This is a genomic window from Paenibacillus rigui, from assembly GCF_002234615.1.
Lineage (GTDB): Bacteria > Bacillota > Bacilli > Paenibacillales > NBRC-103111 > Paenibacillus_S > Paenibacillus_S rigui.
Map to the genome: position 1 here is coordinate 1 of NZ_NMQW01000033.1, position 230,686 is coordinate 230,686.

At 51.0% G+C, this 230,686-nt stretch carries 212 protein-coding genes, 1 tRNA gene and 2 riboswitches (1 of these 215 cut by a window edge); of the genes, 137 read left to right on the forward strand and 76 right to left on the reverse strand.

The genetic code is table 11. The features are described from left to right. Positions 1-24 precede the first annotated feature (24 nt). Complete coding sequence (locus CF651_RS20670; protein ID WP_094016774.1) at positions 25-540, reverse strand: hypothetical protein; 516 nt, start codon at positions 538-540, stop codon at positions 25-27. A 187-nt stretch (positions 541-727) separates the two neighbouring features. Here CF651_RS20670 and CF651_RS20675 point away from each other — a divergent pair, with 187 nt between their 5' ends. The 17 genes from CF651_RS20675 to CF651_RS20750 all read left to right on the forward strand — a co-directional run bounded on the left by CF651_RS20675 (position 728) and on the right by CF651_RS20750 (position 17,970). Then, positions 728-2,014: an ATP-binding protein gene (locus CF651_RS20675; RefSeq protein ID WP_094016775.1), complete on the forward strand. Its 1,287-nt coding sequence runs from the start codon at positions 728-730 to the stop codon at positions 2,012-2,014. A 58-nt stretch (positions 2,015-2,072) separates the two neighbouring features. Continuing rightward, positions 2,073-2,228 carry a hypothetical protein gene (locus CF651_RS32425; RefSeq protein WP_179232911.1) on the forward strand — a complete coding sequence of 52 codons (156 nt, stop codon included), beginning with the start codon at positions 2,073-2,075 and terminating at the stop codon, positions 2,226-2,228. 155 nt (positions 2,229-2,383) lie between these two features. After that, complete coding sequence (locus CF651_RS20680; protein WP_094016776.1) at positions 2,384-2,686, forward strand: YunC family protein; 303 nt, start codon at positions 2,384-2,386, stop codon at positions 2,684-2,686. 269 nt (positions 2,687-2,955) lie between these two features. Further along, on the forward strand, positions 2,956-4,575 hold the full coding sequence (locus CF651_RS20685) for a LytS/YhcK type 5TM receptor domain-containing protein (RefSeq protein ID WP_094016777.1): 1,620 nt from the start codon (positions 2,956-2,958) through the stop codon (positions 4,573-4,575). Between the two features lie 7 nt (positions 4,576-4,582). Next, on the forward strand, positions 4,583-5,341 hold the full coding sequence (locus tag CF651_RS20690) for a LytR/AlgR family response regulator transcription factor (RefSeq protein ID WP_094016778.1): 759 nt from the start codon (positions 4,583-4,585) through the stop codon (positions 5,339-5,341). A 121-nt stretch (positions 5,342-5,462) separates the two neighbouring features. Beyond that, positions 5,463-7,553, forward strand: coding sequence for a carbon starvation CstA family protein (locus CF651_RS20695; protein ID WP_094016779.1), 2,091 nt, complete (start codon positions 5,463-5,465; stop codon positions 7,551-7,553). Beyond that, the gene (locus tag CF651_RS20700; RefSeq protein WP_094016780.1) at positions 7,546-7,749 is read left to right on the forward strand and encodes a YbdD/YjiX family protein; all 204 of its coding nucleotides are present in this window, start codon (positions 7,546-7,548) and stop codon (positions 7,747-7,749) included. The genes CF651_RS20695 and CF651_RS20700 overlap by 8 nt, the downstream gene beginning before the upstream one ends. 193 nt (positions 7,750-7,942) lie before the next feature. Continuing rightward, the gene (locus CF651_RS20705) at positions 7,943-8,656 is read left to right on the forward strand and encodes a FadR/GntR family transcriptional regulator (protein ID WP_094016781.1); all 714 of its coding nucleotides are present in this window, start codon (positions 7,943-7,945) and stop codon (positions 8,654-8,656) included. A gap of 1,124 nt (positions 8,657-9,780) precedes the next feature. Then, positions 9,781-10,524, forward strand: a complete 744-nt coding sequence (locus CF651_RS20710; RefSeq protein WP_094016782.1) for a (Fe-S)-binding protein — start codon at positions 9,781-9,783, stop codon at positions 10,522-10,524. After that, the gene (locus CF651_RS20715) at positions 10,508-12,010 is read left to right on the forward strand and encodes a LutB/LldF family L-lactate oxidation iron-sulfur protein (RefSeq protein WP_094016783.1); all 1,503 of its coding nucleotides are present in this window, start codon (positions 10,508-10,510) and stop codon (positions 12,008-12,010) included. Before CF651_RS20710 ends, CF651_RS20715 begins: the two co-directional genes overlap by 17 nt. Continuing rightward, a complete protein-coding gene (locus CF651_RS20720) occupies positions 12,000-12,782 on the forward strand; it encodes a LutC/YkgG family protein (RefSeq protein ID WP_245856074.1) in 783 nt (260 codons plus the stop codon). The genes CF651_RS20715 and CF651_RS20720 overlap by 11 nt, the downstream gene beginning before the upstream one ends. Positions 12,783-13,031: 249 nt before the next feature. Further along, positions 13,032-13,799, forward strand: a complete 768-nt coding sequence (locus CF651_RS20725; RefSeq protein WP_094016784.1) for an IclR family transcriptional regulator — start codon at positions 13,032-13,034, stop codon at positions 13,797-13,799. Positions 13,800-13,830: 31 nt separating this feature from the next. Beyond that, positions 13,831-14,604, forward strand: coding sequence for an SDR family NAD(P)-dependent oxidoreductase (locus tag CF651_RS20730; protein ID WP_094016785.1), 774 nt, complete (start codon positions 13,831-13,833; stop codon positions 14,602-14,604). Between the two features lie 37 nt (positions 14,605-14,641). Next, positions 14,642-15,559, forward strand: a complete 918-nt coding sequence (locus tag CF651_RS20735; protein WP_094016786.1) for a fumarylacetoacetate hydrolase family protein — start codon at positions 14,642-14,644, stop codon at positions 15,557-15,559. A gap of 12 nt (positions 15,560-15,571) precedes the next feature. Further along, positions 15,572-15,892 carry a UxaA family hydrolase gene (locus CF651_RS20740; RefSeq protein WP_094016787.1) on the forward strand — a complete coding sequence of 107 codons (321 nt, stop codon included), beginning with the start codon at positions 15,572-15,574 and terminating at the stop codon, positions 15,890-15,892. A 13-nt stretch (positions 15,893-15,905) separates the two neighbouring features. Further along, the gene (locus tag CF651_RS20745) at positions 15,906-17,066 is read left to right on the forward strand and encodes a UxaA family hydrolase (RefSeq protein ID WP_094016788.1); all 1,161 of its coding nucleotides are present in this window, start codon (positions 15,906-15,908) and stop codon (positions 17,064-17,066) included. A gap of 109 nt (positions 17,067-17,175) precedes the next feature. Next, positions 17,176-17,970, forward strand: coding sequence for an SDR family NAD(P)-dependent oxidoreductase (locus CF651_RS20750; protein WP_094016789.1), 795 nt, complete (start codon positions 17,176-17,178; stop codon positions 17,968-17,970). A 369-nt stretch (positions 17,971-18,339) separates the two neighbouring features. Here CF651_RS20750 and CF651_RS20755 read toward each other — a convergent pair whose 3' ends face one another. After that, entirely contained in the window at positions 18,340-18,894 is a 555-nt protein-coding gene (locus CF651_RS20755) for a general stress protein (RefSeq protein ID WP_094016790.1), read from the reverse strand. A gap of 201 nt (positions 18,895-19,095) precedes the next feature. Between CF651_RS20755 and CF651_RS20760 the strand changes: the two genes are divergently transcribed. After that, positions 19,096-22,440: an Ig-like domain-containing protein gene (locus tag CF651_RS20760; RefSeq protein WP_179232912.1), complete on the forward strand. Its 3,345-nt coding sequence runs from the start codon at positions 19,096-19,098 to the stop codon at positions 22,438-22,440. A gap of 73 nt (positions 22,441-22,513) precedes the next feature. Here the strand turns inward: CF651_RS20760 and CF651_RS20765 are convergent, their stop codons facing one another. Next, positions 22,514-23,890, reverse strand: a complete 1,377-nt coding sequence (locus tag CF651_RS20765) for a HAMP domain-containing sensor histidine kinase (RefSeq protein WP_094016792.1) — start codon at positions 23,888-23,890, stop codon at positions 22,514-22,516. 203 nt (positions 23,891-24,093) lie between these two features. Here CF651_RS20765 and CF651_RS20770 point away from each other — a divergent pair, with 203 nt between their 5' ends. From CF651_RS20770 to CF651_RS20780, 3 genes are all read left to right on the forward strand, one after another. Next, positions 24,094-24,687, forward strand: a complete 594-nt coding sequence (locus tag CF651_RS20770) for a hypothetical protein (protein WP_094016793.1) — start codon at positions 24,094-24,096, stop codon at positions 24,685-24,687. Positions 24,688-24,814: 127 nt separating this feature from the next. Then, entirely contained in the window at positions 24,815-25,858 is a 1,044-nt protein-coding gene (locus tag CF651_RS20775; protein ID WP_094016794.1) for a LacI family DNA-binding transcriptional regulator, read from the forward strand. Between the two features lie 89 nt (positions 25,859-25,947). After that, a complete protein-coding gene (locus tag CF651_RS20780) occupies positions 25,948-29,175 on the forward strand; it encodes an alpha-mannosidase (RefSeq protein WP_094016795.1) in 3,228 nt (1,075 codons plus the stop codon). Positions 29,176-29,280: 105 nt separating this feature from the next. Here the strand turns inward: CF651_RS20780 and CF651_RS20785 are convergent, their stop codons facing one another. The 5 genes from CF651_RS20785 to CF651_RS20805 all read right to left on the reverse strand — a co-directional run bounded on the left by CF651_RS20785 (position 29,281) and on the right by CF651_RS20805 (position 36,154). Next, positions 29,281-31,536, reverse strand: a complete 2,256-nt coding sequence (locus tag CF651_RS20785) for a hypothetical protein (protein WP_094016796.1) — start codon at positions 31,534-31,536, stop codon at positions 29,281-29,283. Positions 31,537-31,574: 38 nt separating this feature from the next. After that, positions 31,575-32,756: an ABC transporter permease gene (locus CF651_RS20790; RefSeq protein WP_094016797.1), complete on the reverse strand. Its 1,182-nt coding sequence runs from the start codon at positions 32,754-32,756 to the stop codon at positions 31,575-31,577. Continuing rightward, entirely contained in the window at positions 32,753-33,490 is a 738-nt protein-coding gene (locus tag CF651_RS20795) for an ABC transporter ATP-binding protein (protein ID WP_094016798.1), read from the reverse strand. Before CF651_RS20795 ends, CF651_RS20790 begins: the two co-directional genes overlap by 4 nt. A 30-nt stretch (positions 33,491-33,520) precedes the next feature. After that, entirely contained in the window at positions 33,521-35,200 is a 1,680-nt protein-coding gene (locus tag CF651_RS20800) for an efflux RND transporter periplasmic adaptor subunit (protein WP_094016799.1), read from the reverse strand. Between the two features lie 228 nt (positions 35,201-35,428). Then, positions 35,429-36,154, reverse strand: a complete 726-nt coding sequence (locus CF651_RS20805; protein ID WP_179232913.1) for a glycosyltransferase family 2 protein — start codon at positions 36,152-36,154, stop codon at positions 35,429-35,431. Positions 36,155-36,352: 198 nt separating this feature from the next. Between CF651_RS20805 and CF651_RS20810 the strand changes: the two genes are divergently transcribed. Beyond that, complete coding sequence (locus tag CF651_RS20810) at positions 36,353-37,678, forward strand: nucleotide sugar dehydrogenase (protein WP_094016801.1); 1,326 nt, start codon at positions 36,353-36,355, stop codon at positions 37,676-37,678. 80 nt (positions 37,679-37,758) lie between these two features. Here CF651_RS20810 and mtnA read toward each other — a convergent pair whose 3' ends face one another. Beyond that, on the reverse strand, positions 37,759-38,844 hold the full coding sequence (gene mtnA / locus CF651_RS20815) for an S-methyl-5-thioribose-1-phosphate isomerase (RefSeq protein WP_094016802.1): 1,086 nt from the start codon (positions 38,842-38,844) through the stop codon (positions 37,759-37,761). Between the two features lie 115 nt (positions 38,845-38,959). Then, a complete protein-coding gene (gene mtnK, locus CF651_RS20820; protein ID WP_094016803.1) occupies positions 38,960-40,165 on the reverse strand; it encodes an S-methyl-5-thioribose kinase in 1,206 nt (401 codons plus the stop codon). A gap of 209 nt (positions 40,166-40,374) precedes the next feature. Between mtnK and CF651_RS32430 the strand changes: the two genes are divergently transcribed. After that, on the forward strand, positions 40,375-40,545 hold the full coding sequence (locus CF651_RS32430) for a hypothetical protein (RefSeq protein ID WP_179232914.1): 171 nt from the start codon (positions 40,375-40,377) through the stop codon (positions 40,543-40,545). A gap of 65 nt (positions 40,546-40,610) precedes the next feature. Here the strand turns inward: CF651_RS32430 and CF651_RS20825 are convergent, their stop codons facing one another. Then, positions 40,611-40,781: an asparagine synthase gene (locus CF651_RS20825; protein WP_094016804.1), complete on the reverse strand. Its 171-nt coding sequence runs from the start codon at positions 40,779-40,781 to the stop codon at positions 40,611-40,613. 158 nt (positions 40,782-40,939) lie between these two features. Between CF651_RS20825 and CF651_RS20830 the strand changes: the two genes are divergently transcribed. The 7 genes from CF651_RS20830 to CF651_RS20860 all read left to right on the forward strand — a co-directional run bounded on the left by CF651_RS20830 (position 40,940) and on the right by CF651_RS20860 (position 48,435). Then, a complete protein-coding gene (locus tag CF651_RS20830) occupies positions 40,940-41,518 on the forward strand; it encodes a DUF1802 family protein (protein ID WP_094016805.1) in 579 nt (192 codons plus the stop codon). 181 nt (positions 41,519-41,699) lie between these two features. Then, positions 41,700-42,530, forward strand: a complete 831-nt coding sequence (sufC, locus tag CF651_RS20835; RefSeq protein WP_094016806.1) for a Fe-S cluster assembly ATPase SufC — start codon at positions 41,700-41,702, stop codon at positions 42,528-42,530. Between the two features lie 34 nt (positions 42,531-42,564). Further along, positions 42,565-43,875: a Fe-S cluster assembly protein SufD gene (gene sufD / locus CF651_RS20840; protein ID WP_094016807.1), complete on the forward strand. Its 1,311-nt coding sequence runs from the start codon at positions 42,565-42,567 to the stop codon at positions 43,873-43,875. Then, on the forward strand, positions 43,872-45,098 hold the full coding sequence (locus CF651_RS20845; protein WP_094016808.1) for a cysteine desulfurase: 1,227 nt from the start codon (positions 43,872-43,874) through the stop codon (positions 45,096-45,098). The genes sufD and CF651_RS20845 overlap by 4 nt, the downstream gene beginning before the upstream one ends. Continuing rightward, positions 45,085-45,510, forward strand: a complete 426-nt coding sequence (sufU, locus tag CF651_RS20850) for a Fe-S cluster assembly sulfur transfer protein SufU (RefSeq protein WP_094016809.1) — start codon at positions 45,085-45,087, stop codon at positions 45,508-45,510. The genes CF651_RS20845 and sufU overlap by 14 nt, the downstream gene beginning before the upstream one ends. Before the next feature lie 26 nt (positions 45,511-45,536). After that, a complete protein-coding gene (gene sufB / locus CF651_RS20855) occupies positions 45,537-46,934 on the forward strand; it encodes a Fe-S cluster assembly protein SufB (protein WP_094016810.1) in 1,398 nt (465 codons plus the stop codon). A gap of 688 nt (positions 46,935-47,622) precedes the next feature. After that, on the forward strand, positions 47,623-48,435 hold the full coding sequence (locus CF651_RS20860; protein ID WP_179232915.1) for a C40 family peptidase: 813 nt from the start codon (positions 47,623-47,625) through the stop codon (positions 48,433-48,435). Positions 48,436-48,490: 55 nt separating this feature from the next. Here CF651_RS20860 and CF651_RS20865 read toward each other — a convergent pair whose 3' ends face one another. The 3 genes from CF651_RS20865 to CF651_RS20875 all read right to left on the reverse strand — a co-directional run bounded on the left by CF651_RS20865 (position 48,491) and on the right by CF651_RS20875 (position 51,498). Continuing rightward, positions 48,491-49,561 carry a cyclic di-GMP phosphodiesterase gene (locus CF651_RS20865; RefSeq protein ID WP_094016812.1) on the reverse strand — a complete coding sequence of 357 codons (1,071 nt, stop codon included), beginning with the start codon at positions 49,559-49,561 and terminating at the stop codon, positions 48,491-48,493. A 125-nt stretch (positions 49,562-49,686) separates the two neighbouring features. Further along, the gene (locus tag CF651_RS20870) at positions 49,687-50,751 is read right to left on the reverse strand and encodes a ThiF family adenylyltransferase (protein ID WP_179232916.1); all 1,065 of its coding nucleotides are present in this window, start codon (positions 50,749-50,751) and stop codon (positions 49,687-49,689) included. Between the two features lie 42 nt (positions 50,752-50,793). After that, entirely contained in the window at positions 50,794-51,498 is a 705-nt protein-coding gene (locus tag CF651_RS20875) for a molybdenum cofactor biosynthesis protein (RefSeq protein WP_094016814.1), read from the reverse strand. A gap of 130 nt (positions 51,499-51,628) precedes the next feature. On the opposite strand from CF651_RS20875, the gene CF651_RS20880 reads away from it, so the two are divergent. Continuing rightward, the gene (locus CF651_RS20880; RefSeq protein WP_094016815.1) at positions 51,629-52,084 is read left to right on the forward strand and encodes a molybdopterin-dependent oxidoreductase; all 456 of its coding nucleotides are present in this window, start codon (positions 51,629-51,631) and stop codon (positions 52,082-52,084) included. A gap of 57 nt (positions 52,085-52,141) precedes the next feature. After that, entirely contained in the window at positions 52,142-53,647 is a 1,506-nt protein-coding gene (locus CF651_RS20885; RefSeq protein ID WP_094016816.1) for a bifunctional metallophosphatase/5'-nucleotidase, read from the forward strand. Positions 53,648-53,870: 223 nt separating this feature from the next. Here CF651_RS20885 and CF651_RS20890 read toward each other — a convergent pair whose 3' ends face one another. Further along, entirely contained in the window at positions 53,871-54,686 is an 816-nt protein-coding gene (locus tag CF651_RS20890; RefSeq protein ID WP_094016817.1) for an undecaprenyl-diphosphate phosphatase, read from the reverse strand. Between the two features lie 252 nt (positions 54,687-54,938). Here CF651_RS20890 and CF651_RS20895 point away from each other — a divergent pair, with 252 nt between their 5' ends. From CF651_RS20895 to CF651_RS20940, 9 genes are all read left to right on the forward strand, one after another. After that, on the forward strand, positions 54,939-56,060 hold the full coding sequence (locus CF651_RS20895; protein WP_094016818.1) for an HD-GYP domain-containing protein: 1,122 nt from the start codon (positions 54,939-54,941) through the stop codon (positions 56,058-56,060). A 195-nt stretch (positions 56,061-56,255) separates the two neighbouring features. Beyond that, complete coding sequence (gene yfkAB, locus CF651_RS20905; RefSeq protein ID WP_094016820.1) at positions 56,256-57,380, forward strand: radical SAM/CxCxxxxC motif protein YfkAB; 1,125 nt, start codon at positions 56,256-56,258, stop codon at positions 57,378-57,380. A 97-nt stretch (positions 57,381-57,477) separates the two neighbouring features. After that, complete coding sequence (locus CF651_RS20910) at positions 57,478-58,809, forward strand: hemolysin family protein (protein ID WP_094016821.1); 1,332 nt, start codon at positions 57,478-57,480, stop codon at positions 58,807-58,809. A 17-nt stretch (positions 58,810-58,826) separates the two neighbouring features. Then, on the forward strand, positions 58,827-59,876 hold the full coding sequence (gene ytvI, locus CF651_RS20915; RefSeq protein ID WP_094016822.1) for a sporulation integral membrane protein YtvI: 1,050 nt from the start codon (positions 58,827-58,829) through the stop codon (positions 59,874-59,876). Positions 59,877-60,011: 135 nt separating this feature from the next. Beyond that, the gene (locus CF651_RS20920) at positions 60,012-60,215 is read left to right on the forward strand and encodes a spore coat associated protein CotJA (RefSeq protein WP_094016823.1); all 204 of its coding nucleotides are present in this window, start codon (positions 60,012-60,014) and stop codon (positions 60,213-60,215) included. A 46-nt stretch (positions 60,216-60,261) separates the two neighbouring features. Then, positions 60,262-60,513 (forward strand): spore coat protein CotJB, encoded by a 252-nt coding sequence (locus CF651_RS20925; protein WP_094016971.1) that lies wholly within the window; start codon positions 60,262-60,264, stop codon positions 60,511-60,513. Positions 60,514-60,556: 43 nt separating this feature from the next. Then, positions 60,557-61,126, forward strand: coding sequence for a manganese catalase family protein (locus CF651_RS20930; RefSeq protein WP_094016824.1), 570 nt, complete (start codon positions 60,557-60,559; stop codon positions 61,124-61,126). A 252-nt stretch (positions 61,127-61,378) separates the two neighbouring features. After that, the gene (locus CF651_RS20935) at positions 61,379-61,852 is read left to right on the forward strand and encodes a CBO0543 family protein (protein WP_281254494.1); all 474 of its coding nucleotides are present in this window, start codon (positions 61,379-61,381) and stop codon (positions 61,850-61,852) included. 141 nt (positions 61,853-61,993) lie between these two features. Further along, a complete protein-coding gene (locus tag CF651_RS20940) occupies positions 61,994-62,635 on the forward strand; it encodes an HAD family hydrolase (RefSeq protein WP_245856085.1) in 642 nt (213 codons plus the stop codon). Positions 62,636-62,712: 77 nt separating this feature from the next. On the opposite strand, the gene CF651_RS20945 is transcribed toward CF651_RS20940, so the two are convergent. From CF651_RS20945 to CF651_RS20980, 8 genes are all read right to left on the reverse strand, one after another. Continuing rightward, positions 62,713-63,822, reverse strand: a complete 1,110-nt coding sequence (locus tag CF651_RS20945) for a YheC/YheD family endospore coat-associated protein (protein ID WP_245856075.1) — start codon at positions 63,820-63,822, stop codon at positions 62,713-62,715. Between the two features lie 6 nt (positions 63,823-63,828). Further along, the gene (locus CF651_RS20950) at positions 63,829-64,980 is read right to left on the reverse strand and encodes a YheC/YheD family endospore coat-associated protein (RefSeq protein WP_094016972.1); all 1,152 of its coding nucleotides are present in this window, start codon (positions 64,978-64,980) and stop codon (positions 63,829-63,831) included. Positions 64,981-65,019: 39 nt separating this feature from the next. Then, the gene (locus CF651_RS20955) at positions 65,020-66,387 is read right to left on the reverse strand and encodes a YheC/YheD family endospore coat-associated protein (protein ID WP_094016828.1); all 1,368 of its coding nucleotides are present in this window, start codon (positions 66,385-66,387) and stop codon (positions 65,020-65,022) included. Positions 66,388-66,643: 256 nt separating this feature from the next. Next, positions 66,644-67,828, reverse strand: a complete 1,185-nt coding sequence (locus CF651_RS20960; RefSeq protein ID WP_094016829.1) for a YheC/YheD family endospore coat-associated protein — start codon at positions 67,826-67,828, stop codon at positions 66,644-66,646. Positions 67,829-67,847: 19 nt separating this feature from the next. After that, positions 67,848-69,215: a YheC/YheD family endospore coat-associated protein gene (locus CF651_RS20965; RefSeq protein ID WP_094016830.1), complete on the reverse strand. Its 1,368-nt coding sequence runs from the start codon at positions 69,213-69,215 to the stop codon at positions 67,848-67,850. 262 nt (positions 69,216-69,477) lie between these two features. After that, positions 69,478-70,677, reverse strand: a complete 1,200-nt coding sequence (locus CF651_RS20970; RefSeq protein WP_094016831.1) for an MFS transporter — start codon at positions 70,675-70,677, stop codon at positions 69,478-69,480. Continuing rightward, positions 70,670-71,476, reverse strand: coding sequence for an HAD family hydrolase (locus CF651_RS20975; protein WP_094016832.1), 807 nt, complete (start codon positions 71,474-71,476; stop codon positions 70,670-70,672). The genes CF651_RS20970 and CF651_RS20975 overlap by 8 nt, the downstream gene beginning before the upstream one ends. A gap of 4 nt (positions 71,477-71,480) precedes the next feature. After that, positions 71,481-72,296, reverse strand: a complete 816-nt coding sequence (locus tag CF651_RS20980; protein WP_094016833.1) for a DeoR/GlpR family DNA-binding transcription regulator — start codon at positions 72,294-72,296, stop codon at positions 71,481-71,483. 244 nt (positions 72,297-72,540) lie between these two features. On the opposite strand from CF651_RS20980, the gene CF651_RS20985 reads away from it, so the two are divergent. Then, positions 72,541-73,635 carry an acyltransferase gene (locus CF651_RS20985; RefSeq protein ID WP_245856076.1) on the forward strand — a complete coding sequence of 365 codons (1,095 nt, stop codon included), beginning with the start codon at positions 72,541-72,543 and terminating at the stop codon, positions 73,633-73,635. 268 nt (positions 73,636-73,903) lie between these two features. Here the strand turns inward: CF651_RS20985 and CF651_RS20990 are convergent, their stop codons facing one another. Continuing rightward, positions 73,904-75,145: a S8 family peptidase gene (locus CF651_RS20990; protein ID WP_094016835.1), complete on the reverse strand. Its 1,242-nt coding sequence runs from the start codon at positions 75,143-75,145 to the stop codon at positions 73,904-73,906. 183 nt (positions 75,146-75,328) lie between these two features. Between CF651_RS20990 and CF651_RS20995 the strand changes: the two genes are divergently transcribed. After that, positions 75,329-75,607: a hypothetical protein gene (locus tag CF651_RS20995; RefSeq protein WP_094016836.1), complete on the forward strand. Its 279-nt coding sequence runs from the start codon at positions 75,329-75,331 to the stop codon at positions 75,605-75,607. Between the two features lie 107 nt (positions 75,608-75,714). Here the strand turns inward: CF651_RS20995 and CF651_RS21000 are convergent, their stop codons facing one another. Next, entirely contained in the window at positions 75,715-76,041 is a 327-nt protein-coding gene (locus tag CF651_RS21000) for a hypothetical protein (protein ID WP_094016837.1), read from the reverse strand. A 245-nt stretch (positions 76,042-76,286) separates the two neighbouring features. Between CF651_RS21000 and CF651_RS21005 the strand changes: the two genes are divergently transcribed. Further along, positions 76,287-76,943, forward strand: a complete 657-nt coding sequence (locus CF651_RS21005) for a DUF2238 domain-containing protein (RefSeq protein WP_179232917.1) — start codon at positions 76,287-76,289, stop codon at positions 76,941-76,943. Positions 76,944-77,242: 299 nt separating this feature from the next. After that, a complete protein-coding gene (locus tag CF651_RS21010; RefSeq protein ID WP_094016839.1) occupies positions 77,243-78,589 on the forward strand; it encodes a DRTGG domain-containing protein in 1,347 nt (448 codons plus the stop codon). Here CF651_RS21010 and CF651_RS21015 read toward each other — a convergent pair whose 3' ends face one another. The 3 genes from CF651_RS21015 to CF651_RS21025 all read right to left on the reverse strand — a co-directional run bounded on the left by CF651_RS21015 (position 78,590) and on the right by CF651_RS21025 (position 79,842). Then, entirely contained in the window at positions 78,590-78,886 is a 297-nt protein-coding gene (locus CF651_RS21015) for a YtpI family protein (RefSeq protein WP_342746602.1), read from the reverse strand. A gap of 126 nt (positions 78,887-79,012) precedes the next feature. Continuing rightward, positions 79,013-79,513: a sporulation membrane protein YtrI gene (locus CF651_RS21020; protein WP_245856077.1), complete on the reverse strand. Its 501-nt coding sequence runs from the start codon at positions 79,511-79,513 to the stop codon at positions 79,013-79,015. After that, the gene (locus tag CF651_RS21025) at positions 79,510-79,842 is read right to left on the reverse strand and encodes a YtrH family sporulation protein (protein WP_094016840.1); all 333 of its coding nucleotides are present in this window, start codon (positions 79,840-79,842) and stop codon (positions 79,510-79,512) included. Before CF651_RS21025 ends, CF651_RS21020 begins: the two co-directional genes overlap by 4 nt. A gap of 148 nt (positions 79,843-79,990) precedes the next feature. Here CF651_RS21025 and CF651_RS21030 point away from each other — a divergent pair, with 148 nt between their 5' ends. From CF651_RS21030 to CF651_RS21065, 8 genes are all read left to right on the forward strand, one after another. Then, positions 79,991-83,839 carry a DNA polymerase III subunit alpha gene (locus tag CF651_RS21030; RefSeq protein WP_094016841.1) on the forward strand — a complete coding sequence of 1,283 codons (3,849 nt, stop codon included), beginning with the start codon at positions 79,991-79,993 and terminating at the stop codon, positions 83,837-83,839. Between the two features lie 108 nt (positions 83,840-83,947). Further along, positions 83,948-84,529, forward strand: coding sequence for a phosphatidylglycerophosphatase A family protein (locus tag CF651_RS21035; RefSeq protein ID WP_094016842.1), 582 nt, complete (start codon positions 83,948-83,950; stop codon positions 84,527-84,529). 143 nt (positions 84,530-84,672) lie between these two features. After that, entirely contained in the window at positions 84,673-84,864 is a 192-nt protein-coding gene (locus CF651_RS21040) for a glutamate decarboxylase (RefSeq protein ID WP_094016843.1), read from the forward strand. A gap of 49 nt (positions 84,865-84,913) precedes the next feature. Continuing rightward, on the forward strand, positions 84,914-85,837 hold the full coding sequence (gene accD, locus CF651_RS21045) for an acetyl-CoA carboxylase, carboxyltransferase subunit beta (RefSeq protein ID WP_094016844.1): 924 nt from the start codon (positions 84,914-84,916) through the stop codon (positions 85,835-85,837). Then, the gene (locus CF651_RS21050) at positions 85,827-86,804 is read left to right on the forward strand and encodes an acetyl-CoA carboxylase carboxyltransferase subunit alpha (RefSeq protein WP_094016845.1); all 978 of its coding nucleotides are present in this window, start codon (positions 85,827-85,829) and stop codon (positions 86,802-86,804) included. The genes accD and CF651_RS21050 overlap by 11 nt, the downstream gene beginning before the upstream one ends. Then, positions 86,797-88,557 carry a pyruvate kinase gene (gene pyk, locus CF651_RS21055; RefSeq protein ID WP_094016846.1) on the forward strand — a complete coding sequence of 587 codons (1,761 nt, stop codon included), beginning with the start codon at positions 86,797-86,799 and terminating at the stop codon, positions 88,555-88,557. The genes CF651_RS21050 and pyk overlap by 8 nt, the downstream gene beginning before the upstream one ends. A gap of 159 nt (positions 88,558-88,716) precedes the next feature. Next, positions 88,717-89,142 carry an acyl-CoA thioesterase gene (locus CF651_RS21060; RefSeq protein WP_094016847.1) on the forward strand — a complete coding sequence of 142 codons (426 nt, stop codon included), beginning with the start codon at positions 88,717-88,719 and terminating at the stop codon, positions 89,140-89,142. 183 nt (positions 89,143-89,325) lie between these two features. Continuing rightward, a complete protein-coding gene (locus tag CF651_RS21065; RefSeq protein WP_094016848.1) occupies positions 89,326-91,434 on the forward strand; it encodes an RNA degradosome polyphosphate kinase in 2,109 nt (702 codons plus the stop codon). Here CF651_RS21065 and CF651_RS21070 read toward each other — a convergent pair. Further along, positions 91,385-92,950: a Ppx/GppA phosphatase family protein gene (locus CF651_RS21070; RefSeq protein ID WP_094016849.1), complete on the reverse strand. Its 1,566-nt coding sequence runs from the start codon at positions 92,948-92,950 to the stop codon at positions 91,385-91,387. The two genes, CF651_RS21065 and CF651_RS21070, sit on opposite strands and share 50 nt — an antisense overlap. 261 nt (positions 92,951-93,211) lie before the next feature. Here CF651_RS21070 and CF651_RS21075 point away from each other — a divergent pair, with 261 nt between their 5' ends. The 8 genes from CF651_RS21075 (at position 93,212) to CF651_RS21115 (ending at position 102,543) form a co-directional block, all read left to right on the forward strand. Beyond that, entirely contained in the window at positions 93,212-93,403 is a 192-nt protein-coding gene (locus CF651_RS21075; protein WP_094016850.1) for a hypothetical protein, read from the forward strand. Continuing rightward, positions 93,403-93,663, forward strand: coding sequence for a YolD-like family protein (locus CF651_RS21080; protein ID WP_094016851.1), 261 nt, complete (start codon positions 93,403-93,405; stop codon positions 93,661-93,663). Before CF651_RS21075 ends, CF651_RS21080 begins: the two co-directional genes overlap by 1 nt. Before the next feature lie 464 nt (positions 93,664-94,127). Next, positions 94,128-95,243, forward strand: coding sequence for a citrate synthase (gene citZ / locus CF651_RS21085; RefSeq protein WP_094016852.1), 1,116 nt, complete (start codon positions 94,128-94,130; stop codon positions 95,241-95,243). 144 nt (positions 95,244-95,387) lie between these two features. Continuing rightward, the gene (gene icd / locus CF651_RS21090; protein WP_094016853.1) at positions 95,388-96,683 is read left to right on the forward strand and encodes an NADP-dependent isocitrate dehydrogenase; all 1,296 of its coding nucleotides are present in this window, start codon (positions 95,388-95,390) and stop codon (positions 96,681-96,683) included. 467 nt (positions 96,684-97,150) lie between these two features. Next, complete coding sequence (mdh, locus tag CF651_RS21100; protein ID WP_094016855.1) at positions 97,151-98,092, forward strand: malate dehydrogenase; 942 nt, start codon at positions 97,151-97,153, stop codon at positions 98,090-98,092. A gap of 203 nt (positions 98,093-98,295) precedes the next feature. Next, the gene (locus tag CF651_RS21105; RefSeq protein ID WP_094016856.1) at positions 98,296-98,892 is read left to right on the forward strand and encodes a TetR/AcrR family transcriptional regulator; all 597 of its coding nucleotides are present in this window, start codon (positions 98,296-98,298) and stop codon (positions 98,890-98,892) included. Further along, positions 98,889-102,044, forward strand: a complete 3,156-nt coding sequence (locus CF651_RS21110) for an efflux RND transporter permease subunit (protein WP_094016857.1) — start codon at positions 98,889-98,891, stop codon at positions 102,042-102,044. The genes CF651_RS21105 and CF651_RS21110 overlap by 4 nt, the downstream gene beginning before the upstream one ends. Before the next feature lie 82 nt (positions 102,045-102,126). Further along, positions 102,127-102,543, forward strand: a complete 417-nt coding sequence (locus CF651_RS21115; protein ID WP_094016858.1) for a hypothetical protein — start codon at positions 102,127-102,129, stop codon at positions 102,541-102,543. A 299-nt stretch (positions 102,544-102,842) separates the two neighbouring features. On the opposite strand, the gene yfbR is transcribed toward CF651_RS21115, so the two are convergent. Further along, complete coding sequence (yfbR, locus tag CF651_RS21120; RefSeq protein WP_094016859.1) at positions 102,843-103,436, reverse strand: 5'-deoxynucleotidase; 594 nt, start codon at positions 103,434-103,436, stop codon at positions 102,843-102,845. 19 nt (positions 103,437-103,455) lie between these two features. Continuing rightward, on the reverse strand, positions 103,456-104,610 hold the full coding sequence (locus CF651_RS21125) for a polysaccharide deacetylase family protein (protein ID WP_094016860.1): 1,155 nt from the start codon (positions 104,608-104,610) through the stop codon (positions 103,456-103,458). A 268-nt stretch (positions 104,611-104,878) separates the two neighbouring features. Between CF651_RS21125 and CF651_RS21130 the strand changes: the two genes are divergently transcribed. The 6 genes from CF651_RS21130 to CF651_RS21155 all read left to right on the forward strand — a co-directional run bounded on the left by CF651_RS21130 (position 104,879) and on the right by CF651_RS21155 (position 112,961). Beyond that, positions 104,879-106,414 carry a fumarate hydratase gene (locus CF651_RS21130; RefSeq protein ID WP_094016861.1) on the forward strand — a complete coding sequence of 512 codons (1,536 nt, stop codon included), beginning with the start codon at positions 104,879-104,881 and terminating at the stop codon, positions 106,412-106,414. A 227-nt stretch (positions 106,415-106,641) separates the two neighbouring features. Continuing rightward, entirely contained in the window at positions 106,642-108,447 is a 1,806-nt protein-coding gene (pnpS, locus tag CF651_RS21135; protein ID WP_094016862.1) for a two-component system histidine kinase PnpS, read from the forward strand. Between the two features lie 143 nt (positions 108,448-108,590). Continuing rightward, positions 108,591-109,313, forward strand: coding sequence for a response regulator transcription factor (locus CF651_RS21140; protein WP_094016863.1), 723 nt, complete (start codon positions 108,591-108,593; stop codon positions 109,311-109,313). Positions 109,314-109,553: 240 nt separating this feature from the next. Then, positions 109,554-110,645 (forward strand): Gfo/Idh/MocA family protein, encoded by a 1,092-nt coding sequence (locus CF651_RS21145; protein WP_094016864.1) that lies wholly within the window; start codon positions 109,554-109,556, stop codon positions 110,643-110,645. A gap of 186 nt (positions 110,646-110,831) precedes the next feature. Continuing rightward, positions 110,832-112,289 carry a catalase gene (locus CF651_RS21150; protein WP_094016865.1) on the forward strand — a complete coding sequence of 486 codons (1,458 nt, stop codon included), beginning with the start codon at positions 110,832-110,834 and terminating at the stop codon, positions 112,287-112,289. A 216-nt stretch (positions 112,290-112,505) separates the two neighbouring features. Beyond that, positions 112,506-112,961, forward strand: coding sequence for a Fur family transcriptional regulator (locus CF651_RS21155; protein ID WP_094016866.1), 456 nt, complete (start codon positions 112,506-112,508; stop codon positions 112,959-112,961). A gap of 132 nt (positions 112,962-113,093) precedes the next feature. Here the strand turns inward: CF651_RS21155 and CF651_RS21160 are convergent, their stop codons facing one another. From CF651_RS21160 to CF651_RS21180, 5 genes are all read right to left on the reverse strand, one after another. Continuing rightward, entirely contained in the window at positions 113,094-114,155 is a 1,062-nt protein-coding gene (locus CF651_RS21160) for an ABC transporter substrate-binding protein (protein ID WP_179232918.1), read from the reverse strand. Positions 114,156-114,201: 46 nt separating this feature from the next. Beyond that, a complete protein-coding gene (locus CF651_RS21165) occupies positions 114,202-115,551 on the reverse strand; it encodes an LLM class flavin-dependent oxidoreductase (RefSeq protein WP_342746603.1) in 1,350 nt (449 codons plus the stop codon). Between the two features lie 42 nt (positions 115,552-115,593). Then, a complete protein-coding gene (locus CF651_RS21170) occupies positions 115,594-116,805 on the reverse strand; it encodes an aminotransferase-like domain-containing protein (RefSeq protein ID WP_094016868.1) in 1,212 nt (403 codons plus the stop codon). 104 nt (positions 116,806-116,909) lie between these two features. Continuing rightward, positions 116,910-117,704, reverse strand: a complete 795-nt coding sequence (locus tag CF651_RS21175; RefSeq protein ID WP_094016869.1) for an ABC transporter permease — start codon at positions 117,702-117,704, stop codon at positions 116,910-116,912. 41 nt (positions 117,705-117,745) lie between these two features. Next, on the reverse strand, positions 117,746-118,522 hold the full coding sequence (locus CF651_RS21180; protein WP_094016870.1) for an ABC transporter ATP-binding protein: 777 nt from the start codon (positions 118,520-118,522) through the stop codon (positions 117,746-117,748). Positions 118,523-118,711: 189 nt separating this feature from the next. Between CF651_RS21180 and CF651_RS21185 the strand changes: the two genes are divergently transcribed. Next, positions 118,712-119,605: a LysR family transcriptional regulator gene (locus CF651_RS21185; RefSeq protein ID WP_094016871.1), complete on the forward strand. Its 894-nt coding sequence runs from the start codon at positions 118,712-118,714 to the stop codon at positions 119,603-119,605. A 23-nt stretch (positions 119,606-119,628) separates the two neighbouring features. Here the strand turns inward: CF651_RS21185 and CF651_RS21190 are convergent, their stop codons facing one another. Continuing rightward, complete coding sequence (locus CF651_RS21190; RefSeq protein WP_094016872.1) at positions 119,629-121,236, reverse strand: sensor domain-containing diguanylate cyclase; 1,608 nt, start codon at positions 121,234-121,236, stop codon at positions 119,629-119,631. A gap of 145 nt (positions 121,237-121,381) precedes the next feature. Between CF651_RS21190 and CF651_RS21195 the strand changes: the two genes are divergently transcribed. From CF651_RS21195 to CF651_RS21215, 5 genes are all read left to right on the forward strand, one after another. Beyond that, on the forward strand, positions 121,382-121,732 hold the full coding sequence (locus CF651_RS21195) for a YojF family protein (protein ID WP_094016873.1): 351 nt from the start codon (positions 121,382-121,384) through the stop codon (positions 121,730-121,732). Between the two features lie 36 nt (positions 121,733-121,768). Then, a complete protein-coding gene (gene bshB2 / locus CF651_RS21200; protein WP_094016874.1) occupies positions 121,769-122,428 on the forward strand; it encodes a bacillithiol biosynthesis deacetylase BshB2 in 660 nt (219 codons plus the stop codon). 115 nt (positions 122,429-122,543) lie between these two features. Next, the gene (locus CF651_RS21205; RefSeq protein WP_094016875.1) at positions 122,544-124,922 is read left to right on the forward strand and encodes an S-layer homology domain-containing protein; all 2,379 of its coding nucleotides are present in this window, start codon (positions 122,544-122,546) and stop codon (positions 124,920-124,922) included. 477 nt (positions 124,923-125,399) lie between these two features. Beyond that, a complete protein-coding gene (gene uraA, locus CF651_RS21210; RefSeq protein ID WP_094016876.1) occupies positions 125,400-126,692 on the forward strand; it encodes a uracil permease in 1,293 nt (430 codons plus the stop codon). Between the two features lie 100 nt (positions 126,693-126,792). Continuing rightward, on the forward strand, positions 126,793-127,017 hold the full coding sequence (locus CF651_RS21215) for a cold-inducible protein YdjO-related protein (protein WP_094016877.1): 225 nt from the start codon (positions 126,793-126,795) through the stop codon (positions 127,015-127,017). 272 nt (positions 127,018-127,289) lie between these two features. Here the strand turns inward: CF651_RS21215 and CF651_RS21220 are convergent, their stop codons facing one another. The 3 genes from CF651_RS21220 to CF651_RS21230 form a co-directional block, all read right to left on the reverse strand. Next, positions 127,290-128,123, reverse strand: coding sequence for a 1,4-dihydroxy-6-naphtoate synthase (locus tag CF651_RS21220; RefSeq protein ID WP_094016878.1), 834 nt, complete (start codon positions 128,121-128,123; stop codon positions 127,290-127,292). After that, on the reverse strand, positions 128,120-128,818 hold the full coding sequence (locus CF651_RS21225; RefSeq protein WP_094016879.1) for a futalosine hydrolase: 699 nt from the start codon (positions 128,816-128,818) through the stop codon (positions 128,120-128,122). Before CF651_RS21225 ends, CF651_RS21220 begins: the two co-directional genes overlap by 4 nt. A 268-nt stretch (positions 128,819-129,086) precedes the next feature. Next, positions 129,087-130,376: a pectate lyase gene (locus CF651_RS21230; RefSeq protein WP_094016880.1), complete on the reverse strand. Its 1,290-nt coding sequence runs from the start codon at positions 130,374-130,376 to the stop codon at positions 129,087-129,089. Between the two features lie 324 nt (positions 130,377-130,700). On the opposite strand from CF651_RS21230, the gene CF651_RS21235 reads away from it, so the two are divergent. The 6 genes from CF651_RS21235 (at position 130,701) to CF651_RS21260 (ending at position 137,804) form a co-directional block, all read left to right on the forward strand. Continuing rightward, on the forward strand, positions 130,701-131,204 hold the full coding sequence (locus CF651_RS21235) for a CYTH domain-containing protein (protein ID WP_094016881.1): 504 nt from the start codon (positions 130,701-130,703) through the stop codon (positions 131,202-131,204). A 69-nt stretch (positions 131,205-131,273) separates the two neighbouring features. After that, complete coding sequence (locus tag CF651_RS21240; RefSeq protein ID WP_094016882.1) at positions 131,274-132,143, forward strand: LysR family transcriptional regulator; 870 nt, start codon at positions 131,274-131,276, stop codon at positions 132,141-132,143. 230 nt (positions 132,144-132,373) lie between these two features. Beyond that, the gene (locus tag CF651_RS21245) at positions 132,374-133,549 is read left to right on the forward strand and encodes an MFS transporter (RefSeq protein WP_094016883.1); all 1,176 of its coding nucleotides are present in this window, start codon (positions 132,374-132,376) and stop codon (positions 133,547-133,549) included. Positions 133,550-133,661: 112 nt separating this feature from the next. After that, a complete protein-coding gene (locus CF651_RS21250) occupies positions 133,662-135,545 on the forward strand; it encodes a DUF6583 family protein (protein ID WP_094016884.1) in 1,884 nt (627 codons plus the stop codon). A gap of 209 nt (positions 135,546-135,754) precedes the next feature. Then, on the forward strand, positions 135,755-136,525 hold the full coding sequence (locus CF651_RS21255) for a Cof-type HAD-IIB family hydrolase (protein WP_094016885.1): 771 nt from the start codon (positions 135,755-135,757) through the stop codon (positions 136,523-136,525). Further along, positions 136,497-137,804 carry a voltage-gated chloride channel family protein gene (locus CF651_RS21260; RefSeq protein ID WP_179232919.1) on the forward strand — a complete coding sequence of 436 codons (1,308 nt, stop codon included), beginning with the start codon at positions 136,497-136,499 and terminating at the stop codon, positions 137,802-137,804. The genes CF651_RS21255 and CF651_RS21260 overlap by 29 nt, the downstream gene beginning before the upstream one ends. Positions 137,805-137,914: 110 nt before the next feature. Here CF651_RS21260 and CF651_RS21265 read toward each other — a convergent pair whose 3' ends face one another. Continuing rightward, entirely contained in the window at positions 137,915-139,963 is a 2,049-nt protein-coding gene (locus CF651_RS21265) for a methyl-accepting chemotaxis protein (protein ID WP_094016887.1), read from the reverse strand. 220 nt (positions 139,964-140,183) lie between these two features. Here CF651_RS21265 and CF651_RS21270 point away from each other — a divergent pair, with 220 nt between their 5' ends. The 8 genes from CF651_RS21270 to CF651_RS21305 all read left to right on the forward strand — a co-directional run bounded on the left by CF651_RS21270 (position 140,184) and on the right by CF651_RS21305 (position 146,892). Then, positions 140,184-141,098: a phosphate ABC transporter substrate-binding protein gene (locus CF651_RS21270; RefSeq protein WP_094016888.1), complete on the forward strand. Its 915-nt coding sequence runs from the start codon at positions 140,184-140,186 to the stop codon at positions 141,096-141,098. Between the two features lie 263 nt (positions 141,099-141,361). Further along, positions 141,362-142,258, forward strand: coding sequence for a phosphate ABC transporter permease subunit PstC (pstC, locus tag CF651_RS21275; protein WP_179232928.1), 897 nt, complete (start codon positions 141,362-141,364; stop codon positions 142,256-142,258). Next, positions 142,255-143,112 (forward strand): phosphate ABC transporter permease PstA, encoded by an 858-nt coding sequence (gene pstA, locus CF651_RS21280; protein ID WP_094016890.1) that lies wholly within the window; start codon positions 142,255-142,257, stop codon positions 143,110-143,112. Before pstC ends, pstA begins: the two co-directional genes overlap by 4 nt. A 5-nt stretch (positions 143,113-143,117) precedes the next feature. Then, the gene (pstB, locus tag CF651_RS21285) at positions 143,118-143,876 is read left to right on the forward strand and encodes a phosphate ABC transporter ATP-binding protein PstB (RefSeq protein ID WP_028548057.1); all 759 of its coding nucleotides are present in this window, start codon (positions 143,118-143,120) and stop codon (positions 143,874-143,876) included. Positions 143,877-144,008: 132 nt separating this feature from the next. Continuing rightward, a complete protein-coding gene (gene phoU / locus CF651_RS21290; RefSeq protein WP_094016891.1) occupies positions 144,009-144,668 on the forward strand; it encodes a phosphate signaling complex protein PhoU in 660 nt (219 codons plus the stop codon). A 116-nt stretch (positions 144,669-144,784) separates the two neighbouring features. Continuing rightward, positions 144,785-145,210, forward strand: a complete 426-nt coding sequence (locus CF651_RS21295) for an RrF2 family transcriptional regulator (protein WP_094016892.1) — start codon at positions 144,785-144,787, stop codon at positions 145,208-145,210. A gap of 98 nt (positions 145,211-145,308) precedes the next feature. Continuing rightward, positions 145,309-146,040 (forward strand): DsbA family oxidoreductase, encoded by a 732-nt coding sequence (locus tag CF651_RS21300; RefSeq protein ID WP_094016893.1) that lies wholly within the window; start codon positions 145,309-145,311, stop codon positions 146,038-146,040. Positions 146,041-146,250: 210 nt separating this feature from the next. Then, a complete protein-coding gene (locus CF651_RS21305; protein WP_094016894.1) occupies positions 146,251-146,892 on the forward strand; it encodes a nitroreductase family protein in 642 nt (213 codons plus the stop codon). A 73-nt stretch (positions 146,893-146,965) separates the two neighbouring features. Here CF651_RS21305 and CF651_RS21310 read toward each other — a convergent pair whose 3' ends face one another. The 3 genes from CF651_RS21310 to CF651_RS21320 are packed head-to-tail and all read right to left on the reverse strand — an operon-like array spanning position 146,966 to position 149,722. Beyond that, complete coding sequence (locus CF651_RS21310; protein ID WP_094016976.1) at positions 146,966-147,580, reverse strand: VC0807 family protein; 615 nt, start codon at positions 147,578-147,580, stop codon at positions 146,966-146,968. Between the two features lie 55 nt (positions 147,581-147,635). Further along, a complete protein-coding gene (locus tag CF651_RS21315; RefSeq protein WP_094016895.1) occupies positions 147,636-149,072 on the reverse strand; it encodes a carotenoid oxygenase family protein in 1,437 nt (478 codons plus the stop codon). 47 nt (positions 149,073-149,119) lie between these two features. Further along, on the reverse strand, positions 149,120-149,722 hold the full coding sequence (locus tag CF651_RS21320) for a TetR/AcrR family transcriptional regulator (RefSeq protein WP_094016896.1): 603 nt from the start codon (positions 149,720-149,722) through the stop codon (positions 149,120-149,122). Positions 149,723-149,933: 211 nt separating this feature from the next. On the opposite strand from CF651_RS21320, the gene CF651_RS21325 reads away from it, so the two are divergent. Further along, on the forward strand, positions 149,934-151,781 hold the full coding sequence (locus CF651_RS21325; protein ID WP_179232920.1) for a bifunctional diguanylate cyclase/phosphodiesterase: 1,848 nt from the start codon (positions 149,934-149,936) through the stop codon (positions 151,779-151,781). Positions 151,782-151,805: 24 nt separating this feature from the next. Here the strand turns inward: CF651_RS21325 and CF651_RS21330 are convergent, their stop codons facing one another. Further along, on the reverse strand, positions 151,806-152,552 hold the full coding sequence (locus CF651_RS21330) for an HAD family hydrolase (RefSeq protein WP_094016898.1): 747 nt from the start codon (positions 152,550-152,552) through the stop codon (positions 151,806-151,808). A gap of 173 nt (positions 152,553-152,725) precedes the next feature. Between CF651_RS21330 and polA the strand changes: the two genes are divergently transcribed. The 5 genes from polA to CF651_RS21355 all read left to right on the forward strand — a co-directional run bounded on the left by polA (position 152,726) and on the right by CF651_RS21355 (position 158,308). Then, the gene (gene polA, locus CF651_RS21335; protein WP_094016899.1) at positions 152,726-155,383 is read left to right on the forward strand and encodes a DNA polymerase I; all 2,658 of its coding nucleotides are present in this window, start codon (positions 152,726-152,728) and stop codon (positions 155,381-155,383) included. A 32-nt stretch (positions 155,384-155,415) separates the two neighbouring features. Next, positions 155,416-156,267 carry a DNA-formamidopyrimidine glycosylase gene (gene mutM / locus CF651_RS21340; protein ID WP_094016900.1) on the forward strand — a complete coding sequence of 284 codons (852 nt, stop codon included), beginning with the start codon at positions 155,416-155,418 and terminating at the stop codon, positions 156,265-156,267. A gap of 89 nt (positions 156,268-156,356) precedes the next feature. Beyond that, entirely contained in the window at positions 156,357-157,070 is a 714-nt protein-coding gene (locus tag CF651_RS21345; RefSeq protein ID WP_094016901.1) for an MntP/YtaF family protein, read from the forward strand. Between the two features lie 30 nt (positions 157,071-157,100). After that, on the forward strand, positions 157,101-157,697 hold the full coding sequence (coaE, locus tag CF651_RS21350) for a dephospho-CoA kinase (protein ID WP_094016902.1): 597 nt from the start codon (positions 157,101-157,103) through the stop codon (positions 157,695-157,697). Continuing rightward, positions 157,694-158,308 carry a lytic transglycosylase domain-containing protein gene (locus CF651_RS21355; protein WP_094016903.1) on the forward strand — a complete coding sequence of 205 codons (615 nt, stop codon included), beginning with the start codon at positions 157,694-157,696 and terminating at the stop codon, positions 158,306-158,308. The genes coaE and CF651_RS21355 overlap by 4 nt, the downstream gene beginning before the upstream one ends. Positions 158,309-158,344: 36 nt before the next feature. Here CF651_RS21355 and CF651_RS21360 read toward each other — a convergent pair whose 3' ends face one another. Further along, a complete protein-coding gene (locus CF651_RS21360; protein ID WP_094016904.1) occupies positions 158,345-158,569 on the reverse strand; it encodes an alpha/beta-type small acid-soluble spore protein in 225 nt (74 codons plus the stop codon). A 158-nt stretch (positions 158,570-158,727) separates the two neighbouring features. Here CF651_RS21360 and nrdR point away from each other — a divergent pair, with 158 nt between their 5' ends. Together nrdR and CF651_RS21370 are read left to right on the forward strand one after the other, a co-directional pair. Continuing rightward, positions 158,728-159,198, forward strand: coding sequence for a transcriptional regulator NrdR (gene nrdR / locus CF651_RS21365; RefSeq protein ID WP_094016905.1), 471 nt, complete (start codon positions 158,728-158,730; stop codon positions 159,196-159,198). 74 nt (positions 159,199-159,272) lie between these two features. Further along, positions 159,273-159,345, forward strand: a tRNA-Ala gene (locus CF651_RS21370). Positions 159,346-160,209: 864 nt separating this feature from the next. Here the strand turns inward: CF651_RS21370 and CF651_RS21380 are convergent. The 3 genes from CF651_RS21380 to CF651_RS21385 all read right to left on the reverse strand — a co-directional run bounded on the left by CF651_RS21380 (position 160,210) and on the right by CF651_RS21385 (position 162,321). Beyond that, entirely contained in the window at positions 160,210-160,752 is a 543-nt protein-coding gene (locus CF651_RS21380) for a DUF3231 family protein (protein ID WP_094016907.1), read from the reverse strand. Between the two features lie 85 nt (positions 160,753-160,837). Continuing rightward, a complete protein-coding gene (locus CF651_RS32435; protein WP_179232910.1) occupies positions 160,838-160,987 on the reverse strand; it encodes a hypothetical protein in 150 nt (49 codons plus the stop codon). Between the two features lie 170 nt (positions 160,988-161,157). Continuing rightward, a complete protein-coding gene (locus CF651_RS21385; RefSeq protein WP_094016908.1) occupies positions 161,158-162,321 on the reverse strand; it encodes an SMP-30/gluconolactonase/LRE family protein in 1,164 nt (387 codons plus the stop codon). A gap of 462 nt (positions 162,322-162,783) precedes the next feature. On the opposite strand from CF651_RS21385, the gene CF651_RS21390 reads away from it, so the two are divergent. The 3 genes from CF651_RS21390 (at position 162,784) to CF651_RS33420 (ending at position 164,152) form a co-directional block, all read left to right on the forward strand. Continuing rightward, entirely contained in the window at positions 162,784-163,440 is a 657-nt protein-coding gene (locus CF651_RS21390; protein WP_094016909.1) for a TetR/AcrR family transcriptional regulator, read from the forward strand. A 273-nt stretch (positions 163,441-163,713) separates the two neighbouring features. After that, a complete protein-coding gene (locus CF651_RS21395; RefSeq protein ID WP_094016910.1) occupies positions 163,714-164,079 on the forward strand; it encodes a spore germination protein in 366 nt (121 codons plus the stop codon). Continuing rightward, positions 164,012-164,152, forward strand: coding sequence for a Ger(x)C family spore germination C-terminal domain-containing protein (locus CF651_RS33420; protein ID WP_144029086.1), 141 nt, complete (start codon positions 164,012-164,014; stop codon positions 164,150-164,152). Before CF651_RS21395 ends, CF651_RS33420 begins: the two co-directional genes overlap by 68 nt. Before the next feature lie 12 nt (positions 164,153-164,164). Here the strand turns inward: CF651_RS33420 and CF651_RS21400 are convergent, their stop codons facing one another. After that, positions 164,165-165,358 (reverse strand): MFS transporter, encoded by a 1,194-nt coding sequence (locus CF651_RS21400; RefSeq protein WP_094016911.1) that lies wholly within the window; start codon positions 165,356-165,358, stop codon positions 164,165-164,167. A 190-nt stretch (positions 165,359-165,548) separates the two neighbouring features. Here CF651_RS21400 and CF651_RS21405 point away from each other — a divergent pair, with 190 nt between their 5' ends. The 3 genes from CF651_RS21405 to htpG all read left to right on the forward strand — a co-directional run bounded on the left by CF651_RS21405 (position 165,549) and on the right by htpG (position 172,026). Then, a complete protein-coding gene (locus tag CF651_RS21405) occupies positions 165,549-166,127 on the forward strand; it encodes a TetR/AcrR family transcriptional regulator (protein ID WP_094016912.1) in 579 nt (192 codons plus the stop codon). 282 nt (positions 166,128-166,409) lie between these two features. After that, positions 166,410-169,835, forward strand: coding sequence for an S-layer homology domain-containing protein (locus CF651_RS21410; RefSeq protein ID WP_094016913.1), 3,426 nt, complete (start codon positions 166,410-166,412; stop codon positions 169,833-169,835). Between the two features lie 310 nt (positions 169,836-170,145). Next, entirely contained in the window at positions 170,146-172,026 is a 1,881-nt protein-coding gene (gene htpG / locus CF651_RS21415) for a molecular chaperone HtpG (RefSeq protein WP_094016914.1), read from the forward strand. A gap of 150 nt (positions 172,027-172,176) precedes the next feature. On the opposite strand, the gene CF651_RS21420 is transcribed toward htpG, so the two are convergent. After that, on the reverse strand, positions 172,177-173,277 hold the full coding sequence (locus CF651_RS21420; protein ID WP_094016915.1) for a GGDEF domain-containing protein: 1,101 nt from the start codon (positions 173,275-173,277) through the stop codon (positions 172,177-172,179). A 308-nt stretch (positions 173,278-173,585) separates the two neighbouring features. On the opposite strand from CF651_RS21420, the gene CF651_RS21425 reads away from it, so the two are divergent. The 5 genes from CF651_RS21425 to CF651_RS21445 are packed head-to-tail and all read left to right on the forward strand — an operon-like array spanning position 173,586 to position 178,340. Continuing rightward, positions 173,586-174,290 (forward strand): glycosyltransferase family protein, encoded by a 705-nt coding sequence (locus CF651_RS21425; protein WP_094016977.1) that lies wholly within the window; start codon positions 173,586-173,588, stop codon positions 174,288-174,290. A gap of 53 nt (positions 174,291-174,343) precedes the next feature. Next, positions 174,344-175,111, forward strand: a complete 768-nt coding sequence (gene rfbF / locus CF651_RS21430; protein ID WP_094016978.1) for a glucose-1-phosphate cytidylyltransferase — start codon at positions 174,344-174,346, stop codon at positions 175,109-175,111. Position 175,112: 1 nt separating this feature from the next. Next, positions 175,113-176,174 (forward strand): CDP-glucose 4,6-dehydratase, encoded by a 1,062-nt coding sequence (rfbG, locus tag CF651_RS21435; RefSeq protein WP_094016916.1) that lies wholly within the window; start codon positions 175,113-175,115, stop codon positions 176,172-176,174. 21 nt (positions 176,175-176,195) lie between these two features. Next, positions 176,196-177,425, forward strand: a complete 1,230-nt coding sequence (locus tag CF651_RS21440) for a class I SAM-dependent methyltransferase (RefSeq protein ID WP_094016917.1) — start codon at positions 176,196-176,198, stop codon at positions 177,423-177,425. Positions 177,426-177,428: 3 nt separating this feature from the next. After that, positions 177,429-178,340 (forward strand): NAD-dependent epimerase/dehydratase family protein, encoded by a 912-nt coding sequence (locus tag CF651_RS21445; RefSeq protein WP_094016918.1) that lies wholly within the window; start codon positions 177,429-177,431, stop codon positions 178,338-178,340. Positions 178,341-178,466: 126 nt separating this feature from the next. Here the strand turns inward: CF651_RS21445 and CF651_RS21450 are convergent, their stop codons facing one another. Next, the gene (locus CF651_RS21450) at positions 178,467-178,664 is read right to left on the reverse strand and encodes a hypothetical protein (RefSeq protein ID WP_094016919.1); all 198 of its coding nucleotides are present in this window, start codon (positions 178,662-178,664) and stop codon (positions 178,467-178,469) included. A 231-nt stretch (positions 178,665-178,895) separates the two neighbouring features. Here CF651_RS21450 and CF651_RS21455 point away from each other — a divergent pair, with 231 nt between their 5' ends. Together CF651_RS21455 and CF651_RS21460 are read left to right on the forward strand one after the other, a co-directional pair. Further along, positions 178,896-179,597, forward strand: a complete 702-nt coding sequence (locus CF651_RS21455; RefSeq protein ID WP_094016920.1) for a glycosyltransferase family 2 protein — start codon at positions 178,896-178,898, stop codon at positions 179,595-179,597. Between the two features lie 59 nt (positions 179,598-179,656). Then, entirely contained in the window at positions 179,657-181,213 is a 1,557-nt protein-coding gene (locus CF651_RS21460; protein ID WP_094016921.1) for a Rieske 2Fe-2S domain-containing protein, read from the forward strand. A gap of 90 nt (positions 181,214-181,303) precedes the next feature. Here the strand turns inward: CF651_RS21460 and CF651_RS21465 are convergent, their stop codons facing one another. The 8 genes from CF651_RS21465 to CF651_RS21500 form a co-directional block, all read right to left on the reverse strand. Continuing rightward, positions 181,304-182,647 carry an FAD-dependent oxidoreductase gene (locus tag CF651_RS21465; protein WP_094016922.1) on the reverse strand — a complete coding sequence of 448 codons (1,344 nt, stop codon included), beginning with the start codon at positions 182,645-182,647 and terminating at the stop codon, positions 181,304-181,306. Positions 182,648-182,658: 11 nt separating this feature from the next. Next, complete coding sequence (locus tag CF651_RS21470) at positions 182,659-183,429, reverse strand: carbohydrate ABC transporter permease (RefSeq protein ID WP_245856086.1); 771 nt, start codon at positions 183,427-183,429, stop codon at positions 182,659-182,661. 73 nt (positions 183,430-183,502) lie between these two features. Next, on the reverse strand, positions 183,503-184,420 hold the full coding sequence (locus CF651_RS21475) for a carbohydrate ABC transporter permease (protein WP_245856081.1): 918 nt from the start codon (positions 184,418-184,420) through the stop codon (positions 183,503-183,505). Positions 184,421-184,433: 13 nt separating this feature from the next. Continuing rightward, on the reverse strand, positions 184,434-185,117 hold the full coding sequence (locus CF651_RS21480) for a hypothetical protein (protein WP_094016924.1): 684 nt from the start codon (positions 185,115-185,117) through the stop codon (positions 184,434-184,436). Between the two features lie 63 nt (positions 185,118-185,180). Next, positions 185,181-186,479 carry an ABC transporter substrate-binding protein gene (locus CF651_RS21485; protein ID WP_094016925.1) on the reverse strand — a complete coding sequence of 433 codons (1,299 nt, stop codon included), beginning with the start codon at positions 186,477-186,479 and terminating at the stop codon, positions 185,181-185,183. Positions 186,480-186,589: 110 nt separating this feature from the next. After that, the gene (locus tag CF651_RS21490; protein WP_094016926.1) at positions 186,590-187,369 is read right to left on the reverse strand and encodes a response regulator transcription factor; all 780 of its coding nucleotides are present in this window, start codon (positions 187,367-187,369) and stop codon (positions 186,590-186,592) included. Next, positions 187,347-189,185 carry a cache domain-containing sensor histidine kinase gene (locus CF651_RS21495; protein ID WP_094016927.1) on the reverse strand — a complete coding sequence of 613 codons (1,839 nt, stop codon included), beginning with the start codon at positions 189,183-189,185 and terminating at the stop codon, positions 187,347-187,349. Before CF651_RS21495 ends, CF651_RS21490 begins: the two co-directional genes overlap by 23 nt. Positions 189,186-189,402: 217 nt before the next feature. Further along, positions 189,403-189,522 carry a sporulation protein YjcZ gene (locus CF651_RS21500; protein WP_094016928.1) on the reverse strand — a complete coding sequence of 40 codons (120 nt, stop codon included), beginning with the start codon at positions 189,520-189,522 and terminating at the stop codon, positions 189,403-189,405. 316 nt (positions 189,523-189,838) lie between these two features. On the opposite strand from CF651_RS21500, the gene CF651_RS21505 reads away from it, so the two are divergent. Together CF651_RS21505 and CF651_RS21510 are read left to right on the forward strand one after the other, a co-directional pair. After that, complete coding sequence (locus CF651_RS21505; protein ID WP_094016929.1) at positions 189,839-191,053, forward strand: glycosyltransferase family 2 protein; 1,215 nt, start codon at positions 189,839-189,841, stop codon at positions 191,051-191,053. Positions 191,054-191,173: 120 nt separating this feature from the next. Further along, positions 191,174-191,566: a hypothetical protein gene (locus CF651_RS21510; RefSeq protein WP_094016930.1), complete on the forward strand. Its 393-nt coding sequence runs from the start codon at positions 191,174-191,176 to the stop codon at positions 191,564-191,566. 109 nt (positions 191,567-191,675) lie between these two features. Here CF651_RS21510 and CF651_RS21515 read toward each other — a convergent pair whose 3' ends face one another. Further along, entirely contained in the window at positions 191,676-192,497 is an 822-nt protein-coding gene (locus CF651_RS21515) for a polysaccharide deacetylase family protein (protein WP_245856082.1), read from the reverse strand. A gap of 147 nt (positions 192,498-192,644) precedes the next feature. Beyond that, a riboswitch (FMN riboswitch) is annotated at positions 192,645-192,797 on the forward strand. A 197-nt stretch (positions 192,798-192,994) separates the two neighbouring features. Here CF651_RS21515 and CF651_RS21520 point away from each other — a divergent pair. After that, positions 192,995-193,996, forward strand: coding sequence for a DMT family transporter (locus CF651_RS21520; RefSeq protein ID WP_094016931.1), 1,002 nt, complete (start codon positions 192,995-192,997; stop codon positions 193,994-193,996). Positions 193,997-194,158: 162 nt separating this feature from the next. Here CF651_RS21520 and CF651_RS21525 read toward each other — a convergent pair whose 3' ends face one another. Then, positions 194,159-194,314 carry a DUF1540 domain-containing protein gene (locus CF651_RS21525; RefSeq protein WP_094016932.1) on the reverse strand — a complete coding sequence of 52 codons (156 nt, stop codon included), beginning with the start codon at positions 194,312-194,314 and terminating at the stop codon, positions 194,159-194,161. Positions 194,315-194,442: 128 nt separating this feature from the next. Here CF651_RS21525 and CF651_RS21530 point away from each other — a divergent pair, with 128 nt between their 5' ends. The 12 genes from CF651_RS21530 (at position 194,443) to CF651_RS21585 (ending at position 204,125) form a co-directional block, all read left to right on the forward strand. Further along, a complete protein-coding gene (locus CF651_RS21530) occupies positions 194,443-194,667 on the forward strand; it encodes a hypothetical protein (RefSeq protein ID WP_094016933.1) in 225 nt (74 codons plus the stop codon). 137 nt (positions 194,668-194,804) lie between these two features. Continuing rightward, positions 194,805-195,056, forward strand: a complete 252-nt coding sequence (locus tag CF651_RS21535) for a helix-turn-helix domain-containing protein (RefSeq protein ID WP_179232921.1) — start codon at positions 194,805-194,807, stop codon at positions 195,054-195,056. Continuing rightward, on the forward strand, positions 195,053-195,379 hold the full coding sequence (locus CF651_RS21540) for a Dabb family protein (RefSeq protein ID WP_245856083.1): 327 nt from the start codon (positions 195,053-195,055) through the stop codon (positions 195,377-195,379). The genes CF651_RS21535 and CF651_RS21540 overlap by 4 nt, the downstream gene beginning before the upstream one ends. Before the next feature lie 12 nt (positions 195,380-195,391). Then, the gene (locus CF651_RS21545; protein ID WP_094016935.1) at positions 195,392-195,658 is read left to right on the forward strand and encodes a hypothetical protein; all 267 of its coding nucleotides are present in this window, start codon (positions 195,392-195,394) and stop codon (positions 195,656-195,658) included. A gap of 69 nt (positions 195,659-195,727) precedes the next feature. Next, positions 195,728-196,390: an SOS response-associated peptidase gene (locus tag CF651_RS21550; protein ID WP_094016936.1), complete on the forward strand. Its 663-nt coding sequence runs from the start codon at positions 195,728-195,730 to the stop codon at positions 196,388-196,390. A gap of 187 nt (positions 196,391-196,577) precedes the next feature. Continuing rightward, positions 196,578-198,332, forward strand: a complete 1,755-nt coding sequence (locus CF651_RS21555) for a cache domain-containing sensor histidine kinase (RefSeq protein WP_179232922.1) — start codon at positions 196,578-196,580, stop codon at positions 198,330-198,332. Positions 198,333-198,337: 5 nt separating this feature from the next. After that, entirely contained in the window at positions 198,338-199,132 is a 795-nt protein-coding gene (locus tag CF651_RS21560; RefSeq protein WP_094016938.1) for a response regulator, read from the forward strand. Between the two features lie 174 nt (positions 199,133-199,306). Beyond that, the gene (locus tag CF651_RS21565) at positions 199,307-200,644 is read left to right on the forward strand and encodes an ABC transporter substrate-binding protein (RefSeq protein ID WP_094016939.1); all 1,338 of its coding nucleotides are present in this window, start codon (positions 199,307-199,309) and stop codon (positions 200,642-200,644) included. An 83-nt stretch (positions 200,645-200,727) separates the two neighbouring features. Next, positions 200,728-201,609 carry a carbohydrate ABC transporter permease gene (locus tag CF651_RS21570; RefSeq protein WP_094016940.1) on the forward strand — a complete coding sequence of 294 codons (882 nt, stop codon included), beginning with the start codon at positions 200,728-200,730 and terminating at the stop codon, positions 201,607-201,609. Positions 201,610-201,732: 123 nt separating this feature from the next. Beyond that, positions 201,733-202,518 (forward strand): carbohydrate ABC transporter permease, encoded by a 786-nt coding sequence (locus CF651_RS21575; RefSeq protein ID WP_245856087.1) that lies wholly within the window; start codon positions 201,733-201,735, stop codon positions 202,516-202,518. 192 nt (positions 202,519-202,710) lie between these two features. Then, on the forward strand, positions 202,711-203,202 hold the full coding sequence (ybaK, locus tag CF651_RS21580; protein WP_094016941.1) for a Cys-tRNA(Pro) deacylase: 492 nt from the start codon (positions 202,711-202,713) through the stop codon (positions 203,200-203,202). Continuing rightward, positions 203,199-204,125 carry a hypothetical protein gene (locus CF651_RS21585; protein WP_094016942.1) on the forward strand — a complete coding sequence of 309 codons (927 nt, stop codon included), beginning with the start codon at positions 203,199-203,201 and terminating at the stop codon, positions 204,123-204,125. The genes ybaK and CF651_RS21585 overlap by 4 nt, the downstream gene beginning before the upstream one ends. A gap of 138 nt (positions 204,126-204,263) precedes the next feature. On the opposite strand, the gene CF651_RS21590 is transcribed toward CF651_RS21585, so the two are convergent. Then, a complete protein-coding gene (locus tag CF651_RS21590; RefSeq protein WP_425436294.1) occupies positions 204,264-205,124 on the reverse strand; it encodes a CAP domain-containing protein in 861 nt (286 codons plus the stop codon). Positions 205,125-205,129: 5 nt separating this feature from the next. After that, a riboswitch (cyclic di-AMP (ydaO/yuaA leader) is annotated at positions 205,130-205,267 on the reverse strand. An 82-nt stretch (positions 205,268-205,349) separates the two neighbouring features. On the opposite strand from CF651_RS21590, the gene CF651_RS21595 reads away from it, so the two are divergent. Beyond that, positions 205,350-206,336 carry a hydroxyacid dehydrogenase gene (locus tag CF651_RS21595; RefSeq protein ID WP_094016944.1) on the forward strand — a complete coding sequence of 329 codons (987 nt, stop codon included), beginning with the start codon at positions 205,350-205,352 and terminating at the stop codon, positions 206,334-206,336. A gap of 197 nt (positions 206,337-206,533) precedes the next feature. Here the strand turns inward: CF651_RS21595 and CF651_RS21600 are convergent, their stop codons facing one another. Then, the gene (locus CF651_RS21600; RefSeq protein WP_094016945.1) at positions 206,534-207,550 is read right to left on the reverse strand and encodes an aldose 1-epimerase; all 1,017 of its coding nucleotides are present in this window, start codon (positions 207,548-207,550) and stop codon (positions 206,534-206,536) included. Between the two features lie 286 nt (positions 207,551-207,836). Here CF651_RS21600 and CF651_RS21605 point away from each other — a divergent pair, with 286 nt between their 5' ends. The 5 genes from CF651_RS21605 to CF651_RS21625 all read left to right on the forward strand — a co-directional run bounded on the left by CF651_RS21605 (position 207,837) and on the right by CF651_RS21625 (position 216,159). Then, entirely contained in the window at positions 207,837-211,649 is a 3,813-nt protein-coding gene (locus CF651_RS21605; protein ID WP_094016946.1) for an ATP-binding protein, read from the forward strand. Between the two features lie 24 nt (positions 211,650-211,673). Then, positions 211,674-212,384 (forward strand): response regulator transcription factor, encoded by a 711-nt coding sequence (locus CF651_RS21610; protein WP_094016947.1) that lies wholly within the window; start codon positions 211,674-211,676, stop codon positions 212,382-212,384. 177 nt (positions 212,385-212,561) lie between these two features. Further along, positions 212,562-212,870 (forward strand): helix-turn-helix domain-containing protein, encoded by a 309-nt coding sequence (locus CF651_RS21615; RefSeq protein ID WP_094016948.1) that lies wholly within the window; start codon positions 212,562-212,564, stop codon positions 212,868-212,870. A 27-nt stretch (positions 212,871-212,897) separates the two neighbouring features. Beyond that, a complete protein-coding gene (locus CF651_RS21620) occupies positions 212,898-215,183 on the forward strand; it encodes a putative bifunctional diguanylate cyclase/phosphodiesterase (RefSeq protein WP_094016949.1) in 2,286 nt (761 codons plus the stop codon). A gap of 202 nt (positions 215,184-215,385) precedes the next feature. Next, positions 215,386-216,159: a sugar phosphate isomerase/epimerase family protein gene (locus CF651_RS21625; RefSeq protein ID WP_094016950.1), complete on the forward strand. Its 774-nt coding sequence runs from the start codon at positions 215,386-215,388 to the stop codon at positions 216,157-216,159. Positions 216,160-216,215: 56 nt separating this feature from the next. Here CF651_RS21625 and CF651_RS32440 read toward each other — a convergent pair whose 3' ends face one another. The 3 genes from CF651_RS32440 to CF651_RS21630 form a co-directional block, all read right to left on the reverse strand. Then, positions 216,216-216,389, reverse strand: a complete 174-nt coding sequence (locus CF651_RS32440) for a hypothetical protein (protein ID WP_179232923.1) — start codon at positions 216,387-216,389, stop codon at positions 216,216-216,218. Positions 216,390-216,494: 105 nt separating this feature from the next. After that, positions 216,495-216,638 carry a DUF6254 family protein gene (locus CF651_RS32445; protein WP_179232924.1) on the reverse strand — a complete coding sequence of 48 codons (144 nt, stop codon included), beginning with the start codon at positions 216,636-216,638 and terminating at the stop codon, positions 216,495-216,497. A gap of 71 nt (positions 216,639-216,709) precedes the next feature. After that, positions 216,710-216,949 (reverse strand): hypothetical protein, encoded by a 240-nt coding sequence (locus tag CF651_RS21630; protein WP_094016951.1) that lies wholly within the window; start codon positions 216,947-216,949, stop codon positions 216,710-216,712. Between the two features lie 185 nt (positions 216,950-217,134). On the opposite strand from CF651_RS21630, the gene CF651_RS21635 reads away from it, so the two are divergent. Continuing rightward, positions 217,135-217,434 (forward strand): hypothetical protein, encoded by a 300-nt coding sequence (locus CF651_RS21635; protein ID WP_094016952.1) that lies wholly within the window; start codon positions 217,135-217,137, stop codon positions 217,432-217,434. A gap of 229 nt (positions 217,435-217,663) precedes the next feature. Here CF651_RS21635 and CF651_RS21640 read toward each other — a convergent pair whose 3' ends face one another. Next, positions 217,664-218,290, reverse strand: a complete 627-nt coding sequence (locus CF651_RS21640; protein WP_094016953.1) for an FMN-dependent NADH-azoreductase — start codon at positions 218,288-218,290, stop codon at positions 217,664-217,666. 219 nt (positions 218,291-218,509) lie between these two features. Between CF651_RS21640 and CF651_RS21645 the strand changes: the two genes are divergently transcribed. After that, positions 218,510-218,869 carry a hypothetical protein gene (locus CF651_RS21645; RefSeq protein ID WP_094016954.1) on the forward strand — a complete coding sequence of 120 codons (360 nt, stop codon included), beginning with the start codon at positions 218,510-218,512 and terminating at the stop codon, positions 218,867-218,869. 189 nt (positions 218,870-219,058) lie between these two features. Here CF651_RS21645 and CF651_RS21650 read toward each other — a convergent pair whose 3' ends face one another. Then, positions 219,059-219,334 carry a hypothetical protein gene (locus CF651_RS21650; protein ID WP_094016955.1) on the reverse strand — a complete coding sequence of 92 codons (276 nt, stop codon included), beginning with the start codon at positions 219,332-219,334 and terminating at the stop codon, positions 219,059-219,061. A 181-nt stretch (positions 219,335-219,515) separates the two neighbouring features. On the opposite strand from CF651_RS21650, the gene CF651_RS21655 reads away from it, so the two are divergent. Next, positions 219,516-220,178, forward strand: coding sequence for a tetratricopeptide repeat protein (locus tag CF651_RS21655; protein ID WP_094016956.1), 663 nt, complete (start codon positions 219,516-219,518; stop codon positions 220,176-220,178). Here the strand turns inward: CF651_RS21655 and thiO are convergent, their stop codons facing one another. Then, positions 220,179-221,306: a glycine oxidase ThiO gene (thiO, locus tag CF651_RS21660; RefSeq protein ID WP_094016957.1), complete on the reverse strand. Its 1,128-nt coding sequence runs from the start codon at positions 221,304-221,306 to the stop codon at positions 220,179-220,181. It abuts the gene before it with no gap. Beyond that, positions 221,303-221,947 carry a thiamine phosphate synthase gene (locus CF651_RS21665; RefSeq protein WP_094016983.1) on the reverse strand — a complete coding sequence of 215 codons (645 nt, stop codon included), beginning with the start codon at positions 221,945-221,947 and terminating at the stop codon, positions 221,303-221,305. The genes thiO and CF651_RS21665 overlap by 4 nt, the downstream gene beginning before the upstream one ends. Before the next feature lie 207 nt (positions 221,948-222,154). Between CF651_RS21665 and thiD the strand changes: the two genes are divergently transcribed. From thiD to CF651_RS21680, 3 genes are all read left to right on the forward strand, one after another. Next, positions 222,155-222,979, forward strand: a complete 825-nt coding sequence (thiD, locus tag CF651_RS21670; RefSeq protein ID WP_094016958.1) for a bifunctional hydroxymethylpyrimidine kinase/phosphomethylpyrimidine kinase — start codon at positions 222,155-222,157, stop codon at positions 222,977-222,979. 117 nt (positions 222,980-223,096) lie between these two features. Next, complete coding sequence (locus tag CF651_RS21675; RefSeq protein ID WP_094016959.1) at positions 223,097-223,534, forward strand: DUF86 domain-containing protein; 438 nt, start codon at positions 223,097-223,099, stop codon at positions 223,532-223,534. Positions 223,535-223,677: 143 nt separating this feature from the next. After that, positions 223,678-224,307 (forward strand): helix-turn-helix transcriptional regulator, encoded by a 630-nt coding sequence (locus CF651_RS21680; protein ID WP_094016960.1) that lies wholly within the window; start codon positions 223,678-223,680, stop codon positions 224,305-224,307. Between the two features lie 77 nt (positions 224,308-224,384). On the opposite strand, the gene CF651_RS21685 is transcribed toward CF651_RS21680, so the two are convergent. Next, positions 224,385-226,013 carry a DUF2339 domain-containing protein gene (locus tag CF651_RS21685; protein WP_094016961.1) on the reverse strand — a complete coding sequence of 543 codons (1,629 nt, stop codon included), beginning with the start codon at positions 226,011-226,013 and terminating at the stop codon, positions 224,385-224,387. Between the two features lie 169 nt (positions 226,014-226,182). Then, complete coding sequence (locus CF651_RS21690; protein WP_094016962.1) at positions 226,183-226,818, reverse strand: bifunctional 4-hydroxy-2-oxoglutarate aldolase/2-dehydro-3-deoxy-phosphogluconate aldolase; 636 nt, start codon at positions 226,816-226,818, stop codon at positions 226,183-226,185. A gap of 233 nt (positions 226,819-227,051) precedes the next feature. On the opposite strand from CF651_RS21690, the gene CF651_RS21695 reads away from it, so the two are divergent. Together CF651_RS21695 and CF651_RS21700 are read left to right on the forward strand one after the other, a co-directional pair. Next, complete coding sequence (locus tag CF651_RS21695; RefSeq protein WP_179232925.1) at positions 227,052-227,510, forward strand: DUF948 domain-containing protein; 459 nt, start codon at positions 227,052-227,054, stop codon at positions 227,508-227,510. A 14-nt stretch (positions 227,511-227,524) separates the two neighbouring features. Then, positions 227,525-227,896: a YtxH domain-containing protein gene (locus CF651_RS21700; RefSeq protein WP_094016984.1), complete on the forward strand. Its 372-nt coding sequence runs from the start codon at positions 227,525-227,527 to the stop codon at positions 227,894-227,896. Between the two features lie 168 nt (positions 227,897-228,064). Here the strand turns inward: CF651_RS21700 and CF651_RS32450 are convergent, their stop codons facing one another. The 3 genes from CF651_RS32450 to CF651_RS21725 all read right to left on the reverse strand — a co-directional run. Then, entirely contained in the window at positions 228,065-229,903 is a 1,839-nt protein-coding gene (locus tag CF651_RS32450; RefSeq protein ID WP_179232926.1) for a stalk domain-containing protein, read from the reverse strand. A 59-nt stretch (positions 229,904-229,962) separates the two neighbouring features. Further along, positions 229,963-230,298 (reverse strand): hypothetical protein, encoded by a 336-nt coding sequence (locus CF651_RS33205; protein ID WP_281254496.1) that lies wholly within the window; start codon positions 230,296-230,298, stop codon positions 229,963-229,965. Between the two features lie 213 nt (positions 230,299-230,511). After that, positions 230,512-230,686 carry the 3' end of a phosphodiester glycosidase family protein gene (locus CF651_RS21725; protein ID WP_094016966.1) on the reverse strand. It continues 968 nt past the right edge of the window, so the window shows 175 of its 1,143 coding nt (coding positions 969-1,143); its start codon lies off the right edge, out of view; its stop codon occupies positions 230,512-230,514.

The window sequence follows — 230,686 nt, forward strand, 5'->3', positions numbered from 1 at the left end:
GTCCATGTTACCGGTGTTGTTTTTTTAACTGACTGCGAAATCGTCGATTTCATTAATTTTAAACAGGTAGACCTGCTTCTCATCGACATGGTAGACGCTGACATTGCCGCTTGGCGGGTCCACGTTCAGAATACGGCAGGGGACACTGAGCTTAACCCCCATCGATTTGACAATGGTAAGTCGTACCAAGGCATTGCTTTGTTTGAACTTCTGGAACTGCTCCCAAATTTCACGATGCGAATCTTGTTCATCGGGTGAAGATGCTGTGGAAGTCGGACGGGCCCGCGTAGGCTTCTCTTTGTGTAAACCGGCAGGTTGTTCTATGTCTATAGGAAGCTTGTCAGCGGATTCGTGAAGCGCTTCTTGAATCAATCCGCCTAACTCGACGCCGCTTTGAATCCGGTAGTCTGCGATGATATCGCTTTCGTTCATAAGGTGAAGCAGCTTCTCCAGAGCTCGGCCGTTGGTCTCATCTTCAATGAGAATGTCTAGGTTGAACATAAATCTGCGTGTGCTGATCTGATTTCGATCTGCAGCCATGGATGCTTTCCTCCTTAAGTCCTAGTCTAAAGTAACTATACCATTATTTTCCGTTTAAAAGTAGCCACTCGAAGCAATTTATGAAGTTCTAATTTTGCAGGAGGAACAGGAAAACGGATGTCGAATTTGTAATTTTGTAAGTAATTTGTAAGTAAGATGTAAAAAATACTAGAAGCTGAGGGGCGTTATGTTAGCAAACTTCAAAGATTTCCTTCTGAATATATTCATCATTTTCGCTCCTTTAGTATTTTACCCGTATATGCAAAAAGTCAAGAACAGACTCGAAGTATACCGGTCTTTATGCTTCATTTTCTTTTCCATAGCGATTATGGTGACGATGTCGTTCCCCGTTGACATTGGCGGAGTCAGCTTTGATTTTCGATCGATACCCCTGACGGTAGGCTCACTCTACGGCGGTGTCTACGTGTCTCTATTATTATACGCTGTTCTTGTTTTCATCCGCTATATGGGCGACAATCCCAATAATTTGCTGTATGCAGTCTCCCTTATCCCCAGTATCGTTGTCATGGGTTTAGCCGCAAGAACATACACATCCTTAAACCTAAGCCAGAAAATCATCTATGCCGCCTTGCTCTGTACCTTGATCAAGCTGCTTATCTTTGTGTGTTATTTCTTCTCAATCGGCCAATTGCCCCTGTTATTTAGTAATTCTGTCGATACGTTGTGGACGTTCCTTCTTCAAGGAGTTATTGTAGCACTGTACGTTTATTTAATCGAGTTTTTGAACCGCCATTTTCAAATGCAGGAAGAAATTATCAAGAGCGAGAAAATTAAAATCGTAAGTGAGATGGCTGCTTCGGTTGCCCATGAAATTCGAAATCCGCTCACATCGGTTAGAGGCTTCATCCAATTGCTGGGGGAATCCAATCTGAGTGAGGAGAAAAAACGCTTTTATCAAAGCATATGTCTTGAAGAGCTGGACCGGGCTCAGCTCATTATTACGGATTATCTTTCCTTAGCTAAGCCTGAGCCTGAAATGATTGAGAAAATGAATTTGCATGAAGAGATCGCTTACTTAACGAATGTTTTGTCTACCTACGCAAACTACAATAATATCCAAATTGAGGCGGTAATGCCCGATGAAAGCCCATTGTACATTCTTGGAGACCGTTATAAATTCAGGCAGGCCGTGATTAACATTGGTAAGAATGCTATTGAAGCGATGAAGCACGGCGGTACTTTGGATATCCTCGTCAAAAAATCGCAAGAGCATGTAATACTCTGTATTCGGGATACAGGGATCGGCATGACGGCGGAACAGCTCAAGCGGCTGGGTACACCCTATTACTCTACCAAAGAAAAAGGAACAGGACTCGGGACCATGGTCTCCTTCGGTATTCTTAAAAAAATGAATGGAAAAATAGAGGTTACGAGTACCGTAGGTAAAGGGACCCAGTGTACAATTCAGCTGCCAAAGGCAGATGCACGGGAGAAAAGCGAAAATGATGGATAATTGGGTCTGCAATGGAAAAAAATATATCCCTGAGAGATGAGGAATGGAGGGATAAGTAATGCCGAACGAAAAGATCGAAATTGAAACGGACGGAAACCCGGAAACCGCTTATGAGGACACCGCTCCGCATGAGCGACTTGGCTTCAGGGAAGAGGATACCGACCAAATTCGTTATGATGATCTGAATGATTTTGTTGATGGGATCGATGTGTAGTCAGCCAGAGCCAGTAAGGAAAACGAATGATACCTCCGCGAAGTGCCGCGGGGGTATTTTCATGTTCCTCCGCCTATCTTCCATGCCGCTTCTCACCCTTACAGTGGCCCATTCATATAGTGAATCATATGTTAATGACAAAGGAGATGCTGGCGATGATGCGCATGGAACCCGTTTCCCTAGACGGCTATACGGCATTAGCCATTGAAGTCAAGCTGCCCAAAACAACCCTGCTTGTCGTAACGACAGATAAAGGATATATCATGTGCGGCGCGCTTGACGTAGGTTTGCTGAATGAGAGACTGAAGGATCGTCATATTATCGCCGCAAGAGCGACCGGTGTACGTACGATTGAGGAGCTGCTGGAGGCGCCGCTTGAATCCGTCACGTATCAGGCAGAGGAGCTGGGGATCGTGCCCGGAATGAAAGGCAGAGACGCCGTCTTGTTAATGAAATAATTAGCTCAGGTAAAGCTTCAAAATAGGTTTGTGAACAGAGGTGGGATATGCTCTTTCCCGATAAACAACAGCGGCAGAAAGGGATACCCACCCGAGTATTTTGCCGATGTAAGGCTCTCGATAAGCTAAGCCAGCTCATGAGACCTAGCCTTCTGTTTTGGGTCGGATTCATCGGACGTCAGAATCGCTTTACTTGAACTATGAATTCAGGTACCATTCACCCTAGAGCTGGATGACTACAGCAATTCATGAAGAACGGGTGGGGTACGATGCTACCTTTGATGGTGGACATGCTCGAAAGAGTCGGGTTTCTCATTGCGACAGCGTTTGTTTTCTCCAGAAGCAAATGGATGCGAAGCTACATGAGCTACCAAGGCGACCAAAGCAATCATTGGCGGTTTCTTGTATTCTTCAGCTTCTATTCGATATTGGGCACCTACTCGGGCGTTGCTGTGTCTAACTTTGACTACAAGCCTGCGCCTTGGATCGGTGAGGTCTCTCCGACGGCGGCGATTGCAAATTCGCGGACGGTTGGTGTGGTCATTGCCGGACTGCTGGGCGGGGTCAAAAGTGGGCTTATCGTGGGGCTCGTTGCCGGGATTCATCGGTACAGCTTAGGCGGCTTCGTAGCGGTTGCATGTATGGTAGCCCCTATTTTGCAAGGCTTACTGGCGGGCTTGTGCCGCAATGCTTTGAAAAAAAGATTCCGCAACATGTCCTCGGTCAAGCTGGCCTTTCTCGTCGGCTTTGCCGCCGAGTCGCTGCAGATGGCGCTTATCCTTCTCCTGGCACGGCCGTGGGAAGAAGCGATTTCCCTGGTTTCGCTGATCAGCGTTCCCCAGGTGCTGTCGAACAGCATCGGTGTCGCTTTGTTCTTCGTGCTTTATAATACGATTGAAACCGAGGAGGATCGGATCGGCAACGAGCATGCGAACCGCGCCCTGCACATCGTTGATTTGACACTGCCGTTGTGGAAGCTGGAATTCGACAAGGCCGTTCACGCTATTGCGGAGACGCTGCTGGCCGAAACGAAGGCGGTCGGCGCCTTTTTTTATCGGAACGGCAAGGAAGAAGTGAGGGAAGGACTGAAGACGAATTATTACTTCGACCTGCCCATCGAGACGCAAAATAAGAAGCAGATCGGGCAATTTCGATTGTTCTACGAAAGGGCTCAGGATGATATTCCTTCGCGGAGAAGGATGCTGACATCGCTCGCCCAGCTGCTGTCACAGCAGTATGCGTTCGTGGAAGCGGAGAAGCAGGCGCAGCTGCTGGCCGACGCCGAAATTCGTTCGCTGCAGGCCCAGATGAGCCCCCATTTTTTATTCAACGTATTGAATACGGTCAAGTCGTTTATCCGCACGAAGCCGGAGGATGCAAGGCAGCTTGTCACGCATTTGTCCAAATGGATGAGAAATAATATGAACAACAGCAGCAAGACGCTGATTCCCATTCGTGATGAGCTGGACATGGTGACAGCCTACTTAAGCCTGTCTCAGGCGAGGCTCGGTGAGCGGCTGAAGGTGGTTGCCGACATCGATGAGAGTGTGCTGGACCGGTTGATCCCGCCCTTCACGATTCAGCCGCTGGTTGAGAATGCGCTTGTGCACGGATTGAAAGGGATGGGACCGGACCGGACTGGCACGATTCGGGTGGAGGTGCAGAGGGAAAGGAGTCCCGGCGGACAGAGCAGGGTAAGAATAACGGTTGAGGATAACGGGATAGGGATGGAAACCTCGGCGCATGTCAGCCGCGATCAGGACGAGCATGCGGGTCTGGCCTTAAGCAACATCGAGCAGCGGCTCCGGTATCATTACGGGATGGACAAGGCGCTTGTTATTGAAAGCCAACCGAATCAAGGAACAAAAATCAGCTTTTGGGTGAGGTGAGATTTCAGTGGAATGGAAGGTAGTCATAGCGGATGATGAGGCACCGGCACGCGAGGAATTGGCGTATTTGCTGGAGCAAATACCCGAGGTAGTGCAGGTAATTCAAGCGGCAGGCGGAATGGACGCCATCAAGAAGGTGAAGGAGCATTCGCCTGACCTTCTCTTCTTGGATATGGAAATGCCGGATTTAAGCGGGCTTCAGGTGGCTGAAATCATTCATGAGCTGAGTCCGCAGATCAAGCTTATATTTTCGACGGCGTATGATCATTATGCGATAGAGGCGTTTAAGCTGAGAGCATTTCATTATATTTTAAAGCCGTATGATGACAATGACGTGTTTGCCGTGTTTCGGGAGCTGCGCAGGATCAATGAAAGTACGGCTGCAGCAGGGGCGGCAGCGGACGTAGACGGCTCCAAGCTGCAGCAGACCTGCAGTGTCAAGCTGGCTTTGGAAATAGAGGGCGGCATCAAGTATATTTCCCCGAAGGATATTATATACATCAGTAAGGAAGGCAAGCATGTCCAGGTGCATACGAGAGAGCAGGCTTATGAGGTTGTATACACGCTGCAGGATTTGGAGCAAAAGCTGGAGTCTTACGGTCTGTTCCGCTGCCACAAAAGCTACCTCATTCAGATGGACGCGATACTGGAGCTGAAGTCATGGGTGAACGGGGCGTATAACGTTACGATGGACGACAAGCAGCAGAGCGTCATTCCCGTAAGCAGGAATTATGTGAAGGACCTGCGTTTAAAGCTCGAGATTTAACATCTTGGCCCGCCTTTTCAACATGATGCGCTGAAGCGGTTTCAATTTCACAGATATCGCTATATACTGTGTTTGTAAACGCTAACACATAATAATTTTGTTGAATTGTGGGGGTAAAGGCATGATTAAATCGATGAAATCCATCCTGTTGTGGGGTATCATTTCGGTGCTGGGCGCTTTCGGCTTTGCGACGATTGCATTAAACCGCGGAGAGACGATTAATGCCATCTGGCTTGTCGTAGCTGCCGTTGCTTTTTATGCCGTAGCCTACCGGTTTTACAGCAAGTTCCTGGCGAACAAAGTATTCGGTCTGGACGATAACCGGAAGACACCGGCTGAATTGAAAAATGACGGCAAGGACTATGTACCGACCAATAAGTGGGTGCTGTTCGGCCATCATTTTGCCGCCATCGCAGGGGCTGGCCCGCTGGTTGGACCCGTACTGGCAGCCCAAATGGGGTATTTGCCGGGTACATTGTGGATCGTCATCGGGGTGATCCTGGGTGGAGCCGTACAGGATTTCGTCATTTTATTTGCTTCGACACGACGCAATGGCAAGTCGCTGGGCGAGATGATTAAGGATGAGCTTGGACCGGTAACAGGGGCCATCGCCATGGTAGGTATTTTAGGGATTATGGTGATCCTGCTGGCCGTGCTTGCACTTGTTGTTGTCAAAGCGCTGATCGGCAGCCCTTGGGGAATGTTTACTATCGCAGCGACAATTCCGATTGCGATTCTGATGGGCTTTTATATGCGCTACATCCGTCCGGGACGGGTAGGAGAAGCGTCGCTGATCGGTATTGTACTGTTAATGGGCTCTTTGGTAGCCGGGAAGTTTGTAGCTGCAAGTCCCGCTTTGTCCCAAATGTTCTCTTTCAGCGGGGAAACTATCGCATTAATGATGATTGCATACGGGTTCATTGCCTCGGCTTTGCCGGTATGGCTGCTGCTGGCCCCTCGTGATTATTTAAGTACTTTCTTGAAGCTCGGTACGATTATCAGCCTGGCGTTGGGTATTCTTGTGGTCATGCCTGACCTCGCGATGCCGGCTACGACCAAATTCATCGACGGTACGGGGCCGGTGTTCGCCGGTAACTTATTCCCGTTCCTTTTCATCACGATTGCTTGCGGTGCGGTTTCCGGCTTCCACGCTCTTGTATCCTCGGGAACTACGCCAAAAATGCTGGAACGTGAATCCCATGCCCGCCCGATCGGCTACGGGGCGATGCTGATGGAATCGTTCGTTGCTATCATGGCTTTGATCGCCGCTTGCGTCATTACGCCGGGGACGTACTTTGCCATTAACAGTCCGGCGGCAGCTATCGGCACGGATGCGGTAAGTGCGGCGGCAGCCATCTCTTCCTGGGGCTTCACCGTCACGCCGAACGATTTGACGGCTATGGCGAAGGACGTAGGGGAATCAACGATTCTCTCCCGTACCGGAGGTGCTCCGACGTTTGCCATCGGGATGGCGCACATCTTATCGAATGTGATCGGCGGCAAAGCGCTGATGGCTTTCTGGTACCATTTTGCCATCCTGTTCGAGGCTTTATTCATCCTGACGACCATTGATGCGGGCACCCGGGTCGGACGGTTTATGATTCAGGAAATTTTGGGCTCCGTTGTGAAGCCGCTCGGGAACACGGAATCCATGCTAGGCAACGTTGTTGCGACGGCAATTTGCGTAGCGGGCTGGGGATACTTCCTGTACCAAGGGGTCATTGACCCGCTGGGGGGCATCAACTCCTTATGGGCATTATTCGGCATTGCGAACCAAATGCTCGCAGGCATGGCGCTGCTCCTGGGCTCTACGATCCTGCTTAAAATGGGCAAGAAGGCTTACGCCTGGGTTACTCTGCTCCCGACGGCCTGGCTGCTGATCGTCACGATGACGGCAGGCTGGCAGAAGCTGTTCCATCCGCTGGCCAAAATCGGCTTCCTGACGCATGCGAACCAATATAAAGAGGCGCTGAACAGCGGCAAGCTGCTAGCCCCGGCAAAGAATGCGGTGCAAATGCAGCAAATCATTACAAACGATTATGTCGATGCCGCCTTGTGTGCCATATTCATGGTCATTGTTATTGCAGTACTTATCTCCTCGATTCGGGTATGGTTCAACGTACTAAGCAATAAGCCGACCCCGTTGGCAGAAGCGCCATACGTTCCACGCAGCGGCGGAGGGGACGGCAGGGAGGTGCCGAAGTATGTTTGATGCGGTGCGAGAGGTCATAAAGTACCGGAATCAGTTTCTCGATCTGCTGGTCGGGGTCCCGAATTATGAGCGTTATGTCGAGCATATGCAGGAGCGGCATCCGGAGGAGCCTATCCAAACACGCGAGCAATTTTTCCGCGAAGCGCAGGATGCGAGATATAACGCTAAAGGCGGCAAGGTATCCCGCTGCTGTTAAAAAGTAATAAAAATCCGCTTCAAGCCAGTAGGCTTGAGGCGGATTTTTTTTGGGGACTCTTGCAGCACAAGGCTATATTTGATGACCGGCCGGATGCTGTGCACAGCTTCTCTTATATAATGGCCGCGGCGGGGTTGGTTTCTTTTGGAAGCAAGGCTATAATAGGGATACATTAGCAAGGGGGCAGGACGGTATGGAAATACAAAAGGTGTCTTCGCGAAAAATATATGAAGTGATCGCCGATCAGATAAAAGAGCAAATCGTGAGCGGCGCTTTAAGTCCCGGACATAAGCTGCCTTCGACGAAGGAGCTGTCCGAGAAATTTCAGGTAGGCCGTTCAACGGTCAGGGAAGCGTTAAGCGCCTTAAAGGCAATGGGTCTTGTGGAAATACATCAGGGGGAAGGCAGCTATGTGAGGAGTATTGAGTCGGAAGACGTCGATCTGCCGGCATTTGATTCTATTCTGATGAGCCGAGAGACGGTAGTGGAATTAATTGAAGCACGTAAAGCGTTGGAGATTTCCAATGCAGCGCTGGCCGCCGAGAAGCGGACGGATGAGGACATTGCCAAGTTTGAAGAAATTATCCGCAACATGGAACATTTCCTGGGCAATGAAGAAGAGGGGGAACGATCGGATGTTTTATTCCATTTGACGTTGGCCCAAGCGACACACAATTCCATTATGGCCCGGATGATCGATTCGATCTCGACGCAAATGCAAGCGGCGATTAAGGAAACGAGAAGATTACAGATGTATTCCAGCGAAACCGTATCCAAGCAGCTTTGGGTGGAGCATAAGGCGATATTTGAGGCGATTCGTGATAAAGACCCGGCAGGAGCACAAGAAGCGATGCGCAGACATTTGTTTCATGTCGAGCAAGTGCTGCTGAAGTTTTTGAAGCAATAGCAGGCGAAAGCTTGGCGAGCAAGAAAAAGGCAGGTCCACCTCTGTCTGCAAAAGGCTTTGAATTGCGAGGAGCCCGGAAGACATGCCGCTTAGCGCGGTTCGAAACTTTGATAGGATAGGCGATGGAGACCGGAAGTTCTGCCGCAGTTTGCATGCGGAGCATGTGCGGGTGAAGATTACCCGGAATATGACAAAGGCACTTGCAGATAGGCATACCGGATTTTAGACCGGATAGAGAGAAAAGAACTAGCACATAGCAAGAGTAAAATGGAGATGGTCAGGTGAGGAGTGAGGCGTCTGCTTTAGAAACGTGTGTTCTACCGCTGCTTGTGTGGGTTCAAGGAACGCGAATTTCAACAGTGGCCGGAACCCCACACCTGACTCCCTCATCTCGCCCAACGTATACGGTTCACCCATGGTGTTCTCAAAATCCACTTATGAAAACGCATTATTTATCGAAAAGCTGCGAAAATGGATGGGTTCTGTAGAAAAAGAGGGACAGGCTTATGTTTGCAGGATAAATTCGCCTTTTTTAAAATTAACAGAATATTTACAAAAATCTAATAATATATTAATATGAAATTAACAAAGACATGAACCCAACCTTATCAACTCGTTAACAAGTTTCGGTCCAGGGCTATGGGGTACGATGATTCCGTAAGGAAGCGTACCAAATCCAAACTGAAACCCTTGAGACTGAAAAACCCATATAAGACTTGAAGGGAAAGGGGATAGTCCAATGAAGCAGGTTAGCGAAGCATACTCATGAATATTGGACTGCTGAGTATGCGGGGACCTAACAGAAACTGAACCTGGAAGTCAGTCCATGTCAAGTGAATAACCAGTCAAGCAAAAGGATTAGCAATTAGTAATCTGATGTGGTTGTATTGGGTATATGAATGGAGTATAGGGAAGGAAATTGAATACTTACGAAACTTAAGATCCCTGCAAGCGATTCGTCGAATCGGCAGGGATCTTTTATTTATGTTTGCAGCAAGCGGCGGATAGCGTATTCGGAACAGGACAAGGGGGTCCATGGGAACAAAAAAAACTTTTCAAAATTCAACTTATCTGATAACCTGATAACTATACGTTACTTATTGTACAAGAGAGAGGGAATCCGAATGCGTGTGTCGATATTTATTACCTGTTTGGCCGACCAGCTCTATCCGGAGGTTGGAGAAAGCGTTGCCAGATTGCTGCATCGTTACGGGTGCGAGGTCGATTTTCCGGAAATGCAAACCTGCTGCGGTCAGCCTGCCTTTAACAGCGGGTATCAGGACGAGACGAGAGAAGTGGCGCGCGTCATGATTCGTGCGTTCGAGAACAGCGACTATGTCGTATCCCCTTCCGGCTCCTGTACCGGGATGATGCATCATTATTATCCGATGCTTTTTGCCGATGAACCGGAATGGAAGCTGAAGGCGGAGCAGCTCGTGGAGAAAACCTATGAATTTTCCCAGTTCCTTGTCAATGTGCTGGGCGTTACCGATTTGGGGGCGAAGTATGACATTAAAGCGACTTACCACCCTTCCTGTCATGCCACGCGCCTGCTTGGGGTGAAGGAAGAACCGGGCAAGCTGCTGTCCAATGTCAAAGGCTTGGAGTTGATCGATCTTCCCAAAAAAGAAGACTGCTGCGGCTTCGGCGGTACGTTCGCGGTGAAGATGGCTGACATGTCGGAAGCGATGGTATGTGAAAAAGCAGGTCACGTATGCTCGACGGGAGCAGAAGTTCTGCTGGGGACGGATATGGGCTGCCTGATGAATATCGGGGGCCGTTTGAATAAAGACAACAAGCCGATTCGCGTGATGCATTTGGCTCAGCTACTGGAGGAAGGAGTGAAGAACGATGAGTCTGGTCGATGAAAAGCAGCTGATCGGTACAGGGCTGAAAAAGCGGACGGAGGAAGCGCTGGCCGATGATTTTTTGCGCAAAGCGGTGGCGTTCACAACGGATAAGCTGAAAACAGGCAAGCTTGCCGCTACGGACGATTTCGGCCATTGGGAGGCTTGGCGCGAGCGGGGGAGTCAAATCCGCAAGCATGTTATCGATAATCTGGACTATTACTTGACCCAGTTCACGGACAATGTGGCAAAAGCGGGCGGACACGTTTATTTCTGTAAAACGGCGGACGAGGCGGTCAAAGTGTTCATGAACTTGGCCGAGGAGCGGAGAGCCAAGCTTGTGGCCAAAGGAAAATCGATGGTGTCCGAGGAAATCCACTTGAATCACCATCTGGAGGACCACGGCATCGAAGCGATTGAAACCGACCTGGGCGAATATATTTTGCAGCTTGCCAAGGAAACGCCTTCGCACTTGATCATTCCGGCGATCCATAAGAATAAGCAGCAAATCGCGGAATTGTTTAATGAGGAATCCGGCGAATCTTTCCCACCGGAGACGAAGGTGCTGGCCCAGTATGCAAAGCAAAAGCTGCGCAACTACTTCCTCGAGGCCGATATCGGCTTGACCGGCTGCAATTTCGGTGTAGCGGAATCCGGCGCCATTACCCTTGTATCGAATGAAGGCAACGGGCGGATGGTTAGTACAATCCCCAAAACGCATGTCGTGATCATGGGGATGGAGCGTCTGGTACCGACCTACGACGATCTGGAGGTCGTGCTGAACCTGCTGGCGCGAAGCGCTACCGGTCAGAAGCTGACGACGTACACGTCGATGATTACCGGACCGCGCCGCGAGGGCGAGCTCGACGGACCGGAGGAGCTCCATCTGATCGTCCTGGACAACGGACGCTCGGAGCAGCTCGGCGATCCGGTGTTCCAGGAGGTGCTGCACTGCATCCGCTGTGCTGCCTGCTTGAACGTGTGCCCCGTGTACCGTCACGTGGGCGGACACACCTACGGCAGCGTATACAGCGGCCCGATCGGGGCCGTGCTTACGCCGCTGCTGCAGCAGGACATGAAGGAAGCCGGCCAGCTGGCCTACGCTTCCAGTCTGTGCGGGGCATGCTATGAGGCATGCCCGGTCAAGATCCCGCTGCACGATATGCTCGTGCAGCTGCGCGCCCGCAAGGTCAAGATGGGGCTGACCCCTCTTGCCGAGCGGATCGCATTCAAGACGTTCCAGACGGCGTTCGGGAACGTCAAGCTGTACAAGATGGCGACGAAGTCCGCCTATTATTTGCAGAAGCCTTTTATTAGCAAAGGCTTCATTAAGAAGGGGCCGGGTCCGATGTCCGGCTGGACGCAGTCGCGCTTCTTCCCGATGAAGCCGAAGCAGTCGTTCCGCGACCGCTGGGAGGCGCTGCAGCAGGAGCTGAAGCAGTCGCCGGCAGGGAAAGCCCCCGAAGCCGGAGACAGCAAAAACGGAGGTGCGAAGCATGAGCACTAAGATGCCAGCAGGACAAATTCACGGCCGCGAGTCGTTTATCTCCAATATTTCGTCCCGTCTCGGACGCAAAGGCCCGGCGGCGCACGAACCGGAGCATCCATTCCGCGGCGCGCCGCAATTTTATAAAGACATTCAGCGTTCCACCGAGGAGAAGATTACGCTGTTCAGCGAGGTGTGGACCGGCTTGACGGGCAAAGTGCTTGTCGTCGAAGAAGCGGAAGCGAAGGAGAAAATCGGCGCTTGGCTGCAAGAGGTGGCCAAGGAGCTGAACGTCACCCAGGTGTCCCGCTGGGAGCACGAGGGGTTGAAGGCGCTCGGCCTGGACGAGGCGCTGGCTGAGGCCGGCATCGGGGTCGTGCCGTGGCTTCCGATCGAGACGGAAGCCTCCGCAGCGGAGCCAGCCGTCGAAGGCGGCTCCAACTGGGCGAAGCGCAGCGAGCTGCTGCGCCGCACGGAGCGCTGCCAGCTCGGCATCGTGTGGCCGGACTATGCCATAGCCAACACGAGCACGCTCGTGCTCCAGTGCTCGGCGGAACGCGGCCGCTCGGTCAGTCTGCTGACCGATATTCTGTTCGCGGTATTCCGCGCGGACCAGCTCGTAACGCGAATGGGTGAAGCATTCGCCCGGATTACCGAAGGAAAGGCGGATGCGGCCAGCTACGCCTCCTCCTTGAACCTGATCACCGGACCAAGCCGGAGTGCGGACATCGAGAACGATTTGACGATCGGGATCCATGGTCCCGGCAAAGTATACGCCGTCATTATCAAGTAATACAGCTGTGAATAGCTCTTCCTGTCAGCCGTCGCCGGTCTGATCAGGGGGAGCTTTCTTTTTGTTCGTAGATAGCGTTGACAGACCCTTGGTTACGGTGATAGGATGAAACTATAAGTTTTATAAACCTAGGTTTATTATAATAAACCACGATGATGAAGCCAGAGGGGATAACCAGCCGAACGGCCTGCTGACTAACCGGGCATATATCCTCTGGACTTCGATAATACCAAGAGATAGGGAGACTGCATGGAAAAGAAATATTGGGTACCCGCTTTGGAAAAGGCGAATGATGTTTTGCAGCTCGTTTCAGAGCAGCCCTCCAAGCTGAAGCTGATCGATTTGTCGAAGCAGCTGGGCATTAACAAGAGCTCCATGTTTTCGCTGCTTAACACCATGGAGGCTTTGGAATGGGTGGTCCGCGAGCCGGAGAGCACGTATTCGCTGGGTTCGAAGCTGGGGTTCATTGGAAACGCTTTTTTCAAGCAATTCAGTCTGATTGACCGTTTCCGCAAGGAAGCTGCCATAACGAAGCATACGATTCAAGAAACGATCCAGCTGGCCAAGCTGGAGCAAAGGGATGTGCTGTATTTGGCCAAGGAGGAGATGCCTTCTCCGGTACGGCTGTCCTCGGAGCCGGGCATGAAGCTTCCCGCTCATGTGACCGCGCTGGGGAAGGCGATGCTGGCCTCCCTGGCAGAATCGGATTTCGAGGCCCTGTTCCCCGAGGAGGCGCTGCTGCCGGAGCTGACGCCCTTCACAATCAAGACGAGGAGCGAGCTGAAAGCGCAGCTGGCCGCGGCCCGGGCTGAGGGATTCGCCTTCGATTTGCAGGAAGCCGTGATGGGCTTCTGCTGTGTAGCTGCGCCGATACGCGATGCCCAAGGCAGGACGATAGCGGCGATAAGCTGCTCGATGTTCCAGCACGAATGGGAAGCGAAGCGGGAGCTGGCCCAGCGGGAAATATGTGCATTGGCTGCAAAATTATCACAAGATGCGGTACAGGTGAACAGCTAAAATTCAGATGAGGGAAGGGAGTAAAGCACACATGAGGCTACAGAACAAAATTATTCTTATTACCGGCTCCGGCTCGGGGATCGGGAAAGCTACGGCGCTGCTATTCGCCAGTGAAGGCGCTACCGTTGTCGTCAACGATCTGTCCGTAGAGAAAGGCGAGGAAACGGTAGAGGAAATCAAACAAGCCGGGGGCAGCGCATTGTTCGTTCAAGCGGACGTAACGGATCCGGATTCGGTGAAGTCGATGGTGGATCAAATCATTGCAGCCTACGGCCGCATCGATGTTCTGTTTAACAATGCCGGGATCAGCGGCGTCGGCGCCATTCACGAGGTGGAGCCGGAGGATTGGGACCGGGTGATTAAAGTTAATATTCGCGGCGTGTTCCTGCCGAGCAAATACGTGCTTCCTCACATGATGGAGCGCCGGGAGGGCTCGATTATCAATATGTCCTCCTGCATCGCGGAAATCGGGCTGGGCCGGCGCGCTTCTTATTCCGCTACCAAGGGAGCGGTGCTTTCGCTGACGAAGTCCATGCAGGTGGATTACGCTCCGTATCAAATTCGAGTCAATGCTCTCCTTCCGGGGACAATCATGACACCCTTCGTGGAGAACTATTTGCGCAATTCCTACGATGATCCCGAAGCGGCGATCAACTCGTTGAAGAAGCGCCAGCTGAGCGGTGACTTGGGCAGACCCGAGGATGTAGCTAAGGCGGCACTGTTCCTCGCATCCGACGAATCGAAGTTTATGATGGGCTCCCCGTTATATATTGACGGCGGCGTTGTATTCGGAAAAGACGCTTAATTGTTTACAACTTAAACCTAGATGGAGGCATGAACTCATGAAACTTCTTACTTTTCTTCTTAACGGACAACAACAATTAGGCGTGAAAACGGAGCAAGGCGTTGTACATATTGCTTCGGCCCTGCAAACGGTACCCGCAGCAGGCGCATCCGTTCCTCAGGATGTGCATGAAGTCATCGATGGCGGCGCGGCAGCCATATCGGCATTACAAGCTTATGTGGAGCAAGCTTTGTCCGCGGCGGAAGGGAATGCGGCAGGCTATCTTTTAAATGAATCGGACTTGACTTTGGCCCCTTGTGTGACCCGCCCGAATAAAATCATTTGCGTCGGCTTGAATTACCGCAAGCATGCGGAAGAAACGAATGCACCGATTCCTCAATTCCCGATCCTGTTCAATAAATTCAATAATACGCTGACGGGTCATGGAGCGGAGGTACCCCTGCCGGTTAAGGTGACGAGCAAGGTGGATTATGAAGCGGAGCTTGTGATCGTGATTGGCAAAGAAGCGAAGTATGTGGACAAAGCAAATGCTCTGGACTACGTGTTCGGTTATTGCAACGTGAATGATCTGTCGGCACGGGATTTGCAAATGCGCACGCATCAATGGCTGCTTGGTAAAAGCTGCGACGGCTTCAGCCCGCTTGGGCCTTACCTGGTTACGGCCGATGAAGTGGGCAACCCGAATGACTTGGGCATCCGGTGCATCGTGAACGGCGAGGTGCGTCAAAGCTCGAATACGTCGGATATGATTTTCCATTGCGATGAAATCGTCTGCTACATTTCCCAGCATATGACGCTGGTGCCGGGGGATATCATTTTGACGGGAACGCCGGAAGGTGTCGTCCTGGGACTGCCTGAAGACAAGCAAATATATCTGAAGGACGGCGATATCGTAACGATCGAAATCGAGAAGCTGGGCTCCTTGACCAACAAAATGGTAGCAGAGCGGGCATAGGAGGATAAGATCATGGCAGCACATCATATTGAAGCGGGAGCCGATGCGCTCGTGATGGACGCACGCGATCACGTTGCAACGGCGATTAAAGATTTGCAGGCAGGGCAGCAGGTCAGCTATCGGGTTCAGGATCAGGTGCATACCGTGGTGCTTCTGGATAATGTCCCGTTCGGGCATAAGGTAGCGATTCAGGATGTTGCCCAGGGGACCGATATCCGAAAATACGGTGAAGTGATCGGCCGTACGACATCCGATATTCGCGCCGGTCAGCATGTGCATATACACAACGTGGAAGGCATCCGCGGTCGCGGGGATCAGGCCGTGAAGGGCTGAGGAGGAGAAGAGTATGAGTCACATGATGGGTTACAGAAGATCAGACGGTACGGTGGGTATTCGCAATCATTTACTTATTATCCCGACGGTGATTTGCTCGAATCAGGTCGTAAACCGGATATCGCAAATGGTGCCGGACACGGTTGCCATCCCGCATCAGCACGGCTGCAGTCAAATCGGTGCGGATAAGGACCGGACCTTCGAGGTGTTGGCGGGAACAGGCCGCAATCCGAATGTCGGCGGCGTAATCATTATAAGCTTGGGCTGCGAGGTGATTGATCCGAATGCGCTGGCGGATGCGATCCGTCCAACCGGCAAGCTGGTTGAGGTGTTCGACATTCAATCCGTCGGCGGCTCTGTCAAAGCGATTCAGCACGGCGTTGAAATTGCGCGCAAAATGCGGGCGGACCTCGACGCGATGCAGCCCGAGCCGATTCCGTTCAGCGAGCTGATCATCGGCGTAAAATGCGGCGGCTCCGACGCGACGTCCGGCCTGGCATCGAACCCGGCGCTGGGTGCGGCTGCGGATAAGCTGATCCAGCTTGGCGGCGGTGTCGTTATTGGGGAAACGACGGAGATTATCGGTGCGGAGCATGTTCTTGCCTCGCGATGTGCAACCCAAGAGACAGCCGATCAGCTCTACCATATCGTCGACCGGTTCGAGAAAGAGGTGGAGCGGATGGGGGCCGATATGCGCGGCGGCAATCCGAGTCCCGGCAATATTGCCGGCGGTTTGACTACGATTGAGGAGAAGTCCCTCGGCTGCATCAGCAAATGCGGCAGCGCCCCGATCCAGGGGATCGTCGAGTATGCGGAGCAGCTGCCGAAGCACGGGTTGTATTTCATGGACTCCCCGGGCAATGATATTGAATGCGTATCCGGTATGGCTGCAGGCGGTGCGCATCTGGTTTGCTTTACAACCGGCCGCGGCACGCCTACCGGCTCCGCTGTCGTGCCTGTCATTAAAATAACGGGCAATAAACGGATGTTCGAACGGATGAGCGACAACATGGATGTGGATGTCAGCGATATGCTTGAAGGCACGCTCAGTCTCGACGATGCGGGCGAGCTCGTCTGGAGAGAGATTCAAGAGGTGGCTAACGGCAAGCTGACGAAGGCGGAAGTGCTTGGCCATACGGAGTTCAGTATTAACCGTATCGGCCCCAGCCTCTAACGGCCTCTGATCATAAAACGAATGGACTCCTGCGCATCGATTGCTCAGGAGTCCGGCATGCTAACGAAGTTACTTTGCTCTCGCAAAGTTTAGGGGAGGATCACTTACGATGCCAAGATTACTGGATAGAGTTGCCCTGGTCACGGGGGCAAGCCGCGGGATCGGCGAAGCCGTTGCGCTCCGTCTTGCCGAGGAAGGCGCGAATGTCGCCGTTAACTACACGTCGGACCGCTCTCGTCCGCTAGCGGAGAAGGTGAAGGAGCAGATCGAGGCGATGGGGCGCAAGGCCATCATCGTTCAGGCGGATGTAGGCAGCAAGGCTCAGGTGGAAGCGATGTTCCAGCAGATAAGGGAGCAGCTTGGCGATGTGGAGATTTTGGTCAACAACGCGGGAATCGCCCCGTTCGAGCCCTTCCTGAAGGTAACGGAAGAAACATGGGACCGTACTTATAACACGAACGTGAAATCGATCTTTCTATGCTCACAGCTTGCAGCCAAATCGATGATTGAGAAGCGTTACGGCAAAATCGTTAACGTATTGTCGACGGCAAGCCTGGTCGTCACCAGTCCGGTCATTCCTCATTACCAATCCTCCAAAGCAGCGGCCAACATGCTGACCAAGGGCATGGCTATCGAATTGGGCAAATACAACATTAATGTCAATGCGGTTGGCCCGAGCACAGTCGATACGGACATGTGCACGGACTTTTTGGCCGACCCTGCGATTCGAGCTCAAGAGATTGAAGCGAATCCGATGAAGCGTCTAGGTACCGCACGTCAAATCGGGGATGCCGTCGTCTTCTTGGCTTCCGAGGAAGCGATGCAGGTCAACGGGCATTTGCTTATGGTCGACGGCGGTCTGACGGTCAAGGCAGCCCAGCCGGACGATCACATGGAGCACTAAACTAAACTAAACTAAACTAAGCTAAGCTTAGCTTAGCTTAGCCAGAGTGTCGAAAAAGTCCCCATGGCTTTTCGGCACTTTCATTTTTATGTGGTGGTTCTCGTCTTTTCGAAGAAAAATCGATTTAAACCGATCTGAGAGCCAAGTTCTAGTACAAAAATCTAAGATTTTGAGGACCATCTTTCAAAAAAGGGGTTTCTCGACAGCCTGACTAAGCTAAGCTTAGCTTAGCTTAGCTTAGCTTAGCTTAGTTAGGCAGGACAGGTTCATTTATAGCATATGCATAAGTAAAGCCCATCGGATAATGAAAACCGATGGGCTTTCTTTGTTTTTAAACAGGTAATTAGAGACGGGAAAACGATATTTAAATTAACGCAGGGAGCGGCTGCTTCCGATACCTGCTCCGTAATCGGCGTCATACGTATTCGCATTCAGCGAATTGTTCGTTCGGAACGCATCATATACCGTATCATTCCGGGTTCGATCCGCATGAGCGTCGACGAGTACGAGAATATGTCCATTTTTCACATAGTCGTTGTATCGGTTCGCCTCATCCTCCGGAATGCCTAATCCGACGAGGCCTCCGACCAGTCCGCCGGCTCCGGCGCCTACGGCGAGTCCGGTGAGGGTTGCGGCAATCGGTCCTGCTGCCAGAATCGGTCCGATGCCGGGGATGGCCAGGATGCCTAGACCTGCCAATAACCCGGCGGTCCCCCCGAGCACGCCACCCGTAGCGGCACCGGCCGCAAGCCCTTCAGGGGCTTTGGTGCCCGTTTCCTTTTGTATATGGGCTGCATTGTCCTTGTCTCTGGCTACAATGGAGATTTCCTCCGGACGGTAGCCTTGTCTTTTTAATGCGTCAACGGCTTGAATCGCTTCGCGTTCCGTTTGGAATACACCGACAATTTTTTGATGGTTGTTCATGGTTAGTACCTCCTTGTGGGATTCATAGAGTTGAACCAAAACGACCGCAGTATTACTTACCCGTTCTGAAGGAAATGAAACGAAGCTGAAATTGTCTGTTTTTGTCGACTTGTTCATCTTGTGTTCATCTTCCGTTCATATTTCTTTGATATTTTTTTCCAGTATATACATATCAATAGAATGAGAGAGGAGCATGATGTTTTGAAGCGGTCAAGCAGGCTTTACAGGGTTGTAATGCTATGGATGCTGGTGCTGTGTCTTCCTTTGGCAGGCATGGGGACTGTTTTCGCAGAGGATGTGATTTCCAAGCTGGTTCTGTCGAAAAATGAGGTTTCCCTGGAAGTCGGAGACACGTATTCGCTCACAGCGACAGCGGTATATGAAAGCGGAAGCACGTCTGCAGTGACTGTAAAAACGGATTGGAACTCCGGTGATACCTCCATCGCATCGGTGTATGCAGGTGCCATTACGGCGAAGAAGGAAGGCAGTACGGTCATCACCGCTTCCTACTCGGGAAAAACGGTTATTGTAAACGTGACGGTACAGAAGAAGGCAACGAGCTTGACCAAAAATAAAACGAATGTGTCCCTTCGTGTAGGTGCGGAAGAGCTGATTACGCTAATGGCTACTTATTCGGACAGCACCACGGCGAACGTGACCAGCAAAGCCGAATGGTCTACAAGCGATGATTCCGTAGCGACGGTTACTATGGGACAAGTTACGGGGATTGCAACGGGCACGGCGACCATTACGGCCAAATACGGAAGCCAAGTGGTAACGGTACCGGTCAGTGTGGACGCTGTTCGCCGATTGGAAAGCGAGCAGACGGACCTGGCAATGAAGGTCGGAGGCAAGCAGCAAATGAAGCTGATGGCTCTGTTCGAGAACGGGGATTACGAGGATATTTCCGATAAAGCGGAGTGGTCCTCCAATAAGGAAGATGTGGCGGATGCGTTCAAAGGACTCATCACCGCGTATGGCACTGGGGAAGCCACGATCACGGCCCGCTACGGAACCAAATCCGTATCGTTTATCGTCGATGTGGATATTCCGAAGCGTCTTGAAGCAAGCCCAACGGAATTATATATGAAAGTCAATGAGAACAAAAAAGTGACGCTCAAAGCCTCCTACGCGGACGGAACTTCCGAGGACGTTTCCGAGAAGGCGGACTGGGAGTCCGATAACGAAGAGATTGCCGGGGTGAATAAAGGAACGGTCACCGCTTACACAAGCGGCAGGGCAACGGTGACAGGCTATTACGGTGGCAAGACAACATCGGTTACGGTTGACGTGGATGTTGCGCGCAAGCTGGAGCTGGATACGACCAGTGTTCAACTGAAATCCGGTAATTCCGCTCAGGTGAAATTAACGGCAACGTATGCCGACGGTACGACCGAAGATGTCACGGAGCGTGCCCAATGGTCTTCCGACAAGGAAAATGTTGCGATCGTGTCCAAAGGCAAAATCAGCGCATTTACAACGGGAGAAGCGACGGTTACAGCCAGCTTCGGTTCGAACACGGCGAAGCTTGTTGTCGACGTCGATGTGGCTAGAGGGCTGACTTTGGACAAAACCAATGTATCGCTTCGCACCGGTCAATCCGCTGACCTGACGGCATCGGCGACCTTATCCGATGGAACCAAAACCAATGTAACGGATCAGGCGGAATGGTCCGCAGGTGACACATCGATAGCCTATGTCAGCAAAGGCAAAGTGACGGCGATCAACAGCGGTCAAACGACCGTGACGGCCAAATATGGCGACAAAACGGTAACGGCGACGGTCAGTGTGGAGATTCCACAGCAGTTGAAGCCGGATCTTACGGACGTATACGTGCAGGAGAACGAAGTGAAGCAAGTTCATCTGACCTCGACGTTCTCGAACAGCACGACGGCTGAGGATGTAACGGACAAGGCGGAATGGTCTTCGGATCACGAGGATATCGCTCAAGTCGATGCAAAGGGTCAGATTACAGGCGTGAAGCTTGGACAAGCTGTCATTACGGCCAAATACGGCGGCAAAACGACGACAATCAATGTCGATGTGGCGACTCCAAGGAAATTGACGGCCGATAAATCGTCCTTATCTATGCGGACTACAGGACAAGAGCAGTTGAAGGTGACGGCTACCTATGCGGACGGACAAACGGCCGACGTGACGGATAAAGCGGTTTGGTCCTCTGATAATGAAGAAGTAGCCATGGTACTGAAGGGCAAAGTCACCGCTTATGCAGCGGGGAATGCTAACATCTCGGCTGTGCTTGGCGGGAAAACCGTGAAGGTTGCGGTTAGTGTGGACCAGGCGTCTGCGCTTACGTTAAGCGAAACAAAGCTGAACCTCCAGCCTGGCGACTATAAGCAGTTAAAGGTAGAGAGCACATTTGCTGACGGCACCAAGGTTGATGTAACGGATAAAGCCGTCTGGACGAGCAAACTTGCGACCATTGCCGATGTTAGCAAAGGGAATGTTCATGCGATTGAGAAAGGCGAGACAACGATTACCGCAAGCTTCGGTGACCGTACCGTATCCCTCAAAGTGACGGTAGGCGTGGTGTCCACGCTCACAGTAAGTGAAACTAAAGTGCTGCTGGACGAAGGCAAAACCAAGCAGGTGACGGTTGAATCCAACTTTAAAGACGGAACGCATAAAGATGTTACCAGCGAAGCGGAATGGACGACTACCTCGGATAAAATCGCGAAGGTAACCGAGGGCTTGATAAAAGCGACAGGCAGCGGTAAAGCGGTCATTACCGTTAAATACGGCGGTCAAACGGAGACCATCAATGTCGAGGTGGAGCAAGCGAGCCGGCTTACCTTGAACCAAAAGCAGCTTATTATGGAGACAGGGACGGATGCGCAGCTTCAATTAAGCGCAACGGATTCGGAGCGCGGTGTCGATGATGTGACGCTGAAGGCCGAATGGTCCTCCAGCTCCGACAAGGTAGCCGATGTTGTCGACGGTCTGGTTACCGCTAACGGCAGCGGTAAAGCAACGATTACGGCGAAGTATGGCAGCAAAACGATTACAATTCCGGTTGAAGTCGATATCGCCAAGAAGCTTGTTGTCAATAAAAAGACGCTTTCCCTGAAAACAGGGGGACAGGATACGTTGGTTGTCACGGCTGTTTTCTCCGACAATTCGGAGAAGGATGTAACGGCGGATGCGGAATGGACGACGGCGAACTTTAATATTGTCGATGTCGATGCGGGCAAAGCAACGGCAGTAGGATCAGGGAAATCCAAGCTGACGGCTAAATACGGCGGCAAAACCATCTCCATCCCGGTTACTGTGGATGAACTGAAATATTTGAAGCTAAGCGATAGAAATCTCGTGTTGGCTGCTGGAGAGAGCAAGCAAGTGAAAGCTATTGCGACGTATAAGGATGCAACGGACGGAGATGTTTCGGTCAACGGCGTCTGGAAGAGCTCGAATACGAAGGTAGCGGATGTAAAAGACGGGGTTATTACAACCTACGGTAAAGGCAGAACGACCATTTCGGTCAAATTTGCCGGCAAAACAACCTCACTGCAGGTAACTGTAAAATAGCTGCGTGATTCATGTAAACAACAACAAGCTCCTTCTCACATCATGAGAGGGAGCTTGTTGTTGTTAGACGATGTTATGAGGCGTTGGAAGAGGGTAATAAAATAGTAACCGTCGTTCCTTTTCCAACCTCGCTTTCGAGCTCAATTTTACCTTGATGGATTTCGACGATTTTCTTGACGATAGCGAGACCCAGGCCATTTCCCCCGACAGAACGGTCGCGCGATTTATCCACTTTATAAAAACGCTCGAAAATATGAGCCTGATCCTCTGGGGGAATTCCGACACCGGTATCGGTGAAGCGGATGCGTACGTAATTGCCGTCCTTTTTGATTTTGATGTACATGTAGCCGCCCTTTGGCGTGTATTTGATGCTGTTATGTATGAGATTGGTCCAGATTTGAAACAGCTGGTCCTTGTTGCCGATGATTTTGGTTTTGGGGAGAAATAAGTCGTATTCAATCTCCTTCTGCATCAGGAGCAGGTGGTTGACAATGACGACCTTGCGGAGCTCCTCATCCAAATCAAACAGCTCCGCCGGATTAGGCTGCTGACCGGATTCCAGGCTTGTCAGCCGAAGCAAGTTGTCCACCATGCGAGACAGCCGTTCGCTTTCCGTTTCAATGATCTCCAAATAGTGAAGCCGTTCCTTGTGGTTCATCGCCGGTTCCTTCAAAGCTTCGGAGAAGCCACGGATGGACGTGAGAGGAGATTGAATCTCATGAGAAACGTTCGAGATGAAGTCCTGCCGCATTTGCTCAAGCTGCCGCAGCTCCCCAGCCATATGGTTGAAGCTTTGGGCAAGAAGCCCTAATTCATCGCTTCTGCGAATGGGCACCTGGACGTTGAAATTGCCCGTGGACATCTCGAGAGTGGCCTCTGCCAGCTTCGTAATCGGATTGACGATGAAACGCGAAAGCAGGAACGTCATGATGCTTCCTATGCCTATAATAATGGATATCACGGTAATGGGGAGCAAGTATAATTGCTTGTTTCGCACTTCGAAATTCGGTTGAATGAATAAAGCGTATTTCTTGCCATCCTGCTCGTAAGGAAGACCAACGTAAGCCTGATCCGGAGCCACCGGCATCAATTGGTTCGCAGAATAATAAATTTCCCCGGATAGCACCTCTTGAATGGTTTGATTCGGTATCGGCCGAATGTTATCACGGGGGAGGGTATCGTATTTTCTGACTTCGCCGTTGGTGTTGTAGATCGTTACGGCATAATTGCTTTGGTTCGCCATGCGGATCAAATAGAGCTCCGGTTTTTTGAGGTCGGGTTCCTTAAGCAGCTGAATCATCGTTTGCCCGGATTGCAGCATGTCGTCCAGCATCTGGGCGGTTGCTTCCCTTTTGAATAATTGACCTGACACAAAGAAGGATACGATACAGCTTAAAATGACAATACCGATAAACGTAAGCACAATGCGAAAATATAAGGTCCGGGTCATGCTCCACCTCAAAACACAAATTTGGTGCTATTGTATCAAAAAAATATGAATAAAGCATGAACTGATTTACAGCATTTTCTACAATTCGACAAATTCAGTCATGAAATCTAATAATCTACTAATATTTGCCTTAAACTTTTTAAACGCTTATCTCTTATAGTAGAGACATAGCAAGAAGGAAGCTTGTCTAGGAGGTGGACGTTATGAAAGACATCCAAGTACTGCACAAAGGAAAGGTTTATGAAGGCCAGGTAGGCTACGACCACGAGGAGTTTATGGAAATTACGCTCCACGAGACTGACGGTTTTGCCGCAGGAGATACTGCGATCTGCTTCGATTTCAAACGAAGACTAACGATGAGAGTGTTACATGTTTCCCAATCGAAGGTGATTATGGCTCCGGCGAATGCGGAGGTATTTCATATACAAGCGCGGCCCAAAAAAGTGTATGAGGAACTGTTCGGCGATGAGCAGTCTGCAGTGAAGAGCTTTAAGCTGAACACATTTGCAACGATCAATGATGATTTCAAGACGACAGCCGTTCGGATTACGGATGTCAGTCAGCTGGGGATCGGCTTTGAAATTAACGATTTTTCGATTAAAATGCACCATGTGTACAACAGCATGATTATTTGTGATGATGAATGTATTTATCCGAAGCTGATCGTCCGTTATGCCCACATATTGGAGAAGACCATTCGCTATGGGGCCGAGCTTCACTCCATCAGCCAAAAGGATTTGAATATACTCCGCTACTATATCGTAACGCAGCAATTCAATCAGCTGATGCATGCGTAAGCGGGTCTTGGCATAGAAAGAAGCAGCCTTTCGCAGACTGCTTCTTTTTTGCGCGTTCAAGCGGCAAAAGGGAATTGCCAATTCCTTATAACACGTGTTATTATTGGCTGAGAGGTGTATGGAAGCCATGACGAAAAGAGTAACCAGCTTTGATGTGGCGAAGCTAGCAGGCGTATCCCGCAGCGTCGTATCCGCTGTGCTGAACGGAACCCCGGGGATCGGTGTCAGTGAAGAGAAGCGGGAGGCTGTATTGAAGGCCATTCAGGAGCTGAATTATCAGGTGGATGCCCAAGCGAGAGGGATGAAAACGGGCCGCAGCCATTGTATAGCGGCCTATGGGAATGTATCGAATCCGATGTTCCTCCAGGTGCTCGAAGGGATGCAGGGTGCTTGCGCCGCACATGGCTACCATGTACTGCTCTATCCTTCAAGCAAGGAGCCGCAGCATACGATCGACGGGCTATTGGATTTGTATTTGCAACGCCGGATTGATGGCATTGTTGCGCTGGATCGGCCTCATCAGGCTAATGAAGCCTGGATTAGGCAGCTTGTGAAGCATAGGCTTCCTTATGTGTCCGTCGAGGGTTACCCGCACCATGAGGAGGTTCCCTCCGTGCTGATGGACTATCAAGAGAGCATTCGCAGAGCGCTGGATTTCCTATGGGGCAATGTGGGCTTGCCGCCCGTGTATGTCGAGATGCATCACGGAGCCCATACTCTGGGTTGGGGGGATCAGCAGCGGAGAGAGGCATATGAGCTCTGGATGAAGGAGCATGGACTTCAACCCCGTATCGCCGCCGCTTCCGCCGATCTCTCCTGGGAGGAAGGTGCGGAGCACTGGAAGCGATGCATTCAAGAGTGGGGACTGCCAACGGCTGTGCTCACTAACTGGTCGCGAGGTGCAGTCTATGTTTCCCGTGCCGCTCAGATGATGGGCGTACCGGTGGGTGAACAACTACATGTCATGGCTGCCGATAATACGAAACGGATTCATGAATATTTGTATCCTTCGATCACTAGCATGGAGGTGCCGTACCGGGAAATGGGGAGTGCGGCTGCCGAACGATTGGTGGAGTATATTGAAGGAAGACGTCCTTATGAGGACAAAAGCACACAGTGGCTTCCCGCCATCCTCGCCGTAAGGCAAAGCGTGGCAACAGTCAGCAGTTAAAGGCTGAATGGGGGGGAAAGGGGGGAGCCCCTTTTTTTTAAGTCAATATAACACGTGTTATTAATCTGAACTACAAGGAGGATTTATTCATGTTATTTATCCAGGAAAAACTATCCGCCCGATTGCAGGAGCTTGCGGAGCTTAGATACAGGGAAGCCCGTCCTATTGCTGATTTCCGCAGCTTGGAGGATGCCGAGGGCAGCATCGGAGCTCGTCCGCCGCATCATCCGGAGGCAGCACAAACGATGCGGATCGGGGATCGTTGGCAGGGCAAAGACCGGTATTTGTGGCTGCAGACCGAGGTGGAGGTGCCCCGAGGCTGGGAAGGTAAAAGGGTGCTGGGCCGGTTTGATTTCGGGAGCACCGGCGGAGGCAACAATTCCGGCTTCGAATCGCTTCTGTACATTAACGGCGAGCCCTATCAAGGTGTGGATACGAATCATGAGGAAGTATTTCTGCGGCCGGATGCAGTCGGTGCCGCGCTTCAGCTTAGCTTTCGTTTATGGTCAGGGCTCGGAGGTTATTCTCCGTTAGCCCTGCAGGAGCACAAGCTGAAGCGCGCCGAGCTTTGTTGGCTGGATGCTGACGCGGACGACTTGTACTATTCCGCCTACGCATGCCTGGATGTTGTCGCAGTGCTTCACGAGCATGCTGCGGAACGACAGATGCTGTTGTCGGCGGTAGACCGGGCATTCTTGCTCATCGACTGGGCACGCCCCAGATCGGATGCTTTCTATGCTTCGGTATCCGCCGCGGCAGCCAAACTGCGTGAGAGCATCGGGCAAATGCCGAAGCATCACCCGGTGACCGTCCGCTGTATCGGGCACACGCATATTGACGTTGCCTGGCTCTGGAGGCTCAAGCATACGCGTGAGAAAGCCGCAAGATCCTTTTCCACTGTGCTGCGTTTAATGGAGTCGTTCCCCGATTATACCTTCCTGCAGACGATGCCCCAGCTGTATGAATATATCAAAACAGATTATCCCGACATTTATGCGCAAATTCGGGAACGGGTGCGGGAGGGACGCTGGGAGGCAGGCGGCGGGATGTGGCTTGAAGCGGACTGTAACTTGACCTCCGGCGAGTCGCTTGTACGCCAGCTGTTGTACGGAACGCGTTTCTTGCGGGAGGAGTTCGGGGTGGAGTGCACCTATTTGTGGCTGCCCGATGTTTTCGGTTACAGCTGGGCACTGCCGCAAATCCTGCGCAAATCGGGTATCGAGACGTTTATGACAACCAAAATCAGCTGGAATCAGTACAACCGGATGCCGCACGATACTTTCATGTGGAGAGGGATCGACGGCACGGAGCTGCTGACGCATTTTATTACTACGCCGGATTCCTCGGGCGGTTGGCTGTACACGTATAACGGCGAGGTGACGGCGAAATCCGTAAGCGGCATATGGGAAGCCTATCGCGATAAGTCCGTAAACCGGGAGCTGCTGCTTTCTTACGGCTATGGCGACGGCGGCGGCGGAGTGAACCGTGACATGCTCGAGCTGCGCAGAAGGTTAGATGAGCTGCCCGGCGTACCGCATGTAACGACCGGGCGCGCGGATGATTATTTCAATGAACTGCAGAGGACTGTGAAGAGCACGGATGCCTATGTACATACATGGGATGGCGAGCTGTATTTGGAGCTCCATCGCGGGACTTATACAAGCCAAGCCTACAATAAGCGGATGAACCGCAAGCTGGAGCTGGCCGCTCGTGAGGCCGAATGGATGGGTGTCATGGGCAGCCTGCAGCAGGGGGACTGGTCCGCTTATGCAACCCATGAGCTTGCCACCGCATGGCGCATTATTTTGCGCAACCAGTTCCATGATATTATTCCCGGCTCCTCGATTCAGGAGGTATACGCGGATTCACGCCTGGAATATGCGGAAGCCGAGCAGCTGCTACACCGTGCTTTCCTCTTGGGTGAGCAGCCCAGGGCCGTTGGAGGGAACGTTCCTTCGATGGAGCTTGACCGGGCAGCGGAGCAAGCTGCAGAGTCCTTAGCAGGAGGGACGGTAACCGTATGGAACAGCGCAGGCTGGGAACGCAGCGGCGTTGTGTTTGTGGCGGATGCAACCTGCCATCAATCCGGGAATGAAGGGCTGGTATGGCGGAGCCAAGCCGGTGACCTGCTGCAAGCGCAGCGGGGCGAAGGAGGATGGTGGGTGTGCGTGAAGCAGCTGCCTTCTATGGGCTGCATCGCGCTTCATTATGAGATTGCTCAACATGAGGCTTTGGTCGTTCGCGAGAAGCCCTTCCGGCTTCTGGAGGAAGGCAACGGCTTAGTGACCCCATATTACAAGCTTCGGTGGAATGACAGCGGACAGTTGGTATCAATCTGGGATATAGTGGCACGGCGGGAGGTGCTGGCAGAGGGCGAAAAGGGCAATGTGCTTCAGGTCTTTGAAGATAAGCCGAAGGGCCGTCACGAGGCTTGGGATATCGACATTTTTTATCAGGAAAAAATGGAAGAGCTGCGCGGGCTGACTTCCGTACAAATGACGGAAACGGGGCCTCTGCGGACGGTTGTGCGCTTTACTTGGACTTATTCCAATTCCACCGTACAGCAGGACCTGATCGTCTATGCCCATAGCCGTCGAATTGATTTTGTGACAGAGGTCGAATGGCATGAGCAGCGCAAGCTTCTGAAAGCCGCCTTTCCTGTACAAATTCGTTCGACGGAGGCTACGTACGATATTCAATTCGGCAATGTGAAGCGGCCGACGCATTGGAATACAAGCTGGGACTATGCACGATTCGAGGTGGCGGGACACCAGTGGGCGGATTTATCGGAACGGGGCTACGGCGTCAGCCTGTTGAACGACTGCAAGTACGGGTACGATATTAAAGATCATACGATGCGTCTGACATTGATCAAATCGGCCATGGTACCGGACCCTCAAGCGGATCAAGGCAGTCATGTCTTCACTTATTCCTTGCTGCCGCATCAAGGGGATTGGCTTGACGGAAACACGGTGCAGGAGGCGTGGGATTTGAATGCTCCCCTGTTGAGCCGGCCAGGCCAATCGGCTGCATCCGGGCACTCGCTGTTCAGTAGCTCCGGAGGGCATGCGCATATCGACGCCGTGAAGAAGGCGGAAGATGATCATCGCCTGGTACTTCGCTTTCATGAGTATGCCGGTAAACGGGGGCAGCTGGAGCTGAGCAGTGATTATGCGGTAAACAGCTGGCAGGAGTGCGATTTGATGGAGAGGCCGATAGGAGAACCCGTGCCGGGAGAAAAGCTGAGCGTGCTGCTGAAACCCTACGAAATCAAAACCTTCCTTGTTGAGATGAAGGCCATCAGTCAGCCGGGTTAACCAGCAATTCCCCACATCATAAAAAACACCTTCCTTCGATGCATGCTCTTCTTGGTTTATAGAAGCGCAGCGCTTTCGAAGGAAGGTGTTTTTGTTAACCGGAGCCTATTCTTTTAATTGCTTAACAAGCCGTTTGGCCGTGCCGTATGGGGTTTCAATCGTTTCATAAACGTTGATGACCAGGTTGTTGTCAAACTGCTCGGTCTTGATGTCGCTGAACGTAATCTTCTGATTGCCTGTGATCAGCTTATCTGTGCCTGTAAAGGTCAACGATTTGGAGCCGATTGTCCGTCCAAGCCCGTCCACCAGCTCGAATTCCATCTTCGAGAAGTTTTGATCGATAATGACCGTATCTTTATGCTCAATGGTCAAATCGAGGCTTAACTGGTAGATGTAGCCTGAGCTGTACATGCTTTGAATCGCATAGGAATTGAAAGTAACCTGGAACGGATAGAAGCTGATGATATTGTCGATAGCTTCGTTTTGTACCGCCACTTGGAACGTTCCGATGGACAGCTTGTTCGGTGCTGCGGTTTTCGGATCAATAATATTCAGCGCCAGGTTTTGCCAATTTTTCGTATCCGTCGGCACTTGGTAAGAGTAGCTGACAACATAGCTCGTATTCGGCATAATCGTTGTGACCGTACTGGATTGCTTCACGCCTGTAAAGGACATGCCGCTATCATTCACCAGCTCGGTGCCTATATCCGGAATGGTCAGCGTACTGGACCCGGTGTTCGTAATTTTGTATTTGGCGATAGCCGTTTTGTAACCGAAATCCTCGTTCTCATGCATATGCAGCTCAACCAGCGAGAGATCGAGATTTTTATCGATCAAGCCGTTAGGTGAGAGGATCAGCTTATCTCCAAGCTGGTAAGGTCTTGCCTGAACTGCGGAGCTGCCTGCTTGCTGTGTTCCCTTCAAGTCAATCAGCAGCACCGGCAGGCTGCTCGAGCTGACCGTCGTTCCGCTCTTGGTTGAACTGGAGCTGGAGCTGGTGGTAGAACTGCTCGTTCCAGACGTTGTGCTGGAGCTGCCTGTTGAACTCGATCCCGACGTGCTGGAGCTGGAGGTGCTTCCGGTTGTCGTGGAGCTGGATGTGTTGCTCGTACTGGAGGAGCTTCCGGAAGGGGTAACCGCCTCGTACAATGCGAGCTTGACTGTTCCCGGGTCGACCCCGTCAGGAATGGACACCGCATAATGGTAAGTTACCGATTGATTCGGTGTCAGGAAGGCACTGTCCGTCGATTTATCCTGAACCGCTGCAGCCAGGCTTTCGGAGCCTAATTGATAGGACGCCGTGAGAGTAGGCAGAGCGACGACCTCCGAGCCGTCATTGCGGAGAATTACGGTCGTTTGCAGCATCATGCCCTCCGTTTGTTTGACGGCAGTGGCCTGCTCTACCTTCAGCTTCAGCCCGTTGTCCGTGCCGTACAAAGCATAAGGCTGCTCCGTTCCGATTGCTGCCGCATTCGCCATGCCGGCCAAGGGGACGCTGCCCAGCACATGATCTATGGAAGACTCCGTATAGAAGGCTTCCAAGCTTGTCGATTCCGCATCCAAGGATGCAGGAACGGTCGTACGAATTTTAATTTTTTTCAGCTTATTGGGCAGCAGTGTTTCTTGGGCGGCATTCATGATGGAGCTGCTGTAGGTCAGCAAATCGGAGCCTTTCAAGCGAAATTGCAGACCGGAAGGAAGCTGAAAGTTGGAGGAGCCTGCATTGCGCACATACAGATCCGTATATAAGTACTGCGTACCGTTCTCCGTCACTTTGTAGCTGTTCCCAATCCGCATGGCAGCCAACGCTTCCGGTGAGTAGGAAGAATCGATATCCCGCATGCTGATCAGCATCGCTTGGGCTGGATTCAACCCGCCGTTCGAGACGGCGGAAGAGACTTCCAAATCACCGATGCCCCGCATGAAGGTCGGGGCGCTGGAGTCCCAGGAGAACAAATGAACCTTCAAATTTTGCGGGTTCATATGAGCCGCCATTTGGGACACGAAGCTAAATTGCTGCTCCTGACCCGGATTGACCCGCGCATTTTGTTGGCTGGTCAGCTTCGCCGGGAAGCTGTTCCCCTGCTCATCGATAATTTGAACGCCGTAGCCGTTAAAATCGATAGAGCCGCTGCTGCCGTTATGCATTTTCAAGGAGAATTGCAGCGCGGAAGAATCCGCACCGGAGAGGTAAGATGCATTCTCCAACGTGAAATAAGTATCGTTTGCGATGAACACCCCGGGTTTCCCGGCGGAAGCCAGAGGGGCATTAGCTAATAAGGTTGTACATACGGCAAGCGCACAAAGCCAGGTTGTCTTTTTGGCCCGGAACGTCTGCTTGCTTTGGTTGAATTTCAACATAATCTCCTCCCACAATTTTCGTAATCTCATGCGCTAGTTTAGTCGGTACGAAGAGCATCAATCGGCCGAAGCTTGGAGGCTTTGTTGGCCGGATACAAGCCGAAGATCATGCCGACCCCGACAGAGAACAAGAAGGAATACAGTCCGACGTCGAAGGACAGCACCGTTGCCTGCTTCGGATTAAATAGAGGCCACGCCAAGGCTAAGCCGCTTCCGAGAAGCAATCCGATGATGCCGCCGAGCCCGCTGATCACTGTCGCCTCGATGAGGAACTGCATCAGAATATTACGGCGTTTCGCACCGATCGACTTCCGTATGCCGATTTCTCTAGTTCTCTCACTGACCGTAACGAGCATGATGTTCATAATTCCGATGCCGCCGACCAGAAGGGAGATGCAGGCAACGCTGATCAGCTGGTTGTTCAAGGAGCTGGAAGCGGCGACTCTGGCTTTCATCAGCTCATCCTGATTCTGCACCTGGTAGCCGGTCGTGCTTTTGAATTTATACGTCAAGTATTGCGTAATCGTATTTTGAGCGTCCGTTAGCTGATCCTTCGTAGGGGCTTCCAGATATGTTGTGCGGATGTTGCCCAGCTTAAAGGCTCTTTGGGCTGTAACCAGCGGGACGAAGGCTGTATCATCCAGAGAGACGCCTCCGCTGATATTGGAGCCTTTTTCCTTGAGGACACCGACCACAGTAAACACAACACCGTCTATGTTCACATCTTCCCCGATCGGATCGAGCGTACCGAAGTATTTCTTGGCAACGTTCGTCCCGAGGACGACGATCTGATTGCGGAACTCCAGGTCAGCCGAGGAGATAAACCGTCCTGAGCCGATTTCCCCCTTCATCAGCGTCAAGTAATTTTCGTTCGTACCCACGACCGTATATTTCTCCTGCGTCCGGTCGTACTTGATGTTGGAGCTGCTCTTCACAATGGTTGGGGCAATCGATTGAATTTCCGGAAGCTTCTCCAGCTCCATCAAATCATTATAGACAAGCTGGGTTGCACGGCCATTGCCCATAAGATTGACGACGATCAGATTGGTGCCGAGCGCCTCATACTGCTTCTCGATGGATGCTGACGTCCCTTGCCCGATAGCCACCAGGGTCACTACGGAGCTGACTCCGATGATGACCCCCAGCATGGTAAGCAGCGTACGCATCGGATTGTTGACGACCGTCCGCATCGCCATGTAAATAAGCTCGAACAGCTTCATGACATCACCTCGACAGGAGCTGATGCCGGAACAGGCTCGGAAGGCAGAGGGCGCAGCCGTTCATCCTTGAAAATTTCGCCGTCGCGGATGGAGATGACCCTGCGTGCATTCTCGGCAATATGATTGTCGTGAGTAATCAATACGATCGTGTTTCCTTGATCATTAAGCTTGATCATAAGCTCCAGCACTTCATTGCCTGTCTTCGAGTCGAGCGCACCGGTCGGCTCATCCGCGAGCAGGAGCGAAGGGGAGATAGACAATGCTCTTGCAATGGCTACACGCTGCTGCTGTCCTCCGGAAAGCTCGCTTGGCTTGTGGTGTCCCCGGGTGCCCATACCGAGCAGCTCCAGCATTTCCTGTGCCTTTTCTCTGCGTACCTTTTTGCTGATTCCGGCATAAATCATAGGCAGCTCCACATTTTCAATGGCATTCAGCCGGGGCAGCAAATTAAATTGCTGAAAAATAAACCCGATTTTCTTATTGCGAAACTCGGCTAATTGATTGTCGCTCATATGCTCGGTCGCTACGCCGTCCAGCAAATAAGAGCCGGAAGTAGGGATGTCGAGCAAGCCTATCGTATTCATCAGCGTGGATTTACCCGAGCCGCTTGGCCCGACGATGGCAACGAAATCTCCCGTCGTCACGGTGAGCGATATGTTATTTAAAATGCGCAGCTGCTCGGTGCCCCGAGTGTACACCTTCGTTATGTCCTTTAAATCGATAATGGCATTCATATGCGCCATATCCTCCTTTCCGCGATGACCTTAATTTCTGCCGCCACCGCCGCCAGCGTTGCCGCCTGCACCGCCCGGTACACCGCCTGATGGGAAGCCCCCGGCTCCGCCTGCGCCGCCCTGCTGGAATTGCTGGCGTATTCTATCGATATCTGTCTGGGATGTGGTTTCCTTCCTCTTGGCTGCGATCAGGACTTTGTCGCCCTCCTTCAGCCCCTCGGTGACTTCAATGTACGTTTTATTGCGAATCCCTATTTTAATCTCATGCTTCTCTTCCTTCGTTCCGTCTTCCTTCACCAGCGTGACATAGCGCTTGCCCTGCTGCTGCTGAAGCGCTTCGAGAGGGAGAAGCACGATATCCTTCTTGTCCTGAATGATGATTTCGGCTGTGGCTGTCATTCCGTTGCGCAGCTGGCCGTCATTTTTCACGGAAATACCGACATCAAAGAAGGTGACGCCGTTGGTCGTCGTACCTACGGTCGATACCTGGTTGACTTCACCCTGGTATACTTTGTTCGAGATGGAATCGACCTTCACCGTCGCTTTCATGCCAACCTTCACGTTCGTTAAGTCAAGCTCGTCAACCTGAACAGGCAGCTGCATATAATCAAGACTGGCGACCGCCCCGAGCTGAGTCTGGGCTTCGATTTTGGATCCGGCCGGATAGCTGGCCAAGACGTTCGTTTTCTTATTGGCAAAGTCCGTGGAGAACACGCCGTCGAATGGCGCCGTAACCGTCAACTGCTTCAGCTTATCCTGATAATCGTTGATCGTGATTTTCTGCTTTTCGATCGCCGCCTGCTTGTTCAAAATATCGTTTTGCAGCGTATCGTTAGTAATGGATACCAGCAGCTCGCCTTTGTTGATGTAATTGCCTGTTTTGATATTCACGTCGCGGATCGTGCCGCTTGCTGCGGACAACACGGTTTCGATCTTGTTAAAATCAAGCACGCCTTTATCGGTGGATTGGGCGGTTCTGCCTCCGAGGGAGACGCTGCCCTTTACCTTCATGCCTGCGTTCAAGGTGCCGTCGTTCTTCACGTTAATCTCGACGTCGAGCAGCTTCGAGCCGCTTGCATCCCCTTTGGGCTGCTGACTGACCGAGACAACAGTGGCGGTTTTGGTGAGATTGAAGCCATCTACGGTGACATCCATCGCATCGCCTTTTTTCAGCTGCACTGCATCCTCTAATAAGAACGGCAGCTTCGTGGTCATCGAGGTGAGATCGGAGATGGTGCCGATGCGGCCATTTTTGCTGATACTGGAACCGGTGTCCAGGTTGGAGGCGAGCGTCAGCGTACCGCTGATTGGGGCATATACATTCAGGTTATTTTGCTGGTCCCGTAAATCGGACAAGTCTTTTTCCTGCTGTGTTAAAGTCACCTGGGCATCCTGCAGGTTAGCCTCGAGGCTCAAATCGGAGATTTCGAACAGCACGTCCCCTTTTTTCACCTCTTGATTTCTCGTTAAATTCATCGTCTTGATGGTACCGTCTACCGGGGCGATAATATTTTGAATATCCCGTGCTTCGAATTGAGAAGTTCCAGATACCGAGGAAGTGATAGCTCCTTTTTTGATCGTCGAAACATTCTCCTGAGCGGTGGCTGCGGGCTTCTTCGCTTGTTGAGAGTAGTAATAGTAGGAACCGCCGCCCACTACAGCCAGCCCAATAACAACAGCTATCCATTTTTTGCTGCGTTGCAATACCATTCGTGCTTCTCCTTTCCGACATTTCAACTTCTTCTTGCTGTGGTTTAACTTTAGCAACGGTTTGTGAATTAAGTGTGAAATTAAACTTAAGAGACCATGAATACGAGCGAAAAAAAGGGGAATGGTGCCGATGCTGCCCGTTTATCCAACATAATTGGCCATTTGAACGCAAAAAAACGGTCTATGCTCGCCCACTCGCGAAATAGAACCGTTTTTAGGTGATTTAGCTTAATCTGCTTTCTTTTTGGAATATTTCTTTTTCACTCTTTTTTTGAAATGCTCCGTTTTTGCGACAATTTTGGCATTGCTCTTGAGCAGCCTGCTGTCTTTAATTTTCCATGTATGATTTTTTTTACTCTTTCTACGGATCGCCACATAGTTGTACTTGTCTCCAGAGTAAATATTGAATCCTTTCTCCCGGCTTTGTCTTAAAAAACGAACGTCAGTCCCCGATTTCAGTCGCTTGGAGAAAGGGACCTTTTTGGCGACCCTTTTTTTGAAAAATAACGTCCCACCCGCCACATGGCGAGCCATCCGGTTTTGACGCTTCGGATTCATAAGCAGCAGCAGCTTGCGGCTTTCCAAATACATGTAAAATGTCCTTTTGCCGACAATGGAGGCGCCGGATTTCTTCATTGCGCGGACCATGCCCCGAATGTAGCTGGACGCATAATAATCGTCGTCATCAAACTTGGCGATCGTTTTGTATTTGGCCTTGCGGATCCCGTAGTTCAGGCAGGAGCCCAAATTTTTATGCTCAGGTACTTGATAGACCGAGATGCTTTCATCTTCTTCCGTTTTTTCGCGGTAGGTTTCTAATTTCATATCGTCCCGATTGAGGACAACAATCAACTCTTTTTTCTTCCAATTTTGCCTATGATAATTTTTTAATAATCGTTTGAAGAAGTGCGGGCGGTTTGTACAAGCCACTATCGAGACGCCCTGCTTCGGCATCTTCATCATTCCTTTCCAGACTGAAGTACTACTATCACATTATGACAGGTGCAAACAAGCAGGAACGGCATCTATCCCATCGTGACAAATATAGGAATAAGCAAAAGTTCTTAGAAAGATAGGACATGCGACGTGCCTCTTTATCGGAATCTCTAATATATTAATCAAGTAAATCATCTTGTAAAGGCAGGGATAGGGATGAGTAGTAGGATAGGAAACCAGAATCAACGCCGTTCTCGTTCCGTCGCCGTGGTGGGTTTGGGTTATGTCGGGCTTCCGCTGGCGATCGCTTTCGTCCATAAAGGCTTTGTTATCAAAGGGATAGATGTCAATGCAGGGAAAAACCAGCTGTTGAACAAAGGAAAGAGCCCTTTGCCGCATGTGCGGGATGAGGAGGTTGAGGCCGTCGTAAGGTCCCATAGATTCGTAGCATCAGAGGATTTCTCCGAGATCGAAGCAGCAGACTCTATCATTATATGTGTCCCTACACCGTTGACCCGCCAGCATACGCCGGATTTGAGCTATTTGCTTGAGACATGCAGCATGATGGGGCCTCATCTGCAAAAAGGTCAAACGATTATTCTCGAGAGCTCCACGTACCCGGGCACAACGAGAGAGGTCATGCAGCCCATGCTTGAAAAATACGGCTTTACCGTAGGGCAAGATTTATTCCTCGGCTACTCGCCGGAGCGGATCGATCCCGGGAATCAGCAGTTCACCGTCGAGCAAATTCCGAAAGTCATCAGCGGCGTTACGCCGGAGTGCCGGGACCGGGTGGAGCGGCTGTACAGCCAGGTATTTGAAAAAGTGGTTCCCACCTCATCAACCGATGCGGCCGAAGCCGCCAAAATTTTGGAGAACAGCTACCGCCTCATTAACATTTCTTTCATTAATGAATTCGCCCAAATATGCGACCGCCTGCAGATCGACGTCTGGGAAGTCATCGCTGCGGCGAGCACGAAGCCGTTCGGCTTCAGTCCCTTTTATCCCGGGCCTGGTATTGGGGGACACTGTATCCCTGTCGATCCGTTATATTTGCAGTGGAAGGCGCAGGAGGAAGGGATGGAAAGCCGGATGATCGGATTGGCGCACCGGATTAATCTGGAAATGCCGGCGTATGTGGTCCGCGCTATGAAACGGATTTTATCTGAAAAAAGACCTCTTCGTGGGGCATCCATTCTGGTCTATGGAATCACCTACAAAAAAGATACGAATGATGTCAGGGAATCAACGGCCATCGAGCTGATCGAGCGGCTGCTGGAGGAAGGGGCGGCAGTGAGCTATCACGATCCTTACGTGCCTGAGCTAAGGCTGGATGGAGGGACGATGCTGCAGAGCACAGCATTGACAGAGGAGGTGCTGGCCACGGCCGACTGCATCGTTCTGCATACGGATCATCGCCAAATGCCGCTGCAGATGATGGCGGATCATGCGAAGGTCATTTTCGATACTCGCAATGTGACGGGCCGGGTGAAAGGCAGCGCCGAGATGCATCGGTTAGGCGCGGGGGAAGCCGGGCTGTAAGCTCTATGGGAAAAAGAAAATCGACCGCATGCTCAGGTTAAGAGCTGCGGTCGATTTGTTAATCCAAGCACAAGGGGAATTTAAGCTTGAGCGAACAGCTTCTTCAAATTCTCTTCGAAAGGAGCTTGAATAATCCCCTTCTCCGTAATGATTGCTGTCACATATTCATTCGGCGTCACGTCGAAGGCCGGGTTGTATACCTTGATGCCCTGAGGCGCGGTTCGTTTGCCGAAGCCTTGGGTAATTTCATCCTCGTGACGCTCCTCGATCGGAATGTCCCCGCCTGTCGGTGTATTCATATCGATCGTAGAAATAGGGCACGCCACGTAGAACGGAATGCCGTGGGCTTTCGCCAATACGGCCACGCTATAGGTGCCGATTTTGTTCGCCACATCGCCGTTGGCCGCCACGCGGTCGGTACCGACGATGACCGCCTGCACCCAGCCTTTGCTCATGACCGCGCCGGCCATATTGTCGCAAATCAGCGTCACGTCGACGCCGGCCTGCTGCAGCTCGAACGCCGTCAGCCGGGCGCCCTGCAGCACCGGACGCGTCTCGTCGGCATACACCTTCAGGTGCATGCCGCGCTCCAGCGCCAGGTACATGGGCGCCAGCGCCGTGCCGTAGCGTGCCGTGGCGAGGCCGCCGGCGTTGCAGTGCGTGAGGACGCCCATGCCGTCCTCGAACAAGGATAGCCCATGCTCGCCAATGAGGCGGCACGTCTCTTCATCTTCGCTCTGGATGAGCTTCGCTTCATCCAGCAGCACCTGCTTCATCGCTTCCGGCTCACCGCCCTCGGAAGCGAGCTCTTGGGCGCGCTGCTTCATCCGGTCCAGCGCCCAGAACAAATTCACCGCCGTCGGGCGGGACGTCGCCAAATAATCGCACTGCTTGACCGTTTCCTCAAGCAGCTGCTCCCGGCCGCCGCTCGCGTCTCGCACGCCGAGGTACACGCCGAACGCCGCCGAGATGCCGATTGCCGGCGCTCCGCGTACGGCCAACTGCTTGATTGCGTCCCACACCTGCTCCGAGGTGACGAGGGGCAGATAAATAATTTCGTCCGGCAGCAGCCGCTGATCCAGCAGGTCCAGCCGGTTATCGGCCGAATTCCAACGTACGGATTGCAGCCAATCGGCGGCTTCCGTTTGATTTTCGATTGTACTCATGAGGTATGCTCTCCTTTGTTTAAGAAAGAAGCCCGCATGCGGGCCGGCTTCCTGCTACCTTGGTCTGGTAGGCTTGGTTTGTGTAAATCTTATATAATCCGCCGGTGGGAGTCGTTTAGCGAACCGCTTTGACCGCAATGTCCAGCAGCTCGTCGATGGAATTCGCCTGACGGTGGTATTTGATCAAGCCGGTGCCGATCTGCAAAGCGATCCGTTGAGCCCGTTCCTTTGCTGCGGCATCCTCCAGCTTGTTGATGTCAGCCACTTGAGCCAGGCCGTGGACGCGGCGAACCGTTTTGCTTCCGGTATAGCCGAAGGTATCACGCAGAACCTGCTGCATATACCAATCCTGGTAGCCCGGCGTTTGGAACATCCGGTCGGTGCCGTGCTCATTCCACAAAGAACGGAATTCACGCTCGAACGTTTCCCATACCTCACGGATGGTGCCGAGAAGATAGGAACGGTAGTCCTCGCGGGACGCCGCATCCTTGCTCCAGCCTTCCTGAGCGGCGAAATTCAACAGCAGGTTCGCAAAAACCGCACCGATATCGAAGCCGATCGGGCCGTAATAAGCGAATTCAGGATCGATGACCTTGGTGGAATCCGGTTTGATGAAAATACTGCCGGTGTGCAAATCGCCATGCAGCAGCGCTTGCGCTTTTGTCAAAAATCCGGTGCGCAAAATCGCGACTTCCAGCTTCAGCTCATTATCGTTCCATAACGCTTCCACCGCATCGCGGATAGCGGGAGGAATATCATTCGTGTCCGCATCGCGGTAAGGATCGTCGAAGATCAGCTCTTCGGTTATTTTGCACAGCTCAGGATTAATGAACTGCTTCACGCGCAGCTTCTTTTCCTGCTGGTTCATGCCGAGGTCCGAAGTGAAGAACATCGTATGGGCGAGGAAGCGGCCGATGTGGCCTGCGAACAGAGGGTATCTGTTTCCTTCCATTAAGCCGCGGCGCATAATGATATGGTCACTCAAGTCTTCCATCCCTGTAAGAGCAAGCTCTTTATCATATACGAACACGTGAGGAACCAGGTCAGGGCAGAGAGATTCCTGGATCATCAGCGCTTCGCTTTCGATGCGGGCACGGTCCAATGTCAAAGGCCAGGATTCACCGACAACCTTGGCATAGGGGAGCGCCTGCTTTAAAATAACGCTTTTGCCTGTGGACGGCTCCGTAATATGAAATACTAGATTTAAATTGCCGTCCCCGATTTCACGGCTTGTCAGCTCACTGCCCGGTGTGAACAGATTGGGAATACCCCGCGCATATTCGACTGCTTCGGCTTCGCTCAAAGCATGATAACTAGACATAAGAATGATATCCTCCCTTTTCCGATAAACTATCATTCCATAGTATAGCAAATTGTGAGCGGCGGGCAAAGAGGGCTTGCAGAACAGGGCTTCAGCCCAAAGAAATGCATTCCGGATTTACAAAAACTTCATCCTCCGATAATATCCCGGTGATGCTCCGCAGGTAAACTTAGATCTAGAAGCGATACCTTATAGGAGGTTTTCTGGACATGAACCTTGGGCTCAAATTATTGTTTGCCGCCGCGGCGTTTGGAATTATTTTAACGCTCGGTGTCCAATCGGAAGAAAACCAGACGGTCGTAAGCTCCAATCCTATGAAAGCGAACCAACAGCAATATGAGCGGATTCAGGCAGCTAATTTATATGTAAGCGGAAAATAAAAGTCAATTATGTAGGTAGAGAGGGAGGGCGCAACGCCTTCCCTCTTTTTGTGATGAAGCTGCCGTTAAAAGGGCTTGCGGCTGCGGTGCTCCACCAGGTCGATAGCCCCCAATACCATATGGGCAAGCCCAAAGCCTGTAACAACGGCGGCGGCCATAGGGAATTTGCCGCGCATAGCCACGCCGGAAGCGGTAACCGCGGTACCTAGAACCGTAGGAATAAGTCCTTCACGCATCGATGAGTCCTCCTCGGATAATGATGATTCGTACCCTATTAAGGTTCTGGTTTTTCAGCTGCTTTTATGCCTGCCAACAGTTGCATTTATGCTGCCAAAAAAATTATAATGGATTGTTGGTATGATGGACGCATGTTCAAGGAAAGGAAGATGGGGAAATGGCCAATCAACCTGTTGCACTAAAGGAATGGGCTGTCGCAGTGGAAGCGTTACGGAGCGGGCAGCAAATTCTCATGATGCGCAAGGGCGGGATCCGGGAAGAAACCAGGGATTTTCAAGTCGAGAGCGAGAGCTTTTACTTGTTTCCGACCTATGAGCATCAGAAGAAGCAGTGGATCAAGCCGGAGTTTCAGCATCAGCTCGATCGGACGCTCGAAGGCTGGAGCATCGAAGATACGGAAGTCACGCTGCATTGCTATGCCGAGCTTGCGGAGGATATTCTCATCGAGGACAAGGAGCAGTTGGACAAGCTGGGGGATTTACATATTTGGACCGATACGTTTGCAGAGGAAAGATTGAAGTGGAAGCGGACGAAGCCTCTGCATCTGATGCTGCTCAGAGTGTACGAGCTGGATGAACCGGTGAAGCTTCCCATTTTATCTTCATATATTGGATGCAAGTCTTGGATTCAATTGGACACGGACGTTCTTGAGGCTGCGGGACGCAAGCCGGTCTTGGATGACGAGAGCTTTCAACGGCAAATAGAGCAAGTCCACGAAAGGCTAGGTTTAAGCTAGGTTCGCCAGGGTAAATACTTATTATATATAAAAGTATAGAAAATGGCCGAATAGGGCTTTATTGATTTGAGTCGTTAAGATATAATATATTATCATTGATTCTCAATGATAATCAGTTTAGAATGATTATTAAGTAAGAATAACAATATCTAAGAGTCATTTAAATTGGAGGAAAATAACCATGGCGAATGCACCGGAGTTTATCATAGACGGTCTTAAAGCTACTGTCGAAGGCAAAGAGATTTTGAAAGGCTTGAACATCAAGATTAAGGGCGGGGAAGTTCACGCGATCATGGGACCGAACGGTACAGGGAAAAGTACGTTGGCTTCCACGATTATGGGTCACCCGAAATACGAAGTGACGGAAGGCTCCATCTCCTTGAACGGTGAAGACGTGCTGGAAATGGCAGTAGACGAAAGAGCAAGAGCCGGTCTATTCCTGGCTATGCAATATCCAAGTGAAATTACCGGTGTAACGAACGCCGACTTCCTTCGCAGTGCGATCAATGCACGCCGCGGCGAAGGCAATGAAATTTCTTTGATCAAATTCATCCGCCAAATGGAAGGCAAGATGAAAGAGCTTGAGATGAACCCTGAGTTCATGCACCGTTATTTGAACGAAGGCTTCTCCGGCGGTGAGAAGAAGCGTAATGAAATTTTGCAAATGATGCTGCTGGATCCTAGCATTGTTATTTTGGATGAAATCGACTCCGGTTTGGATATCGATGCTCTGCGTATCGTTGCTACAGGGGTTAACGCTATGCGTTCCGAGGATCGCGGCTTCTTGATTATCACTCACTATCAACGTTTGCTGAACTACATCAAGCCTGATTTCGTACACGTGATGATGCAGGGACGTATCGTGAAATCCGGCGGTCCTGAGCTTGCTGAGCGCCTGGAGAACGAAGGCTACGACTGGATCAAGGAAGAGCTTGGCATTGTTGATGAGACGGTTGGTCAAGATGAGGGAGAGTTCAAGGTTCCGATGAATACGACAGCTCCGAAATACTAATAACCGCGATTACCGATAATAGGAGGAAGATTTCATGAGTACACAAACCATTCTTCCCATCGATCGCCAAGCCATCGTGGAGCTGTCCAAGTCGAGACAAGAGCCTGAATGGATGACTAATCTTCGCGCCGAGGCGCTGGAGTTGGCCGGATCGTTGGAATTGCCGAAGTTGGAGAAAACAAGAATTGACCGTTGGAACCTGAGTTCTTACGGAAGCTATAAATCAGAAGGCAAAATTGCGAGCCTGGATGCATTGCCGGAAAGCGCGAAGGCGCTTCTTCAAACAGAGGAAGGGCAGCCGGTGAACGTGCTGGTCCAAAAAAACTCGGGCATCGTTTATCACAGTATCTCTGAAGAGCTGGCCAAGCAGGGCGTTATTTTCACCAGTCTGGAAGAGGCTCTGTCCAGTCACTCCGAGCTGGTTCAAACTTATTTCACCAGCGTTGTCGGCAAAGACGAGAATCAACTGACTGCACTGCACACGGCGTTATGGAGCGGCGGCGTATTCGTATATGTACCGAAGAACGTGCGCGTTGAATTGCCTATCCAAGCTTTGTTCTTGACGGATGATGCAGAAGCTACGTTCTCTCCTCACGTACTTATCGTTGCTGAACAGCACTCCTCTGTGACCTATGTTGACAACTTCGTATCCGAGGGCGACCTGAATCAACTGATTCAAAACGGAGTTGTAGAGGTTGTGGTGAAGGCCGGTGCTACGGTTAACTTTGCGTCAGTTCATAACCTGAATGAATCCGTCACGGATCTTTCCTACCGTCGTGCCGTTGTGGACAACGATGCGACGATCAACTGGGTTATCGGCGAAATGAACTACGGCAATGTGATGTCGGATACGACATCCTTGCTCAAAGGCAACGGCTCGAACTCCGACGCCAAGATCATTTGCGTAGGCACGGGAGAGCAAAAGCTGAATGTTACGACTCGTGCGGTTCATTTTGGCAAAAGCTCCAGCAGTGATATGATTACGCGCGCGGTAATGCGCGATGCGGCTACGGCCATCATCAACGGCGTCACGAAGATTGAGAAGGGGGCTACCGGAACGAACGGCCAGCAAACGGAAAAAGTGCTGATGCTGAGTCCTAAAGCCCGCGGCGACGCGAACCCGATCCTTCTGATCGACGAAGATGATGTAAAAGCAGGCCACGCGGCAAGCGTTGGACAAGTGAACCCGGAGCAAATTCATTACCTGATGTCCCGCGGTATTACTCGTGAAGAAGCCCAGCGCCTCGTCATCTATGGCTTCCTTGCTCCAGTCGTATCGGAGATTCCGATGGAGAAGGTACAGAAGCAGCTGCAAGGCTTCGTAGAAAGGAAACTCGGACAATGAAGACGTCGGAGATTCGCGAACTGTTTCCCATCCTGAATCAGGAAGTCAACGGTCATCCCTTGGTGTATTTGGATTCTGCGGCAACCTCGCAGAAGCCCGTATCCGTCATCGAAGCGGTGAAGCACTATTACGAGTGGGATAACTCGAATGTGCACCGCGGTGTTCATACGCTCGGTTCCCGCGCAACGGACGCTTATGAAGGTGCCCGTGAGAAGGTGGCCAAGTTCATTCATGCGAAATCGACGGAAGAAATTATTTTCACACGCGGAACGACCACCGCTTTGAATATGGTCGCCTCCGGTTATGCCCGCGCGGTATGCCGGGAAGGCGACGAAATCGTCATTACACCGATGGAACACCACAGCAATCTCATTCCATGGCAGCAAGCGGCTAAAGCAACCGGTGCTGTCTTGAAATATATTCCGCTCCAGCCGGATGGTTCCATTCGACTGGAGGATGTGGAGCAGACCATTACGGAACGCACCAAGGTTGTTTCCGTCACCTATGTATCGAATGTACTCGGAGTTGTGAATCCTGTTAAAGAGATCGCTGCTATCGCTCACCGGTACGGAGCCAAGATGGTTGTGGACGGAGCTCAAAGCACACCGCATTTGAAGGTGGACGTCCAAGACCTGGATTGTGACTTTTATGCACTATCAGGACATAAAATGTGCGCACCTACCGGCATTGGCGCCTTGTACGGCAAAAAGGAACTGCTGCAAAATATGGAGCCGATCGAATTCGGAGGGGAAATGATTGACCATGTCGATTTATATGAATCTACATGGAAAGACCTCCCTTGGAAGTTTGAAGGCGGTACGCCTATTATTGCCGGGGCTATTGGCTTGGGCGCAGCGATTGATTTCCTGGAAAGCATTGGTTTGGACAACATCGACCGTCACGAGAAGCAGCTGACTACCTATGCGATCGAACGCTTGCAGCAGATTGAGGATTTGACTATTTACGGCCCGCTGAACAACCGCGCAGGTCTGGTTACTTTCAATCTGGGAGACGTTCACCCGCATGACGTGGCTACCGTACTGGATGCCGATGGCATTGCCATTCGGGCGGGCCACCACTGCTGCCAGCCGCTGATGCGTTGGCTTCAGGTTTCATCGACAGCGCGTGCCAGCTTTTACTTGTACAATACGGAAGAAGATATTGACCGCCTGGTAGCCTCACTACTTAAAACAAAGGAGTACTTCGGTCATGCAATTGGATGATTTATATCGCAGAGTCATTATGGATCATTATAAAAGCCCCCGCAACCGCGGTACCTTCGAAGGGGAAGCGGTAACGATCGATTTGAACAACCCTACCTGCGGAGATAAAATTCAGCTCCAAATGCAGGTGGAGGATGGCAAAGTAAAAGCCGCCAAATTTACCGGAGAAGGCTGCTCGATCAGCCTTTCCTCCGCTTCGATGATGACGGATGCCGTCAAAGGCAAAACATTGGATGAAGCATTGGATATGGCGGAGAAGTTCTCGGGATTGATGAAGGGTGAGCCGGTCGAATTCGAATATGAGGATATCGAGGCTTTGTCGGGAGTGAATAAGTTCCCTGCACGAATCAAATGTGCTACGTTGGCCTGGAATGCATTGCGCAAAGGCATCGAGCAATCGAACCCCAAATAATATAAAGAACAAGGAAGGTGACTCTAATGGCAAAGAAAATGCCCGAAATGGAAGATTATAAGTATGGTTTCCGCGATGAGCATAAAGCCGTGTTCCAAAGCGGTAAAGGCCTGACGCGCGACATCGTTGCCGAAATTTCCAGAATGAAGAACGAGCCGCAATGGATGCTCGATTTTCGTCTGAAATCGCTGGAGCAATTCGAGAAAATGCCAATGCCTCGTTGGGGCGGCAACCTGGACGATCTGGATTTCAACGATATCCAGTATTACGTGAAGCCGTCCGAGAAGCAAGGCAAAACGTGGGAAGAGGTTCCTACGGAAATCAAGGAAACGTTCGACAAGCTGGGCATTCCTGAGGCGGAGCAAAAGTTTTTGGCCGGTGTATCCGCACAGTATGAATCCGAAGTTGTCTACCACAGCATGCAGAAGGATCTTGAGGATCAAGGCGTTATTTTTACAGATACCGATACGGCGCTTAGAGAGTTCCCTGAAATTTTCAAAGAGCATTTCGGGACGGTTATTCCTCCGACAGATAACAAATTTGCAGCTTTGAACAGCGCGGTTTGGTCCGGCGGCAGCTTCATCTACGTACCTAAAGGTGTGAAAGTGGACGTTCCTTTGCAAGCTTACTTCCGTATTAACTCGGAGAACATGGGACAATTCGAGCGGACATTGATCATCACCGACGAAGACAGCTTCGTTCACTATGTAGAAGGCTGTACGGCTCCAATCTACAGCACGAACTCGTTGCACAGCGCGGTTGTTGAGATCATTTGCAAAAAGAATTCCCGTGCCCGTTACACAACGATTCAGAACTGGGCTCCGAACATTTATAACCTGGTTACAAAACGTGCGGTCGCGGAAGAAAATGCAACAATGGAATGGGTTGACGGCAACATCGGCTCCAAGCTGACCATGAAATATCCTGCAGTTGTATTGAAGGGTCAAGGAGCTAAAGGGATGGTACTCTCCATCGCTGTTGCGGGCCGCGGCCAGCATCAGGATGCAGGCGCTAAGATGACTCACCTGGCACCGGACACGACTTCCACGATCGTTTCCAAGTCGATCAGTAAGCATGGCGGTAAAGTAACGTACCGCGGCTTGGCATCCTTCGGACGCAACTCCCAAGGCTCCAAAGCGAACATTAAGTGTGACACTTTGATTATGGATAAAGAGTCCACTTCGGATACCATTCCATACAATGAGATCATGAACGATAACATCACGCTGGAGCATGAGGCTACGGTATCCAAAGTATCCGAGGACCAATTGTTCTACCTGATGAGCCGCGGCTTGACAGAGGCTGAGGCTACGCAAATGATCGTGATGGGCTTCATCGAACCGTTCACCAAAGAGCTGCCGATGGAATATGCGGTAGAAATGAACCGTTTGATCAAGTTCGAAATGGAAGGTTCTATCGGTTAATTCGATTAAGCCTTTATATACAGCTATACAAAAAAGCGCCCTTCGCTGGCTGAAGCGAGGGGCGTTTTTTTGGTTTTTTAGTAGAGCACTCGTCTTCACAGAAGACGAGGTTGTTTATTCAGGGCACCACATTGGAATTTTTGGCTGACTCCATGCAGTTCAAGGTATCTTAAGAAATATTACCAATAAGCCATTTTCCTATGCCAGCACCCCCCAATGTGACCAAGGCTACCCACATCGTCATAGCTATGGTCCGAAATTTGTTCATTTGTTACCCACACCTCCCAATTAAATTGGTACTTAGCTGCATGCCTATCATAGCAACTTTAGATTCCCTTGTTGTAGAGGATGCATTCCTTTGCGTCGATGAAGTTTAATTGGGAGAAGCCGGGAATTAGGGAAGGAAAAGCTGGGAGGTATTCATGTGCTTTTAACGCCTGGGTGGGAGGCAATTCCAGTATAGTGATTATCACATTATCTCATGCTAATTAGTACTTAAGTGTGAAGGACGGGATCCGCATTGAAAAAGGAAAGCCACAACGGATGGATCACAAAAGCGATGACATTAATTACAGTGGGGCTTATAGCAGGATGCAGTCCGATGGCCCCATTGCAGAGGAATGCTCAGCCAAACCTGGCTATACAGGCTGATAATCATTCAGCCGCGGTATGGAAAGAAGGAGCCGTGATGATCCATACCGTTGATAGTATTCCTTATGTAACCTTGAACGATTTGTGCAAAACGCTGCAGCTTCGTATGAAGTGGCAGCAAGAAACGGCAACCGTAAGCCTCGGGGACTATGCTCCTGAATATGTCCTGCAAGTCGGCTCAACCGATGCTACGAAGGCAGGCAAAGCTATGAAGCTTCCGCAGTCTCCGATCTTATCTAATTCAGAGGTGCTTCTTCCCGTATGCTCGATAGGCAGCCTGTTTCAAGACGAGCTTCAGTTTACGGTAATGGAGAAGTCGATTCAGTTCTCCCCGGTGAAACAGGCATCGATAAAAGCTTCCTTCCATATCGGTGAGGCAACTGAGAAACCTTCTGGAGAAGTAGGCTCACATAAAATTCGTGCCAAGGGAGCCCGCACCCAAGGGTCTGCAGATGACCTCGTCCAAAGAGCACGGCGCTATGTGGGGGTTGGCTACGAATTCGCTGCAGCTCCTTTTCCGGAATCAGGCACGTTTGATGCATCCTCCTACCTGCAGTATATCTTTCAGCATGAAGGCATCCCTTTGGCTCGAAGCTTAAGTGAGCAAGCGGAGCAAGGGACACGTGTACAGCCCGATAAATTGCAAAAGGGGGATGTACTCTTTTTCCAGGAAGCCTACCGGTACAGAACAAGTCATGCAGCACATGCTGGCTTGTATATAGGGGATTATCAGATGATTCACGCGGCTCCCGAGCCAAAGAAGGGGGTTCAGATCAGCCGAATTGATACTGTATATTGGAACGACCGGTTTGTGAAGGCTCAGCGAATGGTCGCACCCGGCTCAAAATAAAAAGAGCGTATCTCTCATCGAGAGGTACGCTCCATTACTATGTCGATCGAAATCGTTACATATAAATTTCTTGAATTTCAAGATCCGGTCTTTCCGCAAGGTTAATGAAGTGGTCGTCCACCTGCACTAACGGGTTAAAAAAATCTGTAGGATGTGTTAATATAATGATTCCGACCTCACCTGATGTGAGGAGTGCCTTTTTACCAATGAAATTCGGCAGCATATTGCGGATGAATACCTGTGTAATCTGAGCATCCAGCATACCGAAGCTCATTCGGTGCAGCTCCTTTAGTACATAAAGCAGATCCTGCTTTTCCTGATAAATCCGTTGTGAGATCATTGCACTGTATATGTCTGCAACCGCCACAATCTTCGCCATCGGATGTATTTCTGTACCTTTCAGCTGAAGGGGGTAACCGCTGCCGTCCAGTCGTTCATGATGCTGGAGTGCTGCTAGTGCAAGCGCTTCATTGAACCCGCACGCTTTGATCATTTCGTAGCCGTAATGGGTATGTCTTTTCACTTCACTGAATTCTTCTTCCGTAAGCTTGGCCGGCTTTTGAAGAATGGCGTTGTCTATTTTACTTTTGCCGATGTCGTGCAAATAGCCTGCTTTTCCCGCAAGCAAAGCATCCGATTCGGTTTGTCCGAGCCATTTGGCAATATAGTAGGAAATCATCCCTACCTGGACACTATGCTGGTACGTGTAGTCGTCCTTGTTATTCAACGTGAGGAGGAGGGAGACGACGTCATGCTCCTGCTCGCATTGATTGGCCAGAGGAGCAAAGCATTGTTGAACGTCGTCCTCGTGAATGGCACCGCTGATTTGGATTTGCTCGAACAGCTGCTTGATGCCATCCACCGCTTCTTGATAAGCTTCGGTCTGTGCAATCACCTGTTTGCCCGCCACCGCCACACTGGCAGGAGCTGCGGCAGGTTGGGACTGCCCGGCTTGTCCATTATAACGAATCATGATATCGACATAATCAATTTGGTGACGTTGAAGCTTCTCAATATCGTCCTCGTTTAATACGGTATGAGCGGATACGACGAGAAGCCCATTCCAATTAAAGACATCTGAACCTGTACGATCACCAATCTGTAAATCTTCAACAGGTATTTTCAAAAGCTAATTCACCTCGGCACAGAGTCGTTTAATGTTAAAGTTTTTTTAATCGTACCAAGAATGAGATTTATTGGCAATAGCCGCATGAAGAATTTGTCGAAACTTTACATCTTGTTATCCAAAGTTTACATGCCTATATAACGGCTGTATAGACTTTTGGCCATAACGGGATCATCCGTTCCTTGGACCATCAGTCTTCCATCCGGAAATAAAATCATCGTAATACTGTCATTCGGCTGAAAACGCAGCAGGAAAGGGTTCAGCTCAACGGTTCCCAGAGGCTTCCATTTCTCGGCCCACTCGGCTAACTGAAAGCTGCCGCTGCGAACCGGCTGGATTTGGACCGAATTGCGGCCGCAAAGTGTTTGAATGGTATCTTCTTCAAGATCCTGCTCCAAATATTCATAGCGGGCTTGTGCACAAGCAGGACAATCGCTTTTGCGGGCTTTGCTTACATCTACCGCAGCGTGCTGGTTGTACCACAAGTCCCAGTGGACCATTTTACGGTTCAGCTGGCCGCGGGCACCTACAAGCAGCTTAAACGCTTCGGTTGCTTGATGGGAAGCTACCGTATGAATGATCGGTCCGATGACGCCGGCCGTATCACATGTCTCGGTAGTGCCTTGTGCAGGCGCCTGACCGAACATACAGCGAAGGCAGGGGGTTTCTCCAGGAATAATCGTCATGGAGACACCGCGCGAGCTGACGGCTCCGCCATAAATCCAAGGGATATTGTGCTTGAGGCTCACATCATTAATGAGAAAGCGCACGGCAAAATTATCGGTTCCATCCAATATAAGCTCTACATCCGATAGCAGCGCTTCGGCATTCGAAGGGTTCAAATCCGTTACGACAGGCTCCAGCTTCACGAGTGAATTGGCCTGCTGGAGCCGCTTGGCGGCCGCGATAGCTTTGGGCTCGGAGCCTGCCGCATCGGACTCGTCATACAGCATCTGGCGCTGCAGGTTGCTTGTCTCAACGAAGTCGCGGTCAATCAAACGGACAAAGCCGACTCCGGCACGAACCATATGATTGGCAAGCACGGTGCCTAGAGCCCCCATGCCCACAATAGCGACACGCGCCTGCAGCAGCTGGAGCTGTCCCTGCTCGCCGATCGGCTGAAACAAAAGCTGCCGGGAATACCGCTCCAATAAGGAAGCGGGGGATTCAGGTTGATGATCAGTAGGCATATGCATTGTCACTCCATTCCGTTCTTTTCTCTTTGGTGTAGGTTATTGCTTCTCAGGTGCAAGAGGGTTCCAAGGTCCCTGCTGGTGGCCTTTCCACTCGGAGCCGTCCTCCCAAAATTCCTTTTTCCAGATCGGAACGACCTGTTTGAGCCTTTCGATTGCATACCGGCTGGCTTCATACGCAGCGTCACGGTGCGGAGCGGATACGGCTATGACGACACTTGCTTGGCCGATATCCACTTTTCCCAGGCGGTGTGTGATGGCACATAGCGTACCTTGCCAGCGGCTATCAATATCTTTGCAAATTTGCTCCATTGTTTTGATGGCCATGGGCTCATAGGCTTCATACTCCAACAGCGTCGTTCTTTTGCCATGTGTCCATTCTCTGGTTGTGCCTATGAAGGTAAGGGTCGCACCATGATCCGGATGCAGTACTTTATGGTTTACGGCTTCGATGGAAATGGGGTCCCGTGTGATTTCAACGAGCTGTGGCTGGCCGCCGGAAACCGGGGGAATGACTGCAATTTCGTCCCCTTCGACAATTTCCTGATCTTCTGCCGCGTAGCTTTGGTTTATGGCGATAAAGGCTTGTGCCAAAGATCCTGATGCTTGAGGATACAGCTCGGAGAGCTTCTTTTTCAATAATCCGGCAGTGGGTGTTTCCGGGGAATTCCAATCGATTTCAATAGCAGCCCCCCCCATTTGCTCGGCCAAGCCGGCAAATACATACAATTGCAGCTTTCTCATAATTATTCACTCCGTGATGATTGACGTTTTACTCTCAGCATACCATATTTTCATAGGGTAATGGTATAATGAGGGATAGAATGCAAGGAGCAACGGTTCGACTGGAACCGGGAAGAGTGGAGGCCTGGAAATGAATATTCAAGTAGATGATGAGAGGTGCGGAAGCGGGGAATATGCGGTATCTTTGCTCGTGGAGATGGCACCGGAGAAGCTTGCTATTGAGGAGCGGGTGCCGGGGGTAGCGGGTAAAGCCTTTGATTTGAAAGGATGGTACCGCGCGTGGAAATCAACGCGTACCGATGACGAGGCGGCAGAGCCAAGCCGGATGACGGTAGAGGCCGCGGATGAATTTCAAGCGGATATCCCATGGGATCAGCTGGATCAGGCGGTCTTCTTGTACGAACAAGACGGCAAGCCGATTCAAAAAGGCTATCCGCTGCGGTTATATGTCCCGGACGGCAGCAGTGAATGCTTAAACGTCAAAAGCATCGTACGCATCCGTTTCTTCTATGATCAGTCCTCTTCAGAAGCTACCTACGGCTTTAAAAATCAAATTTCCGTCGATGAGCTCAGATTGAAAAAATAACGCCTTCCACGAAGGAAGCCATGATAAGCACAACAATTAAGGAGGAAGGTGGCCGATATGACGTTATCTCCGCTTCGGCTGCGAATCCTTCATTCGAATGATATTCATAGCCACTTTGAACAAATGCCGCGTATGGCTGCTGCATTCGAGGAGCTGCGCTCGGCTATGGGAGACGCTCCGACGCTCACGGTCGATATCGGCGATCATCTGGACCGTGTAAGCCCTCTGACGGAGGGCAGCGGGGGAGCAGCCAATCTGGACGTGTTGGAGGCGACAGGGTACGACGCGATTACAATAGGCAATAACGAAGGCCTGACGTTCACACCGGAAGCGCTTGGCAGGCTGTACGGCCCGGCACATCGCTTCAAGGTCATCTGCGGCAATCTCTTGGAATCGGGGACAGGGACCTATCCCTCCTGGGGGGGACCTTATCATATTTTCGATAAAGGAGGCATCCGTGTCGGACTGATCGGTTTGACGGCGTATTATCCCGATTTTTACCGGTTGCTTGGCTGGGATATTCTCGAGCCTGTTGCTGTCGCCCAAGAGCTTGTCTGGCAGCTGCGCCCCCAGGTCGATCTGGTCGTCATCCTGTCCCATCTGGGGCTTAAACAGGATGAACGCATGGCTTCGGAAATCGAGGGGATTGATCTCATCCTCGGAGGACACACCCACCACTTGCTGGAGCAGCCGCTGCGTATCGGACAGACGATGCTGTGCGGTGCCGGTAAATTCGGCCAATACATCGGGGTGGTGGATGTAGGGCTCGATCCGGTAACCCGTAAGCTAACCCAATTGGAGGGCTATGTTAAAGAGCTTGCACGCGCCCATACAGCAGAGGAACAGCGCAGCTCGCACGGTGCAGGTTCGTCCGATGCGAAGTTGATGGAGCAGCAGCTTGCTGCCCGGATCGAAGCACATCGCCTCCAGGCCCAGCAGGCGTTATCGCTTGAAGTCGCGCACTTGCGGGAACCCTTGGCTGCCGAGTGGTACCAAGAGGAACCGCTTGGAAATTTGTTGGCCGCTGCTTTGCGAAAATATACGGGAGCGGACATCGGCCTGGTTAACGCAGGTCAGCTGCTCGAAGGGTTGGATGCGGGCAGCGTCTCTGCTGGACGATTACTTGCTATTTGCCCATCGCCGATTAATCCAAGCAGGATGCTTCTTACCGGGCAGCAAATTGTGCAGGCCTTGGAGGAGTCGCTGCTGCCTGAGTTTACTGAGAAGCCGATTTATGGGTTTGGCTTTAGAGGCAAAGTGCTGGGGATGCTCCAAGTCGATGGCTTGACTATTGAATATGATCCGGAAGGCCCGGCCTATCGGAAAATAAAGCAAGTGCGCATGGGGGATGGAGAAGGGCTCGACCCGGAACAGGAATATCGTGTCGGCTCGATCGATATGTTTACTTTTGGAATCGGTTATATGAGCTTGTCTCAAGGGAAGGAAGTTCAATATTTTTTGCCCGAGTTTATTAGAGATCTTCTCCGTTATGAGCTGAACAATCCGGAAGCTATCGCGGCAAGTAAAGCTTATCGCTGGAAGCGGCTTCCGCTCAAACCATAAAAAAGGACCGTTAAAAAGAAGGCCACTGAAAAGTTACGGCTGCATGGACGGATCATTCTTCTGATCGCTGTTGTCCCCGGATTTTCTAATTTCAACCCGCTTACAGCGGTCAAAATCCGTGGACAAAGGCGAACGCTTATGCTTCTACAGAATGATTCCGTCCACTTTGCCGTCTTAATAAGTGAACGCTTTTTAACGGTCTTCTTATTTTGAAAAAGAATGATTAGGACATATAGATGTACAGTCCGAACAAGATGGCCAGGGCAAATCGGTAGTAAGCAAAGTACGTCAATGGAATTTTCGAAACCAGTTTAATGAAGGTAACGACTGCCAGCAATGCCACGATAAACGAAACGATAAACCCTACCGCGAAAAATCCGAGCACATTCGATGTAAGCAGTTCATGGGATTTCAGCAGAGAGAGTCCCGAAGCAGCGAACATGAGCGGAATCGCAAGAATAAATGTAAAGTCTGCGGCAGCGCCACGGCCTACACCGGACAGCATACCCCCTGCAATGGTAGCACCGGAACGGGAGAAGCCGGGCCAAACAACGGCTAAGATTTGATACAGGCCAATATATAGCGCTTGCCTGTACGTAATATCGTCCAGCTCCCGGGCTGTTTGCTTCTTCGTTGTTTTCTCCGCGATAATAAACAGAATACCGCCGACAACCAGACTGAGCAACACGGTTTTGGGAGAAAAAAGCTTCGCTTCTATCCAGTGGTTAAAAAGCAAGCCTACAATACCAGCCGGTAAAATACCGATAAGAATATGAATCAAGTTCAGTTTGCGTTTGCCTGCCCGTGAAGGATCCTTTTTCAAACCGAACAATAGCAGGATCCGGTTCCAATAAATCACAACGACCGCCATGATGGCCCCGAGCTGGATAACGACCTCGAACGTTTTCATCACTGCATCATCTTCCGGAATCCCCAGCAGCGCTTGCACCAAAATCATATGTCCCGTTGAAGATACCGGCAAAAACTCGGTAAGCCCCTCTACAATCCCCATAATAATAGAAACCCAATAACTTAGCATAAAGCCCTCCTACTGATTTTGTACGAACTATTCTATTTTAGCTTGTTCCGGGTTGTCTCACAAGAGAGCAAAAGCTTGCACAGCACACAGGCTGCGGCAGTTCTGTCGAACGCCAACAATCGATGCTATTTGACATCTTCTGAAAAAGGGGTTGTCGAAAATTGTAAATTTGTATTGCTCTTTTAAGTAGAATCCTTTACATTTAAACTTAGGGTATTCTCAACTTCTGCAGAAAGAAGACGTGGTTGGAAAATGCGATTGCTACCGCTAAGCATGGTTCGTCCCGGCATGAAGCTTGGGAAGAAAATATATAATGAAGAAGGCTTGACCCTTCTTGGTGAGCAGGTCGAATTGACACAGATGCTCATACAGCGATTGGCTAAGCGAGGCATTGATTTTGTTTATATAGATGATCCTAGAACGAACGATGTTGTTATTCCGGATATGATCAGTGAGGAAACCCGGCTTCGAGCGACTTCAGAGATTCGCAGCTCTTTTCGCAAATTGATGGATGATTCCATGAAGCGTAATCTGAGCGGCTACACCCAGCTCGGGAAAAATTTCCGAGAGGTCATCAACCTGATTATCGATGATCTGAGCGGGCATCAGGATGCCATGATCATGCTGACGAATATCAGTGTGATGGATGATTATTTGTTTCAGCACTCGTTGAACGTATGTATTTACACGACGATGCTCGGTATGGCCAACGGCTACAGCCGTGACGAATTGGCGACGATTGGTCTTGGAGCCATGCTGCATGATATTGGAAAGACGCAAATTCCGATAGATATTCTCCGCAAGAACGGAGCTTTAACCCAAGATGAATTCGTGCTGATGAAAAAACATACGGAATTCGGCTTTCACCTGCTGAAGGATGAAGCCAATATTCCGCTGCTTGCAGCTCACTGCGCATTTCAGCATCACGAGCGGATGGATGGAAGCGGCTATCCGAGAGGAATCAAGGGCAACGATATTCATGATTATGCCCGGTGGATCGGGCTGGTCGATTCCTACGACGCTATGACCACCCACAGGGTATACCGGAAGGCAATGCTTCCCCATCAAGCAATGGAGATTATATTTACCGGTACCTCAACGCTATACGAGCAAAAGAAAATTGAGCTGTTCCGCGATAAAATAGCGATCTATCCGATCGGTGTTACAGTGACCTTGAACACGGGAGAAACGGGCACGGTTGTCGGACTGAACAATTTGGTCCCGCAAAGGCCTATCGTCCGGTTGTTTCAAAACGAGCAGGGCGAGGAATTGGCGGCACCGAAAGAAGTAGATTTATCCAAAAAGCTTTCCCTGATGATTACAGGTGTGAACAATGATTCCGTTAACGACAATATGAATCTTCAAGCGAATTGAGCCCAGGTTTCCTGGGTTTTTTTGTGCGTGCACATGTGTTCTGCAAGGAGGAACTGCCCCGTTATAATTGTGTCAGGCTGCGAAGTGAGAATAACCTTGTGCCTTGCATGCTTTGGTGGTTTAGTTTCATTTTGCTGCGTCATACGATACAATAGGTGGTAAAAATAATTTATAGAGTCAGGTGTGAAATTCAACATGATACATAAACTGAATCCCGTTCTACTTCCTATAACCCCGCAGAACGATCCGTGGGATCCGATCCGGTCGCTGCAGAAGCACGGCAAGCATTTGTTAACGAGTGTGGAGCTTACGGTAACAAATCTGTGCAATATGCGGTGCGAGCATTGCGCGGTGGGGGAGACGCTAACGATGACGGAAGGCCCCCGGATTCCTGTGGACACCATTCTGCGCAAGCTGGATGAGGTGGAGCATTTGGAAACGATCAGCATCACGGGCGGGGAGCCGAGCTACCATGAAGCTACGGTGCGGGATTACATTGTTCCTATTCTGAAATACGCCAGAGCCCGCGGGGTTCGCTCTCAAATCAATTCCAATCTTACCTTGGACTTGGCCCGATACGAGCTGTTGGCCCCTTTCCTGGACGTAATGCACATTTCCTTTAACTACGTGCAGCCAGAGGATTTTCATGAGGTCGGATTTGCCCGGGCTGGCCGCAGTGTCAAGCATGAAACGGCTGCAAAGCTGTATGAGCGGATGATTGAAAATACGATTGAATTAAGCCGCGGCGGCATGTTCGTATCGGCGGAATCCATGATTAACTATCGTACGCATGAAAAGCTGACAGATATCCATAGACTAATCGTAAAGATGGGCTGCAAACGTCATGAGGTGCATCCGATGTATCCGAGCTCTTTCGCTTCCAATCTGCCGGTGCTTTCGTTGGATCAGTTCCGCGCATCCATTCATAAGCTTCTCGATGAGCGTGACCGTGAGCTCTGGATGCTGTTCGGGACGCTTCCCTATTACGCCTGCAGCCCGCATGAGGAAGACCGCCGTATGATTCGCAGATTAAGGGAAGAACCTAATGTTACGGTTCGTAATGATCCGGATGGACGGAACCGGTTGAATGTGAACCTGTTCACCGGAGATGTTTACGTAACCGACTTTTCAGACGTGCCCGCTTTGGGCAATATACACTCGGATACGCTGGAGGAAGTGTTCTCGAGGTGGGGAGAGCATCCGTTGAATGCCTCCGTCAATTGCTATTGTCCAGCTGCAAATTGCTGCGGACCAAACCTTTTGGTCGCTGATACGTATTATAAGGAAGTCGACTTTACTACAAGGAAAGCCGTAGTCTGAAATCGACTAAAAAATCCTAAGGGTAGAAACGAAAAGGAGTTTGAGTTCATTGCCAGATCATAGTAGCAGCTTCGATTGGGGACTTATATCACTAAACATGATTTTAGTTGTATTTCTTGTTTTCTTGAACGGATTTTTCGTAGCGGCCGAGTTTGCGCTCGTGAAGGTCCGTCAATCCCGCTTGCAGCAGCTTCAAAATGAAGGCGTGGGAAGAGCCAAATACGCGCTGGCGGTCACCAAGAAGATGGATGCGTATTTATCTGCCACACAGCTCGGGATAACGCTTGCTTCTCTTGGCTTAGGCTGGGTAGGGGAACCGGCGATTTCCCACTTGATTATAGATCCGCTGTTTGCCAAGCTGCATTGGTCGAATGCGTGGTTTAGTTCCGCGTTGTCCGTCTTTATAGGCTTCGTCGTAATTACCTTCATGCATATCGTGCTGGGCGAGCTAGCTCCCAAATCGTTGGCGATTCAAAAGTCTGAAGGCACCTCCTTGTGGCTGTCCGGGCCTTTGCTTGTATTTTATAAAATATTTTTCCCCGTCATCTTTGTGCTGAACGGCGCGGCCAACCGGCTGTTAAAGCTGGTCGGGGTACAGCCTGCAACCGAGCATGAGGCGGCGCACACGGAAGAAGAGATCCGCATTCTGATGGATCAGAGTGCGCGCAGCGGTCACATCGACAAGGATGAGATGGCGCTGTTTGATAATATCTTTGAGTTCTCGGACCGTGTGGCCAGGGAAATTATGCTTCCCCGCACGGATATGGATTGCTTGTTCACCGAGCATTCCTTTGCCGATAACTTGAAGGTGGTATACAAATCGAAGCATACGCGATACCCAGTTGCAACGGAGGATAAAGACAATATTATCGGTTTCGTCCACATTACCGATTTGTTGACTGCGGATCCGGATGAAGAGCATGATTTGAAATCGTTTGTCCGTCCGGTGCTGATGGTGCCGGAATCGATGGAAATCAGTCACGTGCTGAAGCTGATGCAGCGCAAAGCATCGCAGCTGGTCATCATCGTTGACGAGTATGGCGGTACGGCCGGCATGCTGACGACAGAAGATATTTTGGAAGAAATCGTCGGCGAAATTCATGACGAATTCGATGAGAACGAGCGGCCGGACGTCGAGAAGAAAGGGGATTCCTATTCGGTTGACGGCAGAGTACTGCTGGAGGACCTGGATGACCTGCTGTCATTGGGTATTGAGGACGATGAGGTAGACTCCATTGGAGGCTGGTTGTTCACGAAGATGGAGGGCACCATATCCAAAGGCAAGAAGCTGGAGCACGGTAATTTTACCTTTGAAATTATCGAGGCACGGAAGCTGAGGATCACAAGGGTACTGATTACCCGTAAAAATACGATTGGTCCTATCATCGGGCAAGGAGAAGTGAAGCTGGAGGGGCAAGAGTCGAAGTAAGGGGGAGCTTCCGAATCATGTCATTGCGAACGATTCTATTTTGCGCTATGGGCATTGTGCTGCTGTATGGATTGTTTACCATCGGATTTCCGTTTTTGTTGGCCATGCTCATAGCGATATTCCTTGAACCTTTGGTACAGTTTGCAGTGAAATACGGTCGAATGAACCGGGTGCTCGCTGCTATCGTTATCTGTACCCTGTTTACAGGGATGGTGCTTGGCTTTTTCTCATTAATCGGATTCAAGATGGTATCAGAGACGATTCAATTTTGGAAAAATGCACCGGATTATTTGAATGATGCAAAGCTGTTTTTCGATGATACGACAGAGAAAACGCGATTGTTTTACAGCACGCTGCCGCATGGACTGGCAGAGCAGCTTCAAGGCTTTGTAGAAACGGGCATTAACACCGTGACGGAAAACCTGAAGGGCATCCTCACCGCCATTTCTTCGTACTTCCTGAATGTAGCGAAGACGATTCCGAATATGCTTATTTTCTTCGTCGTGTTCGTGATCGGGCTGTACTTAATTTCGATCAGTTTGCCTAACCTGCTTCAATCGTTTCTGCGATTATTCGAGAACAAATCCCAACCGAAGGTAATGAGCGTACTGAACGATCTGCGCCGCGCGATCCTCGGGTTTCTTTTCGCTCAATTTCTGATCAGCTTGCTTACCTATATCGTGACCTTAATCGGTCTGCTCTTCCTCCGGGTGGATTACCCGTTAGCGATTGCGCTGCTTATCGTCATAGTGGATATTTTGCCCATCTTGGGTACAAGCGCGGTGCTCGTTCCGTGGGCCATCTACAGTATGCTGGCAGGGAATATGCATTTAGGGATTGGACTTATCATTTTACTCGTGTTCATTATGATTTTCCGTAAGCTGATCGAACCGAAAATTATCGGGGATGCCGTCGGGATCAATGCTTTGGCGGCATTGGTCAGCATGTATGTCGGCTTTAAGCTGATAGGAGTCATCGGTCTGATTCTCGGACCCGTCATCATTATCGTTTATCAAGCGCTGCGGCGAATCGGATTACTCAAAATTAATATTAAGCTTGACGCCTAGATGGAGACGGGCCTGATCGATTATCGACAGGGCCCGTCTTTTTTGTGCATAGAAAATTTAGTAAGCATAATGGACGAGAAGAGTCAGATATAAATATGGGGAACAGAAACTCATAACCCAGGAAAGAAGGCATTCATGGTGAATCAGGTAAAAGTATGGTTTCCCTATATCAGTCCGCATGATCCTTGTCCGCCTATCTATGAGAAAACGTATTATACCCCGCCCAATTTGTTTATCACGTTTCAGCCTATGAACCTTCCCCAATTTTCTCCGCACGAGGCGTTGAGGCATGGGACGCTGTGGCCTGCGCTTTACAGCCCTTATGAGCCCAATTGCTAAGTGAGGCAATGGAAAGGAGTGAACCGCATTGTCCGCAGAAAAACAAATGCCTCAGCATTTTTACACGATGCTGCAGGAGCTGCAAACCGTTGACTTCGTGTTGGTGGAGCTGACGCTCTATCTGGATACGCATCCTCTGGATGGGCAGGCTCTCCAGCAGTACAATCACTGTGCACAGCAGCGAATGCAGATCGCTCACCAGTTCGAACGGGAATTCGGTCCATTGAAGAGCTACGGCCAGAGCTTCTCCGCTCACCCTTGGCAGTGGGTCAACACCCCTTGGCCCTGGCAGGTATAGCTGTTGTGGAGCTCGATAATCTAAGGGAGGGGAGATCGGACGCATGTGGATCTATGAGAAGAAGCTGCAGTACCCGGTACGTGTAAGCAAATGCGATCCCCATATGGCAAAGCTCCTGTTGGAGCAGTACGGAGGGGCCGACGGGGAGCTGGCCGCTGCGCTGCGTTATTTGAATCAACGCTATACGATACCCGATAAGGTGATAGGCTTGCTGACGGATATTGGCACCGAGGAGTTTGCCCATCTGGAAATGATCGCCACAATGGTTTATAAGCTGACAAAAGATGCGACGATTGAGCAAATTAAGGCCGCTGGTCTGGAGGAGCATTACGTCAGCCATGACCGGGCTTTGTTTTATAGCAATGCCGCTGGAGTGCCATGGACGGCAGCCTATATTCAGGCGAAGGGGGACCCCATCGCTGATTTGTATGAGGATATTGCAGCGGAGGAGAAGGCAAGGGCGACTTATCAGTGGTTAATTGATATGACCGATGATGTGGATTTGCAGGACAGCTTGAAATTTCTAAGGGAGAGAGAGATCATTCATTCGTTGCGCTTCCACGAAGCGGTCGAAATATTGAAGACGGAGCGGGATGCGAAAAAAATTTTTTAACGGGAGGAACACCATCCACTCTAAGCCTAAAGCCTCTAAAAACTGCCTCCACAAGGCAGGATTAGGGGCTTTTCACCTCTTGAAAGGCGCTGATAGAGGTTTTCTCAGTCGCGGAATAAACAACTGCGAAAAACTAGAAATTAATGATTTAATTTACAAATATTGTATATAATAACAGAAAGGATATTCTAAGTTAGAAGAAATGAGGAGATTGGGATTCATATCAGCATCGCAGTCATATCCCTGTTCTTTTTGGCCGCATCCCAGGCATGGAGGCGATTTTACGATTATCATGCGACAATCTTGTTCATGATTTCGGGAAACCTGCTGCATTTATTTTTCTCGAGTCAATATATGGTATGGTATTTTGTTCCCGATAATGCGGCTTACCCCGTACATACTGAGCTCGTATACACCTTCATTATTTTTCCGGCGACGGTCCTGCTTTTTTTGGACAGGTATCCGAAGTCCGGCAAGTGGAAGCAGTTAATCTACTTGGCTTGGTGGGTCCTTATTTATTCGGCATGCGAGTGGGTGCTGTCCGAGACAGGACGGATCGTGTACGACCACGACTGGAGCTGGGCCTGGTCTACCATCTTTGACTGCATGATGTTCCCCATGCTGCTCCTGCATCACCGTAACCCGATATTGGCATACGGCTTATCCGTTCTTATCGTTGTGGCCCTGGTCTATGGATTTCATGTACCGATGAGTACGGTGCTCTAGCACGATATTGATGCCGGGCAGATAACTCCATGGTACCTTCCACCGTTTGACATTCTATACGAATCGTGATTGTATAGAACGTGAAACGTGATGATCAGGGGAGGGAAAGTTTTGCAAGCGACATTTGAAAAACCGGATGCCATGATTTTTGATTTGGATGGCACCCTGTTCCAGACAGAAACACTGCTGCTGCCAGCATACCATGCCATGTTCGATACGCTCCGGGCAGAAGGACTGTACAAGGGGGAAACTCCGCCGGAGAGCCTGATCCTGGGCAGCCTGGGAATGCTCCTGGAGCATATTTGGCAGCGCGTGATGCCGGACGTGGATCCAGCGGTGCACCGGCGTGCAGACAGCCTGCTGCTGGACTATCAATTGGAGGGACTGCGACAGGGCGACGGCCGGATGTACGATTCGGTTGCCGATACATTGTCCAGGCTGCGCAGCCAAGGCGTCAGGCTGTTCGTAGCGAGCAACGGACTGGAGCCCTATGTTAAAGGTGTTGTCGAGCATAAAGGGCTGGCTCCGCTATTTGAAGGCTTGTACAGCGCAGGAGAATTCCAGACCCGATCCAAGGTCGATTTGGTTCGGATGCTGATGGATACTTATGATGTGCGCTCCGCCTGGATGGTGGGGGACCGCTCCTCGGATGTGGAGGCGGGCTTGAAGAATGGGCTAACCGTGATCGGCTGCGATTATGCAGGCTTCCGTAAAGAAGGCGAGCTGGAGGGGGCGCATGCCATCCTTTCCCATTTTGAAGAACTCGCGGCACTTATAAAATAAACCAAGCATAGCAGGCTATTCCGCCTGCTATGCTTTTTTCGTTGCCGAACCAAGACAAGCTTGGATTCGACTCAATCTTATTCTTTCTTGCTTTTCTTCCTCTTCATCAGCCACGAGGCATATTCCAGCGGGCGGGTAATCGCTTTACGGTACGTTTCCGTCTCACCGATTTTATGAAACACTTCCCGGGACGGCTTCGGATTGACTTCCAGCAGCCATACCTTGCCTTTGGGATCAATGGCCAAATCGATGCCGATCTCGACCTGTTGACCGAATTTTTTCTCAATAAATTCCGCGACATTCATGCCGAGCTTGTAGGCTTCTTCTTTAATCTCCTCCACCTTGGCTTGATTCTCAAAGCGGAGAAGCAGCAAGGTATCCATAGGTACAGCCGTGCCGCCGCCATGCAGGTTGGAAGTCACGGAATTGCGGGGTCCGACACGTCCCGCGCAGCCGGTAATTTCCCATTCGCCCTTGCCGTTCTTTTGCACAAGCATACGGAAATCATGGACCCGCCCGTCCTTTAGCGAAAGGGGGATTCCCTGCTGTACAATATACCGGTCGTTCAGCTTCCAGGTGCTGAGTTTGGCCGATATTTGCATCTCGTACACCCTTTGAGGGCGGATGATATGCCGGTTTTGGTCGCGGCCCTGCATCAAGAATCCGGAGCCGTGGGTCATTTGCAGACGGATGATGCCCCGGCCTCCGGTACCGCTGCGAGGCTTCAAATAAATCCGTTGGTATTTTTTCAAAAATTGGATCAGCTCTTTACTGCCGTTATAGCGCACGGTTGCCGGTAAATGGGAGGCGATCTCCTCATTTTCGGATAAAATTTGATGCATGGACCATTTATTGGCAAGCGGGTTGCTGAGATATTTTAATCTTCTATTGTACTGAGAACGGAACCTGCTAATTTTGCGGTAATTTTCCATCCCGTGATAACGGCAGCGGTCGTAGATCAGCTCTGGAAAATAGGTCCATTTGCGCTGCCATTTGCGCGCAGCCGTGTTATAGTAAAGAGCTTGAATTCTGGACTTGGACGCGTGAATGTCGTCCGGAGTAAAGACGAGCACCTCGATGCCCATCTTTTGTCCGTAGATCGACAGCTTGCGGAAAAAAGAAAGCTCCTCGAGCTTTCTTTCCTCCAGATACATAGCCAAGACGCCTAATTGGTAGGGGGGATTCACATTAAATCACCTGCTTGCTTTTTGAGGTGCTGATTTGGACGCCTTTTTCTTGACGGAGCCTGCCGCTTTCGGTTTTTTTGCGCTGATTTTGGATAAATGAATGCAGTACAGAATCAGGTTATCGAGCGACTTTTTGCGGATATGGGGCTCATCGAACTTCATGGGCTTGGAGTTGGCTTCGAAAAACCAGATCTGTCCGTTCCCGTCCACACCTAGATCCATAGACATTTCGCCTAGCATCGTTCCGCTGGATTTCTCAATTTGTTTGGCAATGATAAGAGCCACTCGTTTGGCACGGCGCAATATTTTGCGGGTGCCCAGCGTGCCGAAGCCTGCACCCAGCAGCTTGGCGGGATCATCGATCGAGCCTCCGCGCGGAACGTGGGTGGTAATACTCATCTTGCCGGCAAGCCGGGCGCCGACACCTGCGATATTCCATTCGCCCAGGCCGTTTTTTTGAACAAGCACCCGGAGATCGAAGGGACGCTGCTTGTAGTTGGAAAGTGTAATCCCCTGCTGCATAATGTAGTCCTGCGTTCCGATCATATCCTGGATTTGGGTCCACAGCTGCACGACATTCGTGTAACGGGAAATGTGACTTTTGGTTTTATCCTGCACACTCAGCTGAAATCGGCGGGATTTGGATTTATCCTGTACCCGGCTGACCTTCATGATGCCTTTGCCTGCTTTCCCGCGAATCGGCTTCAAGTAAAGACTGGGATGCTTCTGCAGCAGCTTCTCCAGCTCATCGCTTGTCGTCAGCTTCTGGGTGGTCGGAATAAATTCCTGCGTTTCCTTCGATTTATTCAGCCATTCGAACAAGGTCCATTTGTTAAAGAAAGCAGGATTGAAAAATTGAATCTGCCCATGCTTCATGCAGGTTTGTATAATCTGCTGCACCTCGGGAAGCAGCTCGAATTTCCGGTATGGAATCCGGTTATAAATGACGTGGGGCAGAGGGAGCAGCTCTTTTTTCCAAGACTTGGTTTGAAAATGATAAGAGAAACCAACGGCGCTCTTGCCGGTCAATTTAAAATCAGAGGTGGTCATGACGTAGACCAGAACGCCCTTTTCTTCACCGGTGCGGATCAGGTCGATAAAATTCTCTTGATTTCCGCGAAAAAGCCTTTTCTCATCGGAATAAGTGAGAATGGCCATGGTAGGTCGCTGCGGCTTTTGATGTAGGAGAAGTTCCACTCAGGATTCCCTCCTTGGACGAAATCGGCTCAGGAACAGGCAGTAATCGTAAATGTATTGCAGCGCTGCCTTTCCTTCTCCTTTGAGAGCCGGATGCTTGAAGATGGAGCGGCCTGGCTTCGAGTTGGCTTCAAACATCCAGATACGTTCGCTTTGATCGATACCGATATCGAAGCCCAGCTCGCCCAGCGTATGCTGATCCTTGCGTTCTATCGCTTCAGCCAGCTTAATGGCCGCCTCTTTGGCGGTCCCCAAAACCTGATCGGCCCGGCTGCCGAACATTTGCTTCAACACGTGATCCGGGGTCATCAGCTGCCCGCCCGTACGCACGTGCGTGGTGACACTGCCCTTGCCGGCTTTTTTGGCTCCAATTCCTGCGACAACCCATTGATTGTTGATGTTCTTGGTAAGATGGAAACGGAAGTCGATTGGGCAGTTATCCAGCTCGATCAAGCGGATCCCTTGCTGAGCCACGTAATGATTCAGCCGGACGCTGCTCCGGTTCAATAAATTCATTAGCGATTCGAACTTGCTGAAGCGCAGCAGCACGTTCTTGCCTCCACGGCGGAAGCGGACATAGTAGCCCCGTTTGGGATTGTACGTCAGCCGGTAAATGCCAATACCGAGGCTCCCGCCGGTTGGCTTCAGGTAAATGAATTTGTGTTTATCGAGCATGTCTTTGATCTGGCTGGGGGACGGGTCAATATGAGATTCCGGTACATGCTTGAACGCTTCCGTCCCTTCCAGCAGGTTATAAATATCCCATTTTTCGAAAAAGGCCCAGTTGAATAAGGGGATGCCGCGCTTGACAAAGCGCTGCTTGAAGGCATTCATTGATGCCAGCTTCTCAGCCTTGCGGCTCGGCAGCCGATTGTAGACGACGTCGGGCAGCGGGACGGTTTTGCGGAACCAGCCGCCTTCTCTTTTGGGAAAGATGCCCGTAATCGTCTCTTGAGTCCAATTCACATCCCGTGGGGAAAAAGCGAAATAAAACGACTTGTCATAGCCTACCCGCATGAATTGGCGTATGAACTCGGTTCGGGAGCCGAAGGGAGCCGACGCGCTGCCGGTAATTCCGGTCAAAATCCCGATTAAAGGACCAAGACGAAGATCCTTGCCGTTATGGGATAAAATCATCGTGGTGCCCAAATGCGGAATCCGCAGCTGTGCGATGATGGATAGCGGCACGTACAGGTGGTATCCTGTTTTTTTCAATACTTTGAAGCCTGCCGCAGTACTTTTGCTGCCTACGTGCAGAATCAAGGATTTCGTCTTCGCCAGCTTGAGAGTTCTCGCCAATTCACTAGTCAAGTAGATTACTTTCTCATTCCTCTGTGTCACATGAATCGTGCAAGTAGTCAAACTCATGGGTTTCCTCCTAAGGGCTTTGCGAATGCAAAGTCCACTTCGTAAGCATAATCCGGGCTTTGCGAATGCAAAGTCCACTTCGTAAGCATAATCCGGGCTTTGCGAATGCAAAGTCCATTTCGTAAGCATAATCCGGCTTTGCGAATGCAAAGTCCACTTCGTAAGCATAATCCGGCTTTGCGAATGCAAAGTCCATTTCGTAAGCATGGCCATTGTTTTTTTGGGGGGATCAGAGGTCGCTGCCAGCTTCGGACTGTTAACGGGATTGCTGCATCAAATAACGTGCGTATCGTACCGGGTTCACTACAGCGTTGTAGCGAGCTTGATCATCATGTAAATAAGTAAAGATGGAGCGGCCTGGTTTGGAGTTAACCTCCAAAATCCATATTCGCCCTTGGGTATCGACGCCATAATCGATCCCAAGCTCGGCTAGCCGCCCGTGATAGGTTTCCAAAGCTTCGGGGATCCGCTTGGAAAGCCACAGCAGGTCTTTTACCAGCTGCTGGGATTTGGCGGCCCCAAACAGCTTCGCCAGAAAGGCGTCCGCCGGCTCCACGGTGCCTCCGCCGTGCAGGTTCGAGGTCAGACTGCCGTCTTGACCTCTTCTCACGGCCATGCCGGTCACCTGCCAGAGGCCGGCGCCGTCCTTTTGCACGAGCGCGCGCACGTCGTACGCGCCGCCGCCGGGTCCCTGCAGCTGCAGGAACTGCTGCAGCAGATAGCCCCGCTGCGCCGTGAACCGGCGCAGCCAGCGCAGGAGCGCTGCCGCATCGTCGAAGCTGCGCTCGACGATGCGGTTGCGCCCGTCGCGCCCGCGCACGGTAAAGGCCGGGACGGCCTTTACCGTGCCCTCGGGCGCGACGCCCGGCGCAGCCGCGAGCCCGGCTGCGCCGGGGGCCGCTTGGGCAGTGCTGCGCTGCACAAGCAGCACGCCGCGGCCCTGCGAGCCGCCCTGCGGCTTCAGCAGCACCTCGCCGCGGGCTTTCAGCCAATCCGCGACGGAGCGTACGCTGCGCATGACCTCCGTTTGCGGCAAGTAAGGCTTTAGACGATCGTCTTGTTCCAGCATATGCTGAACTTCCCATTTGCCCCGTAGGCCGTAGCCCAAAAAAAGGGCAGGGCGGTGCTCGCGCAGTCTGCGGACGGCATTCCGGTATTCCGCATACTGCCTTCGGGTCGTGAAGAAGCAGCGGTCGTAAATCACATCAGGCAGGTCGAAGGTTCCCTGCCGCCACCTGCGCTCCAACGGATCGTAAGCGTAGCCGTGGATAAGACCCATTAAACTGTCCACGCCTTGAGGGGTAAAGACAAACGCTTGCAGCCCGAAATGGCTGCCGGCGATACATAAGCGGCGGTAAAAGCCACGATTTAGGAAAGGAAACTCGCCTTCTGTTTGTGTGGTCATGATGCCCAGAACGTAACGTGACGATGGTGTCATCATGAGCTTCACCTCAGCCTTTTTAAAATTTGGCTGCGTATCGGGAATACTGCACAATCTGCTTCACGGACGGGCGGATTTTGCTTTCATTCCCCGATAAGGGGGTATTGTCATCCTTGGACGGTTTGGAATTAACCTCCAGCAGCCAGACCCGTCCCTGCGTATCCAACGCCAGATCGATGCCCAATTCGGCAAAATGTCCCGGGATTTGTGTCTCGACGCCCTTTGCGATGGCTAGCGCCGCCCTGCGAAGCTTGCTGTTGCCTTCCGCCCCGGAAGGGAAATTGGAACGGACGAGGGCATCCTTTACAGAGGATAAGCTTCCGCCACGGGCCAGGTTGGATACGAAATGATGATTCCCTGCAATCCGGGCCACGATGGAGGTAATTCCCCATTGCCCGAGCTCGTTACGCTGCACCAGTGCACGGAAGTCGACTGGACGGCCGCCGATGGAAATGAGATTAAGGCCTTGTTGAATCTGATGGCGCTGCTGTTTGATTTTGCCGGATAAGCTGGAAAACATCGCACTCAAACTGTCAAAGGTTTGCTTGCGGGCCCCGTTCAAATTTGTGAAATGACACACGTACGTGTTGTCCGGCTGCCGCTTGACCCGAATAATCCCCTTGCCGAGACTGCCGGTAATGGGCTTTAGAAACACAGTGGAGTACTTGGTGCACATCGATTTCAGCATTTGAAAGTTGCGCAGCAAATACGATTCGGGCAAGTAAATATGGAGCCCGGTTTCCTTGCGGAGGGCATCGAACACCTCGGTCTTGTTCAAATATTTTTCATTGAACATAACGGTTTGGTGCTGATTTTTGGCATGACGAATAAACTGTTGAACATTCGCCCGATTTTCCAGCTTCCGGGCCGTCAGCCGGTTATAAATGATGTTCGGAACCGGAAACGAGCTTTTGACCCACTTCCCGGCATAGTGCCAGCCCCGAAGGGTATCCCCTGAACCGCATTCTTCCGGAGTAAAGAAAAAGACCGACGCACCGTATATTTTGCAAGCATCAGTAAGCTCCCGGCTAAAGGCTGTGATCGCCCCAAAAGGCTTATCTACAGCTCCAGCATAAACTCGGCTAATCATAACGCCGATTAAAGGGCCTATCTGAAGGGTTCGGGTAGAGAGCTTAAATTGAATGCACAACGAGTCGCCGTGAGACAGCCCGCATTTTGCTGCCATGGAGTCGTTGATCCGAAGGATGCCTGCTTGTGTGAGGGGAACGATCCTGACCTCATGCTTTGCTGAGCCAAAGCGCAGCGTCAGCGTCGATTGGGTGGGAATTTTCCACTTTTTAACCAAAGCGTCGCTAAGCATGATGATTTTGTCGTCCGGGTAGAGGCCGGCATTCTGAATTTGAATCTTGACCTTCGTTCTTTTCACGCTTGTAACTCCTTCCCAGCGCCGACTTGCATGACTCATCAAGTGAACTACTCCATCATATGAGGGCGTTTTGCCCTTGGTGAAAAGAAACTGATGAATCTTAACTCATCTGAAGGCTGTCTCAAATAAGACGACACTTGCTTGTTCGGTCTGGAAATAAAGGACTTTGCGCATCAAAAAAACGGAAGCTGCTTGATTCGTAGAATCAAGAGCCTCCGCTGGAAAAGGGCTATTATCACGTTTGTCGTAAGCTGGTCATCGGTCATCCGTTGGCAGCAGCCGAATCCTTCACAATCGGCTTCATTCGGGAGAGAAGGACGATAAAAGCGAGCATCAAGAGAGCCACTAGAACGAGAAACCATTGCGTAAACCATACCGAATTGTGTTCCATGAACCGGCCGGTAAGCCAAGAAAAGCCTGCGCCTCCAATACCGCTTGCTGCAATGAGCTTGCTTGTCGTTTGTTCGGTACGTCCGGGAAACAGCGTGTTGCTGAATACCAGAGCGATGGAGAACAATCCCGACATCAGAAGGCCGAGCAGCATAATCATTATGAAGGCGCCCGCCACCTGCGTGACTAGAGCAAAGCCGATCAAGACGACAGCGGTACCCAGCGAACACCAGAGCAGATAGCGGGTATATCCGTACCGCTCCGCCAAAATGCCGCAGAACAGACGGCCGAGCACCATGGTTCCCCAAAAAAAGCTGACGCTAAGCGAAGCGAGAGCAGCATCAACCTGCATTGATTCCAATAAAATGGAAGGCAGGAAGCTGACGATGCTCATTTCCAGCCCCACATAAAGGACGAAAACGAGTATGCAGGCGGCCAGCATGGAGGCGTATAATTTGCCTTTGCCGGCAGGCAGGGCGGAGGCAGCTGTGGACTCTCCGTCTGCAGGAGCATGCCGGTCCAGCAGCTGTCTGTTTCCGGTGTAGTAACTGCGCCAGAAATACGCCAGAATCAGGGCAAAGCCGCATACGGCAAAAAACGTCATTTGCCAGGCACCCGATACGATGAGAAGACTGATCAGCATAGGCATGACCAATGCGCCTACACCGAAAAATACTTCCAGCCGGCTCATGGCCACCGCGGTTTTCTCAACGATAGAATCAATAATTAGAGCGCCGACGGTAGATTCAATCATACCGGAACCGAAACCGACAAGCCCGAGACAAAGCAGCACGACAGGCCAAGCCGGCAGGAACCCGATGGCGAGATATCCGATGAAAATAAACAGCAGGGTGAGCAGTAGCATCCGGCTGCGGCCGAAATGCTTGGACCACCACGGCTGGGTCACCACCCCGAGCAGAAACCCGAAAAATTGGGCAAACACAAGATTGCCTCCGTCTGCATAGTTACGGCCGTAATGGCTGAGCAGCTCGGGGAGAAGGGCAGCGGCAATGACCGAGGTGAACCCGATCAGCAAATAGAAGCAGCAGGCGATCCAGACCAGTCTATTCATTCGCAGCCTGCGCCTTTGCTTCGGTAGGATTCAATGCCCAAGCGACAGCCTCGGCTACACTCCGGACTTCGTAGGCTGCCTTGGCTTTCACATCAGGGTGCGCACCCGCCATGGCGAAGCTGTGCGGTGTATCTCTGAACATCGAGACATCGTTGAAGGAATCGCCTATGCACAGCGTTTCTTCCGGTGCAATGCCAAGATGCTTCTGCAGCGCCCGTATGCCGGTACCTTTGGATACATGCAGCGGCATCACGTCCAGACAATCCACATCGGCGATGTACGAGTCAATATGATCCCCATAAGTGCTTAGTAAAGCTTGCTTCAGCTTCAACAGCTCATTCACGTCACCAAGGTAAGTGATTTTTCCGCACATCAGCTCGCTTCCAAGCGCTTCTACGGCATGCGGGTTGACCAGCAGAGGGGCCAGCAAATTGGCTTGAATGTGGCGATGGCGCTCGTCCGTCACGATGTAGCTGTCTGCACTGCACATGACAGTAATGAAGGGCAGGTCCAAGGCAGCGACAGCCAGCTGTTTAATAAGTCCGGTTTCAAACGTATCATGCTGAATCAGCTTTCCGTCCAGTGTATGGACGTAAGCGCCGTTTTGCGAGACGGAATGCACCTTAAGCTCCAATTCGTCCATGACATGGCGAATTTCCGGATACATGCGGCCGGAGGCAAAGCACACGATGATGCCTTGATTCATGGCCTCTATTAACGCATCCCGGTCCTCTTGACGGAATTGATGACCTTTTTGCATAAGCGTTCCGTCCAAATCACTAACAATTAATTTAATCATGAGTTCAGTTCTCCTTTGCGTTTTTCGATTCTTTGAAGCCTGAAGCTGAGGCTGAGGCTGGAGCGATGCGGATATCCACTTCGTTGTCCTGGAGCGCTTCCTTCAGCGCTTCATCAGGCTCCTGATCGGTTATTAAAATATCGATTTGATTCAAACCGGCGACACGGTGGAATTGTCTTTTACCGAATTTGGTATGATCGGCGAGTACGATAATTTGGTCGGCACGGCGCATCATCTCTTTGACGACAAAGCCTTCCTCCTCATAAAGATTCATCAAGCCGTCCGGCGTAATGCCGCAGGTGCCGAGAAAAAGCTTATGCACATGGTACTCGCGCAGCATTTCAAGGGCTCTCGCACCATAGATATACCTGTGCTCGGGGTGCAGCTGCCCGCCAAGCAGATGCACGCTGACCCGTTCCTTATGCGTCAGTGTGCTGGCAATATCAATGGAATTGGTCACGACGACGTGACCGTGCGTCTGAATGCTTTCGGCGAAGCCGGCTACGGTGGTGGAAGCGTTCAGCAGCAGGTAGTCTCCGTCATGCAGCAGGGAAGCGGCGCAGCGGCCAATGGCCTTCTTCGCCTCTGTCGTTGCTTCGTCGTGCAGCCGTTCGCCGTAATTGGCTATCTCTGAGGAGAGGGTAGGCAGAATGGCGCCTCCGCGGGTTCGCAGGATGCTTCCCTGCTCCTCGAGCTTGATCATGTCCCGCCTTGCGGTATCCCGGGACACGTCGAACAGCTCGCAGATCGTTTCAATATTGATGCGGGGATGCCGGGCTAAATATTGTAAAATACCGAGCAGCCGTTCTTCCTGATACACGGCAAGACCTCCTTGGCCCGTTAGAATTCATGGTCAAATTATACCCCTTTCGCTGCATAAAACGCAATATAATTTAAGTGATTTTAAGTAATTATGCATTATTTTAAGTTTTTGTTCGATTCATTTAATCCTTTCCCTCCAGCTGTGGTACAATGCTGAAAGATAAACACACTGCATAAATGAAGGACCCTCTTTAAAGGTCCGGTGAGCTTTTAAAGGTCGAAATGGAAGGATTGGGCTGCAATTGGTTAAGAAGAAAACGAAATTGCTGGAGCTGGAAATCGTCAGAGCTATTGCGATCTTGGCGGTTTTGATCATTCACGGCACGTCGGAGGCTACGGTGGAGCTTCCGGTCGGCAGCGGGTCGCAGGCATTGTATTTAGCGGTTAATAAGCTAAGTAATTTTGCCGTCCCTGTATTTATTTTTATTAGCGGACTGGTGTTGTTTTACCGGTATCATGATGATTGGAGCGGCAAGCAAGCCGTTACCTTTTACCTCAAACGGGTGAAGCAGGTGCTGTTTCCTTATTTAATCTGGTCGTTGTTTTACTATTTGTATAATCAATGGATCTTTGACCGGGCGAATCTTCATTTCAATTTAACGGAGTTTGGCGAGCTGCTGCCTTGGGCGGACGCATCGTACCATTTGTATTTCATGGTCATCATCGTTCAGTTTTACTTGTTATTTCCGCTCTTGGTCAGCTTGTGCCGACGCTGGAGCTGGTTCGCCAAGAGCCTGTTCCCGATCGGGATCGTTATACAAGCGGCATTTTACAGCTACAATCGCTGGGTAGAGCCGCTCGGACATGTTCCCTCCCTTTGTGTCACGTATTTCAGCCTGTTTGCCTTGGGCGGTTATTTAGGGATGCATTACGATGCATTCGTGGCCTGGATTAACAAGCATATTCGCTGGGTGCTTCCATTGAGCTTACTGCTGGGAGCCAGCTTTATCGGACTGTTTCTGCTCGAAGAATGGAAGCATGTCGTGCTGGATGGCCTATGGTACACATTGATTTTCAACCTGTACCCGATGTTTGCGGGCATGAGCTTCATCTGGCTCGGCCGGCAATTGCTTCAGCGTTCCCCGGCTTGGGGGAAGCCGTTATTGACGCTCGGAACGCTGTCCTTCGGCGTCTATCTTATGCACCCGGCTGTCCTTACCTTCTGGCGGACACATGCGGTCAACAACAGCGGCAGAATGCTGGATTATCACTCCTATAATCTGACCGCATTTTTACTAAGTTTGATCGTTCCGCTGCTGCTCTTGTCGATCTATAACGGGTTCAGGAAAAAGCTGCGTGCCTCAGGCAAGCGTACGCTTCCTAAGGGAGCGGCATAGCCGGAGAATGCGTATGGCTATGAGAAAACCTGTATCAAGGCCTTTCAAATTTTCATATCCGATAAATTCTTTTATGGTAAAAAGCAAAAGGAAGCTCCGCCCGCCGGCTAAACGGGGGCAGAGCTTCCTTTTTTTCACCACATAGCCAGGAAAGCACCGCTGCGTGCGGTCGCTCATCTTTGCAAGGCCTTGATAGAGGTGTTCCCACTGCAATAGAGTTGATATGCTTCTGAGGTCAATGGATGAGAAAGTATCGTGAGGGTTTTACTTACCGCTTCTTTCCCGCGGCAAACCGAACATTCAGCTCGCCGGAGCCTCGTGCATATTGCCCGAAGGGGAGAGGGAACGTCTTGGCTTTAAGCCGCTGCTTCACCTGGGAGGGGCGGAGGCCGGGCTGCTTTTGCAGCAGCAGCGCCGCCGCACCTGCTGTCAGAGGGGAGGAGAAGCTGGTACCCGAAAGGCGGATGTAATACTTGCCCAGCTTGCCGCGCGGTACCGTGCGATCGAACAACGAGCCCGGAACGCGAAGCGAAACGATCCCAACGCCGGGGGCGACGAGGTCGGGCTTCTTGATTCCCCCATAGGCCGGGCCGCGTGAGGAGAAGCCGGCCATCCGGTCATCCGACTGGCGGATGGTCCGGCGGTCATTAACTGCGCCGACCGTAATGGCGGACGGGGTGATACCCGGGGAAGAGATGGTTCGGGGCCCGGGCCCCTCGTTCCCTGCGGCTACTGTGACGACAATTCCGGCTTTTACCGCCTTATCGATAGCTCTGCACAGCGGGTCACGGGTCCAACGCTCGGTTGCAGGCTTGCCGAGTGACAAGTTCAGCACGCGGATCCCGTACCGTTTACGGTTTGTGATGCACCATTGAATGCCGCGGATGATGGTGGAATCGAAGCCGCTGCCGTTTTGGTCCAGCACCTTGACTCCGACGAGCTTCGCCTGGGGAGCGATGCCCCGGTATTTGCCTTTGCTTGCATACCCGTTGCCCGCCGCATCCCCGGCGACATGGGTACCGTGTCCGTTGTCATCGTAAGGCTTGCTCCGGCCGTGAATAAAGTCCTTGAAGCCTGCAATGCGGTTGCCGGGCTTTGTCAAATCCGGATGGGCCGCGATGCCCGTATCGAGGATGGCAATGGTGACACCCTTGCCGGTAATGCCTTTCTTCCTCGCAGCAGTCCCGCCGACGGAAGGTGTCGCTATATTCAGCAGGGCTTTGTTCCTCCGGTCCATATAAACTTTGCTGACTCCCTTGCAGGCGCAGATGCGTTTCAGACATGCGCGCGAAACATGGGCTGACCAGCCGCGGATGACCCACAGGTGACCTTTCTCGCGGTAAGCATGACCTGCGATTCTTTTTTTCAAATCGGCTGCTTGCTTGCGATGATCCGGGCTCTGAAACTGAACGATGACCGGAATGAGAGCTTTGCTATCCGGTTTGCGGGATGTTCGATTCAGCGCCTGCTGCAGCGTTCGTGTCATGGGTCTGATGTTTTTGTTGCCCAAACATATCGCCTCCCTCTCTGAGATTAAAATATGCGGGGGAATAGCGCTTGTCTATACGCAGATGAGGAGAAGGAACGCCCGATTCTTCTCGTGCTTGTGCAGTGCTATTTTGGCCTATCGGCTCATAGAATGTAGTGTACAAGTTAGGGATGCGCTTGGAAGAAGCGAAAGGAGCTGCACCTCATGAAAGAAATGAAACCGATTATTTACATGGGACTGACCCTGGGCATGCTGTTTTACGCCGTTCCCCGTCTGGATATCCAGGGGGATTCAAAGCTCGCGACCTTTTTTGGAATCATATGGATCGCTTTTGCGCTGGTTATTGTGGCGGCCCATTTGCATGAGCTGCTTGGAGTGGAAGAGGAAACGAAGCGGCAAGTAGCGAAGGTGAAGCGGATGAAGCGATGGCAGCTGGAGAAGGCGATTCAGGGAAAAGGGAAAATGCTTCAGTTCAAAAAGTAGCTCTCCGCCGGGAGCAAAATGAATTAAAACTGTAACAAGAGCCGTCTCCTCCACAGCGTTGTGAAGGAAACGGCTCTTTGTTTTGCCATTTAAAGCTTTTTGCAGCATTAAAGCAAAGAAATGACCAGCAGCTCATACAGGACAAGCGGCAAAATGACATTGTTGTAATTATAATAGGACGGGAACGGATTGAAAAATCCGCGCACCTGGCCAACATGGCCGGGCATGGTTCTTAAGTATAAATGCATGGAATCGACGTGGACAATATAGCCCTCAAACACCTGTCCATGGATCGTTTGAATCTGAACCGGGTGGTTCATGTACTGGGAGCAAAGCGTATGCACATTTGACTTCATATGATGCATCGAGTCGACAAGGTTTGGATCCATTTGATAAATCGTTTGCAGCGGGGCAGACTCAGGTTGATTATACATAGGGTAATTACCTCCATCGTTTTATATGCTACAGTCTATGCATTCGCCCAGATTTGGTTCGCGGCCGGTTTGTATCCTTTTTTTGCATCAAAAGGTGGGAAGAGGGCATAGGGCGGGAGTGTTCCGGACAATCTAGCATTACAGGCAAGGTAGAAAATGCATGCGGATGTATATTTGCCGGACCTTGGATCGTTAGTCAAGCCGTCTCGACCTGCCTGCAATCGATGAATCGGGAGGTGCCTGCTTTGAAGTTTCAATCATCCTCACTCCATAATGAAAGACGGACCTTTGCGACCAACTGGCCGCTGCATCTGATGATGGCCGCACTTGTCCTGCTTTGGATTGTACTTGGGATCCATCCTGTTGAATGGAAGCAATGGTGGATCGAGAACATCTTGCCGGTGCTTTGTGTCGGCTTCCTAGCTTTCACTTACCATAGATTTACGTTCAGCAATACGTCGTACCTGTTGATAGCTATTTTCCTGGCACTTCATCTTACAGGTGCACATTATGCGTATAAATACTCACCCGTTGACTTTTGGTTCAAAAATACGTTTCACGCCCAGCACGGCATTTCGGACCGATGGGTTCATTTTGCGTACGGTTTGCTGCTTCTGTATCCGGTTCAGGAATGGATTTCATTCTATTGCAGCCTTCGGAGGGGTTGGCTTCTCGGCTTCGCCTTTTCCTTGCTTTTGTCCGCCAGCGCGTTTTTCGAAATCCTTGAAATGGGCGTTGCCTTGGTCTTCTCCCAGGCGGGAGCCGATTATATGGGGATTCAAGGGGATCCGCTGGACTCGCCGAAGGATATGGCTATGGCGCTGTTCGGAGAGCTGGGCGGTACAGGCTGTCTCTTATGGCTGCAGGAGGCCGGTTTCTCGCGGAGAGAGCCTGCCCGTTAGCCGTTTCCCGGGAGACCGCTGTCTGCCTCCATCGATAGAGGCCACTAAATAAGCTGCGGCTGCATGGACGGATCATTCTTCCAATCGCGGTTATCCCCGGATTTTTTCAATTTCAACCCGCTTATAACGGTCAAAATCCCGGGACAAAGGCGAACGCTTACGCTTCTACAGAACGATTGCGTCCAATCCGCCCGTATTTTAGCGGCCTCCGTCAAAAGGAGGCCTTTTTTTTATGCGTACAAATGATTATAATATTAATACAGAGTAATACAGATACATGGGGTGGGGTGTAACAGTTTATGGAGTCAACAGAGGAGACGGTTCAGGAAGCGGCGACGAAGCATGAGCAAATATTGAAATACATCGAAAGCTTGAAGATCGGAACCAAAATATCCGTCCGCAAAATTGCCGAGAAGCTGGAAGTCAGTGAAGGAACCGCGTACCGCGCAATTAAAGAAGCGGACAACCTGGGACTCGTCAGCACGAAGGAAAGAGTCGGTACGGTACGGGTCGAGAAAAAGCTGCGCGACAATATCGACAAGCTTACTTTCGCGGAAGTGGTCAATATGGTGGACGGCGAGGTGCTGGGCGGCTTGGGCGGCTTGCACAAGACGCTGAACAAATTCGTCATCGGAGCGATGCAGCAGGATGCGATGATGCGCTATATTGATGCAGGCAGCTTGCTGATTGTCGGGAACCGGAGCAAAGCCCACACCTGCGCATTGGAGCAGGGAGCGGGCGTACTGATCACCGGCGGCTTCGGCACGAGTGAGGAAGTGAAGCAGCTTGCGGATCAGCTGGAGCTGCCTATCATTTCAAGCAGCTATGATACGTTTACTGTAGCTTCGATGATCAACCGGGCGATTTATGACAGACTTATCAAGAAAAAAATATTGTTGATTGAGGACATTGTTCCCTCACACATGCAGGTGTATGTGCTCAAAGGGCACCACACGCTGAAGGATTGGCAGCAGCTGCACGAGGAGACGGGGCACGGGCGGTTTCCGGTCGTGGATGAGTGGAACCGGGTTATCGGTATGATTACGTCCCGGGATTTGATCGGGGCTTCACCTGAGCAGACGATTGACAAATTTATGACACGCAACCCGTTGACGGCGGCACCCAATACGTCGGTTGCTTCCGCTGCGCATTTGATGGTATGGGAAGGGATTGACCTGCTGCCGGTCATTGATGTCAACCGGAAGCTGATGGCGGTCATTAGCCGTAAAGATGTGCTCAAGGCGATGCAGCAAATTCAGAGACAGCCGCAGAACGGCGAAACGTTCGAGGATTTGATCTGGTCCGGCTTCGCGGAGGAAAGAAGCAAGGAGGGACAGGCGGTGTTTCGCGGGAAAGTGACGCCTCAGATGACGAATCCGCTGGGAACCGTATCCGAGGGGGTGCTGACCATTTTGATGACGCAGGCCGCTTATCATGTGGTGCAAGAGGTGAAGAAGGGCGACCTGGTGATGGATAACATGTCCTCGTATTTCGTCAAGCCGGTGCAGATTGACAGTGAGATCGAAATCCGGCCCAAATTTATAGAGGTCAGCCGGAAATTCGGCAAAATCGAAGTCGAAATCCATCACGCCCAGACACTGGTAGCCAAATCGATGCTGACCGCCCAATTCATCGACCAGGTGTAGCTACCTGCGGTTAAAGGTGCTGTGGTTGCGAAGCCCGGCGAACAAGTTGAACAGCCCCAGCAGCACACAGATCGTTCCGAATACCCGGCGCAGATTGGAATCGTTGAAAAAGAACAGCTGCGTGACGGCAATCACAATCAGCATGACGCCCATGGCAATATTCATTCTCGCCGAATAGAGGCCGCGAAGTTTGGGATCCTCTGTTTTTCTGGCGCGGAAGCTGTAGGATACGGAGAAGATTAGGGTGACGAAAATAATGAATGGCAGCAGAGTGCGAATGATTTCGAGCATAGGCATGAGCTAAGCACACTTCCTTATTTATTGGTTAAAATCGTATCGTAACTTTTACTAATGTAACGATATTTTGGAAGAAATGCAACGCCCGGCAGCGAAAGGCTGCACAAGCTGTAAGCTTGCCGCCGTCTACATGACCGGGCGTTTGAAGTCTTTGGCTATAACCCATACCTTTAGCTCGTTTTGAATGAGCAGCATCGTTTTTATATTAACCAGGTAATCCTTGTCCAGAATGGCATGGTATGTTTTTTGGGAGAGCAGCTGTTGATAAATATGCGGGGATTCGGCGAAGGTAGAAACCTTGAGTCCGATGACAACCCTCAGGTCGCTTCTGACCCGCCGCTCCAGCTCCTTCTCGGTCACCTTGTCCAGCGCATCGAGATCGGCAGACTCGACGACCACTTCGATTTTGTTGATTGTGCTTAGTTGATTTCTATTTTTTTTGTAGTTGTTATTGTCCTGGGCAAGCTTTTCATTTTCGGCTTGAAGCTCGCGGTTTTCGATGATGGCGGAGTTCAGGTTATGATGAAATATACTCATAAACACGGCGCTCCCGATCACGGCTCCGGCAATGAGCAGCCCTGCCGATTTCACCATACTGGAGAAATGGTCGAATGAAGGAACCCTCAACTGTTGGTGCCTCCTTTGCAGATCCAGTGAATAAGCGTCGTACCCATCTGGGCGCCGATGAATGCGAACACAATAAACATGATTTGCTTGATGGCCGGGGAAATGTACCCTTCGACCAAGTTGCTTTCGATGACTTTGATCGGATCAATGGTCCCGCCGATGGCGGCGACAATGGCCCAAATTTTGATCTGCTCCGCCACCAGCAGCATACGGGTTGTGGGCGGCTCCAGCATTAACACGGCTGCAACGCCTCCCAGCAGCGTGCCTCCAAGCACAACTCCGAACGCGATGAAAAAATCCAACACACATTTGGTCAAAAAGCCGGCCACCCTTCATCCCTTCCTTTCAGCAACCCGAATTAAACGATCACCCGCCTGCTTCAAGCGTGAAAACCCTACTTGTCTAATCTATGGTACAAGTGTTCGCATTATGATAAAATATTTAATATTAGGGCAACAAGCAAGGGAGGCGGCGCAGATGAGTGACTTCGTCCATCTGCATGTGCATAGTGAATACAGTTTGCTGGACGGTGCGGCGCGTGTAGACGATCTGGTCGGACAAGCGGCACGGCTTGGCATGAAAGCACTGGCGCTGACCGATCATGGCGTCATGTACGGGGCAATCCCTTTTTATAAAGCATGCCGGAAGCACGGCATTCAACCGATTATCGGCTGCGAGGTGTATTACACCGCAGGCTCGATAAAAGATAAGGGCTCCCGACAGGAGCAGCCGATTTATCATTTGATCCTGCTGGCGAAGAATGATACAGGCTACCGCAATTTGATGAAGCTTTGCTCTATCGGTCATCTGCAGGGCTATCATTATAAGCCGAGAATCGATGCGGCACATTTGGCGCAGTACTCGGAAGGGCTTATTTGTACCAGCTCATGCCTTGGCGGCGAGGTGTCGCAGCATTTGCTGCATGGAAGGTACGATGAGGCCAAGCTGGCGGCCGAACGCTACCGCAGTGTGTTCGGAGACGATTTTTTCCTGGAGCTCCAGGATCACGGGCTAATCGAGCAAAAAAAAGTGATGCAGAGCCTGCTCAAGCTGCATCAAGATACAGGAATTCCGCTCGTTGCGACCAACGACGTGCATTATATCCGTGAGCCGGACGCTGCGGTGCAGGATATTTTGCTGTGTATCGGAACGGGGAAAACGGTTGATGATCCCGACCGGTTAAAATTTCAGTCCAGTCAGCTTTATTTGAAAAGCGACGAGGAGATGCGGCGGCTGTTCGCCCATGTTCCTCAGGCGATCGAGAATACGCGAATTGTGGCGGAACGGTGCAAGCTCGAGCTCGAATTCGGCCGGTCGATCCTGCCTCAGTTCGAGCCGATTCCGGAACAGCTGACAGCCGGGCAGTATCTTGCCGATTTGTGCGCCAAAGGTCTTGCCGACCGTTACGGCGGAGTAACGCAGTGGCAGGATCCTGCGTACCGGGAGTCTATAGAGGAGCGTCTTGCTTACGAGTTGTCAGTCATTGAACGGATGGGCTTCTCCGATTATTTTCTGATTGTGTGGGATTTCATCCGGTTTGCCCATGAGAAGGGGATTGTCACCGGGCCGGGAAGGGGCTCCTCCGCAGGGAGTCTGGTTGCTTATGTGCTGCGCATAACGGACGTCGATCCGATCCGGTATCATCTGCTGTTTGAGCGGTTCTTGAATCCGGAGCGGATTTCGATGCCTGATATTGATATTGATTTCAGCGATATCCGCCGGGATGAGGTCATTGACTACGTCGTGCAAAAATATGGGAATGACCGTGTGGCACAGATCATTACCTTCGGTACGATGGCGGCGAAGGCCGCTGTTCGGGACGTCGGAAGGGTACTGAACGTCCCCTATAACGAAGTGGACCGGGCCGCCAAAATGATCCCGCACCAGCTTGGTGTTACACTGGCGGAAGCCGTGGAGGCGAATCAGGAGCTGAAGGCGCTGGCTACCAGGCAGCCCAAGACGGCGCAGCTGCTGGAGATGGCGATGAAGGTCGAAGGCATGCCGCGCCACGCTTCAACTCATGCGGCAGGCGTCGTCATTTCGCGCGAGCCTCTCACTCAATATGTACCACTGCAGGAAGGCAACGAACAAACGGCCTTAACGCAGTACTCGATGGAGCATCTGGAGTCGATCGGCCTGCTGAAGATGGATTTTCTGGGCTTAAGGACGCTCTCCATCATTGAGCGGACCTTGCACTGGATCAAGGAGCAGACAGGAACGGAGATCGACTTCCACAAGGTGCCGATGAACGATCCGAAGACGTATGAGCTGCTGAGCCGGGGGGATACGACCGGCGTGTTTCAGCTGGAGTCTCCAGGGGTTCGGAGAGTGCTGAAGGATATGCGGCCGACGGAATTTGAAGATATTATTTCCGTAGTTGCTTTGTATCGCCCGGGTCCAATGGAATTTATCCCGCGCTACATTCAATGCAAGCACGGCGAATTGAAGGTGGAATATCCGCACCCTACCCTGGAGCCGATTCTCTGCGATACGTACGGGATTATCGTATACCAGGAGCAGATTATGCAGATTGCCTCCAAGATGGCCGGGTTCAGCCTCGGCGAAGCCGACTTGCTGCGCCGCGCGGTGAGCAAGAAGAAGCGCGAGGTGCTCGACGAGGAACGCGCCCACTTCGTGAAGGGCAGCGTGTCGCAGGGCTTCTCCGAAGCCGAAGCGAACAAAGTGTACGATATGATCGTACGCTTTGCCGATTACGGCTTCCCGCGCGCGCATGCGACGGCCTACGGCGTTCTGGCGTTCCAGACCGCCTATCTGAAGGCGCATTATCCCGTGCAGTTTATGGCGTCGATGCTGACGGCGGTCATGGGCAGCCACAACAAGGTGGCTGAGTATGTGGATGAATGCCGCCGCATGGGCATCGCCGTGCTGCCGCCCGACGTGAACGAGAGCGGCGTCGTGTTCACGCCTGTGGCGCAGCCTGCCGCGGGGCGGGCGCTGCAAGCGCCGGCTGCGCTTGCGGCAGGGCCCGCCGGCAGCGGCGAGCCGGCGTCGCCAGGGGCATCCGCCTCCGGCGGCGACGCAAGCGCTGCAGCGTCGACGGATGCCCCTGCAGCGGCAGCGGCTCCCGTCTCCGCCGCTGCGCAGGGCAAGGGCGGGGCGATCCGCTTCGGCCTCGCCGCGATCAAGAACGTCGGCACGCACGCCATCGACTCCATTATGCAGGAACGCCGCTCGGACAGCGGTCCTTATGAGAGTCTGATGGACCTGTGCCGGCGGGTGGACCTGCGCGTGTGCAATAAACGCGTGCTGGAATCGCTTATTCAGGGCGGCGCTACCGATTCGCTGCCGGGGCACCGTGCCCAGCAGCTCGGCATGCTGGAGGAGACGATCAATGCCGCAGTCAAATGGCGCAAGGAGCGCGATGACCTGCAGCTTCATTTGTTCGGCTTTGTCGAGGAAGTGAATTGGGAGGTCGAATATCCCGATATTCGGCCGTATACGATGACGCAGCAGCTGGAGCTGGAGCGGGAGCTGCTCGGTCTGTACATCTCGGGCAGCCCCTTGGACGATTACGAGGCTGTGCTTCGTGAGCTCGAAATCGATCCGCTTCATTTCCTGCAGGAGCTGCCGGATCATAGCGAGGTGCTCGTGGCCGGGCTGGTTCTCTCCAGCAAGACGATCGTCACGAAGAAGGGACAGCCGATGGCCTTTATGGAGCTGGAGGACCGGGTGGCCAAGGCGGAGGTCGTGCTGTTTCCCGAAGCCTGGAAGCAGTATGCCCCGCTTGTACAGAAGGGCAACCCCGTCCTGGTACGTGCGAAGCTGCAGCAGGGAGACGAGGACGTCAAGCTGCTGGCGGATCAGCTGTACGCCTTAAGCGATCCGGATTTGATGCACAAGGCGGCGCGCCGCCCGGCCTCGGGATCGCCCTCAGGCGTCCGTACCCCGAAGCCGGCTTCGGCATCCCCGGCTCCCGCCTCCGGCGAGGCTCGCGCCGGGCGTCCTCAGGCGCCGCTCGGGCAGTCCGCCCCGGCGGCTCCCGGACGAACCGCTGCGCCTTCCACAGGCCGCCCCGCAGCGCCGGCGCGCCCTCCTGCGGCTGCGCCACACCCGAGACCTGCGGCAACAGCGGCACGCTCGCAGCGGGTTTATGTCAAAATATCATCCGATCACGAGCATCCCCAGGTGCTCTCCCGCTTGAAGGAGCTTCTGATGCAGCACCAAGGGCCGCTGGATGTCGTTCTTTACTATGAAAAAAGTCAAAAGACCCTTGGACTGAGCGACCAATATCGGGTGAAACCTTCCCCCGAGCTGTTCCGAACAATCGGAGAGCTGCTTGGTAAAGATAGCGTAAAAGTGAAATAATTAACGCCTTCTCTGCATACATTTAGTTACCCATAAACGTCTTCGACCGTGGCGGGTCGTGACGGGATGATTTGGTGACTATCTGGTTTCGGAGGAGGCGTTGTTTTGATGTCCCATCAGCATATTGTGGAATGTTTGGAAAAACGAGGTGTCACCGTCGAACGAATCGCCGATATCGTCTGGAAGCTGCAGCTTCCGTACAATGCCCAATTGCAAAAGCAGGATTGCATAGATAGTGTGCTGACCGTATTGAAGAAACGCGAAGTTCAATATACGCTTTACACCGGTATCGCTTTGGATGAATTGGCGGAGCAGAAGCGGCTTCCCGAGCCGCTGCAATCCATTATGGAGCGGGATGAATCGCTATATGGAGTCGATGAAACTTTAGCTCTTGGGATCGTTCATGTATATGGTATGATAGGTTTAACCAGCTTTGGTTATTTGGACAAAGAGAAAATGGGCATCATTCGCGAATTAAACGACCATGCGACAGGCATTCACGTATTTTTGGATGATTTGGTTGCCGGACTGGCCGCAGCCGCTTCCGCCCGCATCGCTCACAGGCACCAGGATGAGCTGGATGTCGAAGAAGAAGTCCCCCAGTCACCGAAGGAGCTGCAGCGCTCGGACCAACAGCATCCTCCGATACATGGGGGGACGCCTTTGGATGCCTCAACGGAGGATGAATAGGTCCAGTGACGAAATGATGAGCCGTACGGCGTACGTTTCCCGCAAAAAATGGACACGCTCCTTTCATCTGCAATAACCCTTTCTTGCGGGAAAAAGTGTAGTTATGATATCATTAGTGCATTATGTTCGGGAGGACTTTTTTCATGTGGACCGTTATTTATATAGCTCCAACAGCGAAAATTGCAGACAGAATCCAGCAGAAACTGACGGAAGAGGGCTTTCTTGTCCAAGTGCGGGCCATTAACATGACAAAAAATCAGTTTGAAATTGTTGTCCCGGAGGGTGAACTGGAAGAGGTTCAAGATGTGCTGAACTCCATTTTGCATAGGTCTTAAGATCGGATGGACCACAGTTTTGAACATCAACCGCAAGTGAGGTGTAGCCGTGCAATTCAAAGATTTATTTCAGAAGAAAAGAAAGTATGCGACGGTCCCGACGACGGATCGAACGATCAACCGTGTCGGTGACGGCGGAGAGATATTGCCAGATGAAAAGCCGAGAAGAGAAATTCCCGAAGGCTTGATGATGAAGTGTCCCAAATGCGGAAATATCCAATTCACCAAAGAGCTGGACAAAAATTTGAAGGTCTGTACCTCGTGCAGCTACCATTTCAAATTGAGTGCAGTGGAGCGAATCCAGATGATGATGGATGAAGGCCGCTTTTTTGAATATGACAGCGAGATGATGTCCGAGGATCCGCTTGAGTTTCCCGATTACGTAGCGAAGTACCGCAAAGCTGTGGAATCGACGGGGATGAACGATGCGGTCATTACAGGAGAAGGTACGATCGGCGGGTTCCCTGTTGTCGTAGCCGTGATGAGCTTTGACTTCATGGGCGGTTCGCTCGGTTCGGTTGTCGGGGAGAAAGTAACGCTGGCGGTAGAGCATGCCATTCAGAAAAATTATCCTTTGATCATATTCTCGACTTCCGGCGGCGCCCGTATGCAGGAAAGCATTCTCAGCCTGATGCAGATGGCCAAAACCAGCGCAGCCCTTGCTCAATTGAACGAACAGGGCGGTTTATTCATTTCGGTCATTACGGACCCGACCTTTGGGGGCGTATCAGCCAGCTATGCGATGCTGGGCGATTACATTATCGCTGAGCCGGGAGCTGCCTTTGGTTTTACGGGCCGACGCGTAATCGAGCAGACGATTCGCCAGAAGCTGCCGGATACGTTCCAAACGGCAGAGTTTAACCAGCAGCATGGACAGGTCGATATGGTCGTGCCGCGTAAGGATATGAAGAGCACCTTGACCCGTTTGTTGGATTTACACGTTGTAAAGGGGGATTTGGCACATGGCCGGTGAATTGCCCTTTGAGCAGCCGCTTCTTGAGCTGAAGAACAAGATCGAAGAGCTCCGTAAATTCGGAGCTGACAAGCATATGGATTTTTCGGACGAGATCGCTCGTTTGGAGCAGCGCTATGAGCAGCTGGCAGCCGAGCTGTACAGCAACATGTCGACGGCTGAGAAAATGCAGCTGGCCCGTCATCCGCAGCGTCCTACGACGCTGGACTACATCCAGCTTATTTTTACCGATTTCATCGAGCTGCATGGGGATCGGTTGTACGGGGATGACCTTGCGATTATCGGTGGCATCGCCCGGTTGAACGGGGTACCGGTAACCGTTGTAGGGCATCAGAAAGGGAAGGACACGAAGGACAACATCGCCCGTCATTTCGGCATGCCGCACCCTGACGGTTTCCGCAAGGGGCTTCGTCTGATGAAGCAGGCGAATAAGTTCAAGCGTCCGATTATCACATTTATTGATACGCCCGGCGCATATCCCGGAGGCGCAGCTGAAGAGCGCGGACAAGGGGAAGCGATCGCCAGAAATTTGATGGAGATGGCTTCTTTTGGTGTGCCAATCCTTTGCGTTGTTATCGGGGAAGGCGGCAGCGGCGGGGCTTTGGCGCTTGGCGTCGGAAATCGTGTATTTATGCTCGAAAATTCGATATACTCGGTCAGCTCGCCGGAGGCGGCCTCATCGATCCTATATAAAGACGCTACCCGCTCCAAAGAAGCGGCGGATGCGATGAAAATCACTTCAGAGCATATCAAAGCGCTCGGTGTCGTGGATGATATCATTCCGGAGCCGCGCGGAGGTGCGCACAGGGACGTTCAGGCTCAGGCTGAGGCGATTAAACAAATCTTAACAAAGCATTTAGAGGAACTATCGGCGCTGTCAGAGAAAGAACTGGTAGAAGACCGGTACAACAAGTTCAGACAAATCGGTAGGTTCACAATTCAGGAGGGTAATCACAATCATGCGTAAAACGAAAATTGTTTGTACCATCGGCCCGGTCAGCGAGTCGCTGGAAATGTTCAAAAAGCTTATTCAATCCGGGATGAACGTAGCCCGATTGAACTTCTCCCACGGTGATTTTGAAGAGCATGGCAACCGTATCAAAAACGTGCGTCAGGCAAGCAAAGAGCTGGGAGTCAGCAATGTAGCGATTCTGCTGGATACCAAAGGGCCCGAAATCCGTACAGGCAAGCTGAAAGACGACCAAAAGGTCGAGCTGATCCAGGACAATTTCATCACGCTGACGACAGAAGAAATCATCGGCGATGCTGAACGTGTCCACATTACGTATAAAGACCTGCCGAAGGACGTTAAAATCGGCTCTACGATTTTGATCGATGACGGTTTGATCGGCTTGGAAGTCGTCGATTTGACGAACACCGAAATCAAGTGCCGCATTGTCAACGGCGGTTTGCTGGGCGGCAAGAAGGGCGTTAACGTACCGGGCGTGAAAATTAACCTGCCGGGTATTACGGAAAAAGACGCCAACGATATTATTTTCGGTATCGAGCAGGGAGTTGACTTCATCGCTGCTTCGTTCGTGCGTAAAGCAAGCGACGTTATCGAAATCCGTGAAATTTTGGAACGTCATAATGCACAGCATATTCAAATCATTTCCAAGATCGAGAACCAGGAAGGCGTAGACAATCTGGATGAAATTCTTGAAGTGTCTGACGGCTTGATGGTTGCCCGTGGAGACCTTGGTGTGGAAATTCCGGCAGAAGATGTGCCGATCGTGCAAAAAGCGATGATCAAAAAATGTAACCAAGCAGGTAAACCGGTCATCACGGCAACGATGATGCTGGATTCCATGCAGCGCAACCCGCGTCCGACCCGTGCGGAAGCGAGTGACGTAGCGAATGCGATTTTCGACGGAACGGATGCGGTGATGCTGTCCGGCGAAACGGCTGCAGGGAAATACCCGCTTGAATCCGTTGCGACGATGGCACGTATTGCTGAGCGCGCGGAAGCGGCGTTGGAGCACCGTGAAATTTTCATTCGTCAAAGCAACGCACAGCAAAAAACAGTAACGGAAGCCATCAGCCAAGCGGTAGCGAACTCCGCTCTAGACTTGGATGCCCGTGCGATCCTGACTTCGACGGAAAGCGGCTATACGGCACGTATGGTTTCCAAATACCGTCCGAAATCCCCGATCATCGCGGTTACTCCTAACGAGCAAGTGCTTCGCCGCCTGTCGCTGGTATGGGGTGTTGTTCCAATTAAAGGAGAGCAATGCAAAACGACGGACGAGCTGTTCGAGCGTGCAGTAGACAGCAGCGTGAAAGCAGGCTTGGTCAGCTTGGGTGATACGGTAGTTATTACGGCAGGCGTACCGGTTGGACGCTCCGGAACTACGAACCTGATCAAGGTTCATCAAATCGGTGAAATGATTGCTAAAGGCCAAGGGATCGGCACTCAAATCGCTACCGGCAAAGTTATTACGGCACGTACTGCGGAAGAAGCCAATGCCAAGGCGGTAGAAGGCTGCATTCTTGTTACTGTGACAACGGACAAAGAATATATCCCGGCGATTGAGAAAGCCGCGGCCATCATCACGGAAACGGGCGGAATTACGTCCCATGCCGCTGTGGTGGGGATCAGCTTGAGCAAGCCGGTGATCGTTGGGGTTGAACGTGCTCTTGACTTGATCAAGGACAATGAAGAAGTATCGATCTACCCTGAGGTTGGCGTGATTTATTCCGGCCGCGCGCGCGTCCTTTAATAATAAAATAGGCGAGCGTTTTATTGGGTAGGGCCAATTTCGCAACAAGACCTGCTCTTAAAACGCCTCGTCTCCCACAGAGTGAAGTCGAAGTTTACACATCGGTTTCACTCTTTTTTTCACCGTATTTGACTTCTCTAGATTTGGAGGGAGTTCCTTATGTCCCCATCATCATGGTTTGAACACACGCTGAGGGTCCGGTACCAGGAGACGGATCAAATGGGGGTTGTGTACCATGCGAATTATTTGAACTGGTTTGAAATTGGCCGGACGGAGCTGATACGGTCTTTAGGCATGCCTTATCAGGTGATTGAAGCCAAAGGGCTGCTGCTTCCCGTCATTGAAGCCGAATTGAAATTCAGAATGCCTGCCAAATATGATGATTTGATTGCCATACGAACGCGAGTTGAGGAGTATACTAACGTACGGCTCCATTTTTCTTCTGAGATTGTAAGGGGGCAAGAAGTGCTTGTCAGCGGGGGGACGAAGCATGTGTGGCTGAACCGCGATTGGAAGCCCACACGTATCGATAAAATGGCTCCGGAGCTGTACGCGCTGCTTCAAGACAACGTCCCGGCGCAATAATCCATTCAAGCGTCGGATCGGCGTCTATACCCAACGTTGGGTATTTACAAACAATTTACATAAATCACATTCTCTGATTACATTGTCGAACTAACATGAAATGAGAAGAATGCGAAGGAATCGACGCACCTTTCGGGCTGTTTTGCCGGAAAAGGTCGAAGCCTATGGAGGTTACGAGACAATATGAAAGAGATGGCGCCCAGAGAAAGAGAAGCATCATCGAATTATTTAAACCGGGATTTAAGCTGGATTGAGTTTAACTGGCGCGTGCTGGAAGAGGCTCAGGATCAAGAAACACCTCTGCTGGAGCGGATGAAGTTTCTGTCGATCGTGTCCTCGAATTTGGATGAGTTTATGAGTGTGCGCGTTGCCGGGATTAAGGACCAGATCAAAGCGGGGTATACGAAAAAAGATTTTACCGGCTACACACCGGCAGGCTTGTTCAAGCGGGTCATGAGACGAGCGGCCAAAATGGTCGCCGAGCAGTACAAAACATGCCGTGACATATGCCGGCAGCTGGCTAAAGAAGGCATTTTGTTTACAGACTATGAAGATTTGAATAGCAGCCAGAGGAAAGCAATGGATGCCTATTTTCACGATATTATTTTCCCGGTGCTGACCCCGATGGCGGTTGATCAGAGCCGCCCGTTTCCACTGGTACATACGCAGGCACTCTATTTGGCCGTCGTTCTGCTGAAGGAGGGGGATGATCCGGAGGATGAGCCTTACTTTGCCATTGTACAGGTGCCCTCCAATCTGTCCCGATTCATCGAGGTGCCTGCCCGATCGAACAGCAAGAAGCATGAATTTGTACTGATGGAGGATTTGATCGAGCAGCATATTCATACGTTGTTCTCCGGTTACACCCCGCTTTCCGTGCATGGCTTCCGATTAACCCGAAATGCGGACCTGACGCTGAATGAAGAAGGGGCAGAGGACCTGCTGGAGGAGATTGAGAAGGAGCTGCGCCGCCGCCGCTGGGGAGTGCCTGTCCGTCTCGAGGTACAGAAGGGCATTCATCCCTATGCGCTGAACCAGCTGCAATATGAATTTGAAATTGAAGACAATACAATAGAAATTGACGGTCCGCTGGATCTGACTTACTTTATGAAGCTTTTTGGCTCCTTAAAAGGCTACGAGCATCTCCGTTACAAGCCAGTTGAGCCGGTGTATCCTGCAGAGCTTGATGACACGGACGATCTGTTCTCGGAGATCAGAAATCAGGATGTGCTGGTATACCATCCTTATGAATCGTTTGATGTCATGACGGATTTCATTAATGAGGCTGCCGACGATTCGCGTGTATTGGCGATCAAAATGACGCTGTACCGTGTGAGCGGCCAATCTCCTTTGATTCAAGCGTTGGCACGCGCGGCGGAATCCGGCAAGCAGGTGACTGTGGTTGTGGAGCTTAAGGCCAGGTTTGACGAGGAGCGCAACATTGCCTGGGCCCGTACGCTGGAGCAGTCCGGCTGTCACGTGGTGTATGGTCTTGTCGGCTTGAAGACGCATGCCAAGATTACGCTGGTTGTCCGCCAGGAAGAAGACGGGCTGCGCCGTTATGTCCACGTCGGTACGGGCAATTATAACGACAATACAGCCAAGCTGTATACGGATATCGGCTTGTTTACGTCGCATCCGATCATTGGCGAGGATGCTTCGGCCTTGTTTAACGAGGTAACGGGGTATTCCGCACCGCATAATTGGAAGGCTTTCGGTGTTGCGCCAACGGATTTGAAGGATAAGCTGTTTGAGAAAATTCGCCGCGAATCGCAGCATGCTGCCCAAGGCAAGCCTGCGCGCATTATTGCCAAGATGAATTCCTTATCCAACCAGGACGTTGTGGATGAGCTGTACGAGGCTTCCAAGGCCGGGGTGAAAATCGATCTGGTCATTCGAGGCGTCTGCTGTCTGCGTCCAGGGGTGCCGGGCTTAAGCGAGAACATCAGGGTCCTTAGTATTGTGGACCGGTTTTTGGAGCATTCGCGGATTTGGTATTTCGAGAACGGCGAAGAGCCGGAGGTGTATATCTCCAGCGCCGATTGGATGACGAGAAATTTGACCCGTCGTATTGAATTGATGTGCCCGGTGTTCGACAAGCATTTGCAGCATACATTAATCCGTATTTTGGAGCTGAGCCTGAACGATAACGTGAAGGCTAGAGAGCTGCAGCCTAACGGGATGTATGAACGGGTAGTGAACGAGGAGAAGCCGCTTCGGAGCCAGTTTGAGGCGATGCGCATCAAGTCCTGGAAGAAGAAGCACCCGCATCCCCATTCACATGAAGTGTAAGCTTTACATTCCAGCTTTTTTTCAAGTCTTTACTGAGAGCAGCGATCTCCCGGATTTCGACCGAGGGGTCGCTTTTTGTTTGCAGTGACAGCTGCAGCTCCTTGCCCGCACTGTCCACGAGTGCATCCAGAGACGCAACCGCTTGTGTTTCGGAGTGGTCCGACGCGATTGCCAGTTGAAGTAAAGTACCTAGGCGCACAATAAGATCAACATCCGATTCGAGCAAAATATCTTTGTGCTGAAGCACGGTTTGCTGCACGCGGCTTTTCGTCTTAAACGAAGCGATAGACGCTACGAGAAGCGTTTCCCTATGGGATAAGCCGTCCAAACGGGCTTGGGTAATCAGCGTAAAGGAATGCTTCGCGTACTGGTAGTAGTTAATGGCTACGCCGATTCGGTAGAGCAGCGCGGCACAATGTAAAAGCTGGCGCGTCCTCTCGTCGAACGCTTGAATTTCGCGAAGCGCATCAAACAAGCTTAGCGCATGCTCCGCAACCTTGTGGAGGTGGGCGGCGGGAGCGGTGGAATGCAGCCCGAGAAGATTGTAAACGCTTCGCTCTACAAGGCTTAAGGATGTATCATAATCCGGAGATGCGGATAGATAGCTCTCTTGGAAAAGCCCGTCGCGAAGGCCTGCGCCGCTGATGACATAATGGCTTGCGCTTGCAGCCTCAAACAAAGTATGAAGGATCGTCAGGCCGGGAACGATGATATCGTACCGGTCCTTTGACAAGCCGTCTACCTTTTTACGTTTGTCCGCCGGAAGCGAAGGCAGCAATTTCATCCATTCATCCATATCTTCAGCAGACATGGAGTAATTATGGGTAACCGGCAAAGAATACTTGCGTTTTTTCTGGGTGATTTTGCTTAAGGAGCGAATGGTTCCTCCTAGTCCGACCAGAGGGAGGCCCGGATGCTGTTGGATCCAAGGTTCCCCTTCTACAGCCTGCAGAACCATTTGGCGAATGCAGCGGAGCTGTTCGTCCGTGAAGTTGCCGTCGTTGGAAAATTTGCGCGTTGTATTCACTGCACCGAAAGGAAAGGAAACGCTGTGGAGCCGCTCCCGATTGCGGAAGACACTGACCTCCGTGCTCCCGCCTCCGATATCGACGAGCATACCGTCGGAAATATCCAAAGCATGCATCATCCCGAGAAAGCCGACGCGTGCTTCATCTTCACCGGACAACAGCTCGACGTGAATCCCGGTTTGTAGACGCAGCAAATCAATGATTTGCCGGGAGTTGGAGGCATTGCGGATAGCGGCAGTCGCAGCAGCACGCATATCCGTGACTTCGTAGGCCGTACATATCTGATGGAATTGTTTCAATATTTGAATAAGCTCATCGATGTCATCGGTCGGGAGAACATTGTCATCACCGATCTTTTGGCTGAGCCTGGCGGACTGCTTGAACTCTCCGATGACGCGATAAGCCAGTGTCGGAAACAGCTCGTATATGACAAGACGAATGGAGTTGGAACCGATATCTATGATGCCGATTCTACGGTTGATAGGCATGAAATTCCCCCAATGCACATTGAAAAGGTTAAATGGATTCGCTTAAAGACGTTGTTCTCATTTTACCATCGTTTTTGCCTGACGCAAAATTTCCAACAATAATTTAACATGGTATAAAAAAATTAAATCCGAGGCTTCTAAGAGTGCATTAATCTATTCGCTTCATATATTAAATGATTGTTAGACATAAAATCCTCTTGATAACGAATGTTCGTTCGCATAAAATAGGAACATACGTTCCGTTCTGGGAGGGCGAGATAGATGGATAAGTATGTCGGTCAGACCATTGAGATCATTTACCTAAGCAAGGGCGGAGAACTGACACAAAGAAGGGTTGAAGTCATCTCGGTTATAGGTGGAGTTATGAAGGCGAAGTGTTTGCAGCGGAATGCACCTCGGGTATTCACGATTGATAACATTCTGGCCGTGCAGCCGGTTAGGAGGGTGTCGTGATGCCCAGAGAATTACAAAAGCAGACCAGTCCAGAGCTAATGGATGAGGAACGCGAAAAATTATTTGGACAATTGAAGGCCGCCAAGGCACATGCCCTTGAAGTGACAATAACTTATGGAAATCTGAAGAATCGACAGGTTCGAGGGATGGTGACCGGATTGGATCCGCGGCTGCACTTTGTTAAAGTGGAGGCCAATTACGATTGGCGGCTGATTGATTTTGCAGACGTGATTAAAGTGGAGCTCGATCATGAGGATTGAAACAGTGAGCTTTTTTCCTTCCCACAATTTTCCCGCAAAATATTTGATTCCTCATGATTTTTTGTGATACATTGTGCAAATACTGAATTTGATTAAAACCATACATAGCAAGGATTAGAGTGATCCATCGCGAGGGAAACCGCAGATAGCATATGTTTATTATACTGATAATGAACTTTTATGTCCAAATTTGTTCCCTTTAGTTGTTAAATCATTTATAGTAGAAATAGAGTAAATGTTCGACTGCAAATAAATATAATTTATTGCACGGGCATTGTCTGAAAAATAGAGCTTCTCGTTAGCAATGACGAGTTCATAGCTCGGCGAAGTGGGGATTTATTGTCCCAACCGAAGTGTGGCTGTTATTTTCGTTTGCTTGCCGTGCTTGGACCGAGATTTTCTTGGGATCCACGATGTATGATATAGTATTTTTTGAATGACTTGAACGCAAAGGAGAGATTGTTTTGACAGCTACTAAAGGTTTAGAAGGTATTGTTGCTACAACGTCCTCGATTAGCTCGATCATTGACGGTGTTCTTACTTACCGTGGGATCAACATCGACGACTTGGCCGAAAACGCGACTTTTGAAGAGGTTATTTACTTGCTTTGGTACGGTAAATTGCCAACTCATTCCGAATTGGCTCAACTGATCAAAGACTTGAATCAATATGCTCCGATTCCTAGCCAAATTATCGATCAAATCAAATTGTATCCTAAGGATACGAACTCGATGGCTGCGCTTCGTTCCGCTGTATCCAGCCTGGCTTTGTACGATGCAGAAGCGAACGACATGACACCGGAAGCCAACCTGCGTAAAGCGATCAAGCTGCAGGCTCAAATTCCTACGATTATCGCTGCTTTCGCACGTATCCGTGAAGGCAAAGAGCCGATTGCTCCAAAGAGCGACGCAACTTCTGTTGCTCAAAACTTCCTTTACATGCTGATCGGCAAAGAGCCGGACAAAGTGGCAATCGAGGCTTTGGACAAAGCATTGGTGCTTCATGCGGACCATGAGTTGAACGCATCCACTTTTGCAGCTCGCGTAACGGTTGCAACCTTGTCCGATATTTACTCCGGTGTGACTTCCGCTATCGGCGCTTTGAAAGGACCTCTTCACGGCGGTGCGAATGAAGCGGTTATGGCTATGCTGGAAGAAGTGGGCTCCTTTGAGAACGTTGAGAGCTACATCAACACCAAGCTGGAAAACAAAGAAAAAATCATGGGCTTCGGTCACCGCGTTTACAAAAACGGCGATCCTCGTGCAAAGCATCTGCAAAAGATGTCCCACGAGCTGGGCAAAATCACAGGCAATATGAACTGGTACAACATGTCCATCAAGATCGAGGAAATGGTTACCGGACAAAAAGGATTGAAGCCGAATGTTGACTTCTACTCCGCTTCCGTATATACTTCCTTGGAAATTCCGCGTGACCTGTTTACGCCGATTTTTGCGATCAGCCGTACATCCGGATGGACAGCTCACATTCTTGAGCAGTACGAAAACAACCGTTTGATCCGTCCTCGTGCGGAATACACCGGCCTTTCTAACCAAAAATACATTCCGATTGAAAATCGTTAATCGATTTCGATAAAGCTTTTACAGCCAACGGGTTGTTACAGCGTCTCCTGTCCTTATTTTACGGAATCGGGACAAGCGCTGTAGCTCCCGTTCAATTTTGTGTATACTTATGCTATCACCATTTTAAGGAGGCAATAAAAGATCATGGCTCAATTCGAAAACTATACAGCTCCAACAGAAGGCGAAAAAATTACTATTGTTGACGGTAAGTTGAACGTCCCTAACAACCCTATCATTCCTTTCATCGAGGGTGACGGTACAGGTCCCGACATCTGGGCCGCTTCCAAACGCGTATTGGACGCAGCGGTAGAAAAAGCATATAAAGGCGAGAAAAAGATCGCTTGGTACGAAGTATTCGCCGGCGAAAAAGCATTCAACAAATTCAACAACTGGCTGCCTAACGACACATTGACAGCAATCCGCGAATATATCGTTGCGATTAAAGGCCCTTTGACGACTCCGGTTGGCGGCGGTATCCGTTCCCTGAACGTTGCCCTTCGTCAAGAGTTGGACTTGTATGTTTGCTCCCGTCCTGTTCGTTACTTCAATGGCGTTCCATCCCCAGTAAAACGTCCTGAACTGGTTGACATGGTTATTTTCCGTGAAAACACGGAGGATATCTATGCTGGTATCGAGTGGGAAGCCGGCTCCGCAGAAGTGAAAAAAGTGCTTGAGTTCCTGCAAAAAGAAATGGGCGTTAAGAAAATTCGCTTCCCTGAAACTTCCGGTATCGGTATCAAGCCTGTTTCCGCTGAAGGTTCCAAGCGTTTGATCCGTTCCGCTATCGAATATGCAATCGCACACGGCCGTAAGAGCGTTACCTTGGTACATAAAGGTAATATCATGAAATTTACTGAGGGTGCATTCAAAAACTGGGGTTATGAGCTGGCTGAGCAAGAGTTCGGCGACAAAACCTTCACTTGGGCACAATACGATAAAATTAAAGCAGAGCAAGGCACGGATGCAGCAAACCAAGCTCAAAAAGAAGCAGAAGCTGCCGGCAAAGTCATCGTAAAAGATGCTATCGCCGACATCGCTTTGCAACAAGTATTGACTCGTCCTACAGACTTCGATGTTATCGCTACATTGAACCTGAACGGTGACTACTTGTCCGATGCTTTGGCAGCACAAGTAGGCGGTATCGGTATCGCACCAGGCGCTAACATCAACTATGTAACAGGTCACGCGATCTTCGAAGCGACTCATGGTACAGCTCCGAAATACGCTGGTCTGGACGTAGTTAACCCAGGCTCCGTTATTTTGTCCGGCGTTATGATGCTTGAGCACCTGGGCTGGTTGGAAGCGGCTGAGCTGATCTACAAAGGTATGGAAACATCGATCAACAATAAAACCGTTACTTATGACTTTGCACGTTTGATGGAAGGCGCTAAGGAAGTAAAATGCTCCGAGTTCGCTAACCAAATCATCGCTAATATGTAATTAGGCGGTCCGCCCCTCCGAAATCCTCCTTTACCAAGGAGGATACCAGGGGTACGCTCCCTGGATGGCGAAAAGGTGTCCAGTGACCGGGTGAAGTAAGTTTTTGTTCGACGTTAGAGGTGGGAACGCGTTTGTCGAGAGTGCTTGAGCTAACGTCAAGCCACTCCGACACGCTTCCATGTCCAGCGGAGCTTTTTGTGTTTGTATAGTCTTTTGAGGTTAGGGGATCAGATGTTCGAGTCTGATGGCAAGGGAATTGCTTTTTATGCATTTGAAGCGTGAAATAGGGTTTGCAAGTATATACTTTAAGAGTGTGGGTGTCGGCCTTGTCCACTGGAAATATCCGCTCATGCGGGTGCTGATTTCTCAGGACAACAGCGGCCGCAAGTATATACTCGTAAACCTGGAAACACGCTTTATCTTTTTCTCACGCAAACCAACAATTTAACTTTCAGGAGGCATTTCTTATGGGAATCAAACGTAAAAAGATTACCGTTGTCGGTGCGGGCTTCACTGGTGCAACAACTGCGCTTATGCTTGCACAAAAGGAGTTGGGCGACGTTGTCCTTCTGGACATCGCACCTTTGGAAAACCCTACAAAGGGTAAAGCGTTGGACATGATGGAGGCTTCCCCTGTACAAGGCTTCGACAGCAACATCGTTGGTACAGCTAACTACGAAGACGCTGCAGGATCCGACATCGTGATCATCACAGCGGGAATTGCTCGTAAACCAGGCATGAGCCGTGATGACCTCGTGAACACAAACGCGGGTATCGTGAAATCTGTATGCGAGAACGTAAAGAAATATTGTCCTGAATCCATCGTTATCATCTTGAGCAACCCGGTTGATGCTATGACCTATGTAGCTTACGAGTCCTTGGGCTTCCCGAAAAACCGCGTTATCGGTCAATCCGGCGTATTGGATACGGCTCGTTACTGCACTTTCATCGCTCAAGAATTGAACGTATCGGTTGAGGACGTTCGCGGTTTCGTATTGGGCGGTCACGGCGACGACATGGTTCCGCTCGTTAGGTACTCTAATGTCGGCGGTATCCCTATTGAGAAATTAATTCCTGCTGAGCGCATCGAAGCGATCGTACAGCGTACACGCACAGGTGGCGGCGAGATCGTAAACCTGCTGGGTAACGGCAGCGCCTACTACGCTCCGGCAGCTTCCCTGGTTCAAATGACGGAAGCGATCATCAAGGACAAAAAACGTATCATTCCATCCATCGCATTGCTTCAAGGGGAGTATGGCTATAACAACCTGTTCATGGGCGTGCCTACTTTGCTTGGCGGCGAAGGGATTGAGAAAATATTTGAATTGGAATTGCTTCCTGAAGAAAAAGCGGCTTTGGACAAATCCGCTGATTCCGTTCGCAACGTAATCAAAGTGGTAACCTTGTAAACAGGGTTACCTTGAATAGCAGCCCGTCTTCGCGCTTTGGCGAGGACGGGCTGTTTTTTTGCTGTCAGATAAGGAACGAATTGCGATGAAATCCATAACTGCAAAGGAGCTCGGCATCTGTTGCATTGGCTGGATAAACCTGTTAAAATCAAAAATGACTGACGAGTCAGTCACAAGTGTTAACCGTGGATGGAGGGGAACTCATGGGAGAAGAGAAAAAAGACGGGATCATTGAAGCCGCCCTGAAGCTGTTCGAAGAGCAAGGATACCACCAGACGAAGGTATCGGACATCGTACGTGCTGCGGGGGTGGCACAAGGGACTTTTTATTTGTATTTCCAAAGTAAAGAGGACCTGTTTCGAAGCATCGCCAAGTCGTGCCTGGAGGAAATTTCGGGGACTTTAAAGAAAGGGCCAGTTGACGGGCTGAATGATAACGAAGTGTTTTATCAAATGATTAAAAGCTGTCTTACCATTTACTATCACAACAAGACGATTCTGCGGATCATTTATCGCAACGGAGTGGCATCGCAGGAAATCGCAGATATTTCCGAGGCTTTTTACAATGATATGATGTTGATTATTAAGCAATGCCTGCTGGAATCCGGTGAGTACCCCGATTATTCCGAGCAGCAGCTGGAGATTACGGCTTATGCCAAGATTGGCATGGTCGAGCTTGTGGCATACCAGTGGTTTGTCGTAAGAAATTGCGGACCTGAACATATTGACTGCATAGCGCAAACGATAACTGGCATGGGGAATGGCTGTAAAACGGGATTGCCGGGAGTGAACGGTGCATGATAGCCAAGCTGATACAATACCGGAAGGTGACGCTGCTGTTCTTCTTGATGGCTATTATTATGGGGATTGTCAACATTGTCACACTCAAGCAGCGAGAAAATCCCGAGATTGACTTGACTGTAGCCTTGGTAAAAACCGTATATCCCGGGGCGTCTCCCGAAAAAGTGGAGCAGTTCGTGACGCAGCCGCTGGAACAAAAAATAAAGGAAATGAGCGATATTTCCAAGCTGACCTCGACCTCCATGGCGAACGTATCCATCATTAACGTAGAGATCAAGCCGGATACGGATATCAAGCGTGCTTGGGATACGCTGCGGCAGAAGGTACAGGCCGGGGAAAGTGAGCTCCCGGATGAGGCGAATAAGCCTGAAGTGAATGATGATCTTGGTAAAATAGCCGAGCAAATCCTTCATTTTACTGTGAACACACCGGAAGAGCTGGAGCCTTTGAGGCCTACACTGGATATTTGGAAAAAGCAGCTGAGCACGCTACCCGGGGTCAGCAACGTGGAAATCGTCGGTCTGCCGGACCAGGAGGTCGCTGTCACGTTGAATACGGCAAAGCTGGATACGTTCAAGCTGCCGTGGACGGCCGTTGCCCAGGCACTGAAAAACCGACATGACCGCGTACCTCTAGGGACCGTAGATAAGTCGACCCAGTCCTTCTATGTCAATATGAACAAGGAATGGACGACAGCGGCGGAAGTCGGGAACACCGATATTCTTGGCTTACCGAACGGCAATTCCTTGAAGGTGAAGGATGTCGCGGATATTAAGCTGCGCCCTAAAAAGTCCGAGGTCAGCGTGCTTCACAATGGAAAGCCGACGCTGGATCTGGTTATTAATGCCGAGAAGGGGGCGGATATCCCCGATCTACAGAAGCGGATTGACGGCAAGGTAGCCGAGCTGAAGCCTCAGCTGCCGTCTACCGTGGAGTTATCGTCACTTTTTACGCAAAAAGAGAGTCTGGACCACTTGTTCAAGGAGCTTGGCAGAGAGCTGCTCATAGGGATAGCGGCCGTTATCGTGGTATGCTCCATGGGCTTGACCTTCGGTACCTCATGGATTGTGGCGCTGGCGATTCCCGTATCCATTACAATTGGGTTTATTCCGGTAGAGCTGATGGGCATAGATCTCAATCAGATTACGGTAGTCGCGATTGTGATTGTGCTGGGGATTCTCGTGGATGACGCCATCGTTGTGAACGATAATATTCAGCGGCGGCTGCAGCTTGGGGATTCTCCAGCCAAGGCTTCGCTTGAAGGGAGCCGGGATGTTGCGATATCTATTCTTACCGCGACGATCGCTACAGCGGCAGCGTTTCTCCCCCTGTTCTTCTTAAAAGGCAACATCGGAAGCTTCATCCGTCCGCTGCCTGTCGTTATTTCACTGACGCTTGCAGCATCGATGGCTATGTCTCTGACAATTATTCCGATCTTCCGTCAATGGGTCGGGGAAAGGGCGATGCGCAGGCTGGGAAGGGCGGTAACTTCCGCGAATGCGGAAGGAAGAAGCCAGGAACCTGTCGAGAAGGAGCAGACGCCCGGCATTCTGGGCAAGCCGATTCAACGGCTGAGTCTGTTTTACGGCCGCCAAATTCATCGTATCCTGAAAAGACCGCTGCTGACGGGAATCGTCGCTTTATTGATCGGAACGAGCAGCTTCGGGCTGCTGCCTCTGCTAGGCGTACAGTATTTCCCGCCGGCGGAAAAGGACGAAATGCTCATCGACTTCAAACTGCCGACGGGCAGAGTATTTGCGGAGACGGAGTATACGATGGCCAAAGCGGAGGAATGGATGCGGCAGCAAAAAGGGGTCGTGTTCGTATCCGCCTACTCCGGGCGTTCAACACCGAGGTTTTATTATTCCGAGTCGGATCAATCGGGGACGGATGTAGGACAGCTTTTTGTCAAAATCGATTTGAAGGTCATTCATACGAAGGAAGTCATTTCGTCCTGGAGGGAGCAGCTGAAGACAATGTTCCCTGAGGATATCCAAATCACGCCGAGAGAGCTGGAGCAGGGGCCGCCTGTTGGGGCGCCGATCGCCCTGAGGATTAGCGGCAACGACCTGGCACAGCTGCGCCAAATTTCTACGGATATTCAGGGGGTGCTGTCCCGAATTCCGGGAGCCATCAGCGTGACGGATGATGTGGGAACGGACATGAAAACCTATGAGGTGAAGCCGGATCCGGCCAAGCTGAATGTGTTCAACGTGAATGAGAAGGATCTGTCTCAAACGCTGCGCATCGCTACCGAGGGCTTGGAAGTCACGACGCTGCAGAAGGGCGAAGACTCACTGGACGTAACCTTGTTTGCGAGGGAGGAGTCGGCCGACCCTGTTGAGCAGATGAACAATATGTATGTTCCTATTCAGAATGGGGGAACGATTCGGGTTCGCGAGCTGGGGACGATTACCCCGGGAAGTATGATCAAATCGATCCATCATTTGAACCAGACACGAACGATTACGATTCGCAGCTTCGCACAGGATCGGCTGCCGGATGAGATTGTGAAGGATTTTAAGATGGAGATGAGCCATTACGCGATGCCAGCCGGCTATACGATCGAATACGGCGGGGAAAATGAAGAGCGCAACGATGCGTTCGCCTCGATTGGGAAGCTGTCGATTATCGTCGTGCTGCTTATTTATATCATCATGGTTATGCAGTTTTACTCATTATCGATCCCGCTGCTCATCCTGTCTACCGTTTATTTGGCTGCGGGCGGAGCCGTGATCGGGCTGTTCCTCACGAATTCGCCGATCGGGTTTATGGCCCTGATGGGGCTCGTCAGCTTGGCGGGGATTGTGGTTCGTAACGGAATCATCCTGATTGAATTTATCGAGCAGGCTAGAGAGCGAGGGCTCCCGTTGTACGAAGCCGTATCGGAGGCCGGGAAAGCCAGGCTGAGACCGATTTTGCTGACGATGGCAACCGCGATTGGAGGCTTGCTGCCGATGACCATTATGGGAGGAAATCTGTGGCGGCCGATGGGGATTACGATTATTTCGGGCTTGATTTACTCGACTTTGCTTACTTTGATCGTTGTTCCGTGCCTCTTCGTCATTTTGGCGAAATGGCGTGACGCAAGGGATATGAAAAAAGGCAAGCCTGTGAACAGGCACACGAATGGGACGGTTCATTCCAGCTAAAATTTGCTTCCACCATTTGCATAGGCTCGTTTTCATCAGGTATACTTAATATTATATTAAGTTGAAAAATGGGGGCTTACCAATGAACCAAGTATTTTTGTATTTACATGTTTTGGCAGCTGCTCTAATGGGCGTGTACCTGATGTTTCCGTTCTTGGCTCAGCGGATTCAAGTGCTTCCGGGACAAGGTCAATTCGGTTTTCTAAGCGTATTGTTCGCTGCGAACCGGGTCGGTCAGCTGGCTCTGGTTATTTCCCTACTGACGGGCGGATATTTGGTCGGTAAAGCGGGCTTGTCCGTCGCCTGGATGGTTATCGTTGTTGTGCTTTTCTTAGCCTTAGGAGCCCTGACAGGCGTGCTGGGCAGTGCAATGCGCAAAGCATTGGCTGATCCTAACGGCGGTTCGATCGGCACTTATGCCGGTAAAATCAAGTCGGTCAGCGTGATCTCCGGCATTTTGTTCTTCGTGCTTCTTACCCTGATGATGTTCCGCTTCTAGTTCTACACAAAAGCCCAAAGGCCTTGCAGCCCTTGGGCTTTTGTGTTGCCGAGCGACCAGCGAGAGAGGCCATTAAGATGTAAAAAGCGCAGCGGAGGGGAAGGGGAGGTGTCGGAGGAACGAAGTGCTCGCCTTTGAAATCGTGAAATGACCTATACATCTATAAAATAAAATTTCACGATTTCAACAGCGACCGGAGACACCTTCCCTTCCTCGCAGCGCCTACCTTTTTACCGAATCCCCATCTCTTATCGCCGCCTCAACAAAAAAGCCCGAGGCTGCCGCCCCGGGCTTTTCGCTCATTCCTCCGATAGTTCATCCAGCGTTTTCTCCAGACTCGGCGCCAAATGCTCAAGAAAAAATGCCAATTCCGGCATATTCAAGTCTTGTATCGATTGCTCAATCTGTTTCTTCGCGCTGCCGAATTCTTTATTGCCTGCGGACAGCTCTGTTACGCATTTCAAATAAGCGTCAAGCAGGTCGGCGGCCTTCACATATTTTTTAAGCTCGGGCTCGGCAGAAGCTTTTTTCGTATCGATCAGCGGCTCATAGACGGAACGGAGCTTCTCAGGGATCATATCCATGAGCCTTTCGGCCGCCATCTGCTCGATCTCGCGAAAGTTCGATAATATTTTAGGGTTATGATGCTTGACCGGGGTAGGAATGTCTCCTGTAAAAACCTCGGTTGCATCGTGAAACAGCGCCATGCTGACAATCCGGTCCGTGGGCACCTGACGGTCGAATACTTCATTGGCGATGGTGCACAACACATGCGTCAGGATAGCGACGTGAAACGAATGCTCAGCCACATTCTCCTTTACGGTATTGCGCATCAAGCTCCAGCGTTCAATGTAGCGCAGGCGGTACATATAAGCGAAAAAATGACTATCCATCGTTCTCATCCCATTCTGTTTACTTCTTCACCGTTGGTGACTGCTGTACGGAAAAGCTTTGTACATTAGGATTATACACGATTTGGGAACCGATGACAGTCTCTAAATCTTTCAACGCGATGTAGAGCTTGTTATTTTTCATATAAAGAGGCTTTTGGATAGATATCGGCGGTTTGGCAGAAAGCGAGGTCAGCTTGGAGCTGTTGACGCTTCCGCTCCACTGCAACGTCTGGTACTGAATCGATACATGTCCGCCGCTCGACAGAGCTGCTTTGCCGCCTAATTGGTTCATCGTTTCGATTAAGGGAACCTCTGTAGAGGGAGGATTCGGAGCTACGACCCGCCTCATGATGGACGTGTCCAGTCCTTCCGGACTTATCGCGCTGTTGCCTGCGTTAATTCTGGGAAGCTGCATCGGGTCAAGCTGTCTCGTCACCATCTCCGGTACCACTGTAAAGGCATAATTCATACCGCCTTCGTGGATATATCCGATGGAAGTCTTATCATAGATGCCGTACGGATAAGCATAGGAATCGATAGGCTCTGGATAGAGCTCCGCCAGCTTGGCGACGCAGGCTTGGGTGTCGGTAATGACTCTCTGTTTGTACTCCTCGTCGGTTTCCCTTTTCCCGTTATTCACCATGCGTCCGATCAGCGCGGCATTGCCGTCGGGGAGCTTGTAATGAAAGTTGTGCGTATGGCACTGCGCGTCAATGAAATTCGTATCGCTTGTCATTTCGATAATGTCATCCCGTGACATGGACGGAATGTAGCTGGCGAGGGGATTCTCCAGGTCGTTCGTAATCACGAAATTGACCGCAGGAATGCGCATGCTTTTTAAAATCGGATAAGCGTTTACATAAAAGCTTTCGTACCCGTCGTCGAACGTAACCAGCACGGCATTGTTAGGAACGGAGGCACCCTGCATGTAGTCTTTGAACTGACGGAGGGTTATGAATTGGTAGCCCTTCTTCTTCAACAGCGTTAATTGGTCTTGAAAAAGCTTGGTTGTGATCGTTCCGCCGCTTTTGGCATCGTCGTCCACATGGTGATACATAATGACTGCCACTTGATCCTTATATAGGACATTGGACTTAGCTGCATCCAAGGAAGGGAGAAGGAGGCCAAGCCCGATAACGCTCAGGATGACGGCCTTAAGAGTGAGCTTGTTCATGACGAATGATACCCCTTGTTTTATAGTCATATTTTCCTAGTTTGTCATACATTAATTCTATCATTGCATGTAAATTCCTTCTATGGGTCAGACAAGCTTTACAAAAATTTGATAGCGCCTGTTTCCTTCCTGGTTAAGCCCCTATTTGTCCCGGGAACGCCGTATTTGCTTGTTTTTGATCGTTGTCGAGTATGCTATTATATACATATGTGCTTTTATACAAAAATATCGAAGCTGGGCTTTCATTCGGAAGGGAGATTTTTTATTTATGCAGCATTTTCAAGAGAGCGTTTATAAACTCATTGTAGAAACATCCACGAATCTGCCGGCTGACGTACGCCGTGCGATTCAAGCGGCTCAAGAGCGGGAGGATGCCGGAACGCGCTCCGCGATTTCCTTATCCACGATCGCAAATAACATCGATATGGCCGAATGCAACGTTTCCCCCATCTGTCAGGACACGGGGATGCCGACTTTCATCATTCATACGCCTGTAGGCGCGAATCAAATCGTCATGAAAAAGCAAATTCTGGAGGCTGTCGCGCTAGCCACGAAAAACAGCAAGCTTCGCTCCAACTCGGTTGATTCCTTGACCGGGTCCAATACAGGCGACAACCTTGGGCCGGGTACGCCTGTGATTCATTTCGAACAATGGGAACGGGACGACATCGAAGTGAAGCTGATTCTTAAAGGCGGCGGCTGTGAGAACAAGAACATTCAATACAGTCTTCCGACGGAGCTGGAAGGACTCGGCAAAGCTGGCCGTGACCTCGACGGTATCCGCAAATGCATTATGCATGCCGTCTATCAGGCGCAAGGACAAGGCTGCAGCGCGGGCTTTATCGGCGTAGGCATCGGCGGCGACCGGACGAGCGGCTATGAGCTGGCGAAGCACCAATTGTTCCGCCGTGTAGACGATGTGAATCCGAATGAAGAGCTGCGCAAGCTTGAAGATTACATTATGGAAAATGCGAACAAGCTCGGCATCGGCACGATGGGCTTCGGCGGCCAAGTATCCTTGCTCGGCTGTAAGATCGGCGTGGCGAACCGCCTGCCGGCCAGCTTCTTCGTTTCTGTGGCATACAACTGCTGGGCGTTCCGCAGACAAGGCGTGCTCTTGAACGCAAGCAGCGGCGAGATTCAGGAATGGATTTATCCGAGCGGCGATACCGTTTCGATGAAGCAGGAGGCTGCTGCGGCAAGCGAGGAGACGACCGAACGCCGTGAAGTGGTGCTGCAAACGCCGATCTCCGAGGAGCAAATCCGTCAGCTGCGCGTAGGCGATGTGGTTATCATCAATGGACCGATGTATACAGGACGCGATGCGCTGCACAAATATTTGATGGATCACGATGCGCCGGTTGATTTGAACGGTGCTGCGATTTATCACTGTGGGCCGGTTATGTCGAAGGATGAGAACGGGGAATGGCACGTAAGAGCTGCCGGACCTACAACAAGCAGCCGCGAGGAGCCGTACCAAGGCACGATCATTAAGAAGTTCGGCATTCGCGCCGTGATCGGTAAGGGCGGTATGGGCGCCAAAACATTGGCCGCACTGCAGGAGCATGGCGCCGTTTATTTGAACGCAATCGGCGGAGCAGCACAATATTATGCACGCTGCTTCAAGAAGGTGAACGGCGTAGACTTTTTGGAATTCGGCACGCCGGAAGCGATGTGGCATTTGCAAACAGAAGGCTTCGCGGCTATTGTAACCATGGATTCGCACGGAAACAGCCTGCATGCTGAAGTCGACAAAAACTCGCTGGAGAAGCTGTCCCAGTTCAAAGAGCCGGTTTTTGCCTAATATATAACGAAACGATTCGGATGAGAGGAAGGGGTGCCTTAGGTGCCTCTTCTTTTTTTCATGAAATCGCTGGACACTGAAGAAACTAAGAAATCAGGGTCTATCCGCCTTTACAAAAAATTAACTCGCATTCCTCCCGCCGAAAGGCTAAGATATTGAGGTTACTGTCTATAGGTAACTGGAAATGAAATGTCTCTCACTGATCTTCCAGGGAAGGAACGTTTGGAATGCACAAATTTCGCGCAAGGCTGACGTTGATTTTTATTTTGCTGATCGGCTCCTCGGTGCTGGTGGCGGGTCTCTTCATGGCCAAAATGCTGAGGGATTCCCATATTGATGCGCTGAAGGCCAATATGCAAAGAGAGCTAAAGGTAATTCTCGTTTCATTGAATTGGAAAGAGACGGGGACGGAAGCGGAGCAGATCCAATATTTCACGGATCAGGCGAACCGGTTGAAAAGCTCTGCGGATGCACGTGTGACCTACATTCGTGAGGACGGTAAGGTATTGGGGGATTCGGATCACGATGTCGAGACGATGGAAAACCATCTGACACGCAAAGAGGTGATCGAAGCCCGGGATACCGGTGTTGTCGGATCTGATACGCGGTACAGCACGACGGTTCAACGGAATATGCTGTATGTGGTCGTACCGGTGAAATCGGACGGCAACGGTTCCATCAAGGGCTATGTCCGGCTTGCCATGAGTTTGGAGGAAGTCGAGGCGTCCATTCTCCAAGTATGGTATGCGGTGCTTTTAGGCTTGCTGACCGTATTTATCATTGCAGGGCTGATCAGCTACCGGGTGGCTTACGGGATTACGAGACCGATTGAAATGATAACGAGAGTCGCGCAGCAAATTACGAATATGAACTACAAGGCCCGTGTGCATGTCCGTAAAAAGGACGAGATAGGTCAGCTGGGACAAGCGATCAATCGGATGGCGGACAGTCTGCATCTGCAGATGAACCGGATTCTGGAGGATGAGAACCGGCTCAAAAGCGTCCTGGAGAATATGATCAGCGGCGTCATGATGATTGACCGGGACGGCAAAATTGTGCTGTTAAACCGTTCGGGAGAAGATATCCTCGGTTTCTCCGCCCAGGAGCTGTTAGGTAAAAAATTCGATGAAGCGAAGCAGCAGTTCGAGTTCACGCAGCTTATTCAAGAGTGTATCGATCTGAAGGAGCATATCCGCGATGAGATGATTTTCTATTATCCGTCGGAACGGATATTGGAAATCAACCTGAGCCCAATCTCCCATACGGAGGATGAGTGGGCAGGAATACTGATCGTGCTGCACGATATTACGGCCGTGCGCCGTCTGGAGCGGATGCGCAGCGAGTTCGTAGCGAACGTATCGCATGAGCTGAAGACGCCGATTGCCGCGGTCAAAGGCTTTGCAGAGACGCTTCTTGCAGGCGCTCTGAACGACAAGGAGACGGCAAAGTCGTTTTTGCAAATTATTTTTGACGAGAGCGAGCGGTTGAACCGGCTGATCGGCGATATATTGGAGCTGTCCAAAATTGAATCGAAACGGATTCCTTTGCAATTTTCACCGATATCGCTGCACTCGTTCGTCAACAACTGTCTGCATGTGGTCCAAGCCGAGGCAAAGAAGAAATCCATCGAGCTGGAAATGCAGGTGGATGAGACGATGTATATTGAAGCGGATGAAGACCGGCTGCGGCAAATTTTGATTAATCTGCTGTCCAACGGCATTAATTATACGCCGGAAGGGGGCAAGGTGAAGGTAAAGGTCGACCAGCTGGCCGGAGACGGCGATCGTGCTGAAGATGAACGTATCCGTTTTACGATATCGGATACCGGGATCGGCATTCCCAAGAAAGATCTGCCGCGCATCTTCGAGCGCTTTTACCGTGTGGATAAGGCACGCTCGCGAAGCTCAGGCGGCACCGGTCTGGGGCTGTCCATTGTGAAGCATCTGGTTGAGCTGCATAAAGGGACGATCCGTGTAGAGAGCGAAGTAGGAATGGGCAGCAAATTCATTATCGAGCTGCCGATTATTCACTAAAAGTCCGGTGACTCCATAAGCGGAACGGTCGGAAGCTTGCTGAAGGAACAACCTTCAATTGCCAACTTTTTTATGCTATGTTAAGCTTGATCTATCTTCATTTACAAATTCTTATAGAAGCAAAGTGAAATCGGGGGATTCCCATGGCACAACAAATTTTAGTTATTGAAGACGAGCCTACACTAGCCAGACTGTTGTCTTATAATTTATCGCAGGACGGATACGAGACGAAGGTTGTCGACCACGGCAGTGAAGGGCTTCAAACAGCGCTGCAGCAATCGTTCGACCTTATTATATTGGATATTATGCTTCCGGGGTTGAACGGCTTTGAAATCTTGTCCAAGCTGCGGCAAAAGGGCAATAAAACGCCGGTGATCATTCTAACGGCGCGCAATGCCGAAGAAGAGGTTGTGCAAGGCCTGAAGTACGGGGCGGACGATTACATTACGAAGCCCTTCGGTGTAGCCGAGCTCTTGGCGAGGGTATCAGCCGTGCTGCGCAGAACGATGTCGGAGGAGCAGCTGCAGGAGAAGAACACGAATGGGGAAAAGGTCATTTCCGCAGGGGACCTGTACATTTATCCCGAGAAGTACGAGGTGATGCTGAATGGAGAGTCCATTCCGCTTCGGCCTAAGGAATTCGAAGTACTGCTGTACCTGGTGCAGCGTCCCGGCGTCGTCGTAACCCGTGATGATTTGATGAACATTGTTTGGGGATTCGATTATATCGGCGGGCAGCGGACTGTGGATGTCCATGTGAGCTCCTTGCGCAAGAAGCTGGAGATGAATCAGCAAAGCGTCCAGATCGAATCGATCCGCGGCGTAGGCTACAAGCTGGTGACTTCGACAACGGCGAAGAAGGGGTAAGTTGCTATAAAAGAGAAGCGCTTGGCTAAGCCGGATAGGCTTGCTGGCGCTTTTTTTTGCATGTCTATATAAGGGGAATGGCAAGCAGAGAAGCTTTCATAAGAGTCCATGGATGGCAAAATCGCATACAAGGTGCGCCAGATACAAAATATCTTTTTCCATCTAACTTGTCTATACTATGGGGGTGAGTCATAAGGTTACCCAGAATTCGTTCAACAGACCAAAGGAGGACATGAGAACATGTCGAGAAAGTTTAGAATCGGAATTATCGGCTGCGGAGGAATTGCGAACGGAAAGCATATGCCGGCATTGAAAAATCAATCGAATGCGGAAATGGTTGCATTCTGCGATATCGTGATTGACCGCGCGTACGAGGCGGCAAAGCAGTTTGGCGCTCCAGAAGCCAAAGTATATGAAGATTACAGAGAGCTGTTGAACGACAGCTCCATTGATATAGTGCATGTCTGCACGCCGAACGACTCCCATGCGAATATTTCGATTGCCGCTCTGGAATCGGACAAGCATGTCATGTGCGAGAAGCCTATGGCCAAGACGGCGGCCGATGCGCGCAGGATGGTGGAAGCGGCCAAGCGTACAGGCAAAAAGCTGACGATCGGCTACCAGAACCGGTTTCGTCCGGACAGCCAATACTTGAAAACCATCTGCGCCGAGGGGGATCTCGGTGAAATTTATTACGCCAAGGCCCACGCAATTCGCCGCCGCGCGGTACCGACTTGGGGTGTCTTCCTGGATGAGGAGAAGCAGGGCGGCGGACCGTTGATTGATATCGGGACCCATGCTTTGGACTTAACTCTATGGATGATGGACAACTACAAGCCGAAGGCTGTGCTGGGGACGGCATTTCATAAGCTGTCCGGCAAAGCGAATGCGGCGAATGCCTGGGGATCGTGGGATCCGGAGAAATTTACGGTAGAGGATTCCGCTTTCGGGATGATTACGATGGAGAATGGCGCCACGATTGTATTGGAGTCGAGCTGGGCCATCAATATGCTGCAAACCGGTGAAGCCAAGACAACCTTATGCGGTACGGAGGGCGGAGCGGACATGCAGGACGGGCTGCGCATCAACGGGGAGAAGCACAGTCGCTTGTACACGAATCAGATCCAGCTGGACGCCAAGGGCGTAGATTTCTACGACGGTTCCAAGGAAAGCCCGGCAGACCTGGAAGCGCGGTTGTGGCTTGAAGCGGTAGAATACGATAAAGAGCCGGTCGTGACGCCGGAGCAGGCTTGCGTCGTGTCGGAAATATTGGAGGCTATTTATGAGTCTTCCAGGACCGGCCAAGCCGTTTATTTCGAGAACAAGTCCTAATAGCTGGATCAACCAATGTGCCGGACATCGATAAGGGTGTCCGGATTTTCTTTTTTTATATGGACGCCTTCGGCTTCATCGTTTCTTCATCAAAGCTTCATCGGATGTTCATGATGGCAGGCGGAGGGAATGATAAACTCATCTCATGGATTTAGATTAAGTCTAAATATAAGGAGATGTAAAGCGATGAACCCACATATGACGACAAATCAAGGTGCTCCGGTAGGAGACAATCAGCATTCGAGAACAGCGGGAACGAACGGACCGACTTTATTGGAAGATTATCATTTGCTTGAAAAGATAGCTCATTTTGACCGTGAACGTATTCCGGAACGGGTCGTGCACGCCCGCGGTGCCGGAGCGCATGGATATTTCGAGGTAGAGCACAGCATGGGGGCTTATACGCGGGCTCATGTATTCGCTCAGGCGGGGCGCAGGACGCCGGTTTTTGTCCGCTTCTCCACCGTTATTCATGGAACGGGGTCACCGGAGACGGCACGGGATCCCCGCGGCTTCGCAGTGAAATTTTACACAGAAGAAGGCAATTACGACATCGTGGGTAACCATTTGCCGGTATTTTTCATACGAGATGCGATCAAATTTCCGGACATGGTGCATTCCTTGAAGCCGGCACCGGATACGAATGTTCAGGAGCCTGCCCGATATTGGGACTTTATGACCTTGTCGCCGGAATCGACGCACATGCTGACTTGGCTGTTCTCAGATCACGGTACGCCGGCTAATTACCGGCAAATGGACGGATTCAGCGTCCATGCGTTTAAATGGGTTAATGCTGATGGCCGCGTGACCTATGTGAAATATCATTGGAAGTCTCAGCAGGGTGTCGCCAATTTTAGCGCGAGCGATGTCCAGGCTACACAGGGCAGGGATTTCAATCATGCCACCCGCGACTTGAGCGAGAACATCAAAGCAGGGCAGTTTCCGAAATGGGAGCTGCACGTCCAGCTGCTTCCGGTAGAGGATCTGGATGCGCACGGGTTCGATCCCCTGGATCCGACCAAGGTGTGGCCCGAATCGCTGTATCCGCTGCACAAGGTCGGTACGATGACGCTCAATCGAAATCCGGCCAATTATTTTGCCGAGGTGGAGCAATCCGCATTCTCGCCTAGCGCTTTGGTACCGGGCATCGAGCCTTCGGAAGACAAGCTGCTGCAGGGCAGACTGTTCTCCTATCCCGACACGCAGCGTTACCGGCTGGGAGCCAATTATTTGCAAATTCCGGTGAACTGCCCGTATGCTCCGGTACGGAACCATCAGCGCGATGGCTTCATGAATGTCAAGCAGGACGCTTCCCCTGTAAACTATGAACCGAATAGCCATACGGACAGTCCGCAAGAGGATGCGCGCTATGCAGATACGCCGGCGCCGCTTCACGGTCAGGCCGGACGCAGCTCCATTGCCAAGACGGACGACTTCACTCAAGCCGGTGAGCAGTACCGGTCCTATACAAGTGAAGAGCGGGATCACCTGATTCATAATTTGATCGGGGATTTGACGCAGACGCCTCAGCATATCCAGCTTCGGGCGATTTGCAACTTTTTCCGTGCAGACCGGGAATACGGCATGCGTCTTGCAGAAGGACTTGGGGTTGATATTACCGGGTTCATGCCGCCAGCCCGCTAAGCATGGTGTGCAAAAAAAGATGATAGGAGGGAGGAAGCCACTGAAAAACTGGCGGAGTGGACGGAATCGTTCTGTAGAAGCGTAAGCGTTCGCCTTTGTCCCCGGATTTTGACCACTAGAAGCGGGTTGAAATTGATAATATCCGGGGACAACAGCGATCGGAAGAATGATCCGTCCATGCAGCCGTAACTTTTTCAGTGGCCTCGGAGGAGCACGATGAATCTTACCTATGGCAACGCATACGACCGATTGACAGCCGAAGGCATAAGAATGACGCACCAGCGGAAGATCATACTGGACTATTTATATGAACGCAGAGTTTCTCACCCTACGGCGGAGGAACTGTTCGAGGCGATTTATGTGCAATTTCCGAAAGTTGTCAGCCGTCCGACGATTTACAAAAACATCCATTTGCTGCAAAGCTTCGGTTTGCTGAAGGCCTGCTATATCGCACACAGCCCCATTGCGCGTTATGATACTCGTGTCCTTCCGCACCATCATCTGCATTGCACCTATTGCGGCAGCATCTCGGATCTGGAAGGCGGCGTGGTTGTGCCGCATGCAACCATTCCCGGTTTTCAGGCCGAATCCGTGTACATGGAAATCTCGGGAATTTGTGAGGCCTGCAGCCGGACGTTGCCCGGGCAAAAGGAATGGGCTCTGGCGATGTAAGAGCTGTGTTTCCGGCGCGGATAAGCGCCCAAAACCAAGAAACCGTGTGCCGGAATTGTCCGGCAAGCACGGTTTCTTGGTTTTTTGAACGGTTAAGGGCAGCGGCTGAGCGCGCCGGAACACCCGTAGGGCTTAGCGCTTTTCGGTCGGGTATTCCTTTAGTGCTTTCTCGATATAGGAGTTGTCGATAACCTTGGTCACATCCAGTTTTTCCTTGAGATCCCCACTCTCGAGCATGAGGTCCGCCGTAGCCTGCTGGCTCTTGTTTGCCTCTGCAGAGATCGGAAGATTCGTTGCAACATTGTTGGTCAACGAGATGCGGATCGTCTCTTCATCCAGCTTCTTTGACTTCGCCAATAAGGTGACGGCTTCGTCAAGGTTTTTATTTTGCCATTGCAGAGCTCTTTCATAGGCTTTCAAATAAGCGCCGACCAGCTCAGGATATTGCTTGGCGAACTTGGTGCGGACAATATTATAAGCCGGGTTAAAGGCGCCGATGGTTTTGCCTTCTGCAAGCAGTTTAGCGCCTTGATTTTTAATTTGGTTCGTCCGGAACGGCTCCCATACGACCCAAGCATCAACCTTCCCCGATTGGAAGGCGGATTGCGCTTCATCGGGCTGCAGGTTAATCGCTTGAATATCTGCAAGCTTCAAGCCATCTTTTTTCAGCGCGTTCAGCAGAAGCCCCCATGAGGAGCTGCCTTTAGATACGGCGATCTTCTTGCCCTTCAAATCTTTGACCGATTGGACGGGGCTGTCCTTGGGGACGATGATGCCGTCGCCTCCGCCGTTGCTGCCTTCGCTGATGGATGTAAAGCCGATATTCGCAGCTTGTCCCGTAATGGTTCCGATATAGCCGGTACGGGCAAAATCCAGACGGTCGGATGCGATCGCCTCCAAAAACTGCGAGGCGCTTTGCAGCGATTGATATTTTACCGTTGCGCCGTATTTGGCGAATTCCTCCTCAAACCAGCCTTTTTCTTTGGCAATGAGAATAGGGCCAATTTGGCTTCCTTCGATATTGACGACGACACCTTCATACTTCTTGCTGTCGGCTGCCGAAGCCGCTGCCGGAGCGCTTCCGGCAGCCGAGCTGTTGGCGGGGCTGGCTTTGCTTCCGCAGCCCGCTACGATGGCGATAATGGAAGCCAGCACAATAAAGGTGAAGGTACGGAATAAGGATTTACGTTTCATAAGGGTGATGCCTCCTTGTCGTTGGATAGGTTGGTTACTCGTCATTTCAGGTTTGCGCTAACGCCGTGAACCGGCTTGCCGGACGGTCGAGTCCGAGATGCTCGCGAAGCGTTCGGCCCGTATATTCGGTGCGGAATAGGCCTCTGTTCTGGAGTACGGGAATGACCTGGTCTACAAATTCTTCAAGTCCGCCGGGCAGGTAGGGCGGCATTACATTAAAGCCGTCGCACGCCCCGCTTGCGAACCAGTCCTCCATTTGATCGGCGATTTGCTCCGCCGTACCGCACAGAACCAGATGCCCGCGGGCAATGGCAAAATGAAGGCCCAGCTCGCGAATGGTCATATTTTTTTGCCGGGACATCTCCATGATCAAGTGAGCGCGGCTCGTGTTGCCTTCCATGGAAAGCTCGGGAAGCGGCTCGTCCAGGGGATAACCCGATACGTCCAGATTGAGCAGCTTGGAGAGGTAGCTTACTGCGATTTCAGGGGGCACCAGCGCATTGAATTCGGCCTGCTTCTGCCGGGCCTCCTCCTCCGTCCTGCCGATAAAGGTGAGCAGGCCCGGCATGATTTTAAGCTGTCCGGCATCTCTTCCATACTGCGGCAGCAGTGCTTTCAGCTGCTTGTAGAAGGCAACCGCCTTGGCCTTGTCCTCGCAGGCGGTAAACACGACCTCTGCGGTACGGGCCGCCAGATGCTGCCCGGATTCCGAGGTGCCTGCCTGAATGATAACAGGGCGTCCCTGAGGGGAACGCGGAATGTTAAGCGGGCCCTCTACGGAAAAGGACGCACCCTTGTGATGGATCGGATGAATTCGCTTCGTGTCCGCGAAGACACCGGCCTCCTTGTCGAACAATACGGCTTCATCCTCCCAGCTATCCCACAGACTCGACACGACATCCAAAAACTCCTGTGCCCGCGCATAGCGCAGCCCGTGCTCAAGCATCGTGTCGCGGTTGAAGTTTCTGGCTTCAGCCTCCTTGGTGCCGGTCACGACATTCCATGCGGTGCGGCCTCCGCTCAAGTGGTCCAGCGTCGCGAAGCGCCGGGCCAAGTTATAGGGCTCGTTAAATGTGGTCGAGACGGTAGCGGCCAAGCCGATATGTTCGGTTATAGAGGAGAGGGCTCCCAGCACAGACGTGGACTCAGGGTACAGGAAGCTGACGTCTGTAGCTGTATCTTGAATATGGGGAACGGAGGAGCTGTCCGCCAAAAAGAGCATATCCATCCTTCCGCGTTCCGCCGTACGTGCCACCTGTCTGTAAAAATCCATATCAATAAGGCGTTCGGCCCTTGTGCCGGGATAGCGCCAAGCGGCGTAGTGATGTCCGAAATTAAACAAAAACGCGCCTAGCTTCATTTGCTGCTTCGTGTCTGTCATCATATCCACTTCCATCTATATAGTCTCTGCCGCGGTCGGCTAGGAATTTGGTCGGCTTCAGTTGGCTGTCCGTGACGCCTGGTAAGCTTGATAAGCTTCGGCGAGCAGCCGGACGCCACGGCGGATTTGCTCCTCAGTGCAGTAGCTGAACGAAAGTCTGGCATGACGGGCGCCTTCGGGCCGAACGAAAAACTTGCTTCCATCGATGAAGCTGACGCCGCGCTCATAAGCATCCTGAACGAAACGGCCCGTGTCCACGTCCTCGGGAAAGGTGAGCCAGATGAAGAAGCCGCCCTCCGGCACTTGAAAGGAAACCTCTTCACCGAAATTGGCCTTCAGCGAATCCACCATCACATCCCGGCTGCTGCGGTAGCGGCTGGCCAAGGCTTCCAGATGATCGTCAAAAGGCAGATGCTGCAATAATTGCGCCGCGATCTCCTGGGAAAAAACGCTTGCTTTGCTGCCCTGGAAAAAGGTGTTCATTCGCCGGATCACGTCAGAGGAGCCGATGGCCCAGCCCAATCGAATACCGGGAGCAATAATTTTGGAGAAGGTGCTGAGATAGATGACGCGCTCAGGAGCGAAGGAATAAATAGCAGGCAGATGCTTGCCGGTAAACGTGAGCTCGACGTACGCATCATCCTCAAGAATAAAAAAGTTATATTGATAGGCCAGCTCAGCCAGCTTCCTGCGGCGCTCCAATGAAAGAACGACCCCGCCGGGATTTTGAAAATTTGGCATGCAGTACACCAGCTTCGGCAGCGGATGCTTCCGTCTGACCGCCTCCTCCAGCGCTTTCTCGATCAAGTCGACCTGCAGTCCGTCTTCATCGATAGGAAATGAGGTGATAAGCGCTTCGCTGGAACGAAACGTGCTGACAGCGCCGAAGTAAGTGGGAGCTTCTACCCATGCGTGGTCTCCGGGCTCTAAAAGCGTTCTTGCCGCATAGTCGATGGCCTGCTGTGAGCCGTAGGTCACAAGAACTTGTTCTGTCGTCACGTCGATGGATCTTAGCGCGGATCGCTGGGCGATCCATTCCTTGACAACCTGGGGACCGCCGGCCCCGGCATACTGCAATGCGTCTCTTCCGTGATCAAGGATCGCCTTGAGTGCTGCTTCCTTCAGTCCGTCATAGGGGAAGGCATCCGAGGTCGGAGTTCCATAGGAGAACGGAATGACATCGGAGCTGCTGGAAGCCTGGGCCGCGCCCATCGGCGTTACCGCCGGAACCCGCTTGGCATAAGGGAATGGTTGTAAAACAGTAGTCATAATTATCACCTTTTCTTCATGATAAATAGTATTCACATTGGTATAATTGGTTTAATGGCAGCAGCCTCTGCTGGAACAGTCGGCAGGTGACCGCCAAGCTGAATTTAACCTTTGTAGCTGTCCCGCCATTTCAGCAGCTTGCTTTCCAACAGGCGGACTATGGAGTCGGACAATTTGCCGACAGAAGCAAAGATGAAGATCCCGACGAACACGACGCCGGTTCTCATGAAGGAACGGGCATCTTGAATGAGAAATCCGATGCCTTGATCCGCTCCCATAAGCTCGGCTACGACGAGACACAGCCAGGCGGTGCTGAGAGACAGCCGTAGACCGAGCAGCACATTCGGCAGCGCCGAGGGGAGGACAAGGGTGGTGATCTGCTTAAACCGGCTGAACTCCAGCACCTTGGCGACATCGAACAGCTTCGAGTCGACGCTTCGAACACCGAGAAACGTATTCACGTACATCGGAAAGAAGGCGCCCATCGAGATCAGCAGCACTTTGGACAGCTCGCCGAAGCCGAACCAAAGAATGAACAACGGCGTGATGGCGAGCAGCGGAACGGTACGCAGCATTTGAACCGTCGGGTCCATAAGCTCCTCTGCACGGCTGTATAGGCCGACGAGCAGACCGAGAATCAAGCCGCTGGTCCCGCCGATAGCGAAGCCGAGCGCAGCCCGGAGAATGCTGATCCGCAGATGGAAGAGCAGCTCGCCGGATGCGAGCATCCCGTACAAATCACTCAGAATGGATAACGGGGTGGGAAACAAGGTAGGGGAAACAAGCTCCAGCACCCCTGCAAGCTGCCATACCATCAGCGCTGCTCCGGGAAGGAGGCAGCCGAGCAGGAGCTTGCGCATTTTTTTATTGCGTGTGCGTTGGTCTATGGAAGTGGTCATACGGCCCGTCCTTTCTGTTCGGTGTGTCGGTGAGACTGCAGTTAAATATCCCAGGTATCCGCAGCCGGCGAGGCTTCCTTCTCCAATGCTTTTAACACCTGCGTACGCAGTTCTTGAAAGGAAGTCCCGATCCGATTGCGGGGATAGGGCAAGTCGATAGGGAGGATGGTCTTGATGCGCCCCGGCTTCGCATCCATGACGACAATCCGGTTCGACAAGAAGACCGCTTCGTCGATATCATGGGTGACCAGCAGCATCGTGGTGCGGTTCTCCCTCCAGATGTCGAGCAGCGCCTCCTGCATATGGTTGCGGGTAAAGGCGTCCAGGGCGCCGAACGGCTCGTCAAGCAGAAGCACTTGCGGGTTGCGGAGCAGCGTTCGCGCGATGGCGACCCGCTGGGACATGCCACCTGACAATTGCTTCGGATAAGCCTTCTCGAACCCGGTGAGCCGGACGAGCCGAATCATTTCATCGACCCGCGCTCGGACGACGGGGTCCTTCAGCGGCAAATCCGCGGCAATATTCTTTTCCACTGTCAGCCAAGGAAACAAGCGGTGCTCCTGAAAAATAAAGCCTTTATCCTGGCTTGGGCGATCCACCGGTTTTCCGCTTAAAAGCACTTTGCCTTGATGCTGAAGGTCAAGCCCGGCTACGATTTTGAGCAGAGTGCTTTTGCCGCAGCCGCTCGGCCCGATAATCGACATGAATTCGCCCGGCTTCGTATGGAAGGAAATGTCGGATAAAACGTGCAACGCGGTTCCCTCTTGATCGAACGACTTGGATAAGCCCTCAATCGCTAATTCTGCTGCTGGGGTCATTGCTCATTCACCTCTCTAATTAGTAATCCAATAGAATAAGTCGGTATTAGGTTTAAAAAAAATGCCGATGCTGTCGAAATCGATCGAATTTTATTCAAATCTTGTATCTATATTAATTCATATAAATGAGTATAATGTAAAATATAAATTATCTATATTTGTATAAATGATATTTATGGAGGGGTGAAGATGCGGATCGAACAATTGTATTACCTCGTAGAAGTAGCCCAAACCGGCTCCATCTCTCTTGCGGCAGAGAAGCTTCATGTTTCACAGCCCAATATCAGCTACGCCATTTCATCCTTGGAGGAGGAGATAGGCGTTACCCTTTTCACCCGAACCCGTGCCGGCACACAGCCGACTGAGGTAGGTAAAACGATTATAAGCAAGGCGCAGGACATCATTATGCGTTTAGAGGATCTCAAGGACACGGCCAAGGTTCATTCTTCTTTGTTGAACGAGCAGCTCACGGTGGGTGCCATTTCGGGGATATGTACGAGCTTTTTGCCCAAGATGCTGTCGGGCTACAAGAACAAGTACCCTTACGTGGAAGTGGAAATTATGGAAGGCAACTCCGGTGAAATTGAGGAAGGCGTTCAGCAAGGACAGCTGGATTTGGGGCTTGTCGGGATCCCCGGGGAGCATCAGTTCAAGCACCTCATGGCAGAGAAGTTCATGACCTGCAAAATTATGGCTTGCGTTGGCGCAAACTCTCCGCTTGCAAGTAAAGAAAGTCTCTCGCTCTATGAAATTGTCAAGCATCCGGTCATAGGCACTTCGGAGCACATGCGAAAGGAGCTCCGCAAGTACGGAACCCCGCGTGAAGTATTTCATTCCAGCCGGACCGAGGCCTCCAAGCACGTCATTGCGGAAGGGATGGCTACGAGCTTTTATCTGGATATCGCGATGAAAAGTGACCCCTATGTGCTTACAGGGCTGATCATACCCATTCCTATCAAAGAAGGGATCACGGTTGACTTGTATTGGCTGCACGGCAAAAAAATGCAGTCCGCCGCCTGCGCTGCCTTTCTGAAGGAGCTTATGCTGCAGGTCAATCATGTGAAAAGACTTATAGCGCTGTAACGCCCCGAGCTGATGTGATGGATTCAGCCGCTGTCATCCGTTGAGGCCACAACCGTCCGGTTACGACCGGTTTCTTTGGCTTTATACAAGGCCTGGTCAGCCAAATGAAACAAAGCCTCTGCATTTGAAGCTTGTGAAGGATAGTGGGCGACACCTAGAGAAACCGTAATCATCCCTACGCCAGGACTTGAATTCTGCTCCATATGAAGCCGAATTCGTTCAGCAACGACGCTGGCCGCGGTCAGTGTGGAATGAGGGAGCAATACGACGAATTCTTCCCCTCCGAACCGGCAGCAAATGTCGGCCGGGCTGACGGATTGGATGACAATCCGGGCCAAATGCTTCAGCACTTCATCGCCGATCTGATGACCGTACGTATCGTTAATGGATTTGAAGCGGTCTATGTCCATGACGATGAGGCTAAAGGGAGATTGCTCTAGCGTCCATTGGCTCAATAAGGAATCGAGTGTTCTCCGGTTCGTTAGCCCGGTTAAAGGGTCGGTCATGGCAGCGTGAGCAAGCTGGTCGGTTTGCTGCTGCAGCCCATGAAAAGCATCGGTAATCGTTCTTGTCAGCAAATCGGCTTCACGGTTCCAGTGCTTTGCTGCATCGGGCGAGGTTATCCTGGCTCCTTGCCCCAAGCGGGCTACGAGATCGGCAAGCGATACGAAGGGGCTGGCCAGCTTGCGGGCAATCCATATGGCGATGGCTAACAAGACGATAAATGGAAGAAGCGTATAAAGGAAGATGGAAAGTATGAGCCGGTACAGCTGCTCTTGCACAACGCCAATCGGGGAGTTGACGATGATCCCCCAACCGTTTGCCGTGACAGGCGAATATCCGGCAAGCAAAGTGACGCCGCGCGTATTTACGACAAGCTGGTGGCCGCCATTTCCTTGAAGCACCTTTTGCACGACTTGATTGGCGCTTACATTTTCGCCCAAACGGCGTTTATCCGGATGAAATACCAGATGCCCCGTCGTGTCTACGACGTACAGATAGGAGCCGGATTCATCGTTGGGACTGTTGCCGAATACCGTATTCAGCACATTCGGTTCCTCCAAATAGATCGTGCCTCCGATAAACCCCCGGTACTTGCCGTCACGATCAAATAAAGGCTCGCTCATTAATACGATCAGACGGCCTGTCGCTGAGGTATAAGGCTCCGAAATATATGGCTTCCGCGAGGCTAGTGCTCTCCATGATGCTGGAGTCGAGATCTGCTGTCCGGTTTTACCGACCGAGGCAGGGGCTATGCTGCGGGCGATCCCATGCTCATCGATAACGACCAAGGAATTGAAATAACTGCTGCTATGGCGGAGCAGCTCGAGCTGCTGCTGTATTTCCTGTTCACTCATTTGTCTGTTATCCGATAAATAAGCTGCGGTAAAAACGAGACTGTCACGCATAGATTTGAATAAGGAATCCATTGTCTGACTCATTTTGGCGGCTGTGGAATAATTAAGCCCCTGCGTTGTAATGAAGAGGGATTGCTTGTTCGATTGATAGGAAGCAAAAAGCAGTATCGTGAATGTTAACAAAACGGAGATGGAGACCAGCCCGATTAAAAGTGTCGTGAGACTGATTTTATTTTTACCGAGCCTTGGGTAATACTGGAGACGTTTAGCCATGGAAAGACCCTCTTTTAGCTATTTAAAATTCACTTATTTTATATTATTCGACATTTTTTTCAACAATCCTTTGTTCGGAATGGATTTCACCGGCAGCTGATAAGGACGGTAAAAACGCATACTTTTACGAGGAGAGTGAATTAAAATGCAGTTCATAGATTCAGCCGCCGTACAACGGAGTATTGATGCATTGAAGGAACAGGAGCTGTTTCTCCATCTCGAAATGACGACAGGGGCCTACGCCTCGCATTTGGACAGCTCGAAAATAACGGCCGGTACGTTCATCCGTAACGGCGCCATCCGTTATGCACATGGTTCTATCGCCGGAAGCGGGCCGTATCGGGTCGGTCTCAAAATTGAGAAGGGCTGGGTGTATGCCGAAGGTCTGACGCATTGGGAGCCGGAGGAAGCGGAGCAGGGGCGGCTGATTCTTGCAGGCCATGATCAAGACGGGAAGCTGGTTGTTTCTTTGCAGCTGAGCCGGGAACCATTCTAATCGGAGTCGATTCAAGGAATCAAGGAGGACTGCAAGATGGAAAAAGAACGACACGTGCTGGTCATACTGCCGCATCCGGATGACGAAACCTATATGGCCGGAACGCTGGCAGCTTATATTCACCAAGGGGCGCCTGTGACCTACGTATGCCTGACGTTAGGGGAAATGGGCAGAAATATGGGCAATCCGCTATTTGCCAACCGCGTTACACTGCCTGAAATTCGCAAGAAAGAGCTGGAAGCTTCCGCTCGAGCCATCGGTATTCAAGACCTTCGCAGGATGGGATTGCTGGATAAAACGATCGAGTTCGAGGATCAGGAGCTGCTCATCCGGAACATCGGTTCACTCATCGAGGAGCTGAAGCCCTCGCTCATCCTGACATTTTACCCCGGATACAGCGTTCACCCGGATCATGATGCTACAGGCCGTGCGGTTATCCGTACGGTAGAGCGGTTACCTGAGGCAAAGAGACCGAAGGTTTACTGTGCTGCCTTTTCCAAAGGGTGCCGTGAAATACTTGGACAACCCGACATTACGAATGATGTCACGAATTTTCTGGCTGCCAAGGTGGCCTCTTTTCAAGCGCATCGCTCCCAATTTCAATTAATGGCTTTCCTCGATAATAAATCCTTTGATGATCCTGAGCTGCAAAAACGACTTGGCCGGGAGCAGTTTTGGACGTACCGGTTCGGGTAAGAAGCAGGGGATAAAAAAATTCCAAAATAATACGTTTCCTTCGCAACATTTACCAAATGATTCCCGTCTAGAGGGATAGCAAGCCATTTGGAAATCAAAAGAGGAGGAATTCGTTTTGAAACTCGTAAAAACTGCTGGAACCGTAGCCATTGCTTCAGCCCTTCTGCTCACAAGCTCTCCGCCGGTATGGGCCAATGAAGCAGCGGTAGGCCAGGCAAGTAAAATTGTGATGCCGGTGCCTGGTTCCGCCCAGGTTGATCCCCAAATTACGAAGGAACAGGCGATCGCCGCGGCTAAGAAATATATACAAATTCCTGACGGGTACACGCTGGAATCTGTAAATTTGAACTCGTATATGCTTCGCAACGGCAAGAATATACCAAGCTGGAATTTGAACTTTGTTAAGCGGGTCAAGGATCAGTACTATGGCAGCATCAATATGACGGTTAACGGCTTGAATGGAAAGCTGACAGGCTACTCTATGAATGATAATGATCCTGCGCATAAACCGAGCTACCCTCCGAAAGCCGATTATAAAGCAGCCAAGGAGATTGCGGCGGCATGGATTTTGAAAATGGATTTGGACGCGAAAGAACAGCTGTTGTACAACAATCATGATGAGCAATCGTTCCGCACGCCGCTGGATGGAAATTATCAGTACAACATCCGCTATGACCGTTCCGTGGACGGTGTTGCATTCCCGGAGAATGGCATAAATATCACAGTCAATGGCGAAGGACAGGTTACAGGGTACAACTACATGTGGGATGACACGATCACCTTCGAGAAAAATGTAAAGCCGATCAGCCAGGACAAGGCTGCGCAGGCTTTTCATGATAAAGCGAATGTTTCATTGGCATATATGATCCCTTATCAGGCTTCGGAGAAGAAAAAGCCGCTCATTACTTACACGATGGATATGCTCCAATTAAATGCGGCAAACGGGGAGCCATGGAGCCCGGGCCAGCTGCCGGTTCGAAGCACGGGAAATACCGAACCGCTTACCGCACAACCGCTGGGTGAGGTTCCTTCGGCTTCAGCCGACCTGAACTTGACGAAGGAGCAGGCCATTGCGAAGGTCTCCTCCTCGTTTGCAATCCCCGCGAATGCGAAGCTGGAAGATGCATCTTATAACGAATTTACGAACCCGGAGACCGACCAGGTCAATTCCAGCTGGAATTTGCGCTGGAGTCTTCCTAAAGAAGAGAACAGTGCCGCCGATGCAAGTGTAAAACGTATGGATTATTCCATCTGGGCTACAGTGAACAGCAAAAACGGCGAGATTATGAATTACAATGTGAATACTGGGTATGATCCGACGGGTCAAAAGCCTGTAAATGCCAAGGTGTCTCAAGAAGAAGCGAAGTCCAAAGCGATTGAATTCGTGAAGAAGCAATTCTCTGGGTATACAAGCCAGCTCGTGCTTGACATTATTGCCGAGAAGGACATTCAACCGGAGCTGCTGAAGCAAATGCGGAATTGGGACGTTCATTTCAAACGTGTCATCGATGGAGTGAGTGCCGGATATGAGGGTGTGAATATAGGCGTGGACCGGGAAACCGGTGAGATTGTGAACTTTTATAATTCAATTAGCAGCCTTGAATACCCAAGCAAAAAACCGGACGTACTGGCAATCGACAAGGCAAAGGAGCTGCTGCTCTCGCAGTACGATATCCAATTGAACTATGCCACGGTTGAGAAGCACAATATACCGATGCCGTATGATGTGAAATATAAGCTGATGATTGCTGCAGGCGAGATAGCTCCGGGAACGAATCCGGGCGCAAGCAATGAGCCAACCGTGGCCCAGCTCGTCTACTCGCTTACACCTAAATATACGCGTGAGGCCATCGTGCTGGATGCCCAAACCGGTGATTGGAGAAATGCCGGTACGGGAGAGATCGTTTCTCTGGAGAAGGTGAAGGTGGACGACATTGACGGCCATTGGGCGCAAAATGAGCTTCAGCTTATGCTGGATTATCAGGCGCTGGACGTGAAGGACGGGAAAGTGAACCCGGATCAGTCCATCACCCGGGGTGAAATGATCAAAATGCTCGTGACCGCCATGAACGGAGGCAATGGAGGCATTCGTTATGGCGCGGAACGCAAAGCTTCCTTCGCGGACGTAGCAGCCGGCTCCGCCTACTTTGCTTATGTTGAAAATGCCGTGGACCGCGGCCTTCTCGATCCGGGAGCGGACTTCAAGCCCGAAGCCAAGATGAACCGCGAGGAAATGGCACAGCTTATCGTTAAAGCGCTGGGCTACAGCAGCCTGACGAAGTACGAGGGCATCTTCAATGACAGCTTTGCGGACAAAGCCAAGCTGAAAAATGTCGGTGAAGCAGCCATCGTCGTGGGTCTTGATATTATGTCGTTGAATGACGGCAGCTTCCAGCCGGAACAGGAAGTAACCAAAGCCCAGGCGGCGACGGCGTTCTTCCGCTACCTGCAAAAGCGTGCCGAAATACAAGACCGGCAGCATCGCGTGTACTAAAGCTTTATATTCTGCAAAAAGCCTTTCCCTTGCATGAGAGCTCATGACGGGGAAGGGCTTTTTGCCGTTCGCAGCTATCCAAAGAGACGATCAAGTATATTTGTTGAACTGCGAAGCAACGGAAACATACCGCATAGCGGGTTCAAAACTTTGATATGATGGACGATGGAAATCCGGAAGTACCGCCGCAGTTTAGCTGTGAAGCCTGCGGTGGAGAGATGTACCCCGAATATCAAAACACGATTTCAAGAAACGGCTGGAGCCCCATATCCATTCCCCCATGCTCAAACGTATGGGTTTAGACAAGGACCTGAGGTGCAGCCTCGGATTTTTCTTAGCTGCGGGAAGAGAGGCTTGTGAAAAATTCGGTTCCCCTATTGAATTTAATTATGGTAAGATATCGTTCGGGAGTAAGAAGAAAGCATTTACTTATGGGGCAAGCTAAGCTTCATACCATGATTAGGGAGGTCACACAAATTGTCTCGCATCATTCAAGTTCATGAACGCCCCTCCTTGGGGGAAAGCATTCCGCTGAGTCTTCAGCATTTGTTCGCCATGTTCGGCTCCAACGTGTTGGTGCCCATCCTGTTCCATGTGGATCCGTCCACGATCCTGCTGATGAACGGAATCGGCACCTTGCTGTACATATTGATGACGAAAGGAAAAATACCTGCGTTTCTGGGCTCCAGCTTCGCCTTTCTGTCACCTGTTTTTGTCGTGCTGGGAGGCAAGGGCTACAATGCTGCATTAGGCGGATTCCTGGTCGTCGGGCTCATCTTCACAATCATTGCCTGGATTATTAAAGTAGCGGGTACCCGATGGATCGATGTGGTGTTTCCGCCGGCAGCGATGGGGGCCATCGTCGCGGTGATCGGACTGGAGCTCGTACCGACCGCGGCCAATATGGCCGGTTTTATTGCACCGAGCGGGGCTGGCGCCGATTGGTCGCCAGATGCTACGGCGGTCACGGTTTCGGTCATCACGCTGTTGGTCGGTCTGGTGGGCTCGGTCGTGTTTCGGGGGATATTCAAGGTCATCCCGATTTTAATAGCGATTATTGTCGGGTATGTGCTTGCCGCTCTGCTAGGTTTGGTACATGTAGGAGAAGTCGTCGGGAATGCGCCGTGGATCAAGCTTCCTACCTTTTACAGCCCGACGTTCGATGCAGCCAGTATTTTGATTATTGTGCCGGCGGCCCTTGTCGTCATCGCCGAGCATATCGGCCATCTGATTGTAACGGGCAACATTGTCGGCAAAGATTTGAGCAAGGACCCTGGACTCAGCCGCTCTTTGCTGGGCAACGGTATTTCTACAATGCTGTCCGCGGTGGTCGGCTCTACTCCGAATACGACCTATGGGGAAAATATCGGCGTGCTGGCGTTGAGCCGCGTATATTCTGTATGGGTAATCGGCGGTGCTGCGGTGCTGGCCATCGTATTATCGTTCGTCGGTAAGCTGTCTGCTTTGATCCAGACGATTCCGACTCCTGTGATGGGCGGGGTTTCCTTGCTGTTGTTCGGTGTTATTGCTACATCGGGGATCCGGATGCTGGTGGAGACGAAGGTGGATTATTCCAAGCCGATCAACCTTATCTTGACTACGGTTGTGCTGGTTATCGGTCTTAGCGGGGCAACGCTGAAATGGGGACATTTCGAGCTGAAAGGGATGGCTCTGGCGACGATTGTCACGATTGTGCTGAGCTTGTTTTTCAAGCTGCTGGAAGTACTCAAGCTGACCAACGAAGAGGAGCAGCAGCCTTCGGGTCATTAAAAAGCGAAGACGAAGGGGCTTTGCAGAAAAAGACTTGCATTTTGGGTCCACTATGTATAATAATATGTAGTCTAGATAAAATGCAGGAGGAACGGAAATCATGTCACTTATTACTACAGAGGCACAGGCAGAGGCAGCAAAGGAAGTACCTATATGGAAATGTACGGCAGCGGATTGCAATGCATGGATCAAGGACGAATATGTAACGGAAGCATCACCGAGCTGTCCGTTATGTAACAGTGCCATGGAACGTGATCTTCGAGAGATTCCGGCTGTTGTGAAGAAATTCAGAAAAACATTCATTATGGGAAAAAGACGGTTCTAGTCAAACAGGATGATACATGGAGCGGACCGCAAGTCGATGAACCCTGGAAAAACATAAAAAAGAAGCCTTATTGCGAGATGGTGCAATAAGGCTTCTTTTTTTACCACATAAGAATTTATAAGTTTCCGATGAGTCGGAAACAAAATTCTTATTGGCGATAAAACCAGCCGCTGAACGCGGTCGCTCAGCTTCGCAAGGCTTCGATAGAGGTTTTCTCACCAACAATAGGATTTATAAGCTTCCGAGGACATCGGATGTGAGCATTGGTTGACTTAGGGACGCAGCAAGGCCAGGTCAAATTCGGGCACGAGCCCTTCCTTCGAGGCTCTGTGAAGCAGCGCGGTGATGGCTGCATAGCCATCTTCACCGAGGTTTGCCGTGAACGGGTTCACGTACAGATCGATGTGAGCCTGTGCCACCTCGGGGGACAATTCTTGAGAATGCTGCAGCACATATTCCCTTGATGCCTCGGGATGAGTCCATGCATAGTCCACCGAGGCGCGAATCCATCCCGCAAGAGCCTCCAGATCCATCGAACGCCGTGCGATGATCGCGCCCAATGGGATCGGCAGGCCGGTATCGGATTCCCACCAGCTGCCGAGGTCGGTCATCAGACTGAGACCGTATGTCGGGTAGGTGAACCGGGCTTCGTGAATGACGAGCCCGGCATCCATTATACCGTCGCGAACGGCAGGCATAATCTCGTGGAAAGGCATAATAACAATCTCGCCGACTCCGCCGGGAACTTGCTGTGCAGCCCACAGCCGGAACAGCAAGTAAGCGGTGGAGCGGTCGCTCGGCACCGCAACGCGTTTGCCTGCCAAGGCGGACGGGGTGGTCTCACCGTCCTTGGTCAGTACAAGCGGACCGCAGCCTCTGCCCAATGCGCCTCCGCAAGGGAGCAAGGCATAGTCCTTGAGTACCCAGGGCAAGGCGGCGTAGGAAATTTTGAGCACCTCGGGTCCTGTGCCTTCAGCGGCCCAATGATTTGTTTTGTCGATATCGGCATACGTCACTTTCAGCTCCGGGGCGCCGGGAATGCGGCCGTGAACCCAAGCGTGGAATACAAATGTGTCATTAGGACAAGGGGAAAAAGCAATATTCATGATGTAAGCACCTCCGGTAATTGAGAACTTGCCGCTTCCAGCGCGGCCAGCGCGTCGCCGATGCGCCAGGCGTCCCGGTCGCGGGGACCGACGGGATTCGAAATCGCTCGGATTTCGAGAACCGGGATGCCCCGATGCTGCGCGGCGGTGGCTACGCCGAAGCCTTCCATGCCCTCCGCTGCGGCTCCGGGCGCGCGGGAGGCCAGCTCTGCGGCTCTGTCCGCCGTTCCTGTCACGGTGGTTACCGTGAGGACGGGGCCGCAGAGCGCCGTCAAGCCCGCGGAGCGGAACGCTTCGGTGACCCGCCCTGCAAGGGCGGTGTCCACCGGGACGCGGGCGGAGCCGAAGCCGAGCTCGTCCAGGCTGAGGAAGCCGTCCGGCGTCTCGGCTCCGAGGTCCGCCGCGATGATCTCGCTCGCGACGACGAGGGAGCCGAGCCCGGCTTGCCCCTGGAAGCCGCCGGCGATGCCGGCGCTGATGACAAGCCGGTAATCCGCGGCGGCCAGTGCCGCGGCCGTGCTTGCCGCAGCGCTGGCCGGGCCGACGCCGGCAACGACAACGTCAAAGCGGCCGTCTTCGCGCAGGCCGCGGAGGACCGCTTCCTTCTCGGCTTGGACCGAGGTCATTATGAGGACCCGTCCGCCTTGCTGAAGCAAGGGCGCTGTGGTCCGTATCGTATTTGGTTCTGCATTCATGGGATGTATTCTCCTTAGCCGAAGGTCGCACGCAGCTCATGCGGGTTTCCTTCGTTCATTCATGACACTAACGTTCTTGCTAGTCTATTTCATCATAATACACTTGAGCGCCGAAGAAAAGAAGGACGGCTTGCTGCTGCGGGCTTCGCTGCTGCCGGAGACGCAAAGAAGCCTTCCCGCGAAGGCTACCCCCTAAGCGGAAAGGCGTGAGACGAAGAACCGTCCTTGCAGGATGGCGAAGCCGCCGATCCTCGGCAGCTCCTTGTTCTTACTGAATTTTGCCGGAGCCGGCATTGGCTATGATGATCGAAGGCACGCTGCTTGTTGCGTCGATCGTGCCATAGAGCGAAGGCGTCCAGCCGACGGAGGTGCTAAGGCCGTTGCTCGAGGCAACGTTCACCGAGGTGCCGTTGAGGACGGTGCCGGAATCGTACAAGGTCGTTCCGCCGCTGAATAGGCTTGCAATTTTGGCGGCAGATAAGCCGGGGATGCTGAACGAATTATTTTGCGCGTAAATCTTGGACGATTTGCCTACGCCCCAGGCATAGCTGAACGGGTAGCTGGAGCTGCTTGTGCTTCCTTCGTAATAGTTGTTGTAAATGTGCACCTGTCCGAAACGTACCCGTGGTGCACGTTGGACTACATTTTTGTAATAATTGTGGTGAAGCGTTACTTTCAAATGGCCGTCGTCCGAGGTGGCGCTGTCACTGTTGCCGATAATCGATGTTTTGTCATGGTCGTGGAAGTAGTTGTAAGAGGCAGTAATATAATCTGCCGCATTGGAAATATCCATGGTACCGTCATGGTGCTGGTATTCCCTGCCGAAATAAGTGCCGTTCGTGCTGTCGGGATGCGCGCCGTCGCTGAAGGTACAGTGATCGACCCAAATATGATTGGCTCCCTTGATCGTAATGCTGTCATACATGGAATTCCAGTTGCCGGTGCTGCCGTCGGTCGGATCCCACTGCGGGAAATAATCGTAGGCATCCTGAAATTCAATATTGCGGATGATCACGTTGGTGACGCCGCTTTTTAAATTCAGGTTACCCCCGACAATTTTGGCGGTCGTCCCGCTGCCGACTAGCGTGGTGTTGGAAGGGATGTCGATCATGATGCGGGCCGCCTGATTTTGCTGCGATCTTTTTCTTGCATCCTCCTGCGTGCCGGACGGTACCTTCGAGGTTCCCCATACGGCAGGATCGTAGGCCGCCAAATATTGATTGAAATCATAAACCGGGTCTTTGTATTGGCTCAGTCCCATAGAGTTGTTATTATCGTCCACGTTCATATTGATGGTTCCGGAAATATAAATGATTTTGGGTGTCGTATTGGAGCTCCCTCCGAGTGCAGTAACCAGCTGCTTGCGGTTCGTGACGGTAAAGACGTTGGAGCTGGTTGCAGCAGAGCCTCCGGTGGTGCCTGTGGAGTAGGCGGCCCATCCGTCATTGGAAGCAAGCACTTGATGTCCCAGATCGGTAGCTGCGGTGGCAGGAATAGCGCCTACAAGCAGGGATGCGATGGCTGTTGCGGTTACATAAGAAACCCATTTCTTTTTCATGAACATAACCTCCGATAAAGTAGTTGAGCTGCTGCGATGGCTGCCGTAAGGAGTAAAGGCATCACGCAAAGCGATGTTTATGTAAGCGTTATCCAGTTGATGCCCATATTATGGAATCGGAAGAGATCGCTTGACTATAGTCTATTTTTAACTTTAGCAAGTGCTGCCCGGGGGATTTGGAAGAAAGCGCCAGGCAGGCTGCGGACAAGATCGATTTTAACCTGCTGTCGCATCCTATTTAACTATTTGCTCGACACTGGCGTTACCAAATGAATCCGACTTGTTGTAGAATGGGACTATGAGAAAGCGAGAGGGGAAATCAAGTTGAGTCAGGAAATAGAGAGAAAGTTTTTGCTATCCGCATTCCCGAACCGGGAGCTGGATAATCATGAGATCAGTTTGGTCAAGCAACACACCATCTATCAGACATATTTGGCGTACTCTTCGGATCAGGAGGTTCGCATCCGCAAGCTTGTTGACCGGGAGGGCGCCAGCGAGTTCACACATACGTTCAAATCCGGCCATGGCCTCGTGCGGGAAGAAATCGAATATGGCATCACGGAACCGATATACGAGCAGCTGCTGCGCAACACGAGCTTCATTCCATTGGAAAAAATCCGTACGACCGTTCAAGCCGGTCCGTACCTGTTTGAAATCGACGAGTACAAGCAAATCGACCTGATCGTCGTGGAAGTCGAGTTTCCGGACCTTGAGGCCGCGCAGCGGTTCACGGTACCGGATTGGTTCGGTAGAGAACTGGGTGCGGAGGAAGAGTTCCGCAATAAAACGCTGTGGATCCAGCTGCAAACGCCCGACGGACAGCAGTAGCACGCAGCTTGTAAGCTAAGTCAGGGCAAGGCCTGCTGCTCCGCCCCTTATGATTAGAGGAGTTGACCTATGGAAGATCGGGACTGGCTCATTCTTAAACTGCTGTACGAGCAGCAAAATATTACGAAAACGGCGCAAGCCTTATATATTTCTCAGCCCACGCTTACAACCCGTCTGCAGCAGATTGAGAAGGAATACGGCGTCCAAATTGTACAAAGAGGAAGAAGAGGCGTGCAGTTCACGCCCGAAGGGGAGTATTTGGCCCAATGTGCCGATGAAATGCTCATCAAGCTTCGTCAAATTCAGGAGCATGTCGCTAACATGAATAAGAAGGTAGCCGGTACGCTTAGGCTTGGGGTATCGAATTATTTCACGACGAACAAGCTGCCCGGGCTGCTGAAGCTGTTCCGTAGCGAGTATCCTGACGTCGAGTTTAAAGTGATGACCGGCTGGAGCAAGGATGTGTACAATATGATTTACCATCATGATGTGCATCTCGGCTTTGTTCGCGGACAGTACGAATGGGGAGGAAGCAAGCATTTGCTGTTCAACGAGCCCATATGTGTCGCTTCCAGTACTCCCGTGCGTTTGGAGGAGCTTCCCGCTCTTCCTAGAATTGACTACCAGACCGACCCCTTGTTCAAAGCACTGATTGACGGCTGGTGGGCCGAAAATTATGTTCAGCCGCCTCACATCGGCATGGTCATGGACCGGGGCGAAACGTGCAAGAAAATGGTGATCAACGGCTTGGGGTTTGCTATACTGCCGAAGCTGGTGCTGGAGGATGCTCCGGACCTGTACACCATTGATTTAACCGATGCTTCCGGCGTACCCATGACAAGAAAAACATGGATGTTTTATCATGAGGAATCCCTTCACTTGAACATGGTGAAAGCGTTCGTTCGTTTCGTAGAGAAGCAGGATATATACCATATATGAAGCATCGGTCACGAGTCATATATTGAATGAAGAAGCATACCTCCGGATGTGTATCGAGGTATGTTTTTTTGTCCGTGGAGAAGGAAGTAGAGCAGGCTTGTGCATTCGAAAAACAGACATTGTTATTTTCTATGCCTAGTCATAAAATATTGCTATTTTATCAATGTCATCTCATCTATTACAATGAGCTCACAGCTTGTAACGACTCCTGTTGTAAGAGGTGAGGAAAGATGATTTTACGCAATGTAAATACAATCTCGTTAGGTTTTCAAATGATGCTGAGCATGACGAGGCCGATGATTCCGCTTTATGCATCCAGTCTCGGGGCAAATACATGGGATATCGGGTTGCTGACGGCCGCTTATTCCTTTTTCCCTTTGATGTTAGCGATTTATGCGGGGAGGCTGGCGGATCATGCAGGAGACCGGCTGCCGGTAGCTTCCGGAATCATCGGCTCGATGATCGGTTTAGTGCTTCCCTTTTGCTTTCCTTCGATGTGGGCATTATTCGTATCCCAATTCATTGTCGGCATCTCGCAGGTGTTTATTCAAGTATCCTTGCAAAACGTATTAGGCAATGCCGCGACCCAGGAAAACAGGGACTATTACTTCAGTATGTTCTCGATGACGGTTGCTTTAGGCGGGGTGTTCGGACCTGTGGCAGCCGGGTATTTGGCGGATCACTTTTCCTTTGCCACGGTGTTCCTGACCTCCGTCTTTATGGGGCTGCTGCCGCTTATCCTTTGTCCATGGATTCCGGTAATAATCCGGCCTAATCAGCAGGATCGGGCAGAGCATGAAGGGAGCTCCTTCACACTGCTCAAAATCCCGGTTCTGCGCAAAGCGCTCGCATCCAGTGCGCTGGTGCTGTATTCCAGAGATACCTTTGTCGCTTATTTTCCGCTTCTTGCGATGCATTTGCACATTTCCGCAACCGCCATCGGCTGGATTATTACGATCCAAAGCATGATGATGGTGACCGTTCGCTTCTTTTTATCCCGCTTAACTGTAAGATTCGGGCGCAATCGGATTTTGCTTGCATCCATTCTTACGGCAGGCTTGGCTTTTTTACTCGTACCGTTCGCCGGACGGGTGTATGTGCTCTGTCTCCTCAGTGCACTGATGGGCTTGGGATTGGGCTGCGGCCAGCCTTTGTCGATGACGACAACCTATAATGCATCCCCTAAGTCCAGGACGGGTGAGGTGCTGGGGCTGCGGCTTGCCGCCAATCGGCTGTCTCAATTGATTGCGCCGCTTTTTTTCGGTTTGCTCGGGAGTTCCGCGGGATTGATTTCCGTTTTCTATGTTAGCGGCGCTTTCTTGATCGGCGGAGCTTTTTTGACGAAATCCAGGGACGAGGAGACGATAACTGCAAATGGATCTACGGTATCCACAGGCAAGACGTGAGACCCAGAATAGGACAACTTTCGTCATAAAATTCCACAATATGGTATACAAACTGGATGTTTCCATGGTAAAGTGATGACTATGTCAATTTTTATCATGGGAGGATATTGGAATGACATCTTTTGAAAATGAGACGATCCTGCCGCCGAATGGCACCGGATCATCCAAGAAAGGCATGCTCCGGCTGGCTTTGATCGGCGTGCCGGTAGTGGCCGTCGCTTTGGGCGGGAGCTATTTGGCTTATGCCAAGTACGATGTATTCAAGAGCGCCAAAACGATTTATTTGCAGTCGGAGCTGACCGAAATGATTCGGGCGAAAGCATCGCTGACCGAGCTGCTGGATAAGTACAATAAAGAGGTAACGCCCCTGCTCGATAAACCAACGCATTCGGTCGTTGATCTCTCGGATCTGACGATCGATTTGACCGAGCAAAATAAGCAGACGAAAGGCTTGCTTGATGTATTAAAAAAAAGCAAGCTGACAGCTGATATTCAAGAGGATCTTGCAGGACAAAAGCAGGTATACCAATTCAACTGGCAGGTGGGCAGCGACCCGCTGCTAGGGGTGGACATGGCGATGGATGCGGAGAAGCTGGCCGTTCGGATTCCGGTACTGTACTCGAAGTACGGTTATGTGAATATGAAGGACTTGGAGCAGTTCCGCAAAGAATATTCGGACAGTATCCCGAAGAAGGTGCTGACCTATAAGGATTTGGCGAATGCCGTTTCGATCAAGCAGGAGGAGCTTCAGAACGTACTGCAGCCGTATGCTCTGCTGTATGCGAGTAATATTGAGGAGAATCAAGTTCAGATCAAGAAGGACAGCCTCATGCAGGAGGAAAATGCCAGCATCAAGAGCCGGGAGCTGACGGTTACTTTTACGGAGAATGATATGAAACGGCTCGTCAACAGCTTTGCAGACCGTTTGGCGGCCGATACGGCACTGCAGGATATCCTGTATACCCGGTCGAGCAATGTAACGAAGCTGATGAAGGACGCCGGTTACGAGACGAAGGAATGGAGCAAGGATGATTTTGCAAAATGGTGGAAGCAATTTACCGATGACCTCAAGAAGTCGGGAGATAACGGTGCTTTCAGTGAAGGGGCCACAATGACCGTTTATATTAACGGTAAGCATGAAATTTTGGAACGGAAGCTGGTTTACCATACGAAGTCGAATGGGAACAGCAATGAAGTTCTCGTGAAAGCAGCGAATTGGAGCGATAATGAATTCAAACAGCGCACCCTCTTTTCCATCCAGGCGAAGAAGGGGGATAATGAAAATAACGAGTTGAAGCTCGTCCATTCGTCCAATCTGAGTGACGCTGGCGGTAAAGGCAAGGTTGTTTTCAATCTGAAAGAAACCGGAGGCAAGCAGGATGGGACTGGGGCCGCGCTGGACTTGGATTACGACGTGACCCAGAGCGCATCCAAAGATACTGGGAAATATACTTTCAAGGTTACCGGGAACGGGGATGCGGCAGGAACGGTAGAAGGTACCGTATCGGCTGCGGTGAATAAAAGCGAGAAGCAGCGGGAAGCCGATTACGATGTACGGCTTTCCTTCAAGGATATGAAGGCACAAAACGAGCTGAAGGCGCTTGGCTTCAAGCTGCACAGCAAGCAGGAGCTCGGTGTGGAAGTGAAGCTGCCTGAATTCACGAAGGAAAATGCCATCGATTTAGCGAACCTGTCCGAGCGGGATCAAATGCAGCTGTACCAAGAGGTCATGATGGGTGTCCAGAAATTTATGGACAAAAATAAAGATCTGCTGCTCAGCTTAGGATTGCCTTACGGTAATTCATATGGCAGCCCGTACGGCCGCACATCTGGAATGCAGCAGCCGCAGCAGGCGAATCCGATGAGCGGACTCTCCTTGGATGAGCTGGATCCCGACACATTGGCCGAGTCTCTCGAATCGATGACTCCGCAGGAGCAGGAAGCTTTATTGAAAGCTTTGCAGCAAATGGAAGCACAGGGGAAAATGAAAAGATAGGAAATGGAAAAACGGAAAAGCAAGCCTCCAGGGGCTTGTTTTTCTTTTTGTTTCCCATGCTAGGGGCGAATTCTGACGATACCGACCGCGGTGTTGATACGTTTTGACTTGAGAGCGGGTCATGGTGCCCCCCCTTGTCTTAGACTTCTTACTCATGTTATGTTGAAAGCTGACAAGCCGTTGCGGCTAATGAATGGAGTGGGGAACAGATGATTAAACTGGCGGCATTTGATGTAGACGGTACACTCAGGGACAGAGACTATTTGCCTGAGTCCACCAAGCTTGCACTGCATAAGCTGAAAGAAGAGGGCGTGCAGCTTGCGTTATGCACCGGTCGCAGTGAATACGAGATGGCTTCGCTGTATAAGGAGCTGGAAATCGATTGGGCGATTACATGCAACGGCAGCCATATTGGACACCGCGGGTCGACGGTTTTCGGTACGCCTTTTGAAAAAGAGACGGTTACACGCTGGCTGCGTGAGGCGGAGCGGGCCGGACATGAGGTGCTGTTATACGGGGCGGAGCTCATGTTCAGCAACCGGCCCGATGCGCCGCTTTTCCGTAGGGCGCAAGTCGAAATCGGCTTTATGGAGCCGGTGCAGCTGCAATCAATAGACGATGTGCCGGACATCTATCAATGCATCGTATTTTGCACGGAGCAGGAGGAAGCCGCCTATACCGGGCAGGAGCAGGAGCCTCTTTATGTCCACCGCTGGCGTGATTGGGCCGTAGACTTCAATCCGAGCGGCATGAATAAAGCGGTCGGCTTAATGAAGCTGCTCGATCATTTGGGCATTCCTAAGGAAGAAGCTGCTGCATTCGGCGATGGACTGAACGATCTGGAAATGATTGAGACGGTCGGGATGGGGATTGCTATGGGGAATGCGGGGGACGCTCTAAAGGCAAAGGCGCGGTTCGTGACCCAAACGATGCACGAGGATGGGATTGCTTATGCGGTGGATCAATGGTTATTACGATAAATTAAGCCTGCACAAAGGTATTGCAGCTTACGTGCTTCAATGGCTTTTTCTAGCGTCAGCCGTCGGTGCGTTGTCGGGCTCGGCTTCCGCGTTGTTCCTCAGCAGTTTGGATGGGGTAACCGGGCTGCGGACCGACCATCCTTGGCTGCTGTTTTTGCTGCCGCTCGGGGGTGCTTTCGTCAGCTGGGTGTATCTGAAATACGGCGGCAGCTGTGCCAAGGGGAACAATCTGATCCTGGAGCAAATTCATGAAGAGAATGACCCGGTGCCGGTTCCGCTTCGTATGACACCGTTGGTGCTGGGAGGCACCTTGATCACTCACTTGTTCGGCGGCTCCGCCGGACGGGAGGGCACGGCCGTGCAGATGGGCGGCAGCCTGTCCGAATGGCTCGGCAGGCTGGTTCGCATTCGTCCGGATGATCGCAAAATTTTGCTCATGTGCGGGATCAGTGCGGGCTTCGGCTCCGTATTCGGTACACCGTTGGCAGGAGCCGTATTCGGCCTGGAGGTGCTGGCCATCGGATTGATCCGCTACGAGGCGCTGCTTCCGTGCCTGACCGCAAGCTTGGCGGGACATGCCGTGACGACGGCCTGGGGGATTCATCATGCGCATTATGCAATGGGAGCCGTCCCGCCCCTCAGCTTAGCCGTGCTTGGAAAAGTCGCCGCGGCCTCGATCCTATTCGGCCTGACGAGTCTTGCATTCAGCGAGCTGACGCATAAGCTGAAGCTCTGGTTTGCAAAGCTGCTGCCGCATCCGGCGGTCAAGAGCTTTGCAGGCGGATGTGTCGTCATCCTGCTTGTATATGCAGCAGGGACAAGGGATTATCTTGGGTTAGGGCTGCCGCTGCTGCAGCAGTCGTTTCATGAAGCGGTCTCCAGCTGGGCCTTTCTTTGGAAGCTGGTATTCACTTCCTTGACGCTGGGGGCAGGCTACCAAGGCGGGGAAGTGACCCCGCTGTTCGTAATTGGCGCCACACTCGGCAATGCACTGGCCCCGCTGCTGCAGCTGTCCGGTTCTTTTCTGGCTGGCCTCGGGCTGATTGCGGTATTTTGCGGAGCGACGAATACGCCGATAGCCTGCTTTTTGCTGGGCATCGAGCTGTTCGGCTCCGAGGCTGCGGTGTACATGTTTGCAGCCTGTGTGATCAGCTATTTATTCTCGGGCCACAGCGGGATTTATACCTCGCAAAGGGTAAGCATCCCGAAGGACCGGCGGGTAAAGCTGCCGGACAAGACCACGCTGTTTACGTGGAAACAGCATAATAAAAAGCCGTGACGGAAGCCCCTCCAGGGGGCAGCCATCACGGCTTTTGCTTATCACCTCGCGATAAATCCCGCCGCTCGACGCGGTCGCTCATCTTCGCAAGGCTTCGATAGAGGTATACCTCATACCGGAAGCAGCTTCTTTTCTTCCTCTTCCTTCTCTTGGCGCTTGTTCTCCCGCGTCTGTCCCTCGTCATGTACTTCAACGGAATTCCCGGACTGGGACCCGGTAGGCTCTTGCCTGCCTGAGGAGGAGCTGTGGGAACCCGGGTTGGCTGCGGAAGGCTCGTACGCGGCCTGGAGCACTTTTGCCGGGGACTCTGTCGATTCGATAGACTTGCCTTCGGCTCCATGACGGCTATTGCCTTCCGTTTTCGTTGGCGCTTCTGACCCTGAATCCAACGGCCCTTCCCCTTGCTCCCCTTCCTTCGACACTCCACCGATTTGGAATCGGCTTATTTCCTGAAACAGCTTTTGGGATAGTATTTGAATATCATCCGCTTGGGATGCGATTTGTTGAATGGCTGCATCCTGCTGGATGGAGGTCGAGTTGACCTCTTCCACGCCGGCGGCGGTTTCTTGCGCGATCGATGCTACGAATTGTACCGATTCGACGAGGCGGCTGTTTCTTTCCTTCGCCGATGCAATCTGCTGGTGAATTTGCTCGATATGGGAAGACAGCTCGTCCATGGAGCCGCGGATTTGCTGGAATGCATCGATGCTGTCGTTCATTTTGCCTTTTTGTTGATCAAAGGAAGCGCGGGCCTCGAATAAAGAGCTTTCGAGCGACTGCGTCTGATTTTGAAGCGAGACAATAATAGAAGCGATCGACTTGGACGATTGATTCGTTTGCAGGGATAGCTGCCGGACCTCTTCTGCGATGACGGAGAACCCGCGGCCGTGAACGCCGGCTCTCGCCGCTTCGATGGCTGCATTCAAAGCAAGCACGTTCGTCTGCTGGGAAATATCCGTGATCGTGTTGACGATTTTGTTAATCTGCGCGGAGCTTGCAGATAAGCCTTCCATGGCACTGTACACTTTGGCCAGCACTTCTTGGGACAGGCTGGACGCTTCCTTTAAAGCTTCCATAGACGCGGAGCCGGTATGCGTATTGAACGCGGCTTCACGGCTTTTGCGCTGCATCGTATTGGTGAATTCAGAGATTGTCTCGATCTCATGCTCAAGCTCGGTGATGATGTAGGAGCTTTGCTCCGAATAATTGGCCTGTTGATCGGCACCGGCCGAAATTTCCTGGATTGCGCGGATGATATCCGCATTGGCAGATGCTGTTGCTCCCGAGAAGCTGTGGAATGTTTTCGAATGCTCCGTTAAGGAGGAAGCGATGGTTTGGGTGTTCGACAGCATCGCGCGCACCTGGTCGATCATATGGTCGAAATCGCGGCTGAGCTTGCCGAGCTCATCGGTAGAGCGGCTGTTGATTTTGTTCCTCAAATCACCGGATGCCATCAGCCGTACGGCATGCTGCAGCTTTTGAATCGGATGGATAAAGGACCGAAGCAGCAGGTAAGCAATCGCAACACTGGAGATCAGGACAATAACCGAGGCGATCAGCATGACGATAACCGTATGGTTGAGCATGGATTGGGTTGCGGCTACCGCCACCTCGGCATCTTTGGAATAGGCGATATAAAATTGGTCCACATTGTTAAAAATATCGCCCATATATTTTTGTGATTCATTATATAAGTACTCCATATTGCGGTCGAGGTCCGCTTGCGGCAGCTTGTTCTCTTGAACGAGCTTCGCGGCGACGTCGAACGTATTCGTATAATCCACGGTCAGTGAGATCAGCTGGCTGCGCCATTTAATCTGCTCCGGGGTCGTAGCCGTATCCCCGATTTTTTTGATCATGCCGTCAAAAACTTTGCGTTTCTCATTATATTTAGGAATATATTCAACTTTTTTCGAAATTTCCAAGCCGGAGGCAATAATGTTCAGCTCCTGAACCATCTCCTTCAGCTCCAGCGCCATGAGCTTCAGCTCGACCTTCTCATTCTGTTCGCTTAAGTGGGCCTTAATATTGTTAACCTGCTGTAAATTGTACAAAGCGACGCCGAGGAACAGGATCAGCATGACCGAAAATCCCGACAATAACTTGACTTTTAATGAAGATGATTTGAAAACGGTTAGCTTCTGCTTCCAAAGACTCATAATATCCCTCCATGACAAAATCCTACATTATATTCATCTAAGGCCCAGTATAGGGATGGAATATTAAGACAAAAGCCTCATTTTGTAAAGATGATGTAAAATGTGGACCCGAATTATTTTTAACATTCCGTTAACGTTTCGAGGGTTGTCACTTTACATTCGGTTGGTAAGATGTCCAAGTAAACAAAAAACACACAAGAATAAAGGGAGGACATGCAAGATGTTGAAGCATTTCTCGAGAAAAGGTTTTAGTTTCGCACTGATCGCAATTTTATTAATGGGGGTTCTGGCAGCTTGCGGAAGTAAAACGGCAGCACCGGATACAAAGACACCGGCTGCGGGTACAACAGCGCCAGCTACAGATAAAAAGCCTGAGCCTGCTAAAGAACTGAGCGGCACAGTTACAGCTTCCGGCTCCAGCGCATTGCTTCCTTTGGTTAAACAAGCGGCAACGGAATTCATGGAGAAAAATCCGAAGGTGACTGTGAACGTAACCGCAGGCGGATCCGGTACAGGGTTGAAAAACGTAGCAGACGGTACATCCGACATCGGTAACTCCGATATCGAAGCTGGCGACGAGTATAAAGATAAAGGCTTGGTTGACCATGTTGTAGCTATCGCTCCATTTGCTTTGATCGTGAATAAAGACGTAGCTGTCGATAACTTGACAAAAGCGCAAGCAGCAGACATTTTCATGGGTAAAATCACGAACTGGAAAGACGTTGGCGGTAAAGACGCGAAAATCGTCGTTGTTCACCGTCCTGACAGCTCCGGCTCCAAAGCATTGGTGAAGAAAATCGTTCTTGACGGCAAAGAATTCACAAAAGACGGCGTAACGCAAGAGTCCAGCGGTGCGGTTGCTACTACGGTTGGCTCCACTTCCGGCGCGATCGGTTATGTAGATACGCCTTACATCAACGATACATTGAAAGCTCTGAAATTCGAAGGCGTTGCTTTCAGCAAAGATTCCATTAAAGACGGTAAATATCCATTGTATGGCGTAGAGCATATGTACACGAAGGGTGAAGCTAAAGACGCAGTTAAAGCGTTCTTGGACTACATCGGCAGCGCTGATTTCCAAGGTAAAAAGGTAGAAGAATTGAAGTTCCTGCCTGCCAACCTGTTGAAAAAATAATAGGTTCACTACAGGGAGATGCGGTCCATTGGACCGTGTCTTTTTGTCGTTTGCCGAATGTTGTCGAAATATTAATTTTTACATTCCCTTAACAATTCGCGCGTACGGCTTTTACATTTGTCCTCTATGATAAAAAAGAACTAGAGAGCACGAGGTGTTCGCTGAAAAAAACATACGGTACCAAACCAATCCGTATTCAAGCAATTTACATGAGCTGGGGGGCAAAGGTTGTGAGTTCTATCGCTGAGAAGCTGACTGAAAAAATGAAGCTGGACAAGAAATTAAGTCATTGGACCAAGAAACAAAACCGTTACGATCAATGGATGAAATTTATCTTTATAGGCAGCGCGATTCTCGTATCGGCCATTATTTTTTCCATTATTGTATTCGTAGGTATGCAGGGTATGAAAACCTTCGCAGACGTGTCGCCGCTGCACTTTTTCTTCTCGCCGGAATGGACGCCGTCCAAGGGCGAATTCGGTATTTTCGCCTTCTTGTACAGCACCCTGCTGCTGACGCTGTTGTCCATCGTTATGGCAGTTCCTCTGGCCTTGTCAGGCGCCGTATTTATGGCCAAGATTGCTCCGAACTGGGTGCGTGAGATCATGCGTCCGGCTACTGATTTATTCGTAGGAATTCCTTCGGTAGTGTATGGCTTGATCGGGCTGACGGTCATCGTTCCTGCTTTGGCCAAAATGACCGGCGGTATCGGCTACGGGATTCTGCCTGCGGCTATCATCCTGGCCATCATGATTTTACCGACCATCCTTAGTATCTCCGAAGATGCGATTCGTGCGCTGCCGGGCCGTCTGGAAGAAGCATCCCTGGCACTGGGCGCAACAAGATGGCAGACGATCTGGAGAGTGCTGCTTCCGGCAGCGCGTCCGGGTATCATTACAGGAACCATCCTTGGGATGGGAAGAGCGATTGGCGAAACGATGGCTGTGTTCATGGTGATAGGAAACTCGCCGCAAATGCCGGAATCGCTTCTTGATTCCACTACCGTATTGACTACCGCGATTGTAAAAGATATGGGAAATACGAATTACGGAACGACCTGGAATAACGCTTTGTATTTGATGGCGCTTGTTCTGCTGCTGATCTCCTTGTTCCTGATCGTCGTCATCCGTTATGTCGCCAAGAGGAGTGAAGTGAAATGACGAGCAAATCGACAGATAGACTTGCAACGATTTATTTTTGGGCGAGCGGCGTTGTTATTATGCTGCTGTTGGCGTGGTTCCTCGTCCGCATTCTGGGTGACGGGCTGCCTCAATTGTCCTGGAAGTTCATCACGGGTAAGCCGCAGGAAATTATGGCGGGCGGCGGCGTCGGACCGATGCTGTTCAACTCTTTCTATATTTTGTTCTTGTCGCTGCTGTTTTCCTTGCCGATCGGGATCGGTGCAGGCATTTACTTAACGATTTATGCCAAGCAGAACCGGTTCACGGATTTTATCCGGATTTCCGTCGAGGCTTTGTCCTCGGTGCCATCGATTGTATTCGGCTTGTTCGGATTTCTGTTGTTCGTTAATTTGATGGGCTTGAAATTTTCGATTATCGGCGGTTCCGCGACGCTCGCTTTGCTGAACCTGCCTGTACTTGTTCGAGTGACGGAAGAATCGCTGCGCTCGGTGCCTGATTCGTACTGGGAAGCTTCACTTGCCCTGGGCTCTACACGCTGGCAGGCGATTCGCAAAGTGCTTTTACCTGCGGCAATGCCGAGCTTGATTACCGGGATTACGCTCGTTGCCGGCCGGGCGCTGGGCGAGTCTGCGATTCTGATTTATACGGCGGGCTTGTCCGTATCGCGCTTCTTCCCGGATTGGAATCCGCTCACGATGGGAGAAACGCTGGCCGTTCATCTGTGGTACGTGCAATCGGAAGCCATTGTGCCTGATGCCAAGCAAATCGCCAAAGGCAGCGCGGCGCTGCTTCTCATCGTTGTTCTTGTGTTCAACCTGGCGATCGGCATTCCAAGCCGTATTTTACAAAAAAGACTTTCCGGGGGGAAATAAACGTGATCGAAAAAAATAAAATCAAAGTAGAGAAGCTGAATCTGTTCTACGGCGAGAACCAGGCACTTCACAGCATCGGTCTTGAAATAAAAAATAATTCGATCGTTGCGTTAATCGGACCTTCGGGCTGCGGGAAATCCACGTTTCTTCGGACATTGAACCGAATGAATGACTTGATTGATAGTGTTCGCATTAACGGCAATATCTATGTTGACGGTCATAATATTTATGGTCAAGAAATGGATGTTGTATCGCTTCGCAAAAAGGTCGGGATGGTGTTCCAACGCCCGAATCCTTTTCCGATGAGCATTTATGACAATATTGCGTATGGACCGAGAATTCACGGCACGAAGAAAAAAGCCGTTCTGGATGAAATTGTAGAGAAAAGCCTGGTGCAAGCCGCGCTTTGGGATGAAGTAAAGGATCGTCTCCATAAATCTGCCCTGGGCTTGTCCGGCGGACAGCAGCAGCGTCTATGTATTGCCAGATTGCTGGCTGTTGAGCCGGATGTGCTGCTGATGGATGAGCCGACGTCTGCGCTCGATCCGATCTCGACGTTGAAGGTAGAAGAGCTGACGCAAACGCTGAAAGAAAAGTATACGATCATCATCGTAACCCATAACATGCAGCAAGCGGCGAGGATTTCGGACTACACTTCCTTCTTCCTGAACGGTGAACTGATTGAGTCCGACCAAACGGACAAAATTTTTACCGCTCCTACGGATCAAAGAACGGAAGATTACATTACAGGACGATTCGGCTAATAGGCTGAGTAACGAAGATAACTTTCCTTCGGAAAGTTTAAGAAAATGCTTACGAAGACGGCTTTCCTATGGAAAGCCCAGCGGATGCTTACGAAGATGGCTTTCCATAGGAAAGCCCTTAGGGGGATGAGAATGGATACAAGGTTTAATTTCCACCAGATGGTGGATGAGCTGCAGGAGTCTTTACTCAAAATGGGAAATCTCGTTGAAGAATCGATCTCTCAGGCCGTTGAATCACTCGCGACCTCGGATGAGCTGCTGGCACGCAAAACGGTAGATCAGGACGATACGATCGATGAAATGATGCTCGAGATCGAAGAGCGCTGCATGCGGCTGATCGCCCTGCAGCAGCCGATGGCGAGCGATCTTCGAATTATTGGAACGGCATTGAAGATTGCTACGGATTTGGAGCGGATCAGCGACCATGCTGTAGATATTGCCAAGATCACGCTTCGCCTTGCTGGTGAAGAGCTGATCAAGCCGCTGCAGGATATCCCTCGTATGGCTATCCTCGTCAGAGATATGCTGCATGAAAGCCTGCTGTCTTACACGGAGCGCAACATTCACCGGGCTGCCGCACTTGCAGAAAGGGACGATGAGGTAGATAAGCTGTACAGTACGCTGATGAATGAAATTTTGGGCTTAATGAATAATGAATTTGCACGTAACCGCCAGCTGTCCCAGCTTATGTTCGTTGCTCATTACCTGGAGCGGGTCGGCGACCACTGTACCAACATCGGTGAGGGTGTTATTTATATGGTTACAGGGAAGCGCAAGGATCTGAACATCTAATATCGTACAGAAATCTCCCGTAAACCCAGAAACGCGCCGCTTGCGTGCCTCTGGGTCTTTTGGCGTTGCTTATATCTAACATCATGAGTTACACTTTACGAAAGGGGGATCGGTCTATGAACACAAATCGCATAAATCAGATTGGACCGCCTAGATTCCGGGTTGCCACGCATATCCTTATCCGGCTTGCCAAGGATCGCGGCTTTTTATCGAGTGCAGCCATTGCATGCGAAGTCCATTCACACGCCACCTTCTTACGCAGAGTGCTGGCGTCCTTAGCGCAGGCAGGCATCGTTGAAACCAGGGAAGGGCGCGACGGAGGGTACGGTTTGAAGCTGCCCGCGGAGCAAATTACGCTGGGGGATATATATATCGCGGTCAAGGGCGACTGCCAACAGCAGCCGATGGAAGCTTGTGCAGGCATAGTGCAGTTGGATCAAGCTTTGGAAACCATCATGGAAGCGGCCGACCAGCAAACCATTGAATATTTAAGAAAATATACGATTCTAGATCTCGTACACATGGCAGCTCAATCTGATTGAGACTGCCTTTGTTTATGTCATTGGGTTTGCATTTGACTTATACCTTTGTTGTAACTATAATGATTACATCTTGATCATTCACCTGGAGGTGCGCTGAAATGAAAGTGGAAATTTGGTCTGATTTCATATGTCCGTTTTGTTATATTGGAAAACGCCGGTTCGAGAACGCGCTGAAGCAGTTTGGCCATCACGATGAAGTGGAGGTTGTGTATCGCAGCTTCGAGCTGGACCCCCATGCGCCGCGTGATGTGGATCATGACGTCTATGACATGGTCGCCAAAAAATACAGCATGAGCCGCGAGAAGTCTCAAGGAATGCACGACGACCTGACCCAGCAGGCGCAAGCTGTGGGACTGACCTATCGTTTTGATACGGCCATTTTGACCAATACGTTTGATGCCCACCGCCTGACCCACTTTGCAGCCAAGCACGGCAAAGGGGCACAAATGACGGAAAGGCTTTTGAAGGCCTACTTTACCGATTCCAAGCATATTGGCGATCCGACCGTGCTGGCCTCCTTGGCAGGAGAGCTTGGTCTTGATTCCCAGGCTGTGTCTGATATGCTGGCCGGCGATGCGTATACACAAGAAGTTCGGGCGGACGAGCAGGCGGCTTCGGATTTCGGGGCAAGAGGAGTTCCGTTCTTTGTCATTGACCGCAAATATGGTGTATCCGGAGCCCAATCACCGGAGGTGTTTCTTCAAGCCCTTCATCAAGCTTGGGATGAAGCCCATCCGAAGCTTACGTTTGTAAATGAAGCGGGAAGCACCGGTACGGATTCCGCTTGTGCTGACGGCGTGTGCAATCCTGCTGCGGCAGAGAAAAAATAATGTTCAAATGATTAAAAACAAAGCGGATCGGCCTTTGGGTCGTATCTGCTTTTGTTTCATAATTATGGTTGCAATTCCCATTCATACGGAATATAATGTGCTTATAACAGTTGCAGTTATTTGACGAGCTGCTTTAATTTTTGGTTTAACTGTGCTTTAAATGGATGCAGTTAAGATGAGAGTAGTTAACTATAGGAGGATGAGGAAGAGATGACCCAAGCAACCCAACAGGCCTTATATTCATCGGTAGTGCGCGACCGCCATTCTGTGCGCAAGTATGACCCGAGCGTGACCATTTCCAAAGAAGAGCTGACGGAGATCCTTGCCGAAGCTACATTGGCTCCTTCCGGCGCGAACATACAGCCATGGCGATTTCTCATTATCAATGACCCTGCTTTGAAAGCGACTCTGTTGCCCATTGCAAGGAATCAGGAGCAGGTTGTGCAAGCCTCTGCCATTATCGCCGTTCTGGCGGATACGCAGGCCGATTCCAAGATAGATCAAATCTACGGGGCCGCCGTTCAGGCAGGTTATATGACGGAGCAGGCTAAGGAGCAGCTCATTCAGAATATGAAGTGGTACTATGCGAATATGCCGGAGGAAGTGAAGCGTTCCCTGCTTGTCGACAGCGGTCTGGTTTCGATGCAGATCATGCTGTCGGCCAAAGCGAGGGGCTATGACACGGTCGCTATGGGAGGCTATGACAAGCCTGCATTTAAAGAAGCCTTCGGCATCTCGGAGCGGTATCAATCCGTTATGCTAATCGCAATCGGGAAAGCGGCTCAAGAGGCTCATCCGACGGTCCGTCTGCCGATTGAGGACATCACGTTCTGGAACGCCATTTCGGAATAAGCCGCATTTGCAGCTTTAGCCGCGGAAAAAGAGAACCCCTGCCTCCCATCACCGGGAAGCAGGGGTTTTGCCATTATTTCGCCATGTGCTTCGCGGCACGTCTCCGAATCGAGACCGTCCACAAGATGGCGGCTCCAATGAAGCCGTAGAACACAAAATGGGATACCGCCAGAAACTGCGCGGTGGACAGCTCGTAAACCAGCACTGTACGTACAATTGCTTCGGCCAATAACAGTAAACCCCAAACCCAAGTGATCAAACGAATGGCGGTACGGAAAGAAGGAAGCTCCCACTTGGCAGCAAAGGCGGCTTGATCCGCCGCATTGTCAGGCACGGTGAAGCGAAGAGCCAAATAATAAATTAACGGCCGGCGAAACAGCAGGGAAACCAGAAATAGCAAGCCTACGGCCACTGTGACGAACGATTCACGAATCAATAACAGACGTTCGTCTCCCCCCATAAGGATGAGCAGGATCCCGAGAATGAAGGTGAAGAGCATCATGCCTGCGAAGGCGTCCAGCTTTTTGTGGCGGATTAAATGAATCAGATTATCCAGCAGGGGGATAAGGGTGGCAGCGGATAGTGCCGCGAAGCTGGTCATATGGGGCTTCAGAAGCACATAAACAAAGTAAGGAATGATTCCATTAATGATTAATGTGATGACAATGCCGCGAACGATTTTACTCATAACGCCCTCCAATGTAATGAAGATTTTTTGCATGATTGTGACCCATCCAAGCAAGCTAGCGGTGACGAATGAACAGCTCCTCGGTAAACATACCGTGAAAGCCGAATGGAATGTGATGAGGGACATGGACTTTGCCTAGCTCCTGAAAGGTAACGGCGTCCAGTATTAATAAGAACGAATGACCCTGCTTGCCGTCCAGCACGACGGATAAGATGACGCCATCATCCTCACTTTTGGCATGAGGCCTCTCCACAAAAATCGGTTCGCCGGGGTAGCACCCCGCCTCATACCACACCTTGGACGCTCCCGAGTGAACATCGGCTTTGACGAGCTGGTTCGAAAAGCTTTCCACCTGCGCCTGGTTCGTGCTGATCCCATAAGCGTACCGATAAGACCGGCTTCCGCACCTTGCATCATTCACTGTCGGCAGATCCATGGTCTCGGAAGACAGTACTTCTCCCGAAATGAAGCTTGAGTGACTGCTTTGATGCAGCGGAAGACGGTATCTGCGGAGCTCGGTAAAATTGTCGCGGGCATCGTCAGTGTGATGATCTTCTACCGTAGAGGTCAGCTTGTCGACCTGCAAACTGCCGACGATGCCCGCAGTACGTGAAGCGCAAAGATCCACAATGAGCTCGCCCCCGTACTCATAGGCATTCACATGGTGAAAGGAGAAGAAGGCCTCCGATTCAAACGTTTTGAGCAGCGCGCCATCGGATTTTTGGATGACATGAAACCGCGTGCCTTGCTCCGGCTTCCAATGAAAATTCTCGATAAACGATTTGCCGCTGGACACCAGCTCCTGAGGATTAACGACAAAAGGGAACTCGGCAAGGACGATATAATGCTCGGTAACGGCAAAGCTATGAATGTAGGAAGGCTCCAGTACAGGAATGGAACCTATGAACTCCTTGCGCGTGCTGTTCGGTCCAATGGAGTAGAATTGATAGGAGCTGGTCCGTCCGAAATCGATGGTGAAATTCAAATGATCACGCGTCTTGAAGTCGATATGCGGATGAGCCGTAGTGAATTGTCCGGGGAAGGCGTTATCGAACGGCAGTACATCTATCGTATCAAGAGTAAAAGGATCGAATTCAACGACGGCCGGGGTTTCTGTCATCGCCACGTAATGGCCGTTAATAACGGACAGATTCACATTTGCGTTGTTGCCCTGAGTCGTCTTCCTCCCGTGAACGGATCCGAAGCCGGAGCCCAGCTCCCCCGTTTCCATTGCGCGGTGGTATGCATTGGAGCGAAGGAATTTGTTGGAATAGTGCACGCGGGCATCGCCAAAGGTGAACTTATGCAGCATGGCCAAGCCGTCGAACCAGTGGGTGTGCCAGCCCTGCGCTGTCGTGAATTTGGCGGGACCGTTTCGGAAAAGCGTTCCGCTCAGCCAAGCTGGGATGATGCCGGTGACGGCTAACGGCTGCTGTTGTATTTCGCTGTCCAGGTTCGTAAATCCAAGCTCGAATAAAGGCTGCTGAGTCATGTCACATTCCACCTTATTAAATAGTTTGATAAACGTTTTTCAGTAGGTCAGCCTTTCTGACCCGGACGAAGAATCACATTGAAAATATCTTTCGTTGTTATAGGAACAGCAGGGTTTAGTTGCTGCTGCACGCGAAGACCGTAAGAGAACACAATGTACATGGAAGCAATCTTGGAAGCATCGGCTTCAGCCGGAATGACACGGGCTTGCTGGCCGATCCGAATCCATTGAAGCACGGTTTCATAGACGGATGTCTGGTGCTGCTCCAGAATAGCCGCAATCTTCGGCTGATCCTTGTGGCTTAGCAAATAGATGAAAATCGTATTGAGCACGCTTTGCTCCAGGCTGTTCTCCGCCAGCCCCTCTGCAATGGCATGAAAGGGGAGCGAATTTTCGCCTGTTCCTGCGGCTTGCTGGACTGCCTCATGAAACCGTTGATTCATCAGCTCCATCTTCGTTTGCAGGATAAGTCCGAACAGTTCATCCTTGCTGGATACATAGTGATAAATGGCTCCTTTGGAAAGCCCGGTGCGATTAATAATGTCCTGCAATGTCGTGCTGCGGCAGCCCTTTTCGAGAATGAGCTGCTCGGCGGCTTCCAATAGAAGCAAAAAGCTGGGATTGGTACTCAACTGCTGTATATTTGTCATTGTTGGTCGTAAGCTCCGTTTCTTTGTATTTACATACCGACTGGCGGTCTGTTGTCAATAATTTCATTTTACATACCGACCGGCGGTCTGTCAATGGCCGTATAAATTTTAACAATAAATTTACATGGTGTACTAGGTCTTTTTACACTGGCTTTATTTACCTGTGCTATAGTAAACGCATATCGCAAACTACGCTTAAGTAGGGATGAACATGGCAGAGCACAATCGAATGCAACAGCAGGACAATATGGAGAAGGATACCGTCGATGATCTGGCGGATGAATTGCAGCGTGTGCTGCTTCATAAATCGATCCGCTCCGTCTATCAACCGATCGTTTCGCTGCACACTGGCACTATTGCGGGATATGAAGCGTTAACCAGGGGGCCTGAGCACAGCCCGCTGGTTTCGCCCTTGAAGCTGTTCAAGCTGGCAGAAGAGCAGGGAGTGCTGTATCCGTTCGAGAAGCTGGCCCGGGAAACTGCAATCCGCGGGGCGTTCATGCTGGAGGACAATGAGCTGCTGTTTATTAACATTTCTGCAGCGATCCTGCAGGATCCCGGCTTCACGAGCGGCAGAACGCTGGAGGTGCTCGAATCCGTCGGGATGCTCCCGAGCCGGATTGTTTTTGAAATCACAGAGCGCAGCTCCATCGAGGATTTTTCCGCAGCACAGCGCATTTTGGAGCACTACCGCAAGCAGGGCTATCGGATTGCTATAGATGATGCGGGTGCAGGCTATTCGTCGCTTCAGGCTATTGCGGAGCTGCACCCCGATTTTATCAAGGTGGACCGTTCCCTGATCAAAAATATTCACCTGCACAAAACGAAAGAAACGATAGTGGAAACACTCGTTACCTTCGCGCAAAAGCTGCATATCCAAATGATTGCAGAGGGGATAGAGCAATGGGATGAGCTGCAGCTGCTGACCCGGCTCGGCGTGCATTACGGTCAGGGCTACTTGCTGGGTCACCCTGCGACAGCGAAAAGCCGGATAACTCCCGAGATCAAGGAACATATTGTTCAGCACCGCAGAGCCCGCGATTCAGTCGGGGGGGGATGGTCGATCGGAGACCTGGCCGCTCCGGTCGGTGTCTTTGAGAGCAAAGCGCTCATTTCGGAAGTGGCTAATTATTTCAAAAAACACGAGAACGCCCCCGGCGTGGTCATCGTCAACCAGCAGGCACCGGTCGGATTAATGATGCGAGAGCGGCTGTTCCAGCAGCTGGCGGGACAGTATGGCTTCTCCCTATTCTGGAATCGCTCGATTGATCAAATCATGGACCCCCATCCGCTTATCGTGGAGGAATCGACCCCTGTTGAGAGCGTATCACAGCTGGCTACGGCCCGGGATAACCATAATTTGTACGATCTTGTCATTATTACAAAAAAAGGGCTCCTTAGAGGAGCCTCGACCATTCGTTCGATACTCGAATGCATAACGAACGCGAGGATGGAATATGCGAAGGTGGCCAGCCCGCTGACGGGGCTTCCGGGCAATCTCCAGATTCATCGCGAGCTGCAAAAACGGCTCATGGACAAAAAGTCCTTTTCCGTACTGTATATCGACCTTGACTTTTTTAAATGGTTTAATGACCGGTATGGCTTCCAAAAAGGCGATCAGCTGCTTCAATATACAGCAGATATCATTCAACAATCGTTAGTCATTTGCGGCAATCCCTATGATTTCGTCGGCCATATCGGCGGGGACGATTTTATTGCAATTACCACATCCGAGGATCCCGAGAAGCTGTGTCTGGAAATGATCCGCAGATTCGAGCAGGGCATCGATTTATTTTATGAAGGGGAGGACATGTCCTATGTCGAGGACCGTATGGGCAATCGGGTAGAGAACAAGGGAGTTACCGTTTCCTTGTCGCTCGTGATCTGCGGACCTTCGGCAAGCCCGGTCACCTTGGAGGATATCTCCCAGGCGGCGGCCGGATTGAAGAAGCGGGCCAAATCGAGCCCGGGGAGCATTTACTGCGTATGCCATATGGGTCAGCCTCAAGTCGAGGTCGAGACACGGTTCAGCGCTCCCGACTCTCCGCTTGTGCTTTAATAAGCCCATGCTTAGGCATGCCGGTCAAAATAATTCCAGCAGCTGCTCCATGTGCTGGATGCAGTAGACGTTCCGTTTCCCAAGCTTTTGTTGGGAAACCTTCTTGATGGTGGTGCCGCTTTGCACCCACACGGCATCGAGTCCGGCTTTGGTCGCTCCGCATACGTCATGCTTCCACGAATTCCCCACCATCAGCAGCTGCCTGGGGGTTAGCGCTAGCGTCCGGATTGCGCTTTTGAACAGCTGCATTCCAGGCTTTTTGTCCCTGGGGTGCTGCGCTGTGAAAATCCGTTCCTCCGGGAAGTAATCCTGGAGTCTGAAGCGCTCCAGCAGATGGATCACCTCGCTGCGCGGAGAATTACTGATAATGGCCAGCTTGAAGCGCGGGGCTAGCGTGCGAAGCGTATCTTCGACACCGGGAGCCAGTGATTTGGCAGCGAGCCGCTGCTTGCGTACCATGTGAAAGAAATCCTTGGCAAACTGCTGATGCACCGGAATGTCGAGCTCGACAAGCGCTTCCTGTAAGCACTGCTGCTGCAAGTCGTCGAGATGGATGCGCACGGTCTTGACTTTCTTATGCTGCTGCCAATAAGCTTGGTATTTGCTCCACAACATATCTGCCCCGGGTACAGCCTCCTGAACCCAGCGGGAGGTGTATTCCTCCCATACCAAACGAAAGGCCTGCTCGAAATGGATGCCTTGATGAATCAAGGTCTGGTTTACGTCGAAGCAAATGGCTTTTTTTCCATGAGTCCGTTGAGCGTTATTCATAAGTTTTCCTTCCTCCGTTCATACGGAACGTATCGCCTTCCCTTTTTGCCTATACTTATACGTATGCGCCAGCAAGGAGCGTCACCCCTAACATTCGGAATGTGGGGGTAAGCTTTTTTTCTTTCGTTGTCCTATGCTATCATGGAGATAGTTATGGAAAATGAGGTGCAACCATGTCCAAATTAATTTTGATCGACGGCAACAGCATTGCTTACCGCGCATTTTTTGCCCTGCCATTATTAAGCAATTCAAGCGGCCTGCATACGAATGCGCTGTACGGTTTCACGACCATGCTGCTCAAGCTGCTGGAGGAACAAAAGCCTACGCATTTTCTCATCGCATTCGATGCAGGAAAAGTGACGTTTCGACATACACAATATGCAGAATATAAAGGGGGGCGCAGCAAGACCCCGCCCGAGCTCTCAGAGCAATTCCCGGTGCTGAAGGATTTGATCCGTTCGTTCGGCATCGCGCAATACGAGCAGGAGGGCTACGAGGCCGACGATATTATCGGGACCCTGACACGTCTCGCGGATGAATCCGGCGATATGGAAGTCATCGTAGTATCCGGAGACAAGGATATGCTTCAGCTGGCATCCGATAAAGTCAAGATCGCCATTACGCGTAAAGGCATCAGTGAGGTGGAGCTTCACGATCCTGCTCTCATTAAGGAGAAGTATGGCCTTGTCCCGAAGCAGATTATCGATCTGAAGGGATTAATGGGGGATACCAGCGACAATATTCCGGGTATACCGGGAGTCGGTGAGAAGACGGCGCTCAAGCTGCTCCATGAGTACGAGACTGTGGAGGGCGTGCTGTCCCATGCCGACGAATTGAAAGGGAAGATGAAGGAAAAAGTGGTGGAGCACGCGGACAGTGCCCGGATGAGCAAGGAGCTGGCTACGATCTTCCGCAATATGCCTCTGGAAAAAACATGGGACGAGCTGGTCTATCAAGGCTACGACGGACCCACGCTCGGTACGATGTTCCGTAAGCTGGAATTTAAATCTTTGCTGGAGAAAATGGATTTTTCAGGGAGTGAAGGAGCCGGGGATTTGCCGCCGAAGGCGGACATTCAAACCGTCGAGGTAGATGACAATCGTGTGGACGAGCTGGTTGCCGTATTGCCTCAAGTGACGGCGCTCCACATCGAGGTGGTTGGAGATAATCCGCACCACGGTGAAATCATCGGTCTGGCACTGCTTGCGGGGGATACCTGCTACTATGTTCCGTTTGCGCTTGTACAGCAAGGAGAAGCTTCCGCCAAGCTTAGAGACTGGCTGGAGACAGCGGACAAGTCCGTTGCCGTCTACGATCAGCATCGGGCCGAGATTGCTCTGGCCTGGGCCGGCATTCATCTAAGAGGCGTATCGTTCGATGCGCTGCTTGCAGGATATTTGCTGGATCCGACGGAATCGGCGCTATGGTTAAGCGGCTTGGCGGCGAAATACGGCCTGCCGACGCTGCCTGCCGATGAAGAGGTGTTCGGTAAGGGTGCCAAATTCAAGGTGCCGGAGACCGCCATTCTGAGCGAGCATTTGTGCCGCAAGGTTACGGCGATTCAAGGACTCATTGAACCGATGAAGCGGGATTTGGAGAGCAACGAGATGCACCAGTTATTTTATGAGCTGGAGCTCCCGCTTGCCGGCGTGCTGGCTTCCATGGAGAAGAAGGGCATCCAGGTCGACACCGCTGCGCTGAAGCAGTACGGCGCCGAGCTCGGAGCCGAGATTGAGCGGATCGTCAATGCCATTTATGAGGCGGCGGGAACGGAGTTTAACTTGAATTCGCCCAAGCAGCTGGGGGAGATTTTGTTCGAGAAGCTTCAGCTGCCCCCGGTGAAAAAGACCAAAACCGGTTATTCCACCGACGCCGAGGTACTGGAAAAGCTGGAGCCTCACCATCCGGTGATCGGCCATATTTTATTGTACCGTACGCTGGCCAAGCTGCAATCTACCTATGTGGAGGGTCTGCTGAAGGAGGTACGCCCGGAAACCGGGAAGGTGCATACTTATTATAAGCAGACGATTGCGGCTACAGGCCGTTTGAGCAGTCAATACCCGAACCTGCAAAACATCCCGATCCGTCTGGAGGAAGGACGCAAGATCCGCAAGGTCTTCGTGCCTTCCCAGCCGGGCTGGTCGATTCTGACCGCCGACTATTCGCAGATTGAGCTGCGGGTGCTGGCCCATATTTCGCAGGACGAACGGCTGATGGAAGCGTTCGTGAACAATATGGATATCCATACTAAGACGGCGATGGATGTGTTCGGGGTGGCCGAGTCTGAGGTGGATTCCAATATGCGCCGCCAGGCGAAGGCCGTAAACTTCGGTATCGTCTATGGGATCAGCGATTACGGCTTGTCCCAAAACCTGAATATTACCCGTAAGGACGCCGCGGCGTTTATCGAGCAATATTTTGCCGTGTTCCAGGGGGTTCGAAAATATATGGACGATATCGTCCAAAAAGCACGCGAGGACGGCTACGTGACGACGCTGCTGCAGCGCCGCCGCTATTTGCCGGAGATTAAGGCTTCGAATTTCAATCTGCGCTCATTTGCCGAGAGGACGGCAATGAACACGCCAATCCAAGGGACAGCGGCAGATATTATCAAGCTTGCCATGGTGCAGATGGATGAACGTTTGAAGAAGGAAAAGCTGCGCAGCCGTATGCTGCTGCAGGTGCACGATGAATTGGTATTCGAGGTGCCTGAGGACGAAATCGAAACGATGAAGGTATTGGTGCCTCAAGTGATGGAGAGCGCCTTGAAGCTCGATGTTCCGTTGAAGGCGGATGTGGATTCCGGACTGAATTGGTATGAGGCCAAATAATATATTGAACAACGTACAGAGGTGATTGCATCATGCCGGAGCTGCCGGAGGTTGAAACGATTCGACGAACGTTGAATCAGCTTGTCGTAGGCAAACAAATCGAGCAGGTGAGCGTTCACCTGCCCCGCATTATTCAGCTGCCGGAAGAAATCGAGGAATTTCGCCTGCTGCTGGAAGGACAGAGGTTCCACACGGTGGAACGCAGGGGGAAATTTCTTCGGTTCCTGCTGGATGATTTTACGCTTGTCTCCCATTTGCGCATGGAAGGCCGCTACGGCCTGTATGATAAGCTGGACCCCTTGGAGCGGCATACGCATGTCGTCTTTCATTTTACGGACGGCAGCGAGCTGCGGTACAAGGATGTAAGACAATTTGGAACGATGCACCTGTTCCCTAAAGGACGGGAGCTTGAGGAAAAGCCGTTGAAGAAGCTCGGGCTCGAGCCGTTGGATGAGGACTTTAGCCTGGAGGCGTTCAAGGCCAAGGTGGCCAAGCGTACGACCAAGATCAAGCCGCTCCTGCTCAATCAGGAATATATCGTTGGGATCGGGAATATTTATGTGGATGAGTCCTTGTTCTTGGCGGGAATTCATCCGGAGCGGGAAGCCAATACATTGTCCGCCAAAGAGCTTGCGGAGCTCCATCAGGCGATTGTCAGTACGCTGCAGGATGCTGTGGCGGCAGGCGGCTCCTCGATTAAGTCCTATGTCAACGGACAAGGGGAAATCGGCCTTTTTCAGCATCAATTGAAAACGTACGGACGCAAGGGAGAGCCATGCTCGGTCTGCGGGCATGCCATTGAGAAGACGGTGCTCGGAGGGCGCGGGACGCATTTTTGTCCGAATTGCCAGCCGCTCAAACGCAAGCGTGTAAGAAAAGCTTAGCTCTACACAAAGGATCGTCCTGGGGTCCGTGCACCCTCCGCCCATTTTCGCCATATAGTAAGGTTAAAACGGTCGGGAGGGATTTGGGAATGCTGCCTGTGGTTTCCCTATTGGTGCTGGCTTTAGCCGTGAGCTTAGACGGATTTGGTGTCGGAGTCATGTATGGTTTGCGCAAAATCCGAATGCCGCTAGTTTCAATAGCCATTATTTCTTTATGCTCCGGTTGTATTATTTTTATGGCGATGCAAATCGGCGTCTGGATCAGCGGCTTCGTCGACCCTGTGTTTGCCAAGGCGATAGGCGGGGTCATTTTGATCGGAATCGGTATTTGGGCCGTCTATCATGTCATGAGCGAGAAGAAGGAAAAGGCCGAAGAAGAGCTCGCCAAGAAGGAGCAGCAGGCAAGCGAGCAGGCTGACGGTTTAGCTGCTCTGAGCCCTCTGCCGCCTGTACACCGGACCAAAGAAATTTTGTATATTGAATTGAAACGTCTCGGCCTCGTGATTCAGATTTTGAAGACGCCGTCGGTTGCGGATATGGACCGTTCGGGCAATATTTCGCCTTATGAAGCATTGCTGCTTGGGGTGGCTCTGTCCCTGGATGCTTTCGGAGCGGGAATCGGGGCGGCGTTGATCGGCTTTACCCCGTGGCTAACATCCACCGTGATTGCAATGGCCAGCGGCACTTTTTTGGCTAGCGGGCTTCGGATCGGGTTTTTGTACTCAGAGCTGTCCTGGATTCGGCGGTTATCGATGTTTCCCGGATTTGTTTTAATTATTATGGGTATCATGAAATTGATGTAGGCTTCATTATTACTACTTAGGAGAATGGCTATGAATATCGGTTTGACCGGAGGCATCGCCTGTGGCAAAAGCACCGTTTCGGGCATGTTGGTGCAGCGCGGGGCGATGCTGGTTGATGCCGACCGCATTGCGCGGGAGGTTGTGGAGCCGGGGATGCCTGCTCTATCGCAAATTGTGGAGCGTTGGGGTCCTGAGCTCTTGCTGCCTGACGGCTCGCTGCACCGTAAAAAGCTTGGGGAGATCGTGTTCGGCAACCCTCAAGCTTTGCAGCAGCTGCAGGAAATTACCCATCCGCCGATCCGGGCAACCATTCGGGAGCGAATGGCGGAATATGAGCGCAGCAACCCGGACAAGCTGGTCGTTGTAGACATCCCCTTGCTATATGAATCCGGACTGCAATCGATGTTCGAAGCCGTGATGGTCGTCTATGTTCCGAGAACGGTACAGCTGGACAGGCTGATGCTTCGCGACGGGTTGTCCCGTGAGCAGGCGGAGCAGCGGCTTCAAGCCCAAATGGACATTGAACGCAAAAAGGAATTGGCGGATATTGTAATCGATAACCAAGGGACGATGGAACAAACGGAAGGGCAAGTGGAAGCTTTCTTAAAGGAAAGGAGGCTGCTATGAGCTTCGGCTTTTGGCGTAAAAAGCGTGTATTTGCTCTATTGTTCATCACCTTTGTTATCTTATTATTTATTAGCAGCGATACAGTCGGCAGGCTGTTGTATCCGATTCAATATGAAAAAGAAATCCGTTCGAATGCGGAGAAATATGAGGTCGATCCTTTGCTGGTCGCGGCTATTATCCGGGTCGAGTCCAATTATAAGACGAACATTTCTTCAAAAAAAGGCGCTTTCGGCTTGATGCAGCTGATGCCGGAAACTTCGGACTGGATTGTGGAAGCGGGGAAGTTTGATCCGGAATGGAGAACGAACCTGGACAATCCTTCGGTTAGCATCCAGCTGGGGACATGGTATTTAAGCTATCTTCATAAGCAATTCAAGGGAAATCAGGTTGCTGTGATCGCCGGATATAATGCCGGACAAGGAAAAGTGGCTCGCTGGCTGCAAAATGAGGAGTGGGACGGAACGCTACACCACACCGATGATATTCCTTACGGTGAAACAAGACATTACATTCAGCGCGTTTTGTATTATTATAATAAATATTACAAGCTTTATTCGGAAGAATGGGGCCTTGCCGGAGAAAAAGAAAGAAGCATTGGACAAGCTCCATAAGGAACCTGTTGTCCAATACTTCTTCTTTACTTCTAATTAACGGCTGCCGCCAGCAAGTTGCTGCTCGGCGATTTGCACCAAACGGCGAGTAATGTGTCCACCGATTGCACCAGCATCACGAGTAGCCATGTTACCCATGTAACCATCTTGAGGAATGGCGATACCCAGTTCTTGTGCAACCTCGTATTTCAGTTGATCCAACGCTTGGTTCGCTTGTGGCACAACCAATGCGTTGCTGCTTCTGGATTGTCCTGCACCCATGTCTGTTCACCTCCTTGTCGGTTGGTAATCCTATTATGTGCTTTTCCCTGAAGATCATTACAGGGATTCACTGGCAATAAATTCTGTATTGCACCCAGCTGTAAATGGCATTGTGGCCATCGGCGCTACATTATTATTCGAAAGGGGGAGAGACCTTTATGAAGTGTCCATACTGTGATTATGCCGGTACGAAGGTTTTGGATTCGCGCTCCGCTAACGAGAACAAATCGATTCGCCGCCGCAGAGAGTGCGAGAAATGCACGAAGCGGTTCACCACGTTCGAGATGGTGGAAGAGACGCCGCTAATTGTGATCAAAAAAGATGGCAGCCGCGAGGAATTCAGCCGTGAGAAAATGCTCCGTGGGCTGATCCGCGCCTGTGAGAAGCGGCCTGTATCTGTGGAGCAGCTCGATATGATCGTATCTCAGGTGGAAAAGGAAATCCGCAACACAGCTTCCGCCGAGGTGGACAGCCGCGAAATTGGAGAAATTGTCATGGGGCAGCTATACCCTGTGGATGAAGTGGCGTATATCCGCTTTGCATCGGTTTATCGGCAATTCAAGGACATCAACATGTTCATGAAAGAACTCACCGAGATCTTATCAAAGCACGGAGTGGTAGACAAGTAATGATTACAGAAAAAATGGACAAACCTGTTGACAAGGTTTTGACTCCTGTGGTATTATCATTTTTGTCGCCACACGGGGCCTTAGCTCAGCTGGGAGAGCGCATCGCTGGCAGCGATGAGGTCAGGGGTTCGATCCCCCTTGGCTCCATAAAAAAAGTCCTCGGAACCAACAGGGTTCCGGGGATTTTTTTATTGCCGCAAAAGGGGGAGCGAACCCCGAAGGTTCGTCCGCGCGGACGGAGCGGGTAAGATGCCTCGGAGCATGGGCATCGAGCGAAGGAGCACGGCGTCTGAATCCACCGCTAGAGGCTACGAAGAGAAGCATCGTCAGCCTAAGATAAGGATTCAGACATGCCCTAGGCTCCATAAAAAAAGTCCTCGGAACCAACAGGGTTCCGGGGATTTTTTTATTGCCGCAAAAGGGGGAGCGAACCCCGAAGGTTCGTCCGCGCGGACGGAGTGGGTAAGAGCCTCGGAGCATGGGCATCGAGCGAAGGAGCACGGCGTCTGAATCCACCGCAAGAGGCTACGAAGGAAGCATCGTCAGCCTAAGATAAGGATTCAGACATGCCCTAGGCTCCATAAAAAAAGTCCTCGGAACCAACAGGGTTCCGGGGATTTTTTTATTGCCGCAAAAGGGGGAGCGAACCCCGAGGGTTCGTTTGCACGGACGGAGTGGGTAAGATGCCTCGGAGCATGGCATCGAGCGAAGGAGCACGGCGTTCGAATCTACCGCAAGAGGCTACGCAGGGAAGCATCGTCAGCCTAAGATAAGGATTCAGACATCCCCCTAAGCTCTACCATACTTTGCAGTGCGTTGCTGTTTTTTTTACATATTGTTGTGGTTTGGGTGTGATAAGTCGTACAAAATAGAGTTTTAATGGATAGACGATGATATTTGTACGTCGAATCATACAAACTCCCGGACGGAGCGGGGAAGATGCCTCGGAGTATGGACATCGAGCGAAGGAGCACGGCGTCTGAATCCACCGCTAGAGGTTTATGTTAGCATTTATGATTTGTTTGACCCAATAGGATAATAATAGGGGGGAACTTTTAGCCAGCCCCTCTTGCGCATTAGTTCTTTCAGATTAGCTCCTAATATCATTTTCTCTGCTTGGAATTCTGTAAACATGAGTCCAACGTCAGTTCTTATGGATTGCGCCGATGACGTAGCTGCGTTAACGATAAGCGCGACAATTTTAATTGATAAAGCATTTGCAATTTCATCATCAGTAAATTTAACGCCCATTGGCACATTATTCGGGTCAGAGGTTGGCTTTGGTTCCGGTGCAGGTGGGAGAGTTACACCCTCATTCAACATGAATAATTTTAAACGTTGGCGTTGGTCTTTGCCTACCCGTTCATCTTCTTTAAGTGCATGTATTAACTCACTGTCAACAGTGGTGCTGAGTGCAGATTCAACATAGCCCTTAGCTTCTTCAAGTCCAGCTAAATAAAGCCAACACGACATTACCTCACCGACGTGAAGAGGATTTTTATGTGGATCGATCAGATCTTTTAGGATTTTAGCTGCAGATTCTAAAACACTCATAGTGATTGCTCCTCACATTTCAAAAGAGTATGGAAATGATAACTGGAGGGATCATACTAAACCGATTATGATCCCTCCAACTATTTTAGTCCTCGGGTGTACGATCCAAATATAAGCGAGTAACCGAGGTGGTGTCACCCTTCTCGATTTCGTCTTCAGTTGCCTTTTCTTCAAGTGGATCATGCGTGTTCATGCCAGGGGCGATTGTTGGTTCTTCATGCTCAAAGCTTTTCAACCTTATCGACTCCTTATACGTGGATAATTTCGTTGTAACAACCGAAGTCTTTAATTATTTTGGTGCCGCTGAGGATATTATTTCATTCGCTATGACTGTATATTCATGGATACTGAATTACAATGCCTTCATAAGACAATCCTTTTATCGGCCGAATTCAAATTCCACCATTATTTTGTTAATGCCACGCGATGAACCCCTTGACTGCCTCCTGGTGCCGTTCCTATATACAAATATCCACCATGATTTACAACCGTCGTTACACCGTACAGCAAGCCTTCAGGATCGTGCCAGCTTCCGATCAGCTTCCCCTCGGCGCTGAACTCCGCAGCAAGCCCATGCTTTGCCGGTGCGCTTGCGCCGCTCAGCAATGACTCTGGCAATTTAGCCATGAAGCGGGCCAACCAAGGGCTGCGATGCATTTGATCTACAAAAGGAATGCGAGTGGTGAAGATGCCAACCCAGAAATGACCTTGTTCATCTGTCGTAATGTTGTCGGGAAAGCCTGCGAGATTGTCCGCAAAAATATCGGATGTTCCCATCTTCGGGCCCTTAAGCCAGTATCGGGTCAGTTGATAATGATAGGATTCCGACACAAGCACATAATCTTCCTCACGAGACAAAGCGATTCCATTTGCAAAATACAACCCTTCTAACAAGACAGTAGCACGCTTGGTAACTGGATCATACTTCAGCAGTCGTCCATGCGGCTTGTTCTCGGCAATTTCTCTGAAAGTCACCCGGCCATAGTTCGAGGTGTCTGAAAAATAAATGGAGCCATCTTGAGCAATATCCAGCTCATTAGCCAAATAAATCGGTGTTCCATCCACTTGATCGGCCAATACCTTAATGGTCCCGGACGGGGCTATAGATAGCAGACCCTTCTGAATGTCAGCAACAATTAAATTTCCATTGGTATCAAACTTAAGCCCATTGGGTGTTCCTTTGGTATCTGCAAAGAGTTGGGCTTCTTGCGGATTGTCAGCTGCATCGAAACGAACCTTATAGATTTTTCCGTCAGCATCTCCGGTATAAAGGGAACCTTCCTTATCGAAGGTTATAAATTCCGGTGATTTAGGCGCATCCGCAACAAGCTGAGCAGAGCTGAATTTGTTGTTCTTCTGCCATGGACTTGCTTCCTGAAAAGAGGGAGCCGCCGGCGCGTCCCATTTTGCCGGCTCGATAGGTGAAGGGGCTAGCAAGAAAACAATCCCTCCGAGCAGGATCACCGATAGCAGTATTAATCCGATGCTTCGAATCCTTTTATGTGATGAGTGTTTCGAATTACTTACGTCTTTGGCAGCTGTAGCTGAAAAATCTGGCAAGTTGGGCATTCGTGCGCCTCCTATGTTATGTAAGTTGAATTTTTTTAGATGGGACAAGGATTTTACCGACGAGAAGACGAAAGCTTTCGTCACATCATGTCCGTCATGTTTAGCCAGTTGTCTTGTGAAATGGCTCTCCAATACCAAAGGCTGCTCCGCAATGAGCGCCCATTTCTTTTAAGCTTCATAGTTCTACTCTCCTTTGGATTCGATGTTATTATAAAAAAACACTGTTACCTACTGGCCAAGAAGATGCTCCGTTCATCCGGAGAAGATAACGGAATCATCGAATCAATTTGGTAACACTGTTTCCAATGAAATTCATTGTATCCTCCCTTTTCTGGAAAGTCAATATCCAATTCATCCGTGCGGCACCACATTGACAACTACTGACTAACGGTTTAAACTTCCTGATAAGAGAGACGGAAACTTTGTTTCCCGGCAAAAACGCGATAACCAAAGGTGATGATTATGAACGATCCGGATAGCTCCTCCCTTGCAAGCACACGAAAGGTAAAAACCTACCAGGAAGCCCGCTTGCAAAATATTGAAAACCTCCGCAAGCTCGTTGTTGATGCTGCGGCAGCGCTCCTGCAGGAAGAAGGCCCGGAAGCCGTTACGGTGCGTAAAGTAGCACAGAAAATGGATTGCTCGACAAAAATCATTTATAGCCTGTTCGTCAATAAGGAGGGCTTGGCTCAGCAGTTATATTTGGAGGGTTGCAAGATTCTCGCAAACGAATTGGAAGGGGCTCCGAAGTCTGCTGATCCAGTACAGCAATTCCTCAATTTAGGTGAAGCCTTTTGGCAATTTGGTCAGCGCTATTCCAGCTACTATAAGCTAATGTTCGGAGGAGCCTTCGCAGATTTTAAGCCGGATGAGGAAAGCATGCAAGGCACTGTAACCGCTATGCGGCAATTGTTGACTGTGATCCATAATGCACAAGAACAAGGGCGTATTCCCGGTCCGTACGACACGGATTCTGTGGTTCGGATATTTTGGGCCTCCCTCCATGGAGTTATTCATCTTTACCTTGGCGGCCACTTGGGTGATATCCATTCGGCCCAAACCGTGTATAGGCAAACGTTATCCTTGGTTGTCAACTCCCTGATGCCGAACCGTAGTTAGCTTCAAGCTGTCACGAGAGCATACCCAATCAAAATCTGGATTCGCCCATTATCTGCTCAAGAACGCAGTTGCGGGTGCAAAACATAAAGGAGCTAAGCAGATACACGCCGCTTAGCTCCTTTTCAGCATGTCGGGGCTCCTGATCGACCCGTTTCAGGTAAATCGGCGAAAAAGGCTGAACGTAGCTGCTAAGCCGGTGGATGCTAGAATGGAAATCCACTTTTGGGGGATTCTAACAGTGATGATATGGATAAACAAAGGGGTTTGCGCATCATGCCGGATGATAATCAGCTCTCCAAAGAGCTTCATATTAATATGGAGGCAGTGAAGAACGTCATCGGGCATAGTCCGGACGTGGTGTTTCGTTTGTTCCGCACGAGTGGCAATTCAAGGCAAGCGCTGCTGATTTACATTGACGGTCTTGCCGACAAGTCGACTATTAAAGACCATATCCTAGGGCCGCTTATGCGTGTGGAGTCGGGTGCATCGGTATCGGCTTCAGAGTCATGGGAGAGGACGGTTGTAGATTCCATCATGTCCGTGTCGGAGGTAAAAGAAGTCAGGCGGCTGGATGGATGGATGCATTACTCATCCAGAGGTATGGAAGCGGGTAAAAGACGACTGGGAGGATCGATTTAGCCGGCTCCCGATCGACATTCAGGTGAAAGTCCGTATCCAGGAGTTCGGAGCAAAGGGCACGAAGCGGGGATAAGGAGAAAAGAGCTCAATCGCTCTTTTTCTCCGTGAAGTAGTAAAGTAAAGCAATCAGGGGCAATGCGGTTCCGATGAGAGCGGTCAAATTCCAGCCTCCCGTTGCATAAGCCCAGCCTCCCAGAGAAGAACCGACGGCACCGCCAATGAAAAAGATGGACATGAACAGTCCGTTCAGACGACCTCTGGCTTCGCTCCCCAGCGAGTATATCACCCGCTGCCCGAGCACAAGATTGCCGGATACGGCCATATCCAGGGTGATGGCGGAAATAAACAGCATGACGAGAGCAGAGGTAGAATGACTTTGCACGATATAGATCAGCAGGAAGGACAGCGCGGCAAGGATCATGGCCAACGCGGTTAGCACACGGCTCCAGCCCTTGTCTGCCCATCTCCCGGCAATGGGGGCCGCAACCGCACCGCCAACACCGACCAAAGCAAACAAGGCGATTCCTTGCTGCGACATGCCAAAATCATCTGCCAGCCGAAGCGGGACGATCGTCCAGAACATGCTGAAAGCACCGAACAAGCAAGCCTGATAAAGCGCGCGGCGGCGCAGGGCAGGCGTATTTTTTAGCAGCGTGCCAAGGGATAAGATCAGTTTCCCGTAGGAGGCGGAGGCTACAGGCTTGCGCTTCGGAAGAGCCAGCGAAAGCAGGAGCGTCAGCAGCGTTATGATGATGGCGGACAATACAAACACCGCGTGCCAGCCCCAGAGACTCGTTATAAAGCTGGCCACGGGACGAGCGAACATAATTCCCAGCAGCAGGCCGCTCATGACGTTCCCGACAACGCGTCCCCGCTGCTCGGCCGATGACAAATAGGTAGCGTAAGGCACGAGGATTTGGGCGACAACGGACCCGATCCCGATAAACAGGGACGCGATCAGAAATAAAGGCCCGTTAGAGGCAAAGGCCGCACCCAGCAGTGCAGCGACTGCGACCAGGAGGGCTGTGACCATGAGACGCCGATTCTCAATGATGTCGCTAAGCGGTACGATAAACAGAAGTCCGACAACATAACCGACTTGAGTTAAGGTGACAATAAGTCCTGCAGCTGTGGAAGAAAGGCCGGTAGAGATCCGGATGGGTCCCACAAGCGTTTGGGCATAATAAAGATTCGCTACAATAAGGCCGCATGCGGCTGCCAGCAAAAACATCATCCAGGTGGAAATAGGTTTGGTATCCGTTGCACGTTGCTCCTGCATAAGAAATCCTCCTCGCATTCAGCAAATAAATACTGAACGTATCGTTTATTAATTTGTTATTCAGATTATATACTGAACGCTACGTTTTGTAAATGGGTAAAATCATTCTCATTTTCGTTTTTATTTGATATAATGAACGTATCGTTTATTTTTTCCCATTGGGGAACGGATTATGAATGGGGGAGTTTGAGTGGAAGGAAAGCGTGGGAGGCCGCGTAACGTTGAGACGCAAAGGTCAATCCTTTCCGCGTCCTATGAGTTATTGCTCGAGCAGGGCTTTAGTGCGGTTACTGTGGAGAAAATTGCCGAACGGGCCAAAGTGAGCAAGGCCACGATCTATAAATGGTGGCCCAACAAGGCGGCCGTGGTGATGGACGGCTTTATGTCCGCTGCTTCAGAGCGCCTTCCCGTGCCAGACACGGGTTCAGTCTATAATGACATTCTAATACATGCTACGAATTTAGTCCGGTTTCTTACAAGCCGGGAAGGGACGGTCATTACGGAGCTAATAGGTGAAGGGCAGATGGACCCCGGTCTCGCTGAAGCGTACCGTACCCGATATTTTCAACCCCGCAGGCTTGAGGCCAGAAGACTGATGGAGAGAGGAAACGAGCGCGGAGAGCTGAGGGAAAACCTTGATATCGAGGTTAGCACGGATCTTATTTACGGGCCGATTTTTTACCGGTTGTTAGTTACCGGGGATCGATTGGATGATGCCTATGTGCAGCATTTGGTCAGCAGTGCATTTGAAGGCATCCGTTCATGCTGAACCTCACATGATTTGTTTTCAGATGTTTCATAGAGAGGCGCGCCACTTCATTTACGATAAATGGAGCGGCGTTTTTTTTGGATTGGGCAGTCCTCTCCCCAAGATTCGATAGGGAACAAGATGCTTGATAGACTATTGAACCGTTGATGTTATGAATTCTATCATTTTTTAATATACTAAAGGATTTTTATGGTAGAATGATACAGATGAGGAGGCGTGATTATATACCTGCTTACTTTATGTTCATAAGTTAATTGAAATGATTTGAAAGGGGATTTGATTGTGAAAAAACTGCTTTCCGCTATCATGATGGCCATTATGGTCATAAGTCCTTTGCTCAAACCGGCAGAGGCTCATGCAGCGAGTGTAATGTTTACATCCGTTGCTTCGCAGCATAATACGACATTGGCATTGGATGCTAACGGCCGTATATGGGGATGGGGGTGGAACGTGAGCGGTAACTTGGGCGATGGAACCGTAAGATATTCGTATTGGCCCAAGCAGATTACGGTCACAGACAATGGAGTACCGGTATCGTTTAAGGAAGTGAAGCCCGGCTTCAATGCTTCCCTCGCGTTGGATACGAACGGAAATATATGGGGTACCGGAGATAACGGATCGGGGCAATTGGGACTCGGCTCAGGTACTGCCAGTGTTCTAGTCTGGACGAAACTTCAAGTGACGGATGGCGGCTCTGCTGTCGTTTTTAAGAAAATAGCTTCCCTGCGGGGAACATCATTTGCTCTCGACAGTAACGGGCAATTGTGGATATGGGGCTTCAGGACAGGATCACCCGATTTCCGTGTGCCTACGAAGCAGTCATTAACTGACAATCATGGAAATCCGGCCGTCTTTACTGCGTTAGAGGGGAGCGATGAAAATGGAATGGCTCTCGATTCCTCAAACCACCTATGGAGAATATATGACGGTGCCTATTCATCTGGGGAGCTTACGGTCATGGATGGTGGAACAGAGGTTGAGTTCCAATCGATATTTGCCGGCGGAGATTACGGATCCGGTATTGGACGACAGCGTTTGGCTTTGGACACGAATGGAGAGCTGTGGAGCTGGGGGCCGGACGAGGAAGGCCAGCAGGGGAACGGGGCAGTGACCGGAATCGTTGGGTCCCCGACCAAACTGTCCATCACGGACAACGGCAACCCGGTTAAGCTTGTGAAGATCACCGCGGGCAACATGGATGTACTGGCATTGGACACAAACGGCGACATGTGGACTTGGGGGCGGAACGCTTCGGGGCAGTTAGGAGATAATACGACAGTTCATTCGGACGTGCCTCATAAGGTTCCGGTTTCCGATAACGGGATTCCGTTCCAATTCACATCTTTATTCGCCGGGTATGAGGTATCGTATGGACTTGATGCCAACGGCCTGTTATGGGCCTGGGGTGGACAGGGGAATACGGGGAATTACGGATTGCTGGGAGACGGTGGAGCAACAACCGGGCAGCAGTTGACGCCAAAAAGAGTTTATATTCAGCCGCAGCTGTCGCTAAGCGCATCCGTCACCTCTTCTACTTATTTGGAGCCCGTGACATTTACGGCTGCCGTTACGGGAGCAGAAGGCCTTCATACGCCTGCCGGCGCCGTCCGTTTTTTTGATAATGGACAGCTGTCTAATGAGGTTTCGCTTGCAGTCGATGGCACAGCCGAGCTGACTACTTCAAGCTTGATTGCAGGCAGTCATAATATAAGTGCATTGTATATGGGTGACAGCATGTATGCGTCTGGGGTCATGGCATCCAAGGTAGTTACAGTTGTTAAGCCTGAGGCACCGGTAGTCATGTTAACTCCATCGACAACAGTCAATACGACAGATCCGGTGAATGTATCGGTGACGGTGCAAACGTATGGTGCCAGCAATTCGTTAGCTGTGTTGAAATGGCTTCCGGGGGACAACAACGCTGCAGCATTTGTAAGCGCCGGAACGGATATATTGGCAGCTAAAAGCTTTGTGGTTTCCAGTAATGGGATTTACACCGTATATGCCAAGGATGCAGCAGGGAATGAGGCAGTGAATAAGATTGATATACAAAATCTGATTTCGCTCCCGAATAACAGCGTCATCAGCCCGGCCGCAGCCGGTTTTGACAAGTACACCGGATCCGTGGCGCATGCCGATGTAACGACTACGCTAACGCTGAACGGGAATACATTAACAGGGATTATGAACGGCGCGGCGACGCTGACACCGGATACGGACTACACCGTTACGGGCAGTACGGCCACGATCTCGAAGGCCTATTTGCAGGCACAGCCGACAGGCTCGCTCAGCCTAACGTTCGTGTTCAGCGCGGGAGCGGCACAAACATTAACGATAACGGTCAGCGACTCGACGCCAGTTTCGTCAGGAAGCCACTCGAAGCCGAGCTCGACTTCTACTCCGGGAGCTTCGGGTGAACCTGAAAAATTCATCATCGCTGCCGATGCCTCAGGCGGTATCGTTATCAACGTCCAGGCGTCAGCCTTAGTGACGGAAACGGAAGCGGATGGAACAGTCATTCAAAAGCTGATTCTCCCTGAGGACATTCTGAATCAAGCCGCGGAGCAGCTGAAGGGCGCATCCAAGCCTGTTATCATCATCCGAATTAACGACACGGAAAAAGGCGTTCAGGTTCAGCTTTCCGGGACATTCATCGCGGCTTTAGCCCAGTCTTATCCGAACGCCGCCATCGTAACCGAATTGAACCGCTCCAGCCTGGAGCTGAAAGCGAGCGTGCCGGATCTGGCGGGCTTGGCCAAGCGTCTGGGCGTTGCGCTATCCGATCTGAAAATCGTCACCTCGATGGAACGGGCTAGCAAGTCGGTGGGGGCGGACCTGGAACGAATCGGAACGAATATGGGATTCCAAACCGTAGGGAGCCCCGTTAATTTCCGAGTCATGGCCGAGGCCAACGGCCGGAGTGTCGAGATACGCGATTTTGGCGGTGCGTATATGGTGAGAGCTATCGTATATAACACAGGATCAGGGAAGGGCAATGTCATTGCCATCCAATATGATCCCGTTACGGGCACGGTTTCGTATATCCCGACACACTTAAGCTCGAGGGCTGACGGGAGCAAGGAAGCGGTCATGAAAGCACCGCATTATAGTATTTATGCCGTTATCGAGACGAAGGACAGGTCGTTTACGGACATGATGGGCCATTGGGCAAAGCAGGATGTGGAATTGCTCGCTTCGAGGCTGATCGTGAACGGCGTTTCAGCCGACCGGTACGTACCGGAAGACAGCGTCACGCGGGCGGAATTCGCCTCGCTGCTCGTCCGCTCGATGGGATTATCCTTGGAGCATGATGAGGGGTACAAGGGCTTTAGTGACGTTTCTTCGACTGCCTGGTATGCGCGAACAGTAGAAGCGGCCGTCAAAGCCAAGCTGGTCAATGGCGTAGAAGCGGATCGCTTCGATCCGGATGGGCGGATCAGCCGTGAACAGATGGCGGTGATGATCGCCAGAGCCTTAACCATCACGTCCGGCGATGACAAGGGGCAAGAGAATAATCAAACGCTTGCCGCGTTTACGGATCATGACGCCATTGAGTCGTGGTCCAAGGACTCCGTAGGCCGTACGGTCCGCGCAGGAATCATTGAAGGCATGGATGGAGGCAGATTCGCGCCATCGCAGTCCGCAACTCGGGCTCAAGCGGCAGCCATGCTGAAGCGATTCTTGAAGAAGGTTGATTTTATCGAGTAGAATGAGCATTGTGGCTGAGCAGACCTCTCTGCTCAGCCATTTTTTGTCATCCCGCTTACCGGGTACTGTTGTGTGTGTAGGGGATTCTGGCAGGCGGCGGGAACACTTCCGCGGCAGCCCCATCGTCGATCATACGGCTCATTGGAGCTGTGCCATGAACTGTCCCGCTGCTGAAACTTTGACGGGAAGTCTTCGATATGCAATCATCATATTGACATCGAAAATAAGCAGTGATATAAAAAAAGGTAATGGCACTCGAAGACGAGGAGTGCTAACAGACTTATCCCATTGGAAAGAGGAGTGTTTTTGAATGGAAAAAAAGCAGTTTCAAGCTGAATCCAAGCGTTTGTTGGAAATGATGATCAACTCCATCTATACACAAAAAGAGATTTTCTTAAGAGAGCTCATTTCCAATGCGAGCGATGCCATCGACAAGATTTACTACAAAGCTTTAACGGATGCCAATTTGGTTTTTGACAAAGACAATTACTACATTCGAATTACAGCCGACAAGCAGAACAGAACCTTGACTATTCAAGATACCGGGATCGGGATGAATCACGAGGATCTGGAGAACCATCTTGGGGTCATCGCGAAAAGCGGTTCATTGGCGTTCAAGAAAGAGAACGAAGCCAAAGACGGACATAATATCATCGGACAGTTCGGTGTCGGGTTTTATTCGGCCTTTATGGTAGCGGATGTCGTGACCGTAGTTAGTAAAGCTTTGGGCAGCGATACTGCCTACAAGTGGGAATCTACTGGTGCAGAGGGCTATACCATTGAACCGTGCGAGAAGGATTCGGTCGGTACGGTAATTACTTTAAAAATCAAAGAAAATACGGAAGACGAGAGCTACGATGAATTTTTGGAGGAATACCGCTTAAGGTCGATCATTAAGAAATATTCCGATTTCATTCGCTATCCGATCAAAATGGATATGGTTACCAAGAAGCTGAAGGAAGGCAGCGACAACGAATTCGAGGATGTTCAGGAAGAGCAAGTCGTGAACAGCATGGTGCCGATCTGGAGAAAAAATAAAAGCGAGCTGACTGCGGAAGACTACGAAAAATTTTACAACGAAAAGCATTACGGCTTCGATAAGCCGCTCAAGCATATTCATATCAGCGCCGACGGGGCCGTCGTCTACCAGGCGATCCTGTATATCCCGGAAAGCGTCCCTTTTGACTATTACTCCAAGGAGTTCGAGAAAGGACTTGAGCTGTATGCCAACGGTGTACTGATCATGAACAAATGCTCCGATCTTCTTCCCGACTACTTCAGCTTTGTCAAAGGGATGGTCGATTCGGAGAGCCTGTCGCTCAACATTTCCAGGGAAATGCTGCAGCATGACCGCCAGCTGAAGCTGATTGCCAAGAACATCGAGAGTAAAATTAAAGGCCAGCTGCAAAGCTTGCTGAAGGATGAGAGAGAAAAGTACGAGAAGTTCTATCAATCGTTCGGCAGACAGCTGAAATTCGGTGTATACAGCGATTATGGCATGCATAAAGCAACGCTTCAGGATCTGTTGATGTTCTATTCTTCCAAAGAGAAGAAGCTGGTTACGTTGGACGAGTATGTATCCCGGATGCCGGAGGATCAAAAATACATCTACTATGCTTCAGGCGAGTCGATTGAAAGAATCGAGAAGCTGCCTCAGACCGAGCTGGTTACAGATAAAGGCTACGAGCTGCTGTACTTTACCGACGATATCGATGAATTTGCCATCAAGATGCTGATGAACTACAAGGAAAAGGAATTCAAGTCCGTTTCCAGCGGCGATCTGGGCATCGAAGCGGAGGAGAACGGAGATAAGGCTAGTGACGACAAGAACGATCACCAGGCACTGTTCGACTACATGAAGGACCAGCTGTCGGGCAAGGTGTCGAAGGTTCGAATCTCCAAGCGTCTCAAAACACATCCGGTCTGCTTGACGACGGAAGGGGATGTGACCATCGAGATGGAGAAAATCTTAAATGCGATGCCGAACAACCCGAATGTGAAAGCGGAAAAGGTGCTGGAGATCAACGTGAACCATGACGTGTTCCGTTCCTTGACGGAGGCTTATGAGAAGGACAAGGAGAAGCTGAACCTGTATACGGCGCTGCTGTACAACCAGGCGCTCTTGATTGAAGGTTTGCCGATCCAGGATCCGGTTGAATTTACGAATGACATTTGCAAAATTATGGTATAACCACTGCGTGGTTTTATTCTGAGTCAGATAGACAAACGGCTTCACCGTCCTTTGATAAGGGATGGCGAAGCCGTTTGTTTTGCATTTGCTTTAAACTTGTGCTGGAGCGTTACCGGTCGGAGGAAGGCTCTGCCTGTGTGCGGCATGCATTCATCGGACGCCTAACGTGCTTACTACCTGATTTCTGCCGTTGTGCTTGGCCTTATAAAGTGCTTGGTCTGCGACGGACTTCAGTTCTTCCAAGGCGGTTTCCGGGAAGGTCGCAACGCCAATGGACACTGTAATTTGAATGGGCTCTTCATTAATGAGCTTAAACATATGATGTTCAACCGCATGCCGGATTTGCTCCGCGAGGGCCAATGCTTGCGGATGCGGGCAGTGGTGGAGCAGGACGGCAAACTCCTCGCCGCCGATGCGGGAAGGCGTTTCGAACGGGCGGGTCACTTTTTTTAACAGCATCCCCAGCTGGGTCAAAATGGCGTCGCCGTTCAAATGACCGTGAACATCGTTAATTTTTTTGAAATAATCGATATCTATCATCAATAAAGATAAGGGCACCCGATGATCGTCCTCGTTTCTCAGCACGGTGTTGAACATGGCGTCAAAGGTGCGGTAATTGCCGAGCCCGGTTAAGAAATCAGTGGTGGCTTCTTTTTTCAGCCGATAATGGTATGCGTTGGTTTGAATCAGGAAGGAGAGCAGGTAAGATGTAAAGGTACCGCCTAACAGCATCATCATGATGTAGAGCAAGGAAGGAACGATGCCTTGAAGGCCAAAGTTGAAGATGAGTACAACAGACGTACCGATCATACCTATCAACAGGCACAAGGCCCATTTTTTCCAATAGATCAGATGCCTCGTACAGATGACTCCGATGCCGATTCCGATAGCCAGATTGCTTATTGTAGCGGCAATGGTCACGGAGCTGATGGGGCCGAAAGCAAACAGCCGCATGGCAGCGATGAAGAGGCTGGTGATAAGCGCAGAGTAGAAGCCGCCCAGATAGCCGGCATAAATCATAGCGAGCTGCCGGAAATCAAGAATCGTAATATCGGAGAAACGGACCGTAAAAATCATCAGGAGCATACCCAGGATCCCGTTTCGGACCCCGATGCATATTTTGGACCAAATCGAGCGGGAGGCACCCATGATGTAATCGGATTTGAACATTTGGCTGCTGATGAACAAATAGGCAGTCAAAATGGACAAGTTTACTATAATATCCTTCGCCGTAATCATTACAATCTCCAAGTATGATCCCCATCCTGCTTTATATTTCCCCAAAGTTCAACTATACAATAAACATCCGGATGAATCACTATCCCCATGTGCTTCAATTCTAAATTAACCTTTAGAAAAAGTCGAGACAGTTGGATTAACGTAAACTGGGTCCCCAATCAAGATACGTAACTATAAATATATGAGAACCCTTTTTCATAGAGGACATACATTAGTAAGAGAAACTGTCGTTCTATGCTTGTGTCAGACGAGGGGGGGATCATGTGACGACCTTAATTTCCCATTTTTATAATGAGCAATATTTGTTGCCCTGGTGGCTCATGCACCACGTTCCGTTGTTCGATCACGGGATTCTGATCAATCGAGGCTCGACGGACCATTCTTTGGAGATGTGCCGCCAATTTGCACCTCATTGGGAGGTGCGCCATTCCAGGGTGCCTGAGTTTGATCCCATTCAGGTGGATGCGGAAGTGATGGAGATTGAGAAGGAATGTGCGGGCTGGAAAATGGTCTTAAACACGACGGAATTCCTATGCTGCTGGGATAAACAGCCATTTTTCGACTCGCTTCCCTTGTTAGGAGAGCAGATGTATTCGATAAGAACGATTGTGATGGTGGATCCGTTGAATGCAGGGTACCCAGACCCTGTATACACAGTTCCGCTGGTAAAACAAAGGCACCATGGTTATTTTCCTCATGATCCGAATCAGCCGTTTATAGGCCGGTTTATTCACAAGTATGGGGACGGCAGCTATACGCCGGGAAGACACTGGTCGCCATGGCCGTATCGTGTGTACCCGTCACCTGCCTTCATACTGAAATTTGTTTTCAGTCCATGGAATGAGGCCATGCGTCAAAGGAAGCTGCAAATCGGCCCTACGCTTTCTTCACAAGGCAAGCAGCTGGGGCTGGGAACGTACCACCTGACCACGAAGGAACAATTGGAGCATACGTATCTTCACTTTGCAGGCCAAACGGAAGACCTGCGTCTCATTCCCGAATACCGGCAGCTGGGGCTTTTATAGGTGCCGGGGGTTTCTTGTTCAAGAAAGGAGTGTCTGTTGTGATGGGAGGCAGGATGAAAGCCGTCATTCTTGCAGGGGGCTTCGGAACACGGATCGGAGAAGAAACCCACTTGATCCCGAAGCCGATGATCGAAATAGGAAGTCAGCCGATTCTGTGGCATATCATGAAAATATTGAGCGCCTGCGGGATTCAGGAATTCATTATTTGCTTGGGGTATAAAGGGCATGTCATTAAAGAATATTTTGCGAATTACAGCTTGTACAAGTCGGATGTCACGCTGGATATGGCTGCGAACGAAACGACTTATCACACTAATAAGGCGGAGCCATGGAAGGTGACCCTCATCGATACGGGGGAGCATACGGAAACCGGCGGCAGGATCAAAAGAATACAGGACTATATAGGAGCCGAAACCTTTTGCATGACGTATGGAGACGGTCTTAGCAATGTGGATATGAAGCAGCTCTTCGCGTTTCATCGGCAGCACGGGAAGCTCGCAACCGTAACGGCCGTTCAGCCTCCAGGCAGATTCGGCTCCCTGGTGCTGCGGGAGGAGCAGGTTGTCGAGTTTCAAGAGAAGCCGGCAGGCGACGGAGGCTGGATCAACGGCGGGTTCTTTGTACTGGAGCCGGCGGTATTCGACCTCATAGAGGGTGACAGCTCGGTATGGGAAACGGATGTACTGACTCGTCTTGTGAGCAGCAATCAGCTTGCCGCCTATCGGCATGAAGGCTTCTGGCATCCTATGGACACGCTGCGGGATAAGAAGAAGCTGGTTGAGCTCTGGCAAAATCACAATGCACCCTGGAAGGTTTGGTAGCATGGACACAAGCTTCTGGTCACGCAAAAAGATCTTGATCACCGGCCACACCGGGTTCAAGGGCTCCTGGCTGACACAATGGCTGACGATGATCGGTGCGCAGGTGGTCGGTTACGCCCTCCAGCCCCCCTCATCGCCGAGTTTGTTCGAGGCGGCCAGCATCGCCTCCGACTGCTGCTCCTTACACGGGGACATTTGCGATTCCCCCAAGCTTCGTCAGGTTCTTCAGGATCACCAGCCTGAGATTGTATTTCACCTGGCTGCCCAGCCATTGGTCCGATCGTCTTACAAGGATCCTGTAAGCACGTTTCAAACGAATGTGATGGGTACGGTCCATTTGCTGGAGGCGGCACGAAGGACGCCGAGTGTCCGCGTCGTTATCAATGTCACCAGCGATAAATGCTATTTGAATGAGGGCCACAGCGTTCATCTCTTTAAAGAAAGCGATCCGCTGGGCGGGCATGATCCTTACAGTGCGAGCAAAGCCTGCGCCGAGCTGGTGACCGCTTCGTATCGGCAGTCTTTCTATGATCCGGACGGCACGTCTCAGCCTCGGCTGGCGTCCGTAAGGGCCGGTAACGTCATCGGCGGCGGGGATTGGGCGGAGGACCGGCTGATCCCCGACTTGGTTCGAGCTTACCTGGCTGCTCTGCCGCTCGTCGTGAGAAACCCGGGCGCGATTCGCCCATGGCAGCATGTATTGGACCCGCTGCATGGCTATTTGCTGCTCGCCCGGAAGCTGTGGGACGATGCCCGGTATGCGGAAGCGTGGAATTTTGGGCCTGTAGGCCCTTTATATATGACTGTCGGGGACATGACCCGTTTGGCTGCCGAGACGTGGCAGGAGCGTTTGGACATCACGGCAGCTCCGCAGCCGGAGGTATATGAAGCCCCTGTACTTGGGCTGGATAGCAGTAAGTCGGTTCAGGCTCTCGGCTGGCTCCCCAAGCTGTCTACGAAAGAGGCGGTGGAATGGACGGTGCTATGGTACAAACAGTTTCAAGCAGGCGGAAATATGAGGTCCTTCACTCAGCAGCAGATTCGGGTATTTGAAACCAAGTAAGCAAGTAAGGAGTCGTGGAACATGTTGCATGGAACATGCCGTTTTTGCGGTTCATTAGTTAAGCATACGTTTGTTGACCTGGGGGTCTCCCCTCTGGCAAATTCATTTGTGAATGATGGCGGCCTGCATCAAATGGAGCCTTTTTATCCGCTGCACGCTTTTGTGTGTGAAGCCTGCTTTCTCGTGCAGCTGGGTCAGTTCGAGTCCCCGAATCATATTTTCAATCACTATTTGTATTTCAGCTCCTATTCCTCGAGCTGGCTGCTTCATGCGGAGCAATATGCAGACATGGCCATAAACCGGTTCAGGCTGCACAAGGATTCGCAAGTCATTGAGGCTGCAAGCAATGACGGCTACTTGCTGCAATATTTTCAACAAAGGGGAATACGCACTTTAGGGATTGAACCGGCGCAAAATTTGGCCCAAATTTCAACGGACAAGGGCATTCCGACACGGGCCCGATTTTTCGGAAGGGAGCTTGCGGGTGAATTGGTGCAGGAAGGGGTGCGGGCGGATCTCATCGTCGCGAATAATGTGCTGGCGCACGTGCCAGACCTGCACGACTTCGTTGCCGGATTCAAGCTGCTGCTGCAGCCGGACGGTGTTGTTACCATCGAATTCCCGCATCTGCTGCAGCTCATCATTAACAGGCAGTTCGATACGATTTATCATGAACACTTTTCTTACTTCTCCCTTGGAACCGTCAGCCGAATTCTGGCACAGCATCAGCTGCAGGTGGTTGATGTTGAAGAATTGGTAACGCATGGAGGTTCTCTAAGATTATTTGTGAAGCATGAGCAGCCTCATAACGAGATTCACCCTAATGTGGCGTCCGTACTTCAGAAGGAACAAGACCACGGACTCCACCAATTGCAAACGTACGTTCAATTCGGTGCCCTTGTGGTGCAGATGAAGCTCGATATCATGCAGTTTTTTCTAGAGGCTTGCCAAGGAAAAAGGTCGATAGCAGGTTATGGGGCCCCTGCCAAGGGCAATACGCTTTTGAATTATTGCGGTATCGGGAAAGAGTTGCTGCCTTATACGGTAGACCGTAATCCACATAAGCAGGGGCAGCTGCTGCCGGGCTCCCGCATCCCGGTCAAGGATCCGGAGGAGATCAAGCGAACCCGGCCCGACTATGTGCTGATTCTTCCGTGGAACCTCAAGGAAGAGATTATGGACGAATGCGCCTATATCCGGGAATGGGGCGGTCAATTCGTTGTCCTCGTACCCGAAGTACAGGTGCTGTAGCCCATGGATAAAGTACTGGTAACGGGCGGCAACGGGTGGATTGGCCGGTATGTGGTTCCCATTCTGCTGGAGCTTGGCTATGAGGTTCACGCAACCTACCGAAGGACCCCTCTCCTGCACATTCCGTGCACGTGGCATCAGGCGGATCTCCTCCGGACGGAGGAAGCTGAGGAGCTGATGATGAAGGTAAAGCCCGCCCGCCTGCTGCATCTTGCATGGGAGGCGGTACCCCCGGAATGCTACAGAGCTCCCGCGAATTACGCATGGGTGAAGGCGAGTATGGGCTTGATTGAGAGCTTCGCCGGGTACGGCGGGCAAAGAGTCGTCGTTGCGGGTACGTGCGCGGAATATCGGTGGGCCAACGGGTATTTGTCCGAGTCGTCCACTCCGCTTACCTATGCAACGCCTTATGCCGCGTGCAAAAACAGGTTTCGGAGCTGGCTTGATTCCTACTCGGCGGACACAGGGTTAAGCTGGGGCTGGGGGCGCATTTTTCATCTATACGGACCACATGACCCGGGGAATCGGCTCATTTCTGCGATCATTTATTCTTTATTGAGTAAAGAAGAAGTACGCTGCACGCACGGCAATCAGTACCGCGATTTCCTCCATGCTGCGGACGCGGCGGATGCGCTTGTCCGATTGCTGCTAAGTGATGTGGAGGGAACGGTGAATATTGCGTCCGGCGAATCCGTTCAAGTGAAGAAGCTTGCCGCCCTGATAGAAGACAGCATAGGCGAGCAGGGACGGATTCGATTCGGTGCGATTCCGTTTCCCAAGGGGGAGCCTCTATTCGTCGGGGCTCATACCGGGAGGCTCCGCCGTGAATTGTGCTGGCAGCCGAAGTTTACGTTAGAGGAAGGGCTTGAGGCAACGATAGCCTGGTGGAGAAAGCATCCGGGCTTATCCAAGTAAGCGGGAAGCCCGGATGCCGGGAAGTCGGAAAGGCGAGGAGCACAAAAATAAACGAAGATCCTCCGAATGCTCTCATTCAGAGGATCTTTTGCATTGTGTATTCAGCTGATGTGGATCAATTAAGAACTAAGCGGTCTCCATGCATTCGACCAAGTAAATGCTGGTTTTTATCGTTTGGTTGTTTTTGTCCAAAAGGACGTAAATCCATTCATTCGTTTTTTTTGTGATGAGGCCCTTGCCCTCACGGGTAATGACTCTGGTTTTGTTCAGCTCTACAACAAAAGGATACAATTCGGATTGACTTCGAAGTACTTTGCGCGGCATTTTCTCTCATCCCTTATGGTGTATTCATGATGCTATAAGCTTAACACGCCGTTCAATTCTTTTCTGTTATTTATATCACAATTGGGGGGAAGAAATGAAAATATGTTCGAATGCCGTCGAATCATCTGCAAAAAGGCAGCGGAATGAAAGCCTAGTGAAGCTGTGCGGGCGCCCACACCACCGCTGCAGTTTGCTCATACATTGCTCATACACGTGAGATGAGGTGAGGTTGTGGCGACTCGAGGCGTATCCGTCATTACTTGTACGAACCGCCCACAGTATTTCAATAAAATATTGAGAAACTACAGGAATCAGACCTGGAAAAAGAAAGAGCTTATTATTGTGTTGAACCGGGATGATATGAAGCTTGGCAAGTACCGGAGGGCGGTTGAAGGGGAGCATAATATCAGGGTGCTTAGGCAGCCGCAGCATTTGAATCTTGGGGCATGCTTGAATTATGCCATCCGCCGGGCAAAGTATGGCGTCATCGCCAAATTCGATGACGATGACTATTATGCGCCGCATTATGTTACGAGGGCTTTGAATGTATTGCAACGCTCCAAGGCCGACATTGTAGGCAAAAAAACGTTTTATTTGTACCTGCAAAGTAAAAACATGCTGCTGCAGATGAATCCGAATCGGGAGCATCGCTTTTATCACCATGTCGCGGGTGCGACCCTGTTCTTTTACAAGCGAATCTTGAAGCGGGTCCCATTCGCCACGAAGCTGAAATCCGGTTCGGATTCAAATTTTTTACGGCGATGCAGAGCCAAAGGCTATAAGATCTACTCGGGCGATAGGTACAACTATGTCGCCATTCGCAGGCAAAACCGTACGAACCATACTTGGAAGGTCGAGGACAACAAGCTGCTGTCGGGTAACGTCAGGATTATTGCCCGAACGAAAATTTATAGGAAGAAAGTCAGGCGTTAGCACGAGGAATCTGATTCGCCTGCGGACGGGCAGTCCAATTCAGGAGAAGGGTGGAAACGATGGAGATTACGTTTTTGGGTCATGCCGGTTTTTGTGTGGAAACATCCCATGCCATCATTATTATGGATCCATGGCTGTCCCCGACAGGGGCTTTTGACGGTGCATGGTTTCAATTTCCCCGCAATCATCATATGGGGGCCTATGTTCAAGAAAAGCTAAAGCATACGCATAAGGAACGCTATTTGTATATAAGCCATGAGCATAAGGATCATTTTGATCTCAAATTTCTGGAGAGTCTTGAGAACCGGGATTTCACGATTGTCGTAGCCAAATTCCGCCGGGAAGAGCTTCGCGAGGTGCTTGGCCACTACAAATGCAAGCAGCTGGTCAGCCTGGAGGACAACGAGGCTTTGGCTTTTGCCGACGGCTACATGAAGCTATACCTGATTGATTCGGAAATCAACCGGGATTCCGCTATTCTGGTGAAAACGGCGGACCAGGCTTTTCTCAATTTGAACGATTGCAAGCTGATGGAAAGACTGCCGGCGATTGTGGAGCAGGAAGGGCCCATCGATGTGTACGCAGCCCAGTTCTCCGGCGCCATCTGGCATCCAACCTGCTACGATTACCCCAAAAGCAAATATGAGAAAATTGCCAAGGCAAAGGTCAGAAGCAAGTTCGAAGCCGTAGCCCGTTCGTTGGAAACGGTTCGTCCTGCGGTGTATTTGCCTTCCGCCGGCCCCGCCTGTTTTCTCGATCCGAGCCTTATCCATTTGAATTTCGAGCAAAATAACATTTTCCCGCATACGCCTCAAGTGATCGCATTTCTGAAGAAAAGACTGAAGAAGCTGAAGGTGGACGTTCCGAACCTCATGCCCGGCGACATTCTGGATGTCGGCTCCCGTCAATTCATACACCGCTCCGGGCAGCCCGTCGATCCATCCAACCTTGAGGCTTACATTCAAGATTATGCCGCTCTGTATGCAAGCCTTTTCGATGCAAGGGAGAAAAGATATTCCCATGTGCCGCCCGGGGATACACTCGCCAAGCTGGAGCAGGAATTTCAGCATAAGCTCGATCATCTGACCCTGCATCAGCGGGTCACCGTGCCGCTCTATTTTCAGTTCCGCAACGCTCCGGATCAAATGTTGAGAATTGATTTTCCTTCCAAAACCATCGAACGGGCGGCCGCCGTTACGGATACGAACTATTATTCCATGACCGCGAATTCCTGGGAAATCGAACGGATCTTCGACGGGACGTTAACCTGGGAAGACTTTATGCTGTCGTTTAGGATGCGGTTCAACCGGGAGCCGGATATTTTCTCGACACTGATTCACGGCTTTCTGACCATGGAGGCGGAGGATATGAGCTGGTTTTGCGAGAAGCTGCTTGCGCTTGAAACGAATCAGGAGCGCATTGTCGTCGAAGCCGGCGGTACACGGTATGCCATCAACCGGTTATGCCCTCATGAGGGGGGCGATCTATCCCAAGGCTGGGTGGCTGGGAAGACGATCATGTGTCCGAGACACCGCTGGATCTTCGATCTCGAGCAAGGCGGACGATGCAGCACCAGCGACTGCAGCATCAATGCTTTCGCCTTGGATGAGGATTAACAGCTGCGGGTAAGGGGCGTCAGAATGCAAATCAAGGACGCCGCCAGGCGTCCCTTCAAATCTTTCATGCGTGGTTTTCACAGCTCACCATTAGTCCAACACAGCATTTCCTTGACGAAGCAGCTGCTGCAGCCGGGCAACATCGATCTTTGCAGCTGACGTTCCGGCAGCGCTGGCCATCGCTGCGGCTGTGCCGGCCGCTTGTCCTGTGGCCATGCAGCTTGGAGTCAACCGGGTTGTTGCCAAAGCTTCGTGCGTGGTGGACAAGCAGCGTCCGGCCGCCAGCAGATTGTGCACCTGCTGCGGGACAAGGCAGCGATAAGGGATGTCGTAAGCTCCATCCCCCCGGACCAGTGCTTCGGTCACGCCTTTCCCGGACGGATCGTGGATATCGATCGGATAGCCGCTTCGCGCGATAACATCTTCGAATCGTCTCCCTGTAACTACGTCGTCGATGCTAAGCTGATACAACCCGTCAATCCGCCGGGTTTCTCGTATACCGATCTGAGTGCCTACAGACGAAATGGAGGCTTGGGCAAATCCGGGAACAGAGGTTTGCAGAAACTCGGCCATCAGCATCACCTGCCGAAGTCCTTCCTCCTCTGCCTGAGTCAGGTCCTCGACATTGGTACCGTCTAATCCTTGCACCCGGGTGCAATTGACTAGAACCTCGTCATGAGCCGGTCCGGTGAACAGTAAAACCTGATCCCGGTTAATCGGTACTTGAGCTGCTTGCCATTGGGAATAAAAGCCCTGAATCCCTGTAAGCGGTAAAGCGTTAAGCTCGCTAAACGGCGTTTTGTGATAAAAGTTAGTTGGATTCTCTATCATATTTTGGCGGATGGCTTCAATATCCACTCCGCGCATACGGAATTTCATGGTCATCGGCTGGGTCCGTTTATCCCCCTCACGTCCCATTAGTGTAGGGACCCCGGACAAATAGGCGACATCAGCATCGCCCGAAGTGTCGACGAACATGCGGCCAAACACTTGGATCGGCCCCGATTTTCCCGAGAGCTGCACAGAACGGATATACTGATTCTCCACCTGTACGCCATCTACAAAGCTGTGTAGGAGCAGTTTAACACCTGCTTCCTTCAGCATATCAATGGCCAGAAGCTTATACATTTCCGGATGATAGGGCGTCACGGTATGGACAAAGCCTATGGTATCACGCAAATGCCCGGGCGAGCCTCCGCGCTGGATCAATCGCTCAACGATCTCCTGAGCAATTCCTTTAATAACTTGTTGTCCCTGTTCGGTATGAAATGTCATCCATGGGTAGACGGACGCTGCGGTCGACATTCCGCCTAAAAAACCGTACCGTTCGATCAGTATCGTGCTGGCTCCTTGTCTTCCAGCGGCAATAGCAGCGTTGATCCCGGCAGGGCCTCCTCCGATAACCACAACATCCGCCTGTAGCTTGCGAGTCATTATCATCTCTCCTATTCTTTTAACCCTGTCATCGCTGCACCCTCAATAAATTGCTTCTGTGCAAAAAAGAAGACTATAAGCAGCGGCAGTGTCGCCATGGCTGAAGCGCTCATCAAATGATGCCAGGCTGTACCTGCTTCATCGGTAAAAAGTGATAAAGCGAGCGGCAACGTCATAAGTTTGCGGTCGTTAATAAAAATAAGCGGCTCAAAAAAATCATTCCAGCTTGTTAAAAATGTGAAAATAGTCAGCGTAGCTATCGCGGGTTTGGCCAATGGCAGCATAATGTTCCAATAGATACGAAACCTTGAACAGCCATCGATCATAGCCGCTTCTTCCAGATCCTTCGGTATTCCGAAAAAAAATTGGCGCATGACGAAGACGCCGAAGATGCCACCCGCCCCGAATATCGGCAGTATGATGAGAGGGATGTGCGTATTGAGGAAGCCAATATCACGCATGAACAGAAACATGGGGATGGCCGTCACTTCAGTAGGAACCATCATGGTGCTTAGCAGTACAAGAAATATAAGGTTTCTTCCTGCGAAGGGGATGCGGCCGATCGCGTAACCGGCTAGCGAAGCAAAGAAAATCGTACCGGCAACAACGACAATTGCAATGTATAGGCTGTTAAAATAGAACAAATGAAATGGAATGATTCGAAGCACCTCGGAGTAATTTTCCCAACGAACGGGTGATGGGATCAATTCCGGCGGGAAGATAAAAATTTTGGCCGGTTCCTTTAAAGAGGTTGAGATCATCCAGATAAAAGGGATAAGCATAAGAATGGAGAACAGAGTCAGAACAGCATAGTGCAGAGTAACGCTTAATCGACTAAGGGCAGCTGTCAAGGGTTTAGTTTTCATGAAAAATCCACCTTTTCCTAAGCGTCCACTGAATCAATGTGAAGGCCATGATCAGAAAGAAAAGAATATAAGCCAAAGCTGAAGCATAGCCGAATTCAAATAGCTTAAATGCTTTTTCCCAAATATAGTACACCATCACCTTGGTGCTGCTCCCGGGACCGCCTTGAGTCATGACGTAAATTTGACCGAACACCTTCATAGAGCCAATGACCGTCATGATGATCGTCAGAAACAAGGTTGGTGAAATGAGTGGAATCGTAACCCGTATAAATTGAGTGAATCGTCCCGCACCGTCTATCTTCGCAGCTTCATACAAATGAGCAGGGACCTGCTGCAAAGCTGCTATAAAGAGTACCATGTTTAAGCCTACATTCTTCAGAACGCTCGTAAGGATGACTGCAGGCATAGCCAAATGAGGATTATACAGCCATGCCGGTCCCTGGATGCCTACGAGCTGCAAAATCTGGTTAATGAAGCCGGAATCTGTGGCGAACATGTATTTCCAGACGATAGACCAGACGATTAGCGAGGTCATGACAGGAACAAATAAGGCAGTGCGGAACCAGCTGATGCCTTTCATGCTTTTACTCAGCAGCACTGCTAATAAGAGAGCTATCGTAATATTTAATGGTACGAGCCCCGCTGCAAAATAAAAGGTGTTGCCAAGCACACGCCAAAATTCTCGATCGGAAACAATGTGAGCATAATTATCGAATCCGATGAATTTTGATTTGCCGAGCAAGGGCCAATCCGTTAAGCTCATATAAAACGCCTGGAGCAGAGGGACCATCAGTAGGGCAGTAAAGCCTATTACCATAGGCGAGACAAAAATCCATCCAGTAATGTTCGCTTCGCGTGTTAGCGGATTTGTTGTTTTTTTTCTTTTTGCCGAAGGTGATCCTTCCATATTCCCTTCACCCCTAACTGTCGATCGCATTGCGAAAGTCATGTACCGCTCGTTTTATTTCATCTGCGCTTTTTCCGGTAACCACAGCCCCAAGCAACAAGGCTTTAATACCGCTATCCTTAAGAGCAGGAACATCGGCTGCAGCCAATTTGCGCTGGGAGGGAACGATTACAGGCAAATGGGCATTGTGGGCCAACCAACGATACCGCAGCAGGTCAGCAAAGTTGAGTGGAGTTCCGTATTCCGATGAGGGAATGATAGAAGCCTCCAGGGCTTCGATAGGAAAAGCTTTCGCGGCTTCCAGCAGCCTGGTGTCAAATTGACTATCAATAGCGAAGGTAGAGGCCAATTTTGCTTGCAATAGAAAGGCAGGCATATGCCATGCGTAAATCGAGTAGAAGTCTATGTCCAATTCGCTCAGCTGTTCGATTTCGTGCGGGTTAACAGACTCCAGCGCCCCTCCTGGAACAATACCTAGCGGACCATTGAAAAGAGAACGTATTTCCCGGAACGTGTCCGTATATTCGGATAAGGGGCCGAAGCTGTTACCGCTGGCACGATGATCTACATTTATGTGTACCTTCAGTCCCTCCGCACCTTCCTGAAGGGCGGCTTTGGCCAGATTCAGGTCGTTCGAAGGCAGACTGACGAATAGTTGAAGCTTGGGTTCATGCAAGGCTTGACGTAACCGGTTCATGTGAGCTCCTTTCTGAGTAAAGAAACGGCTCGTTGTGAAACGAACCGTTTCTTGACATCACCGTTATTTTTTTAGAAGCGGTGTGATTTTTTCATCCATCGTTTTTATAATTTGTTCAGGCTGTGCCGTTTGGCCGAACAGCTGATCAAATCCGGCTAAAATCTCGTTATCGATCTTCTGCCATTGAACGTGTCCCGGCTGTACGATGGCTTTGGCCATCTCATCGATAACGGCTTGCTTAATGATTGCAGGCTCCGGACCATCGGGCTGTTTAAGAAAAGAATCCGAATTCAGCACGGATTTGCGCGGAGGCACGAAGAAGGTGGAAGAGCTTTGAATACCTTCCTGGCTGGCAAAAAACTTCAGCAGCTCCTTAACTTCCTTCTGATTTTTACTTTCTTTAAAAACAACGTAGCCCGCTTGTCCCATCATCGGAACCGATCCTTTGGATCCGGAAGGCATCGGAGCGATGCTCCATTTAAAATCCTTGATGGTACGGGCTTTGGACACGTAGCTGTATCCATCGAAGAACATGCCTATTTTTCCAGATTCGAAATTGATTTGTTCTCCTGCCTTAGGATGCGATTGATCGACGAACATCATATTTTGAAGCATTTTCAAAGTATCGACACCGTACTTATCGTTCCATGTAAACTTGGTCATCTCTTTATCGAACGGCCCGCTGCCATTCGACCATGCATAGGATGACAGGATAATCCACGTTTTCCAATCGCGGAAGAAATTGGCGCCGTATACTTTGTTGGCTCCAGTACCGCTTGTGATAGCTTTAGCTGATTTGGTAAATTCCTCCCAGGTCCACTTGCCTTGCTTAGCCAGCTCGTTTGGAGAGGGAAGTCCGGCTTTGTCGAACAAATCCTGATTGTAGAACATGACGCTCGGAGGCGTTGAGAAAGGTAAACCGTACAATTTGTCGTCTTTGGTAAACAAGCTCAACGTGGAAGGAATGAAATCATCCATATGGAATGAAGCATCTGTTTTGACATCAGACACATCGGCCAAAATATCGTTAGCCATAAACTGAGGCACCATACGCTCGGATACCCAAGCAAGATCTGGCAGCTCACGTCCTGCGGCTAGCACGGATACCTTCTGCTGATAGTCGGCGAATGGAATCGACTCCATAGTTACAGTCACATTCGGATGCGTCTTTTTGTAAGTCTCAAGCAGCTTGTTGTACATATCAAGATGTGCTTGATTCCCCCAAGTCAAAAATTTCAATGTCACCGGTTTATTGCCTGCACCGGCTTGAGCAGCATCTTGCTTTGCAGGTTCCTTCGTGGAACATCCTGCGGACAGAGCGAGCATAGGTATGACTAAAAGACTGCTTACCCATTTCTTCATGCAATTCCCCCCTCGATTCATAAATACTGTCTACAGCTTTCATTATATAGGCGGCGGTGGTACCAAAAAATCACGCAGCGTTTAGGTTTGGTTCGTTATTTATAGATGTTTTATGTACCATGATCCTCCCGGTAAGAGCCTGGTGACATGCCGACCTGCTGCTTGAATACAAGCATGAAATGCTTTGGGCTTTGATAACCGGATAGCCGGGCCACGTCGTATATTTTCAAATCGGTCTGCACAAGAAGATGCTTAGCCCTTTCAATCCGGATTTGCATAATATAATCGGATAAATTCATCGCTGTTTCCGATTTGAATAACTGGCTGAGATAGGCCGGGTTTAAATGGATGTAGTCGGACAAGGTCTGAAGACGCAAATCGCCTTCGGGATGAGCTTGAATGTACTCTTTGATTTTGCGGATGAGCCGTTTTCCTTCGCCGTTTTTTATCATGGGATCCTTCGTGCTTGTTTCCGTATGCGCTTCTGCTCTTTTCGTTGGTCCTTCATGTCCCTTGCGCTCAAGCGCTTGATGGATGCGTTCCAGGGCGGATACCAATGCCATACGATTAATCGGTTTTAGCAAATAATCCGATACTCCGAAGCGCAGCGCCCTTTGGGCGTACTCAAAGTCGCTGTACCCGCTTATAATTAAAAGCGGCATATCAGCGTAACGCTCTCTGATTTTGGCGATCAGCGATAATCCGTCCATCTCGCGCATCCGTATGTCTGTAATAACCACATCAGGCATTTCCGCTTGCAAATAGGCTAACGCTTCTTTACCATGAGCGGCTTCTTTAACAATTTCAAATTCCCCCGACACTTTGGTAATTAAATGTCTGATGCCTGTCCGGATAATTTCTTCATCCTCAACCAGTAATATTTTGAACATCTTCATTCTTCCTTTCCGTTAGGGGGATCGTGATGGTAAAGGCAATGCCTTGGCCGGGACTTCCGTCGAATTGAAGCTCATAGAGGGGACCGAACATTAACACGAGCCGCTGGTTGATATTGCGTAAGGCAACGCCTTGTTTACGCTCTCCATCCGGCAGGGGGGATGATAAAGACGATCTCAACCGTTCGATTTCACGTTCTGACATACCGATTCCGTCATCCCTGACCGTTAAAAGCAGTTCATCGCCGAATCGAACGGCAGTAATCCATATTGTACCGCCTGTATGTGTGTCTCCAACGCCGTGAAAGATTGAATTTTCTACAAGCGGCTGCAGCAGCAGCTTGGGGACAAGAACGTGCTCCACGCCAGGCTCGATATCGAAAATAAAATGCAGACGGTTCCCATAGCGCAGCTGCTGGATTTTTGCATAGGAGCCTACAGAAGCCAGCTCTTCCTCCAGCAGCACCAGCCTGTCGTATTGATCGACGGAGTACCTCATCAATTGCCCCAAAGTGGAGACCATATCCGATACCTCGTAATTTTCACGTTCCAGGGCTTTCATATTAATGGATTCGAGTGTGTTATAAATAAAGTGCGGATTGATCTGACTTTGCAGTGCCGCCAGCTCCGCTTCCTTTTCCCTTAGTCCTATCAAATAAACTTCCTTAATTAAACGATTAATTTCCTCGGACATCCGATTGAAGCCTCTGCTGAGCTGTCCGATTTCATCCTGTGAAATCACCGGCACACTTTGGTTGAACTGTCCCCGCTCGAGCAGCTGCATTTTTTGTTTAAGCCGGATCAAAGGACTGCTTAATTGATATGAGAAGATAAAGGACAGGATACCGGCGGCCACAACGAAAATAACGGCAATCCCGATAGTGAAGTTGCGTAACTTCTTCGTCTCGGTCAGCAAGGAGTCGACGGGAATGAAATCAATGACCTTCAGGCCTGAGTAGGATGAATAATCTACAATGGTAAGAAAGCGCTGGCCATTCAGAACCTGATCCCTAACGGCATTCTCATTGGGCTGCTTGGTATCGCGAAGCGTTTTGGCGAAGCGGGGTTCCAGATTGGAGCTGCTTTCCTCAAATAAAAGCTCATTTCGGTCGTTAACGACGAGCATGCTGCCTTTTTCCTCGAATTTTACATTGGATAAAATCTCCCTGAACACATCCAGCTTTAAATCAATTTTAATCATGCCTATAACGACATTCTTATCAGGCTCGCGAATCATACGGGCTACTGAAAAAACTTGCGGTGAGCCTTCATGATAATAATTGGGCTGATGCTGAGGGAGCACGACCCAGGCTCCATCTGCGACTTGAACTCTTCGGAACCAGTCCTCCTGTCGGACATCCGCGTAAAAATTCATCATGGAGGAATCGACATTTGTGAAAATAAATCCGTTGTTGGTAATTATTTGGATTCCTTTCACTTCGGGACGGTTGTAGGCGGAGCCTGATATGTAAAGAAACATTTTTTCCATTTCGGCAAGGGTGGGGCGTGTTTGAGCATACTGGGGCTGACTGTATTTTTTTACAATCGTCAATACCTGGGTATCGTATAAAGGCATAAGAGAGAGCCTCTGCATTTCCATGAGGGTCCGGTCCAGGTTGCGGTTAATTTGCCCGACGATTTGGGTGGAATAGTCCGCAGACCTTCGCTCAACCGATGCGGAGAATTCGTAGTAGGTGAGGATGCCCTGCAAGGTAAGGGGGATGACCATAATCAATACGAAAATGATTAACATTTTGGAGCGTAAACCCAGATGTGAATAAAAGGCAACGGCGGGACTATGATTTCGATTCATGGCGCACTCTCCTGTCACAACTATAGCCAAAAATCCAGGGAAGGATGTTTTGTTGCCTATCGTATCACGGATGACTTTAAGCTCACAATAGCTATGTATGCCAGACGGAGGACGGGCGAGGCACTCCGTAGGCTTAAATCAGGTTGTGCTGCCGGATGCTAGCCCAGGGGGGCAAAACCGGTCCCTGACTTGGAGAGGAACCGGTTGACTCCACGGATTAGATCCAAGCGCGGCTGATAATAACCAACAAGATAAAAAGAACCAGGATGACGCCAACGCTTGTAAAAGCACCGCCGTAACCAGGACAGCAACCTGCTCCGCCTACGATTCCGCTCATGTCTCATTTCTCCTCTCGGTTCATTTGATTAAGGACTTCGTTTCGTTAGTCCTAACATAAAGATATGTTGCTTTGGTTGAAATGTTTGGACAAATGTCCTTCCATGACAAATTCAACGATCGTCTAACCGTACCGTCATGACACCTGTCGTGGCAGCTTGCCTGTTGTGATCCGCATGGCATAAGCCCTGCCCTGTTTACAGGAATGAGAACGTATTTCATTTGCGTCTTACAGCAGCTATACGCCTGCACAAGCAATATAAGCGAAAAGCCATACAATAGATAAGAATGGATTCCATAACGGAAGGGGTGCCGGCATGGTTGATCTTGGGGTGGTGATGCCCGTTTATAAGCAAAAGCCGGAGTTTTTAGAGGCGGCGATACAATCCATCCGAACACAGACTTGGAACGATTTCAGGTTTATTATCGTGATTGACGGCGCACCGGAAATGGAACCGCTGGTTCGGGCAGCCGTTGCCGGCGACCCGCGTGCAGAGGTCATCTCCTATGCGGACAATCGGGGGGTGGCCCAAGCATTAAATACCGGATTCGAGCTGCTGTTGGAGGACCCGTCCATAGCTTATTTGACTTGGGTTTCGAGCGATAATCTATACCGGCCGGCGTTTTTGGAAACGTTAAGAGCGGCGCTCCATCAGGGACCCGAGCAGCTTGGCGTTGCGTACAGCTCCTTTCAATCGATTGATGATGCGGGGAGGCCCTTGTATGCAGAGAGGCAACTAGCCTTGCAGCGGAAGTATCAGGCACAGCCGAAAGAGCTTCTGCTGGACTCCTCTCTTATCGGAGTTTCTTTCATGTATAAATCGTGCTATGCCAAGCTCATCGACGGCTACGGCCTTGAGCCCGTAGAGGATTACGATTATTGGCTGCGCCTCACGGAGCACTGCGACATCCGTTACATTCCGGAAGAGCTGATCGACTACCGGGTCGATTCCGCTTTCAGTATATCGGCCAGCCTGAAATCGCAGGAAAAGCACCGAAAGTGGCGATATGCTTACCATCTTGCGAGGCATCTGGCCCGGACCCGAAGAGAAATCGCGCTGGAGGTGACACTTCTGCTGACGGTCAAAGCGGACAATGAAGGCGCTTTACAGGCCCTGGAGAACCTATATGAGCAAACCTATAGCAACTACAAGTGCTGTGTATTGGACCTCAGTCCTGATCAACAGGCAACCGAGCGCTTATCTGCGGTCTCTCATCCTGTAACGACCTTTACTGCTCTTCCGAATCATGATGAAATCAGCGCCTTGGTTCAGGCTGTTGCAACCGTTCAGACGCCTTATGTGATGGCGATCGGTCCCAAGCTGTTTTACAGTCCGTCCGACCTTCAGGTGATGGTCAATGGAATGCGAAAGGCAGGAGATGCAGCGGTGTCCAATTATTTTCATAATCATCGGGAACAGAATCTGAGCTACCGGTATCCGGGAATGTTGGGTACGAAGCCCGACATTTATAATGAGCTGTTCCATACCTCTGCGTTAATTGAGCTGTTAAAGCCTTTCCGTATCCGCTGAGCAGGAAGGATGAGCTCGTATGAGGACATCCGGCGGAGCATCGTTGACGGAGTCACAGGGTCTCATGGTATGATGAAGGCAGGATAGGATCATTACCGCAGCAGAAAGGATAGGCTTGTCATGCTTACTTCCGACATCGTTCAAATGACTATGCATCGAATCGATAACTATCAACGATTAATTAAATTGATTAAGCTGAAGACGATAGAAGAGGATCGCTGCACGCTGCCGCATAAAGTAATGGCTAATTTTCTGGATGTGGCTTCGGACGAAATCACACGCTGGCTGGATCGTTTAATCCAGTTCGGCATGATAGAAAAGCTGGGTCCGGGCAGTGTGTACCGGGTAGCGGACACGGCAGAAGAGGTCAATAAGCTGGATCGGATGGCCGAATTGCTCGTGTTGATCAAAGAGCGGCCGGATTTAAGCTTTGAGCAGCAGGCGGGAGCGCTCGGCATTACGATGCAGGAATTAGAAGCATTGTTCGGTTTTTTTATACAAATCGCCAGTTAACATTCATCTGAGCTCATAAGCCGGCCGAATGTACACTTTCGATAAAAAAAGCAAAGGAGCATCAGCCATCGGGCTTTTGCTCCTTTGCTTCGTATAGACTTGCCATTTGTTAATTGAGAAGCTCGGATACGGTAGCGAACTGGTAGCCGTGCTCTTTTAAATATTGAATCAAGTGGGGCAAGGCCGCAACGGTGTTCGATAAATTCCCTTTTTTCCCTCCGGCGGAGTGCTGAAGAATAATAGCCCCAGGCTTTACTTCTTTTTTTACATTTTCCAGGATGCGATCCGCAGAGATACCCTCCCAGTCACGCGTATCGACAGACCAGCAAACAATGCGGTGCGACTTCTCGGCATAATCGGCTACTTGCTTGGACAGAGCCCCGTAAGGCGGGCGCAGCAGGTTCGAAGGATGACCTGTAAATTGTTGAATGACTGCATCTGTTTTATCTATTTCATCTGCCAGCTGAGGGTCGGTTAAGGTGGTCAGGTTCGTATGATCCCAGGAATGATTGCCGATTTCATGACCGCCGTTAACAATTCGTTTCATCATGTCAGGATGGGCTTCGGCATGCTCGCCGGTGACAAAGAAGGTCGCCTTTACATTTTCTTTTCTTAGAATGTCAATAATTTGCTGCGTATATTTGGCATCCGGACCATCGTCGAACGTAAGAGCTACCTGCTTGCGGCTTCTCGATCCGGAGTAGGTGACATGCTCCTTCAGATTGTAGCTGGAGTGCACAGCTTCTTCGCCGGTATGCGCCGTCTCGACCAAGTTCATGTCTGGGTTGTGGACTGCTCCCGACGCTGTTAATGCCGGTGCGGGTGCAGGGCTGTCGTTCGCCGGTGTGGGGGCTGCGACCTCAACTGGCTTGTGCCCGCAGCCTGCAAGCAAGAGGGCCAGCAGCAGGACGGCTGTTTTTTTACGGTACATCGTCTCATCTTCTTTCTAAAGCCTAGTAAAAATATTATAGCGAATTTAGAGGAAAAATGTCGTAAATTTTTTTTAATGATTCAACTAATTTTTTGTTAGTATCTTGTCATTTGTTGAAGCGTGTGATAGAATGCAAAATAATTGAATACGGATCTTCGGGGCAGGGTGAAATTCCCGACCGGCGGTGAGGAGTCGTACGTGACTCTTAGCCCGCGACTCGCAGCTTGCCATATGGAGGCTTGCGACTGATTTGGTGAAATTCCAAAGCCGACGGTACAGTCCGGATGGGAGAAGGTCAAAACAAGCGTGATCATTCGGCTAACGTTTATTTTGCACATGCAAAATTCAGTTCCGGATCCAAGCCTGTTTAAGCATGCCCCGTTATCGTTTGCAGATAACGGGGCTGTCTTCTTTCGAAGCTTCCTATTCAAAAGACTAACGACAGACGCGGACGGCAACGCCGGTGTCTGGCGAAAGATCCTTGGGAGGTTTTTGGCATGCTGGATAATATTTCGATTCAACCTGGCGCAAAGACGGGAACTGGAAGTACAGCCGTTTCCAACAGAAGCGGAGTATGGCTGGTTGCGCTGGGCGCCGCTTTATGGGGAGTAGATCCACTCTTCCGCATATTGCTGCTGAAGTTCTTTACTTCATCACAAATTGTGCTGCTGGAGCATTTGCTGCTGCTTGTGTACTCCGTACCTGTGCTGTGGCTGCAGCGCAAACAGATCCGCGGCTTAAATCTGCGTCATATCGGGGCGCTGCTGTTTATCTCGTGGGGGGGATCGGCTATCGCCACGATCATGTTTACGACCGCTTTCGCGCATGGAAACCTGAACGGGGTGCTGCTGCTGCAAAAGCTGCAGCCGTTATTTGCTATACTTATGGCAAGATGGATCCTGAAAGAACGATTGCCTGCACGATTCTTTGGTTTTGTATTGATGGCTCTTGTCGGCACGTATCTTCTTACCTTCGGTGTATCGCTGCCGTTCGAGCAAATGTCGGATGTCGCTGCGATAGGCGGATTATTATCTATCGGTGCCGCGGCGCTGTGGGGCGGTTCTACCGTCATGGGAAGGCTGCTGCTGGATAAAATGCCGTTCGAATCGGTGACGGCGCTGCGATTCACGCTTGCGCTGCCGCTCCTTTTCTTCACTACATGGTCGGGAGGCGGCGCATGGAATTTGCCGGTACAGACCTCCGATTGGCTGGCCGTATCAGGGAATTTGCTGCTGCAGGCGTTTCTTCCGGGGCTGCTTAGTCTTCTGCTGTATTACCGCGGGCTATCCGGCACGAAAGCCTCTTATGCCACGCTGGCGGAGCTGTTCTTTCCTGCCATCGGGGTGCTGGTGAATTGGCTGGTATTCCATCAAAATGTGACGGCAGCCCAAATCGTCGGCTTTCTGCTCATCTGGTTCATGCTGTATAACTTATCGCGGCAGCAGGATATGGGGCAGCCTCTGGCCGCGGCCAAGACTCCCCGCTCGGCTGAAGCCTAAAAGTGGGTACAGATAAATAAGGTTTCCCAACGGAAAGAGGGCAGCGATCACTCGCTGCCCTCTTTCCGTCGGGAATAATAAAGTATGTGTTACTTAACTTCCGGCTACCTTGACAAATGCATGCCGCCTGGCAAGCTGGCGAAGCCGTTTATCCTCGTATGACTAAATTTTAGGTTCAAACGTTTTGCAATCCGTTTCTGCGGCATTTTCCGCTTGCTTGCTGCGGTTGTTGACAACATAAATCGAGGTAGCGGAGCATTTGTTGCCGGCCCCCCAATAGGTACAGGAATTTACTTCGCACAATACATCTTTTGCCATGGATATCACCTCCCACCTATCAGGATGGCCGGATTCATTCGCTTTATACTTGCCGGCACGTCTGAAAGCTTGTATTTGTGAATACATAATAGGATATAGCTTGAAATGATGGGACCGGAGGGGTGGCTATGAAGCGGTCATTGGCCAAAAGAGTGGGGTTTCTCCTGTACAGCTGTCTGATGCTCTCGATACCGGCTGTGATTTATCTTGAAATCCACGGTTATGTGATTCTAGGGATTGCACTCGTATGTATCATGTTCGGCCTGTCGATGGGCTTACTGTGGGTGTCCGAGGCGGAGGATTCCCGTGACAAGGAAGCCGAGGGCAAGCAGCGCCTGAGACAGCGGGGATAGACCATCACGCAATTCAGAAGTCAGTATGCATAGCGGACGCAGCTCGGTACTCTTTGACGGGTACAAAAGGATTTTGAAGGCTGATGTAGAAAATTAGGTAAAGGATGAGTAAACCGATCCGGCAAGGAGACATAAGAATGAACTTGGGAAGCAGACTGAAGCAACTCAGGCAGCAGCAGGATATTTCATTGCGTAAGCTTGGCGAAAAGGCGGGAGTCAGCTACTCCATCATGAACTCCATTGAAAACGGCAGATTCCTTCCTTCTCCGGAAGTGATCGTCTCGCTTGCCAATGTGCTGCACTATGATGATGTGGACGAGCTCTTGAAGCTCGCCAAGAAATTTTCCGATGTAACCAACCAAACCATTAAGGAAGGAAATGAGCCATGATGAACACAAATATTGCACATACGGTCTTTTTTAAACTGCGCTTTGCTCCACAGTCAGCAGAAGCGGAAACTTTTTTACACAGCAGCGCCTCCACATTGACAGAAATTCCGAATGTTCTTCATTTTCAAGTATTAAAGCAGCAAAGCGGTAAAAATCCGTATGACTACGGCTTCTATATGGAATTCGCGAACCAGGCTGATTATGATTCTTACAACGTTCACCCGGTTCATGTCCAGTATGTGGAGGAAGTGTGGAAGCGGGATGTCACGGATTTCCAGGAAATTGATTACACAGTGATAGCGGCTCCAGGCTCAAGCCGTTAAGGAGGAGTAGAGATGATCTGGTGGCTGCTTGGCGCAGCGCTGCTCGCGGGCTGCTGCATCTGGATCGTTATGCGTCAACCGCATAAACGGCGGAACAGCAAGGTGGTCAAGCTGTCGACGGTACGGGGCAAGGCAGGCCAGCCCTCCCGCCAGCCCTGCTCTTTGTGTAAGAAAAAGGCGGCGCGCCTTTCCTTCTACGCATCCGAGCAGGGACAGGTCGTAGGGCTCTGCGATGCGTGCAAGCCGCAAGCGGAGAGAAGAGGCCTGCTGCAGCTGTAAGCAGCAAGGCATAGAACCAGCACATATTGCCAATACTACTGCTCAAAACAAGCAGAGGAGTTTTGCAGCATGTGCAACCGACTGAACTTGCAGGCCGATGTGTCCGAATTAACGGACAGCTTCGGTGTTTCGCGGGTGTTATTTTACTATGCGAATCAGCGGAGTCTTGTCCCGAATGAATCGATTGCGGTCATTCGTACGAAGGAGAACGAAAGGACGCTGGATGAATGCCGCTGGGGGCTCATGCCTTTTTGGGCGCAGGATGCCAACCGGGCTGATATCAGCACCGTTTTCGAGAAAAGGGCGTTCGATCATCTAATAAAACGGCAGCGTTGCGTCGTCCCGGCCAGCAGCTTTGACCAAGTGACCGTGTTAAGCAAGAAGCAGGAAAAGGTCAGAAGGTTCGTCATGCCGAGTCGTTCAACCTTTGGGATGGCAGCGGTGTTCGATGAATGGAACGGGTCGTTCGATGAGGAACTCCGCACCTGCACGATTCTGACCCGGAGGGTGTGGAACGAAGCGCTTGGGCTTGAGGAGCAGGTTCCGGTCATTTTAAATCCGGAGCAGATCGAGCGTTGGCTAAGCCCGGACCTGTTCGATAAGCAGCTGGTTCAGGAGCTTGTCGATTCCATCGAGAAGCCGGCGTTGCGGGAGCTTCCTTCCGCTTTATGGGATCGGCTGTGGAGCGAGGAGGAGCTGGAGGCAGTTCCGGCACGTCCGGGGATGATCTAACTGAATATGCAGCACAACTGGCCCTGGACCGCGATGGTTCGGGGCTTTTTCAATAGGTTAGAAGGCTGCAGCCCGGTCCGTATCCTATCTTCACTGCGTTCTTGTGTATCTTTTCTTGTATTCAAAGCCAGACGGATTTGCTAAGATAAACACGGATGACAGATTACCGCATGAGGAGCGGATGACGATGAGACTTGCCCGATGGTTTCCCTCCACATTAAAAAATAAATTGACGCTAGCCTTTCTGCTGCTCATTCTCGTTCCCTTCTCGATATTGAATTATTATAATTTCGCCAAGATGGAATCGGTGCTCCGGGTCAAAATCAGCGAGCAAAGCCAGGAGGAGCTGAACCGGATGAATAAAGCGTTCGAAGAAATCATTACGATTACGAACCGGACCTTTACTCTGCTGGAGCAGGACCCCAATATATCGGATATGCTGCGCAATCCGGGAAAGTACGATGCTTACGATACCCAAGCCAACCTCGAGAATAAGTTCAAGGCGATAACGAACAGTATTTTCCTGACCAGTCCCCGGGTGTACTATACCGTGCTGGATCGAAAGGGGCATTATTATACCTCCTACAAGCCGCTGGAGCCGTTGGATTATAACAGACTATCGCAGGAAGACTGGTTTCAGGAAGGAAAGGAAGCGAAGGGGGCCTTTCGCTGGTATTTGGAGAAAAACTACGTGCATAAGGACGAGTCTCCGAATCCCCGTCTGCTGTCCGTGTACGGTAATTTCAGGCAAGCGGATGGAAGCGCTTTTGCCGTCGTTCGGATCAGCATCGACTACCTGGATTGGTTCCGTTCCATCACCTACGGGACTTCCGAGGATAAACAATATTTCCTTGTGGATGCGAACCGCCAGCTCATTGCCCAAAGCACGGATGCGCCCCTCGATCTTTCGGAGCTGAATGTACCGCTTAGCAGTCATACGGAAAGCGGTTACGGAATGGACAGCAGCTACATTATGAATTACAGCTACGTTCCCTGGCTTGATTGGTACTTCTTGAAGCGGGTGCCGAAGGATATCGTTTATGCGGAGATCGACAAGCTGAAGGCGTCCTTTTTCATCTCGTTTCTTATCTTTACCCTGACGTTTATCGGCATCACGTTTCTGATTGCATCGGCGACGACACGGCCCTTGAAGCAGCTGCAGCTGAAGATGCAGTCGGTCGTGCGCAAAAACTTGAAGGTGTACCTGCCGGAAGAAGGCTACCGGGGTGAAATTCTTGAGCTTTCCCAAACCTTCAACCAAATGGTCGGGGACATGAACGATCTTGTGCAGCGGCTAAAAAAGGAGGAGCGCCAGAAGGAAGCCGTCCATTTTCAAATGCTGCTTTCGCAAACGAATCCGCACTTTTTGCTCAATACGTTGAATACCATCAAGTGGATCGCTCTCGGCAAAGGGGATGAGGAGGTTGCCGAAATTTGCGTGTCGCTGGGGAGGCTGCTGGAGGCCAGCTTGAATTCCGAGGTGGAGCTTTTACACTTGAAGGATGAAATCGAGCTGGTCGAAGCCTATGTGTATATTCAAAACTTCCGTTATAAGCAGAGCTTTGTCGTCCACTACGATGTGGACCCGGCACTCGAATTCGCTCTCGTTCCGAAGCTCAGTCTGCAGCTGCTCGTTGAGAACAGCATTCAGCACGGGTTGAGCGGGAAGCAGGGCGAAGGCCAAATCTGGATTCGGGCTTACCCCCGGGAGGCATCGCTGGTTGTTGAAGTGGAGGATAACGGAATTGGCCTGGCCGAGGCTGAGCTGCAAAAAAACCGTTCCGGGCGCAAGCGCAGCGGGATCGGGCTCAGCAATCTGAAGGAGCGGCTCGCCCTGTTGTTCAAAGATCAGGCCGGCATGCTTGTGCAGTCCATGGAAGCCGGAACGATGGTTCAGTATCATTTGCCCTTATTGTTATCTAAGCCTTATGGAAAAGAGTGATCATCATGTGGACGGTGCTGCTAGTAGAAGACGAAGTATTTGTCAGAGAGTCCGTGCAGCGGATCATGGACTGGGAAGCAATGGGCTTTACGGTCATCGGAGAAGCGGGGGATGGGCAGGAGGCGTTTGAATTCATCTGCGCCCATCGGCCGGATGTGGTCATCTCCGATATCATTATGCCCAAGATGAACGGGGTCGAGCTGCTTCAAAAGGTGCGGGAGACGGGAATATCCTCCCGGTTTGTCATGCTTTCCTGCATGAGTGATTTTGAATATGTCCGGCAGGCGATGGAATACGGCGCCTCCAATTATATCCTGAAGCTGTCCATGAAGGTGCAGTCCCTGAAGGATGCGCTGGAGAAGGTGAAGAAGGAGCTGGAGCTTGCCCCTCGGACGGCTTCGGTTCAGGCACACACCGTCACAGAGGGAGCAGCCGCAGCGATGGAGCAGAAGGCTCCCGGCTATGAACCGACGGATCATCCGGAAATTAACAAGATCCTGGCGTATCTTCATGAGCATTATCAGGAAGAGATTAGCTTGTCGTTTCTGGCGCAGTATGTGGCAATGGACGTCAAATACATTAGCCAGCTGTTCAAGAAGAAGACCGGAGATACCTTTGTCCATTATTTGCATCGTATCAGGATTGAAAGAGCCTGTGAGCTGTTGATCCAAACGAATACCTCCGTCAGTGAAATCGGCGAAAAGGTCGGATTTGTGAATGATAACTATTTTATCAAAATTTTTAAAAGGTTTTGTCATATGACCCCGCAGCACTACCGGAAGCTGCAGCGCGATGCTTAGGCGAGGGGCGTCTGGAAATAGAACAAGAAATTGTTCTATTTTTTTTGTTTTGCAAGCGATCCTCAAGATTTTGATCTATCGATCGCAAGAATCTGTTTCTTATTCCTGTCGGATGGACGCGATATACTAAGTCTGTAATCACAAAGCAGACGATATACGGGAGGTCAAGCAGAGATGAATTCAAAGAAAGCATGGATATCGATCGTATCAATGACTCTGGTAGCGGGCACGATCGCCGGCTGCAGCACCGGCTCCGGTACGGATACGAAACAAGCGGCAGCTCCATCTGCAGCGAACACGCCGGCAGCCGAGAAGAAACAACCGGTTACGCTTACATTCTGGGGCGGCGTACCGGAGGAGAACGGTCCGAAGGCGGTTGTTGATGCGTGGAACAAGCAGAACCCGGACATTCAGGTCAAGTATGAGCGGTTCGTTAACGACGATGCCGGCAATCTGAAGCTCGATACCGCTTTGATTGCAGGGCAGAATGTGGACTTGTTCGTCAATTACTCCACTACCCGGCTGCAAAAACGCGTGGATAACGGTAACGTTGTCGATATGTCGGCTTGGAAGGATTACAACATCGACGAGAAGATGGGACCGGAAGCGGCTGAATGGAAGCTGGACGGTAAATATTACGGACTTCCAACCAAAAAAAATATTTACTTCTTTTGGCTGAATAAAGATGCCCTGGATAAAGCGGGCCTTCCCGTACCAACCGAATGGACGTGGAAGGATGTTCAAGATTATGCGGTGAAGCTGAAGACGGACAAACGGTACGGCTTGGTACAGCATATGGAAGCCTTCCCGGATCCGATGGACGGATCGCTGGCTGCCAAAAAGTATGTTAAAGCGGACGGCACCTCGGACTTCAATAATCCGCTCGTGGGCACTTGGTTGGAAACATTGAACGCCATGATGCAGGATGGCAAGGCAACGCCTCCGCTCGGGGAGCAGCTGACGACCAAGATGCCGGTCGAAACGGTGTTCCTGAAGGGCGAAGCGGCCATGATGAATGCGGGCGAATGGATTTTCCGCAGCGCCAACGATCTGAAGGCGAATCCGCGTGATTTCAAAATCGCGTTTGCTCCGGTGCCTAAAGTGACGAAGGAGCAGGCGGATTACAAAATCCGCGGCGGTCTGGGCGATACGATCTCGATCTCCGCCAAAAGTGCGAATAAAGAGGCGGCATGGAAGTTCCTGAAATGGTATGCCGACGGCGGCATGATGCCGATGGCTTCCGGTGGACGGATTCCGTCCTCGAAGGATGCGAGTGCAGAGGAAGCAACGAAGCTGCTCCTTGGCGATGCGGCTGGCACGTATGACCAGGATTCTTTGAAAAAAGTGGTGTTCGGCAAGTTCACTACGTATAACCGGGATCTGCCTCAGCAGGTAATGGATTTGAGAAGAGAAGAGTACGAGAAATATTTCTTGGGCAAGCAGGATTTGAAAACGACGCTCGACGCGTTGGCTAAACGGCATAACGATTTCCTGAAGCAAAGCAAGAAATAGGCAGGGCTCAGAAGGAAGCGCGAAGCGGTTGCGCTTCCTTTCTTAAAACCCGCCGCTGAATTCGCAAACAGGAGGCAAGGAGCATGGGAGGCAGTTGGTTGCGGCGTCAGCAATGGATAGGAATGCTTTTCATTGCGCCGAATATGATCGGGGTGCTGTTGTTTTTCATTATCCCCGCGTTATTTTCGTTAGGGCTCGTTTTTACGGATTGGAAGTTCGGGAGTCCGGTGTTCCACTTTGTAGGGTTGGACAATATTACTCGTCTGCTGCATGATGATTTGTTTTATATTTCTTTGAAAAATACGGGATTGTTTTTACTTTCCGTTCCGATATCGATCATTTTGGCGTTTCTTGTAGCCATTGTTTTGAATCAGTCCGTTTATGTAAAGGGCCTGCTGCGGGCGATGTATTTCATGCCTTACATTACGAGCGGCGTGGCGATCGGGTTCGTATGGATGCTGCTGTTCCACCCGACACAGGGGCCAATCAATCAGTTTCTCCGCATGCTGGGCGTGAGCCATCCTCCGGAATGGTTAGCGTCCATGGATACTTCGATGTATGCGATCGACATCATTTGGATTTGGTTCATGCTGGGCTATAACATGATTATTTATTTGGCTGCGCTGCAGGAAATCTCTTCCGAGCTGCTGGAGGCGGCGAGGATCGACGGAGCAAGCTACGGCAAGATCATTCGGAATATCGTATTTCCTTTGGTCAGCCCGACAACGTTCCTGCTGCTGATTACCGGGCTGATTATGACGGTCAAAACGTTCGGAATTATCGAAGCAACAACCCAGGGGGGGCCCGGAAGCAGCACGACGATTTTATCCCTTTTCGTATACAAAACGGCGTTTTCCTACTATGAAATGGGCTATGCCTCGGCTATCTCCTGGGCGCTGTTCGTCATTATCCTGCTGATTACCCTGCTGCAGTGGTTTGGACAAAAGAAATGGGTTCATTACTAAACTAGGAGGCAAACGATGAGCTATCCGCAAAAAATGTCCCTCACCGGGAAAGCCTCGACAACGACCCGATTGCGCATCGGCCGAAGCGGGCTCAGCTGGAGCAAAGTGCTGTGGACGGCGATCATGCTGTTCTTCGCGCTTGCCACCATCCTGCCGTTTCTATGGATGATCAGCACTTCCTTCAAAACGCCTGCCGAGGTGTTTCAGTATCCCGTTCGCTGGATCCCGGAGCATTGGGTACTGGAGCACCATTACAAGGTATGGTTCGGAGAGAAGAGCTTTCTCGGGTATTATATCAATTCGTTGAAAATTGCCGTTATTTCTACAGCAGGGGCAACATTCCTGTCCGCTCTGGCGGCCTACGGCTTCTCCCGGGTAGAGTTCAAGGGCCGAGATGCTTTATTCGTCGTATACTTATCGATGATGATGATTCCGCCGCAAGTGCTGTTCGTGCCCAAGTTCATTATGTTTAACTGGGTGGGCATCTATAACACGCATTGGGCGTTGATATTACCGGGACTGTTTACGATCTTCGGCGTGTTTCTTATGAGGCAGTTCATGATCGGCATCCCGAAGGAAATATCCGAATCCGCCTTTATCGATGGGGCAGGGCACCTGCGTATTTTTATGCAGCTGATTCTTCCTCTGGCCAAGCCCGCTTTGGCAACGTTAGCCATTATCGACTTCTCCTGGCATTGGAACGATTATGAGAATGCGCTGGTGTTTCTGCTGGACCAAAAGCTGTTTACCGTACCGCTCGGCTTGCAAAATTTCATCCTTGAATTCAATATCGATTACAACGGGATGATGGCGGCAACCTCGGCGGGAATTATACCGATTCTGATCCTGTTTTTGATTGGCCAGAAGTTTATAATCCAAGGCGTGTCCAGTACGGCCGTCAAGGGATGAGGCGGTTTAGTCAACAATGAACCCGGTTCCGCAACAGGAGCCGGGTTTGCTTTTTTTGTGCAGGACTTGATTCGGGACAGGCAGCTGCTCGAGCCCTATGCCGTTATCATGCTAAGCGGTTGCCTCGGCATGGAAACTCATGTCATAATGCTTCTTATAGCTATACATTCTTAATTAGATGAGGTAAAGGTTATGACGGCAGCAAAAACGAACGCTTGCAGAATATTGGATAAGCTTCAAATCCCGTACTCCTTACATCCGTATGAGTGGGATGAAGACCATTTGGATACGGCTACGGTTGCGGCCCGTGTAGGCATTGCCGAGGAGCATATGTACAAGACCTTGGTCCTGCGCGGGGATAAAACCGGCATTCTTATAGCCTGCATCCCAGGGCACTTGGAGCTGAATTTGAAGGAGCTTGCCTCCATCAGCGGCAACAAGAAGGTGGAAATGATTCCGGTCAAGGACATTCAGAATGTGACGGGATATATACGAGGTGGGGTATCTCCGCTTGGCTTGAAGAAAAAATACCCTCTGTATATTGACATATCCGTTGTTCCATTGGATCAGGTCAGCATCAGCGCAGGCCGCAGAGGGCTGCAAATTTTTTTGAAGGGAAGCGATCTGGTCACTGCCAGTGAAGGGATTGTGTCCCCTATAGCAGGGGAGGGCGGCAGAAGATGACCTTGAATCTCGATGCTATGAAACAGCTGATCTATCAGCATGCCGAAGGACGTCTTCGTAAAAGCTACGGGATTGTGGAACCGGCTAGCGGAGCGGGTGAATTCCATCGGCTCTTGCTTCAAGCGCTGAAGCAGCAGGTCAAGCCGATCCAGAGGCAGATAACGAATGAGGAAGTGTTCGAGGCCGCGGTGAAATCGATCGGAAGCAACTCACGCGACTGGTCGACCTTTATTGCCAAGGAGCCCGCGCTGCGCAAGCTTCTCGCCGGGTATAACCCCGTGCAGGCAAGCATGATGGACGAAGAAACGCTGCTGCAGCAATTGAGGCCTTATTTCCCGGGGACCTCCTGTTCCACTGACTGCCGGGCGGTCGCCGGCTGGGTCCGGACATTGTCCCGTATTCCGAATTACTATGCGAAAGTTATTTTGAACATTGTCGATGCCTTTCATCAAATCCATGGAGACACACTGCCTGATGAGCATATGATGATTTGCATGTCCGGGCTGTTATCCAGCCCTTCGAGCCGTTGGAAAGGCTGGTCCGTACTGGCCGGCTCGGAGCTTCCGTTCCAGGAGCGGCCGGAATCGTTGAAGCTGCACGGCATGGGATATGCGCTGGCGTCCGAGTTTTTCCGGAATTTGGGCTGGAATGGCTTTAAGCCGGATCGGCATATCAAGCGTCTTTTTGCCTATTGGTACAATGTAGATGCGATGGTGACACGTGAGGAGATTCAGTATTACACAGATTTGATAGGCAGCCATAACAAGGATCTGGCAGATAATATCCGCTATTCCCTTGTAGGCCATAAAATGACGCCGGAAGGGGTCCGTTATTCCGAAGTGGATAATCTGGTCTGGGCTTTAGGCGCTTATGTGTTGAAGAAAGGGAAAGAACAACCGCTCACTGCCGGTGCTTCCGCCTAAAAGGTAGTGCGTATAGTATTCGTTAAAGCTCATAAACTATACAAAAGGCAAGGATAATGAAACAAACAAGAGGCCGACTCATGGAAAAATGAGCCAGCCTCTTCTCTTATACCGCATAAATGAGAATACGAAATACTTTTAATTTGCGATAAATTCTTGAACCCACTCGCCATTGAAGTAAGCGACGCCGATTTTAGTGTAATTAGGGCTCAAAATATTTTGACGGTGTCCCGCGCTGTTCATCCAGGCAGTCATAACCTCTTGCGGGTTACGTTGGCCTTTGGCGATGTTCTCGCCGGCATAGGTGTAAGAAATACCGAACGATTTCATCATATCAAAAGGAGAACCGTACGTCGGGGACGTATGATCAAAGTAATTATTCGTATACATGTCTTTGGCCTTCGCGAGAGCGACATTGGTTAATGCGCTGTCGCTTGTCAGCGGCTTCAGACCTGCTTTCGTACGTTCTTGATTTACGAGATCAACAACTTGGCTCGCATAGGAAGCGGATGTACCCGTTGTTTCCGTTGCTGTTCCTTGGCTGCTGCCGCCATTGCTTGTGTCAGTGCTACCCGTGTTAGCTGCAGGTGTATCTGTGGTTGTACCTGGGGTTGTATCTGCAGCTGTTCCGCTATCTGCGGAATTTTCGTCCGTATTGCCAGTCGCGGCTCCGTTATCCGCGTTGTTAGCGCTGCCCGGCTGCTCTGTAGAGCCTTGCGTGCCTCCAGCGTCAGGGGTGCTGTTCCAATGTCCGGCATTGCCGCTGCCGTATTGGAATGGATACTTGATAACCAAGCCGCCCCAATAAATATTCGATGGGTTCCCTTGCAGCAGGGACGACAGATCGAATCCATACTTTTGAGCAATCGTGTTCACCGTGCTCTGATCAATTTGATTAAGGGTAACCGTAGCCGGCGTTGCAGCGGAAGCTGCACTAACACTAAGAACGGGCGCCAAAACCAGCGCACCAGTGACAACAAATTTTTGCAAACGATTCAACAAAATCCTCTCCTTTTTTTGGCCTGCGAGGTTAGCTGACGGATTCGGGTCAAAGAGCAAGCACCCTGTCACGGTAAGTGACTTCACCCCATAGAAGGATGGTTCCCCCGCGCTTCTAATAGAAGCTTCGGCCTTGCTTTTTTTTGCCCTCTTATTCTATCACTAGATTTGATAGATTTCATGGCACAATGTCTTCCAATTCTCTTAAATGGAGGAGGTTTGAAGTTGGCTAAACCGAAAATTTTACAAATCTTATCTATGTATCACGAGGCGGGAGAGCACATTCTTCAACAGGGGGCGGAGCTTATGGTCACGCATAACGATGATGAGGAGCATCTCTGCGAGCTTGTGCGCGATGTGGAGGGAATTGTTCTGCGCGCGCCGGCGCGCATCACTCCGCGGATCATCGATGCAGCCCCGCGGTTAAAGGTCATCTCCGGCGCTGGCGTAGGCCTTGATAACATCGATGTGCACTATGCTTCCATCAAAAGAATTCCGGTGCTGCACGCCCCGGCTGTGAACAGCGTATCGACCGCAGAGCATACGGTCATGCTGCTTCTGGCATTGAGCAAGTCGCTGCTGCCCTTTCATGCGGAGATGAGCAGGGGGAACTACCATTCGCGCATGATCTATTCCTCCATGGAGGTGCAGGGCAAACGCGTCGGGCTTGTCGGCTTCGGAAGGATTGCAAAGGAGGTCGCGAAGCGGCTGCGGTTCGGCTTCGATATGAAAGTAACCGCTTGGGTGCGCAGCGATGATCCATTGAAGCACAGACAGGCGGCAGAAGAGCTGGAGGTGGAGCTGACAACGGATCTGGATCAGCTGTTCGCGCAGTCGGATTTCGTCTCGGTTCATATTCCGTTGAATTCATTCACCCGCGGAAGCATCAACCGTCATCATTTTTCCCGGATGAAAAAGGGGGCTTTTCTCATTAATACAGCCCGCGGCGGGGTAATCGATCAGGAAGCTTTGCTGGAAGCATTGCAAACCGGGCTTATAGCGGGAGCAGGTCTCGATGTTTTCGAATCGGAGCCGCCGCCCAGCGATCTCAAGCTGCTGCAGCTGCCCAATGTCATCGTAACACCGCACGTGGGAGGAACGACGAGGGAGTCCAATTACAGGATGGCTACGACAGTGGCCGAGCAGGTTCTGGCCGTCCTGGCTGGGAGCAAGCCGTTATACATAGGCAACCCGGAGGTGCTGGAGCCATGAGTGCAGTCACATGGTGGAACGCAGCTCCATCGTCATGAGACAACCACTATCAAAGCCTTGCGAAGATGAGCGACCGCGTTCAGCGGCAGGATTTATCGATTTTCATATCCGATGCCCTCGGAAGCCTATCCACTCTAGTGGCATAAAAAAGCCTCCTATCCGCAATTTCGGATAGGAGGCAGGGCAGAAGCTTAGGATTAAAGCTTCTTTTTGGTGATCGGGTACAAGCGGCCCGTTTCCTCCCAAATTTCGCCCGGCTCCAGCGAGAAGAGACCGATTTCATCGGCGGGAAGACTGGATCTTGGCGCATTGACGAGATTCACCTGAGGCTCAGGGCAGAAGAAGCCTTCCGTTGCGTTGTTATTCCATATCATCCATTGTTTAAAGGATGTGCCTACGTCATACACAAGGGTGACATTGTTGCGGTTGTCCGTCAGCTCCATCCGGTTGCGGCCGTTCTGCGGCTCCACGGTATAATGGTTGTCCATCGCAGCGAAGAAGGGAGACAGTCCGCCGCGCTTCATCATTTCCTCATCGGCTGTCAGCGGCTGGAATTCGCCTGTCGGCAGCATCCGTTCATTCAACGCCCACCGGTTGCCGATCGTCATCTGGAACGTGTAGTCGCTCGCAGAGCTGTTCGGAGCAAAAGGCGCATTGATCGCCGTATGGAACGCCAGAAGGCAAGGCATGGCATCCTCTCCGTCATTGCGGACGAATAAGTGCTGCAGCAAACCATGCTCGCTCAGCGTATAACGCAGCTTGATCGTGAAGGCGTGGGGCAAATACGAATAGACGGGATGGCCTGGCGTTACCTTTTGTACAAGCGTAACCCAGCTTTCCTGTTCGTTGGCTCCGTAGTATTCTACGCTCCAAGGAATGTTATGTAGAAATCCGTGCAGGTGATTGCCCGTGCTCGGCTCGTTGACCGGAAACTCGTAGGTCTTGCCGTTCCACGGGAATTTTCCGTCTTCGTACCGGTTCGGAGGAAACAAGACGGGAATGCCGTGAATGATCGGGCTTTTTTTAAATGAAGCCATCTCCTCCAGCGCAGGCTCGTGCAAGAAACGGTATTGATTTACCGTATCACGGAATGCAATCAGATTAGCTCCGATTTCGGGCAGTACAATAGCTTCAAACCGATCGGATTGCAAATAGACAGCGCGTTCTCCCTGATAATCGGCTTCATATGCTTTAGGTGCGGTAGTTGTGCTCATAGCTTCTCCTCCTTGAGAGTTTTTGCGCCAGCAAAAACTGGCTTCGAAAGCATACGCTGACTTTGAAATAACAAGAATAGCCTCTTGTATTATAGCATGGAACCGGAATCAAAAGTACGCGAACTGCCGTTATGCACATAGAAGCATTTTCACAAGAAAACAGGCCTGGAGACTGGCGGAAACGAAGAATTATAGGGTTTCGTGTCGAATTTTGAGATAAAAGTGGGCTAACCGCTTGTCAGACGTTATAATATTATTAACAAAATGACAATAACGGAGGGGATCAATGAGAACGTCGCTGCGCGTCAAAATTACGCTGCTGTTTCTTATCGTTACCAGCTTCTCGTTATCGTTCGTCGGCTTCTGTAACTATCAGACGGCCAAGGACGCGATTCTTCAATCATGGAAGGACAATGCCCAGACCAAAGCCCGAATGCAGTCACAGCAGCTTTCGACATGGATTGCAACGAGACTGACGGAGCTTAAGCTGTTAAGTCATACCGACCAGATCCGGTTCGGCGATGACGAGAGCCGGATGGACTACCTAATAAAGGAGCTGGGCCGGTCTGACGGAGACTATTTTTCATTCGGGTTCATAGATCAGCAAGGAATGCTTACGGATATGAACGGCAAAACGGTCAGCGTCTCCGAGGATCCGTACTTTTTGACTTCGAAGCGAGGTTATGAGGTCATTTCCGATCCCTATATGAGTGTCCTTGGCAAAGATAAGCCGATTATTTCGATACAAGTACCTGTTTATAATCATGAGCTCAAAAATGAACAAATCCTGTATGGCGCATGGCTGGCCGATGAGGCCTTCAAGCGCATTACCGGGGAGATGCTGGAAGGCGAGCCTGTTACAGCCCTGCTGGTTCACAAAGACGGAACGATTCTGCTGAATTCTCCCTATGGAAATGTGGAGCTTATGAATCGGAAGGACATAAAGCTGCCTGTTCAAAACGTGATTCCCTTCGATACCGATCAGGCCTATGGCACGTTGGAAACGACACTAAACTCTGAGGCTTATCTGCTTTCGTACGCCGAAGTGTCCGGCACCGGCTGGCGTTCGGGCGTTCTTGCCCCTATGAAGCTGTTGGATGGCCCGTTGAGCAAGTTGTTTTGGATGACAGTAGGAACCGTTTCATTGACGGAGATGGCGCTCGGGCTGATCATGTTCATCCTGCTCGGAAGCATGCTTGGGCGCTTGCGGAACATTTTGGGGCTGACTGAAAATGTGGCAGGAGGCAATCTCAAGGTTCAGCCTATCCATTACAAAGCAAAGGATGAAATCGGGGCATTGGCTCATTCCGTTAACGGGATGGTTGACAATCTGCGTACGATGTTTGAGCGGCTGAACGCCATTATTAACCAAAATGATTACGTCATTATCGTGGTCGATCCCGATGGCTTGGTTACTTATTTTAACCGTAAGGCGGAAACGCTTCTTGGGTACAAGGCAGCGGAGGTCATGTACAGGGAGTCGATGTTCTTATGGCACGATGAAGCCGAAATATTGCGTCGGGCGGAGCGGTTGTCCTCCGAGCTCGGGGTTAGGATTCCGCCGGACATTTCTGTGTTCTTAACCAAATCGGTTCGCGATGTGCCTGAGAATTATCATTGGACTTTCGTACATAAGGACGGCTCGAAGTTTCCGGTGAACTTGAACGTGACTCCCATGCGGGACCCTAACGGGTCCGTTACCGGTTATGTTGCGATCGCCCACGAGATTCGGTTGTACAAGCATGCCGAGGAGACGCGAAACCGGCTGTTAAGCATACTGGATGCGGCCAAGGATTTGATTGCATCCGTAGACGATAGAGGCTATATCTTCTATATCAACCCGGCAGGGATGGAACTGCTGGAAATGGAAGAATTAAATTCGGATACAAACTATACAAAGGACTATTTTGAGAAGCAGCAGCTTCAGGGCTTTCTTGAGGGGCTGCACCAGTTGCACAGGAATGGGTATTGGGAACGTGAAACGGTGCTACGGACCCGCAGCGGACGCGAGGTTCCGATGTCCATGATCTTGGTGGCACATAAGGATAAGCAGGGAAAAGCATACTATTCCGTCATTGCCCGCGACATATTGGAGCAGAAGCGAATACAGCGCGAGCTTGTCCAGGCCAAGCAGGTAGCCGATCAGGCCAATGAAGCCAAAACCCGGTTTCTTGCCCGGATGAGCCACGAAATTCGAACGCCGCTCAATGGAATTATCGGTTTCACCCAATTGATGATGCGTACCGGAATGAACGATATACAGCAGGAATACGGTCACAAGATTGTGGCATCCTCGCACACCTTGCTTCGCATTGTGAATGATATTCTGGATTTCTCCAAGGTGGAGGCAGGTAAAATCGAGCTGGAGCGAACCCGGTTCAGCCTGAATGAAACGGTTTGCCATATATGCGATATGATAAGTGTGCATTTGGGCAAAGAAGCCGTCGAGGTGTTTATCGATACGCCGGAGCAGCTGCCGAGCACCGTGATCGGGGATCCCTTGCGTCTGGAGCAGGTGCTTCTGAATCTGTGCAGCAATGCGCTGAAATTTACGAAGCAGGGGTATATTTTGGTGAAGCTTGAGCTGCTTCGCCAGTACGCGAATGAAGTGCTTATTGAATTTACAGTGGAAGATTCGGGTATCGGAATGAATGAAGAGCAGCTGACCAAAATTTTTGAGCCGTTCAGGCAGGCGGATGACTCTACGAGCCGCAAATATGGCGGAACCGGTCTGGGACTGGTCATTTCCAAAAGCCTCATCGATTTGATGGGAGGGACCCTGCACGTTCATAGTAGACAAGGAGAAGGCACCCGATTTACGTTCCAGCTCCCGTTCGAGGTGGATTTTACAGCAAGAAATGAGATCCTTCGGCTCCCTTATTCAGCTGTACCCTACTCTGTCCTTGTCATCCAGCAGAGCAGCACAATGGTCAGCAAACTGCATCATATGCTGCAGTCCTTCTCGCTGCAGGTCACTATGGCCCCCTCATGGCATGAAGGATACCTGCTGCTGCAAAATGCCAAAACAGCACCTTATCATCTGGTGCTTATGGATATGGAGGCGGAGGATATGTATGGCGTCGATACATGGCTGGACCTGCATGAGCGGATTCGGTCGGCGGGATCGATTTCGATAGCTATGACGACAGCTTACGGCAGAGAAGAATTACTGGGGCTGCCGGAGCAGCAGCGCCCTGACTGGGTAATCGTCAAGCCGATCAACCGGCTTGGCTTGTACCAAATGCTCCATGCCGCCTTGGAGGGGCCCACGCCGTCAGTCCAGATGGCTCCGGCAGCAGCTCCTCGGTTGCCCGAGCTTGAAGCAGAAACAATTCGCGGGCACATCTTGCTCGCAGAAGATAACGAGCTGAATCAACAGGTTGCCGTTGAAATGCTGAAAAGCCATGGCTATGCGACCGTTGTTGCTTCAAATGGGCTGCAGCTGTTGGAGAAGCTGGAGCTGAATCCGACGGGCTGGGATGTCATCCTGATGGATATTCAGATGCCTGAGATGGATGGATATGAAGCAGCCCGGATTATTAGGGCGGACAGCCGGTTCAACAAGCTGCCTATCATAGCCTTGACCGCGGACGTCCTGCCGGAGCAGCGGGAGACTTGCTTTACTATAGGGATCAACGCTGTGATGAATAAGCCGATGGATATGAATGAGCTGGCAGCCATTTTACAACAGTGGGCACCGGATAAAGAAGCCGAACGCGAAGCGGCGGCGGCTCTGCCTGAATTGGTAGGGATTGATGTGCACCGGCTGTTGGATCATTTAAACGGGAAAGTGCCGATTGCGCTTCATGTATTGAGAAAGTTTTATCAAGATTACGCGGATTTTGCTGCGAACCTTCAAGAGCTTCTTGGTCAGGGAGAACAAGAAACCGTTCAACGCAGCATCCATTCTCTGAAGGGGGTTGCCGCCAATATGGCGGCGGACCGCTTGTTCGCGGCCGCAAGCAGCATGGAAGGCTCGCTTAAGGCGAAGCGGACGGACGGTTTGGAGCAGCAGTTTCTTGCCATCAAGCAAGAGGTGGATACCATTTTACTGTCAATGGAGCAGGCCGGGTTAACGAAGCCGGATACAGGAAGTTAATACCTTTGCAGAAGGTGGGCGCTGATGTACAAAGTATTTATTATAGAAGACGACGCTTTAATAGGCGATATGCTGAGCATGTATTTAGCAGAGGAAGGGTATGGCGTGGAGAGGGCGGAGAACGGCAAATCAGCCATGGCCTATTTGGAGCTTCACCAGCCGGATATTATCCTTCTCGATATTGTACTGCCGGATATAAGCGGCATCGAGCTGTGTGACGAGCTGCGCAAAAAGTCCACGGTTCCCATCCTGGTTGTCTCCATGAAAACCGAGGTAATGGACCGGGTTCATGCGCTGAATGCCGGGGCCGACGATTATATGTGCAAACCGTTCAGCATGCGGGAGCTGTCAGCCAAAGTAGCCGCTATGATTCGAAGGACACATTATAACCAGCAGAGGCAGGAGCAGCCTTCGTCTGAGGAAAGGCCATTTCCTTCGCAGGGGCCGAATAAGATCTTTTTGAATTATGATAAAAGGTCGTTATTCGTCAATGGCAAATATGTGGAGACGACGTTCTCCGAATTCGAGATTATGAAGCTGTTTATAGCGAATCAAGGCAAAGTCTACAGCAGGGAAGAATTGATTAACGCGGTTCGCGGATTCGACTCCTTTGTGAACGATCGCGCCATTGATGTGCATATCGGTAATCTGCGCAAAAAAATGGAGGAAGACTCGAAGCAGCCTAAATATATAAGAACCGTATGGGGTGTCGGTTACAAGTTTGTGAATGCATAGCGTGCACTTCCCTCTATGGCAACTAAGGAAAATAGCGGAATTTCATGGAAATTGTTAGTTTATATTAACATTCAATCATAAACTTTTTTTATATCTTTCCCTCATAATAGGAAAAGACGGTGAGTCATTTCGACATATATTTCAACTTTTCCAAAAAAATGTTGGGGGTTTCAAACAGTGATTATTGAAAGAATGTCAGTCCATGATGTGAGTAATGTTGATTTTGTGAATAGAGCGCTGGAAGTTTTTGCGGAACGAAATCAGTTGACACCACGCGAGAAAGAAATGGTGGGCTTGCTCTTAATGTATGGTTACTCGAACAAGGAATTGGCAGAGCATTGTGATATATCCGTTAAAACGGTTAAAAATCATTTGGACAATATGATGCGCAAGCTGGAAATCCACTCTACGCGAAGGCTGTATTCGTTAATATTGCAGTTTTTTTATGAAGAGGAGACCCGATTGCTTGAACTGAAAGGCAGATAAACGGGAGAAAGCGGAGGAGAGTGCCGCATGCTGTCTAGTGGTGTCGGATTGTTGGAGAAAGTCATGTTCAATGCTTCTTTTCTTGTATTTTTCGGCTTTGTATTCGCCATGCTGTGCCCTTGGATCACGAGGTTTCGTGACGGGGTGAGGAAGGGGATTTGGGGCCTTCTTTATGGCCTGACTGCACTGATCATGATGCACTATCCGCTGATCAGCTGGGATGGGGGGAGTCTGGGCGCGACGGAGCTGGTCCTTGGGCTGTCGGGGGTGTTATATGGCACCGTGCCTGGCATCGTCTCTCTGGTCGTGACGGAAGCGGGGTTGTGGCTGTTCGGGGAACCCGCTTCCTTGGCGGAGTACGGGGCTGGAATTACGGCCGCGTGTACAGGACTGCTTGCTTTCCATGCAGGCAAGCGGTACCCTCTTTCCTTCGCAAGATATACCTTTCTTGGCCTTTTGCTTTCAATAGAAGTACTGCTGTGGAACTGGAATCGTCTGGATGAAGGTTCCTTTGCAAATATTTTGGCAGATGCAGTGGTGCCGGTCATCCTGCTATATACATTCATCCTGATGCTGGTCCGCTTCTATCTATTTTCCCAGCGCCGCAAGGGCTCTATGGAGCAGAAATTGCATGAACGCGAGCATCAATATCGAATGCTGGCGGAGCATTCCCAGGATTTGATTTTTAACTGCGACCTGCAGGGCAGGCTCATTTCGGCGAATCCGAAGTTTATGCAAGCGACGGGATTGAGCCAAGAGGAGTTGTCCCAAAAATCGTTAAACGAGCTGCTGCTTGTACGCAGCGAGCTGTCGGATTGGGAGGAAATGCTGTCCCAATTGATCCAGACCCAAACCTCAATCAGTGCCGAAAAGGAAATCGTGAACGGTCAGGACGGCTCTCGGATTTACGTGACAACGCTTTCCCCGGTGATCGGGGCGGATGGCCAGATGAAATCGGCGATCGGTACCTGCTATGACATCACAAGCGTCCGCAAGTCGGAACAGCATATAAGACAGCTTTCTTATTTCGATACCTTGACGGAGCTGCCGAACCGGAAGCTGCTAACAGAGAGGCTGCATCAAGCGACACTCAACGGGGACGAGATGATGCATGCCCTGGTGCTTATTGATTTGGACAATTTCAAGTTTGTTAATGATACACGGGGCTACGCTTTTGGGGATGAGCTTCTGAAAGCCGTTGGCAACCAGCTGCAGCAGCTGTTTTCGCCTCAGTACACGGTGGCCAAAATGGGTGAGGATGAATACGCCGTTCTCCTGGAGGATATGGATCAAATTCAACCCTTGCTGAGCTGTATCGAAACGGTTCAAGAGCAGTTTCAATTTCCGTTGTTTATACGGGGTGAGCCGATTCATTCCCGCATCTCGATGGGAGTGGCGGTCTACCCGGGCGATGGGAAGAACGCCGAAGACTTGATACGCAATGCGGGCACGGCCATCTACAAGGCCAAGAAAACAGGCAAAAATCAATGCTGCTTTTACAATGCGGACATGCGGGAATCACTGCTGAGGCGAAGTAAGCTAGAGGATTCCTTGCGCAAGGCTCTTATACATAATGAGTTCATTTTACAATTTCAACCGCAATGCCATGCCACTACCGAATCGGTCAGAGGGTTCGAGGCACTGATTCGATGGGTCCACCCGGAGCTAGGGACCATCTCTCCCGCCGAGTTTATTCCGATCGCAGAGGAGACGGGAGTCATTGTCCCGATTGGGGAATGGGTCATCCGGACAGCTTGCGAGCGGATCAAGGCGATTCAGAAATATCACTTCGAGCATGCGATTATTTCCGTCAATGTTTCACCTGTCCAACTGAAGCGTCATGATTTTGTAGATATGGTTATGAATATTTTACGGGAGACTCACGTTGAGCCTCATCATCTGGAGCTGGAAATTACCGAATCGATCATGATGGAATCATTTCATGAATCGGTTCATGCGCTGGAGCAGCTTCGGGGGCATGGGATCAGGATTGCATTGGATGACTTCGGAACCGGTTATTCATCCTTGAGCTATTTGCGCCTGCTGCCGATTGAAACGTTAAAAATTGACCGGTCCTTCATTCAGGATATTGTCAACGAACCGATGCAGGCTGCACTGACGGAGTCGATTATTCACCTTGTTCACAAAATGGGTATTCAGGTTGTTGCGGAGGGCGTTGAGACGGAGGAGCAGCTCAAATTCCTGCAAGCGTGGGGCTGCGAATATATCCAAGGCTATTTGGTAAGCGAACCCCTGTATGAACTGGAAATTCGCCGTTTATCTTATTTACCGCAATGGAGAGACCCCGCTTAAGCTGAAGCTCAAGACGAGTCCTATGGGGAAAAAAGCGCACGTCACCGTCCGGGTAGCCGGGCGGTATTTTTTTGGGAAAAATTCGTAGAAGCTTACTGGCAAGAAATGTAGAATTGTACGCATTTCAGCAAGAAAGGTCCTGTAATCCATCCTATACTGCTGTACAATAAATGATAACCCTTACCTTTAGGAGGCGTTTCACATGACGGCATTTGGTTGGTGCATGGGCATTGAGCATGCAGAAGAGCTTGGAAAATTCGGATTTGATTACATTGAATGTCCGCTGGCTTCTTTTATGCAAGAAAATGATGACGCTTTCAAAAAGTCGCTGCAACGTTATCTTGACAGCCCTCTTCCCGTCCGGGCCTGGAATGTGATGTTCCCGGGAGACTTGCGTGTAGTAGGCCCCGAGGTGCAGCCTGACCGGATTCGCAGCTACGTAGCCAGAGCGGTTGAAACTGTAAACCGGATCGGTTCATCCATCGTTGTGTTCGGCAGCGGCAGATCCCGTCATGTTCCGGAGGGCTGGTCGCGGGAGAGGGCGGAGCATCAAATTGTGGAGCTGTTAAACATCATGGCGGACGAGTGCTCCGGTACCGGACTTGTCATTGCGATCGAACCGCTAAATACGAAGGAATCGAACATAATAAACAGTGTAGCGGAAGGGGTGCATTTCGCCCGGCAAATCAATCGATCGCCGATTCGGGTGCTGGCTGATTTTTATCATATGGACGAGGAGGGGGAGGCACTCGACACGATTTCAGAGCATAAGGATTGGCTCGCCCACATTCACGTAGCCGATACAGGGAGGCTTGCACCAGGTACGGGCGCTTACCCGTACGAGAGGTTTATGGCGGAGCTGCGTGCTGCCGGTTACCAAGGAATGATCTCGGCGGAATGCACGCTTCGCGAAAGAGATAGCGAGCTGCCTGCCTCGCTGAGCTTTTTGAAGCAGCAATGGCTGCAGGCCAAATAAATGATCGAGCCCCCGGTGCAGTAGGAATCGGCAGCCGGGGGCTTTCTTCGAGCTCGTTATTTTTGCTCTAATTCAAGATCCTTGCGAGTGTATTGACGGTTCCATACAAACTCCAGGTCAAACTCGGTCGTATCGTCGGAGATAAACCGATAAAGACAGGCACAGAATCCCCCGACAATTCCCGCTAATCCGATCATCCAGAGAAGAAGCTCAGCCCATACATGTGCCATTCACTCATCCCTTTCTTCACGCTCTTATCCCATCCTATGAGATAAGCTGCGGGAAGATGCAGGAATGAAGGGCGGTAAAGGGCCGGAGAGGAAAAAATATGATGGCTATTTTTGAACTTTGTTTGAATTCGTATGCTGAGCTTCGTATTCCTCGGCGTATTCTTCCAGTGATTTGATGGCACCATGGGGATGAGGAGTCTGTTTACGGATTTTGTCCGCATTTTCTCTGCGATTTTTCGATTTAGACATGTTCATTTGCCTCCTGTGCTTGACTTGGTTAAGACGAGATGCCTTATTAGGATGGCAAGCAAACGGCATCGTTATGCAAGAAGAACCTGATAAGCCCAACAAACACAAATGGAACCGTCGCTGCCGTTGTGCAGTGTACGGTTCCATTTGTGTTTGTGCTTGCGTTCCAGTTTTTGCAGCTGTTCGGCCCGAGTGGGTGTTTTGCGTTCAATCGGGACTAGACCGTTCCAGCCCAGCCGCTGCAGCTCAGGATTTATTCTTCCTTCGCGTTCCGACTTCAACCGGTGTTTTTTAGCTTTGCTAAGTGCCATAAAGGCACCTCCTTTAGGACGATTTTTGATTGTTTTCCTTACCAACCATTATACGCGACTCGGATGCAGATGGATAGTATGACAGTTTTGAAACATTGGACAAGATTGGTTGTGTTCGCCACTAGCATTTGGTAACCTAGAAGAGACCTACTGGTTCCAATCCATCCATGCAGGAGTGAGCGTTGTTGTCTTACGATTTTATTTACTGGTTTATCATGGGCGCGGCTTTTGTCATCAGCAATGTTCTCGGTGTCGGCTTGATGCTCAAATTTCATAAGCTGCTGCTATCCTTTCTCGTATCGTTTATCGTCAATCTGGCTATTTTTCTTACGGCAGGCATTTGGTGGGCCGGTTTATTCGAAGGTTTTTCACGCATGTTCGGCTTATTCGGCTTCGGAATTGCTTTTGTCAATATCGAGGTGCTGCTGTTTTTTACGTTATTCGTAATGAAGAAGAAATCGAAGGACAATACAAAAACCCCGTAATGGAATTGTAATCTGATATTCATCTGGTGTTCATATTGGGCGGATATAATAAATAAGACCCCCTTTTTAAATATATACCTTGGATGGCCTGCTGTTCTTAAATGAACCGCAGGTCTTTTTCTTTTTCCCATACTGCCTTTTGAATAAAAGTATGAGAAAAACTCCCTGTCCGGAGCGGACAAGGAGTTCGTACTTGCTTATGGATCAGGAATGGAATGATTCAGACGGATTAGAACGATGCAGCCGCTTCAGCCGCTTGCTTCAAACCATCTTGAATGATCGATTCCGCTTTGTCAGGGAATTGGTTATGTCCTTCAACCACAACGGTCGTAACATCTTGCACGCCGATAAAGCCCATGATTGTTTTCACATAGTTCAGGGACATTTCAAGTGCAGCCGCAGGGCCTTCGGAATAAACGCCGCCTCTTGCATTAAGCAGAGCAACTTTTTTGCCGGCTTGCAAGCCTTGTGGACCTTGTGCTGTATAAGTAAATGTTTTGCCTGCTTGAACGACATAGAACAAGTAAGTAAGCAATTGAGCCGGGATTGTGAAGTTCCACAATGGGAAAGCAAACACGACTTTATCCGCAGCAAGGAACTGCTCCAAATATTTGTTGACATTAGCAGCTTTTTGCTCTTCTACTGCTGTCAATTCAAAGCCTTTGCCCAGCTTGAATAAGCCGTTCAATGTATCTACATCATAATAAGGCAGCTCCTCTGCGAACAAATCCAGCTCAACGATGGAGTCCGTCGGATGAGTTTCTTTGTAGGACTTCAGGAAAGCATCATACAGCTTCACGCTGGCAGCTTGCTCGGCAGGACGGCCATTTGCTTTTACAAAAAGAACAGTAGACATTCAATAATTCCTCCTTAGGGTGATTGATTCAAAAAAAATAAGTAGTTTACATAAAAAAGTAATAACTTACTTTATGTAAGTATATTAAATGTTTTACTTACGAATGTCAAGTGACTATGATTAAATAATAGATTAATTTTGAATATGATGCGTTGCGGGAGAAAAGCTAAGTCTGATGAAATGTAAATATTTAATGGATAGACAGCGAGGGGACCAACGATGAAGGTGAAAGAAGCAAAGTTTAGACGAATTCTTAAGCGCGGCGAGGCATGGGTCGGCGACGTGGAAGTATGGGTAGAGGGGGATGACCAGCCGTATATCGTTTTGTTCGGCGAATCGAAGGATCAGGATTTTGATATGGTGGCCGTATTGCGGAAGGACGTACCATCCGATGCGGACTGGTATGATGAAGCGTCTCTCAGTGCATATGAGGATGTTACGGTTGAATTGTTCACCGATGATGCGAATGAAACCCATTGGGGACCTAGAGAGGCTTGGAAGGAATCGGTTCTTTCCTATGGTCAAGTAAGGAAAGAGATGGCGAAGCGGATAGCGGAGCTGGGACAGCCGACACCATGAAGGAGAAATGGTATGTACACAAGGCATTCGCTACCCGGTTGAAAGCTGATCCAACCAAGATTCGGGAGCTAGGCGATATTGTGTTTGTGGGGAAGCAGAGGATTGTCGAGTGAGGAGCGGATGGGAAAGGGAGTATTGGATACGGCGTTATAAATTCAATGGCTCCCTCTACCTGGATCTGCCGACTGGTTAGCGGGTGCTTTTTGCGGCGGGCTGGTCTATAAGTCGCAGCTTTTGCTCGCGGCTCTCCCAACGGAAATTGGCGATGAAAAAACCGATGACTGCCATCACTCCGAGCCGGATGTATACCCAAAATGGTGTAAACGTTTGCTGTGTAAGCCATTCGATCGCTGTGAATAAGGCTGCCAGTGACAGGCCCCAGGCCAGAACCCCGAAATACATCACATATTTGCCTTTGCCCATCGTTCTCGTTTTGCGCCATTTGTCAGCTTGGACTGCATTCATAATCTGGTATCCCCCTACGATATAACTTAACCTAGTTCCTTTCGCCAGGATGGCTTTAAAGTCCTCCATGTACGCAAATTGTTCACATTTCCAATCATTTTTATCCAGAACCTTCCAAACCCATTTTATGGTACAATGAATACTTGGGTATTCAGATAAGTGAAGGAAAGGAAATGAAGGTATGAGCAAGCTGCTATTATTTTTTGTATTGACCTGGTTAACGGGAAGTCCTATTGTGGCCTTGATCGTCCTGCTGGTTGTATTTTACGTGCTGGAGCGCCGCTATATCGGCTTGACGCCGAGTATTTTGAAGCCGCTCAAGCGTTCGCGAAGGCTGGCGAAGCTTCGTCAGGAGCTGCGGCTTAACCCGCATCATACGTCGATCAAGCTGGATGTGGCCCGAATTATGATCGAACGCAAGCAGTATGGCGAGGCCAAGGAGCTGCTGGAGCAGGTGGCCGCTGTGATGGACGACTCCGCGGATGTTCGGGCGGAGCTGGGTATCTGCGAGCTGAAGCTGGGCTCGTTGGAAGCGGGAGAGCGGCTGGTGCTGGAAGCGCTGGAGATGAACGCTCGCGTCAAATACGGCGAGCCGTACCTCCGGTTAGCGGAAGCATGGGCGGAGCGGGACGCGGGCAAAGCAATCAGCTACCTGCAATCGTTCGCATCCATTCAATCTTCCTCCTGCGAAGCTTATTACCGCCTGGGACAGCTTTATACCCGTCTGGGGCAAAAAGAAGAAGCCCGCAAGGCTTACCGTGAAACGGTAGAGCTCTATCGCGGACTTCCGAAGTATAAGCGTCGCTTTGAACGCAAATGGGCGCTGTTGGCCCGATTGAAATAATTAATGCGCCGGTGTCAGATTCAAGACACGGTCCGGGTTGAAAGCAGACAGATCAACGGATGGCGCTTCGCCAAGGACGATTTGCTTGATCAGCTTTCCTGTGGCCGGAGCAAGCAGGATGCCATTGCGGTAATGCCCTGCAGCTATAATCAAACCAGGCAATCGGCTGGAGGTGCCGATGAAAGGCAGCTCGTCCCGGGTACCGGGTCTCAGCCCCGCCCAGGTGCTGACGAGCTCGGCTTCGGCCAGCTCCGGCAGCAGCTCCACGGCTCTGCGGTAAAGGGCAGCAATGACCGATACATGTGCCTTTTTATCGTAGCCGGCTTCCTCTTGTGTTGCCCCGATAAGCAGGGAGCCGTCCATTTTGGGGACCACGTAGCATCCCTTGGTAAAGACGGTGTGCTCAATAATCGGAGAGGGCAGACGAACGGAAATGCATTGCCCTTTCACGGGAAAGATCGGCAGGGACAGGCCGAACGGCTCCGTCAAGGCAGAGGCCCAAGCCCCGGATGCCAACACGATATGATCGGCATAGTGTTCCTCCCCAGCTGTACGGATGCCGCAGATCCGGCCGTTTTTTTCAATGAGACCGAAAACCGGCGATTCCTCGTGGATCGTGCAGCCTTCCCGGCGTAGAGCGGCCTCCAGTGCTCTGGCTGTGTGGACCGGGTGGATTTGATGGTCTTTTGCAAAATGCAGCCCTCCGCGCTCTCCGTAAGCGACACCGGGCTCCAGGCTCCGAATCGTGCCGGAATCGATCCATTCGGCATCCTGCATCCAGCTCAACCGGCTCCGCAGCTCCGCCTCGTCCTCTTCGTTGTAAGCAATTCGCAGAATCCCTCGTTCAATATATTGTGCAGATAATCCGCTGCACTGCTCCAGTTCCTCCGTCCACCCTTTGTAGATGCTCTGGCTGAACCGGCACAGCTCGTAGAAAGCACCGGGATGATGAATCTCCACCTGTGCTCCCAACATACCTGCAGCGGCCGTAGAAGCTTCTTGCAGCAGCTTGCCTTTGTCGAACAGAGTGGTTTGAACCCCGGCACGCAGCAGGTCGAGGGCTATGGAACAGCCGATCATGCCTCCTCCAATCACAATAGCTGAAGCGGAATCAATAGTGCGCGTCATGGAAATCGTCTCCTAGGAATATAATGCGTCCGGTCTAATGCTTCACGAAATCGGACGATTTGCTCAGCAGGGCGGTCATGCAGCAGAATGGACGAAAGGACAGCAATGCCGGCACAGCCCGTCGCCGCAACCTCCTCGACCCTCTCGGGCTCCATCCCGCCTATGGCGATGACGGGCAGCGGACAAGCCTGAACGATGGCTTCCAGTGCGTCCAGGCCTCGCGGCTCGAGCCCGGGCTTCGAACCGGAAGCGAAAATATGGCCGAACAAGACGTAGTCTGGGCCTTCTTCAACCGCTTGCGCCGCCTCTTCCCGGGAATGGACGGAGCACCCGATACGGACGCCGGAAGGCAGCAAGCCGCGGCTTGCCCGGACGCTGAGGCTGGTGTACCCGAGCTGGACGCCAGGGGCGCCCACAGCCAGGGCTGCATCGAGCCTGTCGTTTATATAGATGCTGCTCAGCGGGAAGTAGGGTTCCAGGCCCAAGTACCATTCGGCCACCTCTCGGGCGCCGCGCTGCTTCTCCCGGATGTGAAGTACATCGATAAGCTCCGTCGGGCAGCCTTCGAACAGCTCCTTGAGCTGGGGCAGCTCCTGCTTACCCGTCGTAATCACATGCAGTTGATGCTTTCTGCTGCTCATCCTTCCGCCCTTCCTTTCTTTTTCATTAATCATAGCGCAGCCTCCGGGGAGCGTAAAGCGTTTGCCCAAGATGTCATAAAAATATCAAGAAACGGGGACAATTCAACCGCGGATCAGCTTGACGCTGTGATTGGAGACCGATAAACTAAATGGATGAAGAAAAACAGGCTTCGGTTATTCAGCTAACAGGATGAAAGGGGAATCGTGATGGAAAGGGTTTGCAAAGCATTGACCATTGCCGGATCGGATAGCGGCGGGGGCGCAGGAATCCAAGCGGACTTGAAAACCTTCCAAATGCTCGAGGTGTATGGTATGTCTGCGATCACAGCAGTCACCGCACAAAATACGTTAGGTGTGCACGGTATTTATGATTTACCGCTCGAAGGGATTCAGAAGCAGCTGGAAGCCGTTATCAGCGACATCGGTGTGGATGCGGTCAAGACAGGCATGCTGTCTCAGCCGGCTGTTATCGAGCTTGTAGCCGATCAGGTCAGTAAATATCGGCTGGACAAGCTTGTTGTCGATCCGGTGATGATCGCCAAAGGCGGTGCAAGCCTGCTGGCCGAAAGCGCACAGCACGCGCTGCGCACCCGTCTTCTGCCGCTGGCAGCGGTCGTAACGCCAAATATCCCGGAGGCGGAAGTGATCACCGGGCTTCAGGTTTCGACGCTTGCGGACATGAAGGAAGCTGCATTGCGCCTCGTGGAGCAGTTCGGCGCCAAAGCGGCGGTCGTGAAGGGCGGCCACAGCCAAGGAGAGCCGACCGATGTGCTGTACGACGGGGACACTTTTCATTTGTTCACCGAGCAGCGATATGAAACCCGGCATACGCATGGAACGGGCTGTACCTTCTCGGCCGTCATTACTGCGGAGCTGGCCAAGGGCGCCCGTCTCCTTGAAGCGGTTCAGACGGCCAAGCGGTTTATAACCTTGGCCATTCGCAACGAGCTTGGGATCGGGGCGGGTCACGGGCCTACGAATCATTGGGCCTATTGGCGCGAAGGACAGACGCGAGCGAAGGAGCAGCGATAGAAGATGAGCTATGAATACTTAATGCAGGCGGTTATGCTGATATTTTTGGTCATTGCCTGCTTTCCGGCTATTATATGGTGGGCCAAACGGAGAAAGAGGAAACGGGGTTAAAAAGCGATGTACTATGTCAATCAGGAACAAATTGATTTGCGGCTTCATTTTATTCCGCAACTGAATGAATCCTGCCGTCTGCTTGTGGAGAAGTGGGATGCGTATCCATCCTCGGAGCGGCTTCTTTTGCATTTTGCGCAGGAGCGTACGCTGCACTTGGCTATCGAAACCGTCACGGACGTCGGCAGCTTGCTTATTGACGCATTTATGATGCGGGATGCGAGCAGCTATGAAGATATCATTGAAATTTTGCAGGGAGAAGGGGTCTTCGGTGAGCAGGTCACCTCGGTGCTTCGTCAGCTGGTTCAGCTGCGCCGGCCGCTTGCTCAGGAATACACGGCTTATGAAAGGGAAGGATTGCATCCGCTCATCGTTCAGCTTCCTGCTGCTTTAGCTTCTTTTGCCGAAGCGGTACCTGCGTTTATTCAACGTGAAATGGTATAAGAAAACGTGCTCAAAGCCTTGATTTTCCTCTGTTAGGCTTTTTGATACATTTTAGTATACTAATTTACTTATGCCTTCATTTCGTATACAATGACAATAAAGTCTTATTACACAGACAGAGAAGAAAAGGGCGGTGAGACCGGATGAACCAGGAGCAGGATGTTTCAACGCGTAAAGTCATATTGACCATGCTGAAGACGAAAGGCGCCTTAACTGTCAGCGATATGGCCAAGCAGCTAGGTATTACAGAGATGGCTGTGCGGAGACACTTGAATACGCTGGAGCGCGACGGTCTGATCGAGTCCAAGCTGGTGCGTCAAGCCATGGGCCGGCCGACAAACCTGTACTCGTTAACGGAAAGCGCTGACGAGCTGTTTCCTAAGAAATACCATCATTTGACTCTGGATTTATTGGGGGAATTGATGGAGGAAGCGGGAGAAGCGAAAGTCCAGCAGCTTTTTGATCGGCGCAAGGAACGTTTGATCGGCCGCTACGAGGAACAGCTTAAAGGCAAGCCTTTATCTGAACGCGTTCAGACGCTGGCGGATATTCAGAACGCCAATGGCTACATGGTGGATTGGACAGCAACAGAGGACGGTCAGTTCATTATCAACGAGCATAATTGCCCCATTTCACAGGTGGCGAACCAATACAACCATGCATGTCAATGCGAACTGCTCATGTTCGAGACTTTACTGGGTGCGGATGTGGAGCGGACGGAATGCCTGGTTAAAGGCGGAATGAAATGCTCTTATGTGATACAGGAAAAATAAAACCATCGTCCCGTCGCCTTGCTTGGCGGGGGACGATGGTTTTTTTGCCTTTTACGGCTATTCGAAACGGTGTAAACCTATATTTTCATTTCCCCGGATGACTCTTCCGACGGTTCTCCTGGTACTTCTTCTGATATTTCTTGTGAAACTTCTCTCGTGTTCTTCCATCTCCCGTTTACATAAGCGATAACGAAGGAAATGACTCCTAGCGTGAACAGAACAAGAACCTTATATATGGTTTCGCTGCCGGACAGGTCGAACAGCAATGTTTTGATAGCAACGGCGATCAAGACGATGGAGCCGAAGATCCGGTAAACCGATTGCCTGCTGTATGCCCCCCATAGAAACAGCAGCAGTGCATAAATCCCCCAAGCAATCGATAAGGTCAGCTGAAAGTCCATCCAGGACCCGAGCTGGTACTCTCTGATCATATTTCGAATTTGTACGGTCAGCAGCCCTCCGATAATCAAGTGGCTTATAACGGAATATACATAGGCTAACAGTTTGTTTTCCGTAGCGCCCAGCTTGTTAAAGGAGATTCGCAAGGATAAGTAAAACCCGATGGCAGCAAGCAGCTCCCAAGCCAACGCGGCCCAGTTGAGGAACGGGATGAATGTCCCGAACCAGGTCCCCCATGGTGTGCTCCAAGTCATTGTATACCAGTAGAGGACAACGATAAACCAAATTGCGATGGAGACTGCTTTTAAGGAATCATAGGCTTTAATTGTACCGGCGATCAGAAGCGCAATCGCGATGGCCGTCCAGAAGTAGACGTTGATTAAAGGCTTCACCGCCATATGGTGGCCTAATTGTGTTGAGGCAATCAGGATGAGCAGCAGCCCGCCGACCAGCTTAGTGATCACAGGCCCGTTGAACGAACGGGTTAGCCGCTGCACTATGCATGCCAGGGCGACATACAGCACACCCATGAAAATCAGCGGATAAGAATACGGGACGATGCGATCCAGGATAATGATAGACCACAGGCCGAATACAATGGCGTTGACGATACCAAGATATAAATTCAAGCCGTCGAAATTCACATTGTTTTTCCAGGAGGAAACCAGGAATGCGATGACATAGAATCCGAATGCGGCCAGGGCATAACGAAACGGCAGGCTCCACAGCTTTCCAAGCTCCGGGTCAAACTGGAGGAAATATACTGCATACAGGATCCAGGTTCCGATAAAAGAGGTCAGCCTCAGCTCTGTCCAGCGATGCTTCAGGCTGACGGTGAAGAAGGCCGCGTTCAGCACGAGCAAATAGAGGAACAGCGTAAACACCTGATCCGTCTCCGGTCTCAGCATCCAAGGTGAGAGGAGTCCGCCGAGCAAGCTGATATTCATCAGCAGGCGCAGACGAATCCGGAAGGCCAGCACACTGAGGCCGAGGGTTAATGCGATCATACAGAGAAAGACGGTCATCGGTTCCCAGAAGGCGTAGTAAATACCGGAAAAGGAGAAGGTAGTATACAGCATTGCAACACCCATGCCGGCGACGATTTCTCCGACCAGCTGCTGCTTCTTCTGAAGCCATTTCAGCCCGCCGATCACGCAGCCGGAGCCGAAGGCCAGCCCCAGGCCGATCTTGATCCCGTCCGTGATCCACCCCTGGTCCACTGTATATTTCAGTAAATAAATGAACGAGCTGACAATAAACAGCGCGCCCAGCAAGTAAATCCAGGATTTTCTCAGCGTATCATTCATTACAAGTCATCTCGCTTCCAAATATTTTCAATTGGTTATGGGATCATTGTATTGAATTCGGCGCTGGTTCATAAGTACTAACTTTTTCTAGTACCGGAGATTTCGCGGATCCTTTACGGCATGCAAAAAAGCGGGCTTTCGCCCGCTTTGTCAGCTGTTCGCCTACAGCTTATTTATTCACATTCGCGATAAGCCGCTGCGCTTTATCCCGAACCCAATCGTAGTTTCCTGCCGCAATCTCCGCCAGATTCACAAGAGAACCCCCAATGCCTACGGCACAGCAGCCGGCTTGCAGAAATTGGGCGATATTGTCCTCTTTCACCCCGCCTACGGCTACCATAGGAATGTGGCTCAGCGGGCCCTGCAGCTCCTTGATGAAGCCTAATCCGAGACTCGCGCCAGGGAAGATTTTGACGGCCGTTGCACCGGCTTTCCAGGCCTTGACGATTTCTGTGGGAGTCATCGCCCCGGGGTAAATGGGAACGCCCTGCTCCACTGCGTAGCGGATCACATCCTCATCCATATTCGGCGTGACAATATAAGAAGCCCCGGCCTCGAGTGCAATTTTCGCATCCTCCACATCCAGCACGGTTCCCGCTCCGATGTACATCTGATCTCCCAGTTTTTGCTGCAGCGAGGCTATCATGGCAGGCGCTCCATCCGTGTTCAGCGTAATTTCCATCACGCGTACGCCGCCTTCCAGCAGGGCGTGGGCTACACCTTCGATATGCTGCTCCCCGACACCGCGCACGATGGCGATAATCCGTGTTTGTTCAATAAGCTGTAAGCCTTGTTCCCGATTCATCTGCTTCTCCACCTTGTCCCAGTATGCAATCTATTATGCCATTGTTTGCTTGATTTTGAAACCGTCTTCGTCCTAAGTCATTTGCTTGGATAGGCTTCCCGGGTGGGAATGGGGCAGAAGCTTGATTTTTTTTCGAAAAGTTGTGTCAAAAAGCGATGCGCCTACTTATACTGTACTATTCCATAGGCATTCGTCTAGGGAAGTTGCTTTGGAAGGGAGGCGGCAGACGAAGGATGATGCAGCTTTGTATAGGTTTAGCCTGCATCGCTTTCATCGTACTGGTCGGGTTTCTCATTGCAGCCATCAAGGAGAGCCGTAAGGCGATGCAGCAGGCACAGGCCACTCTGGCCAAGATGGAAAAGGAGCTGCAGAGAACGGCGGAGGAATCGGTCCGCATGTTCCAGCTTTCAAGCCGGGTGCTGGAGGATGTCCAGCACAAGCTGAAGGCCGCGGACGGCTTCGTCGAGGCGATGGACCAGACAGGAGAAGCGGCGAGCCGTATATCCCGGTCGATGCAGCAAGCATCCCGCACGTTATCGGAAACGGTGGTGGAGGCGGCGGATCGGTTACATAGCCGTCAGGACACCGTAAGGGACCTGATTGAGCTAACCACCACGGGGATGCATTTGTGGCACAAATGGCAGGCCGCTCGAGCCGCCAAAGCAGCAGCACCGGCGGATGATCAACCATGAGGGAGCTGAGGAAGATGACGGTAGAGAAAAAAGGAAAAGATTTGTTGATCGGGGCCGTAGTAGGGACCGTTCTGGGAGCGGTAACGGCACTGTTGTTTGCGCCTAAATCCGGCCGTGAGCTGCGGGCGGACATCGCAGAAGGCGTTCAAAACGTGACGGAGAAAACGACACAGGTGGCAGGCACGGTAGCGGATAAATCCAAGCAGCTGGCAGGGACAATCAGCGATAAAACACAGCAAACCGCACAAGTGATCGGCAAGCATACAAGCGAATGGGCGGGCAAAGCGAAGGAAGCCGCGCTTTCCTGGAAAAACGGCCGCTGCGAATCGAACCTGGTAGAGGAAGCGCCTGTCGCTGCAACGCATGAGGATAAAAACGAAGACTGAGATCAAGCGTCATCGAGGTCTATAGTTATGCGTGCTTAAGGCTTGCTTCGGCAAACAGGTTTGTACGCCGTTGTGAAACAAATCAAGCTGCCCGTTCCCCATGTGGGGCGGGCAGCTTGATTGTTCAATAGATAAGCGAGTATAAGTTTCTCATACTTCGTCTGGAAGCTAAGGCAGCTGCACTTCAAGTTCACCCAAGTAATTGCTTGTCGAGGCACTTCGCGGCTCCGCAAATTCAAATTCGGCAGAATCACCGTATTTTCCTACATAGCTCACCCGGATTTTCACCGGCCTAGGCGCATGTCCTTCCGGCACCCATCGGGCTGTCACCTTGTAGCGGCCAATCGGAATGCCGTCGACCCCTGCCCCGCCCATAATAGGACCGGCATGTTTTACAAGCGTTTTCCCAGTGCTGCCGTCTAATAATGGACCGACAGGAGTCAGCGTCAACTCGAGGTCGCTCATATTAAACTCGGGCAAATCATCAGTGAAGTTGTTGAAACTAGGGTAAATGTAAACTTGCCCGTCGAACTTCGTCCATGTGAAATCTCTGACGCCGCCGCTGCTGCTGATAAAAGGCTGATCCACATCGGAGCTGAGGTGGAACGTGTATTTTTTACCGTTGTACTGCTTGGTTAAGTCGGCTCCCATACGCCAGGAAGTGGCGATTTGAGGCAATTCGATTCTATAATGGCCGTTTTCGTCCGTCACTGTTAAAATGTTGCTGTCATACAGCATCGTATTATCCGCGAACACCGTAACACCTGAGATCGGTTGACCTTCCGCGTTACGGATAAACCCTTTTACAACATAAGGTTCGACTTCTTCCTTCGAAGGCTCCGGTACCGGAGTCGGGACAGGCTCGGGGTTCGGAGCAGGTGTCGGTGTCGGTGTAGGAGTAGGCGTGGGCGTCGGCGTGGGCTCAGGATTCGAGGTACCGTCCCCTTCTTCGATTTGAATTGTTGCAGTATTGCCTTCTCTGGCATAAGAAACCTGGTAGCCGCTGTTCTCTGCAACGAATCTTAAAGGAAACAGCGTGCTCCCGCCAATGTTTTGGGCCGGGACATCCAAGGTAACGCTGCTGCCATTCACTTTTGCCGTTGTGCTGTTCAAAGTCAGCTCAATGGTGAGTCCGTCTTTGATCCCAAGCGCTTGCTGGACTGAACCTGTATCCACCCATTTCACTGTAAAGCCGAGGGTTTCGAACAGCTTGCGGAACGGGACAAGTGTGGAACCGTCCTTCAGGATAGGCTGCGCACCGTCAAAGTGAAGCTCCTGTCCCTTGAAAAATACATGGATGGCGGGACCCTCCACAGGCGCAGGAGTAGGTGTAGGTGCTGGCGTTGGTGTAGGTGCAGGCTCAGGTGTAGGTGCCGGCGTTGGTGTTGGTGTTGGTGTAGGCGCCGGTGTTGAGGACGTGCCCCCTGTGACCATCGGCTTGTTGTATTTAATCGGCTTGGAGGTGACCGTTCCTTGTGGTGTCTCGATTTCCAATACATAAGCTTGCGTTTCCTTGATCGTGCCGTTATTGCTGGCGTACAGATCAAATACGAGCTCTCCTTCAAACTCACCGACAGGTTCGTTTACATCCTTTCGAAAACCAGGATTGATGGTTTCGCTGGTATGGGTCGTGCCGTTCGCGGTAACCACCGTTTTGTCCTGCACAATGCCAAGCAGCCAGCCGGTGGTCACGCGATTGGTTCTCCACACACCCTGATAGTTATCCTTGCCATAGTCATCCGTTGAGCGGAGGACCACCGATTTAATGACCGTTTTCTTGGCAAGGCTCAGTTGTAACCTGAAATGACCGTCCTTATTGCCTTCCGGTGTAAAATCTGCTGCACCGACCACGTCCGAAGCCGTATCTAATAGGCTAAACTGTTTTATTTCCACCCCTGCGGGCGCCGTCTCGCCAAAAGCGCCTGCGATCCCGCTAACCGATAGGCAGCCTGCAAGCACGAGAGATACAGCCGACCGCCGCATTTGTTTACCTAGTGTCCACATCATTTTTTCTTAACCTCTCCTTTATCCGAATCCTTACTGCTCTGATTGCCTTCCTAGCGCCATTAGGCGAGGAGAGAGCTCCCCGCCAAAGCAACCTCCGGCTTCGCCTCGGGCTTGGCAGCAACCTCCGGCCTTGCCTCAGGCTTGGCGGCAAAGGCTGCCTCCGGCTTCGCCTCGGGCTTGGCAGCAACCTCCGGCCTTGCCTCAGGCTTGGCCGCGAAGGCTGCCTCCGGCTTCGCCTCAGGCTTAGCAGCAACCTCCGGCTTCGCCTCAGGCTTGGCGGCAAAGGCTGCCTCCGGCTTCGCTTCTGGCTTGGCATTCGCCGTTGTCGGTACAACCAAAGCCGCTATCAACGCAGCTCCTGCAATCCATTTGATTCCTTTGTTCATTTTTTTCATTTGTTAACCCTCCGTAAATGGAAATGACTTACTTCATCCATCTTACAGCGGGAGACGTCTTGGTGACATGAGAGGCAGCCGGGAAATGGAGCGGGAAGATATTGGGAATGATTTAGGAATCATGCCGGGAACTGACCATAGAAAAACACCTCCCGCATCATGCGAAACGATGATCGGGAGGTGTTATCATTTTGAATATCCAGTTCCAACAAACTACCACTTGGAAGGGTCAATCTTACTCGGATCCAGACCTTCCCAAATGTTGCGGATCGTCACTTTCTCGGGATGCTCGAACACGAGCCATGCGGTAGGCAGGTATCGTTCGCCGTACTCACTCGATGGGCGGTTCACAATCTGGTTGTCATGCACCAGCACGGTGGAAGAGCCA

Excerpts from the sequence above, each read along its gene's own strand:
- CF651_RS20670 (WP_094016774.1), bottom strand. The coding sequence starts at position 540 with ATGGCTGCAGATCGAAATCAGATCAGCACACGCAGATTTATGTTCAAC.
- CF651_RS20675 (WP_094016775.1), top strand. The coding sequence starts at position 728 with ATGTTAGCAAACTTCAAAGATTTCCTTCTGAATATATTCATCATTTTC.
- CF651_RS32425 (WP_179232911.1), top strand. The coding sequence starts at position 2,073 with ATGCCGAACGAAAAGATCGAAATTGAAACGGACGGAAACCCGGAAACC.
- CF651_RS20680 (WP_094016776.1), top strand. The coding sequence starts at position 2,384 with ATGATGCGCATGGAACCCGTTTCCCTAGACGGCTATACGGCATTAGCC.
- CF651_RS20685 (WP_094016777.1), top strand. The coding sequence starts at position 2,956 with ATGCTACCTTTGATGGTGGACATGCTCGAAAGAGTCGGGTTTCTCATT.
- CF651_RS20695 (WP_094016779.1), top strand. The coding sequence starts at position 5,463 with ATGATTAAATCGATGAAATCCATCCTGTTGTGGGGTATCATTTCGGTG.
- CF651_RS20700 (WP_094016780.1), top strand. The coding sequence starts at position 7,546 with ATGTTTGATGCGGTGCGAGAGGTCATAAAGTACCGGAATCAGTTTCTC.
- CF651_RS20705 (WP_094016781.1), top strand. The coding sequence starts at position 7,943 with ATGGAAATACAAAAGGTGTCTTCGCGAAAAATATATGAAGTGATCGCC.
- CF651_RS20710 (WP_094016782.1), top strand. The coding sequence starts at position 9,781 with ATGCGTGTGTCGATATTTATTACCTGTTTGGCCGACCAGCTCTATCCG.
- CF651_RS20715 (WP_094016783.1), top strand. The coding sequence starts at position 10,508 with ATGAGTCTGGTCGATGAAAAGCAGCTGATCGGTACAGGGCTGAAAAAG.
- CF651_RS20720 (WP_245856074.1), top strand. The coding sequence starts at position 12,000 with ATGAGCACTAAGATGCCAGCAGGACAAATTCACGGCCGCGAGTCGTTT.
- CF651_RS20725 (WP_094016784.1), top strand. The coding sequence starts at position 13,032 with ATGGAAAAGAAATATTGGGTACCCGCTTTGGAAAAGGCGAATGATGTT.
- CF651_RS20730 (WP_094016785.1), top strand. The coding sequence starts at position 13,831 with ATGAGGCTACAGAACAAAATTATTCTTATTACCGGCTCCGGCTCGGGG.
- CF651_RS20735 (WP_094016786.1), top strand. The coding sequence starts at position 14,642 with ATGAAACTTCTTACTTTTCTTCTTAACGGACAACAACAATTAGGCGTG.
- CF651_RS20740 (WP_094016787.1), top strand. The coding sequence starts at position 15,572 with ATGGCAGCACATCATATTGAAGCGGGAGCCGATGCGCTCGTGATGGAC.
- CF651_RS20745 (WP_094016788.1), top strand. The coding sequence starts at position 15,906 with ATGAGTCACATGATGGGTTACAGAAGATCAGACGGTACGGTGGGTATT.
- CF651_RS20750 (WP_094016789.1), top strand. The coding sequence starts at position 17,176 with ATGCCAAGATTACTGGATAGAGTTGCCCTGGTCACGGGGGCAAGCCGC.
- CF651_RS20755 (WP_094016790.1), bottom strand. The coding sequence starts at position 18,894 with ATGAACAACCATCAAAAAATTGTCGGTGTATTCCAAACGGAACGCGAA.
- CF651_RS20765 (WP_094016792.1), bottom strand. The coding sequence starts at position 23,890 with ATGACCCGGACCTTATATTTTCGCATTGTGCTTACGTTTATCGGTATT.
- CF651_RS20770 (WP_094016793.1), top strand. The coding sequence starts at position 24,094 with ATGAAAGACATCCAAGTACTGCACAAAGGAAAGGTTTATGAAGGCCAG.
- CF651_RS20775 (WP_094016794.1), top strand. The coding sequence starts at position 24,815 with ATGACGAAAAGAGTAACCAGCTTTGATGTGGCGAAGCTAGCAGGCGTA.
- CF651_RS20780 (WP_094016795.1), top strand. The coding sequence starts at position 25,948 with ATGTTATTTATCCAGGAAAAACTATCCGCCCGATTGCAGGAGCTTGCG.
- CF651_RS20785 (WP_094016796.1), bottom strand. The coding sequence starts at position 31,536 with ATGTTGAAATTCAACCAAAGCAAGCAGACGTTCCGGGCCAAAAAGACA.
- CF651_RS20790 (WP_094016797.1), bottom strand. The coding sequence starts at position 32,756 with ATGAAGCTGTTCGAGCTTATTTACATGGCGATGCGGACGGTCGTCAAC.
- CF651_RS20795 (WP_094016798.1), bottom strand. The coding sequence starts at position 33,490 with ATGAATGCCATTATCGATTTAAAGGACATAACGAAGGTGTACACTCGG.
- CF651_RS20800 (WP_094016799.1), bottom strand. The coding sequence starts at position 35,200 with ATGGTATTGCAACGCAGCAAAAAATGGATAGCTGTTGTTATTGGGCTG.
- CF651_RS20805 (WP_179232913.1), bottom strand. The coding sequence starts at position 36,154 with ATGCCGAAGCAGGGCGTCTCGATAGTGGCTTGTACAAACCGCCCGCAC.
- CF651_RS20810 (WP_094016801.1), top strand. The coding sequence starts at position 36,353 with ATGAGTAGTAGGATAGGAAACCAGAATCAACGCCGTTCTCGTTCCGTC.
- mtnA (WP_094016802.1), bottom strand. The coding sequence starts at position 38,844 with ATGAGTACAATCGAAAATCAAACGGAAGCCGCCGATTGGCTGCAATCC.
- mtnK (WP_094016803.1), bottom strand. The coding sequence starts at position 40,165 with ATGTCTAGTTATCATGCTTTGAGCGAAGCCGAAGCAGTCGAATATGCG.
- CF651_RS32430 (WP_179232914.1), top strand. The coding sequence starts at position 40,375 with ATGAACCTTGGGCTCAAATTATTGTTTGCCGCCGCGGCGTTTGGAATT.
- CF651_RS20825 (WP_094016804.1), bottom strand. The coding sequence starts at position 40,781 with ATGCGTGAAGGACTTATTCCTACGGTTCTAGGTACCGCGGTTACCGCT.
- CF651_RS20830 (WP_094016805.1), top strand. The coding sequence starts at position 40,940 with ATGGCCAATCAACCTGTTGCACTAAAGGAATGGGCTGTCGCAGTGGAA.
- sufC (WP_094016806.1), top strand. The coding sequence starts at position 41,700 with ATGGCGAATGCACCGGAGTTTATCATAGACGGTCTTAAAGCTACTGTC.
- sufD (WP_094016807.1), top strand. The coding sequence starts at position 42,565 with ATGAGTACACAAACCATTCTTCCCATCGATCGCCAAGCCATCGTGGAG.
- CF651_RS20845 (WP_094016808.1), top strand. The coding sequence starts at position 43,872 with ATGAAGACGTCGGAGATTCGCGAACTGTTTCCCATCCTGAATCAGGAA.
- sufU (WP_094016809.1), top strand. The coding sequence starts at position 45,085 with ATGCAATTGGATGATTTATATCGCAGAGTCATTATGGATCATTATAAA.
- sufB (WP_094016810.1), top strand. The coding sequence starts at position 45,537 with ATGGCAAAGAAAATGCCCGAAATGGAAGATTATAAGTATGGTTTCCGC.
- CF651_RS20860 (WP_179232915.1), top strand. The coding sequence starts at position 47,623 with ATGATCCATACCGTTGATAGTATTCCTTATGTAACCTTGAACGATTTG.
- CF651_RS20870 (WP_179232916.1), bottom strand. The coding sequence starts at position 50,751 with ATGCCTACTGATCATCAACCTGAATCCCCCGCTTCCTTATTGGAGCGG.
- CF651_RS20875 (WP_094016814.1), bottom strand. The coding sequence starts at position 51,498 with ATGAGAAAGCTGCAATTGTATGTATTTGCCGGCTTGGCCGAGCAAATG.
- CF651_RS20880 (WP_094016815.1), top strand. The coding sequence starts at position 51,629 with ATGAATATTCAAGTAGATGATGAGAGGTGCGGAAGCGGGGAATATGCG.
- CF651_RS20885 (WP_094016816.1), top strand. The coding sequence starts at position 52,142 with ATGACGTTATCTCCGCTTCGGCTGCGAATCCTTCATTCGAATGATATT.
- CF651_RS20890 (WP_094016817.1), bottom strand. The coding sequence starts at position 54,686 with ATGCTAAGTTATTGGGTTTCTATTATTATGGGGATTGTAGAGGGGCTT.
- CF651_RS20895 (WP_094016818.1), top strand. The coding sequence starts at position 54,939 with ATGCGATTGCTACCGCTAAGCATGGTTCGTCCCGGCATGAAGCTTGGG.
- yfkAB (WP_094016820.1), top strand. The coding sequence starts at position 56,256 with ATGATACATAAACTGAATCCCGTTCTACTTCCTATAACCCCGCAGAAC.
- CF651_RS20910 (WP_094016821.1), top strand. The coding sequence starts at position 57,478 with ATGATTTTAGTTGTATTTCTTGTTTTCTTGAACGGATTTTTCGTAGCG.
- ytvI (WP_094016822.1), top strand. The coding sequence starts at position 58,827 with ATGTCATTGCGAACGATTCTATTTTGCGCTATGGGCATTGTGCTGCTG.
- CF651_RS20920 (WP_094016823.1), top strand. The coding sequence starts at position 60,012 with ATGGTGAATCAGGTAAAAGTATGGTTTCCCTATATCAGTCCGCATGAT.
- CF651_RS20925 (WP_094016971.1), top strand. The coding sequence starts at position 60,262 with ATGCCTCAGCATTTTTACACGATGCTGCAGGAGCTGCAAACCGTTGAC.
- CF651_RS20930 (WP_094016824.1), top strand. The coding sequence starts at position 60,557 with ATGTGGATCTATGAGAAGAAGCTGCAGTACCCGGTACGTGTAAGCAAA.
- CF651_RS20940 (WP_245856085.1), top strand. The coding sequence starts at position 61,994 with ATGATTTTTGATTTGGATGGCACCCTGTTCCAGACAGAAACACTGCTG.
- CF651_RS20950 (WP_094016972.1), bottom strand. The coding sequence starts at position 64,980 with ATGGCCATTCTCACTTATTCCGATGAGAAAAGGCTTTTTCGCGGAAAT.
- CF651_RS20955 (WP_094016828.1), bottom strand. The coding sequence starts at position 66,387 with ATGAGTTTGACTACTTGCACGATTCATGTGACACAGAGGAATGAGAAA.
- CF651_RS20960 (WP_094016829.1), bottom strand. The coding sequence starts at position 67,828 with ATGATGACACCATCGTCACGTTACGTTCTGGGCATCATGACCACACAA.
- CF651_RS20970 (WP_094016831.1), bottom strand. The coding sequence starts at position 70,677 with ATGAATAGACTGGTCTGGATCGCCTGCTGCTTCTATTTGCTGATCGGG.
- CF651_RS20975 (WP_094016832.1), bottom strand. The coding sequence starts at position 71,476 with ATGATTAAATTAATTGTTAGTGATTTGGACGGAACGCTTATGCAAAAA.
- CF651_RS20995 (WP_094016836.1), top strand. The coding sequence starts at position 75,329 with ATGAAAGAAATGAAACCGATTATTTACATGGGACTGACCCTGGGCATG.
- CF651_RS21000 (WP_094016837.1), bottom strand. The coding sequence starts at position 76,041 with ATGTATAATCAACCTGAGTCTGCCCCGCTGCAAACGATTTATCAAATG.
- CF651_RS21010 (WP_094016839.1), top strand. The coding sequence starts at position 77,243 with ATGGAGTCAACAGAGGAGACGGTTCAGGAAGCGGCGACGAAGCATGAG.
- CF651_RS21015 (WP_342746602.1), bottom strand. The coding sequence starts at position 78,886 with ATGCCTATGCTCGAAATCATTCGCACTCTGCTGCCATTCATTATTTTC.
- CF651_RS21030 (WP_094016841.1), top strand. The coding sequence starts at position 79,991 with ATGAGTGACTTCGTCCATCTGCATGTGCATAGTGAATACAGTTTGCTG.
- CF651_RS21035 (WP_094016842.1), top strand. The coding sequence starts at position 83,948 with ATGTCCCATCAGCATATTGTGGAATGTTTGGAAAAACGAGGTGTCACC.
- CF651_RS21040 (WP_094016843.1), top strand. The coding sequence starts at position 84,673 with ATGTGGACCGTTATTTATATAGCTCCAACAGCGAAAATTGCAGACAGA.
- CF651_RS21050 (WP_094016845.1), top strand. The coding sequence starts at position 85,827 with ATGGCCGGTGAATTGCCCTTTGAGCAGCCGCTTCTTGAGCTGAAGAAC.
- pyk (WP_094016846.1), top strand. The coding sequence starts at position 86,797 with ATGCGTAAAACGAAAATTGTTTGTACCATCGGCCCGGTCAGCGAGTCG.
- CF651_RS21060 (WP_094016847.1), top strand. The coding sequence starts at position 88,717 with ATGTCCCCATCATCATGGTTTGAACACACGCTGAGGGTCCGGTACCAG.
- CF651_RS21065 (WP_094016848.1), top strand. The coding sequence starts at position 89,326 with ATGAAAGAGATGGCGCCCAGAGAAAGAGAAGCATCATCGAATTATTTA.
- CF651_RS21070 (WP_094016849.1), bottom strand. The coding sequence starts at position 92,950 with ATGCCTATCAACCGTAGAATCGGCATCATAGATATCGGTTCCAACTCC.
- CF651_RS21075 (WP_094016850.1), top strand. The coding sequence starts at position 93,212 with ATGGATAAGTATGTCGGTCAGACCATTGAGATCATTTACCTAAGCAAG.
- CF651_RS21080 (WP_094016851.1), top strand. The coding sequence starts at position 93,403 with ATGCCCAGAGAATTACAAAAGCAGACCAGTCCAGAGCTAATGGATGAG.
- icd (WP_094016853.1), top strand. The coding sequence starts at position 95,388 with ATGGCTCAATTCGAAAACTATACAGCTCCAACAGAAGGCGAAAAAATT.
- mdh (WP_094016855.1), top strand. The coding sequence starts at position 97,151 with ATGGGAATCAAACGTAAAAAGATTACCGTTGTCGGTGCGGGCTTCACT.
- CF651_RS21105 (WP_094016856.1), top strand. The coding sequence starts at position 98,296 with ATGGGAGAAGAGAAAAAAGACGGGATCATTGAAGCCGCCCTGAAGCTG.
- CF651_RS21110 (WP_094016857.1), top strand. The coding sequence starts at position 98,889 with ATGATAGCCAAGCTGATACAATACCGGAAGGTGACGCTGCTGTTCTTC.
- CF651_RS21115 (WP_094016858.1), top strand. The coding sequence starts at position 102,127 with ATGAACCAAGTATTTTTGTATTTACATGTTTTGGCAGCTGCTCTAATG.
- yfbR (WP_094016859.1), bottom strand. The coding sequence starts at position 103,436 with ATGGATAGTCATTTTTTCGCTTATATGTACCGCCTGCGCTACATTGAA.
- CF651_RS21125 (WP_094016860.1), bottom strand. The coding sequence starts at position 104,610 with ATGAACAAGCTCACTCTTAAGGCCGTCATCCTGAGCGTTATCGGGCTT.
- CF651_RS21130 (WP_094016861.1), top strand. The coding sequence starts at position 104,879 with ATGCAGCATTTTCAAGAGAGCGTTTATAAACTCATTGTAGAAACATCC.
- pnpS (WP_094016862.1), top strand. The coding sequence starts at position 106,642 with ATGCACAAATTTCGCGCAAGGCTGACGTTGATTTTTATTTTGCTGATC.
- CF651_RS21140 (WP_094016863.1), top strand. The coding sequence starts at position 108,591 with ATGGCACAACAAATTTTAGTTATTGAAGACGAGCCTACACTAGCCAGA.
- CF651_RS21145 (WP_094016864.1), top strand. The coding sequence starts at position 109,554 with ATGTCGAGAAAGTTTAGAATCGGAATTATCGGCTGCGGAGGAATTGCG.
- CF651_RS21150 (WP_094016865.1), top strand. The coding sequence starts at position 110,832 with ATGAACCCACATATGACGACAAATCAAGGTGCTCCGGTAGGAGACAAT.
- CF651_RS21155 (WP_094016866.1), top strand. The coding sequence starts at position 112,506 with ATGAATCTTACCTATGGCAACGCATACGACCGATTGACAGCCGAAGGC.
- CF651_RS21160 (WP_179232918.1), bottom strand. The coding sequence starts at position 114,155 with ATGAAACGTAAATCCTTATTCCGTACCTTCACCTTTATTGTGCTGGCT.
- CF651_RS21165 (WP_342746603.1), bottom strand. The coding sequence starts at position 115,551 with ATGGAAGTGGATATGATGACAGACACGAAGCAGCAAATGAAGCTAGGC.
- CF651_RS21170 (WP_094016868.1), bottom strand. The coding sequence starts at position 116,805 with ATGACTACTGTTTTACAACCATTCCCTTATGCCAAGCGGGTTCCGGCG.
- CF651_RS21175 (WP_094016869.1), bottom strand. The coding sequence starts at position 117,704 with ATGACCACTTCCATAGACCAACGCACACGCAATAAAAAAATGCGCAAG.
- CF651_RS21180 (WP_094016870.1), bottom strand. The coding sequence starts at position 118,522 with ATGACCCCAGCAGCAGAATTAGCGATTGAGGGCTTATCCAAGTCGTTC.
- CF651_RS21185 (WP_094016871.1), top strand. The coding sequence starts at position 118,712 with ATGCGGATCGAACAATTGTATTACCTCGTAGAAGTAGCCCAAACCGGC.
- CF651_RS21190 (WP_094016872.1), bottom strand. The coding sequence starts at position 121,236 with ATGGCTAAACGTCTCCAGTATTACCCAAGGCTCGGTAAAAATAAAATC.
- CF651_RS21195 (WP_094016873.1), top strand. The coding sequence starts at position 121,382 with ATGCAGTTCATAGATTCAGCCGCCGTACAACGGAGTATTGATGCATTG.
- bshB2 (WP_094016874.1), top strand. The coding sequence starts at position 121,769 with ATGGAAAAAGAACGACACGTGCTGGTCATACTGCCGCATCCGGATGAC.
- CF651_RS21215 (WP_094016877.1), top strand. The coding sequence starts at position 126,793 with ATGTCACTTATTACTACAGAGGCACAGGCAGAGGCAGCAAAGGAAGTA.
- CF651_RS21220 (WP_094016878.1), bottom strand. The coding sequence starts at position 128,123 with ATGAATATTGCTTTTTCCCCTTGTCCTAATGACACATTTGTATTCCAC.
- CF651_RS21225 (WP_094016879.1), bottom strand. The coding sequence starts at position 128,818 with ATGAATGCAGAACCAAATACGATACGGACCACAGCGCCCTTGCTTCAG.
- CF651_RS21230 (WP_094016880.1), bottom strand. The coding sequence starts at position 130,376 with ATGAAAAAGAAATGGGTTTCTTATGTAACCGCAACAGCCATCGCATCC.
- CF651_RS21240 (WP_094016882.1), top strand. The coding sequence starts at position 131,274 with ATGGAAGATCGGGACTGGCTCATTCTTAAACTGCTGTACGAGCAGCAA.
- CF651_RS21245 (WP_094016883.1), top strand. The coding sequence starts at position 132,374 with ATGATTTTACGCAATGTAAATACAATCTCGTTAGGTTTTCAAATGATG.
- CF651_RS21250 (WP_094016884.1), top strand. The coding sequence starts at position 133,662 with ATGACATCTTTTGAAAATGAGACGATCCTGCCGCCGAATGGCACCGGA.
- CF651_RS21255 (WP_094016885.1), top strand. The coding sequence starts at position 135,755 with ATGATTAAACTGGCGGCATTTGATGTAGACGGTACACTCAGGGACAGA.
- CF651_RS21260 (WP_179232919.1), top strand. The coding sequence starts at position 136,497 with ATGCGGTGGATCAATGGTTATTACGATAAATTAAGCCTGCACAAAGGT.
- CF651_RS21265 (WP_094016887.1), bottom strand. The coding sequence starts at position 139,963 with ATGAGTCTTTGGAAGCAGAAGCTAACCGTTTTCAAATCATCTTCATTA.
- CF651_RS21270 (WP_094016888.1), top strand. The coding sequence starts at position 140,184 with ATGTTGAAGCATTTCTCGAGAAAAGGTTTTAGTTTCGCACTGATCGCA.
- pstC (WP_179232928.1), top strand. The coding sequence starts at position 141,362 with ATGAAGCTGGACAAGAAATTAAGTCATTGGACCAAGAAACAAAACCGT.
- pstA (WP_094016890.1), top strand. The coding sequence starts at position 142,255 with ATGACGAGCAAATCGACAGATAGACTTGCAACGATTTATTTTTGGGCG.
- phoU (WP_094016891.1), top strand. The coding sequence starts at position 144,009 with ATGGATACAAGGTTTAATTTCCACCAGATGGTGGATGAGCTGCAGGAG.
- CF651_RS21295 (WP_094016892.1), top strand. The coding sequence starts at position 144,785 with ATGAACACAAATCGCATAAATCAGATTGGACCGCCTAGATTCCGGGTT.
- CF651_RS21300 (WP_094016893.1), top strand. The coding sequence starts at position 145,309 with ATGAAAGTGGAAATTTGGTCTGATTTCATATGTCCGTTTTGTTATATT.
- CF651_RS21305 (WP_094016894.1), top strand. The coding sequence starts at position 146,251 with ATGACCCAAGCAACCCAACAGGCCTTATATTCATCGGTAGTGCGCGAC.
- CF651_RS21310 (WP_094016976.1), bottom strand. The coding sequence starts at position 147,580 with ATGAGTAAAATCGTTCGCGGCATTGTCATCACATTAATCATTAATGGA.
- CF651_RS21315 (WP_094016895.1), bottom strand. The coding sequence starts at position 149,072 with ATGACTCAGCAGCCTTTATTCGAGCTTGGATTTACGAACCTGGACAGC.
- CF651_RS21320 (WP_094016896.1), bottom strand. The coding sequence starts at position 149,722 with ATGACAAATATACAGCAGTTGAGTACCAATCCCAGCTTTTTGCTTCTA.
- CF651_RS21325 (WP_179232920.1), top strand. The coding sequence starts at position 149,934 with ATGGCAGAGCACAATCGAATGCAACAGCAGGACAATATGGAGAAGGAT.
- CF651_RS21330 (WP_094016898.1), bottom strand. The coding sequence starts at position 152,552 with ATGAATAACGCTCAACGGACTCATGGAAAAAAAGCCATTTGCTTCGAC.
- polA (WP_094016899.1), top strand. The coding sequence starts at position 152,726 with ATGTCCAAATTAATTTTGATCGACGGCAACAGCATTGCTTACCGCGCA.
- mutM (WP_094016900.1), top strand. The coding sequence starts at position 155,416 with ATGCCGGAGCTGCCGGAGGTTGAAACGATTCGACGAACGTTGAATCAG.
- CF651_RS21345 (WP_094016901.1), top strand. The coding sequence starts at position 156,357 with ATGCTGCCTGTGGTTTCCCTATTGGTGCTGGCTTTAGCCGTGAGCTTA.
- coaE (WP_094016902.1), top strand. The coding sequence starts at position 157,101 with ATGAATATCGGTTTGACCGGAGGCATCGCCTGTGGCAAAAGCACCGTT.
- CF651_RS21355 (WP_094016903.1), top strand. The coding sequence starts at position 157,694 with ATGAGCTTCGGCTTTTGGCGTAAAAAGCGTGTATTTGCTCTATTGTTC.
- CF651_RS21360 (WP_094016904.1), bottom strand. The coding sequence starts at position 158,569 with ATGGGTGCAGGACAATCCAGAAGCAGCAACGCATTGGTTGTGCCACAA.
- nrdR (WP_094016905.1), top strand. The coding sequence starts at position 158,728 with ATGAAGTGTCCATACTGTGATTATGCCGGTACGAAGGTTTTGGATTCG.
- CF651_RS21380 (WP_094016907.1), bottom strand. The coding sequence starts at position 160,752 with ATGAGTGTTTTAGAATCTGCAGCTAAAATCCTAAAAGATCTGATCGAT.
- CF651_RS21385 (WP_094016908.1), bottom strand. The coding sequence starts at position 162,321 with ATGCCCAACTTGCCAGATTTTTCAGCTACAGCTGCCAAAGACGTAAGT.
- CF651_RS21390 (WP_094016909.1), top strand. The coding sequence starts at position 162,784 with ATGAACGATCCGGATAGCTCCTCCCTTGCAAGCACACGAAAGGTAAAA.
- CF651_RS21395 (WP_094016910.1), top strand. The coding sequence starts at position 163,714 with ATGCCGGATGATAATCAGCTCTCCAAAGAGCTTCATATTAATATGGAG.
- CF651_RS33420 (WP_144029086.1), top strand. The coding sequence starts at position 164,012 with ATGGATGGATGCATTACTCATCCAGAGGTATGGAAGCGGGTAAAAGAC.
- CF651_RS21400 (WP_094016911.1), bottom strand. The coding sequence starts at position 165,358 with ATGCAGGAGCAACGTGCAACGGATACCAAACCTATTTCCACCTGGATG.
- htpG (WP_094016914.1), top strand. The coding sequence starts at position 170,146 with ATGGAAAAAAAGCAGTTTCAAGCTGAATCCAAGCGTTTGTTGGAAATG.
- CF651_RS21425 (WP_094016977.1), top strand. The coding sequence starts at position 173,586 with ATGCACCACGTTCCGTTGTTCGATCACGGGATTCTGATCAATCGAGGC.
- rfbF (WP_094016978.1), top strand. The coding sequence starts at position 174,344 with ATGAAAGCCGTCATTCTTGCAGGGGGCTTCGGAACACGGATCGGAGAA.
- rfbG (WP_094016916.1), top strand. The coding sequence starts at position 175,113 with ATGGACACAAGCTTCTGGTCACGCAAAAAGATCTTGATCACCGGCCAC.
- CF651_RS21440 (WP_094016917.1), top strand. The coding sequence starts at position 176,196 with ATGTTGCATGGAACATGCCGTTTTTGCGGTTCATTAGTTAAGCATACG.
- CF651_RS21445 (WP_094016918.1), top strand. The coding sequence starts at position 177,429 with ATGGATAAAGTACTGGTAACGGGCGGCAACGGGTGGATTGGCCGGTAT.
- CF651_RS21450 (WP_094016919.1), bottom strand. The coding sequence starts at position 178,664 with ATGCCGCGCAAAGTACTTCGAAGTCAATCCGAATTGTATCCTTTTGTT.
- CF651_RS21460 (WP_094016921.1), top strand. The coding sequence starts at position 179,657 with ATGGAGATTACGTTTTTGGGTCATGCCGGTTTTTGTGTGGAAACATCC.
- CF651_RS21465 (WP_094016922.1), bottom strand. The coding sequence starts at position 182,647 with ATGACTCGCAAGCTACAGGCGGATGTTGTGGTTATCGGAGGAGGCCCT.
- CF651_RS21470 (WP_245856086.1), bottom strand. The coding sequence starts at position 183,429 with ATGCTTATCCCTTTTATCTGGATGATCTCAACCTCTTTAAAGGAACCG.
- CF651_RS21475 (WP_245856081.1), bottom strand. The coding sequence starts at position 184,420 with ATGGAAGGATCACCTTCGGCAAAAAGAAAAAAAACAACAAATCCGCTA.
- CF651_RS21480 (WP_094016924.1), bottom strand. The coding sequence starts at position 185,117 with ATGAACCGGTTACGTCAAGCCTTGCATGAACCCAAGCTTCAACTATTC.
- CF651_RS21485 (WP_094016925.1), bottom strand. The coding sequence starts at position 186,479 with ATGAAGAAATGGGTAAGCAGTCTTTTAGTCATACCTATGCTCGCTCTG.
- CF651_RS21490 (WP_094016926.1), bottom strand. The coding sequence starts at position 187,369 with ATGTTCAAAATATTACTGGTTGAGGATGAAGAAATTATCCGGACAGGC.
- CF651_RS21495 (WP_094016927.1), bottom strand. The coding sequence starts at position 189,185 with ATGAATCGAAATCATAGTCCCGCCGTTGCCTTTTATTCACATCTGGGT.
- CF651_RS21500 (WP_094016928.1), bottom strand. The coding sequence starts at position 189,522 with ATGAGCGGAATCGTAGGCGGAGCAGGTTGCTGTCCTGGTTACGGCGGT.
- CF651_RS21505 (WP_094016929.1), top strand. The coding sequence starts at position 189,839 with ATGGTTGATCTTGGGGTGGTGATGCCCGTTTATAAGCAAAAGCCGGAG.
- CF651_RS21510 (WP_094016930.1), top strand. The coding sequence starts at position 191,174 with ATGCTTACTTCCGACATCGTTCAAATGACTATGCATCGAATCGATAAC.
- CF651_RS21515 (WP_245856082.1), bottom strand. The coding sequence starts at position 192,497 with ATGTACCGTAAAAAAACAGCCGTCCTGCTGCTGGCCCTCTTGCTTGCA.
- CF651_RS21520 (WP_094016931.1), top strand. The coding sequence starts at position 192,995 with ATGCTGGATAATATTTCGATTCAACCTGGCGCAAAGACGGGAACTGGA.
- CF651_RS21525 (WP_094016932.1), bottom strand. The coding sequence starts at position 194,314 with ATGGCAAAAGATGTATTGTGCGAAGTAAATTCCTGTACCTATTGGGGG.
- CF651_RS21530 (WP_094016933.1), top strand. The coding sequence starts at position 194,443 with ATGAAGCGGTCATTGGCCAAAAGAGTGGGGTTTCTCCTGTACAGCTGT.
- CF651_RS21535 (WP_179232921.1), top strand. The coding sequence starts at position 194,805 with ATGAACTTGGGAAGCAGACTGAAGCAACTCAGGCAGCAGCAGGATATT.
- CF651_RS21540 (WP_245856083.1), top strand. The coding sequence starts at position 195,053 with ATGATGAACACAAATATTGCACATACGGTCTTTTTTAAACTGCGCTTT.
- CF651_RS21545 (WP_094016935.1), top strand. The coding sequence starts at position 195,392 with ATGATCTGGTGGCTGCTTGGCGCAGCGCTGCTCGCGGGCTGCTGCATC.
- CF651_RS21550 (WP_094016936.1), top strand. The coding sequence starts at position 195,728 with ATGTGCAACCGACTGAACTTGCAGGCCGATGTGTCCGAATTAACGGAC.
- CF651_RS21555 (WP_179232922.1), top strand. The coding sequence starts at position 196,578 with ATGAGACTTGCCCGATGGTTTCCCTCCACATTAAAAAATAAATTGACG.
- CF651_RS21560 (WP_094016938.1), top strand. The coding sequence starts at position 198,338 with ATGTGGACGGTGCTGCTAGTAGAAGACGAAGTATTTGTCAGAGAGTCC.
- CF651_RS21565 (WP_094016939.1), top strand. The coding sequence starts at position 199,307 with ATGAATTCAAAGAAAGCATGGATATCGATCGTATCAATGACTCTGGTA.
- CF651_RS21570 (WP_094016940.1), top strand. The coding sequence starts at position 200,728 with ATGGGAGGCAGTTGGTTGCGGCGTCAGCAATGGATAGGAATGCTTTTC.
- CF651_RS21575 (WP_245856087.1), top strand. The coding sequence starts at position 201,733 with ATGCTGTTCTTCGCGCTTGCCACCATCCTGCCGTTTCTATGGATGATC.
- ybaK (WP_094016941.1), top strand. The coding sequence starts at position 202,711 with ATGACGGCAGCAAAAACGAACGCTTGCAGAATATTGGATAAGCTTCAA.
- CF651_RS21585 (WP_094016942.1), top strand. The coding sequence starts at position 203,199 with ATGACCTTGAATCTCGATGCTATGAAACAGCTGATCTATCAGCATGCC.
- CF651_RS21600 (WP_094016945.1), bottom strand. The coding sequence starts at position 207,550 with ATGAGCACAACTACCGCACCTAAAGCATATGAAGCCGATTATCAGGGA.
- CF651_RS21605 (WP_094016946.1), top strand. The coding sequence starts at position 207,837 with ATGAGAACGTCGCTGCGCGTCAAAATTACGCTGCTGTTTCTTATCGTT.
- CF651_RS21610 (WP_094016947.1), top strand. The coding sequence starts at position 211,674 with ATGTACAAAGTATTTATTATAGAAGACGACGCTTTAATAGGCGATATG.
- CF651_RS21620 (WP_094016949.1), top strand. The coding sequence starts at position 212,898 with ATGCTGTCTAGTGGTGTCGGATTGTTGGAGAAAGTCATGTTCAATGCT.
- CF651_RS21625 (WP_094016950.1), top strand. The coding sequence starts at position 215,386 with ATGACGGCATTTGGTTGGTGCATGGGCATTGAGCATGCAGAAGAGCTT.
- CF651_RS32440 (WP_179232923.1), bottom strand. The coding sequence starts at position 216,389 with ATGGCACATGTATGGGCTGAGCTTCTTCTCTGGATGATCGGATTAGCG.
- CF651_RS32445 (WP_179232924.1), bottom strand. The coding sequence starts at position 216,638 with ATGTCTAAATCGAAAAATCGCAGAGAAAATGCGGACAAAATCCGTAAA.
- CF651_RS21630 (WP_094016951.1), bottom strand. The coding sequence starts at position 216,949 with ATGGCACTTAGCAAAGCTAAAAAACACCGGTTGAAGTCGGAACGCGAA.
- CF651_RS21640 (WP_094016953.1), bottom strand. The coding sequence starts at position 218,290 with ATGTCTACTGTTCTTTTTGTAAAAGCAAATGGCCGTCCTGCCGAGCAA.
- CF651_RS21645 (WP_094016954.1), top strand. The coding sequence starts at position 218,510 with ATGAAGGTGAAAGAAGCAAAGTTTAGACGAATTCTTAAGCGCGGCGAG.
- CF651_RS21650 (WP_094016955.1), bottom strand. The coding sequence starts at position 219,334 with ATGAATGCAGTCCAAGCTGACAAATGGCGCAAAACGAGAACGATGGGC.
- CF651_RS21655 (WP_094016956.1), top strand. The coding sequence starts at position 219,516 with ATGAGCAAGCTGCTATTATTTTTTGTATTGACCTGGTTAACGGGAAGT.
- thiO (WP_094016957.1), bottom strand. The coding sequence starts at position 221,306 with ATGACGCGCACTATTGATTCCGCTTCAGCTATTGTGATTGGAGGAGGC.
- CF651_RS21665 (WP_094016983.1), bottom strand. The coding sequence starts at position 221,947 with ATGAGCAGCAGAAAGCATCAACTGCATGTGATTACGACGGGTAAGCAG.
- thiD (WP_094016958.1), top strand. The coding sequence starts at position 222,155 with ATGGAAAGGGTTTGCAAAGCATTGACCATTGCCGGATCGGATAGCGGC.
- CF651_RS21675 (WP_094016959.1), top strand. The coding sequence starts at position 223,097 with ATGTACTATGTCAATCAGGAACAAATTGATTTGCGGCTTCATTTTATT.
- CF651_RS21680 (WP_094016960.1), top strand. The coding sequence starts at position 223,678 with ATGAACCAGGAGCAGGATGTTTCAACGCGTAAAGTCATATTGACCATG.
- CF651_RS21685 (WP_094016961.1), bottom strand. The coding sequence starts at position 226,013 with ATGAATGATACGCTGAGAAAATCCTGGATTTACTTGCTGGGCGCGCTG.
- CF651_RS21690 (WP_094016962.1), bottom strand. The coding sequence starts at position 226,818 with ATGAATCGGGAACAAGGCTTACAGCTTATTGAACAAACACGGATTATC.
- CF651_RS21695 (WP_179232925.1), top strand. The coding sequence starts at position 227,052 with ATGATGCAGCTTTGTATAGGTTTAGCCTGCATCGCTTTCATCGTACTG.
- CF651_RS21700 (WP_094016984.1), top strand. The coding sequence starts at position 227,525 with ATGACGGTAGAGAAAAAAGGAAAAGATTTGTTGATCGGGGCCGTAGTA.
- CF651_RS32450 (WP_179232926.1), bottom strand. The coding sequence starts at position 229,903 with ATGATGTGGACACTAGGTAAACAAATGCGGCGGTCGGCTGTATCTCTC.
- CF651_RS33205 (WP_281254496.1), bottom strand. The coding sequence starts at position 230,298 with ATGAAAAAAATGAACAAAGGAATCAAATGGATTGCAGGAGCTGCGTTG.